Origin of the sequence: Corynebacterium stationis (assembly GCF_001941345.1) — a bacterium.
In the GTDB taxonomy this organism is placed as follows: domain Bacteria; phylum Actinomycetota; class Actinomycetes; order Mycobacteriales; family Mycobacteriaceae; genus Corynebacterium; species Corynebacterium stationis.
On the sequence record NZ_CP009251.1, the window covers coordinates 2,067,896 to 2,298,581 of the forward strand.

At 54.1% G+C, this 230,686-nt stretch carries 206 protein-coding genes, 8 tRNA genes and 2 pseudogenes (1 of these 216 only partly in view); 90 read left to right on the forward strand and 126 right to left on the reverse strand.

Annotated features, from left to right (window positions below; all coding sequences use genetic code 11):
* Positions 1–183 precede the first annotated feature (183 nt).
* Both CSTAT_RS09640 and CSTAT_RS09645 read left to right on the forward strand, forming a co-directional pair.
* Positions 184–1,128: a phosphoglycerate dehydrogenase gene (locus tag CSTAT_RS09640; RefSeq protein WP_075723268.1), complete on the forward strand. Its 945-nt coding sequence runs from the start codon at positions 184–186 to the stop codon at positions 1,126–1,128.
* An 18-nt stretch (positions 1,129–1,146) separates the two neighbouring features.
* Positions 1,147–1,638, forward strand: a complete 492-nt coding sequence (locus tag CSTAT_RS09645) for a hypothetical protein (protein WP_075723269.1) — start codon at positions 1,147–1,149, stop codon at positions 1,636–1,638.
* Positions 1,639–1,726: 88 nt separating this feature from the next.
* Here the strand turns inward: CSTAT_RS09645 and CSTAT_RS09650 are convergent, their stop codons facing one another.
* Positions 1,727–2,896: a S1 family peptidase gene (locus CSTAT_RS09650; RefSeq protein WP_075723270.1), complete on the reverse strand. Its 1,170-nt coding sequence runs from the start codon at positions 2,894–2,896 to the stop codon at positions 1,727–1,729.
* Between the two features lie 494 nt (positions 2,897–3,390).
* On the opposite strand from CSTAT_RS09650, the gene CSTAT_RS09655 reads away from it, so the two are divergent.
* Entirely contained in the window at positions 3,391–4,527 is a 1,137-nt protein-coding gene (locus CSTAT_RS09655; RefSeq protein WP_156845118.1) for a YkvI family membrane protein, read from the forward strand.
* 65 nt (positions 4,528–4,592) lie between these two features.
* On the opposite strand, the gene CSTAT_RS09660 is transcribed toward CSTAT_RS09655, so the two are convergent.
* Positions 4,593–4,669 (reverse strand) — tRNA-Met (locus CSTAT_RS09660).
* 596 nt (positions 4,670–5,265) lie between these two features.
* Between CSTAT_RS09660 and CSTAT_RS14000 the strand changes: the two genes are divergently transcribed.
* A complete protein-coding gene (locus CSTAT_RS14000; RefSeq protein WP_083640809.1) occupies positions 5,266–5,394 on the forward strand; it encodes a helix-turn-helix domain-containing protein in 129 nt (42 codons plus the stop codon).
* Here the strand turns inward: CSTAT_RS14000 and CSTAT_RS09670 are convergent.
* The 3 genes from CSTAT_RS09670 to CSTAT_RS09680 all read right to left on the reverse strand — a co-directional run bounded on the left by CSTAT_RS09670 (position 5,372) and on the right by CSTAT_RS09680 (position 8,057).
* The gene (locus tag CSTAT_RS09670; RefSeq protein ID WP_075723272.1) at positions 5,372–6,799 is read right to left on the reverse strand and encodes a phytoene desaturase family protein; all 1,428 of its coding nucleotides are present in this window, start codon (positions 6,797–6,799) and stop codon (positions 5,372–5,374) included. The genes CSTAT_RS14000 and CSTAT_RS09670 overlap by 23 nt on opposite strands.
* 72 nt (positions 6,800–6,871) lie before the next feature.
* Complete coding sequence (locus CSTAT_RS09675; RefSeq protein WP_075723274.1) at positions 6,872–7,627, reverse strand: SDR family NAD(P)-dependent oxidoreductase; 756 nt, start codon at positions 7,625–7,627, stop codon at positions 6,872–6,874.
* 16 nt (positions 7,628–7,643) lie between these two features.
* A complete protein-coding gene (locus CSTAT_RS09680; protein ID WP_075723276.1) occupies positions 7,644–8,057 on the reverse strand; it encodes a riboflavin kinase in 414 nt (137 codons plus the stop codon).
* Between the two features lie 282 nt (positions 8,058–8,339).
* Between CSTAT_RS09680 and CSTAT_RS09685 the strand changes: the two genes are divergently transcribed.
* Entirely contained in the window at positions 8,340–9,086 is a 747-nt protein-coding gene (locus CSTAT_RS09685; protein WP_075723896.1) for an IclR family transcriptional regulator, read from the forward strand.
* 107 nt (positions 9,087–9,193) lie between these two features.
* Here the strand turns inward: CSTAT_RS09685 and CSTAT_RS09690 are convergent, their stop codons facing one another.
* From CSTAT_RS09690 to CSTAT_RS09710, 6 genes are all read right to left on the reverse strand, one after another.
* Positions 9,194–10,693: an MFS transporter gene (locus tag CSTAT_RS09690; protein WP_075723278.1), complete on the reverse strand. Its 1,500-nt coding sequence runs from the start codon at positions 10,691–10,693 to the stop codon at positions 9,194–9,196.
* A gap of 316 nt (positions 10,694–11,009) precedes the next feature.
* Positions 11,010–12,476, reverse strand: a complete 1,467-nt coding sequence (locus tag CSTAT_RS09695) for an aldehyde dehydrogenase (NADP(+)) (protein ID WP_075723280.1) — start codon at positions 12,474–12,476, stop codon at positions 11,010–11,012.
* A gap of 27 nt (positions 12,477–12,503) precedes the next feature.
* Positions 12,504–13,295 (reverse strand): 2-keto-4-pentenoate hydratase, encoded by a 792-nt coding sequence (locus CSTAT_RS09700; protein ID WP_075723282.1) that lies wholly within the window; start codon positions 13,293–13,295, stop codon positions 12,504–12,506.
* Positions 13,296–13,307: 12 nt separating this feature from the next.
* Entirely contained in the window at positions 13,308–13,733 is a 426-nt protein-coding gene (locus CSTAT_RS13660; protein ID WP_211273002.1) for an ester cyclase, read from the reverse strand.
* Positions 13,730–14,299 carry a flavin reductase family protein gene (locus tag CSTAT_RS13665; RefSeq protein WP_211273003.1) on the reverse strand — a complete coding sequence of 190 codons (570 nt, stop codon included), beginning with the start codon at positions 14,297–14,299 and terminating at the stop codon, positions 13,730–13,732. The genes CSTAT_RS13660 and CSTAT_RS13665 overlap by 4 nt, the downstream gene beginning before the upstream one ends.
* Positions 14,300–14,314: 15 nt before the next feature.
* A complete protein-coding gene (locus CSTAT_RS09710) occupies positions 14,315–15,703 on the reverse strand; it encodes an LLM class flavin-dependent oxidoreductase (protein WP_075723283.1) in 1,389 nt (462 codons plus the stop codon).
* Between the two features lie 446 nt (positions 15,704–16,149).
* Between CSTAT_RS09710 and CSTAT_RS09715 the strand changes: the two genes are divergently transcribed.
* The gene (locus tag CSTAT_RS09715) at positions 16,150–16,938 is read left to right on the forward strand and encodes an HpcH/HpaI aldolase family protein (protein ID WP_075723285.1); all 789 of its coding nucleotides are present in this window, start codon (positions 16,150–16,152) and stop codon (positions 16,936–16,938) included.
* Positions 16,939–16,977: 39 nt separating this feature from the next.
* A complete protein-coding gene (locus tag CSTAT_RS09720; protein ID WP_075723287.1) occupies positions 16,978–18,267 on the forward strand; it encodes a flavin monoamine oxidase family protein in 1,290 nt (429 codons plus the stop codon).
* 104 nt (positions 18,268–18,371) lie between these two features.
* Here CSTAT_RS09720 and CSTAT_RS09725 read toward each other — a convergent pair whose 3' ends face one another.
* The 3 genes from CSTAT_RS09725 to CSTAT_RS09730 all read right to left on the reverse strand — a co-directional run bounded on the left by CSTAT_RS09725 (position 18,372) and on the right by CSTAT_RS09730 (position 20,742).
* Positions 18,372–19,736 (reverse strand): MFS transporter, encoded by a 1,365-nt coding sequence (locus tag CSTAT_RS09725; protein ID WP_272867673.1) that lies wholly within the window; start codon positions 19,734–19,736, stop codon positions 18,372–18,374.
* Positions 19,737–19,745: 9 nt separating this feature from the next.
* Positions 19,746–19,868 (reverse strand): hypothetical protein, encoded by a 123-nt coding sequence (locus CSTAT_RS13915; protein WP_272867660.1) that lies wholly within the window; start codon positions 19,866–19,868, stop codon positions 19,746–19,748.
* Between the two features lie 268 nt (positions 19,869–20,136).
* Positions 20,137–20,742 carry a TetR/AcrR family transcriptional regulator gene (locus tag CSTAT_RS09730; protein ID WP_075723288.1) on the reverse strand — a complete coding sequence of 202 codons (606 nt, stop codon included), beginning with the start codon at positions 20,740–20,742 and terminating at the stop codon, positions 20,137–20,139.
* A 132-nt stretch (positions 20,743–20,874) separates the two neighbouring features.
* Between CSTAT_RS09730 and CSTAT_RS09735 the strand changes: the two genes are divergently transcribed.
* The gene (locus CSTAT_RS09735; protein WP_075723289.1) at positions 20,875–22,542 is read left to right on the forward strand and encodes an MDR family MFS transporter; all 1,668 of its coding nucleotides are present in this window, start codon (positions 20,875–20,877) and stop codon (positions 22,540–22,542) included.
* Here the strand turns inward: CSTAT_RS09735 and CSTAT_RS13920 are convergent.
* The 5 genes from CSTAT_RS13920 to CSTAT_RS09755 form a co-directional block, all read right to left on the reverse strand.
* On the reverse strand, positions 22,532–23,212 hold the full coding sequence (locus tag CSTAT_RS13920) for a Rossmann-fold NAD(P)-binding domain-containing protein (protein ID WP_336469888.1): 681 nt from the start codon (positions 23,210–23,212) through the stop codon (positions 22,532–22,534). The two genes, CSTAT_RS09735 and CSTAT_RS13920, sit on opposite strands and share 11 nt — an antisense overlap.
* Positions 23,143–23,580: a hypothetical protein gene (locus tag CSTAT_RS13925; protein WP_211273006.1), complete on the reverse strand. Its 438-nt coding sequence runs from the start codon at positions 23,578–23,580 to the stop codon at positions 23,143–23,145. Before CSTAT_RS13925 ends, CSTAT_RS13920 begins: the two co-directional genes overlap by 70 nt.
* 359 nt (positions 23,581–23,939) lie before the next feature.
* Positions 23,940–24,161, reverse strand: coding sequence for a hypothetical protein (locus CSTAT_RS09745; RefSeq protein WP_075723291.1), 222 nt, complete (start codon positions 24,159–24,161; stop codon positions 23,940–23,942).
* Positions 24,162–24,259: 98 nt separating this feature from the next.
* Positions 24,260–24,336: transfer RNA gene (locus CSTAT_RS09750), tRNA-Met, on the reverse strand.
* Positions 24,337–24,512: 176 nt separating this feature from the next.
* Complete coding sequence (locus CSTAT_RS09755) at positions 24,513–27,482, reverse strand: UPF0182 family protein (protein ID WP_075723293.1); 2,970 nt, start codon at positions 27,480–27,482, stop codon at positions 24,513–24,515.
* Positions 27,483–27,605: 123 nt separating this feature from the next.
* Between CSTAT_RS09755 and CSTAT_RS09760 the strand changes: the two genes are divergently transcribed.
* Together CSTAT_RS09760 and CSTAT_RS09765 are read left to right on the forward strand one after the other, a co-directional pair.
* Complete coding sequence (locus CSTAT_RS09760; RefSeq protein WP_075723294.1) at positions 27,606–28,136, forward strand: PPA1309 family protein; 531 nt, start codon at positions 27,606–27,608, stop codon at positions 28,134–28,136.
* A 59-nt stretch (positions 28,137–28,195) separates the two neighbouring features.
* On the forward strand, positions 28,196–28,858 hold the full coding sequence (locus CSTAT_RS09765; protein WP_075723296.1) for a beta-N-acetylglucosaminidase: 663 nt from the start codon (positions 28,196–28,198) through the stop codon (positions 28,856–28,858).
* A gap of 78 nt (positions 28,859–28,936) precedes the next feature.
* On the opposite strand, the gene CSTAT_RS09770 is transcribed toward CSTAT_RS09765, so the two are convergent.
* Positions 28,937–30,004, reverse strand: a complete 1,068-nt coding sequence (locus tag CSTAT_RS09770) for a YlbL family protein (RefSeq protein ID WP_075723297.1) — start codon at positions 30,002–30,004, stop codon at positions 28,937–28,939.
* A gap of 81 nt (positions 30,005–30,085) precedes the next feature.
* Between CSTAT_RS09770 and CSTAT_RS09775 the strand changes: the two genes are divergently transcribed.
* Positions 30,086–31,552: a zinc-dependent metalloprotease gene (locus tag CSTAT_RS09775; protein WP_075723299.1), complete on the forward strand. Its 1,467-nt coding sequence runs from the start codon at positions 30,086–30,088 to the stop codon at positions 31,550–31,552.
* Here the strand turns inward: CSTAT_RS09775 and CSTAT_RS09780 are convergent, their stop codons facing one another.
* A complete protein-coding gene (locus CSTAT_RS09780; protein WP_075723300.1) occupies positions 31,553–32,071 on the reverse strand; it encodes a M48 metallopeptidase family protein in 519 nt (172 codons plus the stop codon).
* A gap of 70 nt (positions 32,072–32,141) precedes the next feature.
* On the opposite strand from CSTAT_RS09780, the gene CSTAT_RS09785 reads away from it, so the two are divergent.
* Entirely contained in the window at positions 32,142–33,005 is an 864-nt protein-coding gene (locus CSTAT_RS09785; protein ID WP_244892831.1) for a hypothetical protein, read from the forward strand.
* On the opposite strand, the gene CSTAT_RS09790 is transcribed toward CSTAT_RS09785, so the two are convergent.
* The 8 genes from CSTAT_RS09790 to CSTAT_RS09825 are packed head-to-tail and all read right to left on the reverse strand — an operon-like array spanning position 33,002 to position 45,335.
* Positions 33,002–35,080: an ATP-dependent DNA helicase UvrD2 gene (locus tag CSTAT_RS09790; RefSeq protein WP_075723303.1), complete on the reverse strand. Its 2,079-nt coding sequence runs from the start codon at positions 35,078–35,080 to the stop codon at positions 33,002–33,004. The genes CSTAT_RS09785 and CSTAT_RS09790 overlap by 4 nt on opposite strands.
* Positions 35,077–35,805: an NAD(+) diphosphatase gene (locus CSTAT_RS09795; protein ID WP_075723304.1), complete on the reverse strand. Its 729-nt coding sequence runs from the start codon at positions 35,803–35,805 to the stop codon at positions 35,077–35,079. The genes CSTAT_RS09790 and CSTAT_RS09795 overlap by 4 nt, the downstream gene beginning before the upstream one ends.
* A complete protein-coding gene (locus tag CSTAT_RS09800; protein WP_075723306.1) occupies positions 35,806–36,912 on the reverse strand; it encodes a potassium channel family protein in 1,107 nt (368 codons plus the stop codon).
* Positions 36,913–36,971: 59 nt separating this feature from the next.
* The gene (locus CSTAT_RS09805; RefSeq protein ID WP_075723307.1) at positions 36,972–40,208 is read right to left on the reverse strand and encodes an ATP-dependent helicase; all 3,237 of its coding nucleotides are present in this window, start codon (positions 40,206–40,208) and stop codon (positions 36,972–36,974) included.
* The gene (locus tag CSTAT_RS09810) at positions 40,195–43,359 is read right to left on the reverse strand and encodes an ATP-dependent DNA helicase (RefSeq protein WP_083640817.1); all 3,165 of its coding nucleotides are present in this window, start codon (positions 43,357–43,359) and stop codon (positions 40,195–40,197) included. Before CSTAT_RS09810 ends, CSTAT_RS09805 begins: the two co-directional genes overlap by 14 nt.
* Positions 43,356–44,132 carry a hypothetical protein gene (locus tag CSTAT_RS09815; protein ID WP_066795633.1) on the reverse strand — a complete coding sequence of 259 codons (777 nt, stop codon included), beginning with the start codon at positions 44,130–44,132 and terminating at the stop codon, positions 43,356–43,358. Before CSTAT_RS09815 ends, CSTAT_RS09810 begins: the two co-directional genes overlap by 4 nt.
* 12 nt (positions 44,133–44,144) lie before the next feature.
* Positions 44,145–45,089, reverse strand: coding sequence for a DUF3152 domain-containing protein (locus CSTAT_RS09820; RefSeq protein ID WP_075723308.1), 945 nt, complete (start codon positions 45,087–45,089; stop codon positions 44,145–44,147).
* Between the two features lie 21 nt (positions 45,090–45,110).
* Positions 45,111–45,335 (reverse strand): DUF3107 domain-containing protein, encoded by a 225-nt coding sequence (locus CSTAT_RS09825; protein ID WP_066795640.1) that lies wholly within the window; start codon positions 45,333–45,335, stop codon positions 45,111–45,113.
* Between the two features lie 103 nt (positions 45,336–45,438).
* Between CSTAT_RS09825 and CSTAT_RS09830 the strand changes: the two genes are divergently transcribed.
* Positions 45,439–46,674: a DEAD/DEAH box helicase gene (locus tag CSTAT_RS09830; protein WP_075723898.1), complete on the forward strand. Its 1,236-nt coding sequence runs from the start codon at positions 45,439–45,441 to the stop codon at positions 46,672–46,674.
* Positions 46,671–47,909, forward strand: a complete 1,239-nt coding sequence (locus tag CSTAT_RS09835) for an Rv3212 family protein (protein WP_075723310.1) — start codon at positions 46,671–46,673, stop codon at positions 47,907–47,909. The genes CSTAT_RS09830 and CSTAT_RS09835 overlap by 4 nt, the downstream gene beginning before the upstream one ends.
* Here CSTAT_RS09835 and CSTAT_RS09840 read toward each other — a convergent pair.
* Positions 47,899–48,342 (reverse strand): hypothetical protein, encoded by a 444-nt coding sequence (locus CSTAT_RS09840; protein WP_191372999.1) that lies wholly within the window; start codon positions 48,340–48,342, stop codon positions 47,899–47,901. The two genes, CSTAT_RS09835 and CSTAT_RS09840, sit on opposite strands and share 11 nt — an antisense overlap.
* A gap of 459 nt (positions 48,343–48,801) precedes the next feature.
* Between CSTAT_RS09840 and CSTAT_RS09845 the strand changes: the two genes are divergently transcribed.
* Together CSTAT_RS09845 and CSTAT_RS14005 are read left to right on the forward strand one after the other, a co-directional pair.
* Positions 48,802–49,062: a WhiB family transcriptional regulator gene (locus CSTAT_RS09845; protein ID WP_066795645.1), complete on the forward strand. Its 261-nt coding sequence runs from the start codon at positions 48,802–48,804 to the stop codon at positions 49,060–49,062.
* Positions 49,063–49,148: 86 nt separating this feature from the next.
* Positions 49,149–49,223 carry a 50S ribosomal protein bL37 gene (locus CSTAT_RS14005; protein WP_095066802.1) on the forward strand — a complete coding sequence of 25 codons (75 nt, stop codon included), beginning with the start codon at positions 49,149–49,151 and terminating at the stop codon, positions 49,221–49,223.
* Positions 49,224–49,713: 490 nt separating this feature from the next.
* Here CSTAT_RS14005 and CSTAT_RS09855 read toward each other — a convergent pair whose 3' ends face one another.
* Positions 49,714–50,316 carry a sigma-70 family RNA polymerase sigma factor gene (locus CSTAT_RS09855; protein ID WP_066836820.1) on the reverse strand — a complete coding sequence of 201 codons (603 nt, stop codon included), beginning with the start codon at positions 50,314–50,316 and terminating at the stop codon, positions 49,714–49,716.
* A gap of 18 nt (positions 50,317–50,334) precedes the next feature.
* Here CSTAT_RS09855 and ybaK point away from each other — a divergent pair, with 18 nt between their 5' ends.
* Positions 50,335–50,808, forward strand: coding sequence for a Cys-tRNA(Pro) deacylase (ybaK, locus tag CSTAT_RS09860; RefSeq protein ID WP_075723313.1), 474 nt, complete (start codon positions 50,335–50,337; stop codon positions 50,806–50,808).
* Here the strand turns inward: ybaK and CSTAT_RS09865 are convergent.
* Complete coding sequence (locus tag CSTAT_RS09865) at positions 50,791–51,447, reverse strand: SOS response-associated peptidase (RefSeq protein ID WP_075723315.1); 657 nt, start codon at positions 51,445–51,447, stop codon at positions 50,791–50,793. The genes ybaK and CSTAT_RS09865 overlap by 18 nt on opposite strands.
* A gap of 18 nt (positions 51,448–51,465) precedes the next feature.
* Here CSTAT_RS09865 and aroA point away from each other — a divergent pair, with 18 nt between their 5' ends.
* Together aroA and rsgA are read left to right on the forward strand one after the other, a co-directional pair.
* Entirely contained in the window at positions 51,466–52,731 is a 1,266-nt protein-coding gene (aroA, locus tag CSTAT_RS09870) for a 3-phosphoshikimate 1-carboxyvinyltransferase (protein WP_211273007.1), read from the forward strand.
* Entirely contained in the window at positions 52,724–53,713 is a 990-nt protein-coding gene (gene rsgA / locus CSTAT_RS09875; RefSeq protein WP_075723319.1) for a ribosome small subunit-dependent GTPase A, read from the forward strand. The genes aroA and rsgA overlap by 8 nt, the downstream gene beginning before the upstream one ends.
* 52 nt (positions 53,714–53,765) lie before the next feature.
* On the opposite strand, the gene CSTAT_RS09880 is transcribed toward rsgA, so the two are convergent.
* Together CSTAT_RS09880 and CSTAT_RS09885 are read right to left on the reverse strand one after the other, a co-directional pair.
* Entirely contained in the window at positions 53,766–54,272 is a 507-nt protein-coding gene (locus CSTAT_RS09880; protein WP_066795667.1) for a DUF6912 family protein, read from the reverse strand.
* Between the two features lies 1 nt (position 54,273).
* The gene (locus CSTAT_RS09885; protein ID WP_066795673.1) at positions 54,274–54,684 is read right to left on the reverse strand and encodes an HAD family hydrolase; all 411 of its coding nucleotides are present in this window, start codon (positions 54,682–54,684) and stop codon (positions 54,274–54,276) included.
* 123 nt (positions 54,685–54,807) lie between these two features.
* Here CSTAT_RS09885 and CSTAT_RS09890 point away from each other — a divergent pair, with 123 nt between their 5' ends.
* A complete protein-coding gene (locus CSTAT_RS09890; protein ID WP_066836834.1) occupies positions 54,808–55,191 on the forward strand; it encodes a hypothetical protein in 384 nt (127 codons plus the stop codon).
* Here CSTAT_RS09890 and secA read toward each other — a convergent pair.
* The 8 genes from secA to CSTAT_RS09930 all read right to left on the reverse strand — a co-directional run bounded on the left by secA (position 55,188) and on the right by CSTAT_RS09930 (position 64,285).
* On the reverse strand, positions 55,188–57,728 hold the full coding sequence (secA, locus tag CSTAT_RS09895; RefSeq protein ID WP_075723320.1) for a preprotein translocase subunit SecA: 2,541 nt from the start codon (positions 57,726–57,728) through the stop codon (positions 55,188–55,190). The genes CSTAT_RS09890 and secA overlap by 4 nt on opposite strands.
* A 152-nt stretch (positions 57,729–57,880) precedes the next feature.
* A complete protein-coding gene (gene hpf, locus CSTAT_RS09900; RefSeq protein ID WP_066795679.1) occupies positions 57,881–58,534 on the reverse strand; it encodes a ribosome hibernation-promoting factor, HPF/YfiA family in 654 nt (217 codons plus the stop codon).
* 158 nt (positions 58,535–58,692) lie between these two features.
* The gene (locus CSTAT_RS09905; RefSeq protein ID WP_228385250.1) at positions 58,693–59,118 is read right to left on the reverse strand and encodes a ComF family protein; all 426 of its coding nucleotides are present in this window, start codon (positions 59,116–59,118) and stop codon (positions 58,693–58,695) included.
* A gap of 180 nt (positions 59,119–59,298) precedes the next feature.
* Positions 59,299–60,993, reverse strand: coding sequence for an MtrAB system accessory lipoprotein LpqB (gene lpqB, locus CSTAT_RS09910; protein WP_075723322.1), 1,695 nt, complete (start codon positions 60,991–60,993; stop codon positions 59,299–59,301).
* Positions 60,993–62,534 (reverse strand): MtrAB system histidine kinase MtrB, encoded by a 1,542-nt coding sequence (gene mtrB / locus CSTAT_RS09915; RefSeq protein WP_194285157.1) that lies wholly within the window; start codon positions 62,532–62,534, stop codon positions 60,993–60,995. The genes lpqB and mtrB overlap by 1 nt, the downstream gene beginning before the upstream one ends.
* Positions 62,535–62,616: 82 nt before the next feature.
* A complete protein-coding gene (gene mtrA, locus CSTAT_RS09920) occupies positions 62,617–63,315 on the reverse strand; it encodes an MtrAB system response regulator MtrA (protein ID WP_066795687.1) in 699 nt (232 codons plus the stop codon).
* A 2-nt stretch (positions 63,316–63,317) separates the two neighbouring features.
* Complete coding sequence (locus CSTAT_RS09925; protein WP_075723324.1) at positions 63,318–63,932, reverse strand: dTMP kinase; 615 nt, start codon at positions 63,930–63,932, stop codon at positions 63,318–63,320.
* A complete protein-coding gene (locus CSTAT_RS09930; protein WP_075723325.1) occupies positions 63,932–64,285 on the reverse strand; it encodes a DUF4259 domain-containing protein in 354 nt (117 codons plus the stop codon). Before CSTAT_RS09930 ends, CSTAT_RS09925 begins: the two co-directional genes overlap by 1 nt.
* Before the next feature lie 332 nt (positions 64,286–64,617).
* On the opposite strand from CSTAT_RS09930, the gene CSTAT_RS09935 reads away from it, so the two are divergent.
* The gene (locus CSTAT_RS09935; RefSeq protein WP_075723327.1) at positions 64,618–65,367 is read left to right on the forward strand and encodes a hypothetical protein; all 750 of its coding nucleotides are present in this window, start codon (positions 64,618–64,620) and stop codon (positions 65,365–65,367) included.
* Here the strand turns inward: CSTAT_RS09935 and manA are convergent.
* Both manA and CSTAT_RS09945 read right to left on the reverse strand, forming a co-directional pair.
* Entirely contained in the window at positions 65,361–66,584 is a 1,224-nt protein-coding gene (gene manA, locus CSTAT_RS09940; protein WP_075723328.1) for a mannose-6-phosphate isomerase, class I, read from the reverse strand. The genes CSTAT_RS09935 and manA overlap by 7 nt on opposite strands.
* A complete protein-coding gene (locus CSTAT_RS09945) occupies positions 66,584–67,606 on the reverse strand; it encodes a hypothetical protein (RefSeq protein WP_075723330.1) in 1,023 nt (340 codons plus the stop codon). The genes manA and CSTAT_RS09945 overlap by 1 nt, the downstream gene beginning before the upstream one ends.
* Positions 67,607–67,660: 54 nt before the next feature.
* Here CSTAT_RS09945 and cobA point away from each other — a divergent pair, with 54 nt between their 5' ends.
* On the forward strand, positions 67,661–68,416 hold the full coding sequence (cobA, locus tag CSTAT_RS09950; protein WP_075723332.1) for a uroporphyrinogen-III C-methyltransferase: 756 nt from the start codon (positions 67,661–67,663) through the stop codon (positions 68,414–68,416).
* Positions 68,417–68,441: 25 nt separating this feature from the next.
* Here the strand turns inward: cobA and CSTAT_RS09955 are convergent, their stop codons facing one another.
* From CSTAT_RS09955 to CSTAT_RS09980, 6 genes are all read right to left on the reverse strand, one after another.
* On the reverse strand, positions 68,442–69,398 hold the full coding sequence (locus CSTAT_RS09955) for a sulfite exporter TauE/SafE family protein (protein ID WP_075723334.1): 957 nt from the start codon (positions 69,396–69,398) through the stop codon (positions 68,442–68,444).
* A 9-nt stretch (positions 69,399–69,407) separates the two neighbouring features.
* Positions 69,408–70,178 (reverse strand): sirohydrochlorin chelatase, encoded by a 771-nt coding sequence (locus CSTAT_RS09960; RefSeq protein ID WP_075723335.1) that lies wholly within the window; start codon positions 70,176–70,178, stop codon positions 69,408–69,410.
* Complete coding sequence (locus CSTAT_RS09965; RefSeq protein ID WP_075723336.1) at positions 70,175–70,414, reverse strand: hypothetical protein; 240 nt, start codon at positions 70,412–70,414, stop codon at positions 70,175–70,177. Before CSTAT_RS09965 ends, CSTAT_RS09960 begins: the two co-directional genes overlap by 4 nt.
* Entirely contained in the window at positions 70,411–72,090 is a 1,680-nt protein-coding gene (locus CSTAT_RS09970) for a nitrite/sulfite reductase (RefSeq protein ID WP_066795712.1), read from the reverse strand. The genes CSTAT_RS09965 and CSTAT_RS09970 overlap by 4 nt, the downstream gene beginning before the upstream one ends.
* A 223-nt stretch (positions 72,091–72,313) precedes the next feature.
* A complete protein-coding gene (locus CSTAT_RS09975) occupies positions 72,314–73,681 on the reverse strand; it encodes a phosphomannomutase/phosphoglucomutase (RefSeq protein ID WP_075723337.1) in 1,368 nt (455 codons plus the stop codon).
* A 94-nt stretch (positions 73,682–73,775) separates the two neighbouring features.
* Complete coding sequence (locus CSTAT_RS09980; protein WP_066797864.1) at positions 73,776–74,228, reverse strand: DUF3499 domain-containing protein; 453 nt, start codon at positions 74,226–74,228, stop codon at positions 73,776–73,778.
* A gap of 249 nt (positions 74,229–74,477) precedes the next feature.
* Here CSTAT_RS09980 and CSTAT_RS09985 point away from each other — a divergent pair, with 249 nt between their 5' ends.
* Entirely contained in the window at positions 74,478–74,948 is a 471-nt protein-coding gene (locus CSTAT_RS09985; protein ID WP_075723899.1) for a metallopeptidase family protein, read from the forward strand.
* Between the two features lie 123 nt (positions 74,949–75,071).
* Here CSTAT_RS09985 and CSTAT_RS09990 read toward each other — a convergent pair whose 3' ends face one another.
* The 3 genes from CSTAT_RS09990 to CSTAT_RS10000 form a co-directional block, all read right to left on the reverse strand.
* Positions 75,072–75,320: a WhiB family transcriptional regulator gene (locus tag CSTAT_RS09990; RefSeq protein WP_147581137.1), complete on the reverse strand. Its 249-nt coding sequence runs from the start codon at positions 75,318–75,320 to the stop codon at positions 75,072–75,074.
* Positions 75,321–75,794: 474 nt separating this feature from the next.
* Positions 75,795–76,934, reverse strand: coding sequence for a mannose-1-phosphate guanylyltransferase (gene manB / locus CSTAT_RS09995; RefSeq protein WP_079005557.1), 1,140 nt, complete (start codon positions 76,932–76,934; stop codon positions 75,795–75,797).
* A gap of 87 nt (positions 76,935–77,021) precedes the next feature.
* The gene (locus tag CSTAT_RS10000; RefSeq protein ID WP_244892832.1) at positions 77,022–77,927 is read right to left on the reverse strand and encodes a glycosyltransferase family 2 protein; all 906 of its coding nucleotides are present in this window, start codon (positions 77,925–77,927) and stop codon (positions 77,022–77,024) included.
* 250 nt (positions 77,928–78,177) lie between these two features.
* On the opposite strand from CSTAT_RS10000, the gene CSTAT_RS10005 reads away from it, so the two are divergent.
* Together CSTAT_RS10005 and CSTAT_RS10010 are read left to right on the forward strand one after the other, a co-directional pair.
* On the forward strand, positions 78,178–79,824 hold the full coding sequence (locus CSTAT_RS10005) for an LCP family protein (RefSeq protein WP_083640820.1): 1,647 nt from the start codon (positions 78,178–78,180) through the stop codon (positions 79,822–79,824).
* A gap of 87 nt (positions 79,825–79,911) precedes the next feature.
* Entirely contained in the window at positions 79,912–80,628 is a 717-nt protein-coding gene (locus CSTAT_RS10010) for a TIGR03089 family protein (RefSeq protein WP_075723340.1), read from the forward strand.
* Here the strand turns inward: CSTAT_RS10010 and CSTAT_RS10015 are convergent.
* Positions 80,625–81,290, reverse strand: a complete 666-nt coding sequence (locus CSTAT_RS10015) for a DUF1801 domain-containing protein (RefSeq protein WP_075723341.1) — start codon at positions 81,288–81,290, stop codon at positions 80,625–80,627. The genes CSTAT_RS10010 and CSTAT_RS10015 overlap by 4 nt on opposite strands.
* 131 nt (positions 81,291–81,421) lie before the next feature.
* Here CSTAT_RS10015 and CSTAT_RS10020 point away from each other — a divergent pair, with 131 nt between their 5' ends.
* Both CSTAT_RS10020 and CSTAT_RS10025 read left to right on the forward strand, forming a co-directional pair.
* Positions 81,422–82,159: a sulfite exporter TauE/SafE family protein gene (locus CSTAT_RS10020; RefSeq protein WP_066795735.1), complete on the forward strand. Its 738-nt coding sequence runs from the start codon at positions 81,422–81,424 to the stop codon at positions 82,157–82,159.
* A gap of 101 nt (positions 82,160–82,260) precedes the next feature.
* Positions 82,261–83,736, forward strand: coding sequence for an NAD-dependent succinate-semialdehyde dehydrogenase (locus CSTAT_RS10025; protein WP_075723343.1), 1,476 nt, complete (start codon positions 82,261–82,263; stop codon positions 83,734–83,736).
* Between the two features lie 93 nt (positions 83,737–83,829).
* Here CSTAT_RS10025 and CSTAT_RS10030 read toward each other — a convergent pair whose 3' ends face one another.
* Complete coding sequence (locus tag CSTAT_RS10030) at positions 83,830–84,429, reverse strand: DedA family protein (protein ID WP_066795739.1); 600 nt, start codon at positions 84,427–84,429, stop codon at positions 83,830–83,832.
* Positions 84,430–84,878: 449 nt separating this feature from the next.
* Between CSTAT_RS10030 and CSTAT_RS10035 the strand changes: the two genes are divergently transcribed.
* The 5 genes from CSTAT_RS10035 to CSTAT_RS10055 all read left to right on the forward strand — a co-directional run bounded on the left by CSTAT_RS10035 (position 84,879) and on the right by CSTAT_RS10055 (position 88,634).
* The gene (locus tag CSTAT_RS10035) at positions 84,879–85,637 is read left to right on the forward strand and encodes a TetR/AcrR family transcriptional regulator C-terminal domain-containing protein (RefSeq protein ID WP_075723345.1); all 759 of its coding nucleotides are present in this window, start codon (positions 84,879–84,881) and stop codon (positions 85,635–85,637) included.
* Positions 85,638–85,679: 42 nt separating this feature from the next.
* Positions 85,680–86,567 (forward strand): VOC family protein, encoded by an 888-nt coding sequence (locus CSTAT_RS10040; RefSeq protein ID WP_075723347.1) that lies wholly within the window; start codon positions 85,680–85,682, stop codon positions 86,565–86,567.
* 33 nt (positions 86,568–86,600) lie between these two features.
* Positions 86,601–86,843, forward strand: coding sequence for a glutaredoxin (locus CSTAT_RS10045; protein ID WP_075723349.1), 243 nt, complete (start codon positions 86,601–86,603; stop codon positions 86,841–86,843).
* Between the two features lie 20 nt (positions 86,844–86,863).
* On the forward strand, positions 86,864–87,124 hold the full coding sequence (locus CSTAT_RS10050) for a glutaredoxin (RefSeq protein ID WP_075723351.1): 261 nt from the start codon (positions 86,864–86,866) through the stop codon (positions 87,122–87,124).
* Positions 87,125–87,260: 136 nt separating this feature from the next.
* Complete coding sequence (locus CSTAT_RS10055) at positions 87,261–88,634, forward strand: NAD-dependent succinate-semialdehyde dehydrogenase (RefSeq protein WP_075723353.1); 1,374 nt, start codon at positions 87,261–87,263, stop codon at positions 88,632–88,634.
* Here the strand turns inward: CSTAT_RS10055 and CSTAT_RS10060 are convergent.
* Complete coding sequence (locus tag CSTAT_RS10060; protein WP_075723355.1) at positions 88,631–89,842, reverse strand: hypothetical protein; 1,212 nt, start codon at positions 89,840–89,842, stop codon at positions 88,631–88,633. The two genes, CSTAT_RS10055 and CSTAT_RS10060, sit on opposite strands and share 4 nt — an antisense overlap.
* 75 nt (positions 89,843–89,917) lie before the next feature.
* Here CSTAT_RS10060 and CSTAT_RS10065 point away from each other — a divergent pair, with 75 nt between their 5' ends.
* A complete protein-coding gene (locus CSTAT_RS10065) occupies positions 89,918–90,391 on the forward strand; it encodes an S-ribosylhomocysteine lyase (protein ID WP_066795763.1) in 474 nt (157 codons plus the stop codon).
* 51 nt (positions 90,392–90,442) lie between these two features.
* On the opposite strand, the gene CSTAT_RS10070 is transcribed toward CSTAT_RS10065, so the two are convergent.
* From CSTAT_RS10070 to CSTAT_RS10115, 10 genes are all read right to left on the reverse strand, one after another.
* Complete coding sequence (locus CSTAT_RS10070; RefSeq protein ID WP_075723356.1) at positions 90,443–91,354, reverse strand: 2-dehydropantoate 2-reductase; 912 nt, start codon at positions 91,352–91,354, stop codon at positions 90,443–90,445.
* 84 nt (positions 91,355–91,438) lie between these two features.
* A complete protein-coding gene (locus CSTAT_RS10075; RefSeq protein WP_075723357.1) occupies positions 91,439–92,722 on the reverse strand; it encodes a glutamate-5-semialdehyde dehydrogenase in 1,284 nt (427 codons plus the stop codon).
* A gap of 100 nt (positions 92,723–92,822) precedes the next feature.
* Positions 92,823–93,410, reverse strand: a complete 588-nt coding sequence (locus tag CSTAT_RS10080; RefSeq protein ID WP_075723358.1) for a DUF1707 SHOCT-like domain-containing protein — start codon at positions 93,408–93,410, stop codon at positions 92,823–92,825.
* Positions 93,411–93,452: 42 nt separating this feature from the next.
* The gene (locus CSTAT_RS10085; protein WP_075723360.1) at positions 93,453–94,379 is read right to left on the reverse strand and encodes a D-isomer specific 2-hydroxyacid dehydrogenase family protein; all 927 of its coding nucleotides are present in this window, start codon (positions 94,377–94,379) and stop codon (positions 93,453–93,455) included.
* A 2-nt stretch (positions 94,380–94,381) separates the two neighbouring features.
* On the reverse strand, positions 94,382–95,317 hold the full coding sequence (locus CSTAT_RS10090; protein ID WP_075723362.1) for a D-isomer specific 2-hydroxyacid dehydrogenase family protein: 936 nt from the start codon (positions 95,315–95,317) through the stop codon (positions 94,382–94,384).
* Between the two features lie 40 nt (positions 95,318–95,357).
* Entirely contained in the window at positions 95,358–96,515 is a 1,158-nt protein-coding gene (gene proB, locus CSTAT_RS10095) for a glutamate 5-kinase (RefSeq protein WP_075723363.1), read from the reverse strand.
* Positions 96,516–96,525: 10 nt separating this feature from the next.
* Complete coding sequence (obgE, locus tag CSTAT_RS10100; protein WP_075723364.1) at positions 96,526–98,055, reverse strand: GTPase ObgE; 1,530 nt, start codon at positions 98,053–98,055, stop codon at positions 96,526–96,528.
* A 129-nt stretch (positions 98,056–98,184) separates the two neighbouring features.
* Positions 98,185–98,463, reverse strand: coding sequence for a 50S ribosomal protein L27 (gene rpmA / locus CSTAT_RS10105; protein WP_066795789.1), 279 nt, complete (start codon positions 98,461–98,463; stop codon positions 98,185–98,187).
* 36 nt (positions 98,464–98,499) lie between these two features.
* Positions 98,500–98,805, reverse strand: a complete 306-nt coding sequence (gene rplU / locus CSTAT_RS10110; RefSeq protein WP_003847302.1) for a 50S ribosomal protein L21 — start codon at positions 98,803–98,805, stop codon at positions 98,500–98,502.
* Between the two features lie 337 nt (positions 98,806–99,142).
* On the reverse strand, positions 99,143–102,892 hold the full coding sequence (locus tag CSTAT_RS10115) for a translation initiation factor IF-2 N-terminal domain-containing protein (protein WP_075723900.1): 3,750 nt from the start codon (positions 102,890–102,892) through the stop codon (positions 99,143–99,145).
* A 299-nt stretch (positions 102,893–103,191) separates the two neighbouring features.
* On the opposite strand from CSTAT_RS10115, the gene CSTAT_RS10120 reads away from it, so the two are divergent.
* Entirely contained in the window at positions 103,192–104,031 is an 840-nt protein-coding gene (locus CSTAT_RS10120; RefSeq protein WP_075723366.1) for a hypothetical protein, read from the forward strand.
* Between the two features lie 134 nt (positions 104,032–104,165).
* On the opposite strand, the gene ndk is transcribed toward CSTAT_RS10120, so the two are convergent.
* The 6 genes from ndk to CSTAT_RS10150 all read right to left on the reverse strand — a co-directional run bounded on the left by ndk (position 104,166) and on the right by CSTAT_RS10150 (position 110,802).
* On the reverse strand, positions 104,166–104,576 hold the full coding sequence (gene ndk / locus CSTAT_RS10125) for a nucleoside-diphosphate kinase (protein ID WP_066795798.1): 411 nt from the start codon (positions 104,574–104,576) through the stop codon (positions 104,166–104,168).
* 52 nt (positions 104,577–104,628) lie between these two features.
* Positions 104,629–104,952, reverse strand: a complete 324-nt coding sequence (locus CSTAT_RS10130; RefSeq protein ID WP_066795801.1) for a hypothetical protein — start codon at positions 104,950–104,952, stop codon at positions 104,629–104,631.
* Positions 104,953–104,954: 2 nt separating this feature from the next.
* Complete coding sequence (locus CSTAT_RS10135; RefSeq protein ID WP_066795804.1) at positions 104,955–105,398, reverse strand: DUF4233 domain-containing protein; 444 nt, start codon at positions 105,396–105,398, stop codon at positions 104,955–104,957.
* On the reverse strand, positions 105,395–106,963 hold the full coding sequence (gene folC, locus CSTAT_RS10140) for a bifunctional tetrahydrofolate synthase/dihydrofolate synthase (RefSeq protein WP_075723901.1): 1,569 nt from the start codon (positions 106,961–106,963) through the stop codon (positions 105,395–105,397). The genes CSTAT_RS10135 and folC overlap by 4 nt, the downstream gene beginning before the upstream one ends.
* 83 nt (positions 106,964–107,046) lie before the next feature.
* Entirely contained in the window at positions 107,047–109,770 is a 2,724-nt protein-coding gene (locus tag CSTAT_RS10145) for a valine--tRNA ligase (protein ID WP_066836962.1), read from the reverse strand.
* A gap of 30 nt (positions 109,771–109,800) precedes the next feature.
* Complete coding sequence (locus CSTAT_RS10150) at positions 109,801–110,802, reverse strand: malate dehydrogenase (protein WP_075723367.1); 1,002 nt, start codon at positions 110,800–110,802, stop codon at positions 109,801–109,803.
* Between the two features lie 415 nt (positions 110,803–111,217).
* Here CSTAT_RS10150 and CSTAT_RS10155 point away from each other — a divergent pair, with 415 nt between their 5' ends.
* Positions 111,218–111,955 (forward strand): TetR/AcrR family transcriptional regulator, encoded by a 738-nt coding sequence (locus tag CSTAT_RS10155; RefSeq protein ID WP_075723369.1) that lies wholly within the window; start codon positions 111,218–111,220, stop codon positions 111,953–111,955.
* A gap of 78 nt (positions 111,956–112,033) precedes the next feature.
* Here CSTAT_RS10155 and clpX read toward each other — a convergent pair whose 3' ends face one another.
* From clpX to CSTAT_RS10190, 7 genes are all read right to left on the reverse strand, one after another.
* On the reverse strand, positions 112,034–113,335 hold the full coding sequence (gene clpX / locus CSTAT_RS10160; protein ID WP_066795816.1) for an ATP-dependent Clp protease ATP-binding subunit ClpX: 1,302 nt from the start codon (positions 113,333–113,335) through the stop codon (positions 112,034–112,036).
* 331 nt (positions 113,336–113,666) lie between these two features.
* Positions 113,667–115,169, reverse strand: coding sequence for a peptide MFS transporter (locus CSTAT_RS10165; RefSeq protein ID WP_075723902.1), 1,503 nt, complete (start codon positions 115,167–115,169; stop codon positions 113,667–113,669).
* A gap of 425 nt (positions 115,170–115,594) precedes the next feature.
* Positions 115,595–116,218, reverse strand: a complete 624-nt coding sequence (locus CSTAT_RS10170; RefSeq protein ID WP_066795819.1) for an ATP-dependent Clp protease proteolytic subunit — start codon at positions 116,216–116,218, stop codon at positions 115,595–115,597.
* 21 nt (positions 116,219–116,239) lie between these two features.
* Positions 116,240–116,839: an ATP-dependent Clp protease proteolytic subunit gene (locus tag CSTAT_RS10175; protein WP_066795822.1), complete on the reverse strand. Its 600-nt coding sequence runs from the start codon at positions 116,837–116,839 to the stop codon at positions 116,240–116,242.
* 335 nt (positions 116,840–117,174) lie between these two features.
* A complete protein-coding gene (gene tig, locus CSTAT_RS10180; protein WP_066795825.1) occupies positions 117,175–118,545 on the reverse strand; it encodes a trigger factor in 1,371 nt (456 codons plus the stop codon).
* A 142-nt stretch (positions 118,546–118,687) separates the two neighbouring features.
* Positions 118,688–118,761 (reverse strand) — tRNA-Pro (locus CSTAT_RS10185).
* A gap of 484 nt (positions 118,762–119,245) precedes the next feature.
* A tRNA-Gly gene (locus CSTAT_RS10190) sits at positions 119,246–119,320 on the reverse strand.
* A gap of 268 nt (positions 119,321–119,588) precedes the next feature.
* On the opposite strand from CSTAT_RS10190, the gene CSTAT_RS10195 reads away from it, so the two are divergent.
* Both CSTAT_RS10195 and CSTAT_RS10200 read left to right on the forward strand, forming a co-directional pair.
* Positions 119,589–120,419, forward strand: a complete 831-nt coding sequence (locus tag CSTAT_RS10195) for a hypothetical protein (protein WP_075723371.1) — start codon at positions 119,589–119,591, stop codon at positions 120,417–120,419.
* A gap of 122 nt (positions 120,420–120,541) precedes the next feature.
* Complete coding sequence (locus CSTAT_RS10200) at positions 120,542–121,405, forward strand: aldo/keto reductase (RefSeq protein WP_075723373.1); 864 nt, start codon at positions 120,542–120,544, stop codon at positions 121,403–121,405.
* Between the two features lie 105 nt (positions 121,406–121,510).
* On the opposite strand, the gene CSTAT_RS10205 is transcribed toward CSTAT_RS10200, so the two are convergent.
* On the reverse strand, positions 121,511–121,993 hold the full coding sequence (locus tag CSTAT_RS10205) for a ribose-5-phosphate isomerase (protein WP_066837432.1): 483 nt from the start codon (positions 121,991–121,993) through the stop codon (positions 121,511–121,513).
* Positions 121,994–122,112: 119 nt separating this feature from the next.
* Positions 122,113–122,736, reverse strand: coding sequence for a mycothiol-dependent nitroreductase Rv2466c family protein (locus CSTAT_RS10210; RefSeq protein WP_075723375.1), 624 nt, complete (start codon positions 122,734–122,736; stop codon positions 122,113–122,115).
* A gap of 91 nt (positions 122,737–122,827) precedes the next feature.
* On the opposite strand from CSTAT_RS10210, the gene pepN reads away from it, so the two are divergent.
* On the forward strand, positions 122,828–125,383 hold the full coding sequence (gene pepN / locus CSTAT_RS10215; protein ID WP_075723376.1) for an aminopeptidase N: 2,556 nt from the start codon (positions 122,828–122,830) through the stop codon (positions 125,381–125,383).
* A gap of 28 nt (positions 125,384–125,411) precedes the next feature.
* On the opposite strand, the gene CSTAT_RS10220 is transcribed toward pepN, so the two are convergent.
* The 3 genes from CSTAT_RS10220 to CSTAT_RS10230 all read right to left on the reverse strand — a co-directional run bounded on the left by CSTAT_RS10220 (position 125,412) and on the right by CSTAT_RS10230 (position 127,712).
* The gene (locus CSTAT_RS10220) at positions 125,412–125,759 is read right to left on the reverse strand and encodes an SdpI family protein (RefSeq protein WP_075723378.1); all 348 of its coding nucleotides are present in this window, start codon (positions 125,757–125,759) and stop codon (positions 125,412–125,414) included.
* Positions 125,760–125,769: 10 nt separating this feature from the next.
* Positions 125,770–126,471 carry an SDR family oxidoreductase gene (locus tag CSTAT_RS10225; RefSeq protein WP_075723380.1) on the reverse strand — a complete coding sequence of 234 codons (702 nt, stop codon included), beginning with the start codon at positions 126,469–126,471 and terminating at the stop codon, positions 125,770–125,772.
* 77 nt (positions 126,472–126,548) lie between these two features.
* Entirely contained in the window at positions 126,549–127,712 is a 1,164-nt protein-coding gene (locus CSTAT_RS10230; RefSeq protein WP_066836988.1) for a cystathionine gamma-synthase, read from the reverse strand.
* 291 nt (positions 127,713–128,003) lie between these two features.
* Between CSTAT_RS10230 and CSTAT_RS10235 the strand changes: the two genes are divergently transcribed.
* Positions 128,004–129,035, forward strand: a complete 1,032-nt coding sequence (locus CSTAT_RS10235) for a mechanosensitive ion channel family protein (protein WP_066795853.1) — start codon at positions 128,004–128,006, stop codon at positions 129,033–129,035.
* Between the two features lie 3 nt (positions 129,036–129,038).
* Positions 129,039–129,431 carry a globin domain-containing protein gene (locus CSTAT_RS10240; RefSeq protein ID WP_066795855.1) on the forward strand — a complete coding sequence of 131 codons (393 nt, stop codon included), beginning with the start codon at positions 129,039–129,041 and terminating at the stop codon, positions 129,429–129,431.
* A gap of 47 nt (positions 129,432–129,478) precedes the next feature.
* Here CSTAT_RS10240 and CSTAT_RS10245 read toward each other — a convergent pair whose 3' ends face one another.
* From CSTAT_RS10245 to CSTAT_RS10270, 6 genes are all read right to left on the reverse strand, one after another.
* Entirely contained in the window at positions 129,479–129,670 is a 192-nt protein-coding gene (locus CSTAT_RS10245; RefSeq protein ID WP_156845119.1) for a hypothetical protein, read from the reverse strand.
* A 106-nt stretch (positions 129,671–129,776) separates the two neighbouring features.
* Positions 129,777–130,451 (reverse strand): DUF8185 domain-containing protein, encoded by a 675-nt coding sequence (locus CSTAT_RS10250; protein WP_066795860.1) that lies wholly within the window; start codon positions 130,449–130,451, stop codon positions 129,777–129,779.
* 77 nt (positions 130,452–130,528) lie between these two features.
* Positions 130,529–131,011, reverse strand: a complete 483-nt coding sequence (locus CSTAT_RS10255) for an acyl-CoA thioesterase (protein WP_066795862.1) — start codon at positions 131,009–131,011, stop codon at positions 130,529–130,531.
* Positions 131,012–131,235: 224 nt separating this feature from the next.
* The gene (gene ettA / locus CSTAT_RS10260; RefSeq protein WP_066795864.1) at positions 131,236–132,906 is read right to left on the reverse strand and encodes an energy-dependent translational throttle protein EttA; all 1,671 of its coding nucleotides are present in this window, start codon (positions 132,904–132,906) and stop codon (positions 131,236–131,238) included.
* A 233-nt stretch (positions 132,907–133,139) separates the two neighbouring features.
* Complete coding sequence (locus CSTAT_RS10265) at positions 133,140–133,700, reverse strand: single-stranded DNA-binding protein (protein ID WP_075723384.1); 561 nt, start codon at positions 133,698–133,700, stop codon at positions 133,140–133,142.
* A 237-nt stretch (positions 133,701–133,937) separates the two neighbouring features.
* Positions 133,938–136,004 (reverse strand): bifunctional copper resistance protein CopD/cytochrome c oxidase assembly protein, encoded by a 2,067-nt coding sequence (locus tag CSTAT_RS10270; protein WP_083640827.1) that lies wholly within the window; start codon positions 136,002–136,004, stop codon positions 133,938–133,940.
* Between the two features lie 169 nt (positions 136,005–136,173).
* Here CSTAT_RS10270 and CSTAT_RS10275 point away from each other — a divergent pair.
* The 3 genes from CSTAT_RS10275 to CSTAT_RS10285 all read left to right on the forward strand — a co-directional run bounded on the left by CSTAT_RS10275 (position 136,174) and on the right by CSTAT_RS10285 (position 142,017).
* Positions 136,174–136,247 (forward strand) — tRNA-Arg (locus tag CSTAT_RS10275).
* Between the two features lie 89 nt (positions 136,248–136,336).
* Positions 136,337–136,978 (forward strand): Fic family protein, encoded by a 642-nt coding sequence (locus CSTAT_RS10280; RefSeq protein WP_075723388.1) that lies wholly within the window; start codon positions 136,337–136,339, stop codon positions 136,976–136,978.
* Between the two features lie 71 nt (positions 136,979–137,049).
* Complete coding sequence (locus CSTAT_RS10285) at positions 137,050–142,017, forward strand: DEAD/DEAH box helicase (RefSeq protein WP_075723390.1); 4,968 nt, start codon at positions 137,050–137,052, stop codon at positions 142,015–142,017.
* Here CSTAT_RS10285 and CSTAT_RS10290 read toward each other — a convergent pair.
* From CSTAT_RS10290 to CSTAT_RS10310, 5 genes are all read right to left on the reverse strand, one after another.
* A complete protein-coding gene (locus CSTAT_RS10290) occupies positions 141,998–143,785 on the reverse strand; it encodes an alpha/beta hydrolase (RefSeq protein ID WP_075723391.1) in 1,788 nt (595 codons plus the stop codon). The two genes, CSTAT_RS10285 and CSTAT_RS10290, sit on opposite strands and share 20 nt — an antisense overlap.
* A complete protein-coding gene (locus CSTAT_RS10295; protein ID WP_066795878.1) occupies positions 143,786–144,619 on the reverse strand; it encodes an ABC transporter ATP-binding protein in 834 nt (277 codons plus the stop codon).
* A gap of 2 nt (positions 144,620–144,621) precedes the next feature.
* Entirely contained in the window at positions 144,622–146,676 is a 2,055-nt protein-coding gene (locus CSTAT_RS10300) for a dipeptide/oligopeptide/nickel ABC transporter permease/ATP-binding protein (protein WP_075723393.1), read from the reverse strand.
* A 4-nt stretch (positions 146,677–146,680) separates the two neighbouring features.
* Positions 146,681–147,628: an ABC transporter permease gene (locus CSTAT_RS10305; RefSeq protein ID WP_066795884.1), complete on the reverse strand. Its 948-nt coding sequence runs from the start codon at positions 147,626–147,628 to the stop codon at positions 146,681–146,683.
* Between the two features lie 100 nt (positions 147,629–147,728).
* Positions 147,729–149,303 (reverse strand): ABC transporter substrate-binding protein, encoded by a 1,575-nt coding sequence (locus tag CSTAT_RS10310; protein WP_075723395.1) that lies wholly within the window; start codon positions 149,301–149,303, stop codon positions 147,729–147,731.
* A 561-nt stretch (positions 149,304–149,864) separates the two neighbouring features.
* On the opposite strand from CSTAT_RS10310, the gene CSTAT_RS10315 reads away from it, so the two are divergent.
* A complete protein-coding gene (locus CSTAT_RS10315; RefSeq protein ID WP_075723397.1) occupies positions 149,865–150,602 on the forward strand; it encodes a FadR/GntR family transcriptional regulator in 738 nt (245 codons plus the stop codon).
* Positions 150,603–150,723: 121 nt separating this feature from the next.
* Here CSTAT_RS10315 and CSTAT_RS10320 read toward each other — a convergent pair whose 3' ends face one another.
* The 3 genes from CSTAT_RS10320 to CSTAT_RS10330 all read right to left on the reverse strand — a co-directional run bounded on the left by CSTAT_RS10320 (position 150,724) and on the right by CSTAT_RS10330 (position 153,758).
* Positions 150,724–151,653 carry a dihydrodipicolinate synthase family protein gene (locus CSTAT_RS10320; RefSeq protein ID WP_066795895.1) on the reverse strand — a complete coding sequence of 310 codons (930 nt, stop codon included), beginning with the start codon at positions 151,651–151,653 and terminating at the stop codon, positions 150,724–150,726.
* 92 nt (positions 151,654–151,745) lie between these two features.
* Positions 151,746–152,522, reverse strand: a complete 777-nt coding sequence (gene nagB, locus CSTAT_RS10325) for a glucosamine-6-phosphate deaminase (RefSeq protein ID WP_066795898.1) — start codon at positions 152,520–152,522, stop codon at positions 151,746–151,748.
* Between the two features lie 15 nt (positions 152,523–152,537).
* Entirely contained in the window at positions 152,538–153,758 is a 1,221-nt protein-coding gene (locus CSTAT_RS10330; RefSeq protein WP_066795901.1) for an N-acetylglucosamine-6-phosphate deacetylase, read from the reverse strand.
* 153 nt (positions 153,759–153,911) lie between these two features.
* On the opposite strand from CSTAT_RS10330, the gene CSTAT_RS10335 reads away from it, so the two are divergent.
* Positions 153,912–154,856: an ROK family protein gene (locus CSTAT_RS10335; RefSeq protein ID WP_075723398.1), complete on the forward strand. Its 945-nt coding sequence runs from the start codon at positions 153,912–153,914 to the stop codon at positions 154,854–154,856.
* 56 nt (positions 154,857–154,912) lie between these two features.
* Positions 154,913–155,617 (forward strand): putative N-acetylmannosamine-6-phosphate 2-epimerase, encoded by a 705-nt coding sequence (locus tag CSTAT_RS10340; protein WP_075723399.1) that lies wholly within the window; start codon positions 154,913–154,915, stop codon positions 155,615–155,617.
* Positions 155,618–155,620: 3 nt separating this feature from the next.
* On the opposite strand, the gene CSTAT_RS10345 is transcribed toward CSTAT_RS10340, so the two are convergent.
* Positions 155,621–156,712: an alkene reductase gene (locus CSTAT_RS10345; RefSeq protein ID WP_075723400.1), complete on the reverse strand. Its 1,092-nt coding sequence runs from the start codon at positions 156,710–156,712 to the stop codon at positions 155,621–155,623.
* Positions 156,713–156,921: 209 nt separating this feature from the next.
* On the opposite strand from CSTAT_RS10345, the gene cmrA reads away from it, so the two are divergent.
* The gene (gene cmrA / locus CSTAT_RS10350) at positions 156,922–157,722 is read left to right on the forward strand and encodes a mycolate reductase (protein ID WP_075723402.1); all 801 of its coding nucleotides are present in this window, start codon (positions 156,922–156,924) and stop codon (positions 157,720–157,722) included.
* 164 nt (positions 157,723–157,886) lie between these two features.
* On the opposite strand, the gene CSTAT_RS10355 is transcribed toward cmrA, so the two are convergent.
* Positions 157,887–159,443: an alanine/glycine:cation symporter family protein gene (locus tag CSTAT_RS10355; protein ID WP_075723404.1), complete on the reverse strand. Its 1,557-nt coding sequence runs from the start codon at positions 159,441–159,443 to the stop codon at positions 157,887–157,889.
* A gap of 264 nt (positions 159,444–159,707) precedes the next feature.
* Here CSTAT_RS10355 and orn point away from each other — a divergent pair, with 264 nt between their 5' ends.
* Entirely contained in the window at positions 159,708–160,346 is a 639-nt protein-coding gene (gene orn, locus CSTAT_RS10360; RefSeq protein ID WP_075723406.1) for an oligoribonuclease, read from the forward strand.
* A 49-nt stretch (positions 160,347–160,395) separates the two neighbouring features.
* Positions 160,396–160,468 (forward strand) — tRNA-His (locus CSTAT_RS10365).
* 387 nt (positions 160,469–160,855) lie between these two features.
* Here CSTAT_RS10365 and CSTAT_RS10370 read toward each other — a convergent pair.
* Both CSTAT_RS10370 and CSTAT_RS10375 read right to left on the reverse strand, forming a co-directional pair.
* Complete coding sequence (locus CSTAT_RS10370; RefSeq protein ID WP_244892833.1) at positions 160,856–161,839, reverse strand: ATP-grasp domain-containing protein; 984 nt, start codon at positions 161,837–161,839, stop codon at positions 160,856–160,858.
* A 1,978-nt stretch (positions 161,840–163,817) separates the two neighbouring features.
* Positions 163,818–164,747: a glycosyltransferase family 9 protein gene (locus CSTAT_RS10375; protein WP_197428180.1), complete on the reverse strand. Its 930-nt coding sequence runs from the start codon at positions 164,745–164,747 to the stop codon at positions 163,818–163,820.
* Between CSTAT_RS10375 and CSTAT_RS10380 the strand changes: the two genes are divergently transcribed.
* The 7 genes and pseudogenes from CSTAT_RS10380 to CSTAT_RS10405 all read left to right on the forward strand — a co-directional run bounded on the left by CSTAT_RS10380 (position 164,646) and on the right by CSTAT_RS10405 (position 171,251).
* Complete coding sequence (locus tag CSTAT_RS10380) at positions 164,646–165,272, forward strand: D-glycero-alpha-D-manno-heptose-1,7-bisphosphate 7-phosphatase (RefSeq protein ID WP_083640830.1); 627 nt, start codon at positions 164,646–164,648, stop codon at positions 165,270–165,272. The two genes, CSTAT_RS10375 and CSTAT_RS10380, sit on opposite strands and share 102 nt — an antisense overlap.
* Positions 165,272–166,315, forward strand: coding sequence for a glycosyltransferase family 9 protein (locus CSTAT_RS10385; RefSeq protein WP_075723409.1), 1,044 nt, complete (start codon positions 165,272–165,274; stop codon positions 166,313–166,315). The genes CSTAT_RS10380 and CSTAT_RS10385 overlap by 1 nt, the downstream gene beginning before the upstream one ends.
* Positions 166,316–166,323: 8 nt before the next feature.
* Positions 166,324–167,283: a glycosyltransferase gene (locus CSTAT_RS10390; protein ID WP_066795930.1), complete on the forward strand. Its 960-nt coding sequence runs from the start codon at positions 166,324–166,326 to the stop codon at positions 167,281–167,283.
* Between the two features lie 55 nt (positions 167,284–167,338).
* Positions 167,339–168,490 (forward strand): annotated as a pseudogene (locus CSTAT_RS14030) (glycosyltransferase); the annotation flags it as partial.
* Positions 168,491–168,547: 57 nt separating this feature from the next.
* Positions 168,548–169,159 carry a D-sedoheptulose-7-phosphate isomerase gene (locus CSTAT_RS14035; RefSeq protein ID WP_473206067.1) on the forward strand — a complete coding sequence of 204 codons (612 nt, stop codon included), beginning with the start codon at positions 168,548–168,550 and terminating at the stop codon, positions 169,157–169,159.
* 2 nt (positions 169,160–169,161) lie between these two features.
* Entirely contained in the window at positions 169,162–170,529 is a 1,368-nt protein-coding gene (gene rfaE2, locus CSTAT_RS10400) for a D-glycero-beta-D-manno-heptose 1-phosphate adenylyltransferase (RefSeq protein ID WP_075723413.1), read from the forward strand.
* Between the two features lie 29 nt (positions 170,530–170,558).
* Positions 170,559–171,251 carry an SDR family oxidoreductase gene (locus CSTAT_RS10405; protein WP_075723415.1) on the forward strand — a complete coding sequence of 231 codons (693 nt, stop codon included), beginning with the start codon at positions 170,559–170,561 and terminating at the stop codon, positions 171,249–171,251.
* Here CSTAT_RS10405 and CSTAT_RS10410 read toward each other — a convergent pair whose 3' ends face one another.
* Positions 171,252–172,328 (reverse strand): glycosyltransferase family 9 protein, encoded by a 1,077-nt coding sequence (locus CSTAT_RS10410; protein WP_066795939.1) that lies wholly within the window; start codon positions 172,326–172,328, stop codon positions 171,252–171,254.
* Between the two features lie 38 nt (positions 172,329–172,366).
* Between CSTAT_RS10410 and CSTAT_RS10415 the strand changes: the two genes are divergently transcribed.
* From CSTAT_RS10415 to CSTAT_RS13515, 8 genes are all read left to right on the forward strand, one after another.
* The gene (locus CSTAT_RS10415) at positions 172,367–173,746 is read left to right on the forward strand and encodes an aldehyde dehydrogenase family protein (RefSeq protein WP_075723417.1); all 1,380 of its coding nucleotides are present in this window, start codon (positions 172,367–172,369) and stop codon (positions 173,744–173,746) included.
* Positions 173,743–175,224, forward strand: a complete 1,482-nt coding sequence (rfaE2, locus tag CSTAT_RS10420) for a D-glycero-beta-D-manno-heptose 1-phosphate adenylyltransferase (protein ID WP_244892834.1) — start codon at positions 173,743–173,745, stop codon at positions 175,222–175,224. Before CSTAT_RS10415 ends, rfaE2 (CSTAT_RS10420) begins: the two co-directional genes overlap by 4 nt.
* Positions 175,225–175,279: 55 nt before the next feature.
* Complete coding sequence (locus CSTAT_RS10425; RefSeq protein ID WP_272867675.1) at positions 175,280–176,074, forward strand: glycosyltransferase family 2 protein; 795 nt, start codon at positions 175,280–175,282, stop codon at positions 176,072–176,074.
* A 67-nt stretch (positions 176,075–176,141) separates the two neighbouring features.
* Positions 176,142–177,761: an NAD-dependent epimerase/dehydratase family protein gene (locus CSTAT_RS10430; RefSeq protein ID WP_075723421.1), complete on the forward strand. Its 1,620-nt coding sequence runs from the start codon at positions 176,142–176,144 to the stop codon at positions 177,759–177,761.
* The gene (locus CSTAT_RS13510; protein WP_153301089.1) at positions 177,758–177,916 is read left to right on the forward strand and encodes a hypothetical protein; all 159 of its coding nucleotides are present in this window, start codon (positions 177,758–177,760) and stop codon (positions 177,914–177,916) included. The genes CSTAT_RS10430 and CSTAT_RS13510 overlap by 4 nt, the downstream gene beginning before the upstream one ends.
* A 158-nt stretch (positions 177,917–178,074) precedes the next feature.
* Positions 178,075–179,286, forward strand: a complete 1,212-nt coding sequence (locus CSTAT_RS10435; protein ID WP_066795954.1) for a zinc-dependent alcohol dehydrogenase — start codon at positions 178,075–178,077, stop codon at positions 179,284–179,286.
* Between the two features lie 15 nt (positions 179,287–179,301).
* A complete protein-coding gene (locus CSTAT_RS13865) occupies positions 179,302–179,472 on the forward strand; it encodes a hypothetical protein (protein ID WP_244892835.1) in 171 nt (56 codons plus the stop codon).
* A gap of 526 nt (positions 179,473–179,998) precedes the next feature.
* Positions 179,999–180,214: a hypothetical protein gene (locus CSTAT_RS13515; RefSeq protein WP_156845120.1), complete on the forward strand. Its 216-nt coding sequence runs from the start codon at positions 179,999–180,001 to the stop codon at positions 180,212–180,214.
* A 166-nt stretch (positions 180,215–180,380) separates the two neighbouring features.
* On the opposite strand, the gene CSTAT_RS13520 is transcribed toward CSTAT_RS13515, so the two are convergent.
* Positions 180,381–180,557, reverse strand: coding sequence for a hypothetical protein (locus tag CSTAT_RS13520; protein ID WP_156845121.1), 177 nt, complete (start codon positions 180,555–180,557; stop codon positions 180,381–180,383).
* Positions 180,558–180,705: 148 nt separating this feature from the next.
* Here CSTAT_RS13520 and CSTAT_RS13525 point away from each other — a divergent pair, with 148 nt between their 5' ends.
* From CSTAT_RS13525 to CSTAT_RS10475, 8 genes are all read left to right on the forward strand, one after another.
* On the forward strand, positions 180,706–180,993 hold the full coding sequence (locus CSTAT_RS13525; protein WP_156845122.1) for a hypothetical protein: 288 nt from the start codon (positions 180,706–180,708) through the stop codon (positions 180,991–180,993).
* Between the two features lie 127 nt (positions 180,994–181,120).
* Entirely contained in the window at positions 181,121–181,972 is an 852-nt protein-coding gene (locus tag CSTAT_RS10445) for a phytoene/squalene synthase family protein (protein ID WP_075723423.1), read from the forward strand.
* A complete protein-coding gene (crtI, locus tag CSTAT_RS10450; protein ID WP_066795961.1) occupies positions 181,969–183,435 on the forward strand; it encodes a phytoene desaturase family protein in 1,467 nt (488 codons plus the stop codon). Before CSTAT_RS10445 ends, crtI begins: the two co-directional genes overlap by 4 nt.
* 479 nt (positions 183,436–183,914) lie before the next feature.
* A complete protein-coding gene (locus tag CSTAT_RS10455) occupies positions 183,915–184,655 on the forward strand; it encodes a glycosyltransferase family 2 protein (protein WP_075723425.1) in 741 nt (246 codons plus the stop codon).
* Positions 184,652–185,536: a polyprenyl synthetase family protein gene (locus CSTAT_RS10460; RefSeq protein ID WP_075723427.1), complete on the forward strand. Its 885-nt coding sequence runs from the start codon at positions 184,652–184,654 to the stop codon at positions 185,534–185,536. Before CSTAT_RS10455 ends, CSTAT_RS10460 begins: the two co-directional genes overlap by 4 nt.
* Positions 185,537–185,545: 9 nt before the next feature.
* Positions 185,546–185,860 carry a lycopene cyclase domain-containing protein gene (locus CSTAT_RS10465; RefSeq protein ID WP_228385369.1) on the forward strand — a complete coding sequence of 105 codons (315 nt, stop codon included), beginning with the start codon at positions 185,546–185,548 and terminating at the stop codon, positions 185,858–185,860.
* A complete protein-coding gene (locus tag CSTAT_RS10470; RefSeq protein WP_066795972.1) occupies positions 185,857–186,150 on the forward strand; it encodes a lycopene cyclase domain-containing protein in 294 nt (97 codons plus the stop codon). Before CSTAT_RS10465 ends, CSTAT_RS10470 begins: the two co-directional genes overlap by 4 nt.
* Positions 186,147–187,007 (forward strand): prenyltransferase, encoded by an 861-nt coding sequence (locus tag CSTAT_RS10475; protein ID WP_075723428.1) that lies wholly within the window; start codon positions 186,147–186,149, stop codon positions 187,005–187,007. Before CSTAT_RS10470 ends, CSTAT_RS10475 begins: the two co-directional genes overlap by 4 nt.
* Positions 187,008–187,191: 184 nt before the next feature.
* On the opposite strand, the gene CSTAT_RS10480 is transcribed toward CSTAT_RS10475, so the two are convergent.
* A complete protein-coding gene (locus CSTAT_RS10480) occupies positions 187,192–187,815 on the reverse strand; it encodes a lipocalin family protein (RefSeq protein ID WP_244892836.1) in 624 nt (207 codons plus the stop codon).
* Positions 187,816–188,143: 328 nt separating this feature from the next.
* Between CSTAT_RS10480 and CSTAT_RS10485 the strand changes: the two genes are divergently transcribed.
* The 3 genes from CSTAT_RS10485 (at position 188,144) to CSTAT_RS10495 (ending at position 192,449) form a co-directional block, all read left to right on the forward strand.
* Positions 188,144–189,727 carry a cryptochrome/photolyase family protein gene (locus tag CSTAT_RS10485; RefSeq protein ID WP_075723430.1) on the forward strand — a complete coding sequence of 528 codons (1,584 nt, stop codon included), beginning with the start codon at positions 188,144–188,146 and terminating at the stop codon, positions 189,725–189,727.
* Positions 189,728–189,789: 62 nt separating this feature from the next.
* Positions 189,790–191,316, forward strand: coding sequence for an SDR family oxidoreductase (locus CSTAT_RS10490; protein ID WP_075723431.1), 1,527 nt, complete (start codon positions 189,790–189,792; stop codon positions 191,314–191,316).
* Positions 191,317–191,441: 125 nt separating this feature from the next.
* Positions 191,442–192,449, forward strand: a complete 1,008-nt coding sequence (locus CSTAT_RS10495; RefSeq protein ID WP_244892837.1) for an FUSC family protein — start codon at positions 191,442–191,444, stop codon at positions 192,447–192,449.
* Here CSTAT_RS10495 and CSTAT_RS10500 read toward each other — a convergent pair.
* Together CSTAT_RS10500 and CSTAT_RS10505 are read right to left on the reverse strand one after the other, a co-directional pair.
* The gene (locus CSTAT_RS10500; protein WP_244892838.1) at positions 192,433–193,398 is read right to left on the reverse strand and encodes an MsnO8 family LLM class oxidoreductase; all 966 of its coding nucleotides are present in this window, start codon (positions 193,396–193,398) and stop codon (positions 192,433–192,435) included. The two genes, CSTAT_RS10495 and CSTAT_RS10500, sit on opposite strands and share 17 nt — an antisense overlap.
* An 81-nt stretch (positions 193,399–193,479) precedes the next feature.
* A complete protein-coding gene (locus CSTAT_RS10505; RefSeq protein ID WP_156845123.1) occupies positions 193,480–194,700 on the reverse strand; it encodes a L,D-transpeptidase in 1,221 nt (406 codons plus the stop codon).
* A gap of 367 nt (positions 194,701–195,067) precedes the next feature.
* Here CSTAT_RS10505 and CSTAT_RS10510 point away from each other — a divergent pair.
* Both CSTAT_RS10510 and CSTAT_RS10515 read left to right on the forward strand, forming a co-directional pair.
* A tRNA-Lys gene (locus CSTAT_RS10510) sits at positions 195,068–195,140 on the forward strand.
* A gap of 198 nt (positions 195,141–195,338) precedes the next feature.
* Positions 195,339–195,656 (forward strand): hypothetical protein, encoded by a 318-nt coding sequence (locus tag CSTAT_RS10515; protein WP_075723435.1) that lies wholly within the window; start codon positions 195,339–195,341, stop codon positions 195,654–195,656.
* A gap of 46 nt (positions 195,657–195,702) precedes the next feature.
* Here the strand turns inward: CSTAT_RS10515 and CSTAT_RS10520 are convergent, their stop codons facing one another.
* Together CSTAT_RS10520 and CSTAT_RS10525 are read right to left on the reverse strand one after the other, a co-directional pair.
* A complete protein-coding gene (locus CSTAT_RS10520; protein ID WP_075723905.1) occupies positions 195,703–196,983 on the reverse strand; it encodes a glutaminase in 1,281 nt (426 codons plus the stop codon).
* A 119-nt stretch (positions 196,984–197,102) separates the two neighbouring features.
* A complete protein-coding gene (locus CSTAT_RS10525) occupies positions 197,103–197,378 on the reverse strand; it encodes a DUF3618 domain-containing protein (RefSeq protein WP_066795992.1) in 276 nt (91 codons plus the stop codon).
* Between the two features lie 83 nt (positions 197,379–197,461).
* On the opposite strand from CSTAT_RS10525, the gene bcp reads away from it, so the two are divergent.
* The 3 genes from bcp to CSTAT_RS10540 all read left to right on the forward strand — a co-directional run bounded on the left by bcp (position 197,462) and on the right by CSTAT_RS10540 (position 199,967).
* Complete coding sequence (bcp, locus tag CSTAT_RS10530; protein ID WP_066795993.1) at positions 197,462–197,932, forward strand: thioredoxin-dependent thiol peroxidase; 471 nt, start codon at positions 197,462–197,464, stop codon at positions 197,930–197,932.
* Positions 197,933–197,953: 21 nt separating this feature from the next.
* Entirely contained in the window at positions 197,954–198,628 is a 675-nt protein-coding gene (locus CSTAT_RS10535) for a TetR/AcrR family transcriptional regulator (RefSeq protein WP_066795995.1), read from the forward strand.
* 199 nt (positions 198,629–198,827) lie between these two features.
* Entirely contained in the window at positions 198,828–199,967 is a 1,140-nt protein-coding gene (locus CSTAT_RS10540) for an HNH endonuclease signature motif containing protein (protein WP_075723437.1), read from the forward strand.
* Positions 199,968–200,158: 191 nt separating this feature from the next.
* Here CSTAT_RS10540 and acpS read toward each other — a convergent pair whose 3' ends face one another.
* The 5 genes from acpS to CSTAT_RS10565 form a co-directional block, all read right to left on the reverse strand.
* Positions 200,159–200,626, reverse strand: coding sequence for a holo-ACP synthase AcpS (gene acpS / locus CSTAT_RS10545; RefSeq protein WP_075723439.1), 468 nt, complete (start codon positions 200,624–200,626; stop codon positions 200,159–200,161).
* Positions 200,619–209,657, reverse strand: coding sequence for a type I polyketide synthase (locus tag CSTAT_RS10550; RefSeq protein WP_075723441.1), 9,039 nt, complete (start codon positions 209,655–209,657; stop codon positions 200,619–200,621). The genes acpS and CSTAT_RS10550 overlap by 8 nt, the downstream gene beginning before the upstream one ends.
* 237 nt (positions 209,658–209,894) lie before the next feature.
* Positions 209,895–210,098, reverse strand: a complete 204-nt coding sequence (locus CSTAT_RS10555; RefSeq protein ID WP_244892839.1) for a hypothetical protein — start codon at positions 210,096–210,098, stop codon at positions 209,895–209,897.
* An 83-nt stretch (positions 210,099–210,181) separates the two neighbouring features.
* Positions 210,182–210,865 carry a dethiobiotin synthase gene (bioD, locus tag CSTAT_RS10560; protein ID WP_075723443.1) on the reverse strand — a complete coding sequence of 228 codons (684 nt, stop codon included), beginning with the start codon at positions 210,863–210,865 and terminating at the stop codon, positions 210,182–210,184.
* Positions 210,866–210,868: 3 nt separating this feature from the next.
* On the reverse strand, positions 210,869–212,128 hold the full coding sequence (locus CSTAT_RS10565; RefSeq protein WP_075723445.1) for an adenosylmethionine--8-amino-7-oxononanoate transaminase: 1,260 nt from the start codon (positions 212,126–212,128) through the stop codon (positions 210,869–210,871).
* Between the two features lie 83 nt (positions 212,129–212,211).
* On the opposite strand from CSTAT_RS10565, the gene CSTAT_RS10570 reads away from it, so the two are divergent.
* From CSTAT_RS10570 to CSTAT_RS10590, 5 genes are all read left to right on the forward strand, one after another.
* Positions 212,212–213,672 carry a peptide MFS transporter gene (locus CSTAT_RS10570; RefSeq protein ID WP_075723446.1) on the forward strand — a complete coding sequence of 487 codons (1,461 nt, stop codon included), beginning with the start codon at positions 212,212–212,214 and terminating at the stop codon, positions 213,670–213,672.
* 108 nt (positions 213,673–213,780) lie between these two features.
* Entirely contained in the window at positions 213,781–214,539 is a 759-nt protein-coding gene (locus CSTAT_RS10575; RefSeq protein WP_075723448.1) for an HNH endonuclease family protein, read from the forward strand.
* Positions 214,540–214,629: 90 nt separating this feature from the next.
* The gene (locus CSTAT_RS10580; RefSeq protein WP_066796014.1) at positions 214,630–214,989 is read left to right on the forward strand and encodes a GntR family transcriptional regulator; all 360 of its coding nucleotides are present in this window, start codon (positions 214,630–214,632) and stop codon (positions 214,987–214,989) included.
* Positions 214,986–215,723, forward strand: a complete 738-nt coding sequence (locus tag CSTAT_RS10585) for an ATP-binding cassette domain-containing protein (RefSeq protein ID WP_075723449.1) — start codon at positions 214,986–214,988, stop codon at positions 215,721–215,723. The genes CSTAT_RS10580 and CSTAT_RS10585 overlap by 4 nt, the downstream gene beginning before the upstream one ends.
* A gap of 1 nt (position 215,724) precedes the next feature.
* Entirely contained in the window at positions 215,725–216,450 is a 726-nt protein-coding gene (locus CSTAT_RS10590; RefSeq protein WP_075723451.1) for a hypothetical protein, read from the forward strand.
* A gap of 69 nt (positions 216,451–216,519) precedes the next feature.
* On the opposite strand, the gene CSTAT_RS10595 is transcribed toward CSTAT_RS10590, so the two are convergent.
* Positions 216,520–217,590 carry an SPFH domain-containing protein gene (locus tag CSTAT_RS10595; protein WP_066796021.1) on the reverse strand — a complete coding sequence of 357 codons (1,071 nt, stop codon included), beginning with the start codon at positions 217,588–217,590 and terminating at the stop codon, positions 216,520–216,522.
* Positions 217,591–217,783: 193 nt separating this feature from the next.
* Positions 217,784–217,869 (reverse strand) — tRNA-Leu (locus CSTAT_RS10600).
* A gap of 69 nt (positions 217,870–217,938) precedes the next feature.
* Here CSTAT_RS10600 and CSTAT_RS10605 point away from each other — a divergent pair.
* Positions 217,939–218,388 carry a hypothetical protein gene (locus tag CSTAT_RS10605; RefSeq protein WP_075723452.1) on the forward strand — a complete coding sequence of 150 codons (450 nt, stop codon included), beginning with the start codon at positions 217,939–217,941 and terminating at the stop codon, positions 218,386–218,388.
* Positions 218,389–218,463: 75 nt separating this feature from the next.
* Positions 218,464–218,814, forward strand: a complete 351-nt coding sequence (locus CSTAT_RS10610) for a DUF3817 domain-containing protein (protein ID WP_075723454.1) — start codon at positions 218,464–218,466, stop codon at positions 218,812–218,814.
* Positions 218,815–218,933: 119 nt separating this feature from the next.
* On the opposite strand, the gene rdgB is transcribed toward CSTAT_RS10610, so the two are convergent.
* The 7 genes from rdgB to clpS form a co-directional block, all read right to left on the reverse strand.
* On the reverse strand, positions 218,934–219,542 hold the full coding sequence (rdgB, locus tag CSTAT_RS10615; RefSeq protein WP_075723456.1) for an RdgB/HAM1 family non-canonical purine NTP pyrophosphatase: 609 nt from the start codon (positions 219,540–219,542) through the stop codon (positions 218,934–218,936).
* 5 nt (positions 219,543–219,547) lie between these two features.
* Positions 219,548–220,276 carry a ribonuclease PH gene (rph, locus tag CSTAT_RS10620; protein ID WP_066838922.1) on the reverse strand — a complete coding sequence of 243 codons (729 nt, stop codon included), beginning with the start codon at positions 220,274–220,276 and terminating at the stop codon, positions 219,548–219,550.
* A 23-nt stretch (positions 220,277–220,299) separates the two neighbouring features.
* A complete protein-coding gene (locus CSTAT_RS10625; protein WP_075723457.1) occupies positions 220,300–221,067 on the reverse strand; it encodes an MBL fold metallo-hydrolase in 768 nt (255 codons plus the stop codon).
* Between the two features lie 107 nt (positions 221,068–221,174).
* Entirely contained in the window at positions 221,175–221,948 is a 774-nt protein-coding gene (gene murI, locus CSTAT_RS10630; RefSeq protein ID WP_075723459.1) for a glutamate racemase, read from the reverse strand.
* Positions 221,949–222,620: a rhomboid family intramembrane serine protease gene (locus CSTAT_RS10635; protein WP_066838907.1), complete on the reverse strand. Its 672-nt coding sequence runs from the start codon at positions 222,618–222,620 to the stop codon at positions 221,949–221,951.
* A 52-nt stretch (positions 222,621–222,672) separates the two neighbouring features.
* On the reverse strand, positions 222,673–223,209 hold the full coding sequence (locus CSTAT_RS10640; RefSeq protein ID WP_066796041.1) for a DUF2017 domain-containing protein: 537 nt from the start codon (positions 223,207–223,209) through the stop codon (positions 222,673–222,675).
* Between the two features lie 7 nt (positions 223,210–223,216).
* Positions 223,217–223,528, reverse strand: a complete 312-nt coding sequence (gene clpS / locus CSTAT_RS10645; protein ID WP_075723461.1) for an ATP-dependent Clp protease adapter ClpS — start codon at positions 223,526–223,528, stop codon at positions 223,217–223,219.
* 97 nt (positions 223,529–223,625) lie between these two features.
* Between clpS and CSTAT_RS10650 the strand changes: the two genes are divergently transcribed.
* The 3 genes from CSTAT_RS10650 to CSTAT_RS10660 all read left to right on the forward strand — a co-directional run bounded on the left by CSTAT_RS10650 (position 223,626) and on the right by CSTAT_RS10660 (position 227,621).
* Positions 223,626–224,207: a spore germination YkwD domain-containing protein gene (locus CSTAT_RS10650; RefSeq protein WP_075723463.1), complete on the forward strand. Its 582-nt coding sequence runs from the start codon at positions 223,626–223,628 to the stop codon at positions 224,205–224,207.
* A gap of 60 nt (positions 224,208–224,267) precedes the next feature.
* Positions 224,268–225,602: a nicotinate phosphoribosyltransferase gene (locus CSTAT_RS10655; RefSeq protein WP_228385262.1), complete on the forward strand. Its 1,335-nt coding sequence runs from the start codon at positions 224,268–224,270 to the stop codon at positions 225,600–225,602.
* A 66-nt stretch (positions 225,603–225,668) separates the two neighbouring features.
* Entirely contained in the window at positions 225,669–227,621 is a 1,953-nt protein-coding gene (locus CSTAT_RS10660) for an ATP-dependent DNA helicase (protein WP_075723464.1), read from the forward strand.
* On the opposite strand, the gene CSTAT_RS10665 is transcribed toward CSTAT_RS10660, so the two are convergent.
* From CSTAT_RS10665 to ctaD, 3 genes and pseudogenes are all read right to left on the reverse strand, one after another.
* Complete coding sequence (locus tag CSTAT_RS10665; protein WP_075723466.1) at positions 227,618–228,355, reverse strand: peptidyl-tRNA hydrolase; 738 nt, start codon at positions 228,353–228,355, stop codon at positions 227,618–227,620. The genes CSTAT_RS10660 and CSTAT_RS10665 overlap by 4 nt on opposite strands.
* Positions 228,355–229,227 (reverse strand): annotated as a pseudogene (gene serB / locus CSTAT_RS10670) (phosphoserine phosphatase SerB); the annotation flags it as partial. The pseudogene serB and the gene CSTAT_RS10665, both read right to left, overlap by 1 nt.
* A gap of 101 nt (positions 229,228–229,328) precedes the next feature.
* A protein-coding gene (ctaD, locus tag CSTAT_RS10675) for an aa3-type cytochrome oxidase subunit I (protein WP_075723470.1) crosses the window boundary here: on the reverse strand, positions 229,329–230,686 show its 3' portion. It continues 340 nt past the right edge of the window; 1,358 of the gene's 1,698 nt are visible here — the last part of the coding sequence; its start codon lies beyond the right edge, outside the window; the stop codon is at positions 229,329–229,331.

The following is a 230,686-nucleotide window of genomic DNA, read 5'->3' on the forward strand; positions in this document are numbered from 1 at the left end:
CGGGGGTTTGGTCTTTCCTGTCGCTTCTTGGAATCTCGGCTTATTAGCTTCAAATCATCAATAACGCTTTGCATTTGAGCCGTAGCCGTGGGACACCGAGGTTGAGATAATTCCTTTAGACTTTCTGTAATTAGAATCCTGATTCTTTTTGCCTATAAGAAGTAGAAAGGTGATTGCCCCAAAGTGAGCCGCATTCTCATTACGACTGACTATCTCAAACCTGGAGACAGCGTTGACCAACTATTGCGTGAACACGGCCACGAACCGGTCTACGCGCCTTTCCGCGGGCAGAGGCAGGAAGGCGAAATCCAACAATTACTTAGTGGAGTCTCTGCTGCAATTCTCGCTAGCGAGCCTGTAACTGCCAAGAACCTCGAAGGAGCCGAGGATCTCAAAGTAATCGCTCGGAGTGGCGTTGGTTATGACACGATAGATCTCGCTGCCGCACGGGATAAAGGAATTCGAGTCTGCTATGCGCCCGGAACAAACCATCACTCTGTGGCTGAGCTAGCTTTGGGAATGATAATCGCATCCGCACGTAATCTAGTGTCCGTCCACAATTCAGTAAAAGATGGAAACTGGCCACGGCAGGCTGGACACGAATTACGTGGAAGTACACTTGGCATCATCGGATTCGGCCCAAGCGGACGGGCATTGGCTCATTTGGGTCTAGCTCTCGGCATGAACGTCCTTGTGCACACGTCCCATCCGCATGACGATATTTCAGGCGTTGAATTTGTTGAGTTGGAAAGCCTGCTAAATCGCTCCGACTATGTCTCGCTCCATACACGAGCTAACCCGCAGTCCCCTGAGCTTATAGGCGCACATAGCTTCAGATCCATGAAGCCCACCGCTGTCTTGATCAATACGGCGCGGGGATCATTAGTCGATGAAGACGCGCTAGTCGATGCCCTTGAGGCCGGCACCATCGCCGCAGCCGCGCTTGATGTATTCGATAGCGAACCTCTGCCTGTGGACAGCAAACTGCGTGATTTCGACAACGTCATTGTGACGTCACACCTCGGAGGGCAAACTGCTGAAGCTCGCGAGCGCGCAGGACTCGCCGCCGCCCAAGAAGTCATTGATGTTCTGCAAGGAAAAGAACCTTCTCATCCAGTCGATTTCTAATCAGAACCAAGCATAAAAATGCCCAAGTTTCATCTGCGTCGAACTGGCGCTGCAATTGCGGGTTCCGGTATTGCAGCGCTTTTATTGACCTCGTGTAGCACCATCGATCCGCTGCTGTCGCATCTAAAGACTTTTGACAGTGTCATCGCTGGCGAGCCCGCCGCTGCCACCGCCTCCTTTGATGAGGTTTACGGGCCGGAGTGGACTGAATACGCCATTGTCTGCCCATATTCTCCCCAAAAGAACGTCCATGAAGCCCTCGCAACGGAAGATTCCCCCATTCGGGAGCACGGCCTGCAAGATTCTGAAAACTACCTCTACCTCAAATCCGGTGACGGCACTGGCAATGGCGAAGAGAAGTGGGTTCGGTTCGCAAGCGCAGAACTTGATTTTTGCAATCTACCGAATACAAGTTCACAATCTCTAACCTTGAAGCCGACCACTGACACTCTAGATTTCACGCTCGTCCAGCCGGATTCACGGTGGACGTTGACTGACTTCGGAAACTAGTGGGAGACGAAAACATAAGGAAGTCCTCGAAGCGATTGCTTCGAGGACTTCCCTGTGGAATAAGCAGTAGATCGTGCTTAAGGTGGCGCTAGGCCAACTTAAAGCCTACGCCTACTCCACCGCGACGGTTCATGTCTGCGATAACGACATTAGAGTCAGAAACCACGGTTGGCACATGCAGCGCACCCTGCAGCGGGGTGATGCAGGAGGAGCCCATATTTCCTGGGCGGTAGCCGCCGGAGATAGCTCCCACAATCTGGCCATTGCGGAAGACTGGCGCGCCAGAGTCGCCGACAGTCGCGCAGACCTGATTGAGGTGGATATTCTCGCTCTTCATCAAGGTCATGCCGCAAGTGGTACCGGTGGCCACGCCGCGCTTGCACACGACATCGCCCGGCTGCACGTTGCCACCAACGCCACGTGCAGTCACGCCGTTGTAAGAATTGGTGACTTCAGCATCAGAGCCAAATTCGATAACGGAGTAATCCAAAGCTGCGTTCTTCGACACCACCGTGCCGGTGGGGCCGAGCTGCCAGGAATCAGCCGAAGCTACCGAGTCGCCTACTTCCGCGCAGTGGCCAGCAGTGACGCCGACCTTGCGGTTTTCTGCATCGGTACCAGCCATCGTCAAAGTACACATGGTCTGGTCATTGATGTAGATAGGCGTACCCGGACCGTACAAAGACTTTCCTTGGGTCATGGCCTGGTTGGATTCTTCTGGCACGCGAGGTGCATCAAAGAAAGAACCCGGTGCGCGGTGCAAGACGAAGTCTTCAAAAGGTTTGCCAGCGGCTACCTTAGAAAACAGGTCATTGCGCCACACATAGTTCGGATCAACCTGTACTGGCTTAAATTCCGGCTGCGTTAATTCCTGCAAACCGATAGGGTTCGGGTTGGTAAGCGCCTGCGTCTGGTCATAGGCCTGCGTCGCAAATTCTTGGACCTCACTCGCTACAGGCAACTCCGATGCCGCAGTTTCCTGAGGAGCCTGCGGCGCTTCCGGTTGTGGTGGTGCCGGCGAATTCTGCGGCACTACCTTCTGCAGCGCGTCATCGACGGCATCCGTTACTTGGCTATCTACTTGCGGAGTCTGCACTCCTACAGATGACAGCTCTCCACGGACGTGCTCTACAAATCCAGCCGAGTCAATGACCGGGTTTGGAAGTTCAGCAGCGCCCGCGGCTGGGGCTCCAATAAAAAAGGCACCCGCAAAGGCCGAGCCCACTAAGACTCTTTTTAGGTGCGGCATCCAGCGCATAAGCTTATTGCCTCATTTCAACATCTCGCATCAGTATTCCCCTAGTGCAACATCACACTGCACTGGCATCCCCCATCATGTCACGTGCTGAAAGTTTGCGTCCTGAAAAATTTCGAGCGTTACATAGCCGTAATAAAACACCCGAAATCCCACCTGCGATTTCCCCTCACACTGATCCAAACCCGCAGTTCACCTACATGTAAAAGAAATGAATCACACGGGCCCAGCAGCAGGCACATTACCCCCGATTGGAACGCCGATCCACAGCCAACCTAAAGATTCGGACTTTTCTCCATCCTTCGCCTTAACCCATTTTCACCGTTACTGCCCTCCAACCACCAAAGTCCCAACGGTTCAACATATGTCAAAGAAGTATCCGACAAGGAACCAATGACATGGGCAGAGTGATGCACAACCATTAGGAGAGTGAATTTAATCCATCTCACATGGAGTTGCGTTGCATCCCATTCACACCGCTTACATCCGGAGGAATCTTGCATACACTCAGCACATCTACGCTTGATAAGGCACCAATAGAAGCGTCGACCGCTACCTCATCGCTAGGGTCGCGTCTAAAATCCGCGCTGCTATTTACTGGTGCGCAGTGCTCCTTTTTCATCGGCGCCGGTATCGCCACCGGCCAAGAAAGCTTGCAGTATTTTACCGCGCACGGCTGGTGGGGAATGGTTTCCATCGTCCTCGTTGTCGTATTGTTTTCCTGGCTGCTTTCTTCGCTGACCGAATGGGGCCGCAAGAACCGCGACAACAGGGCCGATCCCTTCACCGATATCTGCGGTAAGACCGTCGGCACGGTGTTGCGCTACTGCGTACCCGTGTTCGTCTTCATGATTGCGGTGACCATGTTCGCTGGAGCGGGAGCATTGCTTAACGATGTCCTTGGCACGCCCACCTGGGTCGGCGCCACCGGAATGGCAGTCGTGGTTGCCATTACTTTGATGTTTGGTTTCCGCAACCTCGTGGAAATTATCGGCCGCATTGGCCCCGTCATCGTCATCGTTATTGGCATCGTCGCGCTATGGGTAGTTGTTGAGAATTTCGCAGCGCTTGCCGATGTCCCCGAAAACCTTGCCCAGTACCAACCCGCCAAGGCGAGCGAGAACTGGTTTATCGGCACTATTTTGTACAGCACCGCCATCTTGATTATCGCAGTGCCTTTTCTTACCAGCCTTGGCCGCGAAGACCGCTCGCTGCGTTCGACCGTTCGCCCAAGTATTCTCACCGGCTTTCTCTACGGCGGGGTCATGGGCCTGTGCGCGCTGGCACTACTTGCCACACTGCCCATGGTCTATGACGAAGCAACGCCCTTGGTCATGCTCGGCATCGATCTCGCGCCGTGGCTCGGCTACGTGTTCTCAATTATTACCCTTTTGGGCATTTACTCCACCGCCGCCCCCATGCTGTGGACCGTCGCCGACCAGTTCCCGCTGAAGTCCCGCCGCACCTATGCCATTGTCTGCCTAGCGCTAACCGTCGTCGCACTCATTGGCGGTTTGAAGCTGCCTTTCGCTGAGCTGGTCGGATTCGTTTACCCATCCATCGGCTACTTCGGCCTCGTCTTCTTCGGCTGCCTAGCCTACCGTCAGATTAAGTCACGGTTGGCACACCGCTAGGACCAACGATCAAGTAAAGAAAATAGCCGCAGCCAGTATTTCTACTAACTGCGGCTATTTGAAATTGGTAGCGGGGGCAGGATTCGAACCTACGACCTCTGGGTTATGAGCCCAGCGAGCTACCGAGCTGCTCCACCCCGCGCCGATTGTCATCAACATTGCATGTCAATGGCACGGCGTTAACCATATCAACAACCTTGTTTCTATCCAAATCTGCTCGATCTAAGTCTTAACCGCGCAGGCATTTGAGCAGTTCCACGAACATGCTAGTGCCGACACAGTAACGGTAAAACCATGACCGTCATACAGAGCGAGAAATTTTCTCGCGGAAATTCAGTGAGCTGTACCCACGATCACTCTTTTATGAACGCCACCAACTATTGCTCTTCGGGCGTTCCACCGGGCTGATAAGCAGCGCTGCACGCACACCAAATGTCACCAGAGTTCCTGCTAATGCGGAGCACTCCGGTGCCGTCAGCAACCACAAAGCTGTGCCGAGCCGACAACTTTGTGCCAACAGCGCGAACCCAAACAGCATGTTTTAACAAACCTAGCCAACAATACTTGTGAGCTTTAGAGACCACCTACCCGATCTGCACGCGAGATTGCAGGGCTAGTCCATGCCTCACCAAAGACTATCGAGCGCGCATCTGTGACAGAAACTGGTGAGACTTTCCAGGAACGGCGCATGCAGGAGCACACGACTAAGGCCAAGCAGCTCATCATCGATGGTCTCCCATGCATGCCATCGCTCTGCACGTTGGCTATTCCACGGCTAGCGCTTTCGGCCGCGTCTTCAAAAAGCGCACGGGTCTCTCCCCGAGTGCCTATTTCAAAGAGCATGTCAGCGCTGGCGTACGGATTTGATCACTTCTCTGGCAGCCCACCAGCCGGGCATGCCATGTACCCCGGCACCGGGTGGAGTTGCACCAGAGGCCATGAATAGTCCAGGTCGCAGCGTATAAGGGTGCAAGGAAATATTCGGGCGCATGAGTGCTTGCCTCCCAGCCATGGAACCACCGGCGATATCCCCGCCAATCAAGTTGGGATTCCACTGTTCCAAATCGCGCGGGGACCTAGCCACTGCCTCCACAATTGTGTCGCGAAAGCCCGGCGCGAAACGCTCAATCTGACAGGTGATGAGTTCGCGGATCTCTCCCGGATAGCTCTCGACATATCCATGTGGCACATGCGCATAGGTCCACAAGGTTTTCCCGCGCGAGGGGTCAGCAACAAATTGCTGGCAGACCATCACAAATGGTTGCTTCGGCATTCGTCCGGCGGCTACTTCGCGTTCGGCATAGCTGATTTCTTCTACGCGGCCACCGATGTGCACGGTTGCAGCTTGTCCCACGCGCGAGTCTTTCCACGGCACGGGCGCATTGAGCAGGAAGTCAACCTTGTATGCTGCGGGACCGTACTTCCACTTGTGGAATTGCTTAACCCGCTTCGCCGGTAGGTTAGTTCCTTTTAGCGCAAGAACCTGCCGTGGGGTGAGATTTAAGATAATGGCATCGGCAGGTCCAAACTCGCCCAAGTCACGCACATTGATGCCGGTATGAATCTGTCCACCGTTGGCACGAATGACAGAAACCAAAGCATTTACGATGGCCTGAGTACCGCCTTCGGCAAAAGGCCAACCGCGGCTCATGCCGAGGGCGCCAAATAAAATGCCAAAAGCGGCCGTGAAAGGCCGGTCAGGAGAGGTAACCGCGTGCACAGCACTGCTGGCGAGCAAGGCCTTTGCCTGCTCCGTTTTAAACAATGCCTTCCCCAATAAAGAAGCCGGCGCCAGCGCCGGGAGACCAAAGCGCACAAGGTGCGATGGGTGCGGTGGCATTTGCAGCACCGGTTGTAAAAGGTTCGCAAGATGCTTATCGATGCCCCCTACCACCTGCCCGTGCAACCGAGTCCACGCCTTATTATCTACGCCTAGTCCGGCGGCGGTTTCTTCTAAAGAATTCCACAAGATTGCTGTTTCGGCCTTATCGAGTGGATGCGCCATCTCAATAGGTGCGTTCATCCACGTTAACCCGTGTTCTTCAAGCTTCAATTCGCGGAAAGCGGGACTTGCCACACCGAAAGGATGGCCAGCGGCGCCTAAGTCGACGGTTGCGCCGGCGAAAAGCTGCGTTGACGAACGCGCTGCACCGCCGGGAGTGGATGCTGCTTCATAGATATCAACATCCCATCCAGCTTTCAGCAGCCGGGCCGCGGCGGTAAGCCCGTTAGGGCCTGCGCCGACGACAACTGCACGAGGATTACCACTCATAGGACCTAGACTACGGCCTTAGTCGCCTTTGGCAATTGTGTCTTGATTTTCCGTTGCTAAGGTCTACTAGGGCTAGGGCGCAGATAACTTCGCAGTGCGTCCACCATCAACCACTAAGACTTCACCGCTGACGAACCTGGAGCTATCGCTCGCAAGAAATACCGCGACATCCCCGATGTCTGTCGCTGCCCCGACGTGCCCAACCGGGTGCAAGTTGTTAAGGCTTGCCCGCGCAGCAGCCGGATCCTGCATTCCGTCGAGGTAGTTCTCGCTCAGGTCTGTGGCTATCCAGCCCGGCGCGATGGCATTGCACCGAATATTGTCCGCTCCCAAGTCCACGGCTAGAGCTTTGGTCATGCCGTGGATACCACCTTTGGATGCGGAATACGCCGCATGCTCGGGATTCGCGCCGATACCTTCAATTGACCCGATATTGACGATGCTGCCACCACCCGACTTCCGAAGATAAGGAAGCGCTGCCTGCGTGAGAAAGAGCGGAGCTTTGAGGTTTACATCCATCATCAGATCCCACTTTTCAGAAGTGATCTCTGAAACCGAGCTCTCAAACATAATTCCGGCATTGTTGACCAAGATATCGATCCGTCCGAAGTATCCCACGGCATCGTCGATCACCTTTTGCAGAGAGTCCGCATCCCGTAGGTCAGCCGACAAGTGCTTTACTTTTGTATTCGCCGAGAGATCTTCATCTATCGGACTGCGCTGCACAATGGCAACGCTGGCACCTTCTTCCAAGAATCGATTTACGATGCCGCGACCAATACCGCGGCCACCACCAGTTATGACCGCAACTTTTTCCAATAACTGCATGTAATTCTTGTTGTCGTTAAATCTTTGCAACGGAAGCCGTTGGCGGTAAATAGTGTCCGTACTCTGCCTTCCATGCCACCGTGTCCTCAATATCCTTATGAATCTGGCTTGTGAGGGACTCAGCGGAATCAAAGGTCATTTGGGGGCGCAGGAAGTGTACAAGCTCAACTTCCAGTAGTTGCCCATACAGGTCGCCTGCAAAATTCATGAGGTGCGCTTCCAACAAGAGCCGGCCAACCTCTCCATAAAAGGTTTGGCGGCGTCCAATAGATACGCACGAGAGATGGATGTTTCCATCAGGGCAGCGCACATATGCGACCCAGACACCGTCTAGCGTGTCCTCGCCTTCCAGGGCGATATTCGCAGTTGGAAATCCGAGCTCTCGCGCGCGGGCATCACCGTGCTCTACAAAACCGGTCAGAGTATACATTCTTCACATCCTTTTCCGTTCATTAACTGAACACGGCGTTTACCTGATGACCCTTATTAAACGTGACTACTGACACTTTGTCAATAGATAGCGCTTGCGTTCATACAAATTCACAATGAGAAAACCGGTCGCCACCACCCAATCTTGGACACTGGAAGTGATCACATCACCTATGCTTGACGCAGTAGACGCAATTAACCTGAGGTGATCAAGATTTCCAGCAAAGAAAAACCTAAAGGTCAAGGAGGAGACGTCGAAGGTGAAGACGCAACCCCTGATTTGATGAATCGCTCTGTCGTTAGAGCGATGACGCTCCTGAGCGAGCTGGGTAATCACCCTTCAGGGATTACTGCTGCGGAATTAGCTACCATTACTGGCCTTCCACGCCCAACGGTCTTCCGCCTCCTTCAGACCCTGGCATACAAAGGCATGGCGATTAGAAACGACAAGCGTTTCTCGCTTGGCTACGAAATTGCACGCTTGGGGCGCGCCGCTGATCCCTACCGCGGTCTTCGTTCACAGATTCAAGTTTTTATCGAAGGACTTTCATCAGAGCTAGGTGAAGCGACGTCATATTCCGTCGTGGAAGGTCCAGCCCAGCTTCGTCTGCTCGCGGAGGCTCAAGGGTCCTACATGCTCTCAACCGCAATGGGCTACGTCGACCGAGACATGCCTTTGCATGCTACTGCTATGGGCAAACTCCTACTCGCAGATCTCACCGATGACCAAGTGCTCACCCTGCTTCCGGACGAGCTCGAGCAATTCCTTCCCAATACGATTACAAGCCCCAGTAAGCTTCTCGAGGAACTGGCTGATGTTCGTTCCAACGATTATGCAGTTATGGACAACGAACTCGAAGAGGGTCTTTTTGCCCTCGCGGTTCCGGTTCGTGACCGCTCGAACAATTTAATCGGTGTATTGGCCACATCAGGGCTAGACCAACGAATGAAGTCCACGGATATCACTCGTTTCGTTGGGCAGATTCGCGAAGCTGCCCAACGCCTTCTCAGCACCATTATCGAAGCCTAAAACGCCGCGGAACTGCGCAACACAAAGTGGAGCCTGATGAAAATCAGGCTCCACTTTATATTTCAGGATTCCCAAACCAAGCTGAAGTGAACTTGATCTTGGTTTGATTATTTAGCAGGCACCTCAGTCTTGATAGGTTCTAGAGGCATCGTGCAGGTTTCGATATTCGGATCAGAATCCTGGTTTTCAACGATATGCTCCACATCTGCATCACATTCGACAATCGGTACGGATCCTAGAAGCGGACGGTGCGCAGATTCGCGCATCTTCCAGATAGCTACCAGTGCAATGACTGAGAAGAACATCACGTACATCGCAGGTGCGTAGGCATTACCGGTCTTGTTCAGCAACATCTGGCTAAACAGTGGGGTTGTTCCACCGAACATTGAAATTGCAATATTGTGTGTGAATCCAACGCAACCATAGCGTGAGGCAGTTGGGAAAAGCTCAGCCATTACAGCACCGGTATTGGCGAGGAACAATGCACTTGGAATCGAAAGCATAAACAGCACTGCATATAGCGACCAGACCGTGCCCATCTGTGCGACAGCAAACGCTGGGAAGAGCAACACAATGTTTCCGCCAGCTGCCAGGAAGTAGACTGGGCGGCGCCCAATCTTGTCACTGAGGATTCCGAAGAAAGGAATCAAGATTGCCTGAATTACCAGGACAATTACGGCCGCAACCGCAGTATGCGATGCGTGAACTCCCGTTTCAATCTCAATGTATGTAGGCAAGTAACTAGTCAACATGTAGGACGAAGAACCATCAGCCGCGATAAGCGCTACACCGATGAGAATCATCGGCCAGTAACGACGCAGAATCTGCTTGAGCCCGTGGCGTTCAAACATAGGGTGCAAATCAGCCTTCGCTGCCTTCTCGCCCATCTCTTCTGCAAGTTCGAATGCAGGTGATTCAGGAGTCTTGCTACGAAGAGCCACAGCCAAGATACCTAGTGGGAGCGCCATCAGGAATGGAATGCGCCAGCCGCCTTCAATCATGGCGTCTTCGCCCCAGTACGAGGTGGTGATGGCCGAAGTCAGTGCGACCATACCGGCACCAGCTGCGAAACCGAGCTGCGAGCCGGAGTTGAGCAGGGCCGTCATAAATCCACGACGATTATCAGGCGAGAACTCTGCAATATAAGTTGATGCACCGGAATACTCACCACCGGTGGAGAAGCCTTGCAGCATTTTCAAAAGGTAAAGCGGAACGATTACCCACAGGCCAGCGGTTTCTGAGGTAGGTAGTAAACCGATGAGAGTCGTTGCACCGGCCATCAGCGCAATGGTGAAGAACAGGACCTTACGTCGTCCGATCTTGTCTCCCAATGGTCCAAGAACCATGCCACCCAGCGGACGGACAATGAAGGAAACAGCGAAGCCCAAAAGTGTGACAACAAGACCCATCGACTGGTCCATACCTGCAGTAAATACGGCAGTCATGGTCACCGCTAGGTAACCGTAGACGCCGATGTCGTACCACTCAACGAAGTTACCTACGCCGGCACCGATTTGAGCCTGCCGGAGAGCTTTCTTGTCAGCAACGATGACATCATCTTTGCGCAACGCCCTATTTGGTACGGTATTTATTCGATTATCGGACATGTCGTCCTCCTGAGGTTTTGATGTGGGTAGAAATACTTGTCAAAAATGGAGTTTTGATAAACGAGTTCCTATTCCGGTTGCCGCTATCTCCGGCGAACACAAACCCAAGCGCCAGCCCATTTCTGAATGGGTTGAACGCCTGCGTTTGCGTTCACCGGATGAGACAAAACCAACCGGAGCATGAGTCATCCTGCGTACGGGGTGTTGTGAAGGAAGTTGGTTACATCGCCCTAGGCCACTCATACCGGGGCCGAGTGCTGACTTTCGGTGCGATGGCACCGAAAGTAGCGAGTGAACTGCGTGACTTTCGCGAAAGCTAGGCGCGTCCGTTCACAAGACGCTGTGATACTGGAGCGCCAGGTTCGTCGCGAAGCTCATCTGGCAGGAATTGCTGCGGGAATCCTTGGAAGGCAACTGGTCGCTGGAATCGGGCGATAGCAGCAGTTCCTACGGAAGTTGACCCGCTGTTGGTGGAAGCTGGGTAAGGTCCACCGTGCTGCTGTGCGTAGGTTACTGAAACACCAGTTGGCCACTGGTTCCACAGCACGCGACCGGCCTTGGTGGCAAGGACATCGATAAGCGCTGCGAGCTCATCGCCCTCTTCTGCTTGGAGCGATGCCGTCAATTGGCCTTCAAATACCTTCGCCAGTTCAACAAGGCTTTCTTCACCGTCATATTCAACTACTAACGCGGCGGGACCAAAGCATTCTTCGAGCAAGCTTTCCGGATTTTTGAGGATGTGCTCAGCGGTAGTCAGACTCAGAATCGGGGAAGGGATTTCTCCGTATGGCTCGGCACCCGCAAGGAGCTTTTCGACGCCATTGGCGGCCTGTAGATCCTTGATGGAGTCGATGTAGCCTTCACGAATTCGCTCATTGAGCAATGCCCCTACGTCTGGAAGCTCCACGTTTTCAAGTGCTGCGAGGAATTCGGAGCCCTCGGGAACGAAAATCGTACCTGGCTTGGTACAGAACTGGCCTGATCCCATCGTGAAAGAGCCAACGAACTCTTGCGCGATCTCGGCCCCACGTGCCTTATCAGCTGCTTGCGTGACAAACACAGGGTTGTTACTGCCTAATTCGCCGTAGAAGGGGATTGGATCTGGACGCTGCGAAGCAATATTGAACAGTGCTCGACCGCCTGGGATAGAGCCTGTGAAACCTACTGCCTGCACACGGGAGTCTGAAACTAGTGCGCTACCACTTGCGGTTCCGTAGACAATTCCAAAGGTTCCTTCTGGTGCGCCCGCTGCGGCCAGGGATTCGGTTACAACGCGAGCGGTTTCTCGAGACAACTCAAGGTGTCCGCTGTGTGCTTTAACAATCACTGGATTTCCGCCAGCCAGCGCCGAGGCAGTGTCGCCGCCGGCAACCGAAAATGCGAAAGGGAAATTACTTGCCGCAAAAACCGCTACTGGGCCAAGCGGGATGTGCGTGCGGCGAAGGTCAGGACGCGGCGCACCCATTGGCCAATCAGCATCGGCGTGGTCAATGCGTGCATCCAGATACGCACCATCTTGAATTACTTCTGCGAACAGTCGGAGCTGAAAGGTCGTGCGCTTCAGTTCCCCACGCAGACGACCTTCAGGAAGATTGGTCTCTTGCTGAGCAATCGGAACCAAGGTATCGCCGGCTGCATCAAGGCCATCAGCTACTGCGTTCAGATACTTAGCGCGGGTGGCGCGGTCCTGTCCGCGAAGGATATCAGCAGCTGCTGCGGCTGACGCCAGAATCTTTTCCAGCTGCGCGGTGTCGGTATTTTCAATCGTGGTAGTCAATGACATCTCTTTCTTCCGGATTTGGAGGTTCTACTACTTGGATGCTGTGTATTCGAAGTTGATTTCTCCCCAGCCTTCAAAGACGCCGGAGACTTGAACACCTGGCACCAACTTCTCGGCAGCAAGGCAGCTGCCAGGCAGAACGAAGTCGCCTGCCTTCAAGGTGATGCCGTAATCAGAGATGCGGCGCACCAGCCAAGCAAGTGCGGATACTGGGTTGCCGTAAATGGCAGAGGTATTTCCCGATGCAACTACTTTCCCGTCGTAGCGGATTTCTCCGGCGAGGTTGGAAAGGTTGAGTTCGCTGAGCTGTCGTGGTTGGGCTGAGGTGATCACGCCTCCGACAGAGCCACCATCAGCAATGGTGTCTAACAAACCAATGTTCCAGTCCTTCACGCGAGAATCGATGATTTCGATGGCGGGAAGTACGTAATCGGTAGCTGACATCACCTCCAACGGAGTGACATTCGGGCCGCCGAGGTCCTTTTTCAGCACGAATGCTGGCTCAAGCTCAACGAATGGCTCAATGAATTCGGATTCGGAGATTGCTAGGTTCTCGGAGTAGAACTGGCTAGCTAGCAACGGACCGTAGTCTGGCTCGTCGACGCCGAACTTGTCTTGCATTGCCTTGGCAATGTTTCCGAGTTTGAAACCTACTTGGCGGTCTCCTGCTTGTACTCGTCGGCGCACTACTTCCTGCGCGACGCGGAGTGCATCATGCTTGGTAGCGCCCTGGTCTCCAGTACCGATCAGGGTCTCGACTGGGGTCTTGGTGCGGTGTGCTTCTTCGATGAGGTCAGCGACCTGGTTGGTGTTGATTGTCATGTAGCTTTCTCCTCATCCGGCTTTCGATGCTGCACCGAGGTGCACGATCTTCATGGCGTTGAGTAGGTCTCGTGGGTCCCAGACCGAGGTTTCTTCAACGATTTTTCCGTCCGCGTGCTTGATGAATGCGGCCCCGCTGACCACTACTTTTCGACCGGTTGGCGGAACACCCATGAAACTTCCGGTGTGAATGCCATTGGCTTGCCAGTGGATTGCGATGGTTTCGTCATCTTCAACCGAGCGCAGAATTTCTACGTCGAAATCTGTGAATGCTTCGTGAGATGCTTCAATTTGCTTGATGACATCTTCAACATTTTCATCAGCGGTCTTCGAGTGACGGATGTAGCCCGGCGCGACAATCTCTTCGAATGCTTTAGTCTCGCCTGAGCACCAAGCTCGCAGCCACGCTTGACTCACTTTTTCTAACATCGTGCTCATACCGTTGCCTCCTGTGGAATTGGTGCTTCTGCAATTGGTTTTGGTGCGGGAGCTGGTTCGTCCCAGATGTCGACTTCGCCGAACTTTCCACCTCGGAAGACGAGCGCTTCATTCGTGCCAGTTTCCATGCCGTCGATTGACGCGACGATGATGTAGTGGTCTCCTGCTACGACCTCGTGGAGGACCTTGCAGTCCAGCCACGCGGTGGAGCCAGGAAGACGTGGGTTATCATTCGACCCCTTGTCGTATTGCAGGTCTTGGAACTTATCGACCCCACGGCGAGAAAGTGCACGGCACACTGGCAGCTGCTCAGTGGAGAGGATGTTTGCGGTGAAGGTGTCGAGGGTTCGGATTGTTGGCCAGGTACTCGATCCCTTGTCTACTGAGAACGCGACGAGCGGCGGATCTAGTGAGAGGGACTGGAAAGTACCGACGACAAATCCAACGGGCTGGCCCTCTGGAGTGGTACCGGTAATTGCTGTGACACCGGTTGGAAGCAAACCGAAAAGCTTGCGGTAGTCCATAGGATCTACGGAGCCGTCTTCGGCAATATGAATGGCATTCATGTTTGGTTTCCCTTTCTAAACTGGGCTCTTTACAGAAGAAACACGGTAGGCTGCACCTGGGTGATCCTCTGCTAAACGGTTGTGGCCTTCGCCGAATAGGTTTTCGCGAAGTGTTCCGGCTGCTGACCCGGTGCGCATGAGTCCGCGTCGCTGCAGTTCAGGGGCCACAAACTGTGCAAAGTCAGCCATGTCCTGGTACTTAACAGCGTGGGTTACGTTGAATCCATCAACGCCAGTCTCATTAATCCAAGACTCCAGTTCATCAGCGCAGGTCTTGGGACCGCCGACGATTACTGGTGAGGTTCCGCCAATACCGATGTACTCGGCGATATCGCGTGGGGTCCATTCCTTTTCTGGATCCATCTTGGTGAATACATCCAGCATGGTCTGAGTACCTTCAACCTTCATGTCCTTCAACGGCACATCTGGTTCAAGCGTGCTGGTGTCCAAACCCGTCCAACCGCTGAATCGGGCCATTGCACCTTCATAAGAAACATAAGAGAGGTATTCCTCGTACTTCTTCTGTGCTTCTTCATCGGTTGCAGCACTGATCACGGTGATCATCTGGAGAACTGCGAGGCTATCTGCACGTCGGCCCGCTGCAACAGTTTCTGCGTGGAGGTTATCAACCCACTTCTTTAGGCCTGACTTGGTAGTCGAGTTCATAAACACTGCTTCAGCAGTTGCGGCAGCAAGGGCCACGCCTCGGCTCGAGCCACCTGCTTGGAAAATTACCGGAGTACGTTGCACGGAAGGCTCGCAAAGGTGAATCCCCGGAATGGTGAAACTGTTGCCTTCGTGGTGAATCTCATGGACCTTGGACGGTTCAACATAAGTACCAGATACTGGGTCGTTGACTACGGCATCGTCTTCCCATGAGCCTTCCCAAAGCTTGAGGCAAGCATCCACGAATTCTGCTGCGCGTTCGTAGCGGTCAGCATGTGAACGCTGTTTATCAGCACTATGGTTGCGCGCCGCGCTATCGGAATAAGAGTTGACAACATTCCAGCCAACGCGCCCGTTGGTGAGGTGGTCCAACGTGCTGAATTTACGTGCGACTGTATATGGCTGTTCGTAGGCAGTGGAGGTGGTTACGCCAAAGGCCAGGCTCTTGGTAGCCGCCGCCATTGCAGGGATGAGGTATGCCGGATCGTTGGTTGGAATCTGGGCGGCATCACGAAGTGCTTCATCCACTGAGCCTTCGTAAACATCGTGGTAGCCGATGTTGTCAGCGAAGAAAATGCCATCAAAGTTCGCTTCTTCAAGCAGCTTCGCATACTCAACCCAATATTCAATGTTCTTGTATTCGCTCCCCCGGTCATTTGGGTGTCGCCACAGACCTGCCGACAGGTGGGCAGGGCCAGAAAAGTCAAAAGCAAAGACCTTCATCTGCTTCGTGTTCATATGCTTCGTCACTCCTTCACGAGCTCGATGGATATCGTTCACTGTTTGAACTTATTGTTCATTCAGTGATTTAGAACAATAGGTTGAGAATGGCGTGATGTCAAGCACTTACAGAGAGATAGCTCACTTTGGGGCGCGACTGTTGCTAGAAACTCCCCCCGAAATTCCCACAAGATAAACCGTTCAAGAAACCCCCTAAACGCCTCTCACCTTCACACTCACCCACCCCGTCAAAGGAACTGCCTGCACAAACTCAAGATTTCCGACATGCCGGAAGCCAAGGGGGCGTCCAGGCCGACGGGCGCAATGGGGGTATTTGGCCAGTTTCCAAGACTTCAGAACGTAATATTTGCGTACATCAGATGAACTGTGAATTCATTTGTTGAACTTATGTGGCTGTTTGCTTATCCACATATAAGACATCAAATTCGCGAAAGGATTTTCTTTTGACCGCCCTCGAAAAGCCGAAATTTGGCGCTTGGATTACCTTGAACTCCCCTGTTGCCGCTGAGCAGATTGCCCGTTTGGGCTTCGACTTTGTAGTCGTCGATGGCCAACATGGCCTGCTGGGCTACACGGAGATACGCGATAGCCTGATTGCACTAACTGCAGGTGGCTGCCCGCTTCCTATTGCGCGTGTGAGCACCAATGATCCAGGTGAGATTGGCCGAGTTCTGGACGCAGGTGCGCGCGGTGTGATCGCGCCAATGATTAACACTCCTGAAGAAGCAGCCCAGCTGGCTAAAGCTGCACGATATGCAACATCAGGTGGGCAGCGCTCATACTCCCCAGTCAGGCACGGTACCCACTTTGGTCTTGCGCCCGGCGACACCGATGACACGGTGATTGTCCTGGCGATGATTGAGACCCGCCATGGAGTCGAAAACATTAACGAGATCCTGGATACACCTGGAATCGATGGAGCTTTTGTCGGCCCCTATGACCTTTCCCTTGCTCTCGGAGCACGCATGCCTTTTGAAGAAGCGCTACGCCCAGAGCTAGAACAAGCCCTCACGAAAGTCCGTGAAGCTGCGATTTCGCGTCAAAAAATCGCGGGCATCTATGCAGGTACCGGCGAGGACGCCGTTGTCCGCACTCAGCAAGGATTCAATCTGATTAATACCTGCCACGACATGAGTGCGCTGCGCGAAGTAATGGGAGGGCAGCTCCAGACCGTGGCCAACAACGGATTACACACAGCAGAAAGACTCGAAGAAGAACTTCGAGCACATTAGCGAACCTCAGAATTCAAATACTACGAAAGGAATTTTGCCATGTCAGATTATGACGTCATCATCATCGGAGCGGGACTCGCAGGTGTCACCGCTGCACGCGAACTAAGCCAAGCCGGACGAAGCGTTCTTGTCTTGGAAGCAAATGAGCGTCTTGGCGGCCGCGTTTACACTGCTGATCGCCTAGGTGTTCACCTCGAGCTTGGCGGAAACTGGTTGCACTGGCTGCAGCCACACGTATGGGCAGAAATAACCCGCTATGGTTTGGAAGTAGATCGCGGACCAAAGTCAGAAGAGACTTACTGGTTGCAAAATGGTGAAGTTATCAAAGATGACCTCGCAGGATTTCTGAAGTTCATCGATCCTGGACAGAGGAAACTTACTGAGCACAGTGCCCGCCTTATGCCGCGACCAGACCGGATTGAAACCAGCGAGGAGTTCCGCGAGGCAGATAAATTCACGCTGCAAGAAGTTTTTGACTCACTGGATCTGAGCGAGGAAGAACGTGATGCCAATGAGTGCGCCTGGGTGGGGCACTGTAATGGCCCGCTCAACGAGGTCGGATATTCGGCAGCACTTCGGTGGACCGCAGCAACTGCTGGTGAGTGGAGCATCATGCACACAGCAACTTCTGTGCTGCGGATCAAAAATGGCAACAACTCGCTTGTCGATGCCATCGCTGGCGATGCCAACGCAGAGTTTCGTCTAGGTTCTCCTGTTGTTTCAGTTCGACACGGTGATAACAGCGGCGAGGTCACCACCGCTGACGGCACGGTATTTGCCGGACGCCGGATCATCAGCACGCTCCCGCTCAATGTCCTGCATGAATTAGATATTCAGCCAGCACTTCACCCCATCAAGCGCAGCGCCAGTGAGGTCGGCACTGGATCCAAGGGTCTTAAATTGTGGATTCGGGTTAAAGGACCCATCACTCCATTTTTCGCCTATTCGACTCAGCACCATCCACTCTCTGTCATCCGCACCGAGTTCGTTGGCGAAGAAGATGCGGTTCTTGTCGCCTTCGGTGCCGATATTGATCGCTTTGATTTCGAGGACGTCGAAGAAGTATCGAAGGCACTGCAGGTCTGGCGTGATGACCTCGAGGTCCTAGAAATCGCCGCACACCCTTGGGGTCGGGATCCCTACACCCGCGAAACTTGGCTTATTCAACGTGCGGGTGAATACTCCCGCAGCCAAGAGGAACTGCGCCGTAATGAAGGCATCCTGCACTTTGCCAGTGGTGATATTGCGAATCTGTGGGCCGGATTCTTCGATGGCGCTATTGAAAGCGGATTGGAGACTGCCCGGAAGGTAAACCAGTCGCTTGGCTAACCACTAGAATCTACCCCTCCCACAAAACAACGCACTCCCCGGCTCTAAGTCCTTTAGAAGACTTGGTGCCGGGGAGAGCGTTGTGTCAGATCGCTTAGCGTTAACTATGAACGAACCCGCTCTGAATCTGGGGTCAACGGCATGGTTGCCGTACCAATATCGGGATTAGAATCTTGATTAGCCACTAGATCTTCTACTTCTTCAGGCTCTTCAACAACTGGAACGGAACCAAGAAGTGGGCGGTGCGAGGACTCACGCATCTTCCAGATGGCAAACAACGCAATGATGGAAAAGAACATCACGTACATCGCAGGTGCATACGCATTGCCAGTGCGGTTGATCAGCATCTGGCTAAATAGCGGGGTGGTGCCGCCGAACAGCGAAATGGCAATGTTGTGGGTAAAGCCGACAGAGCCATAGCGCGACGCAGTTGGGAATAGCTCCGCCATCACCGCGCCGGTGTTGGCCAAGAACATTGCGCTGGGGATCGATAGCATAAAGAGTGCGGCGTACAAGGACCAGGTGGTTCCGAGCTGCGCGATGGTAAATGCTGGGAACAGTACCACGAGATTTCCGCCAGCTGCCATGAAGTAGACTGGGCGGCGCCCAATCTTGTCGCTGAGCATGCCGAAAAGGGCAATGAGAACTGCCTGCACCAGCAAGACCACAACGGCTGCCACGGCAGTATCTGCTGCACGCACGCCGGCTTCTACCTCGATAAAGGTAGGCATGTAACTTGCCAGCATGTAGGAAGATGAGCCATCGGCGGCGATGATTGCAACGCCGATAAGAATCATTGGCCAGTAACGGCGCAACAGGTCTTTTAGTCCGTGGCGCTCAAACATTGGATGCAACTCTGCCGGATCAGCCTCTTCACTGGCCGCTTCAGAGACCTCGAAGGAAGGTGACTCCGGAGTCTTGCTGCGCAATACAACGGCCAAGATGCCCAGTGGCAAAGCCAGCAAGAATGGAATGCGCCAGCCGCCTTCCAACATGGCGTCCTCGCCCCAGTAAGAGGTGGTAATCGCAGAAGTCAACGCGACCATACCTGCGCCAGCCGCAAAACCAAGCTGAGAACCGGAGTTTAGAAGCGCAGTCATAAATCCCCTGCGGTTATCCGGGGAGAATTCTGAAATATAGGTAGACGCCCCAGAGTACTCACCACCGGTGGAAAAACCTTGAATCATTTTCAGCGCATAAAGCGGAAGAATAACCCACAGACCAGCTGTCTCAGCGGTAGGAAGCACACCAATCAAGGTGGTCGCCGTGGACATCAGTGCGATGGTGAAGAAAAGAACTTTCCGGCGCCCAATCTTATCCCCCAAGGGTCCAAGGACCATTCCGCCCAAAGGGCGAACAATAAAGGAGACCGCAAAGCCAAGAAGGGTCACTACCAGGCCCAATGATTGGTCCATGCCTGCAGTAAATACGGCGGTCATCGTCACGGCAAGGTAGCCATAGACACCGATGTCATACCATTAGATGAAGTTCCCCACTCCGGCGCCAAGTTGAGCCTGCATCAGGGTCTTCTTGTCTGCCACGATGACATCATCTTCGCGCAGTTTCCTACTGGGCTCAGTGTTTATTCTGTTGTCGGACATATCGTCCTCCTGCTGTTTTAGTTCGGGTTTGAATTCTTTTTCAAAAGTCGAGCTTTGATAAACGAGTGCTAACCCGGCTCACTATCTCCTGGGCAATCCCAAACTTCTTGGCGTGCGTTTGGGACCACCGAAAAGACAGACAAGGAAAAAGACTAAAACATTTGGCAGGAGGACTGGGAGAAATTTTGGGCCTTGCTATGAAAACCTAAGACTTCTCCAAGAAGTTAATCAGGAAAATTAAAACAAAAACTCACCCCGCGTGAGTTTCCTATTCGGTGGGAGTGGAATTTGCGAGAACACTACGCAGAACCTTTCGCGCCTGCTCAGTAATTTCAGCGAACTCCTCCGGGGCGTGCCCGTGGAGTTCAACTCGGGAGCCAATCCAACGAAATACCCCGTTGAGCATGTTATTAGTCATCGCGGCTTCATGGGCGAGCTCTTGCTCGGAACGCTGCGGATCTTGATTTTTCAACCGCAGGGTCACAATCTCATTGAGCTCACCTTCCAAAGCTTCAAGGCGTTCCATCTGCTTAGAAAGCAGTGTGGGCGTAGCGGCAATAACCTTCCACCTGTCTGACATGCGATGATGTGTTCCGCCGTCAGCAGGCATAGTGATAAGCGAGACGGCATCGGTAAGCACCGGCCCTCGCGAAACAATGAACTCCCGTGCTGCGCGCTCATCGATTTGTGGCAGGTCATGACCTAAAAGCGCATCATCTTTCGTCGGAAAATGGTTAAAGAAGGTGCGCTGGGTGACCCCGACTTGCTCGCAGATCATATCGACAGTGACCTGGTCATAGCCACGTTCCAACGCGAGATCCAAAGCAACATTCTCAATCGCCGCTTTGGTCGCTGCTGCCCGCGAAGTTGTCATCTATGGCCTCCATCTCAATCAATACGCCGCGTTTATCTTCTCAGACTACTGTGCCGACTCGTCAATTACAGTATGTACAGCTTACAATTTCAGTCACTGTAATTTCACTTCTTGTTTTTCGATGAGGACTCCATGACAACAATGACCAAAGATGCGCCTCTGCTGCTGACCAAGCGGCGTATCTGGATTATCTTCTCTGCACTGCTAGCTGGCATGATGCTCTCCAGCTTGGACCAAACAATTGTGTCCACCGCTATGCCCACCATCGTTGGCCAACTCGGCGGCGTGGAACACCAGATGTGGATTACCACCGCATACCTACTGGCCACGACCATCGTGATGCCTATCTACGGCAAGTTCGGTGACGTACTCGGACGGCGCAACCTGTTTTTGTTAGCCATCGCGCTGTTTACCCTGGCCTCGGTCGGCTGTGCTTTCGCCGGCGATTTTTGGACCTTTGTTATCTTCCGCGCCATGCAGGGCCTTGGCGGCGGCGGTCTGATAATTCTGTCGCAGGCAATCATTGCAGACATTGTCCCTGCTAGTGAGCGCGGCAAGTACATGGGGCCTATGGGTGCTGTTTTCGGAATTTCCGCAGTTGCCGGACCACTGCTGGGTGGCTACTTTGTAGACCACCTGACCTGGCAATGGGCGTTTTATATCAACATCCCAATCGGCATCATCGCTTTCTTCATCGGCGTCTTTGCACTGCAGCTGCCAACGCACAAAGTTACCAAGCGCATTGACTGGCTCGGCGTTGTATTCCTGTCTGCAGCGACCGCGTGCTTGATCATGTTCACTGACTTCGGCGGCAGCGCTAATCACGGCTGGGATGCTGCATCTACGTGGCTGTGGGGCGCTGGTCTGCTTATCGCTGTATCCATCTTTATTGCGGTGGAAGCCCACGCAGAAGACCCCATCATTCCGCTGTCACTATTCCGCAACAAGCTATTTATCATCACCGCGGCTATTGGTTTTACCCTTGGCATTGCCATGTTCGCAGCACTCGGGTTTATGCCGACCTTCTTGCAGATGGCTTCCGGCACTTCCGCCGCCGAGTCCGGCCTACTGATGATTCCGATGATGGCCGGTTTGATGCTGACCTCTATCGTCTCTGGTCTTTGGGTAGCTAAGAGCGGTAAGTACAAGGTCTACCCCATCATCGGCATCATCCTTGCCATCGCGGCACTGTTTGCCATGACTACGCTGTCGGCGCAGACCCCGATCTGGCTCATTTGCGCTTACCTTGCGCTTTTCGGCGCTGGCCTAGGCTTTGTCATGCAGATCATCGTGCTGGTGGCACAAAACTCCGTTGCTGCTGACACCGTCGGCACTGCAACCAGTACCAATAACTACTTCCGCGAGGTCGGCGCGTCTTTGGGCACAGCAGTCTTTGGCGCTTACTTCACTGCACGGTTGGCAGAGCGGCTTAACGATGTCTTCACCAACTCCGGCCTCGACGCCTCCCAAGCAGCAGACGCCACCGCAACCATTGACCCGAAGACTCTGAGCACCCTGCCGGAAGACGTGCAAGACGGCATTGTTGCTGCCTACGCTGATTCTTTGGCGCCAGTGTTCTGGTACGTCATCCCCTTCTTGGTTCTCGCGCTGCTGTTTGCTTTCTTCCTCAAAGAAATCCCGCTTGAGACCGAATCCGGCCTAGTCGCCCGCGGCGAAGCCATCGGTGGCGAAGAAGCCGAACGCCTCGAGGCTGAGCAGCGAGCTGACGCTCAGCGTGCTGAAGCTCAATACACTTCAGCAGCACTCACCTCCGAGGACGACGGAAAGCTCAGCTCCTAGCGTTTCGGGGCGATGGCTTGAGGTTGAGCAACGTACCGGTCTCGGTAGCCAAGGCGCGGTCATAGATTGCGCGCCCCACGGTCACATCGCAGACAGCCATGCCGATATTGCTATTTAGAATGAGCTCATCGGCATGCTCCCTGCCAGGTTTAACGCCGGCCAGAACCTCGCCGGTCTCGCCAGCAATCGGTGCTAATCCAGCGGGGAAATAGCCCATCTGCTCAAATAGCTCGTGCTCTTCGATGCTATCTACGATGTATTTACCAGCGCTACGTGCGATTTCAGGATCCCAGAAGGTGTTCAGATCGCACGGCAAAATAGTTTGCCCGGCACTGACCCATTCCTTCTTCACTACAGACAGTGGATCCTTCAAGATGATCGTGGCGGAGCTGAGCACCTCACAGCTTTTCGTCACTTCTTCAGGGCTTTTGCCTTTGATGAGGGTAAACGGAACTTCGGTTTGAAGTTCATCGATAAGCGCATCTGCGGCCGCCTCCCTGTTGTCGTAGACGTAGACTTTCTTCAGCTCTGGCAATGGCCTCCGCTGCGTACTTGATGTGCTCTTTGCCCTGCACACCGCAGCTAAACATGCCAAAGGTCTCAGCCCCCAGGATGCAGCGCCGCCGCAGACAAAACCGTGACCGCCGGGGTTCGCATAGCGGTCACCCACGTCGAATCCATAATCGCCAGCGGCACACCAGTTTCAACATCATTGATGATCATCAGTCCTGTGGTCTGCGGCAGGCCGAACTTTTCAGTGTTGTTGGGATAGCACTCAATCCATTTGCAGCCCACCGCGTTCATGCCTGGCACGAAAGCCGGCATCGCATGGTAAAAGACTTCTGGGTAGGGGTGGGCTCCGATTTTCGCCGGCGTTTCATAGCGATGATTGCCATGCTCAATAAGCGCATTCTTGGTGATGTCCAGGATTTCAGTGCGGTCAATGCCTAGATTCAAAACATCGTGCTTGCTCAGATACACAATGTCCTTGCCAGGCTCGAGAACTGAAAAAGTTGCACGTGCAGTAGCGATTGTCATGGCGACCCTCTCTGGTAGCGAATAGATTCCGAGGGCATCTCCCTCATACACTAATCATGCGCCAGGTCACATTTCCAAATCATCCGCACAGTCACGGAACTTCCATCGCGGCTTTCCTCATTTTGTGGAAGAACATCCTCCAAGGTGCGTAAATACTTACTCCCCGACATTGCTAACTGATGCACCAGAACGCCAACGACTGCTATATCCCTGTCGTGAAATTTACCGAATGCGCTGCTCGTGCCCGGGAATGCAATCAATATCTCGGAAGAAGCCCTCGCCTTTGATACTCGCTGCAGTGTAGGCACACGCTTTGCAGAGTGGCGCGATGGTATTAGCGGCGAATCCCTTGACTGTGGCTAATTTACGTTGAACGAATAGCTACCGGTTAGACCGTTGTGCACCACCACCGAGTAGCTTTCTCCGCGAGCATTCGCTCCTTCCACAAGCGCCTCAAGCTCCTGAGCAATGTAGTACCGGTTAAGCCCTAGGTACAGCAGCAAAAGAAACATTCCCACCACAATTGCTGCGGCGACCAATGTACGGGCATGGTTCTTTCCCAAATCCAACGAGGCAGTCACGGAAAGTCCTTTCAGTCCTAAGCGGTCACAGCCACGGTAGCAAAGAGAAAGAAAAATAGCCCCAGTCGGCATTTCTACTGACTGCGGCTATTTGAAATTGGTAGCGGGGGCAGGATTCGAACCTACGACCTCTGGGTTATGAGCCCAGCGAGCTACCGAGCTGCTCCACCCCGCGACGAATGAACTAAAAGTTCACCTGCGCTTTGCTTAAAGTTCAAGCATTGGCGACTTGTCCCACTATACACACGGGTTATCTAATACCCAAATCACTCATCGATAAGCAAAGTGCGGGCCACCCTTTTCTATCAGGGCGACCCGCACTTAGTTACTGCTTGTAGGTGAGTTTAGCTATTACTCAGCTGGCTGTTCAGCAGAATCTTGCAACTCCTGGAAGCGCTGTACGGCGCGGTCCAATTCATCCAAGGCACGGCCGTACTCCTCATGGGAGCCATCGCGTGCATCTTCCAAACCAGTCAATGCGTCACTGATGGAATTCAATGCTTCATCAGCATTTTCTGGAATCGGTGCAGCTGGGGTTTCTTCTTCATCAGCTGGTGCTTCATCGGCAGGCTGTTCATCAGTACTGGTATCGCCGCCGTCATCGACAACGTCGATATCTTGGACAGCATCGGAGTTAATACCGACCTGCTCAAGCGCAGCATCCACGGTTGGGGCATAACCAACGCGGCCCTTGTAGGAAACCAGAACACGCAACAGCTTAGGGAAGGCAGAAGCCTGGTCCTTACGCTGGGAGTAAATAGGCTCCAGGTACAAGATCTCGCCGCCACCGACTGGTAGAGCCAGCAAGTTACCGTTGTGCAGATCATTCGATCCACGCCACAGCGTCATATCGCGGGCTACCTGGTCCGAAGACATCATCGCATCCTGCGCCTGCTTTGGACCCTGGGTTTGGGTGTTGGTTGGCAATACGCGAACAGTGATGTCGCCGTAGCTTTCTGGATCCGAGGAAGCAGTCATGTGAGCAGACAAGAACTCACGGGACAGGCCACGGAAGGAAGAAATCAGCTGGAAGGTTGGCTCACCGGTCTCAGGATCGGCAGCAACAACATAGTACGGTGGCTGATCCAAGTTTTCTTGGTCGGCACCGGTTGGGTCTGCTGGGACAGACCAGAAAGCGTCGTTGTTAAAGAATACTCGTGGGTCATCAACGTGGTAGCGCGCCAGGATGGAACGCTGCACCTTGAACATGTCCTGTGGATAGCGGAAGTGCGCGCGCAGTTCATCAGAGATTTCTGCCTCTGGCTTGACCACGCCTGGGAATACGCCTTCCCATGCCTTCAGCACTGGGTCTTCGGTATCGAATTCGTAGATTTCCACGGTGCCGTCATAAGCATCGACCGTGGCCTTAACAGAGTTACGGATGTAGCCGACTCGGTCAGAGATCAAACGCTGCTGAGTACCTTCGGCATTCAAAGCATCCGCAGTAGCCTCGGTCAGACTCTCGCTTTGGGAGTACGGGAAGCTATCCAAGGTGGTGTAGCCATCGACAATCCACTTGATGCGACCGTCGACAACTGCTGGGTAAGTCTCGGAGTCAGTGGTCAACCATGGTGCGACCTTCTCGACGCGCTCACGTGGATCGCGGTCGTAGAGGATCTTGGATTCAGAGCCAACACGATCAGATAGCAGCAGGTTCATTTCCTGGTAGCGCAGAGCATAGGCAACGCGGTCGAACATGTTGCCAATGTCAACGCCGCCCTTGCCGTCATAGGTGAAGTTAGAGCTATCAGTATCGAATTCCACTGGACCGTTGCCGGTATCGCCGACGATGGCATAGTCCGCGCCATCTTCAACCGAAGCAGTTACCGGACCGTAGTAAATACGCGGCTGTTCAACATTAATACCCAACTCGGATTCAGCATCTAGGGTCTCACCTTCGCCTTCAGCTTCTTCGCCGGCCTTGGTCTGCAGGTCGGAGACGTTAAAGACTGGGAAACCACCACGGGTAGAGCCCGCGTCCTGTGCTACTTCGTCAACGCGGTTTGCCTGTGCGGCGACGAAGCCATTGCCGTGGGTGTACACGGTGTGGCGGTTAATCCAGTTCAACTGGTTCTCCCGCAGAGCATTAGGGTCAACCTCACGCGCTGCAACAACGAAGTCGCGCAGCTCGCCATCCACGATGTAGCGGTCCATGGACAGCTGGTCAGCAAAGCCGTAGAAGTTACGCAGCTGCTGCATCTGGGTAAAGGTTGGTGACAAAATGTCTGGGTCCAAAAGACGCAGGTTAGAAATCGTGGCCTCATCGGCTGCGACTTCTTCATCGGAAGCTTCTTCGGCGCCCCAGTTTTCGACGTAGGTTACTTCGTCATCGGTAAGCCCGTAAGCAAAACGGGTTGCTTCAATATTTCGTGAAATAGACTCTGCTTCTTTTGCCTGACGGTTCGGCTGGACGGAGAAACGCTCCATCAAGATTGGCCATGCACCGCCAATAACGATGCCGGAGACCAGCATCAGCACTACAGCCAGTGCTGGGATGCGCAGATCCTTGAGGACGGTAGCAGCAAAAAATGCAACGGCGACGAAGACGCCGATGACCATCAAGATGATCTTCGCTGGCAACTGTGCGTTCAAATCGGTGTACGAAGCACCCGAGAACATGTCGTTGGAGTTGTAGAGCAATTCATAGCGTGCCAGCCAGTAATCGATGACCTTCAGAAGCATCCAGATACCAGCGGTCACCGCCAGCTGCACGCGTGCAGGCTTAGACAAAGAGCCCTTGATGCCGGCGGCCTGGTTACCGATGCGGATGCCGCCGAGAACGTAGTGGCCAACGAGTGCAATGATCAACGCGACGATGGTCAACATCGACAGCGTCGAGACAATCATCTGGAATACGGGCAGCTTGAAGGCATAGAAACCGTAGTCAAGGCCGAACTGTGGGTCAGTTTCGCCAAAGTCCGTGCCGTTGACAAAAAGCAAAATGGTGCGCCAAGAGCCCTGCAGCATAAAGCCGCTAAGCAGGCCGATGAGAAGAGGCAGGACCTTCAGGAAGGTTCCGACTGACTTTTCAATCGCCTGACGGTATTGGTAGACCGGCGAGTTTAAGTCGCCCAGATCTAGGATGTCGGGGCGTCCACGCCATACAAAGAAGCCAGCTAACCATACGACTAGGGCTGCGATGATGGCGGTAACAATGAACAGGACTACTCGAGCAATGATGGCGGTGTTAAAAACCCCGCGGTACTCAATTGCGCCGAACCACTTCCAGTCGGTATACACTCCAACGAACAAAGGTCCGATGAAAAGTATTACAGCGATGATACCGAGCACCCACGCTAATATGCGGGGCGGTCGCTTCATAGGGGCGGAGGGTTGGGCTGTATGTGAAACCAACGCCAGCTCCAATCAAATCGTATGCCAAAATTGTCTATTAGTTGGCCAATTTTAAGGCCAGTACCATCTAGCTAACGAATGAGGTTGCTTATGAGTTCCCCAGGTTTTAACCAACAAGCATTAAACAAAGCGATGATGGAAGCTGTTGACTTCGTTCACGCTGAGGGCTGGGAGGCTCCCCCAACGCTTTTCGCATTGGTTCCGACCGAATTAGTCGTTGATCAAATTGAGCTTGACGATGACTCCGCGCCGCTAACCTTGGTTGTGCAGGATAACCTGCCAGAAAATATTCTCCCCGGTTCAGAAGAGCTGGCGGAATATGTCTCGCGCATCGCGTGGCCGCGCCAGGTTGAAGGTGCGGTGCTTGCGCAAGAGATTCTGTTCAAAGACATTGCTGCCCCAGATTCAGAGCCACGTCCTGCCAGACTTTTTTCAGGATGTTTGCGTGAAGAAGGCTTGGAATTGACTGTGTTGCAGATCCGCCCAACCGAGGAAGAGCTCGCGGAGGCAGGTCCTTTTGCAGAAGATGATATTCAGCTGCGCGGTGGCCCTGAGGTGGCGCCCGGAGTTGTTGCGGCTTTGCGCTATGGGCTGGAACAAGACCCAGATGAGTTACTTTAAGCGATTCGTCTAGACTATTAAAAGCAAATCTCACGCATTACTTTCAGGAGTAGGTTCCCGTGCTTAAATCCCACAAGCCGCGCATCATTGAACTGACTGGCGCTGTCTTTTTAGCAGCGACCCTTGTTGCATGCGGCAACACGCAAGAACCTGCTCCCGAACCCGCACCGGAGACCTCTGCTGCGGCAGAAACCTCGCAGTCGACCTCCGAGAATTCAGAAGAATCCAGCTCTGAGGCATCGGAAACTTCGTCTGAATCCAGCACCGAGACAACCTCAGCAGAACCTTCGGAGTCGGAGTCAGACGAGCCGACAGAGACGACATCGGCAAGCGCCAGCGACTTTAGCGATGACATTGAAGCTGCCTATGAAATCTTCGGTTCTATTGCTCCGCGCGAGCTTTTCGCCCAATTCGATTCTTGCGACTCCGTGGGCAGCGAACATAACTACAACTGCTCCGGCCCAGAAGTAGGCCAGATGCAGTTTTCTAAATCCTCTAACCGCGCAACGCAGACCACCCAGGTGCTCACCGAACTGCGTAGCTCCACCGTCTTAGAGGACAGTGGTGACCGCGTGGTGGGCTGGTCCACGCTGGGTAGCACCGCCGTGCTGACAGTGGTGGATAACAAGGAGGGCTTGGTCCTGCAGCAGATGCTGTCCACCGACCAAGAAGATCCCGAAGACCGGCTCATTGAGCTCGGCCTCTACGATCCTGCGGGATAACCTGAGCTTTCCGTTCTCCCCCGCGGAATAACCTGAGCTTTCCTTTTCTTTGCGGAATAGTCTGAGCTTTAGCGAAGACTATTCCGCGCAGGTCTTAACCTCTGCCCCGCTGGCGAAGTCTTCGATGGCGTGGATGGCATCGTCGAGGGTCTCGACGGAAGCAATGACCATGTCGCCGTGATCGCGGCTGGTGGCCGCCTCACAGTTGGCAGCTGGGGCTAGGAATAGCTCAGCTCCTGCTTCTTTGGAGGCTTCGACTTTGTGTTCAATGCCGCCGATGGGGCCAACGGTGCCATCTTCGGAAATCGTGCCGGTACCTGCCACGAAGTGTCCTTCGGTGAGGTCGTCTTCGGTGAGCTTGTCAATGACAGCCAAAGAAAACATCATGCCTGCAGAAGGCCCGCCGACGTCTTGCAGGTTATAGGTGACATTCATGCCATCGCGCGGTGCAGAGGACATGGTCACACCCAGCAACGGGATTTTGGAATCGTGGGGGTGTTCGCCCAAAGTAATGGTTTCTTCGCGCTCCTGGCCGTTATTTTCTAGGGTCAACGTGACCTCATCGCCAGGCGCTTTGGCGCGGATGAGTTCTTGCACCTCGGCAGGCTCGGATACTTCTGTGCCGTCTACTGCGAGAACCACGTCCTCGGGCTTGACCCTATCGACAGCCGCGGAATCATCCATAACGCCTGCGACAACCACGTGGACGGGAATGTCCAGGTAATTCATCGCGGTAACGGTGGCCGCTGCCTCTGATTGCACAAAGGCCTGTTGGTTGGCTTCCTGCATTTCTTCAGAAGACGTACCGGTGGGAATGACAGTTTCCAGCGGCACGATGGTGTCATTGGTCGTCAGCCACCGGCCAATGGCCTGCGACAGCGACATATTCGTGCGAACAGCCACCGTGGTCATGTTTAACTGGCCGGAGGTGTCATAGGTTTCGGCGCCGGAGATTTCTACGACATCCTTGCCTTCCACACTCGACAAAGTATCCACGGTAGGCCCTGGCCCTTGGGCCGCATATGGCACGGTGAGAGAAATATCGGTGCCAGGAATATGGTCAATGCTCATTAACCCACCGAGGGCGACGATGGGCACAGCACCCAAGGCCAAGGTGGTTAATCGACGGTTCGACGGTGTACTCACGCCAAAATACCCTACCCTTGTTCGCTGTCAGCGTAGCTATCACCATGGAGATATCCACCTCACACTGGGTACATTGGGAGTATGAGTAATGGATTCGGTTTTTCATTCAACAATGATGACGACGACGAAAACAATCGCAATAACAACCCATTCGGTTTTAACTTTGGCGGAGCCGGTGGCGGTGGCTTAGGCGATATGCTGAATCAGTTCGGCGCCATGCTATCTGGCATGGGCAGTTCCATGAATTCGCCGGAGGGCTCAGGCCCGGTTAATTATGAGATGGCTGAGCGCATTGCACGCCAGCAATTAGGTTCTGAAAAGTCCATTAGCGCTGAAGATACGCGCGCGGTCGAAGAGTCCGTGCGTTTAGCGGAACTGTGGTTAGACGAGCACACCACGCTTCCGACTGCTTCTGCATCGACAGAAGCTTGGAATGCGCAGACCTGGCTGGATAAGACCATGCCGATGTGGAAGCGCATGGTCTCCCCTGTCGCCCAGCACATGGCAGATGCGCAATTAGAGTCCATGCCTGAGGAGGCCCGTGAGATGATGGGCCCTATCGCCAATATGATGACGCAAATGTCTGGCATGAATTTCGGCATGCAATTAGGTCATGCTTTAGGTGATTTAGCCCGCCAGGCCCTTACCGGCTCTGACTTCGGTTTGCCGGTCGCTCCAACTGGCATCACGGCTATCTTGCCGCACAATATTCAGTCCATCGCGCGCGATTTGAAGGTGCCAAGCCAAGAGATTTTGGTTTACATCGCAGCGCGTGAGGCCGCCCGCCAGCGCCTGTTCAAGCACGTTCCATGGCTGGTAGAACGCCTGGTCTCCTCCGTGGAGGAATACGCCATGGGCTTGGAGATTGACACCTCCCACATTGAGGAAGCAACCCGTGAGCTCAACTTAGAATCTGGGGATCCACAGGCGATTCAAGATGCCATCGGCAAGCTGCAAGGCATGGACTTAAGCCCTCGAATTACCTCCCGTAATGCTTCTGCCGTAGCGCGCCTGGAAACCCTGCTGGCGCTAGTCGAAGGGTGGGTTGAGTACGTCGTCAATGAGGCACTTAGCTCGCGCATTCCTTCGACCCCAGCGATGGCCCGTGCGTGGCAAAACCGCCGTAACTCTGGCGGCTCTGCGGAAAAGGCTTTCGCCAAGGTTGTCGGTATCGAATTTGGGGCTCCAAAGGTTGAAGCCGCAGCAGAGTTGTGGCGCCGCTCCACCATCGCTGTTGGTGTGGACAAGCGTGACCACGTCTGGGACCACCCAGACCTTCTGCCTGCTGCAGAGCACTTGGAAAACCCTGCTGCCTTTATTGACGGCTTGCTTGACGATGCCCCCTCGGATGACTTTGATGCCGAGTTTGCCAAGCTCGAAGAAATGCTGCGCAGCGGCGACACGGGTGTAAGCGAAGACGAAGAGACTGAGAAGGCTCAAGACGTCGATTCTGACTCAGATACAGACGCAGCCGCCGAGGATAAAGACAAAAAGGACGGCGAATCCGATTCTGATTTTGACTCCGGTTCTGACTCCGATGAGAAGTAATTAATCTTCTTGGATGTGACCAAAGCGCGCGAAGGCCTCAAGGTAGCCCTTTGCGCGCTCTGCTTTTGGTGCCCTATCGGCCCAGTTCCAAAACTCTTTGGAGTGCCCGGGGATAAACGTGTGCGTAAGTTCGTGAATAATGACCGAATCTAGAACATAATCCGGCACCTTCTGTAGCCGGTCAGAGATACGGATATCTCCTGTCGCAAGCGACGTACTGCCCCAGCGAGTGTTTTGATTACTCACCCACCGAATCGAGCCGACAGTTGCCCGATTGTCTAAATACTTAGCGTTGAGCTCATGCGCGCGTTGAGCCAGCTGTTCATCTGAAGCATGCTGCGTCGTGGTGCGTTTAGCCACCCGCGCTAGCATGTCAGCAACGGCTTCGGCTTCTTCTCGCTGATTCATCCAGCCCGGGATCCGCACTTCTAAAACTCCGCTGTTGATGCGTCCTGCCACCGTGCGCTTGCGCCTTGCGGAGCGGATGACCTTGACGGGCATTTCAGAACTACTCGACATAACAGTCAATATTATCCTGCGCCCATTTCCACTTCGTGGCAGACTGAAGTTTAAACGGGGGTAAGACATAATGACAGTAGATATCAGCGAACGCGCACGGTATTTTCTCAGCACCGATATTGGCATATTTTTACGCGATGAGACCCACATCCAGTTTGGGTTAGACTCCACGCGCGCGGGCATAATTAAATCACACAACGCTGAAACTTTAGTAGAAATCTTGCGTGCAGGACAGCACGAGGGCGCACGTACCAGGTATCAGTGGGAGCGTGCTTTCGCAGCTGGGGGCATGTCCATGTTGGCTGCACGCAGCTTGCTGCATGATTTAGTGGAGTATCGAATTATGCACCTAGAAACTGCTCCCCCGCGTGTGGTGATTTTAGGAGATTCTCCGCTGGCGCAATCTATCCGCAAAATGTGCTTCGACCGCGGTTTGGGCGTGCGCTCACCGCTGGATTGGGAAGCGCTGGGCGTGTATTTATCCACCATGGAAGATGACACGGTCGTCATAGCTGTTGACCAGTTGTATCGGACTACGAAGGTTGCCGCGGCCTTGTATTCACTGCCCAAGACGTGTTCGTGGATGCCTATTTCGCTCGTGGATTCACGCGGGTTTATCGGACCTTTGCATTTAAAAGGCAAAGGTCCGTGCCCTTTGTGCTTTGAGCTTCACCGCGCGGCTTTTGACCCGCGCTGGGCAGTCATTACCGAGCAGTTAGAAGAGACCATCATCGCCCCAGATGACCAGGTGCTTGCGGCGGTGACCGCGCAGGCAGCAGTCATTATTGATTGGCTGACTGGCCGGCCCTTTCCGCCCGGCGCGCCGCACAAGCGCTTTTATGCCGGGGAGCTTTTTGATATCGATATCTATGGCAAATCCCAGCACCAACTAGTCGGCGCGCACGCACAGTGCCCGGCCTGTTTCCAAGCCTAAGTGCGCACTGAAGAAATCACTTCTAAGACTTCATCGCCGTATTGTTCCATCTTGGCCGGGCCAACGCCGGAGATAGACAGCAAGCCATTTTTATCAGATGGCAAGGATTCAGCCATCGACAGCAAGGTCGCGTCCGTAAAGACGACATAGGCTGGCTTGCCGATGTCCTGGGCCACCCGCGCACGCCACTGACGCAAGGCAGTAAAGACCTCTTCATCAGCTAAAGACTCACAAGTCTCGTGCCGGCCCAGCACTTTGTCGGCGGGCGCATTGAGATAGCCATTGCACACCCGGCAGCGTTTAGGCCGCGATGCACGCGAGGTGTGTGCGGAAGCATCGCCAAGCTCTGGCACCACACCGTCGAGAAAGCGCGTGCGCTGGCGCGATGCGCGCGAGCCCGTGGTCTTCGCCAGCGCCCAGGAGCACAGCAGGTGGATGCGCGCGCGGGTCATGCCGACATAAAACAGACGGCGTTCTTCCTCAATGGCTTCATCATCACCGCGATCATCTTGGGCTTTAATCGCCTGATTAATGGGCAAAAGCTTTTCGGTCAGGCCTACCAAAAAGACCGCGTCCCACTCCAAGCCCTTCGCCGCGTGCAGCGTTGATAACGTCACGCCTTCCATGGTGGGAGCTTGTTTGTTGCTAGCGCGGCGTTGCAGATCCACAATCACCCCGGGCAAATCGATGCCGGGCTGGTCGCGCACGATGGTACAGATCAGATCCACCAGCGCGCTCAGCGACTGCCAACGCTCACGTGCTTGAGCACCTTCGGGCTCAGCAGACGAGAGCCCGATTTCCATAAACGCAGCCTTGGCAATAGCGACTGGGTCGTAGGGCAGATCGGTGCGGCGAGCTGCGCGATGCAGCGCGCGGGTGGCTTCAATGATTTCTTGTCGATGAAAAAAGCCATCTCCACCACGGACTTGGTAAACAATGCCGGCATCAGCAAGTGCTTCTTCAAAGACCGCCGACTGGAAATTGGTGCGATATAAAATCGCAATCTCACTCGCAGCAACGCCTTGATTTAACAGGGTGAGAATTTCTCCGGCGACTTCTTTCGCCTCAATTTCTTCTGACTCATAAGCGTGGAACTTCGGAACTGGTCCCGGGTCACGCATACCTTCCAGGCGCAGGCGCGTGCCTGCAGCGCGTCCGACGGCTTTATCAATAACCGTGTTCGCCAGGTCCGTTACTTGCGGGGTCGACCGGTAGTCACGCTGGAGTTTCACGACTGTGGCGTTGTCATAAGTCTTAGAAAAATCGAGCAGGAAATCAGGGGATGCACCGGTAAATGAATAAATCGTCTGGTTGGCATCCCCGACCACCGTTAAATCATCGCGCTCGCCTAACCAGGCGTTGAGCACGCGCTGCTGCAAAGGCGTGACGTCCTGATACTCATCAACAACAAAAGTGCGGTATTGCTGGCGGAATTCCTCAGCCACCGCGGGCGCATTTTCTAAAGCACCCGCGACATGAATAAGCAGGTCATCAAAGTCTAATAACATCCCATCGGGCTGGGATTTAAACTCTTCATAGCGCTGATAGACCTTCGCTACTTTCACTGGGTCTTTAGGCGCGATGCGGTCGTGCGCTTTTAAGGCTTCGACATAACCATCGGCAGAAATTAGCGAGGCCTTCGCCCACTCAATTTCACTTAAGATATCGCGCACGGTTTCCTTAGAAGGATCCATGCCGACATTGCGCACGGCACGCGAAACAATCGGGAATTTATTATCTACCAAACGCCACGGCAGATCGCCTGCCACCTGCGGCCAGAAATACCGCAATTGGCGCAGCGCAGCGGCGTGGAAGGTGCGTGCTTGAACGCCAGTGACGCCCATCGAGAGCAAACGGTCGCGCATCTCCCCTGCTGCTTTCGAGGTAAAAGTCACGGCCAAAACGCGCTGCGGGGAGACAAAACCTTGGTCAACTAAGTGCGCGATCCGATAGGTAATAGTGCGGGTCTTACCGGTTCCCGCACCAGCCAGAATACACACCGGTCCCCGGGGCGCGGTTGCAGCAACGCGCTGGTCATCATCCAGCGCCTCCAAATCTAACTCGAAGGAACTCACTGCGAATACCACTCCTCTAATAACCTGTGCGCAATTGAACCTGGGCCTGGCAGATTCAACTTATCAATCTCAGTCTTGCCCACCCAACGGACTTCAACCAATTCACCATCACGCGGGCCGGGGTTTTCCAAAGACTCTTCGGTTGCCACCGCACTAAACCCAACCATCAAAGAGCCCGATAAAACCCAGGGCTGCGAACCAACGTATCGCACGTCCCGGACATCAAACCCTGTCTCCTCTTTGACTTCACGTGCAGCGGCTTCTTCCAAGGACTCACCAATGTCCACATAGCCAGCTATGATCGAGAAATTCTGCGGTCGCTTCTTGTCACGACCCATCAAAATCGCATCCTTTTCTGGATGGTGCACCCGCGTAATCACTGCCGGATCAACCCGGGGAAATAGCATTCCAGGACGCTGTTCCGAATGTCCCACCACGCCAGTATCCGGAAATTCCAGACGCTGCCCTGTCGCCGCGTCAAAGCGGTGCAGATAGCGATACTTCATCATGCCGATCGCACGCGTCATGAGTCGATCCCCGAAGAAAGCACGCGCTGAGACCAACGTTCCCAAACTTTGAGCGTGGTCCTCGGAAATCGCGCACGCCCACAGCTCGGGAAACTTGGATACCCGCACGGTCATCTGCCCGGACGGAGCCTCCAACAAGATAGGTTTGCCAGTACTATCAACCGGCACAAAGCCGTGTTCAGTAACCGGAACAAACATCTACTCATCGTCCAATATCTCAGAAGGGTCTTCCGTGTCGTGTTTGATGTAGAGCAAACGGTCACCGGGTTTAAGCGCCGAAGCACCCGCGGTATCAACGCGAATCAATTCCCCATTGCGCAAAACCGCCAGCACAATATCGACCAAGTGTCGGGGATTCGAGCCCACCTCATATTCACGCACTGGACGCTCGGCGACCGAGAAACCTTCATTTGGAGAGAGCAGGTCTTCCATCATCTCCACCACTGTCGGCGTGACGGTGGCAAGTCCAAGAAGGCGTCCTGCAGTTTCCGCGGAGGTAACTACAGAATCAGCACCAGATTGCAGCAGCAAGTGCCGATTCGCTGATTCTCGAACTGAAGCCACTATCTTCGCCGATGGAGCCAACTCGCGCACCGCTAAAGTGCACAGCACAGCCGTGTCATCCGTGGAGGGGGTAACGACTACTGCTTCCGCGTGCGCAACGCCCGCGATTTTTAGCACGTCGTTTTTAGTCCCCGAACCAAAGACAGTCACTAGTCCGTGATGCTCTGCATTGGCAAGAGCCGCGCGATCTTGGTCGATAACTACGATTTGTGCTGGGGAGATGCCGTCGGCAAGCAAGGCGGCAACTGAGCCAGCACCCTTGGTTCCGTAACCTATAACGACGGTGTGGTTGCGCAAAGTTCTTCTCCAACGTGAAATCTGGAATGTACGGCGAGCTCGGTCAGTCAATACAGATAAAGTAGCACCCACCAACAGCACTAAGAAGGCAAGACGAGCAGGCGTAATAACAACCAAGTTCACTAAACGCGCCTGCTGGGTCACGGGGACAATATCGCCGTATCCCACTGTAGTCAATGAGACCGAAGAATAATATGCTGCATCAATGAGTGTGAGCTCCTCACTATATCCCTCCCGGTCAAAATAGACCACGAAAGTCACAAAAATAACCAGAGAAAAGGCCCACATCAAGCGCTTAGCCAATTGCCGCCACGGGCTGGCCACGTCGTTGCGAGGCACCGTGATCACATCAATCAGTGCATGGTCTGGCTGCGAAGACAACTCTATCCCGGGCCGAAAAGACTCTGCGATCCGATTTTTCATCCGCTTCACTCGTTGTGCCATAACCTTCCGACGCCTTCCTTTCTGCGTGCGCGAAGCCATTAAGACTGATAAGCATATACCTACTTCGTGGCCACCGTTGAAAACAGCCGCGCAAGTGCATCACCGTCGGGAAGATTCTGCGGCTCAAAGGTAAAATTGTCCGCAACATAATGGAACCCGGCGCGAATCGGTTGGCCATCGGCAACAATTCTGCGCCACGCTTCACGGTAGATGGCCAGCTGCAACGCCGCATTGTCCATATCACGACCTTGTGGTGGCCGGCCAGTTTTCCAGTCCACCACGAACCAGGAGCCATCTGGTTCTTTAAAGACTGCATCCATACGTCCGTTAAGAATCTGCCCACCGGAGTTAAAACGAAATGGCGTCTCCACTGCAAAGGGTGTGCGATCCGCCCACGCCGATTCAAGGAATTTCTCCTTCAAAGCTTCAACATCAGCGATTGGCACTTCGCCGGTTCCTGGCAGTTCATCTTCTTCCAGCAAGGCTTCCATGCCAAAGCGTTCTTCCAGCCACGAGTGAAAGGCTGTACCGCGCTTGGCATAAGAATTTGGTTTAAAAGGCACAGGGCGACGGCGCCGGCGCGCAAACTCCTCCGGGTCAGTGGATAAACTCACCACATCAGAGGCCGTGAGCTCACTGGGCATAGTTACTTCAATCACCGGTGTGGTCAGCGCACGGTGTTCTTCAATCAGTGCGGTAGCATCGCTTTCCCACAGCCCAAATTCCTCACCGGATTGTGCCTTCGGCAGTTCCTGCTTAGCGGCATCGACAAGCAGCGCGCCCGCAAGTGCTTCTGGGGTCGGCTGCAAGAAAGGAAACTTCGCTGCATCCATCGCCGTATCAGCAGCCTCATCAGCAGGGTCTTCAGGAATAGTCCACTCCACCACGAGGTCGGGGAATTTCTCCGCCAACATCTCGAGGTAAACATACGGCCCCTTCTTCGATCCATGGCCGGCCTTGTAGCTATTGGTGCCACCGCCGGTAACGGTCAAAGACTTCTCCGTGCGCGTCATCGCCACATAGAACAACCGCGCGGATTCCTCCGCGTTGGCGTCTTTGTACTGCTTATCCAAAGCCTTCGCCGCTTTGCCATAATCCGTGCGCGTTACCGGTTTCTCATCGCCATTTTTGTCATATTGCGGCTCCGGTTCAATCACATCCTCATCAGAGGGAACCTGTTCGACTTTGGTGATGAAAGAATTCGCTTTGGCACCATACGTCGTCGAATCCGCATGCAGGACACAGACATGCTCCCATTCCAAGCCCTTGGACTTGTGCACGGTAAGCACCAGCACGCGGTCATCGACAGCCGGGACTTCGCCGGGATCCAGACCATCTTCATGTTCGCGGGCAAGGTCCAGAAAATCCAGCAAGCCGCCGAGGCTATCTCCTTGATAACCAGCAACAATATCGGCAAATTTATCCAGATGCGTTGCACCGCCGGCACGGTTTCGCGACAGCACTTCGGTGCGCAGGTTGAAGATAGCTTCAATATCAGAAAACAAGTCAGCTAGGGATTTGCCCAAAGAATAGGTTCGCAGGTGGCGCAGCTTCGACGCGAGCTTTTCGATGCGCCCTCGCCCCTCCTCGGTATAGCGCTCCGCCTCACCCATATCGGCCACGGCATCAGCTAATCCCAACACCTGCTCAGGACGGTGTGTGGTGGCACTAGCTACTTGCCGGTGCAGCTGCGCGCGCAGGTGCTCGAGCGGATCATCACCTGGGGCATACACGACGCGTTCATCCGATGCGCCAGTCATATTGTCCACGCGCTGGCTCAACGCCAAAATGTCCGACATGCCCAGCCCACATAGCGGACCGGCCAAGATACGCAGTGCTGCAGCAGAGTCTTGCGGGCGTACCAGCATGGTTGCGAGTGCGACTAGGTCTTGGACTTCTGGTTCCCACAAAAGACCACCTAGGCCAACGATTTCATAAGGCACGCCTTCTGCTTCCAAGTGGCGTGCGATCTCGGCCGCATGGCGGTTGGTGCGAACTAAGATAGCCGCGCTTAAAGGATCTTTATTTTCTTGGGTTTTGTCATAGATTGCGCGCATATGACGTGCAACGAATTCGCGCTCTCTTTCTTGGCTTTCAAAATATCCCAACTGCACATCGCCGTCGTCGGCGCCAGGACGCGCGCTGAGCCTATCGACTGGGCGCGGATTAGCGCCGGCAAAGATGTCATCTGCAACAACGTTGGCTAAATCCAGCACGCGGGAAGGATTCCGCCACGACACCGTCAGCTGATCTTGTGGCGCCGGAGTGGAATCGTCTACAGGAAAGTCCCTCACAAACTCGTTGAGGTTCTCGGTGGTCGCACCACGCCAGCCATAAATCGCCTGCATCGGGTCACCGACGGCAGTAACGGAAAGATTCGGGTGCGCAGTTCCGCCGAAGAGACTGCGCAATAACACACGCTGCGAGTGCGAAGTGTCCTGATATTCATCAAGCATGACCACGCGGTAGCGCTGACGTTGAATCGCACCAATGCCTGGGTTTGCGGCAGCTACGCGCGCTGCAAAAGACATCTGCTCGCCGAAACTAACTACTCCTTGAGCATGCTGTTCTGCTTGCACCGCTGCAACAAGCTCCAGATACTCCACGCGAATTCTTTGCACATCGAGAATCTTTTGTAATTCTTGAGAAAACTCCGGGCCACTCTTGCGCGCTTTCGGCAGCTCAGTGGCATCGCTGAGCATAATCCGTGCATGCTCGCGGATATCTTCTTCACTCATGAGCACATTGCCCATGTTGTCCGCGAGTTTCAGCACGGTCTGCGCCACGGTTGCCACCGAAGTCTTCGTGGTCATCTCACCCTCGAAGTTGCTGACTATCTCATGGGCAATCGCGAAACGCTCAGCATCAGTAATCAGCCGCGCGCTGGGCTCGACCGGCAGGTACAAACCATATTCGCGCACCAATTCACCCGCATAAGAGTCATAGGTAGATACCTTCGGCGCAATCGACTCTAAAGACTTAGCCACCTCACTGCCTGGGGCGAACAATCCTGTATCGCGCAGTTGAATCAAGGATTTGCGGATGCGCTGTTCCAGCTGCTGTGCGGCCTTGCGGGTAAAGGTCAGGCCTAGTACTTGTTCGGGGCGCACCAATCCGTTGGCAACCAAAGACACCACGCGTGATGCCATGGTTTCGGTCTTTCCGGCGCCTGCGCCCGCAGTCACCAGCTTCGGGCCGAGTCCACCAGCAATGACCTGAGCTTGTTCATCGGTCGGCGCAAACTTTTTGCCGACTGCCGCGGCAATATCCGCGGGAGAAAAATTAGGCGTTGACATCAGTAGTCACCTTTCCTTCAGCTTGCACCGGGCAAATGGGTTTCAGTGGGCAGCGATCACACTCGGAGCTGATCCTGGCGGTTACCCGCGGGCCAGCTAATTCCTCCAGCAAAGGCGGCAGCGCCGCTGCGAACTCTGCCAGCTCCTCATCTTCTTTCCGTGCCTGTTCTGCTGTGCCAATCTTCTTCGTATCCACACCCGGATATACCAAGGTCGCGCCATCGCGTTCTTCTCCCTGCGGCGAGGAAACTACCCTGGTGAAACCGTCAACCTGGCGCAGTTCACCGTGGGCAAGCACCAGTTGATAGGCCATTAGCTGCGGGTGCGCAGAAGTCTCTTCATCAGAGGGCTTATACGCGCCCGTCTTTAAGTCAATAACGCGCAGGCCACCGTGCTCGCCATTCTCGCCGACGGCACGCTCCAGACGGTCCATATAGCCCCGAATGCGCACCCCTGGCTCGGTTTCCACGTCCACGCGCACTTCCACATCGACAAGCTCTAGCACTCCGCGGGTTTCTTGAATCCACTGGTTGGTACGCACCAATAACCGTTCAAACTCTTCACGCTCTTGCGCGCGCTTCCAGGACGGCGAGGTCTGAACCTGGGAGAATGCCTCGACGGTTTCCCGGCGCGCTAGTTCTTCATCAGCTCCACGTCCTAGCGCTTCCATGTATGCGTGAGCCAGGTTGCCACGCACCAAGTGGTAAGTATCGCTGGTGTTATCTGCCGTGTCTTTCAACATCGCGTTCAACGGGCACTTCAACAGCGCCTCAATGCGCGAGGGGCTCAGCCGTGGATTGTTATTTAACGGCTTTTCTTCAGAGATCGTCTGGGTTGCCCACCACTGAGCAGGGTCAGCACCCGGCACGCCAGCTTCAGCCAAACGCGCAAGTTGCCGGGCAGCTTGTGCGCGTGCGGCCTCAGTTGCTTGAGGGTTCCCGACCACCGTGCGCATCTGGGCAATAAACGACGACACCGATAACACGGATACTTGCAGCGGATCGATTTCTTTGTCAGGTTCGTGTATCTCGACGGTCGCGGGCGGTTCTAACCCCATCTCACGAGCAAGCAACTGCTTACGGAAGGTTTCTTGCCGCGCCAGTCGTTGCAACTGCTCAGGGATATTGCGAGCACGCCCTGCACGATTAGCGAATTCATCAATAAAGCGTGATGGTTCAGCAACTTCATCACCATCTGGATTATCAATTGCTACCAACAGCATGCGTGAAGTGTGCCGCGTGGTGGCAACGTGGAATAGACGGCGTTCTTCATGCAGGCGGTCTGCGATGTTGTTGACGGGAATATTTGGATCGATGCCCAAATCCACTAGATCGATGAGTTCTTCTTGGGCAAAGATAGTGCCGGTCTCCCCCAACGCCGGCCAGGCACCTTCTTGGGCGCCAACGACGGCCACGGTGTTAAATTCCCGGCCAACTGCACCGTGCGCGGTGAGAATGCTTACGGCATCCGGCACAGCCGTGCGCCTATCGCGTACACCGGTCGGTAGTACTTGCTCGGTGATGTGGTTGATAAAGGCACTAAGTTCGGCGCCGGGGCGACGCTCTGAGTAGTCACCTGCGGCGTCAAAAAGACTCATCATGGCATCTAAGTCACGGTCTGCTTGTGAACCCGTAGCGCCACCGCGCAGGGACGAGTTGCGCAGACGGTTAGCTAGCTCGGTCTTATGCCAAATCGCCCACAGCACTTCTTCCGGCGAGCCATTGTGTTTAAGCACTTCGCGGCCGCTATTTAAGATGCCAATGATGCGCTCTAAGGCCGCGGTTTCGTAGTTGTTGAGAACTTCTTGCAAAGACTCCTCGATTTCTTCGCTCGCGAGAATCTCCCGCAGCATATCCATACCGCGAGCTTCTGGCTTCCAGCGGCGCAGCGCACGAATCAGGCGACGCAAGCCAACTGGGTCAGCACCACCGATGGGACCCGTTAAAAGTTCTTCTAAGTCTTTATTATCCAGTGGTTCTTCAAGCGCCCGCACGGCTAAAAGAATCGCCGCCACAAGGCGTTGTTCAGATAAGACAACGTCCGTGGGATTGATGTGTACGGGCACGCCAGCGGCCAGCAAGGTACGGCGGATCAGACCTAAATCTCCCGAAGAGCGCACAATACACGCGATGTCTTTCCACGCCACCCCGTCATCTAAGTGGCGCCGGCGGATAAAGTCCGCCAAAACGTCGCGTTGCGTGCGCTCTGAATCAACGATGCTCACGCACGCTGGTTCGGGATTACGCAATGGCGTAGACAAATCGAGTTGGTGCTGCGCTGGAAAGGTTTCTAAAAAGTCGGTTGTTGCGCCGCGGAAAGCAAAGACCGCCTGGTTAGGGTCGCCACCGATAACAACTAACTTGGCCGACTTCGCTAGACGCCGAATCAACTCACCTGAGGTGGGATCCAAAAGCTGTGCCTCATCCACCACAATGGTCTCCCACGGATGTGATTGCGTAAGGTGCTCGCGCAATAGCACTTGGGTCACCAGCTCTGCTGCAGAATAAGAGTGCATGCCGGATAGCGCCATGACTTGCTCATATTCACGCAAAAAGTGCCCGGCTGCAGTCCACATGGGCTGGTTATGCTGTGTGCCCAAGTCAATGAGCGAGTCTGGGGTTTGCTGCCTTTCGATGGCGCGCAATAAAAAGTCACGTAGTTGGCGGGCAAAACCGACATAGCCCAAGGCAGGGCGAATCTCTGCCGGCCAGTCGCCTGCATTATTTTCTACATGCCCTTCTAGCAGCTCGCGAATAACGGCGTCTTGCTCAGCACCAGTAATCAGACGAATTTCTTCGTCGCTATCTTGTCGCAACAAAGCAAAGGCCAGTGAGTGAACCGAGCGCACAATGGCGGATTCGGCAATAAATTCTTGACCTTGCGCCGCTGCCAAGCGTGTGGTGATATCTTCGCGCAGACGCGAGCCAGATTCTTTCGATGCCGCAACCACCAGGATGCTATCGGGGTTTTGTCCTAGCTCAATCTGGTGCAGCACAGTATCTGCTAAAAAGCTGGTCAGGCCCGAGCCAGCGGTTCCTTTCACCACATAAGACCCCGCGGTGGGAAAGGAAAGATCCCAGGTGCGCGGGGTGATATTTTGTTCACGCGGGATTAAACGCGTGGCAAGATCAATGCTTCCCTCAAGACTCATGCACCCATTGTCGCATTGACACGGGACAACAGATATTCTTCGACCCTCTCAATGTGTGAACGGGTGTACGATTTCGACTCCGGGTGCAGGTTATTAACGTGCCTGCGATAGGCAATAGCACGCAAAAGCAGCTGGTCGATGCACGGAACATGCGCAAAGCGATCGCAAATACCGTCATCACACGCACCGGCGATGAGTCCATCAACAATGACTAAAGCCGCCGAGTAGCCTTTCGGCCGCGGTGCAGCCGTGGGAATAACGTCGACGATCGCAGGTGACTTAGAACCGGAGTAAATAGTGGTGCCCAGCAAATCTGCATGGCCTATGACCACAGGGCGATTGGCGGGTAGTTCTTGGTAGCCTTCGCCAGTTTCTTTCCAGGCGATTTCTTCAGCTTGTGCGAATACATCATCCCGCGCAAGCACCTGTTCGGACTGCTCCAGCAAGACTTCATCCCAGCGCAAAGCAAGCGCTGCGGTTTCATCGACACGCTTGCTCAGCTCTCCGGGCACATGCTGATTGGCCTTCCAACCGCCGACCACAAACCTGCCATCGGTCGCGCGCATGGGGCGCACCACACGTGCTCCGGGAATTTCTAGCTTAAGACGAAGCTTGGCTGACCAAGCGGCGATATCGGTCGCGCGTGCAAAGACTACATCGCCCATGCGCCACCCATAATCCCAAGCCCCGGACATTTTCTCCGGTTGGCTAACGCTCGCGTTAAAAGCACTTAAAACCTGCTCAGAAGGCTGCGGAGATGCAATTTGTGCCATCGATTTTCCTTCCTACTTGGTTTGCGGATAAGGCCACGGGTTTGGATTACACGTGATGTCTTCGTCAGGATAGACCTCTTCCGGAGACAACTTGAGCAGCTCAGCATTATTGAGTGACAAAGTCTGCTGCATCATCACTGGCGCTAACTCTTTATCGCCACCGCAAGCCTGGTGCTCGGCATAACCTATGGCATGGCCAAATTCATGATTAATCAAGTACTGGCGGTAATTGCCCAAGTCGCCTTCAAAAGGAAGTGCGCCGCGCACCCAGCGAGCTTCATTAAGCAAGACCGTCGATTCCCCAGTAATACGGGTGTGGCAGGAAGTCTCCGTCTCTAATTCCGCACCGCATAGCTCCGCTGCAGTCGACAAAGACGTGAGCTGGATGCGGGTATCCGGGCGAGAATCTGCCGGCACGTGGACAAATTTATAGCGATTGTCCTTCGACCAACCGCGTGGGTCTGCCAAGGTGGCATCGACCATCGTGGCAAAGGCAGTGTCTCCACCATAAGGGGTGGTATCAATTCCGTTTTCTACTTCCACGGAATAGCGGACGATAACTTCGCGTCCTTCCCCGACGTCTTGACCAGGGGTACCAACGGGGCGGAAAGTGCCATCGCCGCCGTCGGAAAAAGCCCCACCGGCGGGAAGCGCATTGGTTACCGCTGCTACTGCAGCATCAACTTCTGCTGGATCCGGGCCGGTTTCTTCAGGCTTTTGCTCCGCAGCCTGCTGCGAAGTTTGCACCGAGGTGGCATCAGTAGCCGGCTGCGAATTGGCTGCCGACTTATCCACCGCAATATCTACTAGGACCCAAACCGTCAACACCGCCAGAATTGGGATGGCAACAACTCGCCACCATCCAAATTCTTCAGCGAAATGCACAATTTTTTGTACAACAGGGTTGGCTTCTAGACGCTGTGACGCGCGAGAAAGATTGGGCCTAGAAGAATTCATGTGCCTTAGGTTACCGGGATCTTATACGCCGGCGAAACCAACCTGGCGCTGGCTGGTGCTGCCCACCTCAACGTAGACAACGCGGTCGGTGCGCACGATGAACTTCTTGCCCTTTTCATCCTCGATTTCAACATTCGAGTTATTAGCAAGTGCCTCATTAATTTGCTGCAGGTAACCGTCCTGCTCACCTGCCACACGAATGACAAGCTCACGAGCAGTATCAGCGAAACCGAACTTAATATCCATAAAAATTTCTCCTATCTTTTTCACTTACTAGCCCCACTATAACCCCGACAGATAGTATCTAGGTGTGTCAGTTAACAACACTACTTCGCCGACCTTTGCGGCCATGGGTGTTGCAGCAGAGATCTGCGACGCGCTCGCGGCCCGAGGTATTACCCATACCTTTGCCATCCAAGAACTTACTTTGCCGATCGCATTATCCGGCACCGATCTGATCGGCCAAGCCCGCACCGGCATGGGTAAAACCTACGGTTTCGGGGTTCCTTTATTAGACCGCGTTTTTGACGCCGCTGACGTGCCTGAACTGGACGGATCGCCGCGCGGCTTAGTGGTGGTTCCAACCCGTGAATTGGCGGTCCAGGTGGCTAATGATTTAGCTATCGCTGCGGCCCAGATTCCCGTGCGCGTAGCAACGATTTTAGGTGGCCGCGACTTTGATGAACAACGGGCAACTTTGCGCGCCGGAGTCGACGTTGTCGTAGGCACCCCAGGTCGGTTGCTTGATCTCTATCAGCGCAAAGATTTACGCCTGGATAAAGTCTCCGTCTTAGTTCTCGATGAAGCCGACGAGATGCTGGATTTGGGCTTTATGCCCGATATCGAAAAGATTTTGGCGGCTCTGAGCGACTTCCCGCATCAAACCATGCTCTTTTCGGCCACGATGCCCGGCGCGATTGTGCGCCTAGCGCGGACTTTCATGACGCAGCCGCTGCATATTCGTGCTGATTCAGAATCAGCTGCCCCCACCCACGCTTCGACGCGACAAGTAATTTTCCAAGCCCACCGCATGGATAAGCTGCCGGTGTTATCAAGAATCTTGCAAGTACCCGACCGCGGTCGCACCATTGTCTTTACTCGCACTAAGCGCATGGCGGCGCAAACTGCGCAGGAATTAGCTGACTTAGGTTTTCATGTTGGTGCAGTGCATGGGGATTTGCACCAGCAAGCACGTGAGAAAGCCCTGCAGGGTTTCCGCGATGGCACAGTTCCAATCTTAGTGGCCACCGATGTGGCATCCCGCGGCATTGACGTTGAAGATGTCACTCACGTCATCAACTACCAGGTACCGGATGACGCCATGACTTATGTCCACCGTATTGGTCGCACCGGCCGCGCGGGTAATTTTGGAACCGCCATTACTTTGGTTGGCTTCGACGAGCTGCACAAGTGGCAGGCTATTGACTCGGAATTAGACCTGGGCCAGCCTGAGCCGCCGCAGTGGTTTAGTACGTCAGAAGAATTCATCGACAAGCTAGATATCCCGGCTGATGCTCAAGACGCTGTGGGACCTGCACGCAAAGTTGCTGGCGGAGGCGTTGGCGGTGGTGGTCGCCGCCGATGAAAGCCCCCATACTGCGCCGCACGCGCGCTGATTGGCTCGCACTTGGTGTTATCACGGCGGTTACCGCTGCCGCGGTGGGACTGAGCGTTGCAAATTCAGATATTTCGCACGCGTCCTTAAGCCCAGTGTCACCTCCTGGTGCTGAACATCAAGCAGAGCTTTTAGACTCTGTACCCAACTCCTTGGAAGAAGCATTCCGGGTGCCACATGATGGTGTGCCTGGGGTGTATAAGCCTGTAGTTGCTCAAGGTTTGCTCATTAGCAATGATGCACACACCGTTACCGCAACTAATCCAGATGGCTCCACAGCATGGACTTATACCCGCGATAACGTGCAGATTTGTTCTTTAGCCACGGCGTGGAATCGCGTGGTCATTACTTTCCGCAACGGCCGCGGCTGCGGTGATGTGGTCGCCATTGACGCCGCGACTGGCCACTATGCCCATACCCGCAGCGCGAATAACTCTGATGAAGTCATTGCGATCTCGTCTAATGACCGCGTGGGCACGGTATCTTCTGACCGCGTGGATTTATGGCGCTCTGATTTGGTGCGCACCGTCGAATATGGCGATGTTGAAGCCAAGCAAGAACCCGATTTGCAACCGCACGAAGAATGCACGATTAACTCAGCACTCACGCGTACAGAACTGCTGGTCGTCTCCGAATCATGCCCCGGGAACACACAAGTAGATCATTTGCGCTTTCAAACGACTACTCCGGAAGATTCCCGCGAGCCGGAGTTAACGCAAGAAGTCACCATCGACGGTGATGGGGCACGTCTTGTTGCCGTTGGACAATCCGCCGCAGCAGTATATGTGCCAGGTGAAAGGCCTGCGATCATCTCCTATAACGATGACGGCCAGGAAACCTCACGCACGGATGTTGCCCCCTCTGCAAAAATCCGTGACTCGGCATCGCCTTTTGCGGCTGCGACCGCTGATTTACCACACCACATGACGTGGTTCGATGGCGAGCGTCTATATCTGTTTACCCCGACTGCCCTGCGCGTTACGCAGGTTATAGAGCAAGCCATTGGCACGGGAGTAACTGCTGGGGACAAAGCCTTAGTCCCCACCCGCGAAGGCATTGATGTTATCGATTGGACTACCGGTGATGTCCAACGCAGCATCCCCGTGGACCGCGAAGGTTATGCCGGCGAGGTCTATCTCGCTATTGCTGATGGCAATATTGTGGAAGCCCGCGACGGCGAGCTGGTGGCGTTAACTAGTAGTTAAGCGCGAACCATTCGCCGGAGCTTTTCACGCCGAAGATCAAAAATACGGTCAAAATGGCGGATACTAAGGTTACAATTCCCAAGAGGATGGATCCGCCAGTCATCATCTGGAAAGAGCTCGCGCCGAGGATGAATTCCACCAGCACGATGGCACCGCGTCCCCATCGCTTGCCGCGCGTCATCGCCCAGGATGAGGCGATGACAAATCCAAAGATGATGAAGATGAAGATGGCGGTTCCTGTGCCCACGTGCGAAGCAGTGCTTGTCGATGTCACCATCGAATCATTTTCCGCCCCCGTAAAATCACGCACCATGAGAAATGCCCCAAAGACGATCGCTACTAAAGACTGCAGCGAGGCTAAAATCGCCGCGTAGAGGATCGACGGCGGTGGGGTTGGCCCCTTTGTCACTTGCTTTTTATTCTTTTGGCTCACGCGCCACATCATACTTTGGTTTGGTGCGCGGTGGTTAACCAACATCCACCCCCTTCCCCACATGCGATTTGACGCACACCACGAAAGTACACTCACGTGTGTTTTTTAAAAACTGCAGGTTATCCACCCGGGGGTCTAAGTAAGTCAACCCTAAGTTGGTTAATATTCTTAAGTCACCAGGGGTGACAAGCGTTAGGTTAGTCACAATTTGACCTTTACCCCTAGCCAACGGTAGGGAAACGTGCGATTATTTCCAAGTAGCAAAAACAACGAACTGTTTAACAGTTCCTAACTTTGGGTAAGCCCGAAGTTAACGCCAAGTAAATAGCGCGGTCGAGCGACGCGAACCTGATTCCCACTGACTCACCGCCTCTTGGCACAAACCACGAACACTTTTGCGTTGCCTGCGCGCAACGCGTGAAACCGCTGTCTTTTAAAAACTAGTTAGGAGCATTAACCATGGATTGGCGCCACGAAGCAGTATGCCGAGATGAAGACCCAGAACTGTTCTTCCCAGTAGGAAATTCCGGCCCTGCACTTTCCCAGATCGCAAAAGCAAAGCTTGTCTGCAACCGTTGCCCTGTTGCAACCCAGTGCATGAAGTGGGCCCTGGAGTCCGGTCAGGACGCTGGTGTTTGGGGCGGACTGTCTGAAGAAGAGCGTCGCGCACTCAAGCGTCGTCGCAACCGCGGCCGCGGCCGCACCCGTATCTCCGCTTAAGAGATACCCACCCCAATTTATGTCCCGGCGTTCTTTGCCGCTAAAGTAAACAGAAGTTCATTTGACCCCAATATAAGGAGTATGCGATGAGCAAGCGTGGTCGTAAGCGTAAGGATCGCCGTAAGAAGTCCGCTAACCGCGGCAAGCGTCCTAACTCATAAGACAAGCCCTCAAAGACCCCGTCATTAATTTGACGGGGTCTTTGACGATCTGAAGCAAGGTGGGTTTCAATGACTGGAGAAAGAAACGCTAGCGCGAGCAAAAGAAATAGGCATGCAAAGCCTTCCCAGTTTGCCCCACTCCCCTTAGTTATCTTTGGCAACTAGGCTGTAGCCATGCCAAGACGCAGCACCATCGCGGATACTACGGCGAAGCAGGCCTAGCCCTGCCAGTGCACCGTCGTTTGTGACATGTGAATTTGGTAACTGATTTTTTCCCGCAGCGTTTTTGGCGCATGCGTCGACTTGTCGCATCCTTTAACAATCTGGCGAACAGTCTCTTCCGAGTCCAGGCGCGAGGAACAACACGAGCACTCCGAAATGCGAGTGCGAATCTCTTCGGCTCTTTGCGCAGAGGTGCAATTATCTAGAAGTTCGCAGCACAGACGCTCTATTTCTTCGGAGCTGCACCGCGAGTGATCTTCTTTCGACATTAGTTGTCCTCCATATCCGGGTGTCCTATTCCAATTCCTTGTTCACGGGCTACATCCTTCAACGCCTTTCGCAGTAATTTTCTTCCCCTATGAAGCCGGCTCATCACGGTTCCCAAAGGAGTTTCCATTACGTCAGCGATTTCTTTGTAGGCTAAACCGACAACATCGGCGTAGTAGACCACCATCCGGTAGTCCTCCGGCAAGTCATTCATGGCCTCCGACACCGTCTGGTTCGGCATGGACTTCAAGGCCGCAACTTCCGCTGATTCGAGGCCCGTCGAGTCATGGCCGGAGGTGGTATAAAGCTGAAAATCTGTCAGCTCATCTGCAGAAGACTCCGTGGGGCGCCGCTTGGCTTTCCGGTAGGAGTTGATATAGGTATTGGTCATAATCCGGTACAACCAGGCTTTGAGGTTCGTTCCCTGTTTATAGGAATCGAAAGCGTTGAAAGCCTTCAGATAGGTTTCCTGAACCAGGTCCTCTGCATCCTGCGGATTCCTGGTCATGCGCAGGGCGCCACCGTAGAGCTGATCAAGCAGCGGGAGCGCTTGTTCCTCGAAAGAATCAGCCACTGGCGTCCTCCTTGTAGTATTGGCAGCCATCTTCACTATTCTAACCTCATGGCAAAAACTCCAGCGCTACAGGTAGTGGCAGTTTCCGGTACCCAGCACACCATCCATACTTTTGATGCCGGTTCCAGCAATTTTGGCGAGGATGCAGCCCATTCCATGGGTGGAGATCCCACACGTATTTTCAAAACCCTGGTTATTGAATTATCCACCGGCAAGTTAGCCGTGTGCGTTATTCCGGTGCCAGAAAAGCTCAACCTCAAGCGCGCGGCGAAGGCTTTCGGCGTGCCCAAAGCAGCCATGGCGGAAACGGCGAAGGCGCAGCGCTCCACCGGATATGTCCCCGGCGGTATCAGCCCGCTGGGGCAGAAAAAGAAGCTTGCTACGGCTATTGATTCCAGTGCGCAAGACCATGACACGATTTATGTCTCCGCGGGTCGCAGAGGGCTAGAGCTAGAAATCTCGCCAACATCGCTTGCAGCGCTTTGCGATGCCACCTTTAGCCAACTATCTTTGAGCAATTAACTCTGGATAATCATTTCTGACATTGCCCACTGCTTTATCCACCGGGCGAACTTCAAATAGCTCCCGCAGCTGCTTTGGCGTCGGCTGCAAAAGTTGCTCATCCATGCTCCCTGTAAGCCACGGGCGGATCTCTTCTTCCGTTAAAAAGCGTGGCAGTCGGTTATGCAGCCAATCCATGGGTTCTAGGGCTTCGGTGGTCACCATGGTGGCTGACAGTCGGTCTAGGCCGGTTGCCCATAGCCCTGCTACCCACATCAGCTCCCCGTCACTGCGGGTGACATAATTCGGGACTTTCTCATGCCACTCGTAATAACCGTTCATGGGAATCACACACCTGCCAGATCCATTTGTGCCTTTGTAGGCATCCCGGAACGAGGGCTTGGACGCGACAGTTTCGCCGCGGGCATTAAACAGTGGTGGCCCCTCGAGGTCCTTTTTCCAGTGTGGCAAAAGCCCCCACCGCCCCGGATCCACTTGGGCTAGGGATTCTTGGACGCGGATGACGGGCACCATCATCGTCGGGGCAATATTGTATCTAGGTCCTGGCACTCCGTCGGGGGCGTGGACTTCTTTAATTCCAGGCAGCTTTCCCACGTGGTCTAGGAGCTCGGAGGTGAATAAAACAAATCGTCCGCACATGGCTCTATTATGGTTGATATGACAAATTCGTGGACTGCACCCGTGGCCCAAGGCCCTATTCAATGGACCCAACCGATTCCAGGGTCCAAATCAATAACCAATCGAGCCTTCATCTTGGCCGCCCTTGCGGACTCCCCCTCGTTGCTGCATAATCCGCTCACCTCGCGCGATACTGATTTGATGGCGCAGGCGCTGCGTAGCTTAGGCGTTGGTGTTGAAGCTGAAGGCGATGATATTCGCATCACCCCCGGTGAGCTTTCCGGTGGTTTCATTGATTGTGGGCTCGCGGGTACCGTCATGCGTTTTATCCCGCCTGTGGCAGCGCTGGCCTCCGGTCCAGTGGAAATCGATGGCGATGAGCAGGCCCGCGTACGCCCCATGGCAACCATGTCGCAGGCGTTGCGCGAGCTCGGCGTGGAAGTCTCAGCTGACACGCTACCGATGACCGTGACCTCAACTGGCGTACCGGCCGGCGGCGAGCTCACCATTGACGCCTCCGGCTCCTCTCAGTTCGTCTCTGGGCTACTGCTTTCGGCTCCGCGTTATGAGCAAGGGATTACCGTGCGTCACGAGGGAGGCACCTTGCCTTCAATGCCGCACATCGAGATGACCGTTGCCATGCTGCGTCAAGCTGGCGTGGAAGTTGAAGTAGGCGAGAATTGGTGGAAGGTTCACCCAGGCACTATTCAAGGTGGCACCTGGAAGATTGAGCCGGACCTGTCTAATGCCACCCCATTTTTGGCAGCTGCGCTGGTCACCGGCGGAGTCTTAACCGTCAATGACTGGCCAGCCACCACTACCCAACCAGGAGATGCTTTCCGCCAGATCATCATGGATATGGGCGCTACTGCTGAGCAGACTCCGGAATACTTCCGCGCTGTCGGTAATCCAGAAGGCAAGCTCAAAGGCATCGAGCTTGATATGTCGCAGATTGGCGAGCTGACCCCCACCGTCGCTGCTCTCGCTGCTTTAGCAGATACCCCCTCGCGCCTGACCGGCATTGCGCACCTGCGCGGGCATGAAACTGACCGTCTCAAGGCGCTGGCTACCGAGATTAATAACCTCGGTGGCGATGTCACTGAGCTTGAAGACGGCTTAGAAATCAACCCTGCGCCTTTGCACGGTGGGCTGTGGAAGTCTTATGCCGATCACCGCATGGCTACCGCCGGCGCAATTATTGGTCTGCGCGTTGAAGGCGTAGAAGTCGACGACATCGACACCACCGCAAAGACCTTGCCGGGCTTTGCACAGATGTGGGAGAAGATGCTCAACGCTCATGGCTAGACGGTATGACGAATCTGATGTCCGTGTCCGCCCCGGCAAAGGCTCACGCCCACGCACCAAAGACCGACCTCTACACAAAGACGCGAAATTTGGGATGGTTATTACCAAAGACCGCGGCAGGTGGGGTGTTGCGCTAGATTACGGCCCCACCGTAGTCGCTATGCGTGCGCGCGAAATGGGCCGCACGCCGGTGGAAGTCGGCGACCGCGTCGGTGTCGTAGGAGATACTTCAGGGCAAAAGGATACGCTGGCGCGCATCGTCAAGCTCGAAGAGCGCACCTCTGTGCTGCGCCGAACCGCTGATGACACTGACCCTTATGAGCGCATCGTCGTCGCCAATGCTGACAAGATGTTGATCGTCACCGCGGTCGCAGATCCACCACCGCGCGAAGGTTTTGTCGAACGCGCCCTGATTGCGGCCTTTGTGGGCAATATCGACCCCATTTTGTGTCTAACCAAGACCGATCTAGCAGATGCTGCCCCCTTTGCCGAGGCTTTCGCGGACTTGAACGTCACGGTTGTCGAAGCCGGCGTCGATGACGGCCTCGAGGCTGTTTCACAGATTATCTCCGGGCATGTCACCGCGCTCATTGGGCATTCAGGCGTTGGAAAATCCACCTTGGTTAACCGCTTGGTTCCTGATGCGTTTCGTGAAACCGGCGAAGTTTCAGCAGTCGGCAAAGGCCGTCACACTTCTACCCAGTCTGTTGCGCTGCGTTTGCCCGATGATGCCGGCTGGATCATTGATACCCCCGGTATCCGCTCCTTCGGGCTGGCACACGTGGACGCAGACACCGTCCTCGAGGTATTTTCCGACCTCGCGGCTATCGTCGAGGACTGCCCCCGTGGCTGCAGCCATGCCGGTCCCCCAGCCGACCCAGAATGTGCCCTAGACACAATAGAAGAGGGCACCTCGACTGCGCGCAGACGCGACGCAGTAAGGGCCCTCTTAACTGCCTTACGCAGTAACGACGAGTACTAGCGCTGCTCTTATCGAGCAGCTCCGTCAAGAAAGCTCGATTAGAGTAACTGCCCTAAAGAAGCTCGACGAGGAATGGGAGCTCGCTGACATCGTAATAAGCCATGAAATTATCCAAGGCATCACCGACAGCGAGCTCAGCATCCTGATCGCCTAAATCGGCGGTGTCTATGACCTCGATGGCTTTCGCCGTCGCAGCCTCAGATTCTTCGACGTCAACGTGTACGCACACAACGTCATCTAAGCTCACGCGCGCAGGATCCAGCTTGACTACTGGGTCGCCCATATCGGGCATCGGAGTAATCTGTGCGTCATCGATATCCGCGGAGATGACCACGCGACGGCGTGGGAAGTGTGGTTCATCGCCGATTGCCAAAAGACGAAGTGAAGCCATGGAAGCTTCGAGGAATGCCGAGTAGGCAATCTCTTCTTCATCACCTTCGGTGTAGAACTCATTGAGCGCCTGCGTGGAGGCAAAGCCCCAACCAGAGCGCGCGAAGAACTCACTATTTTCATTGAGTTCCACCAGCATGTTGAAAGTCGCGGGTAGGTAGACGCGCACTTTAGAACTCACCCTCGAGGTCGAAGACTGCCTGGACTTCCACGCTGGTGCGGTCAAAGACCGTGTACAGCATGCCAATCATGCCGTTTTCTACCGCAGCACGAACATTGAGAATGTTGTCATCAACCATCACGCAGTCGCTCAATGGCAAATCGAGCGCATCTGCAGCAGCCTGGAAAGCAGCGCGATCTGGCTTTTCTGCGCCCACCTCACCAGAGAGGATTACCGCATCTACTAGGCCCTTGTATTCCCACTCGCGGATAGGTTCTGCAGCAGGGCCACCTGGGTCATTAGACAAGATCGCGGTGTCGACCCCATTTGCTTTAGCCGCCGAGAGCAGCGTCTTCCAACGCTTTACGTCTTCGTCTGGCCCGTCTAAGACGCCGACATAGTCAACGATCAGTCCACGCATGTAAGTGCTTCCTCCAAAAAGATTTATACGAAATTAAACTCGAGACTAGCGCAATCTCATGTAATAATGCTTGCTAAGCCCACAATCTACCGCCTGGGATCCTCATTTGAAAGGTCCCACCACGTGTATCAACCGATCCCTGGATGTGCTCATTTGATGCGCTTTATCCCAGACGACCCAATTATTTATTCAGCTCCATCCAGCAACATGGACTCTGAACAAAAGGTGTTCACCAGCAAACTCATAAAGATCGCGCTCGATGTCGCCTCCGGCTTAAGGCCTTTGGCGCATTTATCACCCAGGTACTTTGACCCCTCTATCCTCACGCATTTGAGCTCATGGTCTCGAATCCACGGTCGCAATAATGCGCGGATGTGGATGAAATCACTGCACGCGCGCGAAGATGGCGAATACTTCGGTACCGCCATCTTGGGTGATAAGCAGTTCGCATTTACCGGAAGGCTTTCTGCGCAACAGGACAAGCTGCGCGCCTTCCGGCTGCTTTAGGCCTGCTTTTGCTCCTGCTCTTGGGCAGTCATCTGCTTGCGCAACATGAACAGCTGGCGCACGGTTTCTTCCTTGATGCCTTCGTTCATGGCGTTGAACATATCGCCGCCTTCCTTTTGGTATTCCACCAAAGGATCACGCTGTGCCATCGCGCGCAGGCCGATGCCTTCCTTGAGATAGTCCATCTCATACAGGTGCTCGCGCCACTTATTATCAATGACCGGCAAGATGATCATCCGCTCAGTATCACGCATTTGCTTCTCACCACCGATAGCAGAAATACGTTCTTCCAAGTCGTCGTACTGCGCCAAAGCATCAGTGACCAATGCGTCGGTAAGTTGCTCGGCGGTAAGTTCACCTGGGGCGCCGTACTCGGAGCCATCGACAAGCTCTTGTGCATCAATATTTGGCCCGTACAAGACGTCCAAAGCATTCCACAGCTGGTCTAGGTCCCAGTCCTCGACATAACCCGTAGCAGTTGCTGCAGCGACATAATCAGCGACAGTGTCAGCGACCATGGAACGGATATTGTCCTTGATATCGGATGCTTCCAAAATCTCACGGCGGGTTGCGTAGACAACCTTGCGCTGCTCGTTGAGGACCTCGTCGTACTTGAGAACGTTCTTACGCATCTCAAAGTTCTGGTTCTCAACCTGTGCCTGCGCGCCCTTAACGGAATTGGACACCATCTTGGAGTCAATCGGAACATCATCTGGAACATTCAGGCGGTTCATCATGTTTTCCATGGACTGGCCAACGAAACGCACCATGAGCTCATCACGCATGGACAAGTAGAAACGAGACTCACCAGGGTCACCCTGACGGCCTGAACGACCGCGCAGCTGGTTATCAATACGACGCGACTCATGACGTTCCGTACCTAGGACGTAGAGACCGCCGGCTTCACGGACTTCATCACCGAGGCGCTTGGAACGCTCACGCTCATCCTCGATTTCTGCGTCCCAGGCTTCCTGGTATTTCTCTTCATCATCGAAAGGATCAAGCCCGCGCTCGCGCAGCTTCATATCCAAGATAACTTCGGGGTTTCCGCCCAGCACGATATCGGTACCACGGCCAGCCATATTGGTAGCAACCGTAACGTTGCCGGGGCGACCCGCACGCGCAACGATATTGCCTTCTTCTTCGTGGTACTTCGCGTTGAGCACATTGTGCTTCACGCCCCGCTTGGTCAAAAGCTCCGACAAGTATTCCGAGCGTTCCACAGAGGTGGTACCAACCAAAACTGGCTGCCCCTGCTCCACGTGTTCGGCAATGTCATCCACAACGGCAGCAAACTTGGCTTCCTGCGTCTTATAGATGCGGTCAGAGTGGTCCTCACGCTGGTTCGGACGGTTAGTTGGGATAGAAACAACATCCAGACCGTAGATGGAATTGAGCTCCGCGGCCTCGGTCTCTGCGGTACCGGTCATGCCAGCGATCTTGTCGTAGAGGCGGAAGAAGTTCTGCAGGGTAACAGTCGCCAGCGTCTGGTTCTCGTTTTTAATCTCGACGCCCTCTTTGGCCTCGATAGCCTGGTGCATACCTTCGTTATAGCGACGGCCCGCAAGGATACGACCGGTAAATCCGTCAACAATAAGGACTTCGCCATCGCGCACGATGTAGTCCTTATCGCGGGTGAACAGCTCCTTGGCTTTGAGCGCATTGTTTAGGTAGCTCACCAGCTGGGAGTGTTCAGGCGCATAAAGGTTATCGATGCCCAATTGGTCTTCGACGTATTCCACGCCTTCTTCCAAGACACCAATGGTGCGTTTTTTAATGTCAACCTCATAGTGGATGCCCGCGCGCATGCGCGGAGCCAGGGTGGCAAAGACGCCGTAAAACTGCGACGAGCCATCAACCGGGCCAGAAATAATCAACGGAGTACGAGCCTCATCGATCAAGATGGAGTCCACCTCATCGACGATGCAGTAGTGGTGTCCACGCTGCACGCAGTCTTTCAGGTTACGAACCATGTTGTCGCGTAAGTAGTCAAAGCCAAGCTCGTTGTTGGTCGCGTAGGTGATATCGCAATCATAAGCTTCCTTGCGCTCCTGCGGACGCATGTCATTTAAGATCACGCCAACAGATACACCCAACCAGCGGTGCACACGGCCCATCATCTCCGCGTCACGACGCGCAAGGTAGTCATTGACAGTCACAATGTGCACACCCTTGCCTTCCAAGGCATTCAGGTAGGCCGGAAGCAGGGAGGTCAACGTCTTACCTTCACCAGTGCGCATCTCAGCAACGTTGCCAAAGTGCAAGGCCGCGCCACCCATGATCTGCACCTTGTAGTGCTTCTGGTTCATCACGCGCCACGCAGCTTCGCGCACGGTGGCAAATGCCTCAAGAAGGATGTCGTTGAGTCCTTCTCCGTCGGCTAAGCGCTTTTTAAACTCATCGGTCTTGCCTTTGAGCTCTTCATCGGAAAGCGCGGCAAAATCGTCTTCAAGAGCAATGACTTGGTCAGCCATTTTGTCGAGCCGCTTGACGGTACGTCCTTCACCCGCCCGTAGCAGCTTGGAAAGTCCAAACACTTGTATTTTATTCCTTTACTTCCACGACATTGTTGACTAGCTCCCCGCTATTGTACGCAAGAAACGCATTAGTACTGCCTTAGCTCCCCAGTAAAACGTAGAAAGCTCAGTCGCACTTGCTTTCAAATGCGACTGAGCAAACTAGTTAAGACTTAGGATTCTGCGTCCTCGGTCAAAGAAATCAAACCATAGTCAAATGCGTGACGACGGTACACCACGGATGGCCGCTGCGTTTCTTCATTGATGAAGAGGTAGAAATCATGCCCGACCAGTTCCATCTCGCTCAAAGCATCATCGACGCTCATTGGCGTTGCAGTGTGCTCCTTGGAGCGCACTACCTGACCTGGGCGCTGGTCCTCAACGGTTTCTGCGTATGGGTCAACCAGGCGGTCTTCGCGCGCCTGTGCACGTGCTGCCTCTGCATCAGCAACGATTTCAGCAGCGAGTTCTCCAGTGCCCTTGCGTGCACGGTGGCCGGACTTGGTAGCTTCACGGCGCACTTTAACCTTGCGCAGCGAACGTTCCATCTTTGCCACAGCGGTTTCTAGCGAGGCGTAGAAGGAATCTTCCTTTGCTTCTGCACGGGCAATGTGTCCCTTGCCAGTGGCGGTAATCTGAATGCGCTCTGCCTGCGCGTCACGGCGAGGATTTGGCTCATGCTGCAGTTCTACGTGGAAGAAGGTCAGCGTTGGATCAAGTCGTTCGATCTTTGCCAGTTTTGCCTTTACTCGGTCGGAGAAGTGCTCTGGCACCTCAACATTGCGTCCAGTAATGGTGACCTTTGCTGCGGTGGTGGTGTCGGTCATGACTTGCCTCCCTGTGATCGCGGGGTCAAACATTTGGACCCCTGGGGCCGGATGTACTCACAAGCAGTAAACAATCTCTAGTAGGTAATTGTTTACTAGTTAGCAATTGCTACTGTGTGTGACAACTCCCATTCTAGCAGTGGTCATAACCTATGTCCCTAAACATCGGCAAAAACTAATCCCCCGGCGATTTTCGCCCCCGCTCCACGCAGTACTTCTACGGTGGCAGCAAGCGTGGAACCTGTGGTCATAACATCATCAATCACCATGACCGGGGACTTTGGCGCGGGGGCATAGAGCTCGACGCTGCGGCGCATATTATTGCGACGTTCTTCAGCCGAGAGGGTGGACTGGTCGGCAGCCCCTTTAAAAATCCGCACGCACCGATGAACTTCCCTTCCCGTAGCGCGGCACATATCCACCACCGGGTCCCCGCCTCTCAACGCCGCTGACTTTTTACGCGTGGGGGCAGGCACGAGCGCCACCGTGGCTGGAATATCTCCACGGGCAACCAAATAGTCCAATGCTGCATGTATCACCGCTCCAACATGAGGACGTACCGCGCGATTGTTATATTCCTTCATCGCCAAGATGATATTTCGCCGCACCTCGGAATAGGAGCCGAGAGTAAACACGGGGACATCGAGAAGCGATCTGCGATAGATACGACGCGGTGGCTCCCGTAATTCCTCTTGACAGCCCCGGCACAAAACTGCCCCCGGTACGCGACACCCCGCGCACGACCGCGGGAGTAAAAGCTCCATCTAATTGGCCACAATCGGTGCGGAGCGCATTCCCTGCATGCTCGGGACCTCACGCCAGTAGGTAGATTCAGTTTCCACGGGCAACTGCAGCATCGCGTGATAATCGGTGATGTACAACGTCGACGGCGACGCGGCAATCGACACCACGGGAATGGTGATATTGCCCGAAGGCAAAGTAGACACCGAGGAGCCATCTTGCTCCACGCGCCACACCGGCGCTTCTTGGGTGGATGTGCCCACCACCAAGGAGCCATCTGCCTGCCAATCCAAACTCAGCGCAGTGCCACCCAATTCGCTGGCGGGGTTGTAGATATTCGTCAGGCGGAAATCACCTGAACGTTCACGCTCCACAACACCGATGTAAACCTCACCACCGATAATCATTGCCGCTTGCGCACCTGAATTTGAAAGCCGAATAACAGAGATTTCACCCTCGATAGAGTCCAAATCTGTGGTAATCACGCGCGTGGTGGTCAGCTCCCCAGTTTGCGGAGAGCGCACAACACGCATGACTTCATCGCCATCGACGACGGTCCACGCAGACTGGCCTGCATTTTCAAAGGTCGGGCGCGAAATAGTCTCAGCGCTTAAACCTTCTTCGATATCGCCTTCAATATCACCGAAGATAAATCGCGATTCATCTCCCTCTCGGCGTACCGCAGCGATAACTCCATCAGCGGTGATATCGGCAGATTCAATATTGCCGCCGTCGCCCAATCCCCCGGCTACAGGTTCAGCGGCATTGGCGGAGACCTGCAAGATATCGCCTTCGTGGAGAGCATAGAGCGGCGCTACCGAATTAGAGGCAACGCGGGGGTTATATTCCGCGAAGTCATCGGTAGTCATGGTCTCTAGATTTTCTACCAGCGGGGCACCATCTGCCGTTACCGTATAAGGTTCCTGAATACCCGCGTGCGATAGCGTCCATACCAGCTCCGCCGCAAAGCGCAGGCGGTCTTCAGGAGACATATTTTGCATGCCGGCGAAGTTATAGACACCGTTCTCAATGCCTAAGAACGCCGCATCATCGGGTACGACATTGGTGGTCGCCGGTGCCAAGCGTGAGGAAGGGCCCGCCAATAGCAAGGTAATCAATTGCGCATCGAGCGAGTTTTGGCTGCCAAAGAGCCAGCGCCGATCTGTAACTAATACCCCGGCGGTTTGACGATAAAAGTAGACGGGCAATGGCTGGTAATGATTACGCAGCTCGGTGCGTTCAAAGACCACGCCATCAGGCAAGTCGGTAATGCGCCATTCGTCATCGACCTGCTCCATGCGGATGGTTGTTTCATAGCCCGAATTTTCAGGCACATAGCTGCCGCCGGAGGCAATCGAACCAATGACACTGCCGCGCACGGTGAAGGCACGCTGGTCTGAGCGGTTGGTATTTTGTGAGGTCAGCTCAATGAGGTCCACAATCCGCATGGACTCTTCTGGATCCCAATTTTGTGCAGCTTCTGGGCTTAAAAAGGAGCGTGCAGCACCATAGTCCGAGGAAGGAATCGCAGCTGCAGCATAAAATTCGCGGACCAACAGGTCAGCTTCCTGGCCAGGAGTTGGGCCCACGGCCGGGTCTACTTCAGGTTGCGGGGAAAAAGAACGCAGAATATGCGGGTCTGAATTATTCGGCAAGGTTGAACAACCCGATAGGACTAAAGCTGGAATGGCGAGGGCAGCGATGAGACGTTTTTTCATTACTTCTCCTCGCTTTCTTCATCAATGACCACAGGTGCGTTTGGAAGCACCAAAGGCAAAGGTTCTTCCCCAAACGCTGCTCCAGGTTCACGCGGGATAATAAGGCGGAACCGGGAACCGATGCCCGGGATACCCGTGGCATCCAGGCTACCTCCATGCAATGACGCATCCTCGCGGGCAATCGCCAAACCCAGCCCGGTGCCGCCGGAATGACGCTTACGAGAAGCATCGGCACGCCAGAAACGGTTGAATACTAACTCTTCCTGGCCTTCCTTAAGGCCCACGCCTTGATCTGTCACAGCAACCGCAACCGCAGTTTCGGTATGTCCGATATCTATGGTGACGGGGTTGCCTTCGGAGTGGTCGATGGCATTGGCCAAAAGGTTGCGCAGCACGCGTTCAATGCGGCGGGAATCGGCTTGCACATTAACGGGATAGTCCGGCAAGTTCGCGTTGATTTTTACATCAAGTTCTTTAGCCAAGTGCTCGGTTTGTTGCATCGCAGATTCGATGCACGAACGAATATCCATCGACGATGCTTGTAGGTCTGCAACGCCCGCATCGTGGCGTGAAATCTCCAGCAAGTCCGCCAGCAGTTCCTCAAAGCGGTCGAGCTCACGGGTCATCAACTGACTAGCACGGCGCGTATGCGGTTCCAGGTTGTCCGCATCATCCGCGATCAAATCTGCTGCCATGCGCACGGTGGTTAGCGGCGTGCGCAGCTCGTGCGAGACATCGGAAGTGAATTGGCGCTGCAGATCACCGTATTCTTCCAGCTGCGTAATCTGCTTCGACAGCTTATCCGCCATGTCATTGAACGAGGCAGCCAAACGCCCCATCTCATCTTCGCCGTCAACCACCATGCGCTCGCGCAGATGTCCGGCGGCAAGCCGCTGAGCGATGCGCGAGGCCGAACGAATCGGGGTAATAACCTGCTGAATAGCAAGCCATGCAATACCGACCAACAGCACGACTACGACCACCCCGGCGGCAGAGAGCAAACCGCGCATCAGTGCCATGGTAGATTCTTCATTTTCCATGGACATGACCAGATAAAGCTGCAGTTCGGGAATATCTGCCATGGTCGGAGTACCCACCACTAGCGCGTGGTAGCTCGACCCGCCTGGCTGGTCAATCGTTGTAAATTGATACGCCACCTGGTCATTAGCCACTGAATTACGCAAAGGCTCAGGGATGCGATAGCCCTCGGGTGCAGTGGTTATTTCCCCACTGGAGTTTTCCACCACGATGACTGGCTCGTAGGTGGTATTCGACTCCCCGCCTTCGGCGCTTAGCTGAGTCAAAGAAGCCCGCGCTGAGTTAATACGCACTTGGACAGAGTTCGCTGCCCCAGTGGCATTAATTTGCTGTTCGACGGCAATGCGCGCGCGATCAATTTCTTGATCCCCGATGCCAATCTTTTGATCAACCAGACGCTGCGTAAGCACCGATACAAGCGCATAAGCCAAGATGATCATGACCACCGTGGAGGCAACCAAAATCATGCCAATGACGCGTACCTGCAACGAGGTACGCCACATTTCACTTATGACGTCGCGTAAATGGCGCAACCGGGACTTAATAACTGAATGCCTCCATCACTGATGAAAAACTAACTAGCAACTAGTCGTTTTTACCAGTCTTATAACCAACACCGCGCACGGTCAACACAATCTGCGGATCTTCAGGATCATGTTCAATCTTGGCGCGCAAACGCTGCACGTGCACGTTCACCAGGCGAGTATCCGAGGCGTGACGGTAGCCCCACACCTTTTCCAATAGCTCCTCACGCGTGTGGACCTGGCCTGGCTTACGAGCCATCTCCACCAGCAGGTCAAATTCCAGCGGGGTCAAAGAAAGCTCTTCGCCTGGTCCGCCTTGCGGGGAGCGGCGGGTCACGGTGTGCTCAGAGACATCAACGAACAAGTCGCCGACCTCGATAAGCTCCGAGGACTTTGTCTCCGTACGGCGCAGACGCGCACGCACGCGCGCTACCAATTCCTTCGGCTTGAAAGGCTTAGTGACATAGTCATCCGCCCCGGATTCCAAGCCCAGCACGACGTCAACGGTGTCAGTCTTCGCGGTGAGCATGACAATAGGAACGTTGGAATCTCGGCGAATCGCGCGGCAAATGTCCACGCCATTCATTCCCGGAAGCATCAAGTCCAACAAGATGAGATCCGGATTATGCTGCTCAAAGGCTGGGACTGCATCATTTCCGTCGGTAATGGGGATGGGCTGGAGCCCCTCGGATTCGAGGACAATAGTCAACATTTCCGAAATGGCAGGATCATCATCTACCACCAGGATTTTTGGCGCCACTTTTACTCCCCTACGAGGTCGAGAACTTTGCCGATGATACTACCTTGATCCGCGGTAGCAATCCACTGGCCAGCCCAATTGCAAGCTGCGAGTCGCTCATAAGCGGCTGCTGTTGCAGACTGCAGATCAGAGTCTTTTTCATACTGGTCTTTCTCGCGGGTGGCGTCTTCTGCTTCTCGTGATGAGGCGCGTTGCGCCGCAACCTCAACCGGCGTGGAGAGATACACCTGCAAGGAGGGCTTCGGTAAGCCAAGACGATCGAATTCCAGCTCATAAACCCAGTCCATGACCGCATCATCACCCAGTCGGGCAGCAGAGTATGCAGCATTAGATGCCGCGTAGCGATCCAAAATCAACAGCGAGGAGCTCTCTGCGGCCGCCTCTAATTGCGATTTCGCGCCGTGGCGATCCAAGGCAAATAACGTCGCCATGGCATAGGCCGACGAGGTTAAGTCCCCCATGCGGCCGTACAGCGCTTCCTGGGCAAGCTGAGCGTGAATAGAATCCGCATACCGAGGAAAGCTCAAGACCTCCACCGGAATATCTAATGCGTCGCGCAGCTTGTGAACCAGCGTGTTTTTTCCAGCGCCGTCAATTCCTTCAATCGCAATAATCATTAAGCGAGGGCTTCAAGAAATGGCTCGAGGTCAAACTCTTCTTCTACTTCTTCAAGAAGCTCGGTTGCCTTTTCGTTCAAAGACTCAGCGGAGTAGCCCACTAGGTCACGGATATACGGGTAGTTGGATACAACATCCCCCGCGGTGAAAGGTGCACCTGCCCAGATAGCAGCAATGGTGGCTGCCGCGAGTGCATTTTGCTCTTCTTCTTCGGTTGCTTGGCTTTCTCCGGTGGCCAGCATGATGGCGTCGTGGATTGCTTCGATGACGTCATCTTCTTCCAAGGAGTTCAAATCTTCGAGAAATTCGACATTGTCTTCACTGGTGAAAATATGCTCATCCCAAGTGCTCATGGGCTCTGCTCCTTTTAACTTTTTCTCGTGCTTTATAGCGGATTACAAGGCGTGGCAATTCTGCACAATCGACACTAGCCAACTTGGTCACGCTAGCCTAGTAATAACTGCCGGGCGTGGCTTCAATTAATAACAAGCAAGCCACAACACTCACTCTTCCACTGGCGTGAGGTTGACCACAAATGGGGCTAGTTTCACGACCATGCCTGAAGAAAACGCCTGCTGAAGCCGCGTTTTTCCTGCCGGGAAAAAGATCGCGCGAAAGTATTCCCCTCACTAGACCCTCGTGGTACTCTCGTTATTAATTTGTTACCAACCTGGAAAGGGCGCCTGTGAATTCAGATGTTCGTCGCGTCACCATATTTTTCACGGTAGGACTGCTTGCTGCGGCTGCCGTGGGTTTTGGTGTGTGGCGAATGGGCAGCCCTTCATCGGTCAACGCGGATCCGACTATCACGACGCAAACCTCCTCAGAGAATACGTCGACGGAGAAGAAGGATGCTCAGACTACTGAAGAGTCTGAAACCCAGGAACTCCGTGAGCAGGAGTCTGTTCCTGCCCAGGCCGCTGCCCCGAATTACGGTGATGACCCGTTCTTGGCGCCTAATTCCGTGGTCAATCCTCAGCGTGAAACCCCAACTCCGACCAATGTGTATCGTCCAGAGCCAATTTTCGGTGAGGAATACGATTCTTATGCGCAGAGCTCAGGGGCTCAGAATGAATTCGACGCCGATGGCGATGAGAATCAGACTGAAGAGGCTTTAACATCTGATAGTGAAGCTACGCAGTCTCCTGATGAGACCACTGACGGCTCGGCACCTTCGACCAGCCCAGATCAAGATGGCGACGATAATGTGACTACTCGCCCATCGGGTCCGAGCGAAGAGCCAACGGAGCCAAATGAGTCTACGCAGCCAGCTGAACCTTCTGAGCCAGTGGATACGTCGAAGCCAACCCAGCCTGGCAAGCCAGTAAACCCTGCTGCTCCGACTGAATCCCTCAAGCCGCAGACGACTGTGAGCCAGTCGCCAACGACAACGCGGACGCAGCAGGCGCCCGCTACAACTGGTAGCTCTTACTGAACTCGTGCGATAAAAGCTTGAGCTTTACCCTGAGTACTCAAGGTGACATCACCATCGGAGGCAGGTAGCCATGCGGCATCGGAAGGCAGAAGCTCCAAGCTGGAGCCATCTTGAGTCTCCAGCGTCAAAGTACCAGAGGTGCATAAAATAATGCCTGGCCCCTCACTTTCGGATACGACCTCATCGCCTGCCTTTAGGTCACAGCGCGTGAGTGTGTATTCCTCTACTGGCACTGGGTAGTTCAACACTTGCGCGGAATCTGACAAGCTAATCTGCTCAACACGTGGGTCGCTGATCGTGTTAAAAGATAGAACTTTCACGAGCTCAGGTACATCAACATGTTTTGGAGTTAGCCCGCCGCGCAGCACGTTATCGGAGTTGGCCATAATTTCCACGCCCAGTCCACGCACGTAGGCGTGTAATTGGCCAGCGTTGAGATAAATCGCCTCACCAGGGCTTAGTTGCACGTGATTGAGCAAGAGCGCACCTAAAACACCCACGTCACCGGGGTAAAGCTCGTTTAACTCAATGATGGTCTCTAAAACTGGGCGCATCCAAGAAGTGGAGTTAAGCGTTGTCAGCAACTGCTTGGAAGATTCCATCAGCGCCGAGATCAACTCGCGGCGGGTGGCTGCAGGAATAGTAATCCAGGTGGTAAATAGCGCCCGAAGATTATCTGCTTCTTCTTCTTTAGTCAGACGTCCTTTGGCAATATGCATGCTGGTAAACCGGTTGAGCTCTTCACAATCTAGGGCATTGAAAAGCTCACGAGTGTGCACCAGCGGGCGAAATCCTGCCATGGCATAAAAATCAGTTAAGGCAACGATGAGTTCCGGCTTGTGATTGTCGTCCTTGTAGCTGCGCTGCGGCGCATCCATGGCGACCTTTTGGGAATTCTCGCGTGCAAAGCCCTGGCGCGCTTGTTCTTTAGACGGGTGTGCTTGCAAAGACAAAGGTTCATCAGCGGAAAGAATCTTCAGCAAAAAAGGTAGCTTGCCGTCGAATTCCGCAGCGACATTTTCCCCAAGGGCTGTTTGGGGGTCTGCTGCAATAACCGCATTCAGTGGCTCATCTTCAATCGTCGCAGGACCTGCTGGGTGAGCGCCGTACCAAAGCTCTGCGATGGGATAATTGGATGCAGCCTTGCCTTGCAAGTGCGGAATGAGTGTCTTAGAACCCCATGAATAGGTTCGGGTGGCACTGTTAAGCAGTTGCATTAATCTTCCTTCAAAACATCGTAAGCGGTCGCGGCAAAGGCGCGGATGAGCAATTGAACGGCGCAAACCAAATCACTGAGGCCAGGATCGGTGCATGCCATAGCGAGGGAATGCGGCAGATGTGACTCCGCCTGCCCCCACACAATTATTTTTAAGGGTACTAGAGTCTTTTCCCCATCCAGGAAAGGGTCATAAAAAATGTCATCGCGCGCAGAGTTATCCTGGTTGCGTTCTAACACCATAGGTACGAGTTCAGGTTCTACAAATTCACCTGATAGCCCGTGCGCTGACCAGATTTGTGCGGCACATCGGGCAACAGCCATTCCAATATTGATTCCGACTGGCAGATCCGCTGGCTTATCGATGCGTGCTGCAGTGTGCAGTACACGCGCCTGGGCGGTAAATTCCCGCAGGGCACGCCCAGGGTTTACTGTGGCATCACGTTCTGGGGAAAGCTGCTGTAATTCTTCATCAGCGATATCGGCGAGCTCATGCAGGCGCTCAGCGACGATAACCTCAGCGTCAGTGATCGACCACAGCACGGCTAAAAGCCCTGCGATATAACGGCTTGGGGATCCCCCATCAGCGGTCGGCGGTAGTGGGAACGTCAGTGTCTCGTGCGGTGCATCTTCTGCTAGTGGCCCACGATTTGGTCCGATAAGCGCTGTAGTTGCTCCCCTGCGCGCGGCAGTAATCAAGGCCAAAGAAGCCCAATCGGCATCGGCGCGCTCTCCTACCACTACGACTAAATCAAGCGGGCCTACAAAGTGTGGCAGCTTGTCAGCAATGGTAATCGGCCAAGCAAGCGGTGATATTAATTCAGTCACCATCTCTGCGCTGGCGCGCGCAACTTGGTCAGTTGGCAGGATAACAATGGAGCGATATTCCGCCCCGCGCACGACGTTTAAGTGCTGGATATGTGCGGCGATAGCGCGAATGTGTGCACCTTCGTGTGCAACATCGAAAAAGCGCACGGTTTCTGGGTCATACTGGGAGCCAGAAAAATAGCCTTCATCTGTCATGGCTTCAAGCCTAGTAAATGCTTGCTTGTCGTGGTGGCGCGGTAATCTATTTACATGAGTCTTTCAGCACATTTATCAGATTCCCCTAAGCCTGTGGTTCTTATCGGCGGTGGCCCAGGCGCCTGGGATTTAATTACGGTGCGCGGCATGCATGCATTACAAGAAGCTGATGTCATTTTGACGGATCACTTAGGCCCAGCTCCGGAACTGGACAAGTTGTGCGATGTGGATGCGAAAGAAATTATTGATGTTTCTAAGCTGCCCTATAAAAAATCGGTGTCGCAGGATCGCATCAATGAATTATTGATTGAATATGCCCGCGCGGGGAAAAAGGTCGCGCGTTTAAAGGGCGGAGATCCCTTTGTCTTTGGCCGGGGCTTTGAAGAGGTTCAAGCTCTAGCTGAAGCTGGTATCACCTCAGAAGTCATCCCCGGGGTGACTTCCGCGGTCTCGGTTCCCGCGTGTGCCAACATTCCTGTCACTCAGCGCGGTATCGTGCATGCTTTTACTGTAGTGTCAGGCCATTTGGCACCAGGACATGAGAAAAGCTTGGTGGATTGGGAGGCACTTGCAAAATCTGGCGCTACACTGTCGGTCATCATGGGCGTGCGCAATGCCACCGCTATTGCCGAGGCCTTGCTCTCCGGTGGTCTTGCTTCTTCGACCCCCGTGGCAATTATTGAAAATGGCACCATGGATGAAGAACGCGTGGTCAAAACCACCTTGGGCCACATGGGCGAAAAGACTGCCGAGGCACAAATTGTGCCTCCAGCAGTCTTTGTCATAGGTGAAGTCGCAGGATTGCGTTAGATAGCTTGGGCTAGCCGCTTAGTGCTTAGCCAGTCTTGGCTTCTTCATGGGCGCGGATGGTTGTTTCTTGAACAGCCTCCGCGCTTTGTGCTTCTGCGGCTTTCTCAGCAGCACGCTGGGCACGAGATTTCAGGTGGCCACGAATCGTTGCGCCAATACCCACGGCAATAATGGCGCCGTGAATAACGACTACCCAGAAGGTCGACGGTGCAAAACCCAGGCCTTCATAAACATTAGATACATTCAATGCGGCGATGGCGGTTCCCACAAATCCACCCAGCACGATGGGGTTAAGCCGTGAAATCAGCCACGCTGCAATCGGTGCTGCAATAGAGCCGCCAATTAACATCGCAACAATCGCGCCCAGGTGAGCGACGATGTCCTCCCACAGACCAAAGGCAAAGCCAATGGTAGCGCCTAAGGTAACCAAGAACTCAGCGGCGGAGACGGTACCGACAATGCGGCTGGGTTTTTCTTTGCCTGCGGCCAACAAGGTCGAAGTCGTGACCGGTCCCCAGCCGCCGCCACCGGTGGCATCAACCATGCCTCCGACCGAACCCAACACAACAAGGAAGGGTTTTGCGTGCGGTTTATTAGAAAAGGTGCGTTTGATATGCCCGCGGCTAAAGCGCCAAATCAGATTAATGGCAATCAATAACAAGATGCCCGAGGTAATCGGCTGCGCCGCTTCCATGGACAGATTCGATAACAGTGTTGCACCAACAAAGGCAGCAATGCCGCCGGGAATCGCAAGAGAGAAGACAATCTTCCAGTCCACATTGCCAAAGCGCCAGTGACTAAAACCAGACACTAAGGTGGTGCCTAATTCCGCCGCGTGGACTACCGCCGAGGCTTGAGCTGGGCCCAGGCCTGCGAGGAAGATTAATAACGTGGTGGAGGTGACGCCGAAGCCCATGCCAATTCCGCCATCAACTAATTGCGCAGCAAAGCCAGCTATGGCAATAAAAATGAGCGTTGGCATGTGTTCATCCTAAGTAGTTTGGGGCACTTGCGCTGGGGAAGCGACTTCAGTGCGTTTTGCGTGGGAGAGGCGGTGTGCAAGGATTTCGGCGAGCTGCGACCCCAGTGGTGCAGAGCTTGTAATCTGCGAGCCGGTGATGTGCATGATCTCTGCCATCGCGGTGTTCGCGGAATCTAGCAGCAGCCCTTGGGTCACAAAGAGCGGCAGCAGGTGAATGCGTGAATGTGCGGTTGCTTGCAGCCGCAGTCCCTTATTTCCCCACAGAAAACCTGCTCTTCCAACACCTGGGGTGACAAAGAGCGTGCTGGTTTGAAAACCTGTGGCATCGGCAAGGCGCACGCCCAAGCGCACGACTGCTTCATTGGCTGCAACATTTGAAGAGCCCACCGCGTATAAAATCACGTGCGGGTTATCCCCGGCTGCAACATCCTGGAAAAGCCGGGTGCGTAGCTGTTCCAAGACCTCAGTACCAGTGCCAAGACCTGCGGTGGGGTGTAGTTCCACACCACTTATCCGCTGGGCTTCCGCTACCACATTGGGCACGTCATAGCGCATGTGAAAGCCGTTGGTAAAAAGCAAAGGCATCAACGTCGCACGCTCAAAGCCGCGTTCTTTCAGGCTCACGGCGGCATCGACAAGCGAAGGCGTATCAAATTCCAAGTGCGCCGCTTGCCCGAAAGCTCCCGTCACAGAGGAGGTACGGGCAACTAGCTTGTCGATGCCCACCGCCGCCTGCGGGTGCCTAGAGCCATGCGAGAGCGCGATGAAGGCTTGACTCATAGTTCATGGCCTTTCCTTTTCAAGGAATTCGCAAGTGCCTCATGCGAAGACCGCGCTGGCTCCGGCTTTACCGGTGGGTCATCTTGACCGTGGAATTGCACGGAAAATACCCTCAGGCAGTCTTGGCACGACCATGCGAACTCGGTTTCTTCATCGGGAAAAAGCAGCTCGCTGGCGCAATATGGGCAGTGCAACGGGTGGTTGCGGTTCGGGTTGGGTTTGCGGCGAAACCTCATGACAAATCCTCATCCTCAGCGCGCAGTACCCAATCACGGAACTGCTCGCCTGGGTTTCGCTGTTCCTTGAAGTTGGTGACAACGCGCACGACGTAGTCCGTAACCTCAGACGCCTTAACCTTGTGTCCACGCAGTTTGCGGCCGAAGTCTGGGTTCAGACCCATTGCTCCGCCCAAGTGAACCTGGAAGCCTTCGATACGGTCGCCGTTTTCATCGGTAAGCGTCTGGCCCTTGAAACCAATGTCAGCAACCTGTGTGCGGGCGCACGAGTTCGGGCAGCCGTTCAAGGTAATCGAGATTGGCACGTCGAGATCGCCAATGATCTCTTCCAGCTCATCGACCAATTCGATTGCACGAGACTTGGTAGTGGTGTGCGCAAGCTTGCAAAATTCCAAGCCGGTGCAGCTCATGACGCCGCGGCGGAACTCCGATGGCTTCGGGTACAGGCCGGTTTCGGACAGCTTCTTCGACAAAGGCTCAATGACATCTTCATCCACGTCCAAGAAGAGCAATTCCTTCATCGGAGTGGTGCGGATGCGCTCGATGCCGAAGGATTCTGCAACCTCGGCGATAGCTACAAGTTGCTCACCAGTGGTGTGTCCCACGGTCGGCTTAACGCCGACGTAGAACTTGCCATCCTGCTGCTTGTGCACACCGACGTGGTCACGGTTGCCCATGTGCGGAACGGTTGGGATGCCATCTTGCAATGGGGACTCGAGGTATTCATCTTCGAGCACCTGCCGGAACTTCTCTACGCCCCACTGAGCTACCAAGAACTTCAGGCGTGCGCGGTTGCGCAGACGGCGGAAGCCGTAGTCACGGAAGATAGAGACTACACCGTGCCATACCTCCGGAACGCGCTCAAGCGGTACGAAAGCACCAATGGATTGCGCAAGCATAGGGTTGGTAGACAGACCACCGCCGACAAAGCAGTCAAAGCCAGGGCCATATTCTGGGTGGTTGGTACCTACGAAAGAAACATCCTGGATCTCGTGGGTAACATCCTGGCGGGCATTGCCTGAAATGGCGGTCTTGAATTTACGAGGCAGGTTCTGCACATCTTCGCGGTGCAGGTACTCGTTAACAATGGTCTCAATAGCTGGTGTGGCATCAATAATTTCATCTTGAGCAACACCTGCGACTGGCGAACCTAAGATAACGCGGGGTACGTCGCCGCAGCCCATCATGGTGGAAAGGCCCACTGCTTCTAGCCGCTCCCAGATTTCTGGCATATCTTCAATGCGAATCCAGTGCAGCTGGATGTTTTGACGGTCGGTAAAGTCCGCGGTGGAGCGCGCAAACTCCTGCGAAATCTCGCCGACTACACGCAGCTGCTGCGGCGTTGCGCGGCCACCATCAAAACGGATACGCAGCATGAAAAATTCATCTTGCAGTTCCGAGTTTGGAACTTGTCCAGTAAGCTCACCACCAAGGTTTTGCTTACGCTGGGTATAAATGCCGAGCCACTTAAAACGCGGAGCTAAGTCCTCTGGTGGAATGGAGGCAAAACCTTGCTTGGAGTAAATATCAATAACGCGCTGCTTCGCGGAAAAGCCAGGATCTTCCTGCTTAATGCGCTCGTCGTCATTGAGCGGCTCCATTCCGTCAATCTTCCACTGCCCCTCCGGCTTGGGAGTGCGCTTCGGGCGGGGCTTCTTGTCAGTCGCAATGGTCATGTGATTCCTAACGTGGGGAAGTTAAATCGTTTAGAACCAACCTATCCACACCACTTAGTTCACACAATACATACCGCTTGGTCTATATTTTAATTCACAGAAGTACGCCCTCCAAGCTGCACGGATGCGCAAGTGGCCGACAGAATATAAAGATGCCCTAAAAAGGCAATTGCCCGCCAGAAACCTGTCCTGGCGGGCAATTTAAAAGAGACTTTTGCTGTTTTTAAGCGCGAATAATGCCTAATACTCGGTCAACAATCTGTGTGACCTCGTCTTCGGTCTTAGCCTCGACGTTGAGGCGCAGCAATGGCTCAGTATTGGATGCGCGAACATTGAACCACGCATCCGTGCCTTTCAGCTGCACGGTAACGCCATCGAGGTGGTCTACTGACTCAATGTCGTCGGCTAGCTGCTCCAAGATCGCCTCTTGGCTAGCTTGCTGGTCCGCGACGGTGGAGTTGATTTCCCCCGAAGCGTGGTAACGGGAGTACTGCGCCATGAGCTCAGACAAAGGCTTGTCTGTCTGCCCCAGGGCAGCCAGCACGTGTAGGGCTGCGAGCATGCCAGAATCAGCGTTCCAGAACTCTTGGAAGTAGTAGTGCGCCGAGTGCTCGCCACCAAAGACGGCCGCGTGTTCTGCCATCTGCGCCTTAATAAAGGAGTGTCCCACGCGCGTGCGTACAGGCTTACCGCCGTGCTCGGTGACAATCTCCGGCACCGTCTTGGAGGTAATGAGGTTATGGATGATGGTCTCGCTAGGGAATTTCTCTAGGTAGCGCTCTGCAATCAGGGCACAAATCGCCGAAGGTGAGACAGGCGCACCCTTTTCATCAACCACAAAACAGCGGTCGGCATCGCCGTCGAAAGCAAGGCCGATATCCGCGCCTTGTTCCACGACGAATTTCTGCAAGTCCACGAGGTTCTTAGGATCCAACGGATTGGCCTCGTGATTCGGGAAGGTGCCGTCAAGTTCAAAATACAACGGACGAACATCGAAAGGCAGCGATTCAAAGACCGCTGGAACAGTATGTCCACCCATTCCGTTGGCCGCATCCACAGCTACAACGAGCGGGCGTGATTCCTTCAGCCCAACTAGGCCATTAAGAAAGTCTGCGTAGTCGCTGAGAATATCGCGATGGGTTACGGTGCCTGGGGTGACATCGTCGGGCGCAATGCCTTCGACCATCTTGTCCTTGATGGTGGCAAGTCCCGTGGCTTCACCAACTGGAGTAGCACCCTTGCGGCATAGCTTGATGCCGTTGTACTGCGCTGGGTTGTGCGATGCGGTAAACATCGCACCGGCGCAGTTGAGCGTGCCGGCGGCAAAATAGAGCTGGTCTGTGGCACACAGCCCCAACTGGATGACATCTAAACCTCGTGAGGTCACGCCTTCGGCGAAGGCATCGGCAAGCTGCGGTGAGGATGGCCGCATGTCGTGGCCAATGGCCACCGTCGTCTCGTTTTCTTCGCGCAACAAAGACGCAAACGCTGCCCCCACATCGCGGACAAAGGCTTCATCTATATCTTCGCCGACAACGCCTCGCACGTCGTAGGCTTTAATCACTGCATCTAGTGCTTCACGGTTACGCATAACCCGCAAGTTTAGCGGTGCCGGGCTTGCTACCGGCTACTTGCGGCCCGATGTAGGCAACCTTGTTGCCTACATCATAGCCCTGCCAGGGGTTTTAAACCTCAGGCGTGACATCCGGCACGACGGACAAATGCGCACGGCGTCGCTGATGGGCGTCGGCAACCCGTCGGGTGCGAAAGACCGGATGGTTAGACCGTTGCGGGTCTGCACCATCAAAGTTGGCTTTATAGTCGATCGGGTCTTGCCCACCACCAGCGGTGGAATCATCGATCAGACCGGTGGTCACACGACCTGCTTCGCGAACGGCCTCAGCCAAAGCCAGCAAGTCTTCATCATCTTCAAGCTCGATGTGGTCCACACGCACCAGCTCCCAGCCTTGGGGAGCGGTGATTTTATCTGCGTGGTGCGAGCACAGATCCCACGAGTGGGGATCTTCCTCTTCTACGAGCGGGCCTACAACTGCAGTTTGTTCACTGTAGGCATAGGTCAACGTCGCTACGGCCGGACGGCCGCAGCCAGGGCGGGAACAACGACGAAACTCATTCACGAGATTCAAGTCTAAACCCAAACTTGAGATTTAGATAGTCCTAACTTCAATCACGCTCACACCAGCATGTTCACACGGTCCCACTTTCGCCACCACACCCGGACCCGACGAATCCGTCGCTGCACATACGACTCAAACGTTCTACAGGCGCCTCACCGTCGTGGCGCACCCGTCGCACTGGCGTGGCGCAGACACTGCACTGGCGTGGCGCGCCTGGAAATGGACGGGATCCGCCTTAGTATTAATGCCATGTCTCCTGCGCGCAACCACCTTCGTCCCGCCCGCGACCGCCATGGCCGCGGACTGCGAGGCCCGCTTTTGCCGCAGCAAACCCCGCGCTTTCGCACGCGCGGCCAGCGCTTCGACATGGAAGTTTTAGAAGCCTACTCCCCCATCCACAATGCCTACCTCGATGAGCTTCTGGGTCTAGACATTGCGGTAGACACCGTACCGCGCATGCGACTGCGCGCTGACATATCCATCCTGCCCGACGATATCGTCGCCGATGGCCCCGTCCCCCTTGGTCGCATCGTGCCCGCGGGCGTCGACTCAGCAGGCCGTCCCACCCGCGCCAGGCTCGTCATCTTCCGCAAGCCCGTGGAGGCACGCTGCGCCAACCGCGCCGAACGAGAAGAGCTTTTAGGCGCAGTGCTCACCGCGCTGGTCGCCAACTACCTCAACATCGATCCAGAGGTCATTGACCCCCGGTTTAACTGGTAGCAAAACAACAACAACCCCACCACAAGGTGAGGTTATGTTGTTTAAAAATATCTTCCCCGAGTATCGCGCCTATCACCGTCGGCTTTTGCCAGACTTTGATTTACGCATCCCCCTTGAAGATTATTAGCCAATCTGGCGCTTAAGGCGGCGACGCTCACGATCCGAGAGCCCACCCCAAATACCAAATCTCTCATCATGCTCGAGTGCATATTCCAAGCACTCATCGCGGACGGCACAAGCCTGGCAAATGCGCTTGGCTTCGCGGGTCGATCCACCCTTTTCAGGAAAGAACGCCTCCGGGTCAGTTTGCGCACACAAGGCTTGGTCTTGCCACTCCTGCTCGACGGCACCAAAGAGTTCATCGAGCGTCATCTCTGCAGCAGCACCGCCACGGAGAATGGCGTTATTTTTTGGTTTGTCCACGCCGATTCCTTCCTCCGTAGTTGGGTTAAATATGGATTGGTTTTACACCACGCACTGGCAGTGCGGCGTAAATAACACTGTTGTGATTACACACCGAAACACTAAATATCGTCAACCCGATTTGAGGGAATATTTCACCCAACCAACAAAAACGCACGTCATTAACCACAACAGTCACACTAGTAACAAGAGTTCATGTCAAGGGCTACTTTGCGGGGGTACTACATGTAGTGCTGGCTGCAAAGTATGTGAACTATTTTCAGGAAACTACGGCGTGTCGCGCCACTTTCCCGGTTTTCTGGGATCCAGCTGTGAACAATTGCACTTTGGATCCTGCCTATCCCCCAGGGAAGGCTCTTGGAAAAGGAGGGACACGTGCTAGCAAAATGCACGTGTCCCTCCTTCTAAAACAAGCCGTTGATTCTAAGCATCAGAGCTAAACCGCACACCAGCGTCCGGAATATCTACACCGGGGAAGATTCGCATCCCATTGAGCAATTCACACCGCGCGCCGATAAGCGCGCCTTCACCAATGACGCAGTCTTCAATATGGGCATTCGCGCCAATGCGCGCCCCGGAAGCAATAATGGAATTGGCGATATGGGCGCCAGGTTCAATGGTCACGCCATCGAAGATGACGGTGCCATCAAGGCGGCAGCCCGCACCAATTTCACTGCCCCGGCCAACTGAGGTGCCAGAAAGCAAGAGCACCCCACCGGCAACGCCTGCAGATGGATCCACCAGGGATTCACCAGTCTTGCCTTCCAGCAGTGGCGAGTGTGCAATTCCGCGGACCAGATCTGAGGAACCGCGAACAAAGTCATCGGGACGGCCCATATCCCGCCAGTAGGAATTATCCACGTGACCAAAGACTTTGTAGCCTTCTTCCAACACACCTGGGAAGGTCTCGCGCTCCACGGAAACCACGCGGTTTTCTGGAATGGTGGCAATAAGGTCTTTTTTAAAGACGTAGCATCCAGCGTTGATCTGATTGGTCGGAGGATCTTCAGTCTTTTCCAAAAACTCCAGCACTCGGCCATCGTCATCAGTTGGCACGCAGCCAAAGGCACGTGGGTCACGCACATTGAGAAGATGCATGGTCAAGTCCGCATCTTTGCTGTGGTGGGTATCCAGGATGCCGCCGAGGTCCATCCCGGACAAAATGTCACCATTAAAGACCATGACGGTGTCATGGCGCAGGTGGTCATAGACATTGCGAATACCGCCGCCGGTGCCTAGCGCGGTGTCTTCGACAACGTATTCAATCTCTAAGCCCATGTCTGAGCCGTCGCCGAAGTACTCTTCAAAAATTTCCGCTTTAAAAGAGGTCGACATCACTACGTGTGTGATGCCGGCGGCTTTAATACGTGCCAGCAAGTGCTGCAGGAAAGGGTGATTGGCAGTCGGCAGCATGGGTTTTGGGGTACCGATGGTCAATGGGCGCAAGCGGGTGCCGCGTCCTCCGACCAAAATCACCGCGTCTACTGCCCGCGTGGTGGCAGGCTGCACATCAGCGACACCTGAATTATCGTCGCTTGCTGCGCCGTGAACGCTATTCGCCATGGAGGCAACCTTTCAGTTCTTGATGAGGTAGTGAATAAATTGTATGCGTTGTCAGCCATTTTGCGCGCTACGGCGCGGGCTTTAGCTTTAAGAACTAAGCAGTCTAGAACGAACCTGCAGGCCGGTTTTAATTACCCACCGCAACGGCGCCTGCCACGGCTTTGGATACCGGTCAGAAATGAATCGGTATGCAGAATCATGGTGGGCACGCAGCATCTTTTTGGAATGCACGGCCGTGGAATGTCCTTGCGCGTGATTAATCGTGGCATCTGGGCAGAAGATATTAAGGTAGCCCGCACGGCTCATCCGGTCTGCTAAGTCGATGTCTTCGAGATACATAAAGTAGCGCTCATCAAAGCCACCAATGGCATCGAAAGCATCCCAGCGTACTAACAAGCAAGAGCCTGATAGCCAGCCTGAAACCCTTTCGGTATCCATATCATCATCGTCGCGGTAGGCCCGAGACCACGGATTTGAAGGCCAGATATCAGCAAAGATCGCATGCCCAATGCCATTTATAATGCTGGGGATAGCACGTGCCGAAGGATAAATTGTGCCATCCGGCTCCACGATCTTTGGCCCTACGGAACCAGCTTTGTTCCATCTGCGGGCACAAGAAATTAGCTTGTCGATGCTTCCCGCGTTAAATTCCACATCCGGATTCACCAGGAGAAGATATTCTGTATCTATCTCCCCGGCTTCCCGCATAGGGCGCAAAGCGTTAGCCCCCGCGTTCATGCCGCCGCCATAGCCAAGGTTGCCACCGGTATCTAGAAACTCCACCCACTCGTACTGCTGGGCTGTCTGCTCGGGCACGCCATCAGTAGAACCGTTGTCCGCGAGAACAACGCGCGCTTTTTGGGACACCGCAGTAGGAATGGAGTCGATAAAGCGGCCGAGGTACTCGCCCGGTGAATAGGTCACCGTGACAATCCCCAGCGGCGCCCGGTTGCCCGGTTCGCTTGGTGTGGAAAAAGAAGTTGAGTCGTTCACGATGGCCCTTAGCGTACCCAAGCTTTCCGCCATCCATCGCAATTGACACTGTGCGTCGTATAACTATGTGATGGGTACCTCCCCCGCGTGTTTTCACGGCTACTTAGCTGCATTGATTGTCACTTGCGCGCTAATAGAGGCGCTTGGCGCAGGCGCCGGGGAGAATCATTATGCGGTTTTCATGGTTCTATGCCATAGAATGATGGATCTTAAACCCTGCCCGCTTAGATAATTGGGAAGCGAAATATAAGTGAGCTCTGAGAATTTCCGGAAGGCGCGCGATATCCAGCCTGCGCCAACGAGTGCTCCGGTGACAACTCAGACAGGTTCTGCAGCAGTGAAAACAATCATTGCGCTCTTGTCTGTCATCGTGCTGTTGGTATCAGGTGTTGGTTATTTTACCGTCGGCCGCCTTGGCGGAGGAATGTCTTCTGCCTCTAATCTGAACTTGGGCGGTGACGGAAATGGCGGCCAGGGCTTTAAAGATAACGTCGATGGTGCAGTCGATATTTTGCTCGTTGGTTCAGACTCCCGCTCAGATGCGCACGGCAACCGTTTGTCTGATGAGGAACTTGCGGCACTTCACGCCGGTGTTGATGATGGCGAAGAAAACACCGACACCATAATGGTTATCCGCGTGCCTGACGATGGCTCGCGTGCCACCGCCGTGTCGATTCCTCGTGATACCTATGTTCATGATGCGGAGCACGGCAACATGAAGATCAACGGTGTATACGCAGCACACAAGTCCGCCAAAGTCGATGAATTGGTGACTGCCAATGAAGCTGCCTCGGATGATTCCGAGAAGCTTTCTGAAAAAGAAATCGAACAGGCCGGCGTTGATGCCGGTCGTGCTGCCTTGCTCGATACCATTCGCGGGCTGACAGATATTGAAATTGACCACTACGCCGAGGTCGGCCTTCTAGGCTTTGTGCTGCTGACCAACGCTGTGGACGGTGTCGATGTCTGTCTTAACAATGCAGTTGATGACCCAATGTCTGGCGCTAAGTTCCCTGCTGGCGAATCGACGCTCGATGGCGCTGAAGCTTTGTCCTTTGTCCGTCAACGCTACGGCCTGCCACGCAATGACTTAGACCGCATCGTTCGCCAGCAGGCGTTTATGGCGTCTTTGGTTAATAAGGTGCTTTCCACTGGCACGCTAACTTCGCCTGGAAAATTGAGCAAGATTTCGGAAGCTGTGGAACGCTCGGTGATCATTGATGAGAACTGGGATGTGATGGGCTTTGCTACACAGATGGCTAATCTCGCTGGTGGCAATGTCACCTTCAACACCATTCCGGTTACTTCTGTTGATGGCACCGGTGACTATGGCGAATCTATCGTGACCGTGGATCCGAACCAGGTGCACAAGTTCTTCGAGGACTTGGCAGTAGCCGATCCTTCTTCGGAAGCACCTGCTCCAGAAGAAAAGCCTGCCGACGAAGAATCTTCAGATACCGGCGAAACGCCAGTGGCAGATGATCTTTCCCTGCACGTGCTCAACGCCGGCACCGTCTCTGGTATGGCCAGTGGCTTGGCAGCATGGCTCGAGAAAACTGGCTACACCATCGAAGAGACCTCGAATGCGATGCCAGGGGTTTACTTCGAGTCCCAAATCGTCACCGCAGATCCTTCCGACCCACGCGCCATCGCGCTTTCTGAGCAGCTCGGTGGCTTGCCTATTACCGCTAATGAAGGCCTCGATGCTTCTTCCTTGGTAGTTGTCACCGCTGATGACTACACCGGTCCTTTGGATGAATCCGAGACCGAACCTGAGACCTCACAAAATGAGCCAAGTCCAGAGGACACCGTCGGTACCCCAGGCGAGGACTTCGGTGCTGCAGAAGTCAGCCCAGAAATTGACGCTGGCGGCGATGGCCCACGCTGTGTAAACTAAGCCTTTCCGCTCATCAATACCCCGCTGTGCTGCCCGTTTGAGATTTACAACGGAGCGCCAGCGGGGTTTTGCCTACGATGGGCAGTTATGGACATGCTTAATCATTTATTAAACGCCGATGCTGCAGCTCCCCGCCTAACCGTTTATAACGAATCCACGGGCGCCCGCATGGATTTCTCTGCGCAGACTTTGGAAAATTGGGTCGCCAAGATTGCCAATATGTTAGAAGAAGAGCTGGAATTAGATGATGACTCTGCTCTGCTGATTGATTTACCCGTCACTTGGCAAGCCGCTGTTATCGCGCTGGGCGCCTTGGCTGCTGGCATCAAATTTGATTTCGCGAATTCCTCGTTAGCAGATGATGACGCTGATGCGGCATCGCAGCTTCAAGCAGATGCGGTCTTTACTTCCCCCGATAAATTTGATCTCTACAGCGTCGGTGATGTCGCTACCTCCTTTGATGGATCCGCGCCTGATATTGTTTTAGTTACCGACGATCCTTTTGGCCGTGGCGTCGTTGAAGCCGGCGGGGAGCTTCCTTCAGGAGCTATCGATTTCGGACCTACCGTACGGTTTTATGGCGATGACTACTTTGGTCAAACAACGCCTTTGCCCGAGCTTTTCCCTGATGCAGGTTCGGCCTCCCGACTACTGTCGACGGGCTGGCATGACAAAGAAGGATTTACAGTCAGCGTTTTGCATCCCCTCGCCGCCGGTGGATCTGCCGTGGTGGTTTCTGGTCTAACTACCGCCGAGCGTTTGCAGCAAATCGCGGATAATGAAAACACCACGTCACGCCTCTAGCAATCGTTGGGACCATGCTCCCAGGATTCGCGAATAAGTACCTCTAATACTTCTAGGTCAATGTCTTCCGGTTTATTGACATAAACACAGGAAGCGCCAGTGGTGTGCTTACCTAGCTGCGTGCTGAGTTCATCCCAGCGTGGGCTTTCTTGTATTCCGTAAAGCGATAGCTTCGCATTACGCGGTGAGAAGCCCACCCGAAAGGTATCTCCCTCGCGCCCAGTTGCATATTTATAGTGTGCTTCACCGTAGCCGATCATGGACGGCCCCCACAGCCGTGGTGCATCACCTGTGGCACGTGCGAATATCTCCAGTAGCAGTGCTGCATGGTCTACGCGCCGGCCCTCCAGAGTGGAAAGATACGCCTGCAGATCATCGTCGCTACCAGCATGGGTTTTAATGTCTTTATCTTGGACACCGGTATGACCAATTGTCCACTGGTTCTTACTTGGGCTGGGCTCGGGGATGTTGCCGCTAAGGCTGAGACCTTGCGCGACAAGAGCTGCTTGCAAGCGCTCTAAACCCCGCTTGCCGATGCCGTGCATCGCCAGCAAGTCCTGATAGTTTGCACCATGGAGTGACTCTAGGTTTGGATAGCCATTCTCGGCCAGGGCTTGGCGTGCAGGTCTACCAACACCTGAGACATCTTCAAATTCAGTCATGACTCTAAGCCTAAACAATGCCCGTCAGCTGCAACAGCATTCTTTCCGCCAGCTCCCGATTGCCCAATGCAATTACGGTGCGCGTACGCTATGGTGCGGTTCTATACACGCCGAAGAAAGGCTAGCCCGAAGTGGACATCATTTTCTCCCATGACGCACTGCCCTATATCTTCTTAGGGCTTATCATCTTTGTTGGTGCGACCGTCCAAGGTGTTATTGGCTTCGGGCTCGGGACCATCTCAACGCCCATCATGGCGCTTTTGAAACCAGATTTGGTTCCTGTTGTCGTGCTCTGTCTAGCTTTTATCATCGCATGTTCCACTTTGCATCGTGCGTGGGCAGAAACTGACTGGAAGATGGTGTTATATTCCAACATCGCCCGTCTTCCCGGCACTTTCTTGGCGGTATGGGCACTGGCGGTGTTATCGACTAATTCGCTGCAGCTGTTTATTGGTTGCGCGGTCATCTTCACCATGGTCTTGAGCTCTTTGGGTTGGACTCCCAAGGTCAATGCCGGAAACACCGTTATCGCTGGTGTGCTGTCCGGCTTTCTCGGTACCTCCACTTCAATTGGTGGCCCACCCATGGCGCTGTTAATGAAGACCTTTAATCCTGCCAAAGCCCGCGGCACCCTCGCCGCTACATTCGTGTTCGGCAGTATTGTCTCCATGGTTACCTTGGCACTTGGTGGCCAAGTGACCACATATCAGTTGAAATATGCGCTGATTTACTTACCGCTGGCCGTCTTAGGGCTGGTGGCAGCGAACTACTTTAATCGCTTTGTTGATCGCAAAGTTCTCAACCGGATGGTGGTCATTGTCTCCATCGGAGCATCAATAGTACTCATTGCCCAGTCGCTTGTGGGCTAACGCACATACGAATGGCTAATGAACAGCTAAATTCTTGTCCCACAGATCTATATTTCAGGCTAAAGTGGAGGAGGTCAAGAAAGTTTATGAAGGAGATTTAAATGACTGCAAACATCTCAAAGGTCTTGTCCCGCGTTCCAACCGGCTTATTAATTAATGGCCAGTGGGTTGACGCACAGGACGGCGCAACCTTTGATGTGGAAAACCCTGCGACCGGTGAAGTTATTGCAACGCTTGCTTCTGCAGGTGAAGCGGATGCAATGGCTGCACTGGATGCAGCTTGTGCAGTTCAAGACGAGTGGGCAGCAACTTCTCCACGTGAGCGCTCCGCAATTTTGTCCCGCGCTTTCGACCTGGTTCAAGAGCGCGCGGAAACCTTCGCCACCTTGATGACCTTGGAAATGGGCAAGCCTTTGGCTGAAGCCCGCGGCGAGGTCACCTACGGCGGCGAATTCCTGCGCTGGTTTGCTGAGGAAGCAGTCCGTGATTACGGCCGTTCCTTCCCAGCTCCTGAAGGCACCCTCAACATGATTACCCGCCGCAAGCCAGTTGGTCCGTGCTTGCTGATTACTCCATGGAACTTCCCACTGGCAATGGCAACGCGCAAGGTTGCTCCAGCTGTAGCGGCTGGCTGCACCATGGTACTCAAGGCTGCAAAGCTCACCCCATTGACCGCGCAGTACTTCGCTCAGACGATGATCGATGCTGGTCTGCCAGCAGGCGTTCTCAACGTTGTCTGCGGTAACTCTGCCTCCGCAATCTCTGGCCCAGTCATGGCAGACTCCCGTCTGCGCAAGGTGTCTTTCACTGGTTCTACCCCAGTGGGCAAGACCTTGCTCAAGGCTGCTGCAGATAACGTTCTGCGCACCTCCATGGAGCTCGGCGGCAACGCACCATTTATTGTCTTTGAAGACGCCGACATTGACCAGGCCGTCGAAGGCGCAATGGGAGCCAAGATGCGCAACATCGGTGAAGCTTGCACCGCTGCTAACCGCTTCATCGTCCACGAGTCTGTCGCTGAAGAGTTCTCCAAGAAGTTCGCTGACAAGATTGCGGCATTGAACCTCGGCAATGGCCTTGAAGAAGGCATCACTTGCGGCCCACTGGTTGAGAAGAAGGCTCAGGATTCCATCGCATCCTTCGTTGATGATGCCGTGGAAAAGGGCGCGACGGTTCTCGTTGGTGGAGAAAAGCTTGAGGGCGCTGGCTACTTCTACAAGCCAACCGTACTGACCAATGTCTCTCCCGACATGCGCGTTACGCAGGAAGAGATCTTCGGACCAGTAGCGCCAATCATCACTTTCTCAGAGGAGGATGAAGCACTCAAGATTGCCAATGACACCGAGTTCGGGCTGGCATCTTATGTCTACACCGAAAGCATCGACCGCATGTTCCGTGTCGCTGATGGCCTGGAATTCGGCCTCATGGGCGCGAACGCTGGTGTCATCTCTAACGCCGCTGCCCCATTCGGTGGCGTAAAGCAGTCCGGCATGGGCCGCGAAGGCGGCGCCGAGGGCATCGAGGAATACACCACGGTGCAGTACATCGGTATCCGCAATGCTTACGCTAACAAGTAAGAGCTAGAAACAACAATGTCCGCTGCGCTCCTTCTGGGAGCACAGCGGACATTGTCTTTTATTTAATAATGAACGCTACATCACGGCCAGCGCTTAGCGCTTTGATTTTGCACGATCGTCTTGTGCAGGTGCCGCAGCAATATCTCCTACGTTTCCATTGGCTGCTTTGGACTTAGACTTTGCAGCAGATTGCTTACGTACTTCCTTGGTAAGAAATACGATGGCCACAATCACGATAGCAAAAACCACAATCAAGCCTAGCGCGGGAACAATGCCGTCACCGGTGAATATCGCGAGGACGGCACTCCACCCCGCAAGGCCAACGCCGCTGTAGATGGTCGCCCAAGCAATTGCGCCTGGGATCTGCGCAACGGTGAATTTCCACCACTGGATACGAACCAGGCCTGCCGCGGCAAGCACGGCAGTTTGCAGGCCGACAGTGAGATAGCTCAGTGGCACGGCGACGACACCGATCTTATGAACGAGGGTTCGCCCTGTCTTTGTTCTATCGCTATTGAGCCAGGCTTTAATTTTGGCCCATTTACTATCGTGTTCTTCTTCAGAGCCCACATGCGTTGCTGCGCTGGAGGCGCCTCGTCCTATCCAGTAGGTCCCCTGGCCGCGCAAGGTACCGAGGACATACATGAATATCCAGGCTCCCCAGAATGGGAAGTTCGACAGCATTTCATCCATACAGCACTCGCTCCAACCAGTTCTACAAGGAATCACTCCAAGTACATTAAGCCTTAGCTTACCGAAGTAACCCTAAGGAACCACAAATCTTAATTTCGCTGAAAGATAAAGCACGCCTTTGCCTCAGGAATCCATACAGCCTGTGAACAATGACGGGAGAATACCCCCATACCGTTTAATGAATAAATATCAGCTAACAGCAAACGCGCAGAAAAGTCACTACAAACTTTAACTTTATTGCCTGAGAAAACCGTGGTTAATCATATCCATCGTTTCTTCAAACGATTGCAAATAACTGAAGTTGATGACACCGACACAAGACGAAATGCAACCTACGCCACACCCGGCTACCCCCGCATAGAGCTTAAAGTTGCTGCGTGTACCCATAATAGGTATCTGCCTTCGCCAAAAGCCTGCTGCGAACCCCACAAGTTTGTATTCTTGAACTCGTGTCTGGGACCAATAAAACATCCGTGAATACCTACGAATCAGCTGCCCCGGTATCAGCAGCTGTGAGCTCATCTGCGACTGAGCAAAACGCCAAGAAATTCCGTCGCCCACGTGGCCATCGTGCGGGATTAAATATTGAAAAGATCGTCGACGCAGCTCGCGCCTTGCCACAAAACCAACTGAGCATGCAAGCCGTGGCCAATTCCTTGGGCGTTGACCGCAAGGCATTAAACCACTACGTCCACGACCGGGAAAACCTACTTTCCATCGTTGCTGCTATGGAATTTACCGAAGCCTTCGAAAAGCTCGATATCCCCGATGATGCCGACTGGCGCACCGTAGCTCTAGCCTTTGCCGACAGCAACGCCAAAGGGATGCTTGCTGCAGGATTACTATCTGATTACCTGCGCACCGGTTCCAACAACGCCGTTCCTTTCTTACACGCCTCGGAAATGCTCTTGTGCTCTTTGACCGATGCCGGCTTGGATCTAGACACCGCCATTCGCAGCGTTGCTGTCATTAACAATGCCTGCGCAGCATTTACCCGCGACGTGGTTATCGCGCGTAACTCTACAGCCGCACTACGCCATGAACTTCTAGAAGAATCACTCAATGACGAGAACCGCGATATCTTTCCGCTCCTGCACGAGGTTGCCGAGCTTCCTATTTTGACTACCGATGATCAGCAGCTGGATTTCGCGATTTCGGTGGTTTTGGACGGCATCGAAGTGCTCATCGACAAGCACAAGGCGAAATAAACACCCAATTAAAGAGGCACCTTGGCGAGTACGCTGAGCACCATGCAGAAGATCGTGCCGAACTTATGGTTTGACCAAAATATTGACCAGGCCGCCGACTTCTATGCGTCCGCACTCCCCAATGCGCATGTCCAAGAAGGCTTTAGCCACCCAGACACCGGCGAAGCAATTACCACGGACGTAGTCATCGATGACTACCGCATCACCTTGATTAACGGCGGCCCCTATGCCACGCCCAATTCCTCCATTAGCTTCTTTCTCAATTTCGATCCTTCCCAGCGCCAAGATGCCGAGGCCGACCTCAAACGCGTGTGGAACGCGCTCACCACAGACGGTGAAATCCTCATGGAACTGGGTGAATACCCTTTTAGCAAGCTCTACGGTTGGGTAACAGACCGCTACGGCTTTAACTGGCAGCTCATGCTGAGTAACCCAGATAATGCGCCGCGACCATTCATTGTGCCGAGCTTGATGTTTTGCGGTGCGGCACAAGGCAAAGCCACCGAGGCAGTGGACTATTACACAGAGCTTTTCAATGTCGCAGCTCTTGGAAACCGCGTCACCTACGAAACGATGGGCGTCGCCGGTGATAAAAATTCACCAGACACTATCCCCCAGCCATCCCACGTTGCCTTTTCAGATTTCCATATTCACAATCACTGGTTCGCTGCCGCAGATTCCGGGGTTGCGCAGGATATTACCTTCACACCGGCGGTCTCTTTCATGCTGTTCGTGCAAGATCAAAGAGAGCTTGACCATTACTGGAATGCGCTCTCAGCATCGCCAGAGGCAGAACAATGCGGCTGGTTGGAAGATAAATTCGGACTAAGCTGGCAGATAGCTCCGCAAAATCTTCCGGACCTGATGTCGAAGCCTCACGGTTTTGAGAACATGCTGAAGATGAAAAAGCTTGTCATTGATGAGTTTTAGACTCGGAGCATCATCACCACGAGGAGATCGAAAATGAAATTTTACGGTTCCACTGAATGCTCACGGTGCCGCGCTGCCATCGCAGAATTAGATGAAGCCGGCACCGAGTATGAGTTCTTTGACGTCATCGAGTCAAAAAATAACCTCAAGGAATTTTTGCAGCTGCGTGATTCCAGCGCGCTATTCGATGTCGCGCGAGCAGAAGGCCGCATCGGCATTCCCGCATTTGTGAAAGACAATGGTGAGCTGACACTTTCTATTTCCGACGTGAAGTAATTCAACGAAGGTATAAAGAAATGGCTTTGAGGTTCTACGGCACCATGCTCTGCCCTGATTGCGTTGATGCGCACAAGGTTTTGGATGAGTCCGGCACACCGTATGAGTTTGTGGACATCACGGGGTCAATTCCAGCGCTGAAGGAATTTATGTTCTTGCGTGATTCCAACCCCGCATTCGATGGAGCAAAGGCTGAGCAATACCTTGGCATTCCGGCTTTTGTCACCGACGATGACCCAACCACCACAACTCTCAACGTTCAAGACGTTGTGCAAAAGTAGCGCATAGGTTGCAGAACTAGCATCTATTCGCACAGTTCATCGCCGTTAACTAGGAAAAACATGGCCGCAGGTCACATTTTTGCCTACAGTGGGATCCAGTTCCCATATTTCCGATGACACGAAACGAGGATAAAGAATGCAACAGTATCGCACCCAGAATCCGGTTAATGATGAAATCGTTGCAACATACGATTTCACCAGTGATGCGGATATTAGTATTGCACTAGATGATTCCGCCCAGGCGTATAAATCGTGGTCGAAGCTTTCTTTCGCAGACCGTGCGGAAGTCGTGCACAAGATTGCAGATCTCATGTTGGAGCGCCGCGTGGAACTCGCGCAGATTGCCGCGCAGGAAATGGGCAAGCGTGTGGGCGAAGCAGTCGGCGAGGTAAAATATTGCGCTTCCATTTTAAAGTACTACGCCGACAACGGCGCGCAGTTTGCCGCCGATCAAGAAATTCCTACCAATTCTGACGGCAAGGCCATTATTCGCCGCCTGCCATTGGGCCCGCTGCTTGGTGTTATGCCGTGGAACTTCCCGTACTACCAGGTAGCGCGATTTATCGCTCCAAACTTGATGCTGGGCAATACTATTTTGCTCAAGCACGCAGAAATTTGTGCCGGATCTGCACTCGCTATCCAAAAACTTCTTGATGATGCGGGCGCTCCTAAAGGGGTCTACACCAACCTTTTTGCAACACATGATCAGATCGAAGAGATTATCGCCGATAAACGCGTACAGGGCGTATCCCTGACGGGTTCTGAGCGTGCCGGTGAAATCGTCGCGGCCCATGCCGGAAAGAATTTGAAGAAGTCCGTGCTCGAGCTCGGTGGCAATGACCCGTATATCGTTTTGGACACCGATAATGTCGCTGAAGCTGCAGCGCAAGCATGGTGGACCCGGATGTCGAATACCGGCCAATCGTGTACTTCTAACAAGCGCTTGATTGTGCATGAGGATATCTACGATGAATTTGTAGAAGAGCTGGTCAAGCTAGCTACGCAAATGACACCCGGTACTCCAGATGACCGCGATGCAGCGAAGTACTGCCCTCTATCCTCGCGCGAGGCCGCTGAGCGTTTGGCTAAGCAGATTGAAAAGGCTTCTTCTAATGGCGCAACAGTGCGCGCTGGCGGTGTGCTTGCCGATACCGGTGCCTACTACTCCCCTACGGTTTTGACCGATATCCCAATGGATTCTGAGTCTTTCCACGAGGAGTTCTTCGGCCCAGTCGCGTCCGTGTACAAATTCTCCACTGATGAGGAAGCTGTGGCAATTGCCAATGATTCTCTCTTTGGTCTCGGTGGCTCAGTCTTTTCCACCGATACCCAGCGCGCCCAAGAAGTCGCTTTGCAGATTGAAACCGGCATGATGGCCGTCAATGCACCTGGCACAGCCGGCGCCGAGATGCCTTTCGGCGGTATCCAGCGCTCCGGCTATGGCCGCGAGCTCGGCCCACTGGGCATGGATGAGTTCGTGAACAAGCAGCTCTTCTTCGTAGCCAACTAGTACTGGCCCAAAGGAAGGGCGTTTCCCGTGACCATGCCATCGCGCTTATCGAAGATTTGCTCGCAGATGGCAAATAGGTCCACCACGTCCCCATCAGGCAGCTGAATACCAGGGTGCAGCCACCGGTCCGCCGGGTGCTGCACCCATCCTGCGTCTGGGACCTGATGCCGGTAGAATTCCCCAAATATCCGCAGGTAGGCTGTTTGCAAATAGAAATTCTGTGGTTGGGAGAAATCCGCATAGTCAGCGAAAGTATCCAAGAGCTGACACTCCAGCGCCATCGCATGCGCGAAGTTGAGCTGTTGAGCATCTACCTCAAAAAATACGTCGTGGTTTAAAAACTCGCGCACCACCGCAACGGTATGCTCTACCCAGCCGGCGATATCGTCGGCCGGCCAATTGAGATCGATTGCTTCAACGCGCTTGCCGCTCGGGGCACGGGCAGGCATATTTTGCCGCCGCCACCCGGCGCGCGAAGCAACAATCGCTCCGGGCCTAGGCTGCGGCTGCATCTGAAAATCTTCCGGGTCTTCATCTGCCCCGACCAGATACCACAGCTTTAACCGGTCCATCGGAACGGAATCAAGAAGCTTTAAGAAGGCATCACCGATGTTGTTTCCATAGTGGGCATCGATAAGCCGTGCCGTGTGCTCCAATGCTGCGCGTCCATCCCGGCCATTGGCTGCCAGAACCATCATGACGGTTTTCCAATGCAGCGGGGACAACCGGTAGCCATCGACAAGCTCTAGCGAAAGCCCCAGCAAACCCTGAATGGACCAGGCCATCAGGTCAATCTGATCTTCAAAGATCTTCAATGGTCCCAGAAATTGGCGCTCGGTGAGCTTAGGAATCTCCGCTTGCGAGCACACCCCAATAGTGGTGGGAATGATATCGCTTAAATCAAAAGGACGCTGCACCCACAGCTCGCCCCATGTGCGCTGGTGAAAGCGATACATATTCGCTGTGGCATCTGCGGGGAGAAAGGTCTCTACCTGCCCGATATCTACCAGCAACCGAAATACCGGCGTGACATACGCCGTTTGGGAACCATCACTAAATTCTGCCGAACCGGTAGGTGTCTCCACTGCGATATAGGCATTAGCCATACCTGCTACGGGCTTGACCCACACACTGCCAGCGCCGGTGAACTCCTGGCCTTTGAGTGCTTTGACAAGGGCTGATTCAAGCTCACGTTCCAACATCGACATACCAAGATCCTAGCGCCGACTGCTCTAGGTTGCAGGAAGTCACATTTTGAGAAGATTCCTACTACCCTGGGAGCCATGACTGATACTCCACAGAAGATGAACGTTGAATCCTTCAATCTCGACCACCGCGCGGTAGCGGCCCCCTTTGTGCGTATTGCTGACCGCAAGGAACTACCTGGTGGCGATGTGCTGGTGAAGTACGATGTGCGCTTCAAGCAGCCTAATGTTGAACACCTCGAGATGCCCACCGTGCACTCCTTAGAGCACATGCTGGCTGAGCACCTGCGCAATCACACTGATGCGCTCATCGACTTTTCCCCAATGGGCTGCCAAACCGGCTTTTATGCCCTCATGCTCAATGTTGAAACCGAAGATTTCCTCGAGATTTTGGAAAAGGGCCTCAATGACGTTCTCAACGCCACCGAGGTTCCTGCAGCCAATGAAGTCCAGTGCGGCTGGGGCGAATCCCACTCCCTCGAAGGCGCGAAGGAAGCAGCCCGCGAGCTGCTATCCAAGCGCGCTGAGTGGAACCAGGTCATGGCTGCTTAAAACCAGACTGGAATAAGTTCTAGCTTTTCGAAGCGCTGTGCTCCGCTGGTGTTATTTTTGTCCGCGGAGCTTTGCACTTTTCGTCGACAACGCATCCCACACCAGTTGGTGCAGCGGTGCAGCAGCTCCACTGCTAATGGCAATGCGTACGATGCCGCCGACCTGGGAGTCCAACTCACTGTGTAGGCCTTCGAGAATGTCACGCTGCATGGACGACGTTGCGCTTTCTGCTTGTTGGTCAACAAAGGACATGACTTTGTCCACGGTGCCGTCTTTGAGCTCAATACCAGCTGCCTTGGCTGTCGCAGCAGCTTCGACCATGAGCGCGCGTAAACTATCGCGATATTCAGTCCGCAAAACACCAATGGGCTTTTCTAACACTGCACCTACAGCACCAAAGCAGGTAACCATCATGGCCTTTTCCCACACATCACTGAGAATATCTGGATGAATCTTTGCCTTAATGGGAGTATCTGCTAGTGCTTCATGTAGCGCTTGCACTAAGGGTTCTGTTGCTGGGTCTATAGAACCAAAGGACCATGCCAGCATTCCACCCATGTGGTGCGCTGTGGCTGGACCTTCACGGTGGATAAACGCGCGCACTACTGCCGGGATGAAACGCTGTTTTCCATATTTTTCCTCGGCCAGCAGTGGGTATTCCACGGAATTTTCGGTGGTCATAAAAGCTGCGCCCTCAGGCAGGTTTTCGGGCAGAGCAGGTTTGCCGAAAATTTTGGTGGCAGAGACAACAAGGTCCGCTGATTCCACCTCATCTAGGCTCGACACCATGGACACATTGGAGACCTTTTCAGTCCCCTCAGGGTTGATAAGCGTCAAACCCTCAGATTCAATAACCTTGCGGGTGGCAGGACGCACAACATAAGTAATGTCATGACCGGCCTTGGCTAGTTGGCCGCCGTAGTATCCGCCGATGGCACCAGCGCCAATGAATACAATCTTCATTTTCCTAGAACTCCTTGTGCGTCATAATGGCGCGGTTAAAAAGCCGGGAATGACCCCGGCCCATGCGACTATTAAATCTGCAGACTACGGACGGGTTTGTCCGGTGCCCTGCAAAATCCACTTGGTAGAGGTCAGCTCCGGCAAGGCCATCGGTCCGCGCGCGTGTAGCTTCTGCGTGGAGATACCAATCTCTGCTCCCATGCCGTACACCTCACCATCGGTAAAGGCAGTCGAAGCATTCAGCATCACCGCTGCAGCATCCACTTCATTAGCAAAGCGCAGCAACACATCAGCGTCTTGCGCAGCAATACCTTCGGTGTGGCCCGTCGTGTACTTAGCAATATGTGCAATGGCGCCATCGACGCCATCAACAACCGCGATGCGGATATCAAAGCTCAGGTGCTCTTCATTCCACTGCTCTGCTTCGTGCACGTCTTGGGCACCGAGAACCTGCAGCTGCTCAACATGGCCATGCACGGTGACTCCAGCATCCTGGAATTCTTTGATGACGCGCAGCTTGACTTCATCATCCAAAGCCGCATCCAGCAGCACGGTTTCAGTGGCATTGCACACTGAGCAGCGACGGGTCTTGCCGTTTAGCGCCATCGCAATAGCCTTGTCAATATCCGCCGAAGTATCAATGTAGAAGTGGCAATTACCCGTACCGGTTTCAATAGTTGGCACTGTTGCACCAGTGACTACGGCGTTAATCAAACCTGCACCACCGCGTGGGATAACCAGATCCACCAGGCCCCGGGCCGTGATGAGGTCCTGCACCGAATCATGCGACTCACATGGCAAAAGCTGCACTGCCTCCCGTGGGACATCAAACTTAGCCAGGGTTTCCTGCAGAATCTCCACCAGCTGCGCATTAGAATTTCGCGCCGACTTCGAACCGCGCAACAGGGCGACGTTGCCGGACTTCAATGCCAAGCCAAAAGCATCCACGGTGACATTAGGGCGAGCCTCATACACCATGCCCATAACACCCAAAGGCACGCGGACCTGCTTCATCTCAATGCCATTGTCCATGCGGCGGCCCTGGAGGACCTCGCCTACTGGATCGGAAAGACCAGCAACTTGGCGCAGGCCTCCCGCAATCCCTTCGATGCGCTCTGCACTTAAGGCCAAGCGGTCCAGCAGAGATTCGCTCATGCCAGGCTCACGGCCAGCGTTTAAGTCGGCTTCATTAGCCGCCAGAATCTTGTCGGTCTGCGCAACCAGGTTATCTGCCGCTGCCAGCAAGATTTCATTTTTCTGCGGAGTGGTCAGCCGGGCAACCGCAGGGGTTACCTCTTTGGCCTTTGCAGCCTTGTCCAGTACTTCCGCACGTTCTTGATCACGAGTTAGAGTTTGTTGATCAGTCATGCTCACTAGTCTACGTAAAATGCCCACCCCATGGGCATAATTCCCACCAGGTAGGCACCTTTTCCTGCAATTCACGCAACAGCTATAGCTAGCGCTGTTGTTAGCCTTCTAGCTCCCGACGACGCTCCGCCGCTTTACGTAACCGCTGAGCGCGTTCAGATTGTTCTTTGTCGGCGATTTCTTTGTAGATTTCCTCTTCGTCATCATCCAGTTTGTATATCGCACGCACCGCAATCGAACCGCCCACAGCAGCTACTGGGAAAAGCCAGAAATACGACCATTCAGTTAAGAACATGAAGACAAAGAACAGTACCATCGCCACTGTCCAAATAATTGAGTCGAGGCGCTGTACAGTCTTGCCGCGCTGGATAAGCTCATCGAGCTCACGGTCCGAAGACTTCGGCGCCACCGCATGTGGAGACTTCTGCTGCTCCTGCACTTCCGGGTTCAGGCTAGGAACCGCCGCTAAAGAGTTTCCCGAGGGTAAATCCTTCAACAGCGAATCCAAGTCACCGCGGGTTCGTGCAGTCGCTGCGTGACCAGTGCGCTCTTCAAATTCATGGACATCAATATAGCCATCGGCAAAGTGCGCAGAGAGCAGTTCCAACACGTGGGTACGATCTTTATCACCAACGCGGACGTCAGCATGCTCCGGACGAGGTTTAGAATTCGGCTGTGGCGTTGTCATATCTAATAGCCTACCAGCGACGATAGGCATTAGATAGAAGCATTAATAGCCCAGGGTCGGGTCGACCTCGGTGGGAAGTGGTTCACCGGCTTCAAAAGCCTTCACTACTTCAACGGTGTGCGCACCGATGCGCTTGCGCACGGAGTACGGCGGATTCGCCAGGTGTGGAGTGATCACACAGTTGATTTCGTCCCACAGTGGGTGTCCGTCTGGCAATGGCTCTGGGTCAGTGACATCCAGGCCAGCACCGGCGATAACGCCGTTCTTAAGCGCTTCAGTAAGAGCGTCGGTATCAACCAAAGGGCCGCGGCCAACGTTGACCACAACGGCATGCTGTGGCATCTTTTCCAGAGCATCGGCATTGACCATGTGGTGGGTCTCTGGCGTAAGCGGTGCGAGCATTACGAAGTAGTCTGCAGCCGGCCAGACCTTATCAATGTCATCGAAGGTGAATACTTCATCGGCGCCATCGACAGGCTTTCCAGAACGGTTTACCGCAATAATCTTCGGGCCAAAGCCCTGCAGCATCGAAATCAGCTTCTTGCCAATTCCACCTGCACCGATAATTGCCACGGTCTTGTCTTCAAAAAGGAAGGTCGTATTCGCTTCGGCCTCATCACGTACAGACCAGGTCTTAGCCAGTGCCATGCGCTTGTGTGAGTGCAGCTGCGCCAACAGCAGACCAATGGTGGACTCAGCAACCGTGGAGTCATAAACACCTGCCGCATTGGACCACCGCACGCCATACTTCTTGTGTGTATCTGCAATCAGGTCCAAGATCCCATCCACACCCGCAAAAGGAACCTGAATAAACTTCACGGACTCGGGAAGCTCTTCTGGAAAATCCGGGGTCTTGCCCGAGAAGAACACAAAATCAGGATTCTCAGAAAGCTCAACCTGGGTGTGTCCAGCGGCATCGAGTGCTTCGGCGGATTCTTCCCAGACGGTAGGAACCATTGCGTACTTCATTATTAATAACCTGCTTTCGGATCGATAAGAGTAGGAAGAGGCTTGCCCTCTTCCCATGCTGCAGCATTTGCGTTGAAAATTTCACCCAAATGGAAATCTGCTACCTGCCAGCTTGCCCCCATATGTGGAGTCATGGTGCAATTTTTCATTCCCCACAATGGATGGTCATCTGGCAAGGGTTCTGGATCTACTACCTCTAAACCTGCGCCGGCTATCTCCCCGGTGCGCAGTGCCTCCACCAAGTCATCGGTATTGACCAGCTTTCCGCGGCCGACGTTAATGAGGATGGCGGATTTCTTCATCGCCTTAAATTTAGCGGCATCTACCAGCCCAATCGTTTCCTCAGTCAACGGCATAATCAGCACGATGAAATCGGCTTCGGACCACACCGATGTGGCATCGCTGAGCGCAAGCGAAACGTCCGCTCCTGGTACTTCTCTGCCTGAGCGATTAACCGCCGTGATGTGCACGCCGAAAGGCGCAAGCATTGAAATTAATTCCTGCCCGATGCCGCCTGCCCCAAAGATGGCGACGCGTTTGGGCGCATGCCCATTCGGTGTATACAACCACGCCTGGGACTCATCAAGCTCGCGTGCCCCATCCCATGTGGCTTCCAAAGCGAAGCGTTTATGGTGATGCGCCTGAGATAACAACAAGCCCAGCACAGACTCTGCGACAGGCTTGGCAAAAGCACCCGCGGCATTGCACCATGGGACACTGTTATCGGTTAAAACACCGCCCTCAATCATCTGATTAACGCCGGTGAAACAATGCTGCACGAATTCAATATTCGCCGGCATCTCTGGGACATCCTCCGCCTTGGACGAGGTGTTGATATACACCTGCGCCTGGTCGATGGAGTCCACTTCTTTGTGGCCAGCAGCATCAATATCAGCTTTCATCTGCGGCCACGACCTAGGCCCGAAAAAATATTTCATGCACCTAGGTTACGTCACTGACATGCTATTTTCTGGCGAGTCAGACGCGAGATGCGAAATTTGAAAGATAGTCCGCGTGCACCACAGGGCGACGCAGACGGTCTGGCAGCTCAGTGCTTGGCTTGCCCGCCATCTGACGCAAATCAGTGGAACCTACGCTGACTTCACCGCGGCCAATAATCTGGCCATCTGGACCCACAATCTCCACGATCTCACCGGCGGTGAATTCACCATCGACATCAGTAATTCCAACCGACAGCAAAGAGTGGCGGTCTTCAGTAACCGCTTTCACGGCGCCCTCATCAATGCGAATCACGCCGCCGGTATCAGCCGAGTACAGCGCCCAGAACTTCCAGGCACTGAGCTTGCGCTCCGGACGGGTGTGGAACACGGTGCCGACGCGTGTCTCCCCTAGCGCGTCATGAATGCGCTCGGCGGAAGTCAACAGCACTGGAATACCAGCGCGGGTCGCTAGGCGGGCAGCTTGGACCTTAGACGCCATGCCGCCGGTGCCAACCTTGCCGCCGTCCCCGGCTGCAACCTCTTTCAGGTCTTCGCCAGTACGCACCTCAGAAATGAACTTGGCATCTTCTTCAGCGGGGTTTTTATCGTACAAACCGTCCACATCAGACAGCAGGTACAGTGCGTCAGATTCCGTCAGCTGCGCAACCAGAGCAGACAAACGGTCATTGTCGCCAAAGCGCATCTCGGAGGTTGCCACTGTGTCGTTTTCATTGACAATCGGTACAACGCCCCAGTGCAAGAGCTTATCGATGGTTCGCTTGGCATTTCGCGTTCTATCACGCTGGCCGGCATCAGAAGCGGTTAATAGCACCTGGCCGACGGTGCGACCATGACGCGCAAAAGAACGGGACCATTCATTAGCCAAGTGAATCTGGCCAACCGAAGCCGTGGCCTGCTTATCGGCAAGGCCCAGCGGGCGTTGATTTAACCCCAGTGGGCGCATGCCGGCGGCTACGGTACCGGAAGAGACGATGATGACGTCAGTGGTTTCCATGCGTTTGACTACAGCATCCACGATGCGGTCAATCTTGTCGCTCGCGACCGAAAAATCCTCTTCGGTCAGCGAGGAAGAACCAATCTTTACAACGATTCGGTTCGCGGTATTAATCTGCGCTCGCAAGGTAGCTTCTGGCAACAGGTCTGACAGGGACTCGGAAGTTGTCGAAGAACTCATGCAAGTGATCTTAACCCTGCCAGCGGTCCTTATTCGCAGATTCTCGGGTAATTTCGTTATCCTGACCGAAATCGTACTCATCAATAAGGCCACGACGTGCTTGGGAGGCGCGCTTTCGCTCTGCAGCAGACGGACGTGATGTTCCCAACAATCGCGCATCTTGACCACGACCGGCCAATGTTGGGTCGCCTCCGGTCATTGGTTCCCACTCGAAAGTGATAAATCCAATGGTGACTGGACAGCCCTCGACAGCGCCTTGTTTGCGCAGCGCATCTTCCACGCCGGCCTTAGCCAGACGGTCAGAAAGGTAGCCCACTGCTTCATCGTTTTCGAAATCAGTCTGGGTAATCCAGCGCTCGATCTTCTCGCCTTCGACGATGAAGCCGCCTTCAACCTCTGGGTCTGGCTTAACCGTGAAGTCAGCGAAACGTCCAGTGGACTTCTTCGTAACAGACTTCGGTCGGATGATGGTGTGCTCTTTATCGACCTTGACGCGTGGCTGCGACTTACGGTGCTTAGTCACCATCTCCAGCAGCTTGTACTTCAAAGGTTCTAGTCCCTTGCGCGCTACTGCAGAGATGATAAAGACTGGCCATCCAAAGTGCTCTTCCAAGTCTTCTTTAACAAACTCAGCGAGCTCTTCTGCCTCTGGAACGTCTGCCTTGTTCAAGATGATGATCCGCTGACGATCTCGCAGGTCTCCCAGTCCGGTATCAGCATCGAGTGCGGATTGGTAATTTGCCAATTCCGTTTCGAGCGCCTCAATATCGGACTGCGGGTCTCGGCCTGGCTCAATGGAAGCAGTATCCACTACGTGCGCAAGTACAGCGGTGCGCTCAATATGGCGCAAGAAATCTAGCCCCAATCCCTTGCCGTCGGCAGCACCAGGAATCAAACCTGGCACATCCGCGATGGTGAAGGAGGAATCACCCATGTCCACCACGCCAAGGTTTGGCTGCAGAGTGGTAAATGGGTAGTCACCAATTTTTGGCTTGGCAGCAGACAGCACAGAAATCAACGAAGACTTACCCGCCGATGGGAAACCAACTAGTCCCACATCAGCCATCGACTTGAGCTCTAGAACCAAGTCATGTTGCTGACCTGGTTCACCCTGTAGCGCAAAGCCCGGAGCCTTACGCTGTGCGGAAGCCAAAGCTGCGTTGCCCAGACCACCATAGCCACCTTCGGCGGCGATGAAGCGAGTTCCTGGAATAGTTAAGTCAGCGAGCATCTCGCCCTTGGCATTGTGAACCACTGTGCCTGCAGGAACATGCATGATCAAATCTTGACCACGCGCACCATTGCGGTGGTCACCTGCGCCATTAGCGCCGCGCTCAGCTTTAATGTGGGGACGGTAGTGGAAGTCCATCAGCGTGTGGATTTGTGGGGAGACTTCCAAAATGATGTCTCCGCCGTGTCCACCATTACCGCCGTCGGGTCCACCGAGCGGCTTGAACTTTTCACGGTGTACGGAGACACAGCCGTGCCCGCCGTCGCCGGCTTGCAGGTGCAGTACAACGCGGTCAATAAATCGTGCCAACTCGGATAACTCCTCGAGAAAAATTTGGTTATGGCTTGCCAGTTTACCTAAAAGCAAGCATCAAAAGAAAAGAGCCTGACCCCACCAGGGAGCCAGACTCTTTAGTCGCGCATTTTAAAGCGCTTGCACTTATGCAGTTGCTTCTGCAACCTGCTCAGTGGCTGGAACGATGTTCACGGTGCGACGGTTGCGCTTGATAGCGAACTCAACTGCACCTGCTTCGAGAGCGAACAAAGTGTCGTCGCCGCCGCGTCCAACGTTCTCACCTGGGTGGAACTTGGTGCCGCGCTGGCGAACGATGATCTCGCCGGCCTTAACCTGCTGACCACCGAAACGCTTGACGCCGAGGCGCTTTGCCTCAGAATCGCGACCATTGGAAGTGCTGGATGCACCCTTCTTCGATGCCATGTGGTTTCCCTCCTTCTAAAGGTATTCGGTGGCTATTTACTTAATGCCGGTAATCTTGACTACGGTAAGCGGCTGGCGGTGGCCCATGCGCTTCTTGTAGCCAGTCTTGTTCTTGTACTTCATGATGTCAATCTTTGGGCCACGTGCGTGCTCAACGATTTCCGCAGCAACTTCAACCTTGGACAGGTCATCAGCCTTGGACTTAACATCTGCGCCATCTACGAGCAGAACCGGGGTAAGAGCTACGGACGAACCCGGCTCACCCTCGATCTTCTCGATCTTGACGAGGTCACCTTCGGCAACCTTGTACTGCTTTCCGCCGGTCTTGACGATCGCGTACATAGAGGGTTACCCCTTATCTAAACTCGGCTCAAGAACTTGCCTCGACTTTTGTCGAAGCCACATCCTTGAATGGACAATTACTTCAAACAGTGCTTAGGCGGCGCACTATCCCTACGGGACAGCAGATTCTTCGCCTAAACAGCAACTGTCAAAGAGTACCCCGAGAGAGGCCTAAAATACAAACCGTGCGATCGACACGGCTTTAAAATCCACTCTGACCGTTGCGCAGCCAATACTCACAATGAGTATGTCTTGCCTAGGTGATAAGAGTACAGCCTGCTTCTACAGATCCGAAAATCGTCGCAGACTTCACTTCTTTCACTTGCCTACTAGACCTCTAGCTGCTTGTGCGGCGCGCAACCCGACGGCGTGTACGACCGCCGGATTTTTGTCCACGAGTCTCTTCTGCCTTCGGTGCTTTGCGGGTTTGCGCCTTTGGTTCCTGCGCCACGCTCTGTTGCGACGCGCTCGGCTGCGTATTCTGCCCTTCACTACCTGCGCGAACGGCTACGCGACGTACTGCACGCTTACGTCCGCGACGCACGGTGGTTACTTCCATGCCGTCATCGGTACGCTTGCGCTGGATCTGAGGCTCAGCGCTTTGCGATGCTCCGTCTTGCCCGCGCGCAGAGGCCTTCGCGGCCGACGCATCTTTTGCGACATTGCGGGACTGCGAAGCCCGACGCACTGCACGGCGACGTCCACGAGTTACGGCTTCTACCTGCGCACGCTTTTTCTCACCGCGCGATGACTCACGCTGCTGCAAGGACTGCTTCTCAGCAGCCTCCGACGCGCCTACCTCAGTTGGCTGCAACGCGGAAGCTGGCTTGCGGTTGCTAGCGCGCACGCGACGTCGTTTGGAGTCTTTCTTAATCTCCATTCCACTCGCAGGCTGCTCATCATCCCGTGCACTATCCTGTGGCTTCTCTGCTACCTGGGGCGCCTGGAAATCTTCGGGACGTGGTGGGTAGTCGCTGCGTGAGTTGCCACGTGTCTTACGCTTACGGCGAGGTGATTCCTCAAATTCCTTCAAGGCCTCAGCATAGGTTTTCTGTCCAGCCTTTTCGGCGACGTAGGAAGAAAACTCTCCGACATCGTCAAGCGCTTCTGCCCTCTCGGATGCTGCATAAGCAATGGACTCGATATCAGTTACCGAACCACCACGGTTATCTGACTTTTCCGACTTGTCCTTGGCCGCCGAGGAATCAACAACAATGCCGGCAATCAGTTCATCCAAGTTGGAGTCATCGCCACGACTAGCCGCACCCTTGGTTGTTCCACGCGATGCCGGGCCGCGTTGCGATGCACCACGCCGACTTGCTCCACGACGGCTTTGCTTACGGCTCGTGTGGCCACCGCGCTGACCGTGATCTGCGCGCTCCTGCTTGGAGTCATCGGATGCGTCCTCAGACTGATCCTGCTCGCCTGCTAACTCGTACTTATCGCGATGCTTCTTGTGGCCACGGCGTGATTCGCCATGATGATCGTGGCGTGGATCGTGACCCTCAATAGGCCCTTCTTCGACCGGATCCTCATGCAAGATCAGGCCGCGTCCCTGGCAGGCCTCACATTCGGTGGAGAATGTTTCCAAAAGACCAGAGCCCAAACGCTTACGCGTCATTTGCACAAGACCTAAGGAGGTAACTTCAGAAACCTGGTGACGGGTACGGTCGCGCCCCAGCGCTTCTTTGAGACGGCGTAGAACCAGTTCTTGGTTTTCTGGCAGAACCATGTCGATGAAGTCAACCACGATCATGCCGCCCAAATCCCGCAGGCGCATCTGACGAACAACTTCCTCGGCAGCTTCGAGGTTATTCTTGGTCACGGTCTCTTCAAGGTTGCCGCCAGTACCGGTGAACTTGCCGGTATTGACATCGACAACGGTCATGGCTTCTGTGCGGTCGATGACCAAGGTGCCACCTGACGGCAGCCATACCTTGCGGGAAAGCGCCTTCTGCAGCTGCTCGTCGATGCGGTAGGTCTCAAAGGCATCAATACCGGCATTGTCTGCGCGGTCGTAGCGTGAAACGCGATCCGCTAATTCCGGCGCCAGCCTATTGACGTAGGAACTCACGACGTCATAAGGACGTGCGCCGTCGACAATCAGGCGATCGAAATCCTCATTAAACAAGTCTCGGACGACTTTAACGAGCATCTGTGGTTCTTCATACAAAGCCACCGGCTCGCTTCCCTTGGAAGCCTTTTCCTTCTCCGCGGCTTCCTGGATTTCATTCCAGGTGTCATGCAAGCGGTTGACATCGGCAGCAATTGCTTCTTCTGCCACGTTTTCTGCTGCCGTGCGAATAATCGCACCACCTTGTTCCGGAACGACCTTGTCCAAAATCTCACGTAGGCGTTTGCGCTCAGGTGCTGGAAGCTTGCGCGAAATACCAGCATTGCGTCCACCCGGAACATAAACCAAAAAGCGGCCAGGCAATGAAATCTGCGTGGTTAGACGCGGACCTTTATGGCCCACGGGATCTTTGGCTACCTGTACTAAGACCTGGTCACCGGACTTCATGGCTTGTTCAATCTTGCGCGCACGACCACCTAGGCCAGCCTGGCGCCAATTGACCTCTCCGGCGTATAGGACGCCATTGCGACCAGTTCCGATATCGATGAACGCCGCTTCCATCGAAGGCAGCACATTTTGTACGCGTCCCAAGTAAATATTGCCGATGATCGACGTATTGGTCTCATCGGTGACAAAGTGCTCGACGAGCATGCCGTCTTCTAAGACGCCAACCTGAGTGATGTTGCCATGTCCGTCGTGGCGTTCGCGCTCGCGGACAACCATCGTGCGCTCTACAGCTTCCCGGCGCGCCAGGAATTCTGCCTGCGTGACAACATGGCGGTTCTCGCGGTCTTTGGAGCGCATTTCTGCACGACGACGGCGCTGGGATTCAATACGGGTTGAGCCTTTAATGCCGCGTGGTTCATCGATGATTTCGACATCGTTGCTCTTCTCCGCCTCTGGCTCAACTACTACTTCCTTGCCACGTCCGCGGGAGGTGCCACGGCGTCCACGACGACGGCGCGTTGAGGTTGCATCCGAGGATTCCTCTTCGTGGCCATCTGCATCATCAGCGAAGTCTTCTACGTCCTTAGACGCCGCTGCACGGGTGGTTGTCTCACTAGCCTTGACTGGCTGCGGCGGCATAAAGATTGGCGCATAGGCCGCTAAGACATCATCTTCCTTGGCAGCAGCCTCCGTATCCTGCGCAGCTGTTGCAGATTCCTCTACTGCGGATTCTTCTACCGGCGCATCAGCAACGACGTCATCGGTGTTGTCTGTGTTTTCATCGTTTTCGGTGCCTTCAGCCTCGTCATCACTGTGGGTTTCCGATAATGCCTCTAAGGCAACAGCAGCCAGTTCCGATTCCACCTTGCCTTCAATTTGGTGGATCTCATTTTCTACATTCTTCTGCACACGGTAGCGCAGCTTATCGCTGTCTCCGCTTCCCTCTTCAGCAGAATCGGCAGCGTTCTCAGCTTCTGATGGCTCCGCATCCTGCGAAGACGGCTGCGCTGCGTCAGAAGCCGTTGGTTCAGGAGCCGCAGCACGCTTGACGACTCGACGGGTACGGCTGCGCTTGCGCGTTGTTGTTGCTGGCTCTTCAGCCTGCTCTTGTGCCTGCGGTGCTGGTTCTTCGACCGCTTCTGCCGCCGATGCTTCCGTAGCCAAGTCTTCAGCTACTGGCTCCTCAGGCGCAGGAGTGCTCTTCTTCGTAGCCTTTTTCGTAGCTTTTGATGCGGTCTTCTTGGTGGCCTTAGTGGCCTTCTTTGTGGTTTTCGCCGATTTCTTTGCGGCCTTCTTCGGGGCAGGCTCCTTCAACGGTGCCTCAGGTTGGGCGCTCTGCAAGGAATCTAGAAGCTGAGTGACTTCCGCGGTTGACAGCACTGACTGTGCCTTCTTGGAAATTCCGATGGTTCCGAGCTGTTCCAGCAACACCTTGGAAGAAATTCCCAATTGCTTTGCCAGCGTGTAAACGCGGGTCCTCTCTGCGAGCTGTTGCCTATCAATTTGCCCTGCCAATGCAGCGGCACCTGCTAGTTGTTCATTTAATTTTTCGTCTGCTGTAGCCATCGGCCACGCTCCCGTCATAGGTCGTTTAAAGCCTTTCCCTCGGGCGCAGGCGTGGGTCTTCGCGAGCACCTGCCACCAAGCACGTATTGCTTAGGTTCAAGCCACTGCTATTTTCTTAGGCACTGGCATGTGCTGGGTCAACGCTGCCGCCACACAAGGGAAAAGCTTTGTCATAAAAGTGAAAATCTTCAAAGCCTTATGAAATTATGGCTCCCATTGTTCCACATCTAGTGAACTTGCGAGTTTGCCATGCATAAAAGTCCGTGCATATTTAGTATGGCACCGCTAAGCTTTGTTTCATGGATGAAGTCTCTGGGCGGGAATTTAGTGCTGAAGTATCCCATCGGCCGGCGGGAGAACTTGCTCCAAATGCCCCGGTTAATAGCCATATTCAGCATTACCGCTCCCAAAATGAGATGAGTCTTCGCAATATTTTGTGGACAGGGCTGCCCATCGGACTAGCTATCGGTGCTATTGAAACCGGCACTTTAACGTTCGGTCTTTTAGCAATCCCGCTGCTGGCGATATCCGTTGTTTATGGCGTTAAGGTTTTCCGCGAACGACCGAAGCTAGTCCAGTCCAATATCACCGAATTCAAAAGTGGCGATTACACAGCCATGCAAATGTGGGCTCCTTTTCTGCCCGCTTTAGGCTGGTTGGTCGCTATTCCGATCGACGCACTGGGACTATCAAGCCTTCCGACACCACCTTTGCTTGCAGCCTTATTTAGTGGCGCACTCTTAGGTGTCGGAGGGTCTTTTGGCATGTGGGCAATGTTCCAAAGATCTTTTCGCGTGGGTAAACGTCGGATTAAGGCCATCACCGAAAAGCAAAGCCTCGAGGGCGTTACCCAACCACGCATGGACGCAGTAGAAGCCAATGGCGATATTTTAGGTGCGCTCATTGCCGTGGGCGCAGTCGATGGCAATACTATTTCCATCAACGTGCTGGGGAAGCTGCTCAACTGCGATATGGACAATGCCGAAGATGCCGAGTCCCTAGTATCCCGTATCAAAGCTCTCCAGACTGATGGCATCATCAAAATTTCCGGGCAGGCACTGTATCAAAAGCAGCTCAGCTGGGAAGTCACCGTCACCCCAGATGGAATCCGCAACCTGACACAGATTGGGCATCGCTAAAAGTCTGCGCCCGCCAACGAATTCCAGGTTAGATTCCCGGTAAACAAAGAAACGTCCCAGTAAACACTTAGTGTTTACTGGGACGTTTGGTTTCTAAAGAGTCAGACGAAGAGTTCGACTTCTTTAAGAATTTCTTACTTGTTTGGGAACCAGATTGCGATCTCGCGCTCAGCGGACTCAGGTGAGTCGGAGCCGTGAACAACGTTTTCACCAACGGTCAAGGCGAAGTCACCACGGATGGTGCCTGGGGTTGCCTTGGATACTGGGTCGGTGCCGCCAGCCAGCTGACGCCATGCATCGATAGCGCGCTCGCCTTCAACGATGCCAGCAACCAGTGGTGCGGAGGTGATGAACTCTACGAGCTCACCGAAGAATGGCTTATCAGAGTGCTCTTCGTAGTGCTTTTCAGCGGTCTCACGGTCTGCGGTGCGCAGATCCAATTCGACGAGCTTGAGGCCCTTACGCTCGATGCGTGCGATGATCTCACCGACGTGGCCGTTGGCAACGCCGTCTGGCTTAATAAGAATGAGTGTACGTTCAGTCATGGTAGATATCGTAGACGAGCCAGTAATCCACTGCAGTGTTGGGGGATGTGAATTAGCGGAAGTTTTTAATAAAGGCTTCCGCGTCGTCATAGGAGACGTACTTAAACCACAGCTGGATTTGTTTAACCGCGGTGCCAAATTGGCCATCGGCAAGCAAAGCTTGAATCTTTTCTACCTGCTCATCCGATAAATCGGCCCGGTCAAGCTCACGGTCTTTGCCCGGTTGCGGGGTCTGATTAGTCCGCAGCGCCAATATCAAAAAGACCGCAGCCGCAGCCAGACATACCAACGCAATAAGCGTCGGTAAATCTGCGAGATTAGCGAGTAACGCCGCAAGACAAAAGACTGCGGCGAGACCCGAATATGCATAACGCATGGCTACTTCTTAGCCTCTAAGTGCTGGGTTGTCAGGTAACCACGCTTCATGCGCTCGACGATAATTGAGCGCAGGTACAGACCAAAGCCCCATACGGCGATGTACAAAATCATGATTGCGGTAATCGACCAGTGCACCAAAATGCCGCCGATGGCTCCGGCAAATTGCACTACCATGATGGTCGAAATCGCCCATGGCTTGCGTGCAAAACCTAACATGACCAGGTGAATAAGGCCTAAGACAGTAATGAACAACCAGTTGAAGGTCGTCCAATAAGAACCGCCATCAATCTTTAACACCACAAGTAGTCCCAGGAAGATGGAGATTGCTTCCAGCAGCAAGGTGGCTGAGACCATGCCATTGAACCCTTTAAGTGGGTCTTTGGTGGGCTCATGCCCCATGCCCAAAGGGCTCATATCTTGTGGGGCGTTGTGATTGTTGGTCATGCCGGTTCCTTTCCAAACATCGCACGAGCTTCGCCAGCGGTGACAACCGATCCGGTAATGACGATACCCGAGCCTGATTGGATCTCAGCATCCTCAGCCAATTCCACCGCCTGCGCGTACGCACCTGGAAGGTCATCGGAGACATAGACGCGTTCTTCGCCGAAGATATCGCGTGCGGATTCTGCCAATTCATAAGCATCAAGGGCACGCGGCGAAGTGTTCTGGGTAATCACAATCTCCGACAGGAATGGCTCAAGCGCCTGCAGGATTCCCACTGCATCCTTGTCCCCGAGCACGCCAACCACGCCGATGAGACGCGCGAAATCAAAGTCACGGTCTAATGCCTTGCCCAGCGCGGTAGCGCCGTGTGGGTTGTGCGCAGCATCAATAAAGGTTGTCGGCGAGGTGCGCACGCGCTCCAGCCGGCCTGGGCTGATGACCTTGCTAAAGCTATTGCGCACATTGGCGATATCAAGCGGGCGTCCAGAAGATGCACCGAAGAATGCTTCTACCGCAGCCAGTGCCACGGCAGCATTTTTTGCTTGGTGTTCACCGTGCAGCGGGATGAAGATATCTTCATACATTCCGCCGAGACCTTGGATGTTGACTTGCTGGCCGCCGACGGCAATGCGTGATTCCACTGCCGCAAATTCGCTTCCGGCACGCGCAACACCTGCATCAACTTCAACGGTGCACTGCAGCAGCACATCCATCGCTTCTTTTTCTTGCTCAGCGATGATCGCGATATTTTCTTTCGGCTCCGCGAAGTCTTCCGAATCCGGGCGCGCTTTAATGATGCCCGCTTTTTCGCCCGCAATTTCCGCAAGGGTCTCGCCTAAGTAATCGGTGTGGTCTAACCCGATGGGCATGACCACAGCAACATCAGCGTTGACCACATTGGTGGCATCCCACGTACCGCCCATACCGACTTCGATGACTGCAACATCAACTGGGGCATCGGCAAAGGCAGCGTAAGAAATACCAATGAGCACTTCAAACTTGCTCATCGCTGGGCCACCTTCGGCTTCCGAGGCCTTGTCAACCATCTCTACATAAGGCTTGATTTCTTCCCAAATACGCACGTAATCGCGCGGGTGAATGGGCTTGCCATCAATACCGATGCGTTCGGTTACCCGCTGCAGATGCGGCGAGGTCACCAAACCTACGCGGCGGTGAAATCCGCGCAGCAGCGCATCAATCATGCGCGAAGTCGAGGACTTACCGTTGGTTCCAGCCACTTGAATGACATCAAAAGAGCGCTCTGGATTGCCCAAAAGGTCCATGAGCATTTCGATGCGGTTAAGTGATGGCTCTAATTTGGTCTCAGGCCACCGCAGATTTAGTTCCGCTTCGACAGCTGCCAGCGCAGCGAGTTCTTCTGCACTGACTTCTTCAGGTGCGACTTCCGAATGTTCTTCCTCATCACCGAAATTCAGGTTGAGTTTCAAACCCGATTCGGTGATTTCGACAGGACTATCCTCAGTACCTTCGGCAAGGGCATCCACGATCTCATATTCTTCACCAGTCGATTCAGCACCCGATTGCTCGATCAAATCATCGAGCATATCCTTCGCCGCTTGCTGGCGCTTATCGATGCTCTCGTCGTGGCTATCGCCCTCATGGCTTGCGCCTGCACCTGGGGTAGTCACTACTTCAAGGCCTCCAAACGAGTATTAATACGTTCTACTTCTTCCTGCGCAATAGTTTGGCGCTCACGAATCTTAGCCACAACATGGTCTGGGGCCTTAGACAAGAAAGCTTCATTGCCTAACTTCGCACCGGTTTGTTGCAGTTCCTTCTCAGCCTTAGCGAGGTCCTTTTCCAAACGCTTGCGTTCAGCTTCCACGTCGATGGCATCGGAGGTATCCAAAGATACTTCAACGGTGCCTTGCGACAAACGCACTTCGATGCTTGCCGATGCAGTGAAGTCCGCTTCCGGTGCGGTGATATTAGCGAGGTTGCGCACCAAGTCTTCCTGGTTGCCCAAGTCGACTGCGGCAAAGTCCAAACGGCCAGGCACCTTCTGCGAAGGCTTAACACCTTGGTCCGCACGGAAACGACGTAACTCAGTAATGAGCTTTTCGGAATCCTCAATGCGACGCAGTGCAACCTCATCGGCAGTGGCCCCACCATTGGTATCGGCTGCTGTTGGCCATGGTGCGATCATGATGGATTCTGCCTGCTGGCCATCGGTCAGTGCCTGCCACAAGACTTCGGTGACAAAAGGCATGGTTGGGTGAAGCAGTCGAAGTACTACATCCAACACGCGTCCCAACACGATCTGCGTGTTACGGCCGGTTACAGACTCCCCGTCGCGTGGAATCTGCGTCTTAGCAATCTCCAAGTACCAGTCGCACAGCTCATCCCACGCAAAGTGGTAGAGCAGCTCATTGGCACGAGCGAATTGGTAATCATCCAAGTAAGCATCAACGCGCACGCGCACATCTTCGGCGCGGTCCAAGATCCAGCGGTCGGCATCAGTCAGCTCATCGCGGTTCGGCAAAGTGTCAATGCCTGCGCCATTCATCAACGCAAACTTGGTGGCGTTAAAGAGCTTGGTTGCAAAATTACGTGCCGAAGCTGCTGCGTCGCTGCCCAGCGGCAAGTCCGTGCCCGGGTTAGCACCGCGCGCAAGAGTAAAGCGCAACGCATCAGCACCGTAATCACGCACCCAGTCCATTGGGTCAATGCCATTGCCCAAAGACTTCGACATCTTCCGGCCGTGCTCATCACGAACTAGGCCATGCAGGTACAGGTCCTTAAACGGAATCTGCGGGCGGTCTTCTTTACCCTCACCCAATAGTTCTGGGGTTTGGGTCGCAGCAAAGGTACCGAACATCATCATGCGCGCTACCCAGAAGAAGATGATGTCGTAGCCGGTGACCAGCACGTTGGTTGGGTAGAACTTTTCTAGATCTGGGGTCTTTTCTGGCCAACCCAGGGTAGAAAATGGCCACAGCGCCGAGGAGAACCAGGTATCAAGAACATCTGGGTCCTGCTCATAACCTTCCGGTGCGGTTTCATCTGGGCCAAGACAGACGATGTCCTGGTTGCCCTCTGCATCCTTTGGTCCGTACCAAATTGGAATGCGGTGGCCCCACCACAGCTGACGGGAAATGGTCCAGTCATGCATATTGTCTACCCACTCGAAAAAGCGTGCTTCCTGAGCCTCTGGGTAAATAGTGGTATCACCTGCACGAACAGCATCAGCTGACATCTTCGCGATTTTTTCCACTGCAACAAACCACTGCAGCGACAAGCGAGGTTCAATGGCTTCCCCGGAGCGCTCCGAGTGGCCGACCGAGTGCACATAAGGGCGCACTTCTTTAACAATTCGTCCCTGCTCAGCCAATGCTTCGCGGACCTTGACGCGCGCTTCTTCGCGCGACATGCCATCGAATTGGGTTCCGGTATTAGCGATATGACCGGTGGTGTCCATGATCGTTGGCATGTCCAAGTTGTGACGGTTGCCCATGGCGTAGTCATTAGGGTCATGCGCTGGGGTGATCTTGACGGCACCAGTACCAAATTCAGGATCGACGTAGTCATCAGCGATGACTTTCAGCTTCAGATCATCACGGAATGGGTGATCAAACTCGTGGCCGATGAGATGAGCGTAGCGCTCATCTTCTGGGTGCACGGCAATAGCAACGTCACCCAACATGGTCTCAACACGCGTGGTGGCAACCACCATGTGTGGCTCATCGTCATTGAGCGAGCCGTAGCGTAAGGAAACTAATTCGCCTTCGACGTCCTTGTAGATGACCTCAATATCGGAAACCGCGGTTTCTAGAACCGGCGACCAGTTCACCAAGCGGTTAGCTTGGTAGATCATCCCAGCATCATAAAGCTGCTTGAAGATAGTCTGAACGGCACGCGACAATCCATCGTCAAGTGTGAAGCGCTCACGTGACCAGTCAACCGAGTCACCAATCGCCTTCATCTGGGAAGTGATGGTCTTGCCGTATTCATCTTTCCATTCCCAGACCTTGTCGATGAATTCCTCACGCTCATAATCCCAGCGCGACTTACCTTCAGTCTCCTTCAGGCGTGCTTCAACCTTGGTCTGGGTAGCAATACCCGCGTGGTCATAGCCTGGCAGCCACAACGCGGAATAGCCCTGCATGCGCTTACGGCGGATAATCGAGTCCATAAGAGTATGGTCCAGCGCATGGCCCATGTGCAGTTGACCTGTCACATTAGGCGGTGGCAACACAATAGAAAAAGGCTCCTTATCAGGATCTTCATCCGGCTTGAAGTAGCCTTTTTCTACCCAGCCTTCATACATGGCTGGCTCTACTGCCTGCGGCTCCCAGGATTTAGGAAGAGCATCTGCGCGATTGGTACCAATAGTCTTATTTTCCTCAGTCACGCCGATAATTCTACACTGCAGGACAAATTGTCACTTCAGCAGGTCAGCGACCATCTCCCGCTCTGCTTTCAACTCATCAACTGATGCCTGGATGCGTGCTTGCTGCGCCGGGGAGAGCTCTAAATCAGGCACAATCTCCCACCGTCCTGTGACCGCACGAGTTGGGAATCCCACAAATAGCCCTTCTTCGATGCCATAAGAGCCATCGGAATAAACCCCGGCTGTACGCCACTGCTGGGCATCTTCGACGCCATGCACCCAGTCGCGCATGTGATCGATGGACGCCGCGGCTGCCGATGCTGCCGACGAACTTCCGCGCACTTCAATGATTTCAGCGCCACGTTTGGCCACCGTGGGGATGAGATAATCCTCTACCCACTGTGCATCCACCAGCTCGGCGACCTTCTTGTCCCCGGCCGTGGCATAGCTGATATCAGGAAACTGCGATGCTGAGTGATTGCCCCACACCGCAATCTGAGCAAAGTCAGTCACAGGCAGCTGCAATTTGCTCGAGAGCTGCGATACCGTGCGGTTATGGTCCAGGCGCATAAGCGCCGTAAATTGCCGTGGGTCAATATCTGGAGCATTCGCAGAAGCAATTAACGCATTAGTATTAGCCGGGTTGCCCACGACTACCACGCGCACATCACGACGCGCCACCTCATTCAAAGCCGCGCCTTGCTCCGAGAAAATCGCCGCATTCGCGGTTAATAGGTCAGCACGTTCCATACCTTTGGTTCGCGGCTGTGCGCCAACAAGAAAAGCAGCCGAGACATCATCGAAAGCTTCTCGCGGATCAGTGGTGACCTGGACATTTGCCAGCAGAGGAAAAGCAGAGTCCAATAACTCCATTTCCACCCCGCGTGCAGCTTGCTGTGCCTTCTCAATTTCTAATAGTTGCAGCTGAACTGGTTGTTGCGGGCCGAAGACTTCACCCGCGGCAATGCGCCACAGCAAAGAGTGGGAAATATTTCCGGCAGCGCCGGTAACAGCGATCTTGATTGGATCTAGTGATTGAGTATGTCTGGACAAAAGAAAACACCTTCCTCCAGGCTGTGACTTCACCAGCGAATCCAACCCCGAGGTCGCTTCACATTGACTTCCAAGGTCGACCCGACTGCGATGTGCACTGCCAATGAAATATTGAAGCCCAGCCTAGCGCAATCTGTCACAGTCTGCCCTACCCCAAAAAGCAGCAAACAAAGTCGCCGACTTCTACACCATCACCCCCATTTCTCCTGGGTTTTCGCCCCCTCAAAACGCAAATGCTGCGGAAAGACAACACCAAAGACGCATTTGCGGCACGATAGAGGTAAATCCGTAAGATTGAAAGTTCCAAAATTTTAAGGCGATGACGCCCCACCCGTGTCTTACTTAAGGCACGCCTTCATACTGTTATGCGGGATTGTGGGAATGTCAGAACAAGGCGCAGGGAGAATTGCACACGATGACCACCAATGACCACGTTGAAGCTTCGGCCAATGTGACAGTCGAGGAAGTCATTGCCGTTGCCATCACCCAATTTTCTATCGATGGCTTCGACGGCACCAAGTTAGAAGACATCTCCCGCGCCTCCGGCATGTCCAAGCGCATGATTCACTACCACTTCGGCGATAAGCGCGGGCTGTACTTGCAAAGCCTTAATTCTGCCATGGACAGCTTGCAGCCGCCGAGCGATCAATTAGTCATTGACTCAGCGGTTCCAGTCGAAGGCATGCGCAAATTAGTCGATTGTCTATTTGAAATTTTCATGAACAATCAAGATGCGGTGCGCATGGTGGTCGAAGAAAATACCCACCCCGTACTCGAAGCTGCGGAACATCCAGGAGTTACTGATGTCTCCGGGGTCATGCTGCACATTAACCGGTTGCTCATGCTCGGTCAGGACTCCGGCGCATTTCGCCCCGGTATTTCTGCCACGGATCTCTACCTGCTCATGACCTCGATGACCCTGTTGCCTGTGGCGACACACAACATCACGCAGAGTCTTTTCAATGTTGACCTGTACGCCAAAGAAAACGTTGCTGGACTCCACCGTCTAGTCGTTGACATGGTCCTAGCGTTCTTGACCTCTAATATCCCCGATAGCGGTCATCAAAGCTATTTGGAAGAAGATATCTCCGAGTCGAAGTCTGATTCCTCCGCCAGCATTTATGAAGTCGGCAGCGACGATATTTTCTCCTAAAGCGCCACCGCCATAGCCACGGCTACCGTGAATAGCAAAGGCCCAGTTCCACAATGAACTGGGCCTTTAACTTTCTATCTAGGAAGCTTTTTCCTCTGAGTCGGTGTACTCATATTCCGGTTCTGCTTCCCCGCGTACGGCCTCAGCCGTAATGCGGACTGTGTCGATGTCATCGCGGTCCGGCAAGTCATACATGACTGGGACGAGAAGCTCTTCCAAGATGGCTCGCAAACCACGTGCACCGGTCTTGCGTTCAAGGGCAAGATCCGCAATCTCATTCAAAGCCTCCGGGGTGATATCCAAATGCGCACCGTCCATCTCGAAAAGGCGCTGGTACTGCTTGACCAAGGAGTTCTTTGGCTCCGTGAGCACTTTAACCAAGGAGTCCTGGTCAAGATTTTCCACGGTGGCTACCACTGGAAGACGACCGATGAATTCGGGAATGAGCCCAAATTTCACCAAGTCTTCAGGGCGTACCTTTTCAAACATATCGACGCGCTCGCGCTCTTCCTGGGTGTCGAGCTTGGAACCGAAGCCCACGCCCTTCTTACCCACGCGCTCAGCGATGACCTTTTCCAGTCCCGCAAAAGCACCGGCGACGATGAACAAGATATTTGAGGTATCGAGCTGAATGAATTCCTGGTTCGGATGCTTACGTCCACCCTGAGGCGGGATCGAAGCAACTGTGCCCTCGAGGATTTTCAGCAGGGCCTGCTGAACACCCTCACCAGAAACATCACGCGTTATGGACGGGTTATCTGACTTGCGCGAGATTTTATCTACCTCATCGACATAGATGATTCCGCGGCTTGCGCGGTCAACATCGAAGTCAGCTGCTTGCAACAGCTTGAGCAAGATATTTTCTACGTCCTCGCCAACATAACCAGCCTCAGTCAAGGAAGTCGCGTCAGCAATCGCAAAAGGAACATCTAGCATGCGCGCGAGCGTTTGTGCGAGGTAGGTCTTACCGGAACCGGTTGGCCCCAGCATCAAGATATTGGACTTGGAAATCTCCACGTCCTCATCCTTGTTGGTCTTACGGCTGCTGGAAGCAGCTGCGGCTTGCGCCTCTTCTGCCTTGATGCGCTTGTAGTGGTTATATACCGCTACCGATAGCACGCGCTTGGCAGGATCTTGCCCGATGACGTACTTGTCTAGGAAAGCAGAGATTTCCGAAGGGCGTGGAAGCTTCTTTTCTTCGCTTTCCGCGGCGGCAGCTTGTGCTGCACCAAGTTCTTCTTCAATGATTTCATTGCAGAGCTCAATGCACTCATCACAAATGTACACACCGCCACCGGCGATCAGCTTCTTAACTTGCTTCTGGCTCTTGCCACAGAAGGAACACTTAAGCAGGTCAGCGCTTTCTTGCATACGTGCCATGAAGATCTTTCTACTTGAAGAATTTTAAAGCTTGAAGTCTACTGATGGCCGCAATTATTCTCCACAACCATCACATGCGCGGCGCCGACTTCTCCCGCCGCACGGTATTTACTCCACCTTAGTAAATGGAGTCCTATCCACACCAACGCGACATCCATCCTAGTCATTCCATCCGACGCCGATCACCAGCTCGCATCCACTATGCGAATGCTTTATCGACAGCCCGATAAACATGGCCGCAGCGCCCGGTCTTTTGCCACTATGGCAGATCGAGCGCTGCGGTATTAAATAGCTAGGAGGTTTCGCGAAAAGCGATGCCTAGACCCGGGGTTTAGCGGAAGGTAGCAAACTGCTGGACTACCCATTTGCTGATGAACAGCAGGATGATGCCCAAGATGACGGAGACTACGCCAAGGGAGATAAAGAAGCTATTCTCTGCGCCAGCATCGGATGGGTCATAGTATGCAGCCAAGGAGCCGGCCAAGGAGGTACCGATAGATACTGCCATCATCCAAACCGCCATCATGCGGGATGGGAAGGCTTCTGGCGCAACCTTGGTAGCAAGTGCGTTACCTACTGGGGAAAGCATAAGCTCACCCATGGTGAAGAGGAACAAAATCCAAACGATTGCGATCATTGGGGTGGAGTTTGCTGCACCGCCAGAAAATGGCAGGAAGAAGAAGAGCGATACACCGATGATGACATTGGCAACGCCGAACTTAACAGGAGTGGACCACTGGCGCTTACCAAGTTTGGTCCACAGGGCAGCGAATACACCAGAGAAGATGATGATAAAGATTGGGTTGATTGACTGCACCAGTGATGGTGGAATCTCCCAACCAAAGATCTCACGGTCAAGACGAACATCTGAGTAGATGGTCAGCACCGTAAATTGCTGCTGGAAAATCGCGAAGAACAGCACGCCAGAAATAAATAGCGGGATAAAGCCAATCAGGCGCTTGCGCTCAAGTGGTGTGGTGAGTTCAGAGCGGTACATCTGTACCCACAGCACGACAGCCGCAATCAGGGCGATAATGGTGACAATATTTGCCAGCCAGTCCATCTTGACTACACCGGTTGCTAAAAGCACGGTGGCGATGACAACAATGGCAATAATCGCGATGGTTGAAGTAACCAGCTGGTTCTTGCTTGCTGGGTTCGGCACATCGTGTCCGGCATCTTTAATGGTGTGCTTACGCATCAGCATGTACTGGATAAGGCCGACTGCCATACCTACTGCTGCGATACCAAAGCCCCAGTGGAAACCTTTCCAGCCCCACATAGCGGTGGTAATCAGCGGGCCAAGCAGTCCACCGATGTTAATGCCCATGTAGAAGATGGAGAAGCCACCATCGCGGCGTGGGTCATCTTTGGTGTACAGGGAACCAAGAACGACCTGCGCGGTGGTCTTGACGCCACCAGAGCCAATGGCGATAAGCACCAGACCGATGCCCAGTCCTGTAACTCCTGGGATTACAGCCAGCGCGATGTGGCCGAGCATGACCATAACTGCTGAGTAAAACAGCGTACGTTCAGAACCAAAGAGCTTATCGGCGACAATCGATGCCAGCAGGCAGGCCATGTAAACCAAGCCGCCATAGGCGCCCACAACCGATGCAGCAGTAGCCTGCGGGATGCCCAAGCCACCGTCAGTAACGGAGTAGTACATGTAGAGCAGAACAATGGCCTGCATGCCGTAGAAGCTAAAACGCTCCCACATTTCAACGCCGAAGAGGTTAGCTAGACCCCAAGGTTGGCCGAAGAACTGTCTTTCCTCCGGCTCTTGTGCGCGACTGTGATCACTCGCGCCAGCTTGTGTTTGAGTAGAAGACATGTAGTTGATTGGAACACAACACAATACCTCGAACAAAATCACTTATGGCATCTTTACCCAGCTCATAGCAGTTTGTTCCACAGAATATTAAAGGGAAAACATCTTGATTTGAGCGAGGAAACAATCGGCTTAAGTTCTTCTTATGAAGATGTAAGTTCACTACTTTGAGCTTGTGACTGCAGCAAATACAATACCGGCAATACCCAATGCTTCCACTTCTCAAGACTCAATCAGGCCGCGCCAGTCGCGAGATTGTAGATCATTAAGCATCAAACAAAGTGCTCAATTTAGTGAAATAAAGAACAATCACGTTCTTCAGTCTAATTTCTCACCAGTTGGGATTCTGAGGCCTTGGAAAACACAAAAATAGCGGAGATGACGCCATGCCATCCCCGCTATTTCTTAACTACACGCGCTGTTAGAAATTAATCATTGAGCTTACGGTAATCAAAGACCTGGTCGATGATGCCGTACTCTACAGCTTCTTCTGCGGTCAGAATCTTGTCACGGTCGGTATCAATGCGTACCTGCTCCGCGGTGCGGCCAGTGTGCTCAGCCAAGGTCTTTTCCATCAGACGACGCATGCGCTCGATTTCAGCAGCCTGGATCTCAAGGTCAGAAACCTGGCCCTGGGTGCCCTGGGTTGCTGGCTGGTGAATCAGGACGCGGGAGTTAGGAAGCGCTGCACGCTTGCCAGGTGCGCCTGCAGCAAGCAGAACAGCAGCTGCCGATGCAGCCTGGCCCAAGCAGACAGTCTGAACGTCAGGGCGGACATAACGCATGGTGTCGTAGATAGCCATCAACGCGGTAAAAGAGCCACCTGGCGAGTTGATGTACATGGTGATGTCGCGGTCTGGGTCCATACCCTCCAGAACGAGCAGCTGCGCCATGATGTCATTGGCGGATGTGTCATCGACCTGGGTGCCCAGGAAGATAATGCGCTCTTCGAAAAGCTTGGAATATGGGTTGGTTTCCTTCGTACCCTGCGCGGACTGCTCAATAAACGATGGCAGTACGTAGCGGGATGAAGGCATCTGGAAGTTAGACATAATGAGTTTCTCCTTTATCCCTTAGTTGCTAATTGGTCCGGAAGCAGAATCGATGACGTGGTCCACGATGCCGTATTCCTTCGCCTGCTGAGCAGTAAACCAGCGGTCGCGGTCGGAGTCCTTGGTAATCTGCTCAAAGGTCTGACCAGTGTGCTCTGCGATAAGCTCAGCCATTTCGCGCTTGGTAGCTGCGAACTGTTCAGCCTGAATAGCGATATCCGATGCGGTACCGCCTACACCAGCGGAAGGCTGGTGCATCATGATGCGTGCGTGTGGCAATGCGAAACGCTTGCCCTTGGTGCCGCCAGAAAGCAGGAACTGGCCCATCGACGCAGCAAGACCCATGCCATAAGTGCGAATATCACATGGCGAGTACTTCATGGTGTCGTAGATTGCCATGCCTGCGGTAACCGAGCCGCCTGGAGAGTTAATGTAGAGCGAAATATCGCGAGTCGGATCCTCTGCAGAAAGCAGCAGAATCTGCGCGCACAGCTTGTTCGCAATCTCGTCATCAACTTGGGTTCCCAAGAAAATGATGCGCTCACTAAGCAAGCGCTCATAAACGCTGTCTCCCAGGTTCATACCTGCGCTCGGGGAGGTCATCTGAGGCTTGTCAGACATGGTTGATACTCCTTGTCAGTTCTAAAATTCATTCTTGGCTTTGAAGATTGCTTCTTCAATGTCAATGGCACCTACCCTACTTAAATTTCGATCGCCCATGCGAGAAAAATAGGGCTTGTTCGCTGATAGCGTTAACCCTCCTCGAAAAATAGGTGATGAAAGTTCAACAGGTCACACCACCAGTCAGGCGACAGGTCGGTGAGGTGGTCGCCGAGCATCCTTCAATCGGTAAAGAAAAAAGGGACCTAGCTGCGTAGCTAGGTCCCTTTTCTATCAATCAACTAGTCCAGGATTCCCACGGCGAAACACCGGGAGAAATTCTGCTGGACAATGATTTATGCCTCGTCGTTGGAGGACTCTTCTGTCTTAGAGTTATCCTCAGCTTCTTCTTCGCCGAAGTACTGCTCAACGTCAACAACGTTGCCTGCATCGTCCTTAGCTTCGACGCGGCAGATAGCAGCTGCTAGAGCCTTGCCACGACGAACGTCGGAGAACAGGTTGCCGATCTGGCCGTTGGAGGAGATCTGCTGGATGAACTGGTTAGGATCCATGCCGTAAGACTGAGCGGTGAACAGGATGTGGTCGCTCAGCTCCTGCTGGGAAACCTCTGGCTCCTCAACATCAGCCAAGGTGTCCAAGAACAACTGGGTGCGTACGGACTCTTCAGCGGACTCGCGGGATTCCTTGTCGAATTCCTCGCGGGTGGTGCCCTGAGCCTCAAGCAGGCGGTTCAGTGCAGCGTCGTCGTGTGCCATCTCGCCCAGGATCTGGTGCAGCTGAGCGTGAACCTGCTCATCAACAACAGACTTAGGAAGCTCGAAGGAAACCTCAGCCAAAGCAGCCTTGAGGACCTCGTCGCGAACTGCGACAGCCTGGTCATTCTTCTTGGACTCTTCGAGGCCGGACTTGGTGTTCTCGCGCAGCTCTTCGATGGTGTCGAACTCGGAAGCCATCTGTGCGAAGTCGTCGTCGAGTTCAGGAAGCTTGCGCTCCTTGGTCTGCACGACGTGAACCTTGATGGTTGCTTCCTTGTCCTTGTGCTCACCGGACTCGATGGTTGCGTTGAACTCGTTGTCTTCTTCAGACTTCATGCCACGCAAAGCGGTGTCGAGGCCCTTGATCAGGTCGTCGTCGCCAACGCGGTAGGACAGGCCCTCGGTGGAGATCTCAGAGACCTTTTCGCCGTCGACCTCAGCCTCGACGTTGATGATTGCGTAGTCGCCGGTCTTCAGCTTGCGCTTGGTGTCCTTGAGCTCACCGAAGCGGCCTGCGAGTTCTTCGAGTTCCTTTTCAACGTCTTCGTCGGTGACAGCAAGTGCTGGGACGGTGACGGAGATCTTGGAGAAGTCTGGAACTTCGATTTCTGGGCGAACATCAACCTCAGCTGTGAACTCAACGAAGTCGTTGTCTTCAACCTTAGGGATATCGATGTTTGGCTGACCGATGACCTTCAGGTCGTTTTCGGTGACAGCCTGCTCGTAGCGGGAAGGCAGCATGTCGTTAACGACCTGCTCCAGCATTGCGCCGCGACCGAAGCGTGCGTCGATCAGCTGGCGAGGTGCTTTACCCTTACGGAAACCCGGAATTTGTACCTGCTGCGCAATCGCAGAGTAAGCCTGGTCGATTTCCTTGTCGAGCTCAGCAAACGGAACGTTGACGGTGAGCTTGACGCGGGTGTCGCTCAGCTTGTCCACGGTAGTCTTCACGAGTATTTCTCCTGATTAGTTGTCTGCATTTACTAACTGCTGCAGTGTTTAGAAATTGTCAACTGCTTAATTTACCAAACGCGTTTTACAAACAGTAAAGGGGTCTGGGAAATCCTTTACTAGGTTTCCCAGACCCCATACGTCGGGGCGACAGGATTTGAACCTGCGACCCCCTGCTCCCAAAGCAGGTGCGCTACCAAACTGCGCCACGCCCCGTATGTAGCCACCGGAGTTTGCCTCCGTGCTGCGTACGTTTGATAACTCTAGCCTAGGAAGTTTTAAAGCTACAAATCCGCCCCCACCCAAGCGGAAAATTTAACCATAACCAAAGGTCAGCGGCTTGTCAGAAAATCGTGACTTTGATTGAAAACCGTTCATCGCACCGAAATCTTCTCTAATTCGTCAAAGAAACCTGCCCTGCAATCACGCGTCCCCACCGCGTTATCGAAGAAGCATCCACATCCCCGCCTCAGGGGCTCTAACTCCCAACAAAGAGCTTCTCGCGAAGACTTCAGCTTCTTTCCCCGAATTCCTTAAAGCGAAGAACATCCCGCGAGAAACTTTAAAGTTACGCACTGGGGCGATTTCAATACCCCGTCTCCGACCTAGAGTGTGGCAACCCTCCTCTTGGAGATTATGCATGTAACACAAAAAGAAACACCCACCTACCAAAACTACTGGTAGGTGGGTGTTTTAAGCTTGGAGGGAATGACGGGAATCGAACCCGCGTCTTCAGCTTGGAAGGCTGAGGTATTAGCCACTATACGACATTCCCACAGCGCATCAATCGATGTGCGTTAGCTATCTTAACTCACGTTGTTAATTCATTCCAAAATGACCCCTCCAATTTCATAAATGACGCAGCTCACCATAGCCTCAAGTCTTGAGCAAAAGCAGCCCAGAGGACCAAACACCTCTCTGTGTGCACTCAGTTATCCGATGATTTGGGCGTTTACTTCCATTGTCTGCTGGGGAACTTTAAGCTGGTAGTAGACGTTGTTCTAGACAGACAATAAAACAATTGTGGGAAGTGAACTCCAATCATGGAAGTATTATTAATTCTCGCTGTTCTCGGCGGCGGCGCTTGGTACCTTTCTTCTAGGAATTCTAAGAAGAACCTAGAAGAGCGCGAGCGTCGGGAATTTGCAGACGCGCACGCTGATGCGCAGCGCTGGACTGAGCGCCTCGGCGGTCAGGTCATGCAGATCTCTGGCACGGACACAGCATCAACGCAGGCAATGGCCGATGCTTCGGAGCGCTTTACAGCAGCGAACTCCGCGTTAGCGCAGGCAACCACTACGAAGCAGGCAAAGCTCGCGCGCGAATCGGCGCTCGAAGGCATGCATTATGTTGCTGCGGCTCGAGAAATCATGGGCATGAGTGCAGGCCCTGACCTGCCACCACTAGAAGGTCAGCGTTCTGCTGGCAAGGTGACGGAAAAGCGCACCATCGAAGGTGAAAACGGTGAGTCTTTGACTGCTTCGCCATACGCCTCCGAAGAAACCCCGAATTACTTCCCCGGTGGCACGGTGGCCGGCCGCCCAGTTCCAGCTGGTTGGTACTCACGCCCGTGGTGGGCAGATGCCATGGCAACGGGTGTGTGGATGATGGGCTATTCCATGATGTTCAATGCAATGTTCATGGGCATGGCCGGCGTTGGTTACTCCGGTGAGGCAGCAGCAGCTGGTGAAGTTGGAGATGCCGGCGGTGACATGGGCGATGCTGGTGGCGATATGGGCGATGGCGGCGACATGGGTGATGCTGGTGGAGACATGGGCGATGGCGGCGGCCTCTTCGGCGGAGACGGAGGCGGAGGCCTCTTTGGCGGCGGAGAAGACGGCGGCGGAATCTTCGACTTTGGCTTTGACTTCTAGTCTTTAAAATTCGCCATTTCCTGCGCCTTGTTTAAGGGACCAGTAAGCGTTTTCTTTGCTCAACGCAATGAAGATGAAACTGGTCCCTTTCTCTTTGCCAATTTCCGCGTAATCTCGATTTCATGACCGAAGCACATACAACATCGGAATTTGACCCCTCGATTGTCCCTACAGTCACGCTGAATGACGGAAATACTATCCCGCAGCTGGGCTACGGGGTATTTAAAATCGATCCCGAACAGACCGAAGAAATGGTCGCGGAAGCGCTCAAGGTCGGCTACCGCCACATCGATACCGCTGCCATCTACGGCAATGAGGAAGGTGTCGGCGCAGCAATCGCCAAGTCCGGCATTCCGCGTGAAGAACTGTTTATCACCACCAAGCTGTGGAATGACCGTCACGAAGACGCAGAAGCAGCTCTGCAAGAGTCCTTGGACAAACTCGGCCTAGACTACGTTGACCTGTACCTTATTCACTGGCCATCAACTAACACCGGCAATTTCAAGGCCGCGTGGAAGTCTTTAGAAAAGGCTCAGGAACAAGGACTTACTAAGTCTATTGGCGTGGCAAATTTCACCGTGAAAAACCTCGAAGACCTAGCCATGGCCGCCAAGGTCAGCCCAGCAGTCAACCAGATTGAGCTACACCCTTACTTCGCGCGTTGGAAGGAGGTAGACGCCGGCCGCGTACACGGCACCAAGGTTGAATCTTGGGGCCCGCTGGCGCAGAACAAGACGGATCTTCTTGAAAACGAAGATATCGTCGCTGCGGCCGAAGCACACGGTAAAACCCCAGCGCAGGTCGTGCTGCGCTGGCACTTGCAAAATAATGTCATCGTCTTCCCAAAGACCGTCACTCCATCGCGCATGCGTGAGAACTTTGACATCTTTGATTTCGAACTCACCGACGAAGAAATGATTGCGATCAATAGCCTGGACGAGGACGCAGATGGCCGCGTCGGCGCTGACCCGGATGATTTTAGCTAAAAGCTAAAATCATCTAGGCATCGAAAAGCAACTGCCCGCTTAGTTCTTCCGATTCGGAAGAACTAAGCGGGCATCTTTATGAGATTTTAATCTGGTCCGAAATTCCTAAGCTTCTGGTGCTTCTGGCACCTCAGGAGCGATTCCGGTGCGCTCATACTCAGCAAGAATATCGATACGACGCTGGTGGCGCTCAGCCTGGGACCATTCCTGGTCAATGAAAGCATCAACGATAGCTAGTGCTTCTTCTGCTGAGTGCATCCGGCCGCCGATGCCGATGAGCTGGGCATTGTTGTGCTCACGTGCAAGGCGTGCGGTCTCCGGCGACCATGCCAGCGCACAGCGTGCACCCTTGACCTTGTTCGCGGCGATTTGCTCACCGTTGCCGGAACCACCAAGCACGATACCCAAAGAACCTGGGTCGTTGACGGTACGCAGTGCGGCTTCAATACAAAATGCTGGGTAGTCATCCTCAGCGTCATAAATGTGTGCGCCACAGTCAATGACATCGTGGCCTTGTCTGGTCAGGTGTTCTTTAATGAGATTTTTGGTCTCGAACCCTGCGTGGTCTGCTCCTAAGTAAACGCGCATGCCACCAATGATATCAATGGTTGGCATGCGCGTTGGATCACAGGGCGAAAAGGCTTAATTGAACTAAGCCTTCGCCTTCAGCAGATCTTTCCCCTATAGGTAGGAAAAGCTCCGATTTTCTACCTATTGCTGACCTGTGGGTTTTCAGTGCGGGAGCGCTTAATCTCGAAGAAGTATGGATACTGCGCCAGGCGCACTGCGGCATCAAAGATCTCGCCGGCTTCTTCACCGGTTGGAATGCGGGTAATAACGGGGCCGAAGAAGGCGGTGTCACCGAGCTTAATTACTGGGGTTCCCACGTCATCACCCACAGAGGCGATTGCTTCGTTGTGGGATGCACGAAGCGCCTCATCAGCATCTTCCGTGTTAGCAACCTCAGCATAAGATGTATCCAGGCCAGCATCCGCCAAAGCTTCTTTAATCAGCTCGTCATAAGCTCCAAAGCCCTTCTTACCGCCTTGTTCTTCACCGTGTACCTTGTTGCCCAAGATGGTGTAAAGCTCATCAACCTTGGCGGGTTCTTCGGTTGCAACTTTGGCAAAGACGCGCGCTGGTCCCCATGCTGCTTGCATCATGTTCGCGTAGCCCTCATCCAAGTCACGGCCGTCATTAAGGACGGAAAGTGACATTGGTACGAACTCAACATTAATGTCGCGGACCTTTTCTACTTCCTTAATCCAGCGGGAGGTAGCCCAAGCAAACGGGCAGGTTACGTCGAACCAAAATTTCACAGACTGAGACACTGATTAAACTCCTATGCATAAGATGAATACTGTCGCCTTGTACAACACTTGAGCATATCTACAAATTCCACTTAAAGGAGCAGGAGCTTTAATGACCTCTGTAAATCTCACCCGCGATGAAGCTAAACACCGCTCTTTATTGATCGACGTTTCCCACTATGACGTGGAGTTAGACCTTCAGGAGGAAAAATACTTTTCCTCCACGACGACCGTGAATTTTACGGTGAAGGAGCCAGGTTCTACCTTCATTGATCTGCGCGCTGATGAAATCCTCGAAGCCCGTCTCAACGGCAATCCTCTGCCACTGGATGCCTATAACCCGACCTATGGCATCGCGCTTTCTGGTTTGGAAGTTGCCGAGTATGAACTCAAGGTCACCGCGAAGATTGCCTACTCACGCACGGGTGAAGGCCTGCACCGCTTCGTGGATCCGGTAGATAATCAGGTGTATCTGTACACGCAGTTCGAAACCGCCGATGCCAAGCGTGTCTATGCCTGCTTTGACCAACCAGACATGAAGGCCACCTACTCACTAACTTTCCATGCACCACAAGAGTGGAAGATCATCACCAACTCCCCGGTCACCCGCGAAGGTAATACCTGGCGCGCACAGGTTGATACCCCACTATCGACCTACCTCATTGCCTTATGCGCGGGGCCTTACTTTGAGGTCACTGACACCTGGACTGGTGAGCTCACCTCGCACCCCGAAGGCCAGCCAGCCACGCAGCTCGAAGTCCCGCTGGGACTATACTGCCGCGCTTCTCTGGCAGAGCACTTGGATGCGGAGCGTCTATTCACCGAAACCAAGCAGGGTTTTGATTTCTACCACGCAAATTTCGGTTTCGCGTACCCCTTTGGCAAGTATGACCAAATTTTCGTTCCGGAGTTCAACGCCGGCGCCATGGAAAACGCAGGCTGTGTCACCATCCGCGATGAGTATGTATTCTCTTCGCAGGCCAGCCACTACATGTATGAGCGCCGCGCGGATACGATCCTGCACGAGCTTGCCCACATGTGGTTCGGCGACTTGGTCACCATGCAGTGGTGGGATGACCTGTGGCTAAATGAGTCTTTTGCTACCTGGTCCGCAGCGATTTCGCAGGCAGAAAATACCCAATATGACACCGCATGGGTAACTTTTGCCAACGTGGAGAAGTCTTGGGCTTACCAGCAGGATCAGCTTCCTACCACGCACCCGATTTCCACGGATGCCTCCGATATTGAAACCGTGGAGCAAAACTTCGATGGCATTACCTACGCCAAGGGCGCATCCGTGCTCAAGCAGCTGCAGGCTTATGTCGGCCGCGAAAACTTCTTCGCGGGCGTGCGCCGCCACTTCACCCAGCATGCGTGGGGCAATGCGACCTTCGATGACTTGCTGGGCCACTTGGAAGAAGCATCAGGCCGTGACTTGTCGTTTTGGGCTGCGGAGTGGCTAAAGACCACAGGGGTTAACACCTTGTCGGCAGAAACTGAGCAAGAAGACGGCAAGTACACCTCGTTTACCATCAAGCAATCTGGCGATACACTGCGCACCCACCGCGTTGCCGTTGGCCTCTACAGCCTCGAAGACGGCAAGGTTGCCCGCTTTAAGCAGGTAGAGGCCGATATTTCAGGTGAGCGCACGGAGATTGCCGAGCTTGTCGGGGCAGATGTTGCCGAGCTAGTTTTGCTTAACGATGACGACCTGACCTACACCCTGCTGGAATTTTTCCCAGAAACCGTAGATTTCGTGGTCACACACATCGACAAGATCACTGACCCAATGGCACGTACTTTGTGCTGGTCTACTGCCTGGGAAATGACACGTGCGGGAACCATGCACGCGCGTGATTTCGCGCAGTTGGTGGCCCGCGGCTTGTCAGCGGAAACTGAGCTGGCCGTCCTAGAGCGCATTTGCAACCAGGCGATTGTGGCGGTTGATACTTATGCCGATCCACAGTGGGCAAAGACGGAAGGTTTCGCATTGCTTGCCGATGCCTTCCTAGCCGAAGCCCAGTCCGCAGAAGCAGATTCTGCCCGCACTATCGTGTTCAAGCAGGCACTCACCAAGATTGCTCTAGGTGACGCTGCGCGTGACTACTTGGTTGAGCTGCGCGCTTCCTCTGATGACAAAGCACTGCGCTGGAAGGCTCTGGCAGCATTGGTCGCAAACGACGCTATTGGTGCTTTCGACGAAGTCCAGAAATTGGTGGCCGAAGAATTAGAAGCAGATAACACCGCTTCTGGCTACCAGGCCTCACTGCGTGCGCTAGCGGCATTTAACTCCGATGAAAATAAGCGCGCTGTGTGGGATGAAATTATGTCCCTTGAGCTGTCTAACTTAGAGTTGCGTCATAAGCTCGAGGGTCTGACCATGACGGGCTCGGAAAAGCACTTGGGCTTTGTGGTAGAAGAATACTTCGCCAATGCCGAGCGCGTGTGGGATGCCGGTTCCACGGAGATTGCACTGGGCACGGTGCAAGGTCTCTACCCGTCCTGGAATATCTCTCAAGAAACTATCGATGCCACCGATAAGTTCCTAGAAAAGCAACTGCCATCGGGTCTGCGCCGCGCTGTCACCGAAGAGCGCGACCGCCTAGCCCGCGCGTTGCGCAACCGCGCTATCGACAGCGCCGACGCCGGCTCCAACTCCGGCGCCTAAGTAAAGAAAAGCTTGGTCCCGCTTGGGGTCAAGCTTTTCTGTTTAATCGCGCGGCGGTTTCGGTAACCCGTCCTTTGGCCGCAAGATACAAGAGCACGACCCAAGCCAGACCACACAGCGTGACCGTTAAATTCACGGTCATGCTGTGGGCAGGGCTAAGCAGCAAAGTGGCTCCAGCGATTTCCGCGCCCAGGCCTCCGAGCATGACGGTCATACCGCCGGCTGCGTGGCTGGCTTTCCATACCGCGGCAGAGGTTTGAGTTTCTGCCGTGCGAAATCCCCAGCTGGATCCTAGTTGCAGGCGTCTTTTGCGCATCTGCAGCCCGTTGTAGATAAATAACAGGCCGACAAGAAAAAGCGCTAAAGCACTAATCATTACGTGCGCTCTATTTCCGGTCCGCAAGCTCAATGCGCGGGCGTACTTGCACTTCAGTCAGCTGGGTTGTTGGACCTGCATCAATCACCGCGCGGATAGCTTTGGCAATCTCCACTGGCGCAATGACGTGGCTCTTATCGTAATCACCGCTTAGCCCTTGGAACATCGCGGTATCAGTTGGGCCCGGCGCGATGGTGGTCACGCGAATGTCTTGTTCGGACTTCCGGAGGCCATCGGCAAGCGCATAGAGCGCGTGCTTGGTTGCTGCGTAGACCACGTTGTCACCAAAGCCCCCACGGCCTGCCCCGGAATTGATAAAGATAGCGGTGCCTTCTGCTTTGCGCAGCCCGGGCAAAAGAACGCGGGTGAGCTCAGCCGGTGCGTAGACGTTGAGCTCCATATGCGCGCGCCAGTCAGAAACGCGTGCAGATTCAACGGAGAATGCCTGCGCGATAGCCGCACCGTTGACCAGCACGTCAACGCGTTCTAAAGCTGGCAGCACCGCATCCATGGCATCGAGCTCTTGCGCCAAATCCACAGCCACCACGGTCACCGCATCCCCGTGGGCTGCTACTAGTTCATCCAGCTTTGCTTGGTCACGCCCGAGTGCATACACGTGGTGATCGGATACAAGGTTGGCAACAATTTCTTTGCCCATGCCGCCGGTCGCACCGGTAACGACAGCAATCTTAGAGTTTTGTACTTCAGTCATAACGTCCAGCCTAATGATGAAAAGACAAAAGCTGCGATAGAGCAGATATCTACCGCAGCTTTTCCATGTTCAAAGAATTAATCCAAAGCGTCTAGCGCTTGCTCAAAATCAGCGAGCAAATCCTCGATGTCTTCAATACCGATGGAGATACGCACCAGATCAGATGGTGGCACCAGCTCCGAGCCTTCAGCCGAGACGTGCGTCATCTTCTCTGGGTGCTCAATCAGCGATTCCACACCGCCCAAAGATTCAGCCAAACACACCAAGCGGGTATTCATACATGCCTGACGGGCGTGGTCTTCCTTGTGGAAGCGCACCGACATCATGCCGCCGAATCCACGCATCTGCTTAGCAGCGATATCGTGGCCAGGGTGATCCGGCAGACCTGGGTAAAGAACCTGCTTGACCTCTGGACGCGACTGCAAGTATTCCGCTACTTGCTGCGCATTGCTGCAGTGACGGTCCATGCGCACTGCCAAGGTCTTGATGCCGCGGGCGGTGAGGTAGGCATCGAAAGGCGAAGAAACTGCGCCGACGCAGCCCTGGAAGTAGAGCAAACGCTCATCGACATGCTCATCGTTGGTAACTACCGCGCCGCCGAGCACATCAGAATGCCCACCTAAGTACTTGGTGGTTGAGTGCAGGACATAATCTGCGCCCAAGGCCAAAGGACTTTGCAAGTAAGGAGTCGCGAAGGTGTTATCTACAACCACCTGCGCGTGCTGCTTGATAGCAACAACGCCTTCGATATCAGTAACAGTTAGCGCTGGGTTGGTCGGGGTCTCAAGCCAAATCAGCTTGGTATTCGGCTGAATGGCAGCAGCGACTGCATCCAAGTCAGAAGTATCGACGATGGAAAGCTCCAAGCCCCACTCGCCGTAATCGTTGTTGAGCAGACGGTAGGTACCGCCGTAGGCATCGTTGCCCAAGATGACGTGGTCACCTGGGCGCACCAAGATGCGGATCAGCGCATCGGTAGCCGCCATGCCGGAGGCAAAGACCCGTGCGTATTTCGCATCTTCTAAAGCTGCCAGGGTGTGCTCTAAAGAACGCACCGTCGGGTTAGCAACGCGCCCGTACTCAAAGCCACCGCGAAGTTCCGCCAATCCGTTTTGCTCATAAGTTGTGGAGGCATAAATCGGAACATTGATGGAGCCCATGTGTTCATCTGGTTCCCAACCAGCGTGGATAGCGCGGGAGTTAAACCCACTTGCAAGTTCGCGCTTGGTTTTTCCAGACATATGCACAATCCTCCAGTGATCTCATTGTGATTTTAAATAGGCTTTCCATTCTGACCAGCACCCACTATAGACTAAGCTGTTCACTTTGATTAAGAAAGGTACGAATATTATTCACGCGACAGCCTGTGTCTAAAAACTTCTTACTCACGGCGCCTCCAGACTCCCGCTGGCAGCAAACATGCGCCATGTGCACACAGGAAAGAATAAGGCGTAATAATTACCATCGGTAGGGTAGAAAATTTCCACAGAATTCAATGAGCCAACTAACCGAACGAAAGGCTGTGATCATTTTTGTCTTCATCCCCCGTATTCGCAGATGCAACCGTGCTTGCTTCTGCCAGCCAAGCCGTAGCTGATGTCACGAATTGGTGGGCGGATCCCGCAACCAAAGAGTGGCTGATTGAACGCCCTATTAAAATCGGCGTCATCATTATCGTTGCGTTGATTCTGCATTGGGTTTCCAGGCGCGCCATCAACAAGCTGGCGAAGTCTTCCATAGAGAAGAAGGGCACGCGCTCTAATCCCATCAATAAGATTGGGCTGCCAGGTGCACTCAGCAAGAAGCAAAAAGATAAACAGGAAAAGCAGCTTCGCTCCATTGATAAATCGCGTGAAAACCGCCGTATCTCGCGCATTAAAACCCTTGCCGCGGTCGCGGCCTCTGCCGCGGCAATCGTCGTCTGGGGTTGGGCTGCGTTAGCTATATTGGATCAGGTCGGCGTGAACATTGCTCCGCTGATTGCATCCGCAGGTGTCTTAGGTGTTGCGCTTGGTTTTGGTGCGCAGTCCTTGGTCAAGGACTTCCTCTCCGGCATTTTCATGCTGTTGGAAGACCAGTACGGCATTGGTGACACCATCGATTTGGGCGACGGCGTGTTTGGTGATGTTGAAGAAATCACGCTACGCATTACCACCGTGCGCGATATGGATGGCGCGTTGTGGTACATCCGCAATGGCGAAATCCTGAAGGTTGCTAACCACTCGGATGAATTCTCCGTCGCACGTATTCAGGTCCCCGTGGGCTTGTCTAATGACACCGAAAAGGCTTTTGAGGTCATTGAAGATAGCGTGCAGAAAATTGCCAAAAGCCCCGAGGTCGCAGAGTTGCTTCTCGATAAACCCGTGGTCAACGGCGTCTCCGACTTCCAGCCGGACTATCTGTCTTTCCGCGTGACGGTCAAGACGCTGCCTGGTTCGCAGTGGCAGGTCCAGCGCATTATGCAGGGCCGCGTGTTAAATTCCATGAATGATGCAGGCGTTACTACCCCTTACCCGTATGGTATTGGTATCACTGCTCCACAACTGGAAAAGGACGAGGAATAGCTCATGACTACCCCTGGCAGCGTGTATGAGGCAATTGGTGGGATGCCCACATTCCGCAAGATTGTTTCGGGCTTTTACGCTCAGGTTCCCGACGATGACATTTTGGGGCCAATGTACCCCGAAGATGACATGGCGGGCGCAGAAGAACGCCTCGCATGGTTTTTGTCGCAGTATTGGGGCGGTCCGCCGCTATTTAATGAAAACCGCGGCGCGCCCCGGATGCGCCTGCGTCACGCGAAGTTTCCCATCGATATGGCAGCGCATGACCGCTGGCTGGAACTGATGAAAAATTCTCTAGACCAGATTGATGAAGAAACACTCCCGCAGGCTTATCGCCAGATGATTTGGCAGCACATGAACCAGCTAGCAGGGATGCTCATCAATAAAGCTCCTTAGTAAATAACGCATCGAGGAGTTAATCGCCAGGATTAGCTGTATGCTCGCTAGGCGCTCAAAGCTGAAACAATGCCCGGGTAACTTGTGCCCGGGCTAAATTGATCCCCGCGGAGGCCGTTGTCCATCATCCCGGGAAATCGAATAGCGCCACGGGCTTGTTCCATACCGTGCGCATCGGTTGTTACTAGACCAGCTAAGTAGTCCGCGCCGGCGTCGAAAAGCTCCAACTTCAGCGGCATACAGGGTCTTACCACCGCGTCTTTCTCGCCGGAGAAGACCCGCAACCGCGCGCAACCGGTCCTTTGGGAAAATCCACAGAGAACTCTTGCCAGCGCAACCTTTGATTTAAAACAGCGACAGCCGGTTCGAGTGATACACCGAACCAAAAGCCGCATCCAAGCGCACCCAGCGACCAAGCCCCGAGATACGCAAATGGCGCGGCACATCCATCGGCGCGGCAAAGTTTGGGATCAGACCTAAATTGGTGCAGGCAAAAACCATGCGCATGGGAATCTCGACGCTCACGTCCTCAGACGAGGCGGTAATGACCTTTTGGTTCATGAGACTCTGCGGTGGCCCCATGGGACCAGAGAACTGGCGCGCGAGCTTTTGTCCCTCATCAGATAGGTGCCGTGCGACATCCACCGGCAAATTATCAATGAGTTTGAACCCCGTGGCAGGCGGCAGTGCACCCGGCCAGGATGGGTCACGCGGGCGGCCCAAGTTTAGTTCAATCGGAGAATCCGAGCTTGCAGCCGCAAAGTCGGTAGAGTTCAGGGCTTCGAGCATTGTATCCGCGCCAACGACGGCGCCATCGCGGCTAATCACACCTTGCAGGCGCCGTGCCGCAACCACTTCAAACGGCGTCGTGGCAAAGACATCGACTACGGGTGCTTGGCCATCGGAGCCATCGGTTAATTGACGAAGACGCACCATAGCTGTGGCATCAATGCCCGTCACCCGGGCGAGGAAAGAAACCATCCCCGCTCCGCCGCCGTGCAGCATCAATACTTCATCCATAGTGCGTCTCCTGAGTCTTGTTGTAGGTTTTAAGTAATTCACTTCCCTACCGACTCTAGCTCGAGCGCGGTGAAGGGTTAGTCGTCGTAACCAATTTCACCCAAGCCCAAGTCAGCCTCAGCGGCGCCTGGCTTCTTTTCTTCAACCTTGGTTTGGCCGATGTTGAGCAAAATCTCCCGCTCTTGCTCAGTCAAAGTACGTGGCATCTGCGTATCGAGGTCAACCGCAACCTGTACGCACTCAACTACACAAGCGGTACGACCGTGCTTATCTTTGATTTCCTGACGGGTGACAAAAGAAGTGTTGCCGACTTCTACAACCTGTGACTCAATGAGCAGTTCCGCATTTCCTTCGGGCTCAATTGGTTTGCGGAAGTCCACATCAAGGTGGCGAACGAAAGCTGCAAAATCAATATCCTGTGAATAGAATTTATCTTCTGCAAAAGCCAGGCGCGCTTCCTGGGCGATTTCCACGTAGTTCGCATTCATGATGTGACCATAGCGGTCAAAATCAGACCAGCGAACCGGAATGTGGTGAGTGTGGATGGAATCTGAAGCCATAGGGCGGCGATACTCCTTGGGTTTATTTCCCGGTTAAACCAGCCTCAGACAATGCCTGCACCTTCGCGTGCAAAACATGCCTGAAAACTGGCGCTAACCTGGTCAAATCAAAACATTAATAGGTCTAATTAAACAAGAGGCGATAGTACACATCTTCCGTGCACTATCGCTTCTAGTTTATCGAGGTTCTAAGTGGTAGAAAATAGACTTCCCACCACCTAACACTAACGAGTCAGCTTGCGGTGGGTCACACGGGAAGGACGAGCGGCATCTTCGCCGAGGCGCTCAATCTTGTTTTTCTCGTAGTCGCCGAAGTTACCCTCGAACCAGTACCACTGGCCTTCTTCAACGTTGCCTTCCCACGCCAAGATGTGGGTACAGGTGCGGTCCAGGAACCAACGGTCGTGAGAAATGACCACAGCACAGCCAGGGAATTTCTCAAGCGCGTTCTCCAAAGAACCAAGCGTTTCAACGTCCAGGTCGTTGGTAGGCTCATCGAGCAGAATCAGGTTTCCGCCCTCTTTCAAGGTCAAAGCCAAGTTCAAGCGGTTACGCTCACCACCGGAGAGCACCTTGGATGGCTTTTGCTGATCTGGGCCCTTGAAACCGAATGCCGAGAGGTATGCACGCGATGGCATCTCGTTTTGGCCGACGGTGATGTAGTCCAAACCTTCAGAGACTACTTCCCACACGGTTGATTCCGGATCGATGTTTGCACGGTTCTGATCCACGTAGGACAGCTGAACGGTCTCGCCAACGTCAACGGAACCAGCGTCTGGCTCTTCCAAGCCAACAATCGTCTTGAACAAGGTCGTCTTACCAACACCGTTCGGGCCAATAACGCCGACGATGCCGTTACGAGGCAGCGTAAACGACAGGTCCTTAATCAGGGTGCGGCCGTCAAAGCCCTTGGTCAGGTTCTTAGCTTCAACAACCTTGTTGCCCAGACGTGGTGGAGTAGGAATCTGGATTTCTTCAAAGTCCAGCTTCTTGTACTGCTCAGCCTCGGCAGCCATTTCCTCGTAGCGCTCCAGACGCGCCTTGTTCTTTGCCTGACGTGCCTTCGCACCGGAACGAACCCATGCCAGTTCGTCCTTCAGACGCTTACGCAGCTTGGCATCCTTCTTGCCCGCTACTTCCAAACGCTCGGCCTTCTTCTCCAAGTAGGTGGAGTAGTTGCCTTCGTATGGGTACAGCTTGCCGCGGTCAACCTCACAGATCCAACCCGCTACGTGGTCAAGGAAGTAGCGGTCGTGTGTAACGGCCAGAACAGCGCCTGGGTAGTTTTCTAGGTGCTTTTCCAACCACTGCACGGATTCAGCATCCAAGTGGTTAGTAGGCTCATCGAGCAGCAGCAGGTCTGGCTCGCTCAACAGCAGTTTCGCCAAAGCAACGCGGCGGCGCTCACCACCGGAAAGCTTGGTCACTGGGGCATCGGAAGGCGGGCAGCGCAATGCTTCCATTGCCTGCTCGATCTTGGAATCTACTTCCCATGCATCTGCTGCGTCGAGTTCCTCTTGCAGCTTGCCCATTTCATCCATGAGCTCATCGGTGTAGTTGGTAGCCATTTCTTCTGCAATGGCTTCAAAACGCTGCTTCTTTTCGAAGATCTCACCAAGACCCTCTTCAACGTTTTCACGCACTGTCTTTTCTTCGTTCAGTGGTGGTTCCTGCTGCAGAATGCCGACGGTAGCACCTGGATCCAGGAATGCCTCACCGTTGGAAGGCTGGTCCAGACCAGCCATAATCTTCAGAATCGAAGACTTACCCGCGCCGTTGGGACCTACAACACCAATCTTTGCGCCTGGGTAGAAAGCCATGGTGACATTGTCCAAAATGACCTTGTCGCCGATGGCTTTACGCACGTTTTTCATCGTATAGATGAACTCGCCCATGTCACTCCCTTAATTTTCGAGTTTTATCACCACAAAGCGTACCCGACTGACTAAATAAATGAACGCCTGCCACCAGCATTAGCCAGTAGCAAGCGCAGGATACGGCTCATAACCACCATTATGGAGCAGAAAATGCGGCAAAGACTAATTTCTCAATCTGAAATTCTCCACGCACCACTGTAATGGCCGACGCTGTAATTAACAGCATCGAATGAGACTCGGGACAATTTTTCTTAGAAGTTCGCTACCGCTGCTTTCTCCTTTTCCGCCTCAGCTTCGCGTGGGTCATCGAAAGAAGCAGGCACTACTTCTTCGACTCCGGTTTCATCAATGACCTCATCCTTATCCACGGTGTAGTCCTTATTAATGTGCAACGCCTCCGAACCGGAGTTGAGCACCATCCCCTCTGGAGTGTGCAAAGCATCCATGCGTTGTGAAGCCACAATGTAGCGGTTCATATCAATGCCGACCTGCAGGCCGCGCATGTAAGTGCGTTCGCGTTGCTTTTGGGTTTCATTATCGGTCCAGGTATCAGTGCACAAAGAGCCCAAGGCGATAACCGGCATGCCCTTCTTTAAAGACTTAGAAGTATTAATGGCCAACTGTCCCCATAGTTCGATATTGATATACACGGTATCGCTATCGCGCCATTCAAATTCACCGTTGGAGTTGGTATGGCGGGTGCGACGTGAAGAAGCAATGCGCAAACGGGTATTAACTTTGTCGCTGCTGAATTTTGTAACGAAAGGGTCGTCGGTCAGGTTTCCGGTAATGGTGATTGGGTATTGAGACATGAGATTTTTCCTTAACGTGTTGTGATTTACCGAGCGTTTGCTCTTAAAACCCATCTTTCCTGCCAACGCAAGGAAGCAAAACCCCAACGCGAAAAACCTGTGGATAACTACGCTGACACGTCACATAAACACCTAAGTTATCCACAGGCACGCTCTTTCCCCACCTCACAGCAACGCCGCCGCTGCCCCAATTAAGGGCGAGCGGCGGCGGATGCGAAGCATGAACTGCTTCATAGTTTATTGCTGGCGAAAATATCCCTGGTTACCACCTTTATTAAGCTCAGCCAACATGCGGTTGTATTCCTCCATGTCCGCATCGCCGTCGACATCTGCTTTAGCGTCGTAGAACTTCGATTCTGAGCGGTCTTCGCGAAGCCATTCAATCGCAAGTTTGGCAAAGACAATTGCCAACGGGAACTGGCCAAACCCCCAGGCAATACCGCCGCCGACTTTCTGGTCCTGGAGGAAGTCATGGTCCCACGGAATCTCCAGGGACAGGTAATACTGCAGACCCATGATTTCTGTCAGCTGCATGAGGTAGACACCCATAAACAGGTGAATTGGCATAGATGCAAATAGGATAGCCAACCGAATTGGGGTGTGCGCGCGCTTCGGCAGCGGATCGGGGCCTACGACTTCCCAGAAGTAGATATAGCCAGAGATTAAGAACGTGAAGTTCATAATCACGTGACCTGCATGTTCAGAGTTTGCCGTTTGGTACAGGTCAAAGGACATGTATAGGACGTAGAAGAAGAACAAGAATTGCAAGACATTGACAATGGGGTGGGTGATAAACGCCAAAATCTTCGAATGCGTCAGCGCCACTGCCCAATCATGGATAGTGGGCTTTCCGGGGCGTCCAGGTTCAAAAGCTTCCAGAATCAAAGTCAGCGGCGCGCCCAAGCACATAAGGAGCGGGAAGACCATCGACAAGGCCATGTGCCCCAGCATGTGCATGGAATAGGTCGCGGGGATATACATACCCAAGCCCGTGGACATATAGACGGTCAAGCCCAAGGAGCCCAGCATCCACCACGTCGTGCGTCCAGCCGACCAGGAAAGGCCGCGCTGGCGCAGCTTCCACAACGCATAAGCATAAAGCGCGGCGAGGATGAGTCCGATGGTGCCAAATAAGATGTCGAAGCGGAATTGCGTGAGCATATTACCCATCGAGGGTGCTTCGGTGAGTTGATAGCCCATGACAATTTGCATGGAGTTAAGGTTCGGGTCGCGCGGTGGTGGCGGCGGGGTTCGGCCCATGGTGATGGCAACGCCTGCGGTAGCGGCCATCACGGCTACTTCCACGATGGAAACGCGCAAAAATAGTTGCGGCTTCTTCTTCAGCTGCGGGATGGTCAGTTGACGGTGTACGAATCCGAAGAAGACCAACAGCAACGTCAGTGCTGTCTTGGTGACGATAATGAGTCCGTAGCGGGTGGTAAACCAGTCGGAGAATTCAATGCGGATGGCTGCGTTGACAAGCCCCGAAATTGTCATCGCGCCAGCAGCGACCAGAGCAATGGTGGAATAGCGTCGCACCGCCATGGTCATATCAGGACCCAAGCGTCGCCCGTGGGCGATAAGACCTAGAATGCCACCGATCCACAGCGCCATAAACAACAGGTGCCATAAAAAGGAGTTGGTGCCGTAATCGTGGTCACCACCAGAAGCTGAGTGGCCTTCCATCCCGAGCGGGACAATCATCAACACCGACAGCACAAAGAGCACAGGTTGCATGGCCCATTTGCTGCTGACGAGCGCCAAGATGCCCACGGCGACAGCAATCACGGCGGTAATCACCCAGACTTGGGCCGTGGCTACTTGTTCCAAAGCCATCGACATCATTTGCAGATTCAGCACCTGCACCAAGGGTGTGCCGGAGACATCTGACATGACCAAAGGCGCTTCCAGCAAGGCAATCAGAGCCACACTAAAGGCGGCAAAAGCGCCAGTTCGCTTGGCGATAAACCCATCCACCGTCAACCGTGCCTCATGCAACCTGGAATTATCCTTGTCTGGGATATCAGGGTTAAGGAAAAATGCCGTGGTCAAAAATGAACCGATGGACAGCGCAATCAAAATCCAGGCGATACCGCGGAAAAATGGCAAACCAAACGTGGTCAGTCTTCCAGGGTCAGGGATACCCAACGCGGCCAAAGAGTCCGCGAGGAAGAACAAAGAGATAAACCCACCGACTACACCAGCGATGAGCGCTGCACCCACGTAGATGGGCCACGAGGAACGAACAGTGCTTTTCGGTGCGACCGCGGGGTTTGCCGGCGATTGCTGCGAGGTCATCGACATGGCCCTTAGTCTACTGAGCCAAGCTCAGGCCTCATAAATGGCAAGGATCGACTCCGTCACACCTGATATTCCCCACCAGTTGATAATTTTTAAAGGTCATAGGTTAAAATCACCTCTGGTAAATCCGCACGACCTAGAAGCTAGTTCCACGGTCGTGAGTTTTACGATTGCCTCCATAGCTCAGCGGATTAGAGCAACGGGCTTCTACCCCGTGTGTCGTAGGTTCGAGTCCTACTGGGGGCACGCAGGCCACAGCAGGTTTTCTCTACGAAAACCTCATCTGAGAACGTGTACTGATCACATTATGATCGCACTTGAACCAAGGGACGTCCATGGTCGATAAGCCAGTCCTAGTCGATGTCATCTTCACCGCCGGCAAGGTTTTCGAGAATCTCCGATGCGACCGCCAGTCCACGCACGCTTTCATCACCACTGGCGATCTTCGCGGAATCACCAGCCGCGCTGATCTTGAATTGCTCAGCGATCTGAGCGATGCAACCGAACCCCTCATCTCATTCCATAATTCTGGCACTCCCCTCACCCCAGAAGTCATCATCGCTATCAATAAGGCGATGACGCGTTGGGGTGCCCTCCATCCGGGCCAGCTTCGCAGGGAGCACGACATTTTTGGAGTGCCCACCCGGTTTGGTGGCCACCGCCCTCCCGCAGCTGATGAGAAAACGCTGCGAACTATCATCGACTCGGTCTCAGCTCTTTCGCCTGCCGACGCCGCAGCGAACCTGTTTGTTGTGCTCGCGAAAGCGCAGCCATTTCGGGATGGCAACAAGCGCACTGCACTTCTTGCCGCAAATCTTTTGGTCCTACCACAAGGACAAATTTTGACAGTCCCATTTCGTGAAGACGACCCCACGGTCTCAGACAGGTTTAATGAGCTTCTCGCCCGTGCGTATATCTTTGGCGAAGTTTCACCCTGCGTGAACTATATGACAACGCAGGGTGTCATTTCGATTTAAAGAATCCGAAAGTGACGAGTCACCCCTCCCCTTATGGAACACATCGGAGTGGTTTCATAGATAATGACTCTATGACTGCATTTGGTGACGTGCTGGAACAGCTCCGCGAAAATCAGCCTCAGGGCAAGTACGGTATTGCTTTTGAGAAATTGATGGTGAATTTCTTCCGTACTGCTCCGACGCTTGCCAGCCAATTTGATGAGGTCTATCGCTGGGGCGACTGGCGCTATAACGGAGGCAAAGCAGATACCGGCATCGACTTGGTGGCACACCGCATTGATGACGATAGCTGGGTAGCTATCCAAGCGAAGTTCTATAAAGAAACCACCAGTATTCAAAAGAGCCACATTGACTCGTTCTTTGAGGCCAGTGGGCATTCTTTCGAGACGGAGAAGGGCAAAGAGCACTTCTCTCATCGCTACATCATCTCCACTACGGACAAATGGTCCAAGAATGCCGAAGAAGCACTCGAAAACCAGATGATTGAGACCAGCCGCATCGGTATGGCTGATATCGCTACGGCACCAGTGAACTGGGATGTGGCCTTCCCTGGTTCCGAGATTCAAATTAATCTTTCTCGGAAAGAAGCTTTCGCGCCCCGGAAGCACCAGGTCGAGGCAATCGACAAAGTGATGACTGGGTTTGAAAACCATGACCGCGGCAAGCTGATTATGGCTTGTGGCACGGGCAAGACTTTTACGTCGCTGCGATTGGCTGAGGAATACGCGAAAGAGAATGGCAACAAGGCACGTGTCCTATTCCTCGTCCCCTCTATCGCGCTACTTTCCCAGACTCTTCGTGAGTGGACTGCCCAGTCCACGATGGATCTACGTTGCTTCGCGGTATGTTCAGATACCAAGGTTGGTCGCGCAGCGGAAGATATCGCTCCGCATGATTTAGAAGTACCGGTCTCCACCAATGGTGAGATGATTGCCAGTACGTTTGCCAGCGGTAAGCGTGCTCAAGGTTTACATGTGGTTTTCTCCACGTACCAATCCCTCCCAGCAGTGCACGAAGCACAAAAGCAAGGATTGGACGAGTTTGACCTAATCATCTGCGATGAGGCTCACCGCACTACAGGTGTAACACTTGCCGGGGAAGACGCGTCCAACTTCGTTCGCGTCCACGATGAGGACTACATCAAGGCAGACAAACGTCTGTATATGACTGCAACTCCTCGCCTTTTCGATGATTCCATTAAGGGCAAAGCTGCAGAGCACTCTGCTGAGCTAGCCTCCATGGATGATGAGGCCATCTATGGAGCAGAGTTCCATCGTCTTGGTTTCGGAGAGGCCGTTGAAAAAGGACTGCTGACGGATTACAAGGTCCTCGTAATGACCGTCGACGAAGATGTCGCCGCGGAAGCTCTCGCCTCAGCACCGAGCCCAGATATCAACCTGACAACTGCCTCCGCGATGATTGGCGCGTGGAATGCTCTCGCAAAACGTTCGGGCAAGCTTCAGGGGCAAAAAGACGGTTTCGAAATTGGTGCTTCCCCCATGCAACGTACTGTTGCATTCGCGAAGGATATCAAGGCCTCCAAGCAAATTGCTGAGTCCTTTCCTTCGCTAATTGAGACTCACAAAGCTCAACTGCTTGAGCACCAGGCACTATCTGGCGCAGATGAACAGAACTTGGACCTCGAGATTTGCGCTGAGCATGTTGACGGAACAATGAATGCTCTTCAGCGCTCCTCCCGTATTTCCTGGCTTGAGGCGGACATGCCGTCCATTGAATCGCGAGTGCTGACCAACGCACGCTGTCTTTCTGAGGGCGTCGATGTTCCAGGCCTCGACTCTGTCATTTTCTTTAACCCACGTAATTCGATGGTGGATGTGGTTCAGTCTGTCGGACGTGTCATGCGAAAGGCCGAAGGCAAGGACTACGGCTACATCATTCTTCCGGTCGCGGTTGCGCCTGGGGTGAGTCCTTCGCAGGCCTTAAATGACAACACCCGCTTCAAAGTGGTCTGGCAGATTCTCAACGCGCTTCGCGCACACGATGATCGTTTCAATGCGAAGGTGAACTCCATTGCGCTGAATGAAGGAACCATGGATGACCTACCAATCCAGGTAGAGCCAGTCGAGGATCCAAAGAAGAAGCTTAATGCCGATGATGCCCGCAAGGCAGATGCCGCTTACGATGAAGGCTCCCTAGCGCAGCAGGTTGCGCTGTTTTCTTTAGAACAGTGGCAAGAAGCCATGTACACGAAACTCGTGGACAAGGTCGGTACCCGTACCTACTGGGAAGACTGGGCTGACGACGTTGCAACAATTGCGCAGTCGCAGATCACCCGCATCAAGGTTCTCGTCGATGGCGCTAATCCGAAACTCCGAAAGGAATTCGACCGCTTCGTAGAAGGCTTGCGCGGCAATCTCAACGACTCGATTACTGATGATGAAGCCATCAGCATGTTGTCGCAGCACCTGATCACAGCACCAGTCTTCGACGCTCTATTTACTGAGTATGACTTCTCGGCGCATAACCCAGTTGCGCAGGTCATGCAGCGCATGGCCGATATTCTCGAAGAAGCCAACCTGGAGACCGAAACCGATTCACTCGAGAAATTCTACGAGTCTGTTCGTGTGCGTGCTTCGGAGGTGTCCTCAGCATCCGGTAAGCAGCAGGTCATTAAGGAACTCTACGAGCGTTTCTTCCAAAAGGCGTTTAAGAGGCAGGCTGAATCACTCGGTATTGTCTACACCCCGGTAGAGATCGTCGACTTTATTCTCCGCGCCGCCGATGACGTATCCAAGATGCATTTTGGCAAAGGACTTACCGATGAAGGTGTCTGCATCCTCGATCCTTTCGCCGGCACGTCGACGTTTATGGTTCGGCTTTTGCAGTCCGGCCTCATCAAGCCGGAAGACATGGCTCGTAAATACGCCAATGAGCTTTTTGCTACGGAGATCATGCTGCTTGCGTACTACGTTTCCGCCGTAAACATTGAAACAACGTACAACGCACTGCGCGCTGAAGCAGCACTTCGCAATGGCGGACCAGAGCCGGACTACGTGCCTTTCGATGGCATTGCGCTTGCTGATACTTTCCAAATCCACGAAGATGGCGACATCCTCGACATGGACGTTTTCAAGAACAATAACCAGCGCATTGAACGTCAGAAGGCTGCGCCGATCAACGTCATCATCGGCAATCCGCCCTACTCAGCTGGTCAAAAGTCCGCTAACGACAATAATGCGAACGTGAAATACCCGACTCTGGATAAGCGGATTGCAGAGACTTATGCAGCAAAGTCGACGGCCACCAACAAGAATTCCTTGTACGACTCATATTTGCGTGCATTCCGTTGGGCGACTGACCGCATTGGTAATCAGGGCGTTGTCGCATTCGTTTCCAATGGTGGGTGGCTCGACGGCAATACCGGAGACGGCATTCGCCTGACACTGGCAGACGACTTTTCAGACATCTACGTCTTCAACCTGAGGGGAAACCAACGCACAGCTGGTGAACTTTCACGCAAAGAGGGCGGCAAGGTGTTCGGGTCTGGCTCGCGAAGCACCATTGCCATAACCATTGGTATTAAAGACCCCAACAAGACTAGATTCCGGCTTCACTACCGTGACATCGGTGACTATATCACCGCCGAAGAAAAACTCAAAATTGTTGACTCCTCATCGATAAGTTCAATCGACTGGTCCAATATTGAGCCGAATGAACATGGCGACTGGCTCAACCAGCGAAGCGAAGACTTCGCGACTTGGCCTGTGGTTGGAGAAAAGAATTCCCCAAAGACAAAGTTCTTCAACCTCTATTCTCGAGGACTAGCAACAGGCCGAGATTCTTGGGCATACGGACACACTAAACAAGAACTCCTGTCGAACCTTGAGCAACTAGTAGAAACGTACGAAAGCGCTAAAAACATTTTTGCCCAGTGGGCGTCTGCGCAAGGAATCACGAAACCTCTCGAAGCAGACTTTGATTTGTTCCTGCGAGGTCATTCTGAATTCCTGGATTCGAAACGCATTTCATGGAATCGAACAATTAAGAAGCTGGCCTGTAAGCAACATAAGATTGTTGTAAATCCAGAAAGGGTGTTCTCAGCTCTCTACCGGCCTTTTACAAGCCAATACGTGTACTTCCACGCCGACCTAAACGACATGACCTATCGGCTACCTTCGATGTTTCCGTCACGAATTCATAAGAATATCGGAGTCCTGGTTTCAGCTCCCGCATCATCAGCTCCATTTACTGTGAACGCCACCACTCTAATGCCTGACTTAGTTGCAATTGCTGGGGCAGGCAATCCTGGACAATTTTTCACCCGTTTTAGCTGGCAAAGCATCGAAACGGACGATGGCGGCCTATTCGCAGCTGGACACTCCCCGTTTTCGAAGCAAGAAAACTCAATATACGGTCAAGTTGGTGAAGAAGAGGATGGATACCGACGCGTCGACAACATTACTGATGAGATTAAGAAGCTCTACCGCGATACTTTGGGGTCGAATATTACTGGCGACGATATTTTCCACTTTGTGTATGGAAAGCTGCATGATCCGGAATACAGGACGAAGTATGCAGCTGACTTGAAGAAAATGCTGCCGCATATTGAAACGCCGGCGACGCGGGCGGAGTTCGATAAATTTGCGGTCGCAGGCAAAGAGCTTATGGATCTGCATATCAATTACGAAGATGCGGAGCCTTGGCCACTGACGTTCAAGGTCACGGGCGACGAGGCCGACCGCGAGACCTGGCGTGTTACGAAGCTTGCGTGGGCTAAGAAGAAAGATCCGGAGACCGGTAAGAACATCAACGATGTGACAACACTGAAGTACAACAAGTACGTCACTATCACTGATATTCCGGAAGAAGCTGATGAGTACATGCTGGGGTCGCGCTCAGCGCTGGCGTGGATTATTGACCGCTACCAGGTAAAAAAGGACAAGGCGTCAGGAATCGTCAACGATCCGAATGACTGGGCGGATGAAGTTGGCAACCCACGCTACATCGCTGATTTGATTGGCAAGGTAACGCGAGTCGCTATGGAGACGGTGCGTATCGTTAAGAGCTTGGAAGAATAAGCTGCTGGTGGAAGTCCGCGATGAGCTTGAGCAAAGTTTCCCATGACGGGGTGCCTGGGATGGTGGCGAGCCCGTGCACTGTTCCGGAGAACATGTGCAACTCGGTGTTCACGCCGTTATCGGCCAGTCTGCGGGCCCAGTCGATTCCTTCATCCCGCAGAGGATCAGCAGGGTTGACTACCACAAGCGTTGGCGGGAGCAGTGTCTTATCCGCCGGTATCAGATCAGTTACTGGCGGCTTATCGGGTGTGTAGCCAGCCCAGGCTGCCGCCGATGCCTTCTTGTACCACACCGGTCCATCAGCATAGGTTGCCCACGATGCTGAGCGCATTGCCGGATCCAGGCACGGTTCTACCGCGATAAATGACCTGACGTGCTGGCGAATCTCCGCCTCGTGTTCCGGGGCGAAGTCTTCCAAGCGGGCAAAAGCCTGCGCCAAGGTACCCGCACCAGCGGAGTCACCGTAGGCGATAATTGGAATACCTGGATAACGCCGGACCGTTTCAGCCAGGGCCGCAATCGTATCGATGACCCCTGCTGGATAGGGATGCTCAGGTGATAAACGGTATTCGGGTGAGATAGCTACCGCAGGGTGGAATTTCCGAACTAAAGCTTCATGGCGTACGTCGTCATATTCAGGCTTGCCGCCCAGATAGCCGCCGCCGTGTACACAAAAGAACACGGCTGTGGGCACCATGCGCCCACAGCGCACATCGTCGTGTGCGATGACACGGACAGTTTGCGCATACGGTCCTGCTTTGGCCAATCGTGTTGCCGCAGCCGAGTCCAGATAAGGCACCATCTTGAATTGGGTAGCACTAAAACCCGGCGCAAAGCGGTGTGGGATATACCGTGCCTCACCTGATGCTCGCATGGCCGGTGCATCCCAGGTGGTCTGCGGCGGCAGGCTATCGGCGAGCAGTTTCAGATCAGGGCGGATAAATGCTTTTGGCTTCCGTGGAGAGTCTTCGCGTGGCAGGACGCGCTCTACGAAGGAATCCACCGCGGCGAAGAATTCCGCGGACTTATCCCGGCGCACGGTATGGGAGGCACCAGAAATAATCGCACCTTCTACCACCTGTGAGGAAATAGCTTGGTCCAACCGGTGGGCATCGAAAAGCGCATCGTGCCCATCACCAGTCAGCAATAACGTTGGCATTGTTAGGTTGGGCAGAATGGCTTCCTCGTCTGTGCCACTAACAGTTGTTCCCACCACGCCCGTTTCCAAAAGATTGGGATCAACCAGTGCTTTCGCCTGTGCCCATCCGGTGTACTCAGCAGCAGACCACGCAGGATAGTTCGGCAGTAGATCCCGAATGGCCTCGGCAGGAGCATCGCCCTGCTTGCGCATCCGTGCCACCAGCTGCGGGGCGTCTTTACGGTAACGGCGTGCTTGTGCTGCGGAGAGCAGGGCTGGGTCTTCGAGCACTAGGGCATCGATAAGCTGCGGATTGCGCCTGGCCACATGTGCTGCCACCGCACCGCCGAAAGAATGCCCCAGCACAATGACAGGCAACCCGCCCGGCGCGGCGTTGATAATCTGCGCGAGATCACCCTCGAAATGCTCAGCTACCGCCGCGAATGGATCTTGTAGCTGCTCGTCACTCAGCCGGGGCGCATGTCCATGACCAAGCAGGTCCACAAGATAGACCTGGAAAGAGGAACCGAAATGGGTGGCAATATCGGACAGACTGGCTGCGCTATCTCCTACTCCGTGCGTAGCAATGACGATGCCGCGCACGGGATTACCGGACACTGAATAGCTCACCTACTGTGCCTGTTCTAGCTCAACATTTGCTGGGTGGAGTAAGGAAGGCGCGGCGCCCAAAAGCGTGCGGGTGTACTCATCACGTGGATTAGTCAACAAATCATCGGCTGGCCCTTCTTCCACGACCTTGCCAGCATTCATGACAGCAAGACGGTCCGAGATATAACGCACGGTTTGGATGTCGTGGGAGATAAAGACCATGGAGAGACCCAGATCATTTTTTAAGTCCATGAGCAGGTTCAGGATCTGCGCACGCACGGATACGTCCAGCGCAGACGTTGGCTCATCGGCGATGATGACATCAGGACTTAAGGTCAGCGCACGGGCAATAGCTACGCGCTGGCGCTGACCGCCGGAGAGCTGACCGGGCATTGCTTCCAATGCTGAGGTGGGAAGACCCACGCGAGAGATGAGTTCCTCTACGCGTTCTTCACGCTCTGCTTTGGTGCCTACCTTGTGCATTTCTAGCGGATCAATGAGCTGATCGTGGACGGTCATACGCGCATTCAGTGCAGTCGAGGGATCCTGGAAAATAACCGACACGACGCGCCCAATTTTGCGGCGGTCGGCGGCAGAGCGCTTGGATACTTCCTGGCCGCGGAAAAAGACTTGCCCTGCGGTAGGAATCTGTAATCCACACATGACATTGGCAGTTGTGGATTTACCGCAGCCTGACTCCCCCACGATCCCTAAGGTTTCACCTGCGTGCACTTTTAGGTTCACGCCTTGCACGGCATGAACATAGGAGGGCTTGAAGATGCCGCTGTTGCGAGACTTGAACTTCACCTCAATATCGCGCAGCTCAATGATTGGGTTTTGATCCGTAGATTGCATGGTTACGCTCCTTCCGGAGTATTAAGGCGCTCGGTAGGTGTGCCTGGTGAGATGACACCAGTTTCTTTATCGGGGATCGCAGCGTAAGTGTGGTCTGCTTCAGGTGGGCCTACCTTGGTGCGCACTGGTGTGATGTCTTCCCCATATCCAGCATGCGATGAACGTGGGGCAAAGCGGTCACCGGATGGGAAGTCCTTCGGGGAAGGAACAACGCCCGGAATCTGATGTAGGCGACCAGAGGATGCCTCAATAGATAGCACAGCGCCGAGCAGACCACGGGTGTATTCATGGACTGGGTTAGTCAGCAGTTCCACATTCTCTGCTTGTTCTACCACCTGGCCGGCGTACATGACAGTGACCTTGTGGGCGACTTCGGCAACTAGTGCCAAGTCGTGGGATACGAAGATCATCGCAAAGCCGAGCTTGTCACGGAGATCATTGAGCAACTCAATAACCTGCTTCTGCACGGTCACATCCAGCGCAGTGGTTGGTTCGTCCGCGATAACCAGCTTCGGGTCACGGGTCAGTGCCATCGCAATGAGCACGCGCTGGCGTTGGCCACCGGAGAGCTCATGTGGATAAGACTCCAAAGTGCGCTTCGGCTCCAGACCGACAAGCTCCAAAAGGTCTTCAGCGCTGCGGGTACCACCGCGCGAGGTCAGCTGCTTCATCTGCGACTTAATCAGCATGCCTGGGTTCAGGGAACTCAACGCATCCTGGTACACCATGGCAAGTTCGTGTCCAAGCAGTGACTGGCGTTCTTTCTTCGGCATCGACAGCAAGTCGCGACCTTCATAGAGTGCTTCACCGGTGACTTCTGCGGATGGATCAATCAGACCCATAATCGCAAAGGCTGTAATCGATTTACCACAACCAGATTCACCAACCAGCGCCATGGTTTCCCCCTTACGCACGGTGAAGGAAACATTGTCCACCACGTTGACATCACCGTGGCGTGGGAACTTGATGCACAAGTTCTTGACTTCCAAAAGCACCGGGGAATCCTCAGGTGGAATCTGACGGTCATCGCGCAAGCCCTCCACGCGTTTGAGCTCATCAATGCGCTTGGCCAGTCCCTCTTTTTGTGCTTCGTGTGCAGCAACAGAATCAGCCAACAGGCGGTCCTGCTCACGCTGAGCATGCTTAGAAGGCTTAGTCTTAGCTGGGCCAGTAGGTGCTGCCACCATGGCATCAGTAATACCTTCAGAGACAATGTTGAGACACAGCACGGTCAGCATGATCATGATGCCGGGGAAAAGCGCTTGCCACCATTCGCCGCGCAGGACGCCTGGCTGGGCAGCGGACAAGATATTGCCCCAGGTAGCGATTGGTTCTTGCAGGCCTGCGCCAATAAAGGTCAAAGATGCCTCGAGGATGATGGCGTCAGCAACAAGAAGCGTGGCAAACACCAGGATTGGTGCAGCACAGTTGCGCATGACGTGGCGCGACAAAGTCCACGGTGCGCGGGCACCTGCGACAACGACTGCATTGACATAGTCCTTGCCGTATTCACTAAGCACATTCGCGCGAACAATACGGGTGAGCTGTGGGATATAGACAAAGGCAATGGAGCCGATGATGACCCAGATCAGCGCCTCGGGGTTCGAGGGGTCACGAAAGACGACGACGGATACAGCGGCCAAAGCAATTGCAGGCACGGACATGATGACGTCCATGGTGCGCATAATCAGCTCATCGATCGCCCGGCGTGATACCGCAGCAATAGAGCCTAAGAGCGTGGCGATGGCAAGAGCAATGCCTGTCGATGCCAAACCCACCAGCATTGAATAACGCCCGCCATAGAGCAAACGCGATGCAACATCGCGACCCAGATGATCAGTGCCGAAGATATTTTCCGCTGAAGGCGGCAATCCCTTCATTGTGATGGCCTGCGGATCATGTGGCGCAAGCAGCGGTGCCAGAATGGCGCTGAGTGCAACAATGCCCAAGACGATAATCGACAGTTTTGAGCCCAAGCTCATTGCGTTCCACCGACGAAAGCGCACTTTACCGGCGTTGTCTTCCATCGCTTGGAGTTTTTGCTTCTTTGAAGTCATTTTCTTACACCGCCCGAATTCGAGGGTTAATCAGTACATAGAGCACGTCAACAATGATGTTGACCAGGATGAAGGCAATAGCAACAACCAACGCCGACCCCTGGACAACGCTGACCCAAGAATTGGTAATGCCATCGATAAGCACGCGGCCCATGCCTTGAAGGTTGAAGATGATCTCAATGACCACCGCGCCACCGATGAGGTAGCCCACGCGCAAACCCAGCACGGTTACTGGAGTAATCAGCGCATTACGCAACACATTGCGGGATACTACGACGCTCCGCGGGATGCCAGCGCCGATCGCGGTACGAACATAATCCGAATCGAGCTCTTCTACCATGGAAGTACGCACAATACGGGTCATCTGACCAATAACAGGAACTGCGAGAGAGACTGCCGGAAGCAACATACGCTCAAACCAACCAGCGGGGTCTTCCATGAGTTGTGGCAGCGGGCCGGCAACAGGCAGCGTGCCGATAAACGCCATCACCAGAAGGATTGCCAACCAGAAAGAAGGAGTTGCAATGAAGACGACGGAGAAGAACCGGATGACCTGATCCGGCCAACGGTTACGAAACAGTGCTGCAATAATTCCCAGCGGAAATGAAATCAAAACGGCGATGATAAGACCGAAGAAAGTCAGCTGCAGGGTAATTGGCAGTGCTGCAAAGACCTTATCTGCCACAGGCAGTCCGGCTTGTCCGTAGACGCCCAGGTCGCCCTGGAGCATTCCTGTGATATAAGAGCCAAATTGGACATACCACGGGTCGTTGAGACCATTGGTTTCACGATAAGCGGCAAGTGCTTCTGGGGTGGCAGATTCACCAAGCGCTGCATATGCGGGGTCAATGGGCGACAGTGACATCAGAACGAATACTAAAAACGTCACTCCTAACACCATGATGGGCAGCAGCACAATGCGTCTACCGACGAGGCGGATGAGATTGTTCATATTTCGCCGAGTTCTACTTCCTAAAGATCGGAGTAAAAGGGTTAGGCTGCGGTGCCCGCCTAACCCTTTTAGGGTTCACAACGCCTTTTCGTGAACCTGATTATTCGCTAGCGGTTGTATCCAACAGTTGGAGGCCAGTAGTGGAGATTGCCTTGAAGCCCTCAAGCTTTTCGGGGTTATACGCAGTCAGCAGGGAGCGGTGGAACAGTGGGTAGACCACAGCATTTTCTGCGATGATGTCCTGGGCGGTATCCCAGTTCTCTTGTGCTTCATCTGCTGGCTTACGAACGCCTTCATCGAGCACGGTCCGCAGTTCGTCGAAAGCTTCCTTGTCAGATTCCTGCCAGAAGGAACGCTGCTTGGTCCACACGTTGTCTCCGTACCACCAGTTCATCAGCAAAGCTGGGTCTTGCCCGAATACTGAAGGGTCACCAGGAGCCAACGCAACATCGAAGGTTGGGTCTTCTACATCCAAGTAGTCAGCATAAAGAGAAGCAGAAGCCTGGGACTGGATGTTGACGGTAATACCCACTGCCTCCAGATTGTTTTTGATCTGTGGGGACAGCTGCTCAATCCAGGTGTGGTCCGTGGTCAACAAAGTTACCGAGAGATCTTCAGCGCCAGCTTCTTCCAGAAGCGATTTTGCTGCTTCTGGGTCGTAGCTCAGGTCAGTGTCAGCCTCAGAGTAGTTTGGGTGGCTTTCCGGCAGGAAGGATGTTGCTTCGGTTGCCTTCCCGGACATATTGTTATCCACCAACTGCTGCTTATCGATAGCGCGGTGGAATGCCTGGCGGACACGCTCATCATTGAACGGTTCCTTCTCGGTGTTGAAGAGCAAGAATGGCAGGTTGAAGCCATCCTTTTCTTCAATCGTCATGCCAGCGCCCTCAAGCAAGGAAGCGTTATCAGCAGATACGTTTTCAATAACGTCCGCTGCGCCGGACTGACCAGCGTTGGTACGTGCAGTGTCATCTACCAGAACGTCCCAAATTAACTTGGCGTTCTTCGCTTCCTTTTCACCGTTGTAATTCTCATTAGGTACCGCAACAACCTGTGAGTCAGTAATCGACTCATATTTGTAAGGACCAGAACCGATAGGCATATTGGTCAGCTCATCATCGGTCGCAGACTCAGGAACAATCTTGACTACCGAGAGGCGTTCCTTGAGCAGCTCGAATGGGTACTTCAGCTTCAAGGTGATGGTGGAATCATCTTTCGCTTCAACGGTGTCAATAAAATCCACCATTTCTGCATAGATATTGCCTTCGGCCATGGAGCGGTCAAAGGAGGATACGACGTCAGCAGAGGTGACATCGGAGCCGTCGGAGAACTTTGCGCCCTCACGGATAGAAATCTCGTACTCCGTGTCGGAGATTTCTGTTGGCTCGTCTTCAGCGGCCAGAGCCTTGTATACGGAGTAGTCCGAAAGGTCCTGCTCATATAGGCCTTCAACTACGTGCCAGTTGGTACCCATAGCCAATGCCGATGAGGTCGACGATGGGTGGTAGTTGGTGGTTGCGTACGCAACGCCGGAAATAATGGTGCCGTTGCCTGCGCCATCAGCACCACCTGCGGCGTCGGAAGTGTCATCAGAGCTTCCACAAGCTGTGACGAAGAGTCCGGCAGTGGCCAACATTGCGGTCAAGACCTTCGCGCGGCGGTTTAGGTGTGCCATCTTCAATACCTTGTCTCTTGTTCTCTTTGGGTGAGTAATGGAGGAAACAGAATGCTGCGCCTGCTATTAAATTGCTGAAACGTCAACATTTATCTCAAACGCTGCGGGTCGTCATCGGGATGCATTTCTCAGCCCCCTAGCGAATCGCTTATCAGACATCCTATAGGTTAGGTCGCTCACATTCACCAAAAAGGGAGTGGCCAATCTCCAAAATTGCGGCTAGGTGACCCGCCCCATTCAATAAATGTGGCCGTCCCCACAGGTCACGCCATAAACAGAACACAAACCTTTTGCCCCAGAAACCTCCACACAAACACCCCCCGATTCCACCCCCGCCACCCCGCGATTTCCGACTTGCGCCAGCATATCCGCCATTTGACACGACCGCCGAACAAGCAGGCATCTACCCCCAATACAGTAGAAATACCGATAACTTCACGCAGCGTTCAACATCTGCTGCTACAATTTCAACCCCAACGGCACATCTCCTACCTGTCTGACATCAGTGCGTAGGCAGAGAGCGTAGTTGCCGTATTCATTCCGCAAGAGATTGAAGGCACCATGACATACCCCAACTCCGCGGGAAACGACTCCGCAGCCCCACAGGCAGGCGGCTTTACTCCCCTGCCATCGCTCAGCCGCACAGGTAGCGTTATTCAAGCCATCAAAGGCTACATTATTTCGCACAAGCTAAATCCCGGCGATCCTCTCCCCTCTGAGAATCAACTCTCTCAGGAACTGCAAGGATCCCGTTCAGCCATACGCGAAGCCATCGGCCAGCTCCAAGCTTTAGATATCGTCCGCGTTGAACGCGGCAAAGGCACCTTTGTCGGCAATTTGTCCATAGCTCCGTTGGCAGAAACTATTTTGCTGCGAGCTTCTTTAGAACCAGGCAGCCTCAATACCTTGCGGGATGTGGTTGAAGTTCGCAAGATGCTAGATATTGGTTCTGCCCGCGCTATTGTCGCCGCTCTTAATGGCTCCACCAACCCCGCGCTAAGCGCGCTTGTGACGTCTATGGAGAAAAAAGCCCAGGCTGGCGAACCTTTCTTGGATGAAGACAATGCTTTCCATCAACAGCTTTATACCCACACCTCCGCGCTGCTATCCCAACTCGGCACCACGTTGTGGAGTATCCACATGCAAGCACTTACTAGTGCCGATGTTCGTACTGACGAGCTAGAAGACACCGCCCGCGCACACCGCAAGATGCTCACCGCTGCCGAAGCTGGCGACCTGGACACCTACCTCGTGGCTGTTGATGAGCACTACGCTCCCCTGCTCAACTCCCTCGCTTAACCCTGCACGCACAGAAGGCCCAGTTTCTGGATGAATTCCATCAGAAACTGGGCCTAAAATCTTGCCGGCTCAAGGTCCGCCTTGGCGGTTTGGACTTCAAGCAAGCAATAACTAGATCAAACTAGATCAAATTAGCCTCCTGCAGTACCTTGCGGACTGCTTCAACATTTTCGCCTTCCATGCGAGCAACAGGCAGAGGCATCTGATTGGTCTTGATAACGTTAAGCAACTGCAACGCAGTCTTAAACCCACCAATACCAGCTCCGAATCCGGATACTCCGCTGGTAACAGTCACAATGTGCATCAGGCGCGCGATACGCTCTTGCTCGGCGCGCACTGTTTCCCAGTCCCCATTTTGGTAAGCATCCCATTGACGGACATATCCATCAGGATCAACGTTGCCCAGACCAGGAACGCTGCCATCTGCGCCAGACAAGTAAGCACCATCAACCACAACCTCGTGCCCTGTAAAAATACGTAGCGGGTGACCAGCGTCTTCATTAGCCTGGCACAACCACCGGAATGCCACATCATCGCCCGAAGAATCTTTGACGCCAGCGATTACTCCATCCGCAGCAAGGCGCATCAACAAATCTACGGGTAGTTTGACGTTGACGCAGACAGGAATGTCATAGGCATACACGGGCAGATCCGTCGCTTTGGCAATGGCACGGAAGTGCGCTTCGACTACTTCCAATCCACCCAGTGCATAAAACGGTGCGGTGGCAACCAGTCCGTCAACCCCTGCCGCTTCAGCATCGCGAACATGCTCAAGTACACGTTCGGTCTGAGTGTCCACTACCCCAGCAAGAACCGGCAGTCGTCCATCGACAATGCTCATGGTTGCTTCCAGGATTTCCTGACGACGCTCACGGGTAGAGAAAGCAACTTCCCCGGAAGATCCCAGGATGAACAGGCCATGCACGCCGGAGGCGATGAGGCGCTCCAAATGGGTGACGTAGGATTCGCGGTCAAAGCTCCGGTCATCATTGAGGGGAACGATAACGGGCGGGATGACACCGGAGAGGTTTGCGATAGATGCATTAGACATGGTGGGAAAACTCCTTTAAAAATAATGAAAGTTCAAATCAAACTAGAAAATCGAATGAGAAAATTAGGCTATTTTCGGCGACAGTTTTTCGGTCAATGGCCCTGCCAACCAGGTTTATTGGCTTCCACGAAGTGGTAATAGTCAGCGTGTTTAAGACGCGCTGCTGCCGCCTCATCCACGATCACCGTGGCGTGCGGATGAAGTTGCAGAATCGATGCCGGACATATCGCACTCAACGGACCTTCAGCCAAAGCCGCAACAGCGTCTGCTTTGTTATCACCCGTGGCCAGCAGCATCAGATGCCCGCCACGGCTAATCGTGCCCAGGCCTTGGGTTAGCACGTGAACCGGTACATCTTGGGTGGATTCAAAGAATCGCGCATTGTCAGAAATAGTGCTGGCATGCAGTGTCTTCATCCGTGTACCAGAAGATAATGAGCTACCGGGCTCGTTAAATCCAATGTGCCCGTCTGTGCCTACGCCGAGTACTTGCACGTCGATGCCACCGGCCTCAGCAATGGCTTTGTCGTAGGCAAGTCCTGCGTCATCAGGATGTGCAGCCATTCCGTCCGGTGAATACACCCGGGCATCATCGATATCGATGTGGTAGGTGAATTCCCGGCGAATGGTCGCAAAATAAGATTGCTCATGTTCACGCGGCAGCCCAATGTATTCATCCAGCAAGAAGGCTTGGGACTGGGAAAAGCTCAGCTCCCCGCGCTGATATCTCGCGATGAGTTCTTTGTACATAGCCACCGGCGTCGATCCTGTGGCCAATCCCAGTGTTGCGCCACGGTCGGCATAGTCCGCGATGATGTCAGCTGCAGCCTGAGCAACTGACGCAGCGTCAGGACGGATTAGTATTTCCATGTAAAAAATTTCTTTCTACTTCGAGGTTGCTCGTGGATATAGCGCACGACCAGCCGCAATGGTCAACTCGGGAAGCGAGTCGCCACCGTTTGCAAATACCACCAGGTCCGCTGGCTTTCCAGTTATTACTGTGGTCAGCTCACCCATTCCCATTACGCGAGCGACATTGCCAGTAACAAAGGCACTGGCTTGGCGGATGCTCGCACCACGCGTCATCCGGCGGGAAAATTGCTCGGCCAAAGTGCTGGTACCACCAGCGATAGCACCACCATTGGTCAAACGCGCCACTCCATCCGCGACGGTGACATCCAGTGCGCCAAGAACATAATCGCCATCAGCCTTACCCGCCGCAGCCATCGCGTCCGTGATGCCAAAAGAATTGTGCGGCGCAGCATTGATCACCATGTCGACAGCACCATCATCTAAATGTGTGCCATCAGCAATGACCTCTAGTCCGATTTCCCCGCGGGCACCGGCACTAATAAGCGCTGCTGCTGCACCTGGAGCGCGGTGGTGAATTTGCGGCATAGCATTGAACAAGTGCGTGGCGGCCACCGTCGCACCTATCTCACGGCCACGCGAGATAGCCGCCGCCATCGTGTCAAAGTCAGCATTAGTATGCCCCAATGACGCGATGACACCATGCTGCGCACATAGTTCAAAAAGCTGATCCACATGCGCGGTTTCTGGCGCAAAGGTAATGGACTTCAAATATCCTTCACCTGCAGAAATAACCTCAGCAAACATGTCCGGGTCACCGTCTATAATGTTCACAGGGTTCTGCGCACCACAGCGAGCTGATGAGATAAACGGGCCTTCCATGTGAATGCCTGCGATATATCCCTGTTGAGCCAAACTTGCCAGCAACGACGTTTGTGCAACTAACTCATCCCCAGGCGCGGAAACCAAAGAAGCCCACAGTGTCGTGCTGCCACGTGCACGGTGATACATCGCAGCATCAATGCATTCTTCTATAGTTCCCGTAGGAAAACCGCCGCCCGCACCGCCATGATTATGTACGTCAATAAAGCCTGGCACAATCAACGGACCGTGCCATTCCGCACCAGCGGATTCATCAAACTCGGTTGCATCAACAGCGTCAACGACGGTGTCTAGGACTCCGTTAATCAACGTCAAAGTTGCGGGACGTGGCAAATTCACACCGTCATAAAACAGCCCGGTGATATCGCCGCTAAATAGATCTTTGGGCGCCTGGCTTTCTGAGTGCACCATCATGGTAGTTATTACCTCTTCTGGTCTGTGTTGCATGTGTAAATCGAACTTCAAAGCATTTGGCCAAGATTTTTACGCCTAGGAGCTTCTCACCTGCCGCCAACCTGTATGATGTCTTATAAGTAATGTAGCTCATAGTAGCAAAGTGGAGACCTCATGCCTAGCTTTTGCACAATCACACTTGATATCGGTGGTACAAAGATCGCCTATGGTCTCATCCCCGATACACAACCCACCACGGTTTTAGCCCTAGGGCGCATCCCTAGCCAACCAGCCAATTCGACCGCTTATCAGCAGGTTTGCCTAGCGCTCGAGCAGGCTCTCGCAGCAGCAAAGACGGCAGGCCTTGAACCAGCGCGCGTAGGCATTGCTGCCCCCGGAGTGGTGGATACTGCCACTGGGATTGTTACCTACGCTGGGGCCACTATGCCCGGTTGGCAAGGCACTAACCTGTATGACTTGGTGTTTAAAGAGACCGGATTGCCGAGCATCGCCACCAATGATGTTCGCGCATTCGGGCTTGGTGAATTCAAACACGGTGGCCACTCTGATTATTCGCGGGTGCTGTTTATCTCCCTTGGCACAGGCCTAGGCGGCGCAGTCATTGATGACCGCGTATTACTTACTTCCCCACGTGCGACCGCCGGGGAGTTTTCAGAGTTGGTCACCTCTGATGCGTTTGGATATGCCCAGCGCGCAGAACTGGTCGCTTCGGGGACCGGATTAACCATCTATTACAACGATATTGAAGAAGGCCACACCCCAGCTATCGGCGAAATTGCCTGGCGTGAGCTCGAACCTACAGACACTAGGTTGGAAGATATCACCGAAGAAGACGTGCACTTTGAGTCCATTTTGAAGGGAAATCTCACTGGCCTGGGACAAACCTTGGGTGCGATAGTGACAGCTTTCGATGCTGACGCAATCATCATCGGCGGTGGCTTGGCCAGCCTCGGAGAAAGAGTTTTGGAACCAATCCGCGCAGGCCTTTCTTCCTCTGCGCTAGCACCCAATAAATCCACCCCGGTTATCCGCGCTAGGCTCGGTGACAATTCTCCGCTCATCGGCGCCGGTGTTCTTGCCACCACCCACCTGGGTTAAAACCCACCACAATTTTTAAAGCATTGAATCTTTAAGACACAGAAAGAATGACTGGCATGAAGCTATCTTTTGAGAAACTCCGCCCACTGATTGAAGGCAAGGTAATTGTCTCCGCACAAGCACCGGATGGACATGCCTTACGCGATACGCATGCTCTGACCGCGATTGCGAAAGCATGCGTCAATGGCGGATCACCTGCCATTCGCTGTGGCGGCTATGGCGGAGTGGAGGATATTGCATCCATCAGCAACGCCGTAGATGTCCCAGTGTTTGGCCTGACCAAAGAAGGCACGGTGGGCGTCTACATCACACCGACACGCGAATCAGTGCGCGCAGTAGCCCAAGCTGGCGCTGCAGTTGTGTGCGCGGATGCAACCTTCCGTGACCGTCCAGATGGCTCCGCCTTGGCTGACCTTATTGAGACTGCGCACGCAGAAGGCATTCTCTTCATGGCAGACTGCGCTACCCCAGAACAGGCTAAAGCCGCTGCGGATGCCGGCGCGGACATCGTATCCACGACATTGGCTGGATACACAGAAGACCGCCCGAAGACGGACGGTCCTGATTTTGAGGCACTTGAGCAAACGCGAAAGCTTATCGGCCCCGATGTTTTCCTCATTGGTGAGGGGCGTTTTTCCTCACCAGCTGATGCTGCCAAGGGCCTGGAACTAGGAGCGAACGCCATCATTGTTGGCACCGCGATTACTGATCCGGGTTGGATCACCGCTCACTTCCAGGCTGGCGTAGTAAACGAGTCTTAGTACTTATACGCGGACTAGAGTTGGGTAATCGGTGTAGCCCTTTGGTCCACCAGCGTAGAAGGTGGCCGTGTCGGGCTCGTTGAGTTCCGCGCCGCTCTTCCAGCGCTCCACTAGGTCTGGGTTGGCAATGAGCATGCGGCCAACCACAGCGGCGTCGGCACCTAGTTCATCGACAATCTTTTGTGCTTCATCCAGCTGGGTCACCACTGCAAAACCGGTGTTGAGCAGTAAAGGCCAACCGTGGGTGTGCTGGATCTGTTGACGCAGTTCAGTTGCAACCGGGCTTTGTGGGTCATTTGCGAGTACGGAGACATACGCGAGTTTGAGGTCTGTGATCTGCTCAAAGAGTGCCTGGTAGGTCGCGATGGTTTCGTCCTCATCAACTTCCGCAATGCCCTGAATATTGTGCTGTGGGGAAATACGCACCGCAGTGCGGTCTGCACCAATTTCCTCAGCGACCGCGCGGATAATCTCCGCGGTCAGCCGCGCACGGTTAGCGGGGCTTCCGCCATATTCATCCTCGCGCACATTGGAGTTTGGAGCCATAAACTCATGGAGCAAATAGCCGTTTGCACCGTGGACTTCGATGCCATCTAGGCCGGCATCGATAGCCCGGCGCGCGCTGAGTCGAAACTCCTCGATGACCTGAGCGATCTCCTCCGTGGTCAGCGCCTCAGGAACCACGCCTTCGGTCTTTCCGCCAAAGCCACGAACTTCCCCACCGGTAGCAAGAGCACTAGGTGCTTTTACCGGCGCATCGCGCAAAAGGTCAGGGTGCGAGGTACGTCCACCATGCATTACCTGAGCAAAGATGACGCCATCACGCTCATGCACGGCCTCAGCCACAGGCTTCCAGGCTTCCGTGTGCTCATCGGTAGCAAGACCTGCCTGGCCAGGGAAAGAACGGCAGCTATATGCCGGGAATACTCCTTCGGTTACTACTAGGCCAGCGGATGCACGCTGGGAATAGTATTCCTTGTGCAATTCGGTAGGGGTGCCGTCTTCGCCAGCACGTTGGCGGGTCAAAGGCGCCATGGTTACGCGGTTGTCGAGGTTGTATCGGCCGATTTGTACCGAATCAAAAAGCTTTGTCACTGTCTCCCTTTCGATGAGTGTTTGTCCAAGCGGTACAACTTCACGCCAAGACAATTAATTCCATGGGAAACTATTTCTCAAGGTCGATATGCCTTCAAGGCGGTTGAGCTACTCGGGTAGACCACGGGTGCAGTAGATTTGAGAGCTAGAACAAGTACAGAAACAAGCACTGAATATTTTTGCCTGAAGTGAAAGGATTTCCACCCACCATGGCACTTCCCTCCCCCGCTAAAGATTCCTACGCGCTCATCACTGGCGCTAGTCAGGGCATCGGTGAAGCGATGGCACGCGACTTGGCAAAGCTAGGTCATAATGTCATCCTCGTTGCCCGCAGGCAGGAGGTTTTGCAGTCGCTTGTCGATGAATTCGTCGGCAACTACGGCATCGACGCCCTTTGCTGGCCCGCAGATCTGTCCAAAGAAGATGCAGTAGATGACGTCATTGCGAAGATGGCTGAGGTCAACATCCACATCATTATCAACTCTGCGGGCATTGCGAGCTTTGGCGCCTTTATGGAGCAGGACTGGCAGTACGAAACCGATCAGTTTCACCTCAACGCCACTGCGGTACACCGGCTAACGCGTGCAGCACTAGAGCAAATGCTGCCGCGTAAATCCGGCGCTATCTGCAATGTGGGCTCAGCTGCGGGCAATGTGCCCATCCCGTATAACGCGACCTACGTGTTTACCAAGGCTGGTGTAAATGCCTTTACCGAAGCACTGCACTACGAACTTAAGAAAACCGGAGTGACCTGCACTCTGCTCGCACCAGGACCTGTGCGCGATGCCGTCATTGCTGACTCTGAAAAGTCCATCGTGGACAAGGTCGTGCCAGATTTTTTATGGACTACCTACGAGTCCTGTTCCGAAGAGACCTTAAACGCCATGGCCAAGAACCAGCGCCGCGTCGTGCCCGGGCCTTTGTCCAAAGCGATGAATGTCGTCTCCCAGATTCTCCCTACCCCAGCTTTAGCGCCGCTGATGGGTAAGTTTTACTCCAAGATGGGATAAAACGCTCACTTCGTTCTCGTTTTACGTGTGAGAATAACCTGCGCTCGTGTTTTGCATAAGAGATCAATCTGCGCTTGTGTTAGAACAAAAAGGGATCACTATGAAGTTTTTCCATAGTGATCCCTTTGGTTTATACGAACAGTTCCACCGAATCAGTCAGGTTTTTACTCCTGAACTGGTGTAGTTTCAGCTGGACGAGATACAGGTGCGTTTCCGTACAACTCTGGATTTTGCAATTTACGCTTTTCCCAGAAAGTAGCGTTTTTGATTCCCAATGCCTCTGGGTCGAACTGAGGATCTTTGCCCGCCTTCTTCTGCTCGTAGTAATCCTTCATCGCCTTGAGAGCTGGACCCTGAAGGATAATAATCCCGATGACATTGAGCCATGCAGTAGCGCCAACACCGATATCTCCCAGTGCCCATGCAGCACCAGATGCAGAAGTTGCACCAACTACAACGGAGATAACAACGAGAACTCGCAACACCCAAATGATGCCGCGGCGCACATTGGCGTTTGGAATCCAGCGGTTGAAGTAAGCCAGGTTGGTCTCTGCCATGTAGTAGTACGCCAGCACAGTGGTAAAGGCGAAGAACATAATTGCTAGAGCCACGAAGCTTGGACCGAAACCAGAGAAGTGAGCATCCATACCTTCTTGCACGAATCCAGGTCCTACCGCAGTGTCAGAAGGCAGCATTTGACCTTCGTAGCGGATAGCACCATCTTCACTTTCGCCCTCGAACACGCGGTACATATCAGTAGAGATGATGATGAATGCAGTGGCGGAGCATACGAACAAGGTGTCAACGTAGACAGCGAATGCCTGAACAAAGCCCTGCTTGGCTGGGTGCGAAACTTCTGCTGCGGCAGCGTGCTGCGGACCAGTACCCTGACCAGCTTCATTGGAGTAGATACCGCGGCGAACACCCCACATGATAGCGACGCCCAGCATGCCTCCAAATCCAGCGTTCAGGTTGAATGCGGAGGTGAAAATCAGACTGAATACTTCGGGAATGTCCTGGTAGTTAATGAACAGAATGATAAACGCAATAATGATGTAGATGACTGCCATGAATGGAACCACCATGGAAGCAAACGATGCAATACGCTTCACACCGCCGACAACAATAACCGCGAGGACGACTGCCAAAGTTACACCGGTGATGGTGGTGCTGATGCCCCAAGCATTTTCAACAGCAGAAGAAACACCGTTGGCCTGAATGCCTGGGAGGAAGTATGCAGTTGCCAAAATCATCGCGACTGCGAAGACAATGCCGTAAATCAGCATAAATGGAGCAGCCTTGGTGTGGGCGTACGCCTTTTCAATGTAATAAGCCGGGCCACCGCGGTACTCACCGGTATCCTTGTCCTGCTCTTTATAGATTTGAGCAAGAGTACATTCGATAAATGACGTTGCGGAGCCCAGCAATGCCACGGTCCACATCCAAAAAACCGCGCCTGGGCCACCGAAAGCAATAGCGGTTGCAACACCCGCGATGTTGCCAACACCAACGCGTCCCGCCAATGACATCATGAGGGACTCAAAAGATGAGACACCATTCTCAGACCTTTCACCCCGCACAAGTTGCTTAAGCATGTCTGGGATTCCACGGATCTGGATGAATTTAGTGACGATTGTGAAGTAGACGCCGGCCGCCAAGCAAAGGAAAACCAATGCCGGGGACCAGATAACGCCGTTTAGCCAATCGAGTAAGGCTGCCATGTGGGCTCCTTTTGTTTGAGATTTTTCGCACACACCCAACGCGAAGGTTCGTGTCAGATGAAGAAAATCTTACCCTACTTCGGTCCCAAAAGTGGACTAGACCACTAAATTTCTTTCAACGTTTTCACATCATAAATTCATTTATTCGACAGAAATTGAAGCTACCAGCAATGTTAACCATCTCACAAAATTAGCGAACTTTGCAAAACTCCCTATTTCAGGGGTAGTAAATCCAGCGTGATGCCAACGGTTAAGATAGCTTTCATGACTGCTTCTCAAACCCCTGCCAAACATGACCGCCTCGTGTGGATCGATCTGGAAATGACCGGACTCGATCCCAAGCGCCACACCATTGTGGAAATCGCCGCAATCATTACCGACGCGGGTCTCAACGTGGTCGGCGAGGGACTCGATATCGTCATCCACGCCACCAACGAAGAACTGGCAGAGATGGATGACTTTGTTACCAACATGCACAATTCCTCTGGCCTGACAGAAGAAATCAAGGCCGCGACAACAACGTTGGCGGAGGCCGAAACCGCGGTTCTGGAACTCATCGAAAAGCACTGCGACCCTGAACACCCCGCACCCCTGGCCGGCAATTCCATTGCCACTGACCGCGCTTTCATCCGTGAATACATGCCGCGCCTTGACAAAGCACTGCATTACCGCATGATTGATGTTTCGACCATCAAGGAACTCGCCCGCCGTTGGCACCCGCGCGCGTATTTCAACCAGCCCGATAAGGGCCTTGCCCACCGAGCACTTGCCGACATCGTCGAATCTATCCGCGAACTCGACTACTACCGTCGCTCCGTATTCCGCACAGACGAGGGTCCCACCTCTACCGAAGCGACCGAAGCTGCCAAGGAATCAACCGCCTCCTACCAGGCGTTTTTGTAATTTGAACTTCGTAAGATAGTCTTTAATACGCTGCTTAAGGGCAGCAATGGTGGCTGTAGTTCAGCTGGTAGAGCACCAGGTTGTGATCCTGGGTGTCGCGGGTTCGAGCCCCGTCAGCCACCCCTGCGTCCTCAGTAGGTACATAGCTGAAACTATGCCCTGACTGATGGTTGACAGGTAACGCCGTGAGGTTGGAACAGTGTTCTTATCTCGCGGCGCGATCTGTTTTATCTCTTACTATTTTGTTTAAGAGATTTAGTGAGCAGCGACGTTCAGTGTTGATGCCGTATCTGTGGTCCTGCCAAGTGGGAGATTCCGTCGTGGACTCTGTCACTCCCCGGAGTAATTTATCCAGCGAAGAGTGAACTGGGTCTTCTAGCTCTGCCTACTTTTGCGATCCTTTCTGTTTATCCTCTAAATGGGAAAATCCGCTTAGCCCCGCCCTAAAGGAGTCACTATCGCAACCACACGGTCTCTCAGTGTCCGAAAAGCGGACGGATCTTGTAACATCACTTACGGATCAGCCTCTGCTTACTGCGATGGAAAAGAGCAGCATCTTCATCGAGGCGGTCGTAGACTTTTTCCGGACGCCAATTCATTAGCGCTGAGTCCAGATCGCGGGCAGCGGCAGCTAAAAAATCTGTCAGAGCCTCAAGGACCGGAGGTTCACAACTTGGACAGGAATTTACTTCATAGACAACTAGTTCGCCAGTAGTCTGATCCTCCCCGATATCTATTCCGCCAATCAGTGTTCCTACAGCTCGAGACGCCTGTGAAGCGAGTGAGATGATGGAATCAGTCAAAGGGCACATGGCGATTTCACCGCCCGCACGCACATTGGTGATCCATTGGCCTGATGGAGCATAGCGATACATTGCAAACACTGGCACGTGGTTGATTGTGTAGACTCGGATGTCTCGACCAGGATTATCCACCCAGGGCATGGCGTAATAGGGTTCGTTACTTTGCTTCAGAGTGGCAAGAATTTCCGAAGCCTCTTCTCCATTCTGAACTCGCCGCAGCCCCTCTCCCCCGAAGCCAAACAAGGGTTTTAATACTGCTGGCTCGCTCCTTCCACTTATCCAATCCTCGAACAACTCTGGCTCACGACCGGTGATCACCGGATAGCTCAAAGCCCTCTCTGCTGCCAAAAGGGCACTCGTGACAAATTTGTTCTGAGCACGGAACAAAGTAAGCGCTTCGTTAATTACAGGTATGCCAGCAGCTGAGAAAGCTTCCAATTGAGCCATGCCTGGGTACAGAAGGTCTTCAAGAACCCATCCGACCACCAAATCTGGCTCTATTTTCTGGCCGGCAACCAAAAAAGAAAACTCCTCGTCAGCCACTTCCACAGTCAACTCATAAGGATGCACTCGGATGACCGAAATGCCCTGATCACGCAAGGCTGGGAAGAGAAGATCATGATCCTCTTCATCAATATCATTTCCCAACAACATCACCAGTGGCTGGTTCGGGCGGGGCTTCTGATCCAATCGGCTAAGCATGGTTTTTACCTCATCCTCGATTTCATCTGCCCTTCATCTAGGCGGAGTGCAAAGAGTCACGGGCGGTACGGTAGATACTTTCCCGTCACAGGGAAGGGGACCTAACCACTAAGGCTACCGGCCACCGCTAGGTTATGCAGTAAATTCTGCGTGACAGGCAAACCTCCCCCCCATTACACTGTTAGCAGCTTCGTTTGAGGAAGCAGTTGATCCATAACCTATCCCTTGCGCTAAGACGGTTTATGCCTGTTCCGTCCGCATTTTTCGAGGAGAGGAAATTCTTCGCTGGCTTTGGTAGGGCTGCTTGTCGTCCTGTGTGAAAAGGAACCTGGAGCGATGGTGCTAAAGGCAGTGGCCTATTCTCAATAGTTTGATAGGACCCTGACCTGCGCAATCACGTCCAGAGACTCAACGTAAAGTCAATGCAAGCCGGAAGTATGTCCAACACCAGCAATACAATGACCCAGTTTCGTTTCCCTTCGCTAGGAGGTTAAAGATGGTATACGGCTATGCCATCGAAATGGATGTCGGGCAAACATTTCCACTGCGCTTACAACCTCCACTCAGTCGGCAATCCAGTCCCATCCAACCGCGTTAATTAGCACGAGCAGTGGCTTCAGAAACTCTTCACTAAGTATGCAGCTACTAGAACCAAGAGCCTTCTCGTGATCGGTGAGCGGAAGAACAACGGGCGGCTGAGCATCCCGGCCGCGCAAAATATCGGAGTAAACGTTCGCTACCTACCCAGACTGGCTATGCGCCAACTATCCGATAACCATGCTGGGAAATATCTTTTTTGTTTTCCTTCCAGGTCGGCCGCGTAGAAGAAAATTTCCTCCAGCTAAATTTCTCAATGGTATCGAAGGAGCTCGCGACGGGGCTTATACGCGCTTAAACAACCAAATACTTTCCGCGTTAGTTGGATCAAATCCTGTATTTTAGCGGGATTGCGTGGACAGGCGATTACTGGAAATGGGTATTGCACCTGCTAGCTAAGCATGGAGGCCGGCAACGATCAATCGGTGGGTCACAGTCCGGATTAATACCTTTGCACGCAAACATTGTGCTCGTAATTCTGCATCAGTTACTGGCGCAATATTTGCCGCCATTGCTGTCCAATCATCCCAAATCGCAGGTGCGATATACCTCGAGTTAGGAGTGGTTACATAGGCATTTGATGCGGTACTCAAACTTGAGCACCGCGAGGAATTAGAAGCCGAAGTCATCGAGCTCGTCGAAGAAATACCGCAGACACAACTACTTCTAGCCATGCCCGGAGCAGGGCCGAGATCCGCCACACAAATCCTCACGATGACTGGTGATGCGTCCGTTCCGCTCAATCGCGTCGATGATCCAACGTCATGTTCGCCGTGACGAAAATCCAAGTGTTATGGCGAGCTAGAGGCAGGGTCTGTGTTGCATAAGCGCACCGCTAACGACAAATATGATGTTAAAAACCCTCACCGCTATTAGCACTATCGGCACGATATCAATACGGAAATAAACCGGACATCTCGCTTGGCCCTGCAACGCACACGCTCTAGGTCGACAAATTATATGGGAACACCCCGGCTATATTCCGTAACCGCTCCTCCTTGTCTCACTGACCTTCCTTAGCATGATCCTGGTTTTCTAGTCTGTCCAAAACCAAAGCCCTGGATACCCAACCTTCGATAATACGTGGAGAAGCGCCGGACGGGTGCTACTCCTTCCACCTAGACAAGCGGTGTGCCACATTACATCGCCAAAGAAACGACCACCCATTTCACTTCGCGTGAAATTGACAGCTGAGCTCACCCGCCGTGAGCTGCACGAATGTCGATATCGGTTGCAGCTTCTACTTTTATGGCGTTTGCTAAAGAAGAAGCAGTCAGGGCTTTCCCTCGGAGAGCGAAGAAGTTGGCTCGATACCGACACAACCATTGATACAGACAAGGAGGTCTTTCGAATGAAGAGTTCGGTCCACCTAGCTATCCTCCAGCAGCTCGTTAATAGCACCCAGTACCTGGACTACCTCCACCGCCAAAAGCGCGGGGTCAGGGTCCTTCGCGAAAGCGTCACCGCGTCTCACCGCGGCATTAGTAAGAACGCGGTGCGGTCCAGGCGGTGGACCCCAGTTCACCGGGGAAGCAGGCCCGAAGATTACCACCGACGGCCGCCCGAAAGCGCTGGCCAAGTGAGCAGCTCCAGTATCGGCAGAGACAACAATTTCTGCGTGAGCGATCACCGCACAGAACTCCAACAACGACAATCTGCCCGCCACAATCTCTGGCTGCGAACCGCTCACCTCAGCGGCCACTCGCTGGGCACGCTCACGTTCTTTCTTATCGCCAGTGAGAAGCACGCGGTGCCCAGAAGCGAGCAAATCTTCCACTACTCGGGCGAATCTATCGACGGGCCAATGTCGGCTAGCGTGGGCCGCACCCACATGAACTACCGCGGCTTTCTTGGGAATATCCGCTTCAGGAATAGGAAGTCGGAGATCCAAAGGATCTCCCGGCAAGCCGTGGGCGTTGAGCAGCCGAACCCATCGCTCACGCTCGTGAATATCGTCCCTCCATGCAGGTCCGTCCCACCCTGGGGCGGCGTGACCGATGCGACGGCGCGGCCTCAGAGCCTCCAACCGAGACCGGCTATCAATGCCATTCCCATGCAAGTTGACAGCGACATCGACACTACCAGGCCGCAAACCCAAGGGAGCATCCAACCCATGAGGAGTAGGCAACAATTCATCGACCACGCCGATCAAATCGATCAACGGGCGCAGCCACTCGGCACACGCGACAATGAGACGATGATCCGGAAGCCCCTGACGCAATCCCCGCAAAGCCGGAACAGCTACCAACAAATCTCCGAGTTTGAGGGCTCGAAGTGCCAACACTGTGGGTTGATCCATGATTATCATCTACCTTCTGCCGTACTATTCGACCGCGATAATACCCTTGTCGTAGACGTTCCCTATAACGGTGACCCCGCTCTTGTTCGCCCAATGCCGGGCGCGCGCGACGCTTTGGACATGCTCCGAGCACACGGCATCCCAGTTGGCGTAATCAGTAATCAATCGGGCATCGGACGTGGCCTGATTACTAACTCGCAGGTACAGTCGGTGAACCAACGTATCACGGAAATTCTTGGCCATTTCGACATATGGAAGATTTGCCCACACGTCGACTCCGACGGATGCGCTTGCCGCAAACCGGAGCCCGGAATGTTGCTTTCTGCAGCCCAGCATCTAGGGGTCGATCCGCAGAAGATGGTTTTCGTAGGGGACATAGGCGCTGATATTGGTGCGGCGAGGGCTGCGGGATGTCGGGGTATTCTAGTCCCGACAGAAGTGACCCTTCAGTCCGAGGTAGATGACGCCCCTATCGTCGCCTCCGATCTCACTTCTGCCGTTGAAGTCGCGTTGGGAGTTCACTGATGCGAAAAGTACTCGTCGCTCGACTCGACAGCGCAGGAGATGTACTGGTCACAGGACCTGCTATCCGTGCTGTAGCCGCCTCTCCGGAAGTCACCCAACTGACTCTCTTGTGTGGTCCACAGGGCCGCTCTGCAGCGGAGCTCCTGCCCGGTCCAACGGATCTATTCACTTGGGCCAGCCCTTGGACTGTCGTACCCGCGCCTTCTGCAGACGACTTTCACATCGAAATACTCAAACAATTCGTAAAACGAGAGGGTTTCGATGAGGCAATCATCTTCACTTCTTTTCATCAGTCGCCCCTTCCTCTCGCGCTAATACTGCGTATGTCCGGCGTCAAACGAATTACGGGTGCTTCCGTCGATTTCGCTGGCTCCTTACTCGACGTTCGCTTACGACCGGGAGAAGATTTTCCAGAAGATCAGCCCGAAACAGAACGTGCCATTGGCATCGCCGCTGCTGCCGGTTATCGCCTCCCGCCAGACGATGACGGCCGGCTCCGAGTTAGCGGTCTTGATACAACATTGAATTCTGCGCTTCCAGACAAATACATAGTGGTGCACCCCGGCGCGGCAGTACCCGCTCGGATGTGGCCTCCCGACCGCAGCACGGCTGCAGTTGAGTTGTTGATCCGCCGAGGGCACCAAGTAATAGTCACTGGCGGCAAAGGCGAGACGGAGTTAACAGCACAGGTTGCGGGTATTCATGGGATAGATATGGGTGGAAAGACCGATCTTCGTCAAACCGCCGAGGTGCTTGCACGCGCCGACGTCGTTGTGTCCGGAAACACTGGCCCCGCACACCTGGCAGCAGCAGTTGGGACGCCCGTCGTCAGTCTTTTTTCTCCCGTCGTACCGCCAATTCGTTGGGCCCCTTACGGCGTACCTGTGGAGTTACTCGGAGATCAAGAAGCAGCGTGCAAGAACACTCGTGCTCGTGATTGCCCTGTCGCAGGCCACCCCTGTCTTGCTTCAGTAACCCCGACTCAGGTAGCTGACGCCGTCGAGCGTCTACAGGCAAGCCACTTAAATATGCGAAAAAGGTAGGTACAGCAATGAAAATTTTACTTTGGCACGTGCACGGCTCTTGGACGGATGCATTTGTCCACGGCCCGCACGAATATCTGCTGCCGGCATTGCCGGAGGGCGGACCTTGGGGGCTGGGACGAGCCGACCGAGACTGGCCAGCGACAGTGCGCGATGTAGCTCCACACAGTGCTGAATTGGAAGAAGTGGACGTTGTAATTCTGCAGCGACCCGAGGATTTAGCCGCTGCCGAACAGCTCCTCGGAAGAAAACCAGGTGTAGATATACCTGCGGTATATGTCGAGCACAACACTCCTCGGGGAGATGTACCGGATAGCGTGCACCCACTTGCAAATCAGTCCGAAATACCGATCGTGCATGTGACTTATTTCAATCAGCTGTTCTGGGATAATGGCTCAGCTCCGAATACTGTCATCGAACACGGAATCCGAGACCCAGGGCATCTCTACACCGGAGAGAATCCCCACTTTGCGCTAGTCAGCAACGAACCCGTCCGACGCTGGCGTGTCACCGGCACAGATTTACTCCCAGGTTTCGCCAAGATTGCCCCCGTGGAGCTTTTCGGAATGGGAACCGAAAGAATCCATGAGGCTACTGGAATATCGTCAAATGCCCTCCATGTTCACGGAGACCTCAAGCGTGAGGTACTGCACTACGAGATGGCGAAGCAACGTATTTACCTCCACACCGTACGCTGGACCTCTCTAGGTCTTTCTCTTTTGGAGGCCATGCACCTAGGGATGCCAGTGCTCGCATTGGCCACCACCGAGGCTACCCGCGCGATCCCTGCCGAGACTGGTTTCCTATCCACACATGTAGAGGATCTCCACCAAGCCGCTTTACGTTTGATCGACGATCCAGAGCTAGCTCGGACGATGGGTACCAACGCCAGGTCCTTCGTACTTGAGCGGTACAGCCTGAAGAGGTTCCTTCAGGATTGGAGCACTTTACTATCCGACATCGTTTGATTTCTTTTTCTTGCCCACATCTCGATGATTTTAAGGACTGACTATGAAAATTTCTATGATCTCCGAACATGCCAGCCCGCTTGCGGCGTTGGGCGGTGTCGACGCTGGCGGACAGAATGTTCATGTCGCGTCGTTATCGCGAGCGTTAGCCGCACGAGGTCACCAAGTAACGGTGTTCACCCGACGGGATAGTCCGGATCTTTCAGAAACTGTCATTGCCGAGCCCGGTGTCACCGTCGTTCATGTAACCGCTGGTCCAATCGGTCCCCTGCCCAAGGACGAATTTCTTCCGTATATGCCCGGCTTCGGTCGAGAAGTTGCGCGTTACTGGTGCGATCATCCTGAAGTAGTACCAGACGTAGTACACTCCCACTTTTGGATGTCTGGCTTAGCTGCTCGCACTGCCTTGGACTCCGCAGACTTAGCAGGCACACCTCTCGTGCACACCTTTCATGCATTAGGCACGGTCAAGCGCCGCTACCAGGGATCGGCCGACACGAGCCCCGTGGAGCGCGCCTGGATTGAGCCCCAAATAGGCCAGTTGGCTACCCACATCATCGCTACTTGCCATGATGAGGTTCGAGAGTTAGAAGCGATGGGTATTTCCCCCGCAAAAACTACAGTGATTCCGTGCGGGGTAGACCTAGAAATGTTCACTCCGGACAAACCTATGGAGCCCACTGGCGGCCGCCGACGAATCGTTTGTGTCGGGCGGTTAGTCCCACGCAAAGGGATGGATCTGGTAATCCGAGCTCTGCCACTATTAGCCCAGCATGGTTTCGACGATGTAGATCTTCACATCATCGGCGGTGGAGAACAAAAAAGTTTCGAGTCTGATCCAGAAGCAGTTCGATTGAGGAAAATTGCCTCCGACCTCGGAGTCAGTGACCGAGTAATTTTCCGAGGTCAAGTACCGCGGGAAGAAGTCCCCTCTATTTTACGCAGTGCCGATATCGTAGCCTGCACCCCTTGGTACGAACCTTTTGGCATCGTGCCACTGGAGGCAATGGCATGCGGTGTCCCGGTTCTAGCCGCGAAAGTTGGCGGCCTAGCAGACACGGTGGTCGATGACGCAACAGGAATACACGTTCCTCCACAGGATCCAGCTGCCATTGCCGCAGCCGCGGCGGAGATACTGCAAGATCCCGCGCGTATTGCACTGATGGGAGCACACGGCGTTCGTCGCGCTCGCTCGCTCTACTCCTGGCCCGTTGTCGCCAAATCCACCGAGGCTGCTTATCAAAGCCTAATTAAGGGCACACCGATGTTGAGCGCGAGCAGCGCGAGCCATGCAGATATTGCCGCCCACCTAGATGGGGTATCCACTGCTGTTAGCTCGCTGCGGAACCAGTCAGGGTTGCTCGCCCAATGGGGTCGAGAACTGGCCAGCACGCTCGGCGCTGGCGGTAAATTGTTTACTGCTGGAAATGGGGGCTCTGCTGCTGAAGCCCAACACCTAAGTGCTGAACTGGTGGGGCGGTTTCAGGATGAGCGTCCAGCATACTCTGCAATTGCACTGCACACTGACTCTTCAGCGGTTACCGCGATCAGTAACGATTACGGCTACGAACACGTCTTCGCACGCCAACTCGAAGGGCATGCTCGTAAAGGCGACGTGCTGTTGCTACTAAGCACTAGTGGTAACAGCCCGAATCTACTGCGTGCAGCTGAAACCGCTACAAAGAAAGGTCTTCGAGTCTGGGCTCTGACAGGCCCGGGTCCAAACCCATTAGCTGAGCTCTGCGACGAGGCCATCATGATCGATGCTGAATCCCCCAACGTGCAAGAAGCTCATCTCATGGCGGTTCACAGCATCTGTCGAGTATTCGACGCCGAGGTAGCTCATGCCGCGCAAACTAGCTTCCAGGAGGTTTAGAAATGAACACAACAGTAGAGGTAGTAGTCGTAGGAGATGTCCTGCTTGATATCGACACCGTCGGCACGGCCCGCCGGCTTTCTCCCGATGGCCCCGTGCCAGTCATTGATGTACTCAAGGAGACTCCACGGCCAGGCGGAGCAGGACTGACAGCCCTTTTGCTCAAGGAGTCAGGAATAGCCACTACATTGGTCACTCTTGTTAGCGATGACGAGTATTCCGATCAGCTGACCGAAACACTCGAAGGAGTAACACTTGTAACCGGAAGCTCCGGTCATCCCACGCCCGTGAAAAAGCGCCTGTTAGCGGAGGGACACGTTGTTACGCGGATGGATCATAATTGCTCGCCTACCGTTCCTTCTCCAGTGACTGAGAAAATGCTCGCTGCAGTTCGCTCCGCCGGCGCCGTCCTGGTTTCTGATTATGGTCGCGGATTGACCTTTGATCCAAGCTTGCGTGCAGTATTGCAAGAGGTCGCCGCGAAAATCCCCGTAGTCTGGGATCCGCACCCGAACGGTGCCGTCCCAGTGGAAGGTGTTACAGCGGTCACCCCGAACCTGACGGAGCTGAGAGCGGTAGTGGGTAAAGATACCGGAGAACACCGAGGGCTGTCGCAGGCAGCTGCTGCGTTACTCGAACAGTGGCCTGCTTGCTCGGTTATCGTCACGCTTGGGGCAAAGGGAGCAGCAATATTCAATCGTGATGATCTACCCCAATACGTTCCAGCCATCGCCAGTCCTAACAGTGACGCTTGCGGCGCAGGAGACCGTTTCGCAGGAGCATTAACAGCTCGCTTGGCCGCAGGCTCGCCGTTAGCAACTGCGGTAGATGCTGCTGTGCAGGAAGCAGGAACCTTCTTATCACGCGGCGGGGTTGCTGCTTTGGGAGAAGAGAGCCATAGCAAATTGCCGTTCGATGATCTCGATGCTCGAATCGCGGAAGTTCGTAAGAGAGAAGGGACCATCGTAGCGACCGGAGGTTGCTTCGATCTTCTACACGCTGGTCACGCCCGAACCCTACAGGCAGCACGTCGGTTAGGGGACATGCTTATTGTCTGTTTAAACTCTGACCGATCTGTAAGCCGACTCAAGGGACCAGAGCGTCCAATTGTCGCCCAGGAGGATCGAGTGGAGCTGTTGGAGTCACTAGAGTGCGTCGATGCGGTCATAGTCTTTGACGAAGACACTCCGGAGGCTGTACTCCAGCAGCTTCGCCCAGACCTTTGGGTCAAAGGTGGCGACTACGACATGGACTCTCTTCCAGAAGCTGAGCTCATGCGCAGCTGGGGAGGTGAGGCAGTTACTGTCCCCTATCATCCGGCCCGCTCCACCACTCGCCTAGTTCAGGCGCTCAACACCGTTAACTCATAAAACCGACTTTTCAAAGGACCTGAATACATATGCAACTGAAGAACGCAAAGATCTTGATCACCGGCGGCGGCTCCGGCCTAGGTTTGGCCTGTGCCTCGGCTATCACCAACGCTGGCGGTACCGCAGTCATCCTGGACCGGGATATCTCGAATGTCAACGACTACCGCTCCTACGAAGTAGACGTAACCGATCGCTCAGCAGTGGAGACCGCTATTACCCAGGTGGCCGAAGAGTTAGGAGGAATCGACGCTTTGATTGCCGCCGCAGGTATGGACATTCCAGGCGAACTAGATGAAATCAGCGCGGAACAATGGGAGCAGGTTCTCAACGTCAACTTGCTTGGAACCGTGTCTGCCACAAGAGCGGCCCTGCCTCACCTTAAGAAATCCCACGGGAGGGTCGTCACGGTGGCCTCTACTTTGGCATTGAAGGGTGCTGGAGGAGCCACCGCCTATAGCGCCTCAAAGTTCGCCGTGCGCGGGTTCAGTCAGGCACTAGCGGCGGAGACAAAGGGAAAAATCGGCGTAACCTGCCTTATTCCCGGCGGGATGAATACCAAATTCTTCGACGGGCGCTCAGAGCAATATATGCCCCAGGACAACTCCCGTCTCAACGAACCTGCAAGCGTTGCTGAAGCGGTGCTCTACGCCCTGACTCAACCGGAGAACGTCGAGATTCGCGAAATGCTCATCGCCAACGAAATGGAGGATTCTTGGCCTTAATTAGACGGCCAACGCTTGCACATCGGCCCAAACGTCATCTACCCCGATACCAGTCAGGAAGGAAGGATCATGATCACACCGTTCGGCAGTCCATCCGACTTGGGTTACGTCCACGCCGCAGACTGGACAGTTCGTCACCCAAGACAACTGTACTCGGTGTTTACCTCGTCCCAACGGGCCAGCATTAATGAGGTTACCTACCCAGTAAAGCCCCACCGTGCGAGTACCTACGGCAAGGGCAAGGTGGCGAGGGCCGCTATCATTGCCCAATACAACGTCAGATTCCGCAAGTACTCCGACCAGTTCCGACAGTGTGAGAGAGCCAGCCAAGGATCTTCCCCCTGCATCACGGGCAATCCGTTCAGCAGCTTCCATATCTGCGGCATCTCCAACGACGAGCACCTGCCAATCTGCGGCCACAGCCCGACGAGCGATCTCGGCAAAGCGCTCCACGGGCCAGCGTCTGCGGGGATCGGTAGCTCCCGGGTGGATCGTCAACAAGCGCTGTCCTGTTCGGTACTGTCGAGCAACCTCGCGCTCAGTTCTGCGCGCGACGATACGGGGTTCCAGGTCACGAACCTCCGCACCCGCCAATCCTACGACCTCCAGAGCACGCAGCATTTCATGTTGATAGTAGACGTAAGGCAAGTTGCGCTCCAAAGGAACCGCATCCGGGGTGCACGTCCCCACCGTGTGACGGGCGCCGAGTTCCAGAAGGAAAGGATTGGAGTAGCGCCCACCCCCATGCAGCTGGACAGCGAGATCGAAATGCCGTTCTTTCATTCTTTTCAGAAACTCCGCGATCTGCCAAGGATTCTCACGACCAGGGCGCACCCCTTGCGAGATCGGAAGCTCGACCACCTCAGACACAGGGCCAGGACGGTCTTGCAGCAGGGAAACAGCAGCTGGAGTGCACAGCAAGGTTATCGATGCGTCAGGATAGGCGTCAGCTAGGGCCGTGATCGCCGGCATGGAAAACATAACATCGCCCAGGCCTCCCCCTCGCAACACCGCGATGCGTTCTACACCAGTGAATTTATCTCCCTGCTCGCCTACAAACGTCCCACAATTTGTCACGACACTTCCACCTTCTTAAGAATCTAGAGAGGACCACCATGACCATTATCGACCAGGTAACAGCAAATCTCAGCGTAGCTGATCCCACCACCGGAGAGCTCATTGGCGAAGTCACAAGCGCAAACTACGACGATGTAGTCGAAGGCGTAACGTCCGCCCGTGCTGCTCAACCAAGGTGGGCAGGCATTCCCGCAGAAAAACGTGGTAAATATCTACACGCGATGGCCGATGCCCTTGCCGATGCAGCCGACGAGCTCGCAAACCTAAACCATCGCGAAACCGGAAAACTTCTAAAAGACTGCTACGGTGGCATCGACGCCGGAGCCGCCACGCTGCGTCAATACGCGGAACTAGGTCCGCTGCATCGAGGCCACAGTCTGCGCGGTGACAGTCTTGCTGCTGACTACACAGTAACGCGACCTCGCGGGGTTGTCGTAGCACTGACGCCGTGGAATGACCCGGTAGCGGTGGCTATGGGACTAATCGGAGCAGCGCTCGTAACGGGCAATACTGTGGTTCACAAGCCGAGTGAGCGCAATCCACATCTCGGCAAAAAGCTAGGCGAAGTTCTGAGCGAGGTCCTGCCATCCGATGTTCTAACGACCCTCATCGGCGCTGGTGATGTCGGGCAATTGTTGACAGCTGATAGCCGGGTCGATGCCTTTGCCCATGTTGGATCAACCGCCACTGGCGCTCAAATCGCCGCAGCGGCTACCGAAACTGGGGCACACGTTATCCGGGAAAACGGCGGAAACGACGCTTTAATAATCGATGACACAGTTGATCCGGCTTGGGCGGCGCAACAGACAGCACTTGGCTGCTTTGTCAATGCCGGTCAGATCTGTACTTCCGTAGAGCGAGTATTCGTCGACCGCGCTATTGCTGGACAATTCCTCGAGCACCTCATCTCCGAGGCCCAGCGTTGGGGAACCACTCAGCCAGTTGTCGACGTGGCTCATCGCAGCCAAATCCATGATCAGGTCAGCGCCGCCGTGAGAGATGGAGCTCAGCTTCTCACAGGCGGTGTAATCCCCGATGGCCCCGGAGCGCACTACCCTGCGACGGTAATCAGTAACTGTCAACCCGCGATGACTGTGATGAGAGAGGAGACTTTCGGTCCAGTCGCCCCAGTCTTTGTCATCGATTCCTTTGAAGAAGGACTGCAATTGGCCGACAATGATCGTTATGGCTTGGCTGCAACGGTTCTCACTAAGCGCTTGGATCGGGCACTACAAGCCGTCGACACCCTGCAAGTCGGCACTGTGAAAGTCAACAACGTATTCGGAGGTGCCCCGGGCGGATCTGCTCAACCACACCGCGACTCCGGCGATGGTTTCGGTTATGGCCCTGAGCTGCTCGACGAAATGACTACTACCTCAGTGGTTCACCTAGAATTTCCCGGAGGTGTAGTAAAGTGACCCTCGCTTCTGATCTTCCCCTAAAACTAGCCAGTTCAGCGCGAACCATCACCGTCATCGGAGATGTCATTCTTGATACCTGGGTATACGGTACAAGCCACCGGTTAGCTCGAGAAGCGCCAGCTCCCGTTGTCGACCGCAGCCACGAGAATTTTGCCCCTGGCGGAGCTGCAAATACCGCCATGAACCTTGCTGCGCTCGGCGCGCGGGTGCGTCTAGTAGGTGTAGCTGGGGACGATGCTGCTGGGCATCGCCTTCAAAAACTACTGGCCTGTGCAGGTGTTGACACCACCCATCTTGTGCTGAATCCAGCAGTATCCACCACCACCAAGTCTCGGGTGGTGGTCGGAGATCAGGTACTCTTTCGCCTCGATGAAACCCCTCAAAACTATCCAGCTGAACTATTGGCGGAACTTTGCGAGCACGCTTTAAGTGCTTCCTGGGATTCCGATGCTCTGATCATCTGCGACTACGACGGCCCTGTCCACCAGAGCAACCTACCGCACCGACTAGGAGCAATGACAGATCGCCCGCTAACTGTCGTGGATGCTCATGACCCTAGGCATTGGGCAGCAGCCCATCCTGATCTCATCACACCGAACCAGCAAGAGGCTGAAATAATCATCGGAACCACGCTTGGGACAGGGCAAGAAAGGGTTGAACGCGTAGCCGAATTCGCTCACGCCTTGCTCGAACAGACCGCAGCAGCTCGGGTAGTAGTTACCTTCGACCGCGATGGCACAGTGTTGTTTAATGATTCAGGGGTGATCCACCGGACTTGGGCCAATCCAGCTTCCGAGAAGCAGGCATCAGGAGCCGGTGATACTTTTGTAGCAGCGCTGACTCTCGCTTTGGCTAGCGGGCTCACAGACGACACCGCTCTCGATTTAGCTCAGTCAGCTGCAGACGTTGTGGTACATCGGCTCGGTACTTCCCTATGCTCTACCAGAGACCTCATGGCACATCTCAACGATTTCGCCGACGCTCTAACCTCCACCAGTGAGCTTCTGGAAAAGGTCGCAGCTCACCGACAAGCGGGACGACGGATCATCCTATCCAACGGTTGCTTCGATGTACTGCACCGCGGGCATATCTCTTACCTCAATAAAGCTTCGCAACTTGGAGACATACTAATAGTAGCCGTCAACGACGACGACTCAGTGCGACGTCTCAAAGGTGAGGGCCGTCCTATAAACCCCCTAAGTGACAGGGCAGGGGTACTCGCCGCACTGAATTCGGTGGACTACGTAACTGCATTTTCCACCGACACTCCGATTCCGCTGATAGAGAAATTACAGCCCGACATCTACGTCAAGGGTGGGGACTACACCCCAGAAATGCTCACTGAAACTGCCGTCGTCCGAGCCTATGGTGGCGAAGTCCGGATAATGAATTATGTCTCCGATCACTCCACAAGTGCCTTAGTGGAGCGCATGAAACAGAGCCAACCGAGAGGAGAAGACCGTGCCCGCGCGTGACAGTTCCCAATGGGGCGCGCCCAATTCTTCCAAAAGCGAGGTGGTTCCCCTAGAGGTGCTCATCCCCTGTTTCGAGCGCCCAGCGGAACTTGCTGTGACTTTATCGGGGTTAGCCGCACAAATGGAACAAGACTTCGACATCATCCTCTCAGACCAATCAGGTACCGCGATTTGGGAAGATTCTTCTGTGGTTGCGATGGTTCGGGTGTTGCGTGCACAGGGAAGGACGGTTCGTTGCGAACGAAACTTGCCCCGCCGCGGATTGGCACAACAACGACACCATCTCCTTCAGCTCAGTAATGCTCCACTAGTCCTTTTCCTCGACAGTGATGTTTGGCTGGAGCCTGGCACCATGAGCCGAATGCTCTCGGCCCTAAACCAATATGGTGGGGGCTTTATTGGATCCGCTGTTCAAGGTCTGTCGTATCTCCAAGACGAACGGCCCGCTGAATGGGCGCCCTTCGAACCATGGGAAAGCCGGGTAGCCCCGGAACCCGTACCAGATTCGGGCCCCGCCCACGAACGTTGGCGACTCCACAATGCTGCCAATCTTTGTCACCTTGCAGCTCGTCAAGACTTCGGCCCCGACGGATTCTTGGCGTACAAAATCGCTTGGGTGGGCGGATGCGTTCTGTTTGATAGGGAATGCTTGCTCGAGGCCGGCGGTTTCGAGTTTTGGTCTCAACTACCTGCAAACCACGCAGGTGAAGACGTACTAGCGCAATGGAAAGTACTTTCTCGCTATGGCGGAGCTGCCGTCCTACCAAGCGGAGCAGTCCATCTGGAGGCGCCAACGACTGTCATGGATCGTTCCACTGAAGCAACGGAGGTACTCACAGCAGAGTCATAAAGTGTAGGCTAGGTCATACTCGACCGCGCTATCCACATCCCACAACAAATACGTTCAGGAGGGCATTATGCGAGTCGTAATTACCGGTGCCACAGGGAACCACGGCACCGCAGTGCTCAAAGCACTGCACTCCACACCGGAAATCACACATATTACCGGTATCGCTCGGCGTCTACCGGACACCGACTCGGAACCTTATGCTGGCTGCGAGTGGAAAACCGTCGATATTGCAGCAGCCAGTACCGCTACCGACGCCATCACTGAATTAACCGATATCTTCCGAGGAGCTGACGCGGTAATCCACCTAGCCTGGCTGATTCAACCCAATGAACGCCGAGAGCTTCTCCACCGTGTCAATGTCGAAGGCACCCGGCGCGTCACCGAGGCCATAGCTGCTGCTGGAGTGCCACACTTAGTGGTCGCGAGCTCAGTCGGAGCTTATTCTCCCGACCCCACCCGTGAAACAGACGGAACCCTGCCACTACGGGATGAGAATTGGCCAGCTACTGGCATAACGTCCTCTCACTACAGCTCCGATAAGGCGGACCAAGAAAGAGTTCTCAATGATTTTTCCGTGCTTCATCCTGATGTCGTCATCACTCGGCTGCGTCCCGGTTTAACTTTTCAGGCAGATGCCGCCGCCGAGATTCAACGCTACTTTATCGGTAGCGCAATCCCCGACCAAGCGCTGAAAATGACACCACCTGTTTTGCCCCTGCCTAAGGGTTTAGCGGCTCAGGCGGTGCATGCTGATGACCTCGGCAAAGCCTACGCATTGGCAGTAGTCAAAAAGGCTGGCGGAGCGTTCAATGTCTGCGCACCCGACATTCTCTACCCGCAAGATTTTGCCGATATCATCGATCACGGCCACTTCATAGAGGTTCCGCCCACAGTGGCGCGGGCGACTGTGGCCGCCGCCCATAAAGCTGGAACGCTAGCCGCAGACGCCGGCTGGATTGATATGGCAATGCAGGTGCCAATGATGGACAACTCCCGCGCGGTGAACCAATTGGGTTGGCGGCCACAGCACAGTGCAGCCGATGCTCTGCGCGAACTGCTTGGTGCCCTACGCAGCGGGCAAGGAACTTCGTCTTTACCCCTGCGACCTCGCGACCGAGATCCTGCTGTGCCCTCAGGTGAGATTCCCGAGGAGATGTCTCGGGAGCTCCTCCAGTTATATCTCTCCGATCACTTGACCGGGGCAACAGCCGGCGTTGAACGAATGAACCGGATGGCACACGACTACGTAGACACTCCCATGTTCGCGACGCTCTCTGCCTTGGCCGTGGAAATCCGCACGGAGCAAGTGTTCTTAAAAAATCTCATCCAACAACTAGGCCTCAAGCAGATGCCATACCGGCAGGCCATGGCAAACGTCGCAGAAAAAGCAGGCAGGCTAAAGGGCAACGGGCGGGCAGTAACCCGCTCTCCTATGACAATGCTGCTCGAGACTGAGCTGATGCGCAGCGCAGTAGTCGGCAAGGAGGGAGGTTGGCAAACTCTAATTGATTACGCGGAAAAAATGGACATGGATCCCGTGCCCTTCACAAAGCTTCGCGATAAGGTCCACGATCAGCTTGTGGCTTTGGATGAAGTACACGCTTATGCGCGGTCGCGAGCATTCTTGGAAACCCGTAAAACCTATAAAGACCAAACAGACAGACCTGAAAATAGGAGAAGGACATGACTGACCCGAAGAAAAAGGCCGAAGAAGAGAACCTCGATCCTAATAAGAGAGGAAGTGGCGATATAGATTCCGCGGGCCCCTACACTGATGAAGAGCTGGTGGAAGAATGGGAATTTGAGTCTTTTCCAGCTAGCGATCCTCCTCAGAACTACTAATCAACTTGGCTCTCACTGACATCCCCCACCGGATTTCCGATTTAGCCGTCCAATACGGCTTTACTATCGCAGTCGCAGAATCCTTGACTGGTGGCAAAATCAATAGCCGAAACCTGCTCACCTAGTTAAGCCATTCTTCAATCATCTAAGGAGAAAAAATGAAAGCGTTGACCTGGCAAGGAAAACGAAATGTAAGTGTAGAAACCGTACCTGATCCGGAGCTTAAAACCTCCACGGATGCCATTATCGAGGTGACATCCACTGCTATTTGCGGTTCAGACCTTCATCTCTATGAGGTACTTGGACCTTTCATGGATCCTGGCGACATCATAGGTCATGAACCGATGGGGAGAGTCGTCGAAGCAGGATCAGGAACCCATCTGAAAGAGGGAGATCGTGTAGTAATTCCTTTCACTATCTCTTGTGGTACCTGCTGGATGTGTAAACGCGGATTGTATTCGCAATGCGAAACGACCCAAGTGACTGAGCAGGGCTCTGGAGCGAAGCTTTTTGGCTACTCCCGTCTGTATGGTTCTGTGCCCGGCGCGCAAGCACAATACCTCCGAGTTCCGCACGCCGATTTCGGCCCTATTAAAGTTGGAAACGAACTGCCAGACCACCGCTACCTCTTCCTCAGCGATGTCCTGCCAACTGCATGGCAAGCCGTGAAGTACGCCGGTGTACGTGAAGGAGATACACTCGCGGTTTTCGGATTAGGGCCTATCGGACAAATGTCGGCCCGCATCGGGCGGCATTTGGGTGCGCGAGTTTTTGGCATCGATCCGGTTCCCGAGCGCCGTGAAATGGCTGCACGCCATGGCATCGAAGTATTCGATTTCAATGAAGATACTAATGCTGCCATCCGAGACGCCACTGAGGGCCGCGGCCCTGATTCTGTAGTTGATGCGGTAGGGATGGAAGCTCACGGTTCCCCTGTCGGCAAACTTGCTCACCAGGCCGTCGGAGCGTTGCCGGATGCTGTCGGTCGAAAGATGATGGAACACGCCGGCTTGGATCGTCTCTCTGCCGTGCATTCAGCTATCGACTTGGTACGCCGCGGGGGAACCATTTCCCTCTCCGGAGTCTACGGCGGACAAGCTAGTCCGATGCCGTTGCTTAAGCTCTTCGACAAACAAATTCAACTCCGTATGGGCCAGTGCAACGTGAAAAGGTGGATCGACGACCTTTTACCGCTAGTGGAGGATTCGGCTGATCCGCTAGGCGTAGATGACTTGGTCACACACCGCGTCCCACTTATCGACGCCCCAGCGGCTTATGAGAAGTTCCAGAAGAAGGAAGACGGCTGCATTAAGGTCGTGCTAGATCCACACTCCGCCGAAGAAGTCACTGCGGGTTCCCCACTCGATTGATAGAAATTCTCCACAATGTCCGCTAGAACCGTAGCCGATCTTATCGTTGATTGGCTACGGACTTGGGACGCAATCCGGGTTTACGCCTATGCTGGCGACGGTAATAAACCTTTACTCGGCCTGTTCCGCCGCGCTGAACAGGCTCCTGAGTTCATCTCCTCTCGCCATGAGAAGGGCGGAGCATGAATGGCAGTAGGAGAGCCTAAATACGGCGGTGGCGTCGGGGGTCACTTCGACACCAAGATCAGGCGCGGTACAGCTACTGACCGGGCTCTACGATGCCAAGCTAGACTGCGCCCCGTCGTAGCGCTCGTAGCCCAGCAACATCGCTCAGTGCTCGGCTTCAGTTACCAGTAGGAAAATGATCTGCAAAACCCCTTCACTGGCGTCGCTTCCCCGGTCGTATGGTCGGTGGTCTCCCCCGAGCAATTGCCGATGGTGCTGGGTCGCGCTTTCGCTCCGCGCTGGCGAACCGTAAACCAGGCGTAGTTATTTTGCCGCATGATGTACAGCATGCTGAAGAACCTCATCTCGGGCAATGCCATAGTGGGGTCGTGACGGCCCGGGCTGGGCTTCCGGCACATGCATCCTCAAAGCATAGGTCTCAACCTGACGGTCGAAGTTCTCGCCCGAGTTACGAAGTTACCCTTTTTCGTCGGTCGGGGTGCCAGCTAGGCGCAGGTACTCCAAGACCTCGACACCCTCGTCATAATTGAGCCCAAGGACCCGTGGACCGCGTTTCATTCCGCGTCGAGCCAAGGCAGTGCAATTCGGTGTAGATCATGCGATGATTGGCAACCGCTACCCTGTTGCTGTCGGATTAGTCGGAGACACTGGGCCTTTCAGCCGTGCCCGGTTAGAGCGACTGCCGAAGCGCGCGCCGTCGACATGGCGTTCAACGGTACAGAAGATGGTAGAACAGGGCTGAGATATCACCCGGCTCCGTTCCGAGGAATCACCGAAGCCCCAAACCCAGAGCTCGTCGTTCGACCTCTTTCTGAATGGATCCCCAATAATACCCAGATAGCAATCGATGTAGGAAGCGGTATCTATCCTTATGTAAAACGACTGACTCTACTTTCAGAAATGCCCGCTCACCTGTCTTCTGCATTGGCATTGATGGTTTGTACCGTGCCCTCCGCGATAGCGTGCAGGACGTGGATCCGCGATGTCCAGTGGTGGCGCTGCCAAGTGTCTGCGCCATGTAAATATTGAGAATCAACTTGCTCATCACCGTCGACGCCCGTCGGCGTACTTGTCCCAATCCTCAACTAATTCTCATTGTCCCCCCACGGCTGGCACCTCGCTGAGGTTAGCTGGGAGCAGCGTGAATAAGAGTCTGATCCTCGGTTCGATCCCTCCCAGTCTGTCCCTCATTTCGATTATCCAGACTATATCGAACACTTGGGTTGCCTTGGTATGACTCTTCGTGATGCCACTTGCCTTGGCCAATTGATTGATGCAGCCTTCGAAGTCGATATTCCGGTGGTTATAGCTGTGCGCTACGATCCCAACATCCCTTTGTTGCCGCCCTTCCCCCACGGTGAGGAGGTTTTAAACAGCGTGCGCCCAAGTCTTCCTAACGAAGGCGAAGCCGGGCGGCACCGTCGCGAATTACTAGGGGAATACGCGTCAATTGAGGCACATAGCGTTAGGAAAGATGCAGAAGACCCTCTCCTGGACTCCTGGTGCCGTGAGGATGCCTAACCGAAATAAGCACAACACTGAGCGCACCAAAAGTTGATCGAAAGGGCACAAACAATAGGTCTAGCAGGCATGTCTTCCTGTACGATCTCCTATGATACTAAGTATTTACCCGCCAAGGAGCGCTTTCATGAATTCACCCACGAGGCGCGCGCTGATTGAGACCTACGATAAGACTGCTCGTCGTGCGTCTGGCAAAATTATCTCGGGATATTCCTCCAGTTTCTCGCTTGCAACGCGCCTGCTAGCTGAACCCGCCCGAACAGATATCCGCCATCTTTACGCAGTTGTCCGTATAGCGGACGAAATTGTCGATGGCACTGCACTTGAAGTCGGCGCCAATCCGGCCAAGCTACTCAACGAGTACGAGGAACAGGTTCGAAAGGCAGCAGAACAAAAATTTCATACGGACCCTGTCATGCATGCTTTTGCCATGACTGCACGGCGCTGCAATTTCAAAGACGAGCACCTCAGAGCATTTTTCACATCCATGCGCCGCGACTTGGATTCCTCCGCTCATGATGCTGCTAGCTTTGATTCATATGTCTACGGCTCAGCGGAAGTCATTGGATTGCTGTGCCTGGATGTGTTTCTCGCAGATAGAAAAACTGGCGCGAAGGAAAGAGAACAGCTCGATGCAGGAGCAAGACACCTTGGTGCCGCGTTTCAGAAGATCAATTTCCTTAGAGACCGGCACGAAGATTTTGAAATCCTAGGAAGAGAGTACTTTCCCGAGGGAACTACTCTCGAAGCTATTCTGTCCGATATCCGAGATGACATCGAAATCGCTCGGACCGTCATCCCGGGGCTTCCTTTGAGAGCTCGAGCAGGAGTATTAGCTGCGACCGGCATATTCGAAGAACTAACATCACAATTGGCAGATAGCCGATCGGATAAGACGCGAATTAGTGTTCCACGCCGGAAGAAGCTCGGAATTGCGGTACGCGCAGCTGTCACAGCATTGAAAGGGAACAATAAGTGAAAACTACTGTGATAATTATCGGCGCCGGGGTCGCTGGTCTCGCGACGGCTGGCTTACTAGCCCGTAATGGCTACCAAGTCACGGTGGTGGAGAAAAATGCTACTTTCGGAGGAAGAGCGGGGAATTTAGAAGCTCAAGGCTTTCGATGGGATACGGGTCCCTCCTGGTATCTCATGCCTGATGCTTTCGAGCATTTTTTCCAACAAATGGGCACCTCGACCAAGGATGTACTCGACGTAGTTCGGTTGAGCGAACCCGCTTATAGGGTCTTCCCAGAGCACCACCCTCCTCTAGACATCCCAGCTGGCAGGGAAAATGTTGTAAAGCTTTTTGAGTCCATTGAGGAAGGCGCTGGAAAACAACTAGAAGCCTATCTAGATAGCGCTGAATTTGCCTACCGGACTGCTCTTGACCACTTCCTTTATACAACGTTTTCCTCCCCGCTAGTTTTCCTCCGCCGTGATATTTTAACCAATCTCGCCTTCCTTATAAGCTTGCTAACGACGTCACTCGATAAGTATGTGGCCAAGAGATTCACTGACACTCGCTTGCGCCAAATACTTGCTTACCCTGCAGTTTTCTTGTCTTCCCGCCCTGAAAAAACACCTGCGCTCTATCATCTAATGAGTCATACTGATTTAACTCAAGGTGTGAGCTACCCTATCGGCGGCTTCCACGCAGTGATGAAAGTCTTGTACAAGCTCGCCCTCGATAATGGTGTTAAATTCCGTTTTTCCTCGCCTGTCTCATCCATCACGACGTCCGACGGCCGAGCGACAGGTATCGTCCTGTCGGAAGAGCGTTTGCAGGCTGATGTCGTGGTCAGCTGCGCTGATCTACACCACACCGAAACCCAGCTTTTACCGGAAAACCTACGTTCTTATTCCGAAAACTGGTTCGACAAACGCAGCCCTGGCTTGGGAACTGTACTTCTAATGCTGGGTATCAGCGGGGAATTACCCCAACTAGCCCATCACAATCTTTTTTTCAGCGAGAACTGGACGGTAGATTTTGACGCAGTTTTCGAGGACACCGGTTGGTCCCAGTCGATCTATGTGTCTAAACCCTCTGCGACGGATCCCGAAGTAGCCCCAGCTGGTCATGAAAATCTTTTCGTTCTAGTCCCGGTTAAGGCTGACCCCGCGTTCGAGCGCGAGGAGGAAGTCGCAGAAGAGGCCCTGCGGCTAATTTCTGAACGGGCGGAAATTCCTGATCTCGCTTCTCGCATTGCCTTCCAACATATTCTAGGCCCCGCAGACTTCGCCCGAGATTACCACGCTTGGAGTGGCGGTTCGATCGGACCGAGTCATTCGCTCAAACAATCCGCATTTTTGCGGGGAAGCAATAAGTCGAAGAAGATAGCAGGGCTTTACTATGCTGGAGCAACCACCGTCCCAGGGGTCGGAGTACCACTTTGCCTTATTTCAGCGGAAAACGTTCTCATCCGACTGCGTGAAGAATAATTTTCCCTGTGGAAGCTCAGTCAGGATCGACACGATTGCGTAGGGCATGAGGAATCTTTCCGAAAATCTCAAGCTAGGCAGACACTCCCTTTGGTACTGTTAGGTAAGAACATTTGGCCGAACTTCTCTGGGCCGGAGTTTTAAGCTTCTCGGATGTTCCGCGAATTTGACATTCAATTAATCAGTTTAATCAACAGAAACGGAGGAAAAATTACCCTTCCGTCGTCTCCACTGCTAGTCATAGTCAGCGAGTTAAACGGCACCGATGTTGAGCCATCCTAGTAACATTGAGTTCCCTTTTCGGAACTGTATCAAGCCGTTTCCGAGACTTCCATAGCTTATCCTGCAAGGCGAACCTAAAGCCGTGGACAGTACCTCAAGAAAGTTGCTTATCCCTTGTCTCTGGGAAGTCGCTTATTTTCCACGTCATAGAAAGCTAATTACTCCAATGCTAAACGTCTAGATGGGAACAACCGCAAATGAAAAAAAGTATAAGTGTGGTAATCCCTTGCAAAAACGATGGTGCATTACTGGCCGAGGCACTTGAAAGCCTTGCTAAGCAAACAGTAAAAGCCGACGAAATCATAGTTGTTAACAATGCTTCGGCCGATGACACAAAAACAATCGGGGAGAAGTTTGGAGCCCAGGTCGTAAACGAGGATAGAATCGGCGTTCTAAGAGCGACCGCTACGGGGTTCGATTTAGCTAAAAGCGACATCATACTTCGCCTAGATGCCGATGTAGTTTTGAAACCAGACTTCATAGAGCGTGTTCACCAAATCTGGACGAATGCGGCTGAGTCTTCAGGCAAGAAAGTAGTCGGGGTAACGGGGTCCGCGCGATTCATGCTCCCGGGGCGCAAAGCAGACTTGTACAGCCGATTATACCTAGGCGCGTACCGTGCGGCGGTACGCTCGACTTTAGGACACCAGCCGTTATTCGGCACTAACTTTTCCATTCCAAGGTGCTGGTGGGAACAAGTACGCGAAAGCATAGATTTCAATAATTCTCTGGTTCACGATGACATGCATTTATCGTTCGCAGTCAGACCAGACGAGACAGTTTGGTTACAGAAAGATCTTACCCTCGACACTGACCCTAGGCCCTTGCATGGGATACGGCAGTTCATCAATAGATTCCGGCGCGGATTTTATACTATTTTCCTGAATTGGAAGAATAGCCCTCCCCACCGTCGATTAGCCGAACGGCGCTCCCGATGAACGCTCTCTGGTTGGACGAGCGTGTTAAAGAATCACTCTCAGTGCTGTCCGAGTTTTTAGAAAGTCACGAAGACTTTGATTCGACATTGTTTAATGTCACACTGGCTGGCCTATCCCGCTATGCACTCATGGGAAAGCATATTCGTTCACGGCTGGTACACATTGCGGCTGGCCAAGTCGAAGGCACAGCGAGGGAAGCAGCGGTAGTATTCGGTGCGTGCATCGATCTGTTGCACGGCTCCTTTCTCATTCATGACGACCTCATTGATCGAGACGACGTGCGTCGAGGACAACCCGCACTGCATAAAGACCCGAAACTCGGTGCGAAGAGCCCTCACGTCGGTTATTCTGTGGCTATCCTTGCCGGCGATCTAGGAATCGCGCGGGCATTTGATTTGTTGGCTACGTCCCAGCTCGGTGATTCTCTCGTGCGCTCCGCGCTGAAACGTTTGACGCAGTCATGCTCCGTCACCATCACGGGTGAGCTTTTGGATGTCGAAAACAGCGCAAGCTCCTGTCCCGCTCCTCAACAGATCCGGTATGCCAACGCGCTAAAAACCGCCGATTATACATTCGCTTGTCCTTTATATCTTGGTTCCTTGGCTGTCGGAAGAAACCCAGCTTTGACCGACCCGATCGCCCGAGAACTAGGAGCGGCTTTCCAAGCCGCGAATGACATTGATGATGCTGAGGTGGACGCCGCTAATAATCGCACTACGCTCGCATCATTCCAGGCTCTCTCACGTGTAGCGGCCGAATGCAACGCCCATATTGATGAAGCACAAAGATTGATCAAGTTTGCACATTTGCCGCGAGACGTGACCGCAAATTTATTAGATGTGGCTGAATGGATCCGAAGCTCAGTCAAGAAGGTGTGCTAATTGAATTTTTTGTATCTACTACTTCTAGTCGTTTTCACCTTTTGCATGGTCTTATGTGATCTACGGTGGAAATTAGCATTTTTCAGAGATTTTAAACGAGCAGCTCTTCTTTGTTTAATTTCCGTGACGCTTTTAATAATTTGGGACTTCGCTGGTATTGCTTCGGGAACCTTTTATCGCGGAAGTTCGGCTTACATGACGGGTATAGAACTAGCCCCGGAACTACCGCTCGAAGAACCTTTCTTTCTTTTCTTTCTCACTTATCTGACAATCAACATCGTGTCGTTTACGCGTGCCGCGATGAAAGGACCCACAAAGCTGTGACGTATCTGCTTATAAGTGTTCCTTTCCTTATTCTCTCTGCGATGGTGTGGGTGCAGCGACGAAAGACCTCCAAGCAGCAGGTACGCGTTACACTCACGGCAGCTGGGCTCCTACTGATTCTCACGGCCATTTTCGATAACCTTATGATTTTCGCGGACTTAGTCGGCTACGGAGAAGCAGAAAACCTCGGATTGAAGGTTGGCCTAGTGCCTATCGAAGATTTCTTCTATCCCCTCTTCGTGGTGCTTTTAGTGACAGCCTGGTGGCCACATGAAGGGGAGAAAAGATGAATCAAATTTTACGCGGAATTTTCACTGCTTCCCGTCCCATAAGCTGGGTAAATACTGCTTTCCCGTACGGGCTCGCGTACCTTATTAGCGGGGGAAGCCTCGATATCTTGTGGGCAATCGGTGTCATCTTTTTCCTCATTCCCTACAACATCGCGCTGTACGGGATAAACGACGTCTTTGACTATGAATCCGACATTCGAAATCCGCGAAAGGGTGGGATCGAAGGAGCCGTGCTCCCCCGATCAATGCACTCCCCGTTGTTGTGGGCTTCCTTTCTTACGACAGCCCCGTTTCTCATAATCCTATTCGCTGCAGGAACGTGGGTGTCGGCATTATGGTTGACGGTGACTATGTTCGCCCTCGTTGCGTATTCCGCCCCGCATCTTAGATTTAAAGAACGCCCTGTACTAGATTCTGTTACGTCTTCGGCTCATTTCACCGGGCCGGCACTCGTGGGAGCCACAATTACCGGAGGCGCAACGACCCTTTGGTTTACTCTTAGTGTTCTAGCTTTCTTCCTCTGGGGAATGGCTAGCCATGCGTTTGGTGCCGTGCAAGATATTCTCGCGGATAGGGAAGCTGGTTTGAGTTCTACTGCTACTGTCCTAGGCGCGCGTCTGACGTCGCGAATCTCGACAGTACTTTATTTAATGACAGCTATAATTTTGTTCGTCTTACCGATGCCTGGTCTTTTGGTTGGTATCGCTGCCCTTGGCTATGTGCTTATCACTGCACGTTATTGGAATATCACCGATGAAACCTGTGAACAAGCAAACTCGTCGTGGCGCGTGTTTCTGGGATTGAACTACTTCAGCGGTGCTGTTGTCACTATCTCTCTAGCTTGGGTTCTTCTATGACAGGAAAGATTTCACTTATGCTTACATGGTGTTCCAACCTCTGGCTCGAGCCTCACCTGTTCGAGTAGAGCGATAGGGCGGCACTACACCCACTTTCCACGAAATTACGGTGCCGAGGGCGCTATCGTACAGATTTTAGGCCCTAACTGGACGCAGGTTCCACTAAACTATCACTACGTCCCGACTAAAGCGCGCATAGAGGCGTTACATCTTTTCGGCCTTCCGACATAGGAACGGTTAAGAACGTGCATGACCACCAGCCACGTGATTCGATAATCTTTCGAGCTTGAGACCACCCGTTGGCGTCAATCTGTGGCGTACGGGACAGTACGAAACCCGACGAACGCTGAGGATCTCCGACGATTGCGAAAGAATAGTCATCTTCCAAGTAGGTCACGCGGTAATTCACGGGTCCGTTAGCATCTTGAAACGGTATCCCGGGAAAATTTACCCGCAGCGATGCATCGGAGCGAACACTAGCAGTTCCTCGAATCTCGGAATCGTCGCCTAAAAACGTCTCACACGAGTTAGTCACTGAAATAGTAGAATCCTCAATGACCTTATATTGAGCCTTAGTGTCGCGGGCACACTGTAACGTAAACGGTTGTGGTATCGCTGCGACTTGGAACCATGTTCCGGCAAATTTCTCGAGATCCACAGGAGTAGCATTTTCCTTGAGATTTCCGTTTACCTTGGACAATACAGGTAAATCGAGTTGTGAAGAGATTCCCCCGAGACGGCCCCCATCGAAAATATCTCGTGCCGCTACCCCAGAACTGCCTAGTGTTACGGCTACTGCAATCGTCATTACCGATGTGAGAATCCTTTGCATGATTTTACTCCCAAAGATTAGGCCCGAGACAGTCCATCTCTTGCTATCCCCAACGTTATACGAGCGCAAAGATGTTTTTCAGCGCTCATAGGATACTTTCGGGGACATTCGAGGATTCTCCGAGACGCCCGGCAACAATATAAAGCGACCGTCTCCCTTTTGCCCAGCAATTTTCTTCATCCCGCGCTAAACGGTGTTTTAGTAGCCAATTATGTCGAGACCGCCTAACCAGTGAGTACTGGTGTTTGGTTGTGCCTCGGGTTTCCATCCTCCCCTGAAGACTGTCCGGAACTAGAATCAGAGAATGAACTTCATTCCTTCGCTCGACGAAATCCGTTTCGCTCGCTACACCGAACCCCAGAATGAGATTTCCATTGTGTGGTTTAGGGATGACCTCCGATTGACGGACAACGAAGCCCTTGCAGCTGCTGCTGAACATGGAAAGGTTCTCGGGATTTATATTCTCGAAGCCCCCTCGCTAACCGGGGTCAGGCCTTTGGGCGGGGCATCCAAGTGGTGGCTCCACAACAGCCTAAAAAGTTTGGCGACGCAACTGAGTAAATACAACATCCCGCTCCTTCTAGCTCATGGCGATCCGCGGACTCTCCTTCCTCAAATTACCCGAGAAGCAAAAGCGAAATATGTTTCTTGGAGCAGGAGATATAGTCAGCGACAACGCAGCATCGATGAAGAAGTCAAAACTGCACTCCGCGCGCAGGACGCAGAAGCACACAGCTTCGATGGTCATCTGCTATTCGAACCCTGGAAAATCTCAACTAATCAGGGCGGCGCCTACAAAATCTTCACACCATTTTCAAAAAAGCTAAAAGCGTTGATCGAGGAAAGTAACGAGAGGCAGCCCGGCATCTCTAGCAATGCTCAAGCTGCACTCTGTGGACCGGGCGCATTGTTGGAACGCAGCCACGCGGGTATTGATGGATTAGGTTTACTGCCCAGCCCTTCGGCGGCTCACTGGACAGGTGGATTAGAAAAAGTATGGGCCCCAGGAGAAGACGGTGCGTTAAAGAAGCTAGAGCAATTCATCGAATCGAGACCTGCGATGTCTCCGCAAGAAGGTTATGCCGCAGGCCGGGATTTTCCATCTCTTTCGGCTACCAGCGGACTGTCCGCCCACTTAAGGTTCGGAGAAGTTAGTCCGCGTTACGTGTGGAAAGCAGTTAGTCTTTCGCCGATGACCCCAGAAGACCGACGCTCCTTTCTCAACGAACTGATGTGGCGCGACTTTGCTTGGCATCGCCTTTACTACCGACCGGATCTGGCGACCGTTAATGTACGCCGAGAATTCGACATGTTTGATTGGTTGTGGGATTCGGAAGACTCAGCATCGTGGTACGCGGAGGGCTATTTCGACCCGCGTCACAGTCCTTTATCGAGAAACGTTGAGAAGCGTTTAGGAGCCGAAGAGGCCAGTAACTTCCACATGTCACTCCAAGCATGGCGTTCTGGAAAGACGGGGATTCCCCTAGTTGACGCGGGGATGCGTGAGCTCTGGGAAACAGGCCACATGCACAACAGAATACGCATGGTGGTGGCATCATTTTTAACCAAAAACCTCGGCATTCACTGGCGCCACGGTGAAGAATGGTTTTGGGAAACGCTCGTTGACGCCGACCCGGCTAGCAATGCCTTCAATTGGCAGTGGGCTGCGGGCTCAGGAGACGACGCCTCCCCCTACTTCCGTATTTTCAATCCGATCTCCCAAGCAAAGAGATATGATCCCGTCAATGCGTACATTAAATCCTGGGTACCAGAGGTTGGTTCGGCCCATTACCCTAAGCCGATAGTCGATCTCAAAGAATCCCGCAATGCAGCCTTAGAGGCATACGACGAGGTAAAAGCTCTAAGAAATCAGCATAAGAATCTTTAGTTGTAGGTCCTTTGAAACGCGGTAATCTCTCTCACAGAGTAAACTTTGCCTATGCTGGAAACATGAATCCCCAATTAGTTCCCACACTTTCTTTCAATGCTCGCCACCCACAACGAACCGTCCTTGTTACGGGTGCTTCTGGCTATGTCGGCGGGCGCCTAATAACAGAGCTGGTTTCGGCAGGTTTTACCGTTCGAGCAACCTCACGCAACGTTGACAGCCTTCGACGTTTCGATTGGAAAGACGACGTTGAATTAGTGCAAGCAGACTTATCGGATCTCAATGATGTTACGCGCATCATGCAGGGAGTCGATATCGCGTTCTACCTCGTGCATTCCATGGGAGAAAAGGGTGAAGACTTCGAACTCGTCGAACAGCGCTCTGCTGAAGCCTTCGCAAACGCTGCTGACGCTGCACAGATTCAACAGATAGTATATCTCTCAGGTCTTCATCCGAGGCACAAGAAGCTTGAGGATTTATCGAAACACATGCGCTCACGGGAGCGGGTTGCGCGCACCTTCCTTAACGCCGAGACTCCAGCTTTAGTTTTTCGAGCCGCTACGCTGATTGGGTCCGGTTCAGCCTCGTTCGAAATTATTCGTCATCTGACTCAGCGTTTGCCTGTTATGATCGCACCAGGTTGGATTAATAACCGCATCGAGCCTCTCGCCATACGTGATGCGTTGTATTATCTGGTGTCGTCTGCAGATTTAGAGCAACCGGTCAATCAAGACAGCGATATCGGATGTGGAAAGCAGTATAAGTTCTCAGACTTACTCAAAATTTATGGAAAGACTCGAGGCCTGAAACGGCGGATTTTTTCTTTACCGATCCCGCTTCCCATGGATAAGCTCTCCGGCAGTTGGATAGGGCTAGTCACGCCTGTACCAGCGCAATTAGCAGTACCATTGGCTCAATCTATGGCGGAAGACGCAGTGACTGAAGAACACGATATTGCTCAAATAATCCCTGATCCACCGGGTGGTTTGATCGACTATCCGACAGCTGTCCGTCTTGCTGGGAAGGCCAATTCGGACCGAGGCGTACCTACCTCGTGGGATCGAAGTTGGGCCACCTACAGCAGGGCGTCTGATGAACTACCCACCGATCCGGAGTGGTCGGGTGAGGCTGTCTACGAGGATGTACGCTCAGCGTACTGCGACCTTCCAAGGGAAAAGGTTTGGGAGGTAATCGAGGGCATAGGCGGCGAAAATGGATGGTACTCTGTGCCAATTTTATGGAGTATACGCGGATTAATAGACCGTATCTTAGGCGGGCCAGGGCTAGGCGGGCGCCGAGATCCTCAACGGTTAGAAATTGGGGATCGGGTTGACTGGTGGCGAGTTACCCAGTTAGAGCGGCCACAGGTATTAGTGCTGAAAGCGGAGATGCGTGTTAATGGAAGTGCTTGGCTCATCTTGGAAGTAGAAGAAGAGTCCGAAGGTTGCACTTACACTCAGCGAGCCTGCTATTCGCCAACAGGTCTCAGTGGAAGAATTTACTGGTGGGCCGTGGCCCCATTCCACAGGATTATTTTCCCAATGATGTTAAAAACAATGCTGAAGGAAGCCGCACGGAAAAACGCTTGACGGTGAAAATACCCCTCTTTCTCTGCCCCCAAAAGCGCCTTACCTTTGACAAAAAATTGAGAAGTTTCGGAATTACTACCCGCTTGTATTGGAGTTAGGTGCATATGCAAAGAACTAACTTAACGATGGACTTTCTCCTCGTCGTGAAAACAGTTATTGCAACCACGAGCGCTTGGTGGATCTGTGTACATCTTCTTGACTCCCAGATGCCGTTTCTCGCGCCTTGGGTAGCTTTTTTCGCGCTGCAACCCACAGTCAGTAGCTCTCTAACCAGTGGTTTACAGACTGTTGTGGCGTCAGGTATCGGGGTACTACTGTCCTCGGCAATTGGCGCATTCCTCGGCGTAAACGTTTGGAGTTATGCTCTCGCAATCTTCCTTGGCCTGTTAGGTTCGCGCATACCCGGATTACGGACAGAGGGCGCAGCTATAGCAACTACCGCCGTGTTCCTACTCTCAACAGGGTTCACTGAAGACACACCCGCGCTCATCGATCGCATGGTCGAAATCGGTATCGGTGTCGCTATCGGCGTCGGGATCAACCTCATCGTGGTCCCTCCATTGCGAGACCAACAAGCGGTAAGTGCCGTCGAGGCCCTGCGTAAACGCATGGGAGAAGTAATGGAAAACATTGCTAACGGGTTCTCCGAATCCTGGGACAGCGATCGAGCTCGCGAGTGCTCCGACGATGTGCGGCAGATGCGTAGAGATTTGGATGAATCTTGGGCAACCGTTCAATTTGCTAGAAACAGCCGCCGACGCAACCCACGGCTTCTTATCCAGGGAGGCCCCGGTTGGAACTACGAACAAGTTTTGACTGCTCTAGATGAAGCAACTGCCCACTTACGAAACCTTACTAGAACGCTAGAGGACACAAGCCAATCAGAATCTGTATGGGATCAACGTTTTCGCGAAAAATGGTCAGGGATCCTCAAGACCGCCGCTCAACTCTTACTTAACCCAGATGCAGATGTGGACTCGACTGTTGATCAGCTGGACAGGCTAGCCTACGAGATGCTTGCTGATGAGCAACTTTCCGCTGAAAATTGGCCACTGTATGGGTCGCTCATTACCTCACTTCGCAATATATCTGTACTTATGCAAGATGTCTCAACGGCTACATCAGAGAAGTGAGGAGCTCCTCGCTACGGCGGCGTCCTTTCCTATCTGGAATGTCACCAGTGATGAGAAATTCATCGATGCTTAAAGCCACTGACGCTTCGGCGAGTATTGCTCCCACTTGCTTTGGAGTGCCGTAGATTGTGTGGGCTAAAGATTCGTCGATGCGCTTGCGCTGCTGCGTGGTCAGACTGTCGGTGTCAAGCTCACTCGCAACTGTGAGCGGTTCAAAGACACCCGTCGAGCGCGACATCACCTGCGAATAGGCCTCTGGCAGCAGTAAGTTACGGGCTTGTTCTTTGGTATCTGCGGAAGCAATATTCACGGAAGAAACTACTTGAGGGGTGTCGAAAACCGCAGAGGGACGGAAATTCTCACGGTACGCCGTGATAGCGTCCGCCTGGGTAGACAACGGACCTCCTGTAATGACTCCAATGCCCAGCTTCGCTGCTGTTAATGCAGAGCGGAACCCAGCCAGCATAAAGATAGGTGTACGGGCGTTATCTGCTGGGTATGAGCTTACGCTTCCAGTCCCTGACAGGTAGCCTAAGAGCTCTTCCACGTCATCTTCCAACCGGGCTTTCAGCTCGCGCGGCTCATCTTGGCGAAGCGCCTGTCGCACAGGCTTGGTAAAGCCGACAGACGAGCCCAAGCCAATATCGATGCGGTCGGGAAACAGCGCTTGCAACATACCGATCTGTTCGGCGATCAAATATGGCGGATGATTGGGGACCATGATACCGGCCGTACCCACGCGAATGGTGCTGGTGTGTGCCGCAACATAGGTAGCCAGCTGTGCCGGTTGGGAACCCGGAATTCCGGGCACTCCATGGTGCTCTGCAACGAAGAAGCGAGAAAACCCGAGCTGCTCCACGTGCTGCGCATGGGTGGCCACAGCCCGCAAAGTCTCCTCTGGGGTCTCATGAGAAGTCCCGGCTGCCCGGTCAAGAACAGAAAAGCGCATGAGTATAACTTTACTCATGCGCCGGTTTACCCGGTAAAAAGTTTGCTGTTGGCTTAGTTTTTGTTTCTCTTCAATGCTGTCTTAAGCATTGCCAGCGGACCACTCTTCCCAAGACATGTTCCAGTCACCAAGCCCGTCGTAAGCGGGCAAGGTGCCGGCCGTGGTGTTTTTCACTACCACGATGTCGCCGCGTTTGGTGTTATTCATAAACCACTGTGCAGCTTCTTCGGTGACATTGATGCAACCATGCGAGGTGTTGGTATTACCTTGTGCCCACACCGACCACGGTGCGCCGTGGACATAAATGCCGGAATAAGACATCTGTGTCGCGTAATTGACCATCGTCTTATAGCCGCCGTCTTCGATGGAATAACCGAAGGTCTCCGAATTCATCAATAGCGATTCATGGCTATCTCCAATCATGTACCGGCCATTGGGCGTCGCCCAGCGTCCGCCATCCCGGCCTAAGGAGACTGGAATCTCACGCAAGACTTCACCGTTTTTGTAGACGGTCATCATCTTCGTAGCGTCATCAACAATGGCCGTCACACGGTCACCGATGGTGAAGTTGGTTTCATTGTTATCGCTGCCGTAGATGCCATCGCCAAGGTCCACGCCTTGGATATCAACATCGACGTTGACCTCAGTGCCTGGCTTCCAGTATTCCTTCGGGCGCCAGCGCACTTCATAATCATTGAGCCAGTAAAACGCACCTTCCACCTCAGGCGCGGTGGTGACAGTGATTGCTTCCTGCGCCTTTTCGCGGTCCGGAATTGCAACGCCGAAACGCACACCGATGGTTTGGCCGACTCCGACCTCGGAATCTGGCAGCGGAGAAAGAGACGCCGCCGTGGTGTTAACCATCTCTGGGGTCTTGAAGGTGACCGAGGTGGACTTGCCATTTTCATCTTTCGCTTCCACCGTATAGGTGCGGTTGAAGCCTAAGGTCTCAGCCGAAGTCCACTCCATGCCGTCATCGGAAAGCTCTTCCATGACGACATAACCTTCTTCGTTGGTCATGGTGACCTCATCCAAGCCTGAGCCCAGCGAAGTAACCGTGACCGGTTCATAAGGATTGTGGTCCTCGACGCCGTCAGCCACAGAAATTTCCGGCGCCGGCTTGTCTACCTTGTCTTTTACTTGCCCTGCCCCATCAGAAGATGCGGCATCCACGGACTGCGCATCCGGATTATCTGTTCCGCCTTCAATAGTGCAACCGGCTAATCCCAAAGCTGCAACGACTGTGAGTGCTACCAGCGAGCGATTAAAACGCTGAGCATGTACTTTACCTAGACCGAGCAACGGACAAGACCTATCTTCCTCATTTCAAAACAACTCCTCCAACTTATCGGTACACACGCTAAAACACTAGCTAGACCACGCCGCGACTCTCGCTTCGTTACCAAATTAATATCAACGAGAAACTCCCAGGTAATAGGTTTATTTCCAATAATATTTTATGCGAAAACCACCCTGCTTCCGCCCGACCCACACACGGCGCCACATTCGCCGCTTTACGATGATTCCCCGACCCCTCCAAACACGGCCAAAATTGGGGTCTACCTGCCGATTTTTTAAAAAACGGAATCTGATGTTAGAGTTAATTCTCGTTGAACAGCGAGGCAGTTGCTAAAGCACAGCTTTTAGCCGCCCTGCATGAAACAACAACGCGCCATTAGCTCAGTTGGTAGAGCAACTGACTCTTAATCAGTGGGTCCGGGGTTCGAAACCCTGATGGCGCACACTTAAGACCAGGTGGGAAGCTTTCACAAGTTTCTTCCCTGGTCTTCTTGGTTTTTATCTAACCACATTCGGGGGCGTAGCGCTCCCGCCAGGCGTCACCCAACTGAGGGTTCAATCAACGCCGCTCCGACCAGGGCGTTCAAGTGTACAATCACAGGTACATAGTGTTTCGAATCACATCTAGAAAGGATGAGATCGTGCGTGTACTCCCTCAAGATTTAACTCCCGGGCTCGCTCGCGCCGGACGCGCCCTCGCTCAAATTAATTCTCTGATCATCTCCGAAGACGCTGGCCTGACCAGACAGCAAGTCAGGGACTTTGAAAAGCGCGTGGGAAGCCTCACCCTTGATGAGAAAACTCGGCTTCAAAAGACTCTTGAGAGCTACGGCGTAGTTTTCATCGCTGAAGAGGACCAGATTGGCCATGGAGTGCGCAAACGCCACACCGCGTCCAAGACCCGTCAGCTCAAGCGCTGGGAAGATGAAGGCGGACAACCTGGCGAGAACGACTACTAGGTATTAACCAGCGGGCGTGGGCGGGATTCCTTGCCCGCGCCCGCAGTTACCAGAGCTCTTCCCCGTTGATCATGTAATCCTCATTTTCGTCGCGGCGAACCTTCGTGCCATCCCGCATGGTGCGGTCTTTAATCAGTTCGTCGGGGTCGATAACGCCGATTTTGTACCCAGCCTCGCGCATGCGCCGCAGCCCCTCTTTGAGCATGATGCGTCCAATGCGGTTAACGGTCGTGACTTGGCTAAAGTCCAAAAGCACCTCATCGGCAGTGATGTCATAATCTTCCAGCCGGTAAAGAATTGACTCTGCGGCGGAGAAGTTCATAACTCCCTGCAGGCGCACGACCCAAGCATCATTAATAACCTCCGCCTCACGAATGGGGTGGATGCCATAGCGTTCGTCAGTTGACATCAAATGCAGGCCCATATCTTGGCTCAGGCGCTTAAATGCTTCAACACCACGGACTGAATTGCCTTCTAAGTTAAGCCTTGGGGAAAAAGTCGCAATCCCCAACTGCCCCGGCAATGTCCCTAATAATCCGCCGGAGACTCCCGATTTCGCCGGGATCCCAACTTCCGCCATCCAGCGCCCCGCTCCGTCATACATTCCGGCAGAGCTCATCACCGCCTGGGTTAACCGGCAAACATCTGGGTCAAGGATCCTCTCCCCCGTTACCGGCTGAATACCACCATTAGCCAACGTCGCAGAGATAACCGCGAGGTCTTTAACGTTGACTTTCGTGGAGCACTGCAAGGTATAGGTCATCACTGCATCGTGTGCATCATCTTGGATGATGTCGTAGTTGCGCAGCATGTGAGCCAGCGAAAGATTGCGCTCAGCGTGCTCGAGCTCAGAATCACAGGTTTGATAGTCAATGCTCAGTTCACGCCCCGCAAGGCGCGAGAGATACTTACGGATGTGTTCCACGCGTTCTTCAACACCAGAATCAACACCGTTAATCAGCTGCGTCACCGTCATCGCACCAGCATTAATCATGGGATTAACCGGGCGGTGATCATCGCGGTTAAGCGATAACTCATTGAACGCCTCCCCGGAAGGTTCCATACCCACCACGGAGCGAACCGCATCCAACCCCAGTTCTTGCAGCGCCAAAGCGTACACAAAAGGCTTGGAAATTGACTGCATGGTGAACTCTTCCTCATCATCACCAGCGCTATACAGGTGGCCCGTGGTCGTGCACAGGGCAGCACCAAGATAGGACGGGTTGGCTGCTGCTAGCTGCGGAATATAATCCGCAACCGCGCCGCCATCTTGGTAACGGACTTTCTCCAAGATTTCATCGAGATAAAAAGGAATAGGAGTTTGCACCTTCACCAGCCTAGCTAATGGGTTATTGCGATGTGCGGCGTTCTTGGAATCTTGCAGGCTTCACAGATCGCCAAAAGCCGGGCACCCACGATGTGAGCCCCGGTTGATTGTGCGAAAAATTAGCGCTCGGAGAGCAGGCGCTGCAGCTCCTTCAAGTCGTTGCTCTTGCGACGAGAACGAACAACGCTAAATGCAATTGCACCAACGACCAGCGCCGCAACAGAAGCTAAAGCGATCTGCACGTTCTGCTGTGAAAGCTTTTCAGTTGCCGCTGCCTTAGCGTCATTGGCCAAATTAGCTGGCTTGGAGCGATCCGCTAGCTCATCCAAAGTGCTTGCGAGCTGGCGACGGGTGCGCTCGATGTCTCGCTGAATGTCATCAATATTGCGTGCCACGTTTATTGTCTCCTGAAAAGTTACATTGGATATTAGGTTCGCACCTAGTCTAGCGCGACTTAACTTACGATAGAGTAAAAGGCATGACTGAGCAGATTAGATTAGAAGTTGGAGACACGGCACCTGCGTTTTCTTTGAAAGATGATGCTGGAAACACGGTCTCTTTGTCCGATTACGCTGGAAAGCGCGTTGTAGTTTACTTCTACCCTCGCGCAAACACCCCTGGGTGCACCACCGAAGCCTGTGACTTCCGTGACGCTATGGAACAGCTCAACGGCTCTGAGGTTGCAGTCCTGGGCATCTCCCCTGATAAGCCAGAGTCTTTGGCGAAGTTCCGCGAAGACCACGATCTGAACTTCCCACTGTTGTCTGACCCCGAAAAAGAAACGCTGACCGCCTACGGCGCTTTCGGTGAAAAGAATAACTACGGCAAGAAGGTCCAAGGCGTAATTCGCTCTACCTTTGTTGTGGAACCAGATGGCAAAATTGGTGTAGCTAAGTACAACGTGAAGGCCACTGGCCACGTTGCCCGCATCATCAAAGAGCTCGACTAAGAAGAGTCTGCATTTTCACAGATGACCGAGAAGAACCCACAGTTGCTTGTCCCCCGGCGTCGCCCTGCACAGGCTCGCAGCCGGGTACGTTTCGAACGTATCTTGAAAGCAGCTCGTGACGTACTGGTAGACCTTGGCTTTGAGTCTTTTACTTTCGATGAAGTCTCAAAGCGTGCTGAGGTTCCCATCGGTACGCTCTATCAGTTCTTTGCTAATAAATACGTTCTGATTTGCGAGCTGGACAGAGAAGACACAGCAGCCAATGTCGAAGAGCTCAATAAGTTCTCCCAACGCGTCCCTGCCTTGCAGTGGCCGGACCTACTGGATGAATTTATTGACCACCTAGCGCGCATGTGGCGGCAAGACCCGTCCCGACGCGCGGTTTGGCATGCCGTGCAATCGACTCCTGCTACTCGCTACACAGCAGCTGCAACAGAGCGCGAGATGCTCGAACCGCTCTCAGAGATTCTCCGACCTTTGGCGCAATGGATGTCTGAGGAAGAACGCATGGAGCTCGCTGGTTTCTTGGTCCATACGGTTGTCTCTTTGCTCAATTACGCAATCCGCAGTGATGATCCAAAGGCCATTGACCGCGTCATCACTGAAATCAAGCGTATGCTCATCGCGTATCTCTTCAGCGTTGCCCAGGGACAACAAATCCCCGTTCAGCAACTTACTTCAGATCCGGAGCTTTAACCCTCAAAGCATTCCGCCCTTGAAAAGGTCTTCCCAGCTTGGGAAGGCCTTTTAATGTTTATAGGACTCACTCCCGCTTCTGTTCGGTTGCAGTGCCTGTGGATAACTTAGGCTGTTGCGTGACGTGTCAACGTAGTTATCCACAGATTTTTGACCTTCCCCTAGCGCGGGCTTGCATATCCGTTTTAGTGTCAAAGGCATGAACGAAATATGGCAAGCATTCAAGCTCCTCACCAGCCACGGCATAGGCTTTCTGCGGCTTTTCGATGAGCTTTCACCCCACGACTTATCCGACGAAGGCATAGAAGTTTCTCTCGCCAAAAATTACGCCCGCCTCGCCACCGATCTTTTCTCACCCTGCGACTCCCCACGAGTCCAGTGTGAAGCTATCGCTCTCGCCGAAGAGCGACAGCTCAGCGCCAACCACTTGTTAATGGTCAACAAGCACGCAAGGAAGCTCAAAGCCCGCGGCGCGGCCTGGAAGCTGCGCGCTGAACTCATAGCCCATGAAGGCTCTTTAGAAGAAGTCGAAGCCTACGCCAAAAAGCGCGTGACTGAAGAAGGCGGCGACACGAAAAAGAAACCCGGGGTGCGTCTCGGCCGCGTCATAGACGGCCTGCGCACCATTAGTATCACCGATACCCAGCGCCGCATTACCGATTTAGAAAAGACCCTCGGCGCCGCCATCACAGATGATGACCAGCCACGCTCAGAAGCACTTCTGGAACCCTTCTGGGATTTAGTCGAAAGAGGAGGCACTGGCCTCATCAAACCGGAATATCGCACCGTGATTGCTATCGGGCTTAATGATTTCGCGAAAGTCTCCTGCGGTCGCGGCGACGAGGTCATCATCGGTCTCTCCGATGGCACCACAATGACCGGCGCCGAGTTCATCAACGCCGCGATGGAAGGCAGCTTGGGCGACAAGCTCTATGTCGGGCTCTTCCATCCCACCGCTGGGCCGGTCAATCTCTACGAGACCCGCTTCGCGTCAGACAAGCTGCGGACTTTAGCCATGGCGGAGAATCTCGTCTGCCCATGGCCAGACTGCAACGTACCAGCCGATAGATGCCAAGTGCACCACATCGACGCACATAAACACGGTGGCCATACGAAGCCATCAAACTTGACCATGTTGTGCAAGTACCACAACGGCGTCAATAACGATGCCCCAGACGGTCAGCGCAACAAACACAGACCAGGAAAGCCGAAACGAGGAAAGCCCAATCGCGGCAGGATCCGACGCCACCGCGGCAAAGTCCGCCTGCAGACTCCAGGCGGAAAGCTTGTAGGCAACACCCACCACGTGAGCAGCATGGGAGCGATGAACCTCATCTAGAACCAGGGCGATCCCCACAGCTAGCAAAAGCTAACTAGTCAACCAGGCTGGTTAGCCAATTCGGCGATCCCTTTTCAATACAGCCGTATCTGTAAAGTCCGCAGCGGCTCGACACAGCAACGTAGAAAGAGAACTAGGACGCCAAAAGGGCCTTTCCTTGAACCGGAAAGTCCCTTCATGTCATTGATGCTCTAACGCTGGTAGCGCATCAAGCACTGCGCGGTGGCGTAGTCACCATCGTGGCTGATGCTCAAACTCAGCTCCACGTCACCGATAGATTCCTGGAGTTTCGCTGCAACTTCACCTTTCAATTGCAAAGCCACCCGGCCCCAGCGGTCCGGCAAGACCTCAATCTCAGCGAAGTTCACTAGGTCTGGCTCAATAACCGGTGGGTTGCCGTAGATAGCCTGCGACCACGCCTTGATGAAAGCCTCTTTGGCTGCCCAGCGCCCAGCAAGATGCTCAGTGCGCGAGCCCGCAAGGCTGGCACTCGCCGCACCGTCTGAACCTACGGCATCGCGGCGCTGTTGGGCATGACGGCGTTCCAACGGAGAAAAGACTTGCTCGAACGTAGAACCTGGCCGGGCAAGCTGCTCGGCAAAGCCGGGGATGTGGACCAAGTCCACTCCCACGGCCAGAGCTTCGTGCTTATTAAGCATCAGGGCTTGGCTCCAGCAGGTTGCCGCGCATACGAGCGTCATCGTCAAGCAGGACTGCGGCTTCGCGTTCCTTGACTGCGTCACCGGTGCCGCCGAGGTTGCGGTCAACAGGACGCTCATACAGCCCCGCGCCACCGGAGATAGCCGCGGTCAGACGTTGCAGACCAGCTGCCTCACGCGCTGAAGATGCTTCTTGCCATTGCACAGCCGCTTGCTCGCCACGCTCAGCACGCAGCGCCGCAAGGAATGCACCTGGATGAACCACAGCCACCAACGCGGATACGTGGCCGAAGCCAAGGGAGGTCACCAGACCAGCCTTTGGCGGGGTCGCGCGCAGGTCGAGCTGCTCACGCAACCAGGTCAGGTGCGAGTGATGGCGAAGCACCGGATCCACACAGTCCAAAGAACGGTTCGGAGGCAACACACCGTTGCGCAGCACCTGGGTCAGACCAACCAGCTGGAAGGCCGCAGCACCGCCCTTGGCGTGACCGGTCAAGGTCTTCTGCGAAATGATAAACAGCGGGTTACCAGCATCGCGGCCCATAGACGCTGCGATGCGCTCATGCAGGTCCGACTCATTCGGGTCATTGGCATTGGTAGAGGTGTCGTGCTTGGAAACCACAGCGATTTCGTTCACGCCCACACCAAGCTCATCCAGGCCCTGTGCCAGACGCGAATCCGCACCACCACGGGCAGCAGATAGCGCGCCTAGGCCCGGAGCAGGAATAGAAGTGTGAGCACCGTCAGCGAAGGACTCCGCAAAGCCGACAACGCCCAACACTGGCAGGCCCAGCTCAGCAGCGAGGCTACCGCGCGCCATCAAGATAGTGCCGCCACCTTCAGACTCAATGAAGCCACCACGGCGACGATCATTGGCACGCGAGAAGTACTTGTGGTCAATGCCTTTAGCTTCCATCTCGGAAGAATCAGCCGTTGCCGCCATGTCGCCGAAGCCGGTAATGCCCTCGATAGACAGGTCATCAATACCGCCGGCAACCACGAAGTCCGCCTTGCGCAGACGCAGCTTATCCATGCCCTCTTCGACAGAAACAGCCGCGGTCGCACACGCCGCAACCGGGTGTACCATCTGGCCGTAGCCGCCGACATAAGACTGCATGACGTGCGCTGCCACAACATTTGGCAGTGCTTCCTGCAAAATGTCATTCGGACGCGGCTGAGCAAGCAACTTATCCAGGTACAGCGAGCGCATCGACTGCATGCCGCCCATACCGGTGCCCTGCGTGGAGCTTACGCGCGCTGGGTGAACATGGCTGAGCAGCTCAGCTGGGCTAAAGCCCGCGGCCAAGAAAGCATCGACGGTACAAACCAAGTTCCACAACGCAACGCGGTCGAGGTTGTCGATCATATCGGCAGGAATCCCGTAGACACCTGGGTCAAAGCCCTTCGGTACCTGGCCGCCGACAAAGCGGGTCATCGCTACGCGGCGCGGTACGCGCACCTCGGAACCAGCTGGGCGGGTAACTTGCCATTCTTCGCCGTCGAAGTGCGCAGTTGCACCCTCCACATCAGCAACGAAGGTGCGTGCGGTTTCCTCGTCTTGCACGGCAAAGGTCATGTCACGCTCTAGATAAATGGTGGTCAGCTCCGGCGCGAGGTTATCGACCATCGGCATGTTCGGGCCATAGTCGTCGTGGTATTTACGCACGCCGACATTCGCCAGAACTTCGTCGTGGAAGCGGTCGTAGATGTCTTCTTCGGCGATTTCCTCGCCGTCAGCATCAAACCAGGCACCAGCAGCCTCGTCCCAAGCAATCAGGCCAGTTGTCCACGCCAGTTCGATGACACCAGCAGCGCTGAGGTCACCGGTCATTTCCACTTCAAAGCGGGTACGCGAGGAGCCAACAGGTCCAATTTCGCCAGCACCGACGATGACCACCATGTCATCAAGTTTCTGGCTCACACCCGCAAAGTCCGGGGTGGTCCACTCGATGCGCTCACGGATATTCGGCAAAGCGCGCAGCTTCGTGACCTCAGCTGCGTCTTCGGATGAACCCTCAGACACCAGATTCGAGGACAGGGAACGCGCCAGCTCCGGCAGGTTGATATCGGCTTCGCCCAGGCCGCCAGTAAAGTCCAGGGTCACAGGAGCTTGCGCTGCGGCTTCGCGCTTGCTTGTCGATGCCCCCTCGCTTACCAATTTCTCGGCCATCTCCTCAGTGGAGTAGGTGGTAACGCCCTTGGCCTCGACGGCATCGACAAGCGGGTCATTGCCGCCCATAAGGCCGGTGCCGCGAACCCAACCGATGTGTGCGTGCACAATCGAGGTACGGTCGCCCCAGACAGGCTCTGCGTGCCAGCGAGTAACCAGCGCATCGAGTGCTGCCTTGGATTCGCCGTAGGCGCCGTCGCCACCGAAGCGGCCGCGGTTCGGGCTGCCCGGAAGAACAATGTGCAGGCGCTGGCCCACGTGGGTGCCGGTGCCGAGTTGGCTCAGTCCCGCGATGAGCTTTTCCACGCTCCACAGAAGCAGACGCATCTGTGCCTCGGCCGGTGCGCCCGCATCAGCCAGGGTTCCCTGGACGCGCGGTGCGGCGAATGGAAAGAGCAAGTTGGCAACCATCGCTGGCTTAACCAGCTTGGAGGAACCGCCGACGGTCGCGGTTTGCTCGCTGCCAATCCAGTCGATCAGGTTGTCCAGGTCAGCAAAGGAGTTGAGGTTTGCCGGCACGACCCACAGCTGTGCATTGCCGCGCGCGGAGGTGCGGTAGAGATGCTTATAAAACTCCAGACGGTCATGGCCCAGGCGTGAAGTAGTCGCGATAACGGTGGCGCCTTCGCGCAGCAGGTTCGCAACAACCTCAGCCGCGATGGAACCAGGCGAGCCACCGGTGACAACTGCGACTTCGCCGTTGTGTTCCAAGGTGGAGGCATCGATACGCGCTTGCGCCGCCTGAGCATCAAGGCCCAGGTATTCCGCCATGACGGCTGCTTCTTCACCCGCGCCGGTGATATCGAGCGAGTCAATCTCACCGTGGGCCAAACGCACGAGGTCCTCGCGCGCGGATGCCCAGCGGTCATCGAGCTGCACGGCCTTATCCGCGTCAAAGCTTGGCGCGACAAGACGTGGCCAATCAGAGCCTAGCTCAGCGGTAACCAGGTCAACGATGGCTGCGTTGTCATCAGCCTCAGCGAACTCGGTGGTTGGTGCCTGCTGGCCCAACTGCGCCAGCAAAGTACGCGCGGTGGTCGCCAGCGCCGAGTTCATCTTCTCGGAGTAGGCCTCCAAAGCAGCGGAGTCCACTACCCCGCCGGCAGCGCTGCCGCCTGCCGATGGCTTCGAGATGGCAATCCCGACCTTTGCGCCCGCAGCATCCACTGCGGCGTCAATTAATGCGTCGAGCTCAGCTGTCGATGCCGGATTTGCCGGCGAAAGCAGCGCCAAGTCGCCGCCGCGTAGCGATGCTCCCTCGCGCGCGCCCAACACCAGCTCCGCGGTGACGCGGTCGACCCAACCCGCACCCAGGCCCCAGGTCTCGGATACGCGCTGTGCGATGTACGCAGGCTTCTTACCAGCAGGACCGGTAATACGACGCAGGGATTCTGCGACCTGTGCAGAAAGGACTGGGCCAAAGGCCTTGTAGCCCTTTGCCATGCCAGCGACCTGGTCTTTCAGCGCGGAGATTTCTGCATCGGCTGCACCCTCGATTGCGCCGAGTCCAAATTCCACGCCGAGGTCCAGCAGCAGCTGGTTACGACGCGAAGATACACCCTCAACGAGCAGCTCGATGGTATCGGCTGCACCCATCTGGTCAGGGCGCACCTTGGTCCAGATAGCAATGAGCATCTCGGTGGCATCAGCGGCGCTAAATGCCTTGTCGGCTGGCGTGCTTCCACCAGCGGCTGGTGCTGGTGCCGGTGTCGAAATAACCGGTTCCGGCGCCGCGGCAGGTGCTGCGTTGGCTTCAGCAATTTCTGCTGCTGTTGCACTATCACCCTTGTCGGCAACAGCGTCAGTGGTTTCGACGAGCGGCCGCTCGATGGCGTCTTCGGCGAATACGGTTGCGCGGTCGCGCTCGACGTTGAGGACCTCGATTGGGTTGCCGGCGTACTGCGGTAAGCGCAGGGTCTGGCCCAGCATGTTAGCCAAGGTTGGCGATGAGCCGACGCCGATTTCGACGAAGCGCTCCACGCCTAGACCAGGCGTGCCAGCGCCGGCGGTCTCGGTGGTATCGGAGAGCAGCAAGTCCTGGGTTTCAATCCAGCGCACAGGCGATGCGAACTGCCATGCCAGAAGTTCGATGAGCAGGGTGCGGCCCAGATTAACTGGGTTTTCCAAGGCCTTGTCGAAGTCAGCGAGGATGTCGTTGACGTAGGTGGAATCGACGACCTCCGCCATGGCTTCAACGAACTCGCGGGTGAGCTCGAATGGACGCGCCACCAGGTTCGGGATGTAGCGGCCACGCAGGACATCCACATCTACTTCTGCTGGGATCAAAGAATCCAGGTGCGCGCGGAAGTTATCAACGCCACCCAACAGGTACGAAGAGTGGAACGGCACGTCAATGCCCGGAATCATGATGAAGGCACGTTGGCCCGGCGCGCGGGATTCTGCATCGGCAGCCAATGCGGCAAGACCTGCGCGGGTACCGGCAACCGCGTATTGCACACCGGCAATGTTGTAGTTAACGATTTCGAGGAATTCGCCACTAGCTTGAGAAACCTGCGCCACGTAGCCGAATACATCGTCGGCACGAATACCGATCTTGTTCGGACGAAGTGCCGCCAGGCCGTAGTTGGAGTTGCCGTGGGCATCGCGGTCGACCAGGCGGTGCATGGTCAGACCACGGGCGTAGACGATTTCTACCACGGCTTCGAGTGACAGAACCTGCGCGTAGGCCGCTAGGGCGTTGTACTCACCCACGGAGTGGCCTGCGAAGAAAGTATCCTGCGACTTCACGCCGGCCTCAGCCAACTCAGCAATCTGCGCACAGCCCAAAGTTGCCATGGCGACCTGGGTGAACTGGGTCAGGAACAGAGCACCATCCGGGTGGGTGAATTCCTCACCGTCAACCACGACACGGTCGGGGTTGTTACGCACGATTTCCAGGATGGAGAAACCAAGCTTGGAGCGGGTGTGGGCATCGGCACGCTCCCACACGTTACGCGCGGCGGCCGAGGATGCATAAGAATCCATGCCCATGCCTGGGGTCTGAATGCCCTGGCCAGGGAAACCGTAAAAGGTACGTGGCGCTGTCATGGTGGCGGTTGCCTGCAAGACAACGTCGCCATCCACACTGGCAGTAACAGTGCGAACTTCGCCGGCGCCTGGGCGGGAATCGATGCCGGTGCGCTCGACGATGAAGTCCACCTGCGCGCCGGGCAGTACGGGGCTGAGCATATTCGCGGCCCATTCAGCAACGGCAACGCCATCGAAGCCGGCTACAAGCTGCGCAATCGCAGAGGTCCACATGCCGTGGACGATAACGCCGTTGTCCAGGCCAGCCAGACGCGCGGCGGCGCCGGAGACGTGGATGGGGTTGCGGTCGCCAGTGACCACGGCAAATGGGTGCATGGATGCAGGTGCGGTCACGGTGAGCTGGTGGCGGAAAGAAGCCGGGGTATCGGTGATGTGCTCAGTGGAATTGACTGGCTCGAGGTCCTGCTCACCGGTACGTCCGACGATGGCGAAACGCTCTTCCAGGCTAGCCAGCTGAGCATCCTTGAGGTCAGCACCGTCGATGTCGATCGAGACTGAAACCTCGACGACGCGGCCCACCAAGGTATCGCGGACTTCGCCGCCGGTGGCGGTAATCGTCAGCTCAACTGGCTGGGTCGGCAGCGGCTGGTGCAGGCGCAAGTTGTGCTCAAGGTGGACCAGGTTCAGCAGGCCTTCGACCACGCGTGCAGAGTCAGTGCCTGGAACAATGGCGTTCGCGATGACGGCGAATACTGCTGGCCATGCGCGTCCGACAATCACATCCGGTGCAATAGCGGAATTGGTGTCTGCGCTTGGGATATAGCCGGTGGTAACACCTGCATAATCTGCCAAAGCAGCAGGGCCAAGAGTGGTCTGCCAAGTTGCTTTGCTGCCGATGACCTCTGGCAAGGTGCCGCCAGCAGCAACTTCTGCCAATGCTGCCATGGACTTTTCTGCAGCTTCAGCGGTGATGATTGGGGTAGACGACAGCGGTGCATCGGAAGGCACGGTGATGCGAAGGGTTAGCTGTGCACCGGCAACGGATCCGGTCAAAGCGACGGTGAGCTCGACGGTTTCGGCATCGATGGTGACAAGCTCGGCACCTGCCGCGCGTGCCGATGTTCCCTCTGCGTCCACAGTCCAGTCTTCAGAAATCTGCGCGACTGGGTTGGGACGCTGGCGGCCTGCCCACTCCACGGACTTCGCGGCGAGAACGCGCTGCAATGCGGAACTTGCGACATCAGCAGCTTCAGCATTGGCTGCGACAGCATCGTGGACTGCGGCTGCTTCAAAACGTGCGAGCAGCTCAGCAACAGGCTCATTGGCCTTGGTAATTCCAGCGACAGCGGTAGTGCCGGGGATGATGCCTACTTGTTCTGCGGTGTAGCGCTCATCGTGTGCCTGCCACAGCGAGTCCTGGCGCCACCAACGGCGTACATCGGAATCAATGACTGGGACGAATGCTGGTGGCTTGCCCTTGCCGCGCAAAAGATCAATGAACCAGGCAACGTCGGAAGCGGTAACGGTGTGCTTTTCGGCTGCTGGGTATGCCGCAACGACATCAGCGATAGCGCGTTGCGGATTGTCGATATCAACGGCAACCTGTGCGGCGAATTCGCCGTGGTCAGCAGCGGTCAGGCGCTGTTCAACGCGCGCGATCATCTGCTCAAAACGACGTGCCCAGGACACATCGACCCACGAGCCCATGTATGAGACCTCGAGGTAGCGTGCCAGCCACTCGGCATAGGTCATCTCATCGATATCGCCGAAGTATGGCTTTGCGGTACCAGCGATGGCTGCGATGATCTCATCGCGACGGGCGGCAACGGCGTCGGCGTCACCAGCAACCTCGTCCAGAAGGCGACCAGCCTTGGCGAAGGTGTTGTCAATCTCGTGGATATCCGCCCCCAGTTGGGAGCGGCCCGATGCAATACCATCGCGTGCGCCGCCGGCTGGAACCCAGCCGCCACCAGGGATGTCTTCGAGGCCCTGGGTTGCAACCAGCGCCTGCTTGACGGACTCTGATGCGGTGGATTCCAAGGTGGCCATAGCGGCGGTGCCGATCATGATGGCATCGACAGGCATTGCTGGCAGGCCATAAACCTTGGCCCACTCACCGATCAGGTACTGCGCACCGCGCTCAGGCGCGCCGATGCCGCCGGCAGCCATGAGTACTACGTTGTTGCGCTCGCGGATATCGGCATAGGTTTCAATCAGCAGGTCATCGAGGTCTTCCCACGAGTGGTGACCGCCGGCCTTGCCGCCTTCAACCTGCATAATGATGGTGGTATCTGGCAAATCATCTGCGATATCGAGGATCTTCTTAATCTGGCGCACTGCACCTGGCTTGAACGCTACCCACGGAATATTGTCTTCCTGGAGCTGGCGCACCAGCGCTAGAGCTTCCTCATGTGGAGGAATACCAGCGGAGCAGACAACACCGTTGATGGAAGCGCCGTTCGCACGCGCACGCGGGATGAGACGACGTCCTTCAATCTGGGTACGCCACTGCTTAGGCGACAGGTACATCGCGTTGAACTGGGCGTTGATGCCCGGGTTCAGCAGCTCTTCCAAACGCTCCAATGAGTCATTCAAAATCGCGTCGGTAACCTGGCCACCACCGGCCAGTTCTGCCCAGAAACCAGCATTCGCAGCGGCTGCGACAATCGCTGGGTCTACAGTCGATGGCGTCATACCCGCCAACACGACTGGGGAATAACCAGTTAATTCAGTAAAGCGCGTGGACAAACGGGTCTTGCCGGCCTCGTCGAAGACCTTTGGCGCGAACTTCTCGAAGTTGAGAGGAAGTTCGGGAGCCTGGCCGACATCGAAAAGCGCTGCTTGGCCCTCGTCGGTGGAGACAACCTGCACGCCAATGCCCTGTCCTGCCACAACCGTCTTGGTTACTGAAGACATGCCCTTTTCAGGACCGCATTCCAAAATCCACTGCGCGCCGGCATCGATGGCTGACTGCACAGTTGCTGGCCAGTCGACAACATCGGTCAAAACTGCCTCTGCACCATCGCGCGCAAGCTCTGCATCCAGGCCAATTTGTGCGGCCCAGTTAATAACGAGCTCAACGGCTGCATGCATCTTCGGGTGGTGGTAGGCGGCTTGTACCGGCAAAGCATTAATGCGCGGGGCGAAAGGATTGCCGCCGCGTTCTTTATTCTCAATAGCCTTCGCGTCTTTTTCCGCGAGCTTCTCGATGACCTCAATAACCTTGTTGTTATCTTCCGGCGTGCCCACAATAACGAAGGTATTGCGGTTATTCTGCAGACCAATAATGCTGCCGACACCGGTCTTAGCCAGCACCTTTTCTAACTGCTCACGGGTAATACCTGCAATCGACACCATCGGGGAACCAGCCGCGGTGCGAATAAGCCCGGTGGCGCGGGCAGTCTTAGAAATAGCGACGCCAATAAGCTGCGCCAAAGCAATAACTTCCGAGGCCTGTGCACGGCCTGAAGAGATAAAGGTAGCTAATGCGCCCTGGGAATGGCCAATGTGTGCGGCTGCGTCTTCGTAATTTAAACCCTGCTGCTTCAAAGACTGCAAAAGACCATACTGCGCGAGCACGATACCCGGAGTAGAAATAGCAGAATCAGACAAATCCCACGCTGGGTCCTCGTCCTTTGCTGCCCACTGCACGGGGTCGAAACCGTGTGGCATCGCTGCGACTAGCTCATCGGCAAGTGGCTCAAGCAGCTTCTTGGCACCGTCTACCGCACCAGCCACCTGCGACTCCACGCCACCGGCAATAACGGTGCGCAAAGTTGGCAACCAAGGAAAACCCTGCCCTGAAAAGCTGAGAGCAAATTTTTCAGTCTCCAGGCGGTTCACCAGGCGGTGGTTAGAGATGTCAATAGTCACGATTCGTTTAACTCCTAGTGATATCGGTTATGACCAATGGCAGGGTTTCGGATTGAAAGATTCGGATTAAATTCGCGAAGAACAAAACGAAAATGGCAGGCCAAAAATTCAGCTGGTTTACCAGCATGCCACAAAATCATGAGGGAACCATCATCTTTTGCCCCGCGCCGCCAATGACATGCAACTTTAGGGCAAATCAACCGATAAATTCACTCACCACTGCTTTTGTGACCTGAACTATATATCGCAGCTAAGCATTCTTTCCACTGTATCGCGCGCCTGTTCAAGTGAGGGCGCAGACTTAGGAGATTCTTTGACTGAATTATCACTTTCCAAGACTTCCCCATCAAAGACCTGGCAGGCATGATCTGGGACAACTTCAGCGCTTCGAGCAATCCCGGCATCATCCAGATAGCCATCAAAGATGTAATCAATGCTCACGCTCAAAGTCTCCGTTCTTCCCGGTTCCGCTCTTCTCTGTTCAGCAGATTCCTCAACAGAGCCTACCTGCTTCCCAACTCACATCAGCTAACTAAGCTAGACGGGTCTGACGGCAAATCGCGCAACCAGTTGCGAGAACCTTCACTGAAAGCTTTCACGTCCATCGCGCCTGCTCCCTGCGGAATACACCCCCACAAGCGAACACCGGTAACTTTCTCCAACTCCTCGATATTCAATTGCGTTGCAAGATCGGGGTTTGCAGGCATGCTTCCACCGATTAATCCCGCAACCTGCAGGCCCCGACGCTGCGCCTCGCGCACGGTTAGCTCCGCCCAATTCAAACTGCCCAAACCGAGGGAGGTGACCACGATGATCGGCGCGCCAACATCCGCAGCGATATTCGCAAGCGTGAAATCATCGGCAAGCCGCACTAGGAGCCCACCGGCCCCTTCCACCAGGACCACACGTTCCGGATCATCTAATTGCCGTATCCAGTCCACCAACTCACCACGCTCCACCTGAACCACACCTGCGCGCCTAGCTGCGAGGTTTGGCGCCAAGGGTTCTGGATATCGCACATACTCTGCGACATCTACATCAGTTAGCGCTTTAACCGTGAAGATATCGCCATGACCTGTTGGCTCACCAGTTTGCACCGGCTTTGCCACCACCACGTCATGTCCATGACTCCGATAGTGGCTCGCAAGAGCCGCAGTAACAACGGTCTTCCCAATATCTGTTCCTGTCCCCGTCACAAAAATGATCATGTCTTATGCGCTTTCCGCTGCTGCGACCATTGCGCGTGCAATTTGTGCAACTTCATCATCCGTTGAGATAAACGGCGGCATGGCATAAATCAGTCGGCCGAAAGGCCGCAGCCACACACCATTGCGCATTGCAGCTGCGGTAGTAGCTGCCATATCTACGTCATGCGCCATTTCAATCACGCCGATGGCGCCGAGGACGCGGACATCCACAACTCCTGGAAGCTCTTCTGCCTTGGACAGCCCGGCGCGCAGCCCCTCTTCAATACGCGGTACGTCTTCTCTCCACGCACCTTCCGCAATCAGCGCTGTTGCTTCCGCCGCTACTGCACATGCCAGTGGGTTGGCCATGAAAGTTGGGCCGTGCATCAGCGCTTTAGGCTGCATCGCTTCCACCACCTTCGGTGTAGCCAGCGTTGCCGCCAGCGACATGAAACCACCAGTCAGCGCCTTTCCCACGCACATTATGTCAGAAGTAATTCCAGCAGCATGCGTGGCAAAAAGATCACCGGTACGGCCAAACCCGGTAGCGATCTCATCAGCGATGAGCAATACGTCGTTGCGGTCGCATATTTCGCGCACCCCAACGAGCAGTTCATGGTCATGAAACCGCATCCCGCCAGCGCCTTGAACTACGGGTTCAATGAGGAGGGCGACTATTGACTCATCGATAAGCTGCTCTAGGCGCTCCAAGTACTTCGCTCGCTGTGCCGCCGAAGCCCCGCGAACCGGTGGCGCATCCGCAAAAACTTGTTCGGTCAGAACATTAGGTCCCCACATGGCGTGCATTCCACCGACTGGATCGCACACGCTCATCGTCGCGAAAGTATCCCCGTGGTACCCGGACCTCCACGTTAAGAACCGGTCCCCCTTCTTGCCGCGCCCGCGTGCCCACTGCAGCGCCATTTTCATGGCAACCTCTACGGCGACCGAGCCCGAATCCGAGTAAAAGACCTGGGAATACGCGCCACCGGTGAGATGCATCAGGTTCTTCGTCAGCTGCGCGGCCGGTGCGTGGGTAAGCCCACCGAACATGACGTGGCTCATTGTGTCTATCTGCTTCTTCGCGGCTGCCACAAACCGCGGATGCCTATGCCCATGGGCGGCAGACCACCACGATGACATTCCATCAATCAGCTCTGCTCCGTCCGCCATGGTGAGATACACGGCATTTGCACTTGCGACCACAAAGACGTCTTGGCCCGGTGCGGCGTAGGGATGCCAAATGTGCGCGGAATCAACATCGCGAACGGCATTGCCGTCCATCCCCATCGCACCCTCATGAACACTGTTCAATAATTCCATACCCACTTGTTTATCACATCAAACCATGCAGTACATTGTCCCCCATGACCATAATTGAACACCATTCAATAAAATCTTCGATGGCCTGCTCCATCGTCCCCACCATCGCCGGGGTAGAGATGTGGGAACGCTTCAGCTTCTACGGAATGCAGGCGATTTTGGCCTACTACCTGTATTCAACAGTCACCGACGGCGGCCTTGGCATGGAACAAACCCATGCCACCGCACTACTTGGTGCCTACGGCAGCTTGCTTTACCTGTTCACATTTGTCGGTGGATGGATTGCGGACCATCTCTTAGGGGCGGAACGAACACTTCTGACCGGCGCATTAATGCTGGTGTTCGGACACCTGTGCCTGTCACTTGTCCCCGGGTACACAGGACTTATTGCAGGGCTTCTGCCCATCGCCGCGGGTTCTGGCCTACTTAAGACTGCAGCCATCACCATCTTGGGTGCAGCATTTGCGTCCACCCCCGGCGCGCGCGATGCCAGTTTCCAGGTCTTTTATTGCGGGATTAACATCGGAGGTCTTTTCGGCCCGCTTCTGACCGGTTGGCTGGCCCAGCACTACAACTACCACATGGGTTTTATGGCAGCTGGCATGCTCATGATCATCGGGCTTTTAAGCTATGCCGTTGGGCGTCGCTTTATTCTCAAAAATGCGGATGACCGGCTCAAAGATGTCATCGCAAAGCCTGCACATCCATTAGGAAAACAGGACTATTATCGGACTGCAGCCGCCGCTCTCGCGTGTTGCATTGCCGGAATATGCGCAGTTCTATGGCTGGATCCCACCACCATTTCTTACGTTCTCCTAGCCCTGACAGTGGCCGTAGCTGGTTTCCTCATGTGGACCATGTTCCGCTCGCCACTGGTTACCGCGGCAGAGCGCATCAAGGTGCGTGAATTTCTTCCCATCTTCGTATGCTCTGTGGTCTATTGGTGCCTGCAATCGCAGATCTATGGTGTCCTCGCTGTCTATTCAGAGCAACGCTTAAACCGTGAGGTCTTCGGATTCCTCGTTCCGGCAGCGTGGACTCAGTCCTTAAACCCGCTATTCATCTTGTTATTTAGCCCAATGCTTGCAGCACTTTTCCTGCGCTATTCAATGTTCTCCCCACACAACCGCACACTGACAAGCATTGGCGTCATCATTGCTGGCGCCGGGATGTTTCTCTTGCTCCCCTTTACTGGCATGGGCCCCGGCTCGACTCCATTCCTAATTCTTGGCGGGACTATTTTGCTCATGACACTGGGCGAGCTTTTCGTCGGGCCCGTCGCGATGGCTGCCGCCGGCACTCATGCTCCCCGCGCTTTTAACACTCGGTTCTCAGCAGTTTATTTTCTCACGATGGCCATTGGCTCATCACTCGCCGGCGCTCTTTCGACGTTCTACGATCCAAATTCCCCAGCTGGGGAAACTTTCTATCTAGCCGTGGTTGGAATTGCGCCCGTCGCGCTGGGCGCAATTCTTCTTATGTGTGCACGGATGCGCCGCCCATAGCCCTTCGCAACACCGAATCTGAACGGTTATCAAGCACCCTTTTATCAAACACGCTTTCGTCACCAACTTCGGGCTTGTCCCACTGGCAGTCTAGAATCATCATCCATCATGACTAAAGGTTTAAAGCGTGTGGCAACGGTTGCTGTTCAAATTCTCATTCTCTTAGCAATCATCATTGGCGTTGCTTTTTACAATGACGCCGATTCCCGGAATGCCCAGCCTGGTTCGGTTGAAACTTTCGTGAAAACAGCACCAGCTACGCAGGAAGCTACCGCTTCCCAGCCGGATGCTTCGAATCACTACGTCCAAGCCCTAGACAGCCTGCGCGTTGCAGGACGTGCGCCAAAGACCGGTTATGAACGTGAGCTTTTTGGCCAGGCATGGAGCGATGATGTCACGGTGGAATTTGGCCACAACGGCTGCGATACCCGCAATGATATTTTGCGCCGCGACCTGGTCAACACAGAAATTAAAGAAGGCACCTACGGCTGCGTGGTTTTATCAGGCACGCTGCATGACGCTTACAGTGGTGAGACTATCGATTTCACCCGCGGGCGTTCGACATCTTCGGAAGTTCAAATTGACCACATCGTGGCGCTTGCCGATGCCTGGCAAAAAGGCGCGCAGCAATGGGACGAGGAAACGCGTCGCAACTTTGCCAACGACCCGCGCAATCTGCGCGCGGTAAAAGGTCGCCTAAATGCACAAAAGGGCGCTGGCGATGCCGCGACCTGGCTCCCACCGCAGCGTCAGCACCGTTGCGAATACGCCCGCGACATCATTGACGTGAAGTCCGAATACGGATTGTGGGTAACCCCCGCAGAAAAAGACGCGCTACACACCCAGCTCGCTACCTGCACAAACTAAGCAGTTTGACCTTTGCTATTGCCATTTATCCGCAAATGGCTATATGGTTACCCACATAGGTGGTTAACCCATAAACCTAAGGAGCCGCCAATGCCTGAAACTCGACCCATCTATCAGCGCCTCGCCGCGGGTATTCGCGACCAGATTTCTTCTGGTCTTTTGCCCGAAGGCGAACGCGCGCCGTCCACGAATGAACTCTCTGCGTTTCATTCGGTCAACCCAACCACAAGTGCCAAAGCGCTTACGCTGCTTGTCGACGAAGGCTTGCTCGAAAAGCGTCGCGGCCTAGGGATGTTCGTAGTCCATGGTGCTCGTGAGAAAGTTCGTGCCACCCGGCGCGAAAATCTTGCCGCCAGCTTTATTCGTCCGCTTCTTGATGAAGCACGCGCACTTGGTTTAAGCGACGCGGAACTCGACCGTCTCCTCGATGAGGAAAGGAACCGACTATGACCCTCGACATCTCCCCTGGCGCCTATGGCCTCATTGGCCCTAATGCGGCGGGTAAAACCACGTTGCTGCGAAAACTTCATGCCCAAGGCAATGCGTCCATTGCACCATCGGCTGCCGATGCCACGTTCGCTGGTTACACGGTTGCCGACCACCTGGTGTGTGCTCGCCTTGCTCGTCCTAACTTTGATGATGCGCTCGCATCGCGCATCCTCGGTGACATCCCGCTTAAGGCACGGTTTGCATCGTTAAGCGCTGGGCAGCGTCGCTTGCTTACTTTGGCGAGCACCCTGGCATCCGATAAACCAATGCTGCTTCTCGATGAACCACTCGATGGATTAGACATCGATTCCCGAACGATGCTGCGCGAGGTCTTCATCGAATTGCTCGCCGAATCCGAGCGCATTCTCGTGATTGCTACACACCGCGCCGAGGACCTCGTGGGCCTTGTCGACCACGTCATTACCGTTCATGACAACAGTGTGTCCGCCCCCGTGGAATTAGATATCCTCCGCGAGAATTTCCCAACACTTACTGGCTCTACAGCTGTTATTGAAGAGATTGTCTCGCGGAAGAAGGTCGTCGACAAGCGGGCTTTAGGCGGTATTTCCGCAGTCACCCTGGCCGAAGCATTGTCTTCTTCGGAAACTGTTCGCGCACAGACAGAGGGCATCGATATTTCGACTGCCGATGACCCCACGCTTATCAACTTGCTAGCTTCTACCGAAAGGAACTGAGATGTTCGCAGCATTCTTAAAACCCGTCCGGCGCGAATTCCTCTTCACGTTCATAGCCGTTTCCATCGCACTTGCCTTCGGTCGCTGGTGGGCCTTCGATGGAGGGCTATGGACATGGGGCGGACTAATTTTTAGCGGTTTGCTTTTTGTCGATGCCGGCCACAACTGGCCAAAACTCCACGCACTCGACGTTCCTGCTCGACGCTGGGTCGGCGGCGCGCTTACGACCGCAGCTCTGTGGTCGGCTGTGATGGCGGCGATTGCGGCTGCATCAGCGCTGATCATGCAGAGAAATTCGCCCTATTACACCTGGTATGACTGGTTTGTCAATACTGACGGCCCAGTTACGCATCTTGATACCAATGACGCGGAATACGTGCTCCCAGATATGGGAATTACGGCAGCTTCTGTGGCCTGGACCTACCTGATTTTGGTGTCGGCTTTCTTAATCTTCACCATCACTGGCCTTGCGGTGGGAATCTCGCTTCGCCGCTGGCCGCAGCTGCTAACGATGGGGCTATCCGCCGCCATTGCGCTTGCCCTTCTCATTGCTGTCACGATCTACTTGAGCTGGACTGCTTATCAACGTGCAGAAAATCCAGACGTAGTCTTCCCAATTATTCTCGAATCCTGGCAACGCTTCCTTTTGGTTCTAGTTGTGGGTGCAGCCCCGGCGATAGCTGGTTGGTGGGCTATCCGCCGCAGCCTGCGCAACCCGTGGGCTTAGCCCAGAATCAAAAAGACCCTGCCGAAGCAGGGTCTTTTCAATTCGTAGCGTTTAACGCCGGGCTTGTTCTTACTGGCCGCCACCACGGAGCTGGTCACGCATTTCGTTGAAGTACTCACGCGCGGACTGAACCTGCTGCGGCTGCTGCTGACGCTGCTGGCTCGGCTGGGATTGCGCCGGATTGTACTGCGGCTGCGGCTGGGAAATCTGGCGAGGCTCGCTATCAGCAACCTTCGCGGAGCCATCGTTTTTATCGAGTGCGTGCGAAGACATCAGCACATCGCGCATGCCTTGGAAGATATCGCCCATTCCGCCTGGGTTAGACGGCATAAACAGTACGTTGGACTGCGAGTTGCTGGAAACATCGACCATGGCGTCCAAATATTGCGATACCAGCATCAAAGCTTCTGGTGATTCATCGATACCGGCAGCACGCAGCATCTCATACTGTGCTGCGATACCTTCAACAATTTCCTTACGCTGCTCAGCAACACCGCGACCTTGCAACTTGCGAGCTTCAGCGGAACCTTCTGCTTCTTTAATGACGCGAATTTTCTCAGCCTCAGCCTGGGCAACAGCTGCTTCGCGTTCACGCTGCGCCGCGTTAATCGAGTTCATGGATTCACGAACGCGGGCATCTGGGCGAATATCGGTGACCAGGGTGTTAACGAAGTTCCAGCCGTACTCCGCCATGTTGTCACGCAGGGACAGGCCAACGTTTTGAGCAATGGTGTCTTTGGACGAGAAGGAATCATCCAGATTCATGTTCGCGACCGAAGAGCGAACGTTGTCCTGCACGTAGGCAATGATCTGCTGCTCGTGGTCGGATAGGCGGTAGAACGCCTCGCGCTCACGGCCTTCGACTGTTTCATACTGCACAGCTACTGGGATCTGCACAAAGACGTTGTCTTTGGTCTTGGTTTCAACCATGACGTCCAGCTGGTGAATCTGCAAAGAAATCTTGTCACGAACGCGGTCGATATAAGGCAGTTTGAAGTGGAAACCTGCGTGCGCGACCTTGTTGAACTTACCGAGGCGCTCAACGATGGCGGCCTCTCGAGTGCGAACAATGAAGTAGCCATCAAAAATGGTCACCACAACGAGAAGTAAGAGGACTGCGAGCACAATTATAGTAGTCAAAATTATCACCGACTGGATAGGGCGTGGACACCCCGATGAACTCGAAGCCTCACACTATGTATTGAACTGATTGAAAAGGGTTACCTAATCCATGGTCGCACAAAATTAGTTCATGCGCACTACCTATTTTCCGGCCCAGCCGTGCCGCAAATAGAAAAATAGCCTCCCAGTATAACTGGAAGGCTATTTTGCATGGTGCGCCCGGTGAGACTTGAACTCACACGCCCTGAGGACACTAGAACCTAAATCTAGCGCGTCTGCCAATTCCGCCACGGGCGCCTGCGGAATCGATAGTACAACAAATGGTGGCCAAACTAATAATCGAGCAAATAGGGCTTTTGGAAAATCATGGGTAGGGTGGAAGATGTGAGTCAGCAGCGAAATAAAATCAAACCACGATGGTGGCATTTTGTGCTCATCGGGGTTTTCGTAGTTGCCTTTCTGGGCCTTGCATGGTGGCAGTGGACGCGTTTTCAATCCGGCTCCGGCACCTTCCAAAATCTGGGATACGCCTTTCAATGGCCGCTCTTTGCAGCCTTCGTGATTTACGCATATCGCACGGCACTTCATTACGAGAATCAGCGAATTGATGCAGAAAACGAAGCTGCCCAATCCGGCGCTGAAGACTTCGTCTACCAGGCACCACAAGAGACTGATGACCAAATCACCAAGATTGATGAAAATTTCCTTCCCCAACGCAGGCAGCTAAGCGTTGAAGAATTCAACGCTCTAAACCAGCCGCGGCGAAGGCAGGCAGCACCCGAGCAACACCGAAATGACCATCACGCGGATTTGTAGAATCTGATAAAGCTAGAGCTTGGAAATCAATAATTTCCACCACACCTTCACAACCGAAAAGGACTTTTCTTTAAAATGGCTAGCCCGCAGCAGGTACACCCAGAACGTCAAAAGCGCGTCGATACCGCATTGAAATTCTTCACCATTGCCGCGACGATCACCGGTATCTTCCTGGTAATCCTGGTTATCCGCATGGTTTTGGAATACATCGTAGGCATGGAAATGCCGGACTGGGCCACCCTGATTGCGCAGGCACACGGTCTTGCCTACATGGTGTACTTGCTGTCCATTTTGAACCTTGCGCCTAAAGCTCGCTGGTCCGTGGGTCAATGGTTTACCACCGCTCTTGCCGGCGTAATTCCGTTCTTCTCCTTCTGGATGGAGATCAAACGCCGCGACCAGGTCAAAGCAGTGTTCCAACTCTAAGAGCTAAATCTTGAAGATTTAGCTGAATAAACTGCGGATATTGCAAAGCAAAGGACCGTGCATTAGAAAACTGTACGGTCCTTTCGCTATGCGCGGGCTGCTACTAGTTTCGGTGCCAACTAGCGGGAAGCAGCGAGCTTTTCAATCACCGGCACCAGCTGTGCCAATGCACGCCCGCGGTGCGAGGCGGCATTCTTCTCCTCAGGTGTCATCTCCGCAGAGGAACGAGTGTCACCTTCGGGTTGGAAAAGCGGGTCGTAGCCAAAGCCAGCCTCACCACGCGGGGCTCTCAGCAGTGTGCCAGGCCAGCGTCCTTCGGCAACGTGATCTTGGCCCGCCGGAGTAACCAAAGCACACACCGAAACAAAAGCCGCCTGGCGGCGTTCGGACGGAACATGTTCCATCTGCGCCAGCAATAACTCATTATTCGCCACATCATTGCCGTGCTGACCAGACCAGCGTGCAGAAAGGACACCTGGCATCCCGTTGAGTTCTTCCACCGCAATGCCGGAATCGTCAGCAATGCAGGCAAGACCCGTTGCCTGCGCGCCAGCGTGCGCCTTAATCAAAGCATTATCGGCAAAGGTGCGTCCGTTTTCGACTGGCTCGTCATAAGGCTCGACGTCACGCAGTGGAACTAGCTCAACAGAATCGATGCCGGCATCAGCCAGAATCTTTTCCAGCTCGCGGAGCTTCTTCGCGTTATTCGATGCAACAAGAAGTTTCATGCGACCTAGATTCCCAAAGCTGCGCGCTGAGCCGCGATGAGCTCAAAGCAGCCCTTCTGTGCAACATCGAGCATGGCGTTGAGCTCATCGCGTCCGAAGAGACCGTTTTCACCGGTGCCTTGAACTTCCACGAAGTTGCCGGATTCCTGCATTACGACATTTAGGTCAACTTCTGCGCGGGAGTCTTCCTCATATGGCAAGTCCAAGCAGACATTGCCTTCGACAATGCCTACGGAGACTGCAGCGATGGGGTCTAACAGTGGCTCGCCGGGAACCACGCCTTGGTCTTTTAGGACAGCGATGGCATCGGCAAGCGCTACATATGCACCCGTAATCGATGCAGTGCGGGTACCACCATCGGCCTGGAGCACATCGCAGTCAATCTGGATGGTGTTCTCCCCCAGCTGGCTCAAGTCAATCGCCGCGCGCAGGGAACGGCCTACCAGGCGAGAAATCTCATGAGTGCGGCCCTTGACCTTGCCTTTCATGGACTCACGTGGCATACGGTCATGGGTTGCAGACGGCAGCATAGCGTATTCCGCAGTCAACCAGCCCTCACCGGAATCCTTCTTAAAACGCGGAACGCCCTGCTGCACTGAAGCAGTACACATCACGCGGGTGTTGCCGAACTCAACCAGCACAGAGCCGGCAGGATTAGTGGTGAAATTGCGGGTAATACGGACACTTCGCAGCTGGTCTAAGTCACGACCATCAGCACGTTGAAAATCAGTCATGTCCTCAAGGGTACCGCGCGTGCTTAAAGTTCAAAGTCCATGCCCGGCGCGCCCAGCACAATTTCCCCATCAAATTCTGAACGTGCTGCATCAAGGGTGGATTGCGGATCACTCCAAGGCTGCAGATGCACAAGAACCAGCTTTTTGACATCGGCAAGCGTTGCTAAACGCCCTGCCTGATTGCCTGACATGTGCATGCCCTGCGGGCGGCCCTCGGTCTCACAACCCCAGGCTGCTTCTGCGAGGAAGATATCTGCATTCTGCGCTGCCGGCACCAAGTCCTCGGTATAGGCGGTATCACCGCTGTAGCAGATAACCTTGCCGGTCTTGGCGTGCTCCATGCGTAGGCTAAAGGCTTCAATCGGGTGAATCGCATGAAAAGGCGTCATATAGACGTCATCGATAAGCTCGCGTTTGCCGTGTTCCCAAGCAGAGAACGCGAAAGAATCCGAGAAATCATCCACTTCATCAATATGATCCGCGCTCATGCGCCCTAGGTGCGTTGGGGCATCGTGCGGGCCGAACATGAAATTACGCGACGCAGCTGGAGCATCCGGATGGAACCGGCGCCACACCATCAAAGACGGGAAGTCGGTGCAGTGATCTGCGTGCAGATGGCTGAAGGTCAAGTGCGCATCGCACGGATCCTGGATTTTCTGCAAAGCCGCAAAGGTACCAGGGCCTAAGTCCATCACAATCGATGGTGCGTCTGGGAAAGAAACCAAGTAACCTGACGCAGGGTTATTAGGACTGGGAACACTGCCCGAGCATCCTAGAATGGTCAACTTCATGAGGCTATGTTGTCATGAATTAAGTCAAAAAGCTTGAAATACATACCTTCCAACGTCCAAAGACACTAACTATAGCCCCATGTGGGGATCCTCACCGCAGGATAAAGCTACAGCTGAGGCCCCAGAAATCGCTGTGCCAGGCGCGAAAAAGTTTCTGGATCACCCGTGGACTCAAATTTGCGAAGGGGCTTATTATCCACGGGTGCGAGTTCATCGTGCTCGGTCAAAATGCGCAAAACATCTTTCGCTGTCTCCTCTGCTGAAGACACCAATGTGACATTATCGCCCATGGCCAGCTGAATAATGCCGGTCAGCAAGGGATAGTGCGTACAACCCAGCACCAAAGTATCCACTCCGGCCGCTTGCAGCGGTGCAAGATATGCCTCTGCCACCCCGAGAATCTGCCTTCCGGAAGTAATACCGCGTTCCACAAAAGGCACAAAATCCGGACATGCCACGGCAAGTGCTTCTACCTGCTCATCTTGGGCAAAAAGACGCTGGTAAGCCTGGGAATTAATAGTTCCTTCTGTACCAATGACACCGACCTTGTGATTGCGTGTTGTCGCAAGCGCACGGCGTACGGCCGGCCTGATGACTTCCACCACGGGGATGTCATAGCGCTCACGGGCTTCATCCAGAAATGCTGCGGTAGCGGTATTACACGCAATCACCAACATCTTGCAGCCGCGTGCCACTAGGTCATCACCAATTTCGCGCGAAAGGTTTCGCACATCTTCTAATTCCCGCGGACCATATGGCGCGTGGGCGGTATCCCCGACATAGATGATGGATTCCTGCGGCAATTGCTCCATGATTGTGCGCGCAACAGTTAAGCCACCGACACCTGAATCAAAGATGCCGATGGGAGCTAAGCGGTCCACTTATCTAACCGCCTTCGCTTTACGACGAGCAATCTGCGCCTTGGTGTCATCTGAAGTGATAACACTACCCGCTAAGACACCGCCGGCGGCACCGAAGAGGTGTGCTTGCCACGACACCCCTTCATATATGGGCAGCACTCCGAAAATCATGCCGGAGTAGAAAATACCTAAGAGGATGCCCAAAGCAATCTGGCCCAAGGAACGATTAAAGATACCGCGGATGAGCAAATAGGCCCACCAGCCATAGACCACGCCGGAAGCACCGATGTGATTTGTACCGGGTCCGCCAAGTAGCCACGTGCCAATCCCGCCGATTAATACAACCAGCAGGGTCACTTCCCACCAGGCACGCCGGCCAGAAAGACCAACTAAAAAGCAGAAGATGGCGCCTGAAATGGAGTTAGAAATCAGGTGCTCAAAATTAGCGTGTAAAAAGGGCGAGGTGATAATGCCCAATAGGCCGTTGAAATCTAACGGGTGAATACCGAAATTCGTCAGCGCGCCGCCGAAGATAAAGGTGTTGACTAGATGCACCAGCCACAGCACTGCAACATAGCCGAGCGCAAATGTTAACCCGGTGGCGATGCGGCCACGCTTGGTGTAATTCGCCGAGATACCGTTGTTGGAGGTTCTTTTGCCGGCGGGCTGCGGAATCGGTGCTGGGTAAGTCATAATGGCTTTTAGTTTAACCCACTCCAGCTGACGTTGCCGTCTTCTTTCTTAGCTAGCCAACCAAGGCTTCTAATAAGGAATCTTGGCAATATCCAAGCCACTCCACCAAAGTGTCGCGGTTTTGTTCATCTTCTTCGCTAAAGATGGGCCCGCTGGCCAAGTACAGGCGCAGGTCATTGAGACCGGCGAGAAATGCGTGCGCATCAGCTTCTTCGATGGAGACTTCTACCCCACCGACTGGCCCGAGTGCATGGTTGATGACTTGCAGGTTGCGCAGTTTTTCTTTGGCGATGTCATTTTCATGCAGGCTGCGCATCAGGCCTGCATCCCCGTCATATTCTTCTTCGCCTTCTGCGAAAAAGTCTGGAAAAAGTCGCGCTAAGGAAGGATCTGCAGGGGCATCCTTGTGCCCGCTAGGCATGTCCATCATTTCTGCCAGTTCATCTTTGGGCGCGGATTGTGCCCGTTGGATGATGGCTTCGCTCACGGTTGAAGTGAGGTTACCGAGGACTTCTCGTTCCATAGGCTCCAGCACGGTTTGAAATTTTGCACCGCGCAATAGCGCCTTTTTCTTTTTCCATGGTTGCATCTATCTTTTAACCTGCCTGCTGCATCGTTGCCCAAAGCCCTGCTACTTGCAGCTTTTTCACGTCGGCTTCGACTTTGTCACGTTCACCCGAGCTTACTGCAGCTTTACCTTCAGTATGCACTTGCATCATTAATTCATTAGCGCGCTTTTTGTCATAGCCCAACACGGTTTGGAAAACATAAGCGACATAGCTCATGAGGTTGACAGGGTCATCCCAGACGATGCACATCCACGGGAGATTTTCTTCCGACTCTACCGAGACTTCTACTGCCTCATCTAGCTCCGGAGAAGCCATGGGGGAACTTAATTGCACGTACATGGCTCCTAGCTTAACGAACTTTCTTACTTTCATTGGAGATTTTCGCTAGAGTCAGTCATTGCACATTCCTCTTCGTTGCTTGCAAAGGCCCCAGAACATGCAACTGCCACCGTCTATTACCCAAAAATTCCAGGAACTTTTCTCTGGCACTAACCCGTCCAATCTTATTAAGATCGGGATTACGGCTATTACCTTGACGCTCACGTTAATCGCCGCGGTCGCTTCTGGTGGCGCCGCATCACCAGAAGGTGGTGCTGGCGATGAGGATACGTCCGAGGAAACTCCCCTGACTGGGCATCCAGATTATGTAGCGCCCTCGCTTGAGGTGCAGACGAGGCTGGCCACCGTTGAAGACGAGGTCTATAACGCGATCCATGAGATGCGCCAGGAACAGTATTTGGGAATATCTTTTAAATATCCTGAGCGCCAGGCCGCAGCGCAGTATAAGGCACAAGAAAATGCTGTGACGGGGCAAGAAGGTCCAGTCGAGGAAAATATCAGCATGCTGCAGGCGTATTTGCCGCTTGCCGAGGCTTCCGGATATGAATTCATCGAAAGGCTGCGCAACTCCGAGCCACATGCTGCTGTATTTATGGACCCTTCAAGTGTGCACATGGCAGTCTCAACTGCATACTCCGCAGGCGATGACACTGTGTGGCTCGTTCTGCAATTTGATTAATGGGAACGTTTGGCGCAAGATGCCGCCGATTTACTTTATCGCGCGCTAGACTTGTTCGCTGTGAACCCTAAGTTAAATAATTCCCACTCCACGGCTCCATCCACGGCACTGCTCACCGATATGTATGAGCTGACAATGCTGCAAGCAGCGCTTGCCGATGGCACCGCTGACCGCCCAGTTGTCTGTGAAGTCTTCGCGCGCCGGTTGTCTAATGAACGTCGTTACGGTGTTGTCGCTGGCATTCCGCGCGTGTTGGAGGCAGTGAAGAACTTCCGCTTTACGGAAGAACAGTTAGAAACCCTGACCTTTTTAGATCCAGCGACATTAGATTACCTGCGCAATTACCGCTTTTCTGGACAGATTGATGGCTACCGGGAGGGCGAGTTATTTTTCCCAAACTCTCCGCTGCTGACGGTTCGCGGTAGCTTCGGCGAGTGCGTTTTATTAGAAACCGTCATCTTGTCGATTATGAACTCCGATTCCGCGGTGGCTTCGGCTGCCTCCCGCATGGTAGTGGCAGCCGATGGCCGCCCGATTATCGAAATGGGTTCGCGCCGTACGCATGAGCAGGCGGCAGTTACCGCTGCACGCGCTGCTTACCTCGCGGGCTTTGAATCTACTTCTAACCTCGAAGCTGCAGCACGCTACGGCATTCCGGCATCGGGTACCGCGGCGCACTCCTGGACTTTGGCTCACGTCAATGACGATGGCAGCGCGAATGAAAAGGCCGCTTTCAAATCCCAAATTGAAGCCCACGGTGTCAAAACCACCCTCTTGGTAGATACCTTCGATATCACCCAGGGCGTCAATAACGCCATCGAGGTCGCTGGCGTAGAACTAGGCGGAGTACGCATTGATTCTGGAAACTTAGGCGCAATCACCCGCCGCGTGCGCAAGCAGCTCGATGATTTAGGTGCGCACAACACCAAGATCGTGGTTTCCTCTGACTTGGATGAATTTGCAATAGCTGGCCTGCGCGGTGACCCAGTGGATGTCTACGGTGTGGGTACTTCCGTAGTCACCGGTTCTGGCGCACCAACCGCGAGCATGGTGTACAAAATCGTGGAAGTCGATGGGCATCCCGTCGCAAAGCGCTCTGAAGCGAAAAAGTCCGTCGGCGGGGCCAAGCGCGCCCTGCGCTCCTACCGCTCCTCTGGCGTTGCTATCGAAGAGATCATCTTCCCGTTCGATAGCGAGGAGCCTGATACCGGTCACTTGAGCTCCAAGATGCTGACGGTGCCATTGATTCGGGACGGGGAAATTGTCGACAAGCAACCAAGCCTTGATGAATCCCGCGAGTACCTGGCGCACAGCATCAAGACCTTGCCATGGGAAGGCCTGGCGCTGACCCGCGATGAACCTGCCGTGCACACCCGCTACGTGGGCTTTGAATAACTCGAAACGTTTTACAGTAGGCAAAGCCGTTTCGGGGATTTGCGCAGATAGCTTAGACTCGGTGAGGTGAATGACGAACCCCTCAATCAGACAACGGAAGAATTGCTAGACCAAGCCGTAGCTGCCTTGGGTGGTGCACGCCGCGATGGCCAGCACGCTATGGCTCGAGCTGTCTCTAAAGCTTTAGAGTCCGAACGCCACTTGGCTGTGCAAGCTGGCACCGGTACAGGCAAGTCTTTAGCCTATCTGGTGCCGGCGATTCGTCATGCGCATAATACTGGCTCCAGCATCATTGTCTCTACCGCAACCATTGCGTTGCAGCGCCAGCTGGTAGAGCGCGACCTTCCCAGGTTGGTGGAGGCACTGGAGCCACATATGCAACGCAAACCTACGTTTGCGATTATGAAGGGCCGCAACAACTACGCTTGTCTTAACAAGGTTGCGCAGGCAGGGTTTGAGCCTGATGAAACGCTGTTCGAGGATGAGGACATTTCCTGGACCGGCAAGCACGTTAAGCGGGTTTTTGAGTGGGTTGATGAAACCGAAACTGGTGACCGGGATGATTTAGTCCCCGGCGTTCCCGATCTCGCGTGGCGGCAGGTATCTGTCACCTCACGCGAATGCTTGGGAGCATCCCGCTGTCCGCAGGGCGAGGATTGTTTCGCGGAATTGGCCAAGCAGAAGGCATCTCAGGTCGATATCGTGGTGACCAACCACGCACTTTTGGCTATCGATGCCGCCGCTGAGACCAATATCTTGCCCGAGCATGACGTGGTGATTGTGGATGAGGCGCACGAGCTGGATGCTCGTATTACCTCCGTGGCCACTGCAGAAATTAATGCTCGTGCCATCAAGATGGCCGCGAATCGCGCTAAGTCTTTAGGTGCTGAAGGCAAAGATATCCGTCTAGCAGAGCTTGCCGATGATTTTGCGATCTTCATCGACTCCTACGACTCCGGCCGGTGGGTGGATATGGATGAGCCATCCAAGAATCAGCTCGATGGCTTAGCCACTGCGATAATTGAGTGCAAGACTGCTGTTTCGCGCCCTAGTGAAGGTGAATCCACCAATGACCCGGAGAAATTCGCTGAACGCCAGAACCTGACCAACCACCTATCAGAGATGGCGGAAACTATTCACCGCATCTTGGAAGTCTTTGACACCGATAATGCGGCTGACCAAGATGACGTGGTCTGGGTGGATGATTCTTCTTTGGCCGTTGCCCCATTATCGGTGGCAGACATGCTGCGCGAGAACCTCTTTGGACAAAATACCGTCGTGCTGACCTCAGCAACGCTGGCGCTCGGTGGCCGCTTTGATGCAATGGCTGCGCAGTGGGGAATGCCGAAGGGCACCTGGGATTCCATGGATGCCGGCACGCCCTTTAATCCGGCAAAGTCTGGCATTTTATATGTGGCCTCTCATCTTCCGGCCCCTGGCCGTGATGGAATTGCCGAAGAGACCTTAAAAGAGATGAAAGAGCTCATCATGGCTGCAGGCGGGCGAACCTTAGGGCTATTTTCGTCGCGCCGGGCAGCAGAAGAGGCCGCAGAGAAACTACGGATGCAGGTGCCTTTTGAAATCTACGTCCAAGGACAAGACACCACTGGTGCGCTAGTGGAGAAGTTTTCTAAGCATGAAAATTCCTGCCTCTTTGGCACACTAACCCTATGGCAGGGCGTGGACGTGCCTGGTCCAGCATGTTCTTTAGTGCTGATTGACCGCATTCCTTTTCCCCGCCCGGACCAGCCGCTGCTGCAAGCACGAACGGAGGCTGCCAATGCCGCCGGCCGCAAGGGGTTTATGGAAGTCTCTGCCACCCACGCTGCCCTGCTCATGGCCCAGGGTGCCGGTCGTTTGCTTCGCTCCACCAGCGACCGCGGCGTTGTTGCGGTTTTAGACAACCGTTTGGAAACCAAACGCTACGGCGGATTCTTGAAAAATTCCATGCCGCAGTTTTGGCCCACGACCAATCCTGACACCGTGCGTGGCGCTCTCAAGCGCCTCGTGGCATCCTAGCTTCCTAACGGCGAAGGCAGGGCGACCACCGTCGCGGAGTCGGGTGCTACCTCGGTATATCCGGCATCGCGGATAACCACGGCCTCAGGTACCTCGAGGGCTTTGTTAAAGACTTCACGGGGTACTTCACGCACGCTCAAGATAAAGTCTTGTTGTTTCCACTCCCAGGCCTCTTGCGCGCTCAAGGACGCGGCGTAGAGCATCGACCCGTGTCCGACTTGGGCTGCTGCTTTACCCGCGGTCATCTCCAAAGAGTTATCCACATAAATCACCGGCGCATTAGCTAAAGGGGCGCCGAGTTCTTCGTGTGGGAGATCAGTATGACCGATTTGTAGTTTCGCAATCGGCGGGGGGACATCTTTCACCGCTGAAGGAATAAAAGCCCGGGCTTGATTATTAACCGTTACTCCGGCCAGGCCTTGCACATCATCCCACGCCTTATTGCGCGCACGTCGGGCGACCTTGCGGATACGGTGGCCGTACCAGTGTCCCAATGCTTCCGCGAAGAACCCATCTTGTCCTGCCCGCTCATCCAGGCACACAGCAACGACAGCACGCGCCGCAGATTCTAGGACCTCAATGCGTGATGGCGGAGTGGACTTGGGTAAATTCAGCGCTATTTGCATCGCTTGAACTGTTTCTGGATGCTGCGGATCTTCATCGATGTCGCGCCAGGAACGACCAGTGCAGGCATCGACAAGCAGCTTGTGTGCTGTGACGAACTCTGGTGCCACTACTTGTCATCTCCCAAGGAGCTAGCCCCGAGAATCTGCACCAACCCCGCCAAGGTTGGCAGGTTGATTGTTACATCGGCGTGCTCGAGCAGCGCCGGCTTCGCATTAAAGGCAATACCTAGCCCGGAAGCATTGATCATGTCGATGTCATTGGCGCCGTCACCGACTGCAACGGTCTGTTCCATCTCTAAGCCTAAGTCCGCTGCAAACTCCCGCAAGAACGCTTCCTTTGCCTTGCGGTCAACAACTTTGCCCGTCACGCGGCCGGTAAGACGGCCGTTTTCAATTTCTAAAGTATTGGCCCGTACATAATCCAAATCCAGCTCGCGCGCTAAAGATTCCAGCACCTGGATGAAACCACCAGAGACCACAGCGACGCGGTAGCCTTGGCTCTTGAGCGTTGCTAACGCATCTTTTACCCCAGGGGTTAATTCAATGGCCTGCGATACTGAAGCGATTACGGATTCGTCCAATCCCGCGAGTACTGCTACGCGCTCATGCAAAGACTCCGCGAAGTCAAGCTCTCCGCGCATCGCGCGATTAGTCACATCCGCTACTTCAGCTTCCTTACCGGCGTGCGCCGCCAGCATTTCAATGACTTCTCCGGTAATCAAGGTGGAGTCACAGTCAAAGCAGATGAGACCGCGGGAGACGGAACTACCCACTGGTAGCAGGGCAATATCTACCCCGTGCTCAGATGCCACTGCAGAAAGCTCTGCTACTGAGCCCTCAAATTGAACCGCCAGTTCGACCCCGTCTAGTGTTTCGGTCGGCACTGGGAGTTGCTCGAGGATTACCACTCCTAGCTTCTCAAAATCTGCTAGGAGATCGTCTGGGATGGATGGGCCAACAATTATCAATAGATGAGTAGATATCACGTAGCCATGATACGACAAAGCCACCTCCCGGGGAATCGGGAGGTGGCTTAATGTCAGGAGGATGTTTAGTGCAAGCGCGCTAAATCAATCCATCTCTAATGTGCTGCACCCGCGTGGGCTTCGGCACGCTGACGAACCGCCATATGAGGGTAGTGTAGCTCGAAAGCTGGACGCTCAGAACGGATACGCGGAAGAGAATTGAAGTTATGGCGTGGAGGAGGGCACGAAGTTGCCCACTCGAGAGAATTGCCATAGCCCCATGGGTCGTCAACAGTAACAATCTCACCGTAGCGGTAGGACTTGAATACGTTCCATACCAGTGGGATGACAGATGCGCCAAGGATGAAGGAGAAGACGGTGGAAATCTGGTTGAAGATGGTGAATCCATCAGATTCCAGGTAGTCGGCGTAGCGACGTGGCATACCCATGTTGCCAACCCAGTGCTGAATAAGGAACGTGCCGTGGAAACCGATAAAGGTCAGCCAGAAGTGAATCTTGCCTAGACGCTCATCCAACATACGGCCGGTCATCTTAGGGAACCAGAAGTACACACCCGCGAAAGCAGAAAATACAACAGTACCGAAGACGGTGTAGTGGAAATGTGCAATCAGGAAGTAAGACTCAGCCAACTGGAAGTCCAGTGCTGGGGCTGCCAGCATAACGCCGGTCATACCACCGAACAGGAAGGTGCCCATGAATCCCATGGCCCAAATCATTGGAGTGTCCCAGGTGATGTGACCCTTCCACATGGTCCCGACCCAGTTGAAGAACTTCATACCGGTCGGAACCGCAATCAGGAATGTCATAAACGAGAAGAACGGAAGTAGAACTGCTCCGGTTACGAACATATGGTGTGCCCACACGGCCATCGACAGTGCACCGATTGCGAGCATTGCGAAAACCATGCCGATGTAGCCGAAGAGTGGCTTGCGAGAGAATACTGGCACAACTTCAGAGACGATACCGAAGAAAGGCAACGCAATAACGTAGACCTCAGGGTGTCCGAAGAACCAGAACAGGTGCTGCCACAAAATTGCGCCACCGTTGCCGGAGTCGTAGATGTGGCCGCCCAGCTTGCGGTCGTAGAGAACGCCAAGTGCTGCAGCAAGCAGCAGTGGGAAGATCAGCAGCGCCAGAACAGCAGTGATGAAAATGCCCCACACGAAGATCGGCAGACGGAACATGGTCATGCCCGGTGCACGCATCGTCAAAATGGTGGTGATCATGTTGATGGCGGAAAGCACGGTGCCAATACCGGTTGCGCCCACACCAATGATCCACATGTCCGCGCCAACGCCTGGGGTGTGAACACCGTCAGCCAAAGGCATGTACATGGTCCAACCGAAGTCAGCTGCGCCACCTGGGGTCAAGAAACCAGACAGCATAACAAGTCCGCCAACGGAGGTGATCCAGAAACCGAATGAGTTCAGACGTGGGAAAGCCACGTCAGGAG

Coding starts and splice junctions, on each gene's coding strand:
- CSTAT_RS09645 (WP_075723269.1), top strand. CDS start 1,147: ATGCCCAAGTTTCATCTGCGTCGAACTGGCGCTGCAATTGCGGGTTCC.
- CSTAT_RS09650 (WP_075723270.1), bottom strand. CDS start 2,896: ATGCGCTGGATGCCGCACCTAAAAAGAGTCTTAGTGGGCTCGGCCTTT.
- CSTAT_RS14000 (WP_083640809.1), top strand. CDS start 5,266: ATGCATGCCATCGCTCTGCACGTTGGCTATTCCACGGCTAGCGCTTTC.
- CSTAT_RS09670 (WP_075723272.1), bottom strand. CDS start 6,799: ATGAGTGGTAATCCTCGTGCAGTTGTCGTCGGCGCAGGCCCTAACGGG.
- CSTAT_RS09675 (WP_075723274.1), bottom strand. CDS start 7,627: ATGCAGTTATTGGAAAAAGTTGCGGTCATAACTGGTGGTGGCCGCGGT.
- CSTAT_RS09680 (WP_075723276.1), bottom strand. CDS start 8,057: ATGTATACTCTGACCGGTTTTGTAGAGCACGGTGATGCCCGCGCGCGA.
- CSTAT_RS09685 (WP_075723896.1), top strand. CDS start 8,340: ATGAATCGCTCTGTCGTTAGAGCGATGACGCTCCTGAGCGAGCTGGGT.
- CSTAT_RS09690 (WP_075723278.1), bottom strand. CDS start 10,693: ATGTCCGATAATCGAATAAATACCGTACCAAATAGGGCGTTGCGCAAA.
- CSTAT_RS09695 (WP_075723280.1), bottom strand. CDS start 12,476: ATGTCATTGACTACCACGATTGAAAATACCGACACCGCGCAGCTGGAA.
- CSTAT_RS09700 (WP_075723282.1), bottom strand. CDS start 13,295: ATGACAATCAACACCAACCAGGTCGCTGACCTCATCGAAGAAGCACAC.
- CSTAT_RS13660 (WP_211273002.1), bottom strand. CDS start 13,733: ATGAGCACGATGTTAGAAAAAGTGAGTCAAGCGTGGCTGCGAGCTTGG.
- CSTAT_RS13665 (WP_211273003.1), bottom strand. CDS start 14,299: ATGAATGCCATTCATATTGCCGAAGACGGCTCCGTAGATCCTATGGAC.
- CSTAT_RS09710 (WP_075723283.1), bottom strand. CDS start 15,703: ATGAACACGAAGCAGATGAAGGTCTTTGCTTTTGACTTTTCTGGCCCT.
- CSTAT_RS09720 (WP_075723287.1), top strand. CDS start 16,978: ATGTCAGATTATGACGTCATCATCATCGGAGCGGGACTCGCAGGTGTC.
- CSTAT_RS13915 (WP_272867660.1), bottom strand. CDS start 19,868: ATGTCCGACAACAGAATAAACACTGAGCCCAGTAGGAAACTGCGCGAA.
- CSTAT_RS09730 (WP_075723288.1), bottom strand. CDS start 20,742: ATGACAACTTCGCGGGCAGCAGCGACCAAAGCGGCGATTGAGAATGTT.
- CSTAT_RS09735 (WP_075723289.1), top strand. CDS start 20,875: ATGACAACAATGACCAAAGATGCGCCTCTGCTGCTGACCAAGCGGCGT.
- CSTAT_RS13925 (WP_211273006.1), bottom strand. CDS start 23,580: ATGACAATCGCTACTGCACGTGCAACTTTTTCAGTTCTCGAGCCTGGC.
- CSTAT_RS09755 (WP_075723293.1), bottom strand. CDS start 27,482: ATGAAGCGACCGCCCCGCATATTAGCGTGGGTGCTCGGTATCATCGCT.
- CSTAT_RS09760 (WP_075723294.1), top strand. CDS start 27,606: ATGAGTTCCCCAGGTTTTAACCAACAAGCATTAAACAAAGCGATGATG.
- CSTAT_RS09775 (WP_075723299.1), top strand. CDS start 30,086: ATGAGTAATGGATTCGGTTTTTCATTCAACAATGATGACGACGACGAA.
- CSTAT_RS09780 (WP_075723300.1), bottom strand. CDS start 32,071: ATGTCGAGTAGTTCTGAAATGCCCGTCAAGGTCATCCGCTCCGCAAGG.
- CSTAT_RS09785 (WP_244892831.1), top strand. CDS start 32,142: ATGACAGTAGATATCAGCGAACGCGCACGGTATTTTCTCAGCACCGAT.
- CSTAT_RS09795 (WP_075723304.1), bottom strand. CDS start 35,805: ATGTTTGTTCCGGTTACTGAACACGGCTTTGTGCCGGTTGATAGTACT.
- CSTAT_RS09800 (WP_075723306.1), bottom strand. CDS start 36,912: ATGGCACAACGAGTGAAGCGGATGAAAAATCGGATCGCAGAGTCTTTT.
- CSTAT_RS09805 (WP_075723307.1), bottom strand. CDS start 40,208: ATGTCAACGCCTAATTTTTCTCCCGCGGATATTGCCGCGGCAGTCGGC.
- CSTAT_RS09810 (WP_083640817.1), bottom strand. CDS start 43,359: ATGAGTCTTGAGGGAAGCATTGATCTTGCCACGCGTTTAATCCCGCGT.
- CSTAT_RS09815 (WP_066795633.1), bottom strand. CDS start 44,132: ATGGCACAAATTGCATCTCCGCAGCCTTCTGAGCAGGTTTTAAGTGCT.
- CSTAT_RS09820 (WP_075723308.1), bottom strand. CDS start 45,089: ATGAATTCTTCTAGGCCCAATCTTTCTCGCGCGTCACAGCGTCTAGAA.
- CSTAT_RS09825 (WP_066795640.1), bottom strand. CDS start 45,335: ATGGATATTAAGTTCGGTTTCGCTGATACTGCTCGTGAGCTTGTCATT.
- CSTAT_RS09830 (WP_075723898.1), top strand. CDS start 45,439: ATGGGTGTTGCAGCAGAGATCTGCGACGCGCTCGCGGCCCGAGGTATT.
- CSTAT_RS09835 (WP_075723310.1), top strand. CDS start 46,671: ATGAAAGCCCCCATACTGCGCCGCACGCGCGCTGATTGGCTCGCACTT.
- CSTAT_RS09845 (WP_066795645.1), top strand. CDS start 48,802: ATGGATTGGCGCCACGAAGCAGTATGCCGAGATGAAGACCCAGAACTG.
- CSTAT_RS09855 (WP_066836820.1), bottom strand. CDS start 50,316: ATGGCTGCCAATACTACAAGGAGGACGCCAGTGGCTGATTCTTTCGAG.
- ybaK (WP_075723313.1), top strand. CDS start 50,335: ATGGCAAAAACTCCAGCGCTACAGGTAGTGGCAGTTTCCGGTACCCAG.
- CSTAT_RS09865 (WP_075723315.1), bottom strand. CDS start 51,447: ATGTGCGGACGATTTGTTTTATTCACCTCCGAGCTCCTAGACCACGTG.
- aroA (WP_211273007.1), top strand. CDS start 51,466: ATGACAAATTCGTGGACTGCACCCGTGGCCCAAGGCCCTATTCAATGG.
- rsgA (WP_075723319.1), top strand. CDS start 52,724: ATGGCTAGACGGTATGACGAATCTGATGTCCGTGTCCGCCCCGGCAAA.
- CSTAT_RS09885 (WP_066795673.1), bottom strand. CDS start 54,684: ATGCGTGGACTGATCGTTGACTATGTCGGCGTCTTAGACGGGCCAGAC.
- hpf (WP_066795679.1), bottom strand. CDS start 58,534: ATGACCGACACCACCACCGCAGCAAAGGTCACCATTACTGGACGCAAT.
- CSTAT_RS09905 (WP_228385250.1), bottom strand. CDS start 59,118: ATGAAGGAATATAACAATCGCGCGGTACGTCCTCATGTTGGAGCGGTG.
- lpqB (WP_075723322.1), bottom strand. CDS start 60,993: ATGAAAAAACGTCTCATCGCTGCCCTCGCCATTCCAGCTTTAGTCCTA.
- mtrB (WP_194285157.1), bottom strand. CDS start 62,534: ATGTGGCGTACCTCGTTGCAGGTACGCGTCATTGGCATGATTTTGGTT.
- CSTAT_RS09925 (WP_075723324.1), bottom strand. CDS start 63,932: ATGATTATTGCGATTGAAGGAATTGACGGCGCTGGAAAAAACACGCTG.
- CSTAT_RS09930 (WP_075723325.1), bottom strand. CDS start 64,285: ATGAGCACTTGGGATGAGCATATTTTCACCAGTGAAGACAATGTCGAA.
- manA (WP_075723328.1), bottom strand. CDS start 66,584: ATGCAACTGCTTAACAGTGCCACCCGAACCTATTCATGGGGTTCTAAG.
- CSTAT_RS09945 (WP_075723330.1), bottom strand. CDS start 67,606: ATGACAGATGAAGGCTATTTTTCTGGCTCCCAGTATGACCCAGAAACC.
- cobA (WP_075723332.1), top strand. CDS start 67,661: ATGAGTCTTTCAGCACATTTATCAGATTCCCCTAAGCCTGTGGTTCTT.
- CSTAT_RS09955 (WP_075723334.1), bottom strand. CDS start 69,398: ATGCCAACGCTCATTTTTATTGCCATAGCTGGCTTTGCTGCGCAATTA.
- CSTAT_RS09960 (WP_075723335.1), bottom strand. CDS start 70,178: ATGAGTCAAGCCTTCATCGCGCTCTCGCATGGCTCTAGGCACCCGCAG.
- CSTAT_RS09965 (WP_075723336.1), bottom strand. CDS start 70,414: ATGAGGTTTCGCCGCAAACCCAACCCGAACCGCAACCACCCGTTGCAC.
- CSTAT_RS09970 (WP_066795712.1), bottom strand. CDS start 72,090: ATGACCATTGCGACTGACAAGAAGCCCCGCCCGAAGCGCACTCCCAAG.
- CSTAT_RS09975 (WP_075723337.1), bottom strand. CDS start 73,681: ATGCGTAACCGTGAAGCACTAGATGCAGTGATTAAAGCCTACGACGTG.
- CSTAT_RS09985 (WP_075723899.1), top strand. CDS start 74,478: ATGTCTCCTGCGCGCAACCACCTTCGTCCCGCCCGCGACCGCCATGGC.
- CSTAT_RS09990 (WP_147581137.1), bottom strand. CDS start 75,320: ATGACGCTCGATGAACTCTTTGGTGCCGTCGAGCAGGAGTGGCAAGAC.
- manB (WP_079005557.1), bottom strand. CDS start 76,934: ATGGCGAATAGCGTTCACGGCGCAGCAAGCGACGATAATTCAGGTGTC.
- CSTAT_RS10010 (WP_075723340.1), top strand. CDS start 79,912: ATGGACATGCTTAATCATTTATTAAACGCCGATGCTGCAGCTCCCCGC.
- CSTAT_RS10015 (WP_075723341.1), bottom strand. CDS start 81,290: ATGACTGAATTTGAAGATGTCTCAGGTGTTGGTAGACCTGCACGCCAA.
- CSTAT_RS10025 (WP_075723343.1), top strand. CDS start 82,261: ATGACTGCAAACATCTCAAAGGTCTTGTCCCGCGTTCCAACCGGCTTA.
- CSTAT_RS10030 (WP_066795739.1), bottom strand. CDS start 84,429: ATGGATGAAATGCTGTCGAACTTCCCATTCTGGGGAGCCTGGATATTC.
- CSTAT_RS10040 (WP_075723347.1), top strand. CDS start 85,680: ATGCAGAAGATCGTGCCGAACTTATGGTTTGACCAAAATATTGACCAG.
- CSTAT_RS10045 (WP_075723349.1), top strand. CDS start 86,601: ATGAAATTTTACGGTTCCACTGAATGCTCACGGTGCCGCGCTGCCATC.
- CSTAT_RS10050 (WP_075723351.1), top strand. CDS start 86,864: ATGGCTTTGAGGTTCTACGGCACCATGCTCTGCCCTGATTGCGTTGAT.
- CSTAT_RS10055 (WP_075723353.1), top strand. CDS start 87,261: ATGCAACAGTATCGCACCCAGAATCCGGTTAATGATGAAATCGTTGCA.
- CSTAT_RS10060 (WP_075723355.1), bottom strand. CDS start 89,842: ATGTCGATGTTGGAACGTGAGCTTGAATCAGCCCTTGTCAAAGCACTC.
- CSTAT_RS10065 (WP_066795763.1), top strand. CDS start 89,918: ATGACTGATACTCCACAGAAGATGAACGTTGAATCCTTCAATCTCGAC.
- CSTAT_RS10070 (WP_075723356.1), bottom strand. CDS start 91,354: ATGAAGATTGTATTCATTGGCGCTGGTGCCATCGGCGGATACTACGGC.
- CSTAT_RS10075 (WP_075723357.1), bottom strand. CDS start 92,722: ATGACTGATCAACAAACTCTAACTCGTGATCAAGAACGTGCGGAAGTA.
- CSTAT_RS10080 (WP_075723358.1), bottom strand. CDS start 93,410: ATGACAACGCCACAGCCGAATTCTAAACCTCGTCCGGAGCATGCTGAC.
- CSTAT_RS10085 (WP_075723360.1), bottom strand. CDS start 94,379: ATGAAGTACGCAATGGTTCCTACCGTCTGGGAAGAATCCGCCGAAGCA.
- CSTAT_RS10090 (WP_075723362.1), bottom strand. CDS start 95,317: ATGAAATATTTTTTCGGGCCTAGGTCGTGGCCGCAGATGAAAGCTGAT.
- proB (WP_075723363.1), bottom strand. CDS start 96,515: ATGAGTTCTTCGACAACTTCCGAGTCCCTGTCAGACCTGTTGCCAGAA.
- rpmA (WP_066795789.1), bottom strand. CDS start 98,463: ATGGCATCGAAGAAGGGTGCATCCAGCACTTCCAATGGTCGCGATTCT.
- rplU (WP_003847302.1), bottom strand. CDS start 98,805: ATGTACGCGATCGTCAAGACCGGCGGAAAGCAGTACAAGGTTGCCGAA.
- CSTAT_RS10115 (WP_075723900.1), bottom strand. CDS start 102,892: ATGGCTACAGCAGACGAAAAATTAAATGAACAACTAGCAGGTGCCGCT.
- CSTAT_RS10120 (WP_075723366.1), top strand. CDS start 103,192: ATGGATGAAGTCTCTGGGCGGGAATTTAGTGCTGAAGTATCCCATCGG.
- ndk (WP_066795798.1), bottom strand. CDS start 104,576: ATGACTGAACGTACACTCATTCTTATTAAGCCAGACGGCGTTGCCAAC.
- CSTAT_RS10130 (WP_066795801.1), bottom strand. CDS start 104,952: ATGCGTTATGCATATTCGGGTCTCGCCGCAGTCTTTTGTCTTGCGGCG.
- CSTAT_RS10135 (WP_066795804.1), bottom strand. CDS start 105,398: ATGACCAACAATCACAACGCCCCACAAGATATGAGCCCTTTGGGCATG.
- folC (WP_075723901.1), bottom strand. CDS start 106,963: ATGCTCGATGATTTGATCGAGCAATCGGGTGCTGAATCGACTGGTGAA.
- CSTAT_RS10155 (WP_075723369.1), top strand. CDS start 111,218: ATGACCACCAATGACCACGTTGAAGCTTCGGCCAATGTGACAGTCGAG.
- clpX (WP_066795816.1), bottom strand. CDS start 113,335: ATGGCACGTATGCAAGAAAGCGCTGACCTGCTTAAGTGTTCCTTCTGT.
- CSTAT_RS10165 (WP_075723902.1), bottom strand. CDS start 115,169: ATGTCTTCTACTCAAACACAAGCTGGCGCGAGTGATCACAGTCGCGCA.
- CSTAT_RS10170 (WP_066795819.1), bottom strand. CDS start 116,218: ATGTCTAACTTCCAGATGCCTTCATCCCGCTACGTACTGCCATCGTTT.
- CSTAT_RS10175 (WP_066795822.1), bottom strand. CDS start 116,839: ATGTCTGACAAGCCTCAGATGACCTCCCCGAGCGCAGGTATGAACCTG.
- CSTAT_RS10195 (WP_075723371.1), top strand. CDS start 119,589: ATGGAAGTATTATTAATTCTCGCTGTTCTCGGCGGCGGCGCTTGGTAC.
- CSTAT_RS10200 (WP_075723373.1), top strand. CDS start 120,542: ATGACCGAAGCACATACAACATCGGAATTTGACCCCTCGATTGTCCCT.
- CSTAT_RS10205 (WP_066837432.1), bottom strand. CDS start 121,993: ATGCGCGTTTACTTAGGAGCAGACCACGCAGGGTTCGAGACCAAAAAT.
- pepN (WP_075723376.1), top strand. CDS start 122,828: ATGACCTCTGTAAATCTCACCCGCGATGAAGCTAAACACCGCTCTTTA.
- CSTAT_RS10220 (WP_075723378.1), bottom strand. CDS start 125,759: ATGATTAGTGCTTTAGCGCTTTTTCTTGTCGGCCTGTTATTTATCTAC.
- CSTAT_RS10225 (WP_075723380.1), bottom strand. CDS start 126,471: ATGACTGAAGTACAAAACTCTAAGATTGCTGTCGTTACCGGTGCGACC.
- CSTAT_RS10230 (WP_066836988.1), bottom strand. CDS start 127,712: ATGTCTGGAAAAACCAAGCGCGAACTTGCAAGTGGGTTTAACTCCCGC.
- CSTAT_RS10240 (WP_066795855.1), top strand. CDS start 129,039: ATGACTACCCCTGGCAGCGTGTATGAGGCAATTGGTGGGATGCCCACA.
- CSTAT_RS10245 (WP_156845119.1), bottom strand. CDS start 129,670: ATGCCGCTGAAGTTGGAGCTTTTCGACGCCGGCGCGGACTACTTAGCT.
- CSTAT_RS10250 (WP_066795860.1), bottom strand. CDS start 130,451: ATGGATGAAGTATTGATGCTGCACGGCGGCGGAGCGGGGATGGTTTCT.
- CSTAT_RS10255 (WP_066795862.1), bottom strand. CDS start 131,011: ATGGCTTCAGATTCCATCCACACTCACCACATTCCGGTTCGCTGGTCT.
- ettA (WP_066795864.1), bottom strand. CDS start 132,906: ATGGGCGAGTTCATCTATACGATGAAAAACGTGCGTAAAGCCATCGGC.
- CSTAT_RS10265 (WP_075723384.1), bottom strand. CDS start 133,700: ATGTCTCAATACCCAATCACCATTACCGGAAACCTGACCGACGACCCT.
- CSTAT_RS10270 (WP_083640827.1), bottom strand. CDS start 136,004: ATGTCGATGACCTCGCAGCAATCGCCGGCAAACCCCGCGGTCGCACCG.
- CSTAT_RS10280 (WP_075723388.1), top strand. CDS start 136,337: ATGGTCGATAAGCCAGTCCTAGTCGATGTCATCTTCACCGCCGGCAAG.
- CSTAT_RS10285 (WP_075723390.1), top strand. CDS start 137,050: ATGACTGCATTTGGTGACGTGCTGGAACAGCTCCGCGAAAATCAGCCT.
- CSTAT_RS10295 (WP_066795878.1), bottom strand. CDS start 144,619: ATGCAATCTACGGATCAAAACCCAATCATTGAGCTGCGCGATATTGAG.
- CSTAT_RS10300 (WP_075723393.1), bottom strand. CDS start 146,676: ATGACTTCAAAGAAGCAAAAACTCCAAGCGATGGAAGACAACGCCGGT.
- CSTAT_RS10305 (WP_066795884.1), bottom strand. CDS start 147,628: ATGAACAATCTCATCCGCCTCGTCGGTAGACGCATTGTGCTGCTGCCC.
- CSTAT_RS10310 (WP_075723395.1), bottom strand. CDS start 149,303: ATGGCACACCTAAACCGCCGCGCGAAGGTCTTGACCGCAATGTTGGCC.
- CSTAT_RS10315 (WP_075723397.1), top strand. CDS start 149,865: ATGACATACCCCAACTCCGCGGGAAACGACTCCGCAGCCCCACAGGCA.
- CSTAT_RS10320 (WP_066795895.1), bottom strand. CDS start 151,653: ATGTCTAATGCATCTATCGCAAACCTCTCCGGTGTCATCCCGCCCGTT.
- nagB (WP_066795898.1), bottom strand. CDS start 152,522: ATGGAAATACTAATCCGTCCTGACGCTGCGTCAGTTGCTCAGGCTGCA.
- CSTAT_RS10330 (WP_066795901.1), bottom strand. CDS start 153,758: ATGATGGTGCACTCAGAAAGCCAGGCGCCCAAAGATCTATTTAGCGGC.
- CSTAT_RS10335 (WP_075723398.1), top strand. CDS start 153,912: ATGCCTAGCTTTTGCACAATCACACTTGATATCGGTGGTACAAAGATC.
- CSTAT_RS10340 (WP_075723399.1), top strand. CDS start 154,913: ATGAAGCTATCTTTTGAGAAACTCCGCCCACTGATTGAAGGCAAGGTA.
- cmrA (WP_075723402.1), top strand. CDS start 156,922: ATGGCACTTCCCTCCCCCGCTAAAGATTCCTACGCGCTCATCACTGGC.
- CSTAT_RS10355 (WP_075723404.1), bottom strand. CDS start 159,443: ATGGCAGCCTTACTCGATTGGCTAAACGGCGTTATCTGGTCCCCGGCA.
- orn (WP_075723406.1), top strand. CDS start 159,708: ATGACTGCTTCTCAAACCCCTGCCAAACATGACCGCCTCGTGTGGATC.
- CSTAT_RS10380 (WP_083640830.1), top strand. CDS start 164,646: ATGATCCGGAAGCCCCTGACGCAATCCCCGCAAAGCCGGAACAGCTAC.
- CSTAT_RS10375 (WP_197428180.1), bottom strand. CDS start 164,747: ATGGATCAACCCACAGTGTTGGCACTTCGAGCCCTCAAACTCGGAGAT.
- CSTAT_RS10385 (WP_075723409.1), top strand. CDS start 165,272: ATGCGAAAAGTACTCGTCGCTCGACTCGACAGCGCAGGAGATGTACTG.
- CSTAT_RS10390 (WP_066795930.1), top strand. CDS start 166,324: ATGAAAATTTTACTTTGGCACGTGCACGGCTCTTGGACGGATGCATTT.
- CSTAT_RS14035 (WP_473206067.1), top strand. CDS start 168,548: ATGTTGAGCGCGAGCAGCGCGAGCCATGCAGATATTGCCGCCCACCTA.
- rfaE2 (WP_075723413.1), top strand. CDS start 169,162: ATGAACACAACAGTAGAGGTAGTAGTCGTAGGAGATGTCCTGCTTGAT.
- CSTAT_RS10405 (WP_075723415.1), top strand. CDS start 170,559: ATGCAACTGAAGAACGCAAAGATCTTGATCACCGGCGGCGGCTCCGGC.
- CSTAT_RS10415 (WP_075723417.1), top strand. CDS start 172,367: ATGACCATTATCGACCAGGTAACAGCAAATCTCAGCGTAGCTGATCCC.
- CSTAT_RS10430 (WP_075723421.1), top strand. CDS start 176,142: ATGCGAGTCGTAATTACCGGTGCCACAGGGAACCACGGCACCGCAGTG.
- CSTAT_RS13510 (WP_153301089.1), top strand. CDS start 177,758: ATGACTGACCCGAAGAAAAAGGCCGAAGAAGAGAACCTCGATCCTAAT.
- CSTAT_RS10435 (WP_066795954.1), top strand. CDS start 178,075: ATGAAAGCGTTGACCTGGCAAGGAAAACGAAATGTAAGTGTAGAAACC.
- CSTAT_RS13865 (WP_244892835.1), top strand. CDS start 179,302: ATGTCCGCTAGAACCGTAGCCGATCTTATCGTTGATTGGCTACGGACT.
- CSTAT_RS13525 (WP_156845122.1), top strand. CDS start 180,706: ATGACTCTTCGTGATGCCACTTGCCTTGGCCAATTGATTGATGCAGCC.
- CSTAT_RS10445 (WP_075723423.1), top strand. CDS start 181,121: ATGAATTCACCCACGAGGCGCGCGCTGATTGAGACCTACGATAAGACT.
- CSTAT_RS10455 (WP_075723425.1), top strand. CDS start 183,915: ATGAAAAAAAGTATAAGTGTGGTAATCCCTTGCAAAAACGATGGTGCA.
- CSTAT_RS10460 (WP_075723427.1), top strand. CDS start 184,652: ATGAACGCTCTCTGGTTGGACGAGCGTGTTAAAGAATCACTCTCAGTG.
- CSTAT_RS10475 (WP_075723428.1), top strand. CDS start 186,147: ATGAATCAAATTTTACGCGGAATTTTCACTGCTTCCCGTCCCATAAGC.
- CSTAT_RS10480 (WP_244892836.1), bottom strand. CDS start 187,815: ATGACGATTGCAGTAGCCGTAACACTAGGCAGTTCTGGGGTAGCGGCA.
- CSTAT_RS10485 (WP_075723430.1), top strand. CDS start 188,144: ATGAACTTCATTCCTTCGCTCGACGAAATCCGTTTCGCTCGCTACACC.
- CSTAT_RS10490 (WP_075723431.1), top strand. CDS start 189,790: ATGAATCCCCAATTAGTTCCCACACTTTCTTTCAATGCTCGCCACCCA.
- CSTAT_RS10495 (WP_244892837.1), top strand. CDS start 191,442: ATGGACTTTCTCCTCGTCGTGAAAACAGTTATTGCAACCACGAGCGCT.
- CSTAT_RS10500 (WP_244892838.1), bottom strand. CDS start 193,398: ATGCGCTTTTCTGTTCTTGACCGGGCAGCCGGGACTTCTCATGAGACC.
- bcp (WP_066795993.1), top strand. CDS start 197,462: ATGACTGAGCAGATTAGATTAGAAGTTGGAGACACGGCACCTGCGTTT.
- CSTAT_RS10535 (WP_066795995.1), top strand. CDS start 197,954: ATGACCGAGAAGAACCCACAGTTGCTTGTCCCCCGGCGTCGCCCTGCA.
- CSTAT_RS10540 (WP_075723437.1), top strand. CDS start 198,828: ATGAACGAAATATGGCAAGCATTCAAGCTCCTCACCAGCCACGGCATA.
- acpS (WP_075723439.1), bottom strand. CDS start 200,626: ATGCTTAATAAGCACGAAGCTCTGGCCGTGGGAGTGGACTTGGTCCAC.
- bioD (WP_075723443.1), bottom strand. CDS start 210,865: ATGATCATTTTTGTGACGGGGACAGGAACAGATATTGGGAAGACCGTT.
- CSTAT_RS10565 (WP_075723445.1), bottom strand. CDS start 212,128: ATGGACGGCAATGCCGTTCGCGATGTTGATTCCGCGCACATTTGGCAT.
- CSTAT_RS10570 (WP_075723446.1), top strand. CDS start 212,212: ATGACCATAATTGAACACCATTCAATAAAATCTTCGATGGCCTGCTCC.
- CSTAT_RS10575 (WP_075723448.1), top strand. CDS start 213,781: ATGACTAAAGGTTTAAAGCGTGTGGCAACGGTTGCTGTTCAAATTCTC.
- CSTAT_RS10580 (WP_066796014.1), top strand. CDS start 214,630: ATGCCTGAAACTCGACCCATCTATCAGCGCCTCGCCGCGGGTATTCGC.
- CSTAT_RS10585 (WP_075723449.1), top strand. CDS start 214,986: ATGACCCTCGACATCTCCCCTGGCGCCTATGGCCTCATTGGCCCTAAT.
- CSTAT_RS10590 (WP_075723451.1), top strand. CDS start 215,725: ATGTTCGCAGCATTCTTAAAACCCGTCCGGCGCGAATTCCTCTTCACG.
- CSTAT_RS10605 (WP_075723452.1), top strand. CDS start 217,939: ATGGGTAGGGTGGAAGATGTGAGTCAGCAGCGAAATAAAATCAAACCA.
- CSTAT_RS10610 (WP_075723454.1), top strand. CDS start 218,464: ATGGCTAGCCCGCAGCAGGTACACCCAGAACGTCAAAAGCGCGTCGAT.
- rdgB (WP_075723456.1), bottom strand. CDS start 219,542: ATGAAACTTCTTGTTGCATCGAATAACGCGAAGAAGCTCCGCGAGCTG.
- rph (WP_066838922.1), bottom strand. CDS start 220,276: ATGACTGATTTTCAACGTGCTGATGGTCGTGACTTAGACCAGCTGCGA.
- CSTAT_RS10625 (WP_075723457.1), bottom strand. CDS start 221,067: ATGAAGTTGACCATTCTAGGATGCTCGGGCAGTGTTCCCAGTCCTAAT.
- CSTAT_RS10635 (WP_066838907.1), bottom strand. CDS start 222,620: ATGACTTACCCAGCACCGATTCCGCAGCCCGCCGGCAAAAGAACCTCC.
- CSTAT_RS10640 (WP_066796041.1), bottom strand. CDS start 223,209: ATGCAACCATGGAAAAAGAAAAAGGCGCTATTGCGCGGTGCAAAATTT.
- clpS (WP_075723461.1), bottom strand. CDS start 223,528: ATGTACGTGCAATTAAGTTCCCCCATGGCTTCTCCGGAGCTAGATGAG.
- CSTAT_RS10650 (WP_075723463.1), top strand. CDS start 223,626: ATGCAACTGCCACCGTCTATTACCCAAAAATTCCAGGAACTTTTCTCT.